Raw genomic sequence first — 223,308 nt, 5'->3', positions numbered from 1 at the left:
GGGCCGCACGCACACCTGCTACGTCGGCGCGATCGGCAAGCTGTCGGTGGTCGCGAGCTACTTCCACCACGGCGCTTCGGGCCATCTGCTCAAGTCGCGCGCGGCGGTGAACCACCTCTTCTACAACCGCCTGACCGATGAGACGGGCCGCGCGAGCTTCGAGCTCGAGTTCCCCAACGGCGGCGTCGCGCTGGTGATGGGCAACGTGATCCAGCAGAGCCCGTCGAGCGAGAACTACCACCTGATCGCGTACGGCAGCGAGGGGCTGTCCAACCGCCGCAACGAGCTGCACCTGATCAACAACACGCTGGTCGACCGGCGCCAGGCCGGCGGCGTGTACCTGCGCATGGCGCAGCAGGCGCAGAAGCTGCGGCTGATCAACAACCTGCTGTGCGGCAAGCACGAGCTGCCGGCCGGCCCGGACCGCGAGCAGCACCACAACTACTTCGTCGAGCTCGACAGCTTCATCGACGCGGACCGCTACGACTTCCGGCTGCGGCCGGACTCGCCGCTGATCGGGCGTGCGGTGGACGCGGGCGTCGTCGACGGCCAGGTGCTCAAGCCGGCGATGCAGTACCAGCACCCGTGCGGCCTCAAGGAAGTGCCGGCGGGGACGGCGTATTCGCCGGGGGCGTTTCAGGTTTGAGGCCGATGGGCAGCTGACCCGCGGCCTGCACCGGGTACAGTGCCGGACATGCTCGCTTACCGACACGCCTTCCACGCCGGCAACCACGCCGACGTGCTCAAACACCTGGTGCTGGCCGAGGTCCTCCGCTACATGGGGGAAAAGGACAAGCCCTACACCGTCGTGGACACCCACGCCGGCGCCGGCGGATACGCCCTCGACGGACGCTACGCCCAGAAGAACGCCGAACACGCCGGCGGCATCGCCGCGCTCTACTCGCGCAAGGACCTGCCCGAGCCGCTGCAGCAGTACGTGCAGCTGGTGCACGACTTCAATCCCGGCAAGAAGCTCGAGCAGTACCCCGGTTCGCCGGCCATCGCGCGCATGCTGATGCGCTTCGACGACCGCCTGCGCTGCTATGAGCTGCACGGCACCGACCACCGCATCCTTGCCAGCTACCTCGAGGACCGCGCCAACACGCAGGTCCTGCAGCAGGACGGCTTCGCGTCGCTGAAGGCCGAACTGCCGCCGCCCTCGCGGCGCGGCGTCGTGCTGATGGACCCCTCCTACGAGATCAAGGCCGACTACGGCAAGGTCGTCGCCGCGTTGCGCGAAGGGCTGCAACGCTTCGCCGACGGCACGATCGCGATCTGGTATCCGCAGCTGCAGACCGTCGAGTCCGCGCAGCTCGTGCAGCGCCTGAAGTCGGCCTCCGAGCCCGTCGCGAAGAAGGGCTGGCTGCACGTGCGCCTCACCGTCACGCAGGCCGACGAGCGCGGCTTCGGCATGATGGGCAGCGGCATGTTCGTCGTGAACCCGCCGTTCGTGCTCCACGACAAGCTGGCCGAATGCCTGCCCACGCTCGTGGACACGCTCGGCCAGTACGACGACGCCAACTACCTGCTGGAACAGCAGACCGCCTGATCGCGCTCCCGCGCGCATCCGGGCTCGAGGCCCCGTGCTTTGGGCCCCGGGCTTTGGGCTTACACGAAGTTCTCGCTCGGAGCAGCGGAGGCCGGTGCCCCTGGGAGCGAATTCCGAGCGGCGAGGAGGAGATTGAGCGGACAGGGGCACCGGCCTCCGCTGCGATCTCTGGCAGCGATCAATAGCCGACCGTGAACCGCCGACGGATGTGCTGCGGGCGTTCGAGTTCGTCGACGATGGCGACTGCCAGGTCGGCTGTCGACACGTGCGCGGGGCCGTTGGCGTCCATCACAGGGGTATCGAGGCTGACGCGATAGCTGCCGCGGCGCTCCCCGGGTTCCAGGTGGGGCGCGGGCGACAGGAAGGTCCAGTCGAGCGACGATTCCAGGCGGATCAGGTTCAGCGCTTCACGCGCGGCCAGGGCGCCTTGCTTCCATTGGTCCGGGAAGTCCGGCAGGTCCACGATCTGCACGCCCGGGGCCGCGTACAGGCTGCCCGCGCCGCCGACCACCAGCAGGCGCTTCACGCCGGCGCGTTTCACGCCGTCGTAGATCGCGCGGGTGCCGTCCAGGAACTCGGTGTGGATGTCCGGCACCGACCAGCCGGGGTTGTAGGCGCTGACGACCGCGTCGCTGCCTTCGACGGCGGCGGCGACCTGGTCCGCCTGCTTCGCGTCGGCCTTCACGACGGTCAGGCCGGGACGGGTTTCCAGCTTCGACGGATCGCGTGCCAGGGCGACGACCTCATGGCCGCGGGACAGCAGTTCCTTGAGCACTTCCTTGCCGACAAAGCCGGTCGGTCCGATCAGGGCGACTTTCATGGGGATTCCTTTCGAGGGAGGGTCCGAGGGATTCGGGGGAGCGACGGGGGTGTCGCGATGAAGTGGACTGTAGGAACTTCACAATCGCCGCAGAAGTCCTCAAAATCCGACTCCATTCTTTAGACGATCTACACAATCCCCGATGCTGGACCAACTCCGCCGGATGGCCGTGCTGGCGACCGTCGTCGAACAGGGCAGCCTGGTCGCGGCGGCGCGGCAGCTCCAGACCACGACCTCCGCGGTCAGCCAGCAGCTGCGCGCGCTGGAGCGCGACATGGGCGTGACGCTGCTGCACCGCTCGACGCGGCGCATCAGCCTGACGCCCGCCGGCGAACGCTTCGTGCAGGGCTGTCAGGCGATGCTCGCCGCCGCGCGCGAGGCGCAGACCCAGCTGCACCACCTGCGCGATGCGCCCGAAGGCGAGCTGCGCATCAGCGCGCCGGTCGGCGCCGCGCGGCAGATCGGGCCGGCGCTCGGGCCGCTGCTCTCGGCGAACCCGGGGATGAGCCTGCACCTGGAAGTCGACGACGGTTTCACCGACCTTGTCGCCAAGCGCATCGACCTGGCCGTGCGTTTCGGCCGGCTGCCCGACAGCAACTGGGTCGCGCAGCGCATCGGCCAGCGGACGGTCGGTCTCTATGCGGCGCCCGCCTACCTGGCGCGGCGCGGCGTGCCCACCTCCATGTCGGACCTGACGCGGCACGACTGGGTGTTCCTGCGTTCCGACAGCGGCGCGATGCGCAGCCTCTCGCTGGTCGGCCCCGAGGGGCGAGAGGAGGTGCTGCGCGTCAGCCCACGCGCGAGCAGCAACAACCAGCTCAGCCTGCAGCAGTTCTGCGAAGCGGGCATCGGGCTGGCGCTGCTCAGCGCGGAGGATATCGATGAGTCTCAGGCCCAGGGCCGCTTGCTGCCGCTGCTGCCGGGCTGGTCGCTGCCGACGCTGCCGGTCTACGTGATGACGCCGCAGCGCGATGCGCAACCGGCCAAGGTTCGGCATGCCATCGAGGCGCTTCGTCACGCGTTCGGGGGAATCCGCAGCGAGGGTCAGGCCTGACCCCCATCGTCCTGTCGCCGAGCGCCGGTACATTCGCCGGATGCCATTGAGTCAAGCCGCCTGGGCCCGCATCGTCCCCTTCGCCCTCTTCATGTTGCTGCTGGCGCTGCGGGGCGCCTTGCCGGAGCAGAACGCGCTGGGTCTCGACCCGCGCTGGATCTACGCATTGAACCTGGTGGTGGTCGGCGGCGCGCTGGCCTGGTTCTGGCGCGGCTACGGCGAATTCGACCGGCAGAACCGGCCGCGCCTCAGCGAGGCCGGGTTGAGCATCGCCGTCGGGTTGATCGTCTTCGGGCTGTGGATCCATCTGGACGCGCCGTGGATGCAGCTCGGCGAGGCGACCGCCGCCTTCGTGCCGATGACCGCGGACGGTCGCGTGGACTGGCCGCTGATCGCGGTCCGCTGGATCGGTGCGACGCTGCTGGTGCCGGTGATGGAGGAGCTGTTCTGGCGCAGCTTCCTGATGCGCTGGATCGCGAGCCCGCAGTTCGAGACCGTCGATCCGCGCGCCGCCGGCCTGCGCGCGCTGGTGCTGTCGACCTTCGTCTTCATGCTCGCCCACACGCTGTGGCTGGCGGCGATCGTGGCCGGCGCGGCCTATGCGTGGCTCTACATCCGCACCGGCAAGCTGTGGTGCGCCGTCATCGCGCATGCGGTGACGAACGGCGTGCTGGGGATCTGGGTCGTCTACAGCGGGCGGTGGGAATTCTGGTGACAGGCTCGAAGGCGCCGCCGCTCAGCGCTTGAGCGCCTTCGTCACGGCCGCCGGCCGCTGCAGGTGCTTGAAGCGCTCGAACAGCCAGCAGCGCATGCCCATCACGAGCGTGAACTGGCGCTTCTCCTCGTCGGGCAGCTTCTGGTCGAGCAGGTGCTGGCGCGCGAAGTCCTCGGCGACGCGCTGAAGCCGGTCGCGCAGTTCGCGCGCCATGCCGGGGCTGAGCTGGCCGTGGACCAGCATCAACAGTTCCGCGTCGTTGTCGAAGCCGCCGGCGAAGAAGTCCTGCATGACGTTCTCGCGGAAGAAGGCCATCACCGGGCCTTGCGGCCGCCAGCGGAAGGTCTTCGCCACCTGCAGGCGATAGCGGTTCAAGGGCCGCAGCTCGATGATGCCGAGCCGGTCCAGTTGCGCCAGCGCGCGCGTCACGTCCGGCTCGCCCATGCGGTAGGTCGCGACGATCTGCTCGAAGCTCCACTGGCTCAGGCAGCAGATGGCGGTCAGCAGCAGCTTCTCGTCGGCGACGACCTCGCGCTCCTGCTGCAGCGTCAGCTCGCGGCGCAAGGGCTGCGACTGCGCCAGGCGCTGCGAGAGCTCGGCGAAATCGGTCTTCAGCACGCGGCAGATCTCGTCGATCCGCGACAGCGGCATCTCGCCGCCCGACGCGAACATGCGCTTCACGCTGGACTCCGACAGGTCCAGCGCCGTCGCCAGCTGCGCATAGCTGATGCCGGACTGCTTCAGCTCGGCCTTGATCAGATCGATGAGGGATTGCGTGCTCGCCATGGGGGCGGACGTTAGCGCAACTCGCTGGCACGACCGGGTACCGGGATTCGAGACCGGACGGCCCGCGCCGCGATACCGCCGCACATGAAGCGCGTCATGGCCGGCGTGCGTCCCGACCATCGCGTCCGTTCCAACTTCCACGGGCGCCGACCATGCTCAGCCGACGTCATCTCCTGTGCTGCGGCGCCGCCGCGGCGGCGGGTCTCTTCAGCGCGCTCGCGGCCGATGCGGCCGGTCCGTTGCGCAATCCCTGCGGCCATGCGTCCCTGCCGATTCCGGGCGTCGATCCGCAGTGGCTCGAACGGATCTGGGACGGCCTCGACCTCCAGCAGCTCTGGGACGTCCACGCCCATCTGATCGGCACAGGCGATTCGGGTTCCGGCTGCTGGATCGCGCCGTCGCTGTCGCAGTGGTGGCATCCGGTCGAGTTCGCCCGCAAGCACGCGATCCTCAACGGCGCCTGCGTTGATCCGCGCGCCGTCGCGGCAGGCGATATCGACCGCGCGTACGTCCGCCGCCTCACCGCGCTGGCCGATGCGTTCCCGGCCGGCGCGCGCTGGTTGCTCTTTGCGTTCGACGAGGCCGTGGACGCCGCCGGTCACCGACGGCCCGACTGGACGACCTTCCACGTCCCCGATACGTATGCCCGCAGCGTCGCGGCCGCACGACCCGACCGCTTCGGCTGGGTCGCCAGCATCCATCCGAACCGCGAAGACGCACTGGCACGGCTGGACCGTGCGATCGCCGGTGGCGCGCTGGCGATCAAGTGGCTGCCGAGCAGCATGGCCATCGACCTGCGCGACGCCCGGCTGCAGCCGTTCTACGACCGCCTCGCCGCGGCACGCCTTCCGCTCATCGTCCACTGCGGAGAGGAGCACGCCGTCCCGGGCGCGGACCGCCAGGACCTCGGCAATCCGCTGCTGCTGCGCGAACCGCTGCGCCACGGCGTGCGCGTGATCGCGGCGCATTGCGCCTCGCTGGGTCACGCGATGGACCTGGACCTCCCGCGCCCCCGCTCCGTCCCAGCCTTCGAGCTCTTCGCCCGCCTGATGGACGAACCGGCCTGGCAGGGCCTGCTGTTGGGCGACGTTTCCGCGATGTTCCAGTTCAACCGCCGGCCCGAGGTCTGGCGGACCGTGCTGCGTCGCCAGGACTGGCACGACCGGCTGCTGCATGGCTCCGACTACCCGCTGCCGGGCGTGCTGCCCCTGGTCCGGCTGCCCCAACTCGTCCGGGCGGGTGTGCTGGACGAAGCCCACGTCGCTCCTTTGGGGGCATTGCGCGACCACCACCCCCTGATGTTTGATCTCGCCCTCAAGCGGCTCGCCCGATGGCAGGGAGATGCACTGGGCGCCGCGGTCTTCGCGACCGCCCGGCACTTCCCTGTGCAGGCGGCCTAAGGAACTCCCCCTGAACCCGGGCCCCACCCAGGCGACCGGCCCCCGACCGAGCGGTAGCACCGATCGATACCGGGACAGGCGGCGGGTGATACTCGCCGCAAATCTGCAGGGGGACCGGACCGCTGGCGACGACAGTCGCGCCATCGCCACCGGAAACCACTCAAAGGGGCGATGACCCCGGCAAACACCACCGGTCCTGACCGACCGGCCCACAGGAGGAAACAACGACATGACCACCCCGCACATCCGCATCCAGCGCGACACGCAAGCCTGGCGCTACCAGGTGTGGATCTCCTTCGGCATCAGCGTCGCGCTCTGCGCGATCGGGCTGGCCTGGCTGCCCGGCGCCGACCTGGACCGCGCCTTCATGGTCATGGGCTACGTGTTCTGCCTGTCCGCCGCCTTCGCGCTGTCCAAGTACATCCGCGACAACCAGGGCGCCCGCACCGACACGCCGATGTGGGGCCTGGTCGTCTGGAGCGGCTTCGCGCTGGCGATGTCGCTCACCGGCTGGGGCCTGTGGCGCATGGAGGTCCAGCCGGTCTGGAAGGCCTACCTGCTGGTCTGCTGGCTCTACCTGATCTCCAACGTCTTCACCCTCGCCAAGATGCTGCGCGATGCGCACGAGGCCGACCTGGCCGAGGCGCGCCAGCAAGGCCGCCGCGAGGCGCAGCGCGAAGCCGTGCCGGCCGCCGCTCAATGAGCGCCGCCGCCGACCTCGCACCGTCACCCTCTTCGACTGTTCCGACCGCAAGGAGTCTTCCCATGCGTCCCCGTTCGTCCCTCCTCACCCTGCTGACTGCCGCCGCCCTCGCCTTCGGGGCGACCGGCGCGGCCCGTGCTCACGGCGGTCCCAGCGACGCCAGCGCCGCTTTGTCCGCCGTCCCGGTCGCCATCTCGGTCGTCGCGCCCTCCGCGGTGCTGGCCGGCGGCGCGGCCTTCGTCGTCGTCGCGGTCGAGAGCACCGCCCGCGGCACCGTCTGGGTCCTGGAGCGCGCCTCCGACGGCGTGCGCATCAGCGTCGAGTTCTCCGGCAAGGTGGTGGTCGGCGCCGCGACCTCCGTCGGCACGGCCGTCGTCGTCACGGCGATCAGCACGGGCTATGTGATTTCCGCCGCGGCCGAGGCCATCGCCTTCATCCCGAACGAGATCGGCGCCTCGCTGCTCTACAACGAGCGCGTCACCAACAAGGACCGCGTCACGCGATGAGCGGCGGCCCTGCCATGAAGGCGATCCTGGCGGCTGCCGCGCTGGCGGCGGCCCTCGCGGCGGCACCGGCCCATGCGGGCCGGCCCTGCGAGGACAAGCAGCCCACGCTCGACCAGATCCGGCGCGGCATGGACCTGGCGCAGGCGACCGCCGCCGCGCTGGACCGCAGCGGCGCCGACGTGGTGCTGCTGGCGCGCGCGGGCCAGGACCTCAGCGAATACGGGCTGCGCTGGTCGCATGTGGGCTTCGTCTATCGCGACACGATGGGCAGCGGCGCCGATGCCAAGCCGGTCTGGCGCGTGATGCACAAGCTCAACCAGTGCGGCACGGCGCTGGCCGACCTGTACCGGCAAGGGCTGGGCGAGTTCTTCATGGACAGCCCGTTCCGCTACGAGGCGGCGTACTCGGTGCTCAAGCCCGAGCTGCAGCAGGCGCTGCTGCCCTTGCTGCGCGAGAACGCCCGCATCGCCGCGCTGCACACGCCGGCCTACAACATGGTCGCGTACCCGTGGTCCCGCGAGTACCAGCAGAGCAACCAGTGGGCGCTGGAGACGCTGGCGGCGGCCGCGGCGCCGCGCGAGGTCTTCAACCGCGCGCAGGCGCAGGACTGGCTCAAGCGCCAGGGCTACGAGCCGTCGGACCTGCGCCTGTCGACCGCGAAGCGCCTGGGCGCGCGCATCGGCATGGCCAACGTGGCCTTCGACGATCATCCGTCCGCGAAGCGCTTCTCCGGCCACATCGCGACCACCACCGCCGACACCATCTTCAGCTGGCTGACCCGCAGCGGCTACGGCCAGGCGCCGCAGAGCGTCAAGGCCGCGCCCTGACCACCGCACGCCAGGCCACTGATCGATCTCCTCCCCCGACTTCCACAGCGAGCCCTCCCATGAGCGACTCTTCCCACACCAGCCAGTTCGCATTGCTGAGCCAACGCCGCTTCGCGCCCTTCTTCTGGACGCAGTTCCTCGGCGCGGGCAACGACAACCTGTTCAAGTTCGCCTTCACCGTGCTGGTGACCTACCAGCTCAACGTGAGCTGGCTGCCGGCGGCGCAGGCCGGGCTGGCGATCGGCGCGCTGTTCATCCTGCCGTTCGTGCTGTTCTCGGCCACCAGCGGGCAGCTCGCCGACAAGTACGACAAGGCGCGGCTGATGCGCCTCGTGAAGTTGCTCGAGATCGTCATCATGGCGCTGGCCGCCTACGGCTTCTACGCCGTCAACGTGCCGGTGCTGCTGGGCTGCGTGTTCCTGATGGGGCTGCACTCGACGCTGTTCGGGCCGGTCAAGTACGCCTACCTGCCGCAGCATCTGGACGATCACGAGATCACCGGCGGCAACGGCATGGTGGAGATGGGGACCTTCGTCTCCATCCTGCTGGGCAACCTGGCGGGCGGCCTGCTGGTCGCGACGCCGATCGTCGGGCCGCAGCACGTGGCGGTCGCCTGCGTGGTGGTGGCGCTGCTCGGTCGCGCGACGGCCCAGGCGATTCCCGCCAGTCCGTCGACGGATCCGAACCTCGTCATCAACTGGAACCCGGTCAGCGAGACCTGGCGCAACCTGAAGCTCGCGCACGGCCAGTTGGCGGTGTTCCGCTCGCTGCTGGGCATCTCGTGGATGTGGTTCTTCGGTGCGGTGTTCCTGGCCAACTTCCCGTCGTTCGCGAAGGAAGTGCTGCACGGCAACGAGCAGGTGGCGTCGCTGCTGCTGATGGTGTTCTCGGTCGGCATCGGCGTCGGCTCGCTGCTGTGCGAGGTGCTGTCGCGCCGGCAGGTCGAGATCGGCCTGGTGCCGTTGGGCGCGATCGGCATGAGCGTCTTCGCGATCGACCTGTACTTCGCGTCGCGCGGGCTGCCGCCGTCGGCGCCGATGAGCGTGGGGGCCTTCCTCGCAAACCATGCGCACTGGCGCGTGCTGGCCGACCTGGGCCTGCTGGCGCTCTTCGCCGGCCTGTACAGCGTGCCGATGTACGCGCTGATCCAGATGCGCGCCCAGCCGTCGCACCGCGCGCGGATCATCGCGGCCAACAACATCCTCAACGCGCTGTTCATGATCGCCAGCTCGATCCTGGCCGGTGCGCTGCTGGGCGCCGGGCTCTCGATCCCGCAGCTCTTCCTGGTGCTCGGCATCGCCAACGCGGTGGTGGCGTTCTACATCTTCCTGGTGGTGCCGGAATACCTGCTGCGCTTCTTCGCCTTCGTGCTGTCGCGCGTCATCTATCGCTTCCGCGTCAGCGGCGATCAGCACATCCCGACGCAGGGCGCGGCGGTACTGGTGTGCAACCACGTGAGCTTCGTCGACGCGGTCCTGCTGATGGCGGCGAGCCCGCGGCCGATCCGTTTCCTGATGGATCACCGCATCTTCCGCGTGCCGGTGCTGGGCTGGCTGTTCAAGCTGGCCAAGGCGATCCCGATCGCGCCGCAGAAGGAAGATGCGGCGACCTACGACGCCGCCTTCGCCGCCGCGCAGGCGGTGCTGGACGACGGCGAGCTGGTGGGGATCTTCCCGGAAGGCGGTCTGACGCGCGACGGCTCGCTGCAGACGTTCAGGGGCGGCGTGATGAAGCTGCTGGAAGGACGCCCGGAGATGCCGGTGGTGCCGATGGCGCTGCAGAACCTGTGGGGCTCGTTCTTCTCGCGCGTCGAGCAGGGGCAGGCGATGGTGCGGCCGTTCCGGCGCGGGCTGTTCAGCCGCGTGGGGCTGGTGGCGTCGACGCCGATCGCGGCGAAGGATGTGACGCCGGAATTGCTGCGGGAACGCGTGGCGGTGTTGCTCGGCCCGGAAAGCGCCGGGACGGCTCAACCGGTGAAGGCGTGAGCTGACGCGATCCAGTAGCAAGCATGAAGGCCTCCGGAAGGAGGCCTTCTGCTTTTGAGCGCCAGATATCACGCGCTACGCGCGCCTCGCCGCATCAGCCGCCTGATCCTCAACTTGGTCGCCCTCGCCGAGCGCCACACTGCGCTCGCGCGCACCCAGACCAGCAGGCCTTCCTTCCACACGGTCCAGCGGCCGTAGAGTCGCGCGAACCAGGGCAGGCTCATCAGCGCGGGCTGCGTCAGCGCGAAGATCCGTGCCACGACCGCCGTGCCGACGACCTTCGCGAGGACGATGACGGCGAGCCCCAGACCCGGCCGGCCGATGCCGATGAGCCAGAGCGCCAGCAGCTTGATCGGCAGCAGCAGCAGGCCCGGCAGGAGGAAGACGACGAGCGCCACATACGGCGGAAGCCGTCTCACGACGGCTTCCAGCTGGCGCAGTACCGGCAGGCGGCCGATGGCGCCCATCGCGCGCTGCAGCGGCTCCCAGCCCCATTCCTCGAAGAGGATGATGATGGCCAGGACGACGCGGATCAGCCACCGAAACGGCGCGATGAGCAACTTCAGCATCACGCCATCTTTGCACGCCCGCACTTAGGACCTTCTGAAGTCCTCGCTCGCAAAACCGTGGAAGGACGGCGTTGATGGGGGACGGCGATGCGTGGGGTTTTGGCGCTTGCCGCCAAGGCCCCATGCATCGGCGGCCAACGCCCCATCCTCAGCAGGTAGGCGCCTTCAGCAGGCAAGCGGTCTCAAACCCCGCGCGCCCGATCCGCCGCGAACCGCTGCCGGAAGCCCTCGAAGTCGCCGGCGTCCAGCGACTCCCGCACTTCCTTCATCAGGTTGAGGTAGTAGTGCAGGTTGTGCACGCTCGTCAGCATCGGGCCGAGCATCTCGCCGCAACGGTCGAGGTGATGCAGGTAGGCGCGGCTGAAGTTCTGGCAGCAGTAGCAGCTGCAGGTCTCGTCGACCGGCTTCTCATCGGACTTGTAGCGCGCGTTGCGCAGCCGCAGGTCGCCGAAGCGGGTGAACATGTGGCCGTTGCGCGCATTGCGCGTCGGCATGACGCAGTCGAACATGTCGACGCCCTGCCGCACGCCTTCGACCAGATCCTCCGGCGTGCCCACGCCCATCAGGTAGCGCGGCTTGTCCGCCGGCAGCTGATGCGCGATGTGATCGAGGATGCGGAGCATGTCCGCCTTGGGCTCGCCCACCGACAGCCCGCCGATCGCGTAGCCCGGCAGGTCCAGGTCCTTGAGCCCGGCCAGCGACACGTCGCGCAGGTGCTCGAACATCCCGCCCTGCACGATGCCGAACAGCGCGTTCGGGTTCTGCAGCTTCGTGAACTCGTCCTGGCAGCGCTTGGCCCAGCGCAGGCTCATCTCCATCGACAGCCGCGCTTCCTTCTCGGTCGTCAGCTGACCCTTGGATTCATACGGCGTGCATTCGTCGAATTGCATGACGATGTCGCTGTTGAGCACCGTCTGGATCTGCATCGAGATCTCGGGCGTCAGGAACAGCTTGTCGCCGTTCACCGGCGACGCGAACTTGACGCCCTCCTCGCTGATCTTGCGCATCTCGCCCAGCGACCAGACCTGGAAGCCGCCCGAGTCCGTCAGGATCGGCTTGTTCCAGCTCTCGAAGCGGTGCAGCCCGCCGAACTGCTTCATGATGTCCAGGCCCGGCCGCATCCACAGGTGGAAGGTGTTGCCCAGGATGATCTGCGCGCCCATTTCCTCGAGCGACCTCGGCATCACCCCCTTGACGGTGCCGTAGGTGCCCACCGGCATGAAGATGGGCGTCTGCACGACGCCGTGGTTGAGCGTCATGACGCCGCGTCGCGCGCGGCCTTCGGTCTTGAGCAGTTCGAACTTCAGCATGGGCGCGATTATCGGGCCCCGCGTCCGATGGGGTTCGCGCCGTGGCGAGGCGTCACGGCCGCGGCGTAGACTCCTCTCGCAATCGGAAGCGCAGACTGCCCGGAGAAGCATCTTGAGGTCCTGGATCGCCGCCCTTGTCGCGACGGCTGCCGGCGCCATCGCGCCGGCGCCCGCGCTCGCCTGCGGGCCGTACACGGTCGGCCTCTACGAGTACAGCGGGCTCTACTACCGCGACACGAAGGGCCGCTGGGCCGGCATCGACAAGGACGTCGTCGACGAAGTGGCCCGCCGCAGCGGCTGCAAGCTCGCGGCCATCACCGAATCGCGCGTGCGCATCTGGGCGCGGCTCGCCTCCGGCCAGATGGACATGACGGTCTCCGCGATGATGACGAAGGAGCGCGAGCTGCTCGTCGAGTTCATCCCGTACATCGAGTCGAAGCAGTTCGTCGTGATGCGCCCGGCGCTGGCGGCCTCGAGCGGAACGCCCGCGGCTTTCCTCGCCGACAAGCGGCGCCGCGTCATCGTCGTGCGCGGCTACGTCTTCACGCCGACGGTGGAATCGTGGCTCACGTCCCTGCGCATCCAGGGCCGCGTCGACGAGGCGCCCGATCAGCCCACCGCGATCCGCATCTTCAAGGCCGGCCGCGGCGACGCCGTCGTGCTGGGCGCGCACAGCCTGGCCCTCGCGCGGCGCGCGGATCCGGTGTTCGCGGCCTTCACCGCGCTGTCCTTCGCGCCGAACGAGCGCAGCATCGGCGCGCTGGCGCTGTCCCGCGAGCGCATTCCCCAGGCCGATCGCGACCTCATGCGGCATGCCGTCGACGAGATGCTGAAGGATGGGACCATCGAGGGCTTCAAGCACAAGCATCTCGGCGATCTGTCCCAGACCCCGTGAGGCAATCGCGTCGGACGACGCGGACGCGACAATCGCGCCCATGCCCCACAGCCTCGCCGCGCCGGTCCACGCCGAACTGATCATCAAGAAGAGCCGCTTCATCGGCTGCGTGGAATCGGTGCCCGATCGCGCGGCGGCGCTGGCGCGCGTCGAGCAGCTGCGCGCCGAACACCCCGGCGCCGCCCACGTCTGCTGGGCGCTGATGGCCGGTGGGCAGTCCGCCGCCAACGACGACGGCGAGCCCGGCGGCACCGCCGGCCGCCCGATGCTGGAGGTGCTGCGCCACCAGGACCTGGAAGGCGTGCTGGCGACGGTGGTGCGCTACTTCGGCGGCGTGAAGCTGGGCGCGGGCGGACTCGTGCGCGCCTACACCGACGCCGTCGCGCAGGCGCTGCTGAAGGCCGACAAGGTGCCGGTGATCCGGCTGCGGACGCTGCGCTGCACCCTGCCCTACGCGCAGGAAGGCCTGCTGAGGCGCGAGGCCGAGAAGGCCGGGGCGCAGCTGGTGGACGTGGCGCATGGGGCGCTGGTCGAGGTCACGCTGCGCTTGCCGGAGAGCGCCGCCGAAGGCTTCGTCGCGCTGCTCAACGAGTCGGGGCAGGGGCGGATCGGCTGGCTCAAGGAAGCCTGAGTTGCCCGTTGGCGGAGCGATAAGCATGCTTACTTCAGAAGTAAGCACGCTAACATCGCAGGTTGCTTGTTCCCCTACCGTGAGGCGTACCGTGGCCGCAACCATCCTCCAAAAGATTCCCGCCGGCGAGCGCGTCGGCATCGCCTTCTCGGGCGGCCTGGACACCAGCGCCGCGGTGCACTGGATGCGCGGCAAGGGCGCCGTCCCCTGCGCCTACACCGCCAACCTCGGCCAGCCCGACGAGAGCGACTACGACGAGATCCCCCGCAAGGCCAAGGCCTACGGCGCCGAGATCGCCCGCCTGGTCGACTGCCGCGCGCTGCTGGTCGCCGAAGGCATCGCCGCCCTGCAGTGCGGCGCGTTCCACATCAAGAGCGGCGGCGCCACCTACTTCAACACGACCCCGCTGGGCCGCGCCGTGACCGGCACCGCCCTGGTCGTGGCCATGCGCGATGACGGCGTCAACATCTGGGGCGACGGCTCGACCTTCAAGGGCAACGACATCGAGCGCTTCTACCGCTACGGCCTGCTGGCCAACCCGGCGCTGAAGATCTACAAGCCCTGGCTGGACCAGACCTTCATCGACGAGCTCGGCGGCCGCAAGGAGATGAGCGAGTACCTCATCGCCAACGGCTTCGACTACAAGATGAGCGTGGAGAAGGCCTACTCGACCGACTCCAACATGCTGGGCGCCACCCACGAGGCCAAGGACCTGGAGTTCCTGAACAAGGGCATGAACATCGTCACCCCGATCATGGGCGTGGCCTTCTGGCGCGACGACGTCGCCATCAAGGCGGAGACGGTGACGGTGCGCTTCGAGGAAGGCGTGCCGGTGACGATCAACGGCCAGACCTACGCCAACCCGGTCGACCTGTTCATGGAAGCCAACCGCGTCGGCGGCCGCCACGGCCTGGGCATGTGCGACCAGATCGAGAACCGCATCATCGAGGCCAAGTCCCGCGGCATCTACGAAGCCCCCGGCATGGCGCTGCTGCACATCGCCTACGAGCGCCTGGTCACCGGCATCCACAACGAGGACACGATCGAGCAATACCGCATGAACGGCATGAAGCTCGGCCGTCTGCTGTACCAGGGCCGCTGGTTCGACCCGCAATGCCTGATGCTGCGCGAGACCGCCCAGCGCTGGGTCGCCCGCGCGATCACCGGCGAAGTGACGCTGGAGCTGCGCCGCGGCAACGACTACACGATCCTCGACACCGTCAGCCCCAACCTGACCTACGCGCCGGAGCGCCTGTCGATGGAGAAGGTCGAGGACGCCGCCTTCACGCCGGCCGACCGCATCGGCCAGCTGACGATGCGCAACCTGGACATCGCCGACACCCGCGAGAAGCTCGGCGTCTACAGCCGCAGCGGCCTGCTGGGCAAGAACTCGGAAGGCTCGATCCCGCTGCTGACCGGCGGGGGCGAATAAGCACCGAGCAGGCACCGGAATCGGCCGGGTCCGCTCACGCGGTCCGGTTGGCGCCGGTCAAGTCCTGACCCTGACCGGTCCGGAAAGCAAAAAAGCCGCTGAGCGATCAGCGGCTTTTTTCATTCGCGGGGCCGACGCCCCGATCCCGGCGATCAGCCGCGGCGGCGGCGCACCAGGAAGCCCAGCGCGCCCAGGCCCGCCAGCATCAGCGCGTAGGTGTGCGGTTCCGGGACGGCCGGGGCGACCGCGGCGTTGACGTTGGAGCTCAGGAACTCCGCGCGCAGGCCGGTGAAGTTGTAGGTCTGGTCGACCGTGTCGGTCACGACGAACTGCAGCGTGTTCACGCCGGCGAGGAAGCCGCTCGAGGCCGCGAACGAGGTCCAGTCCGCGTAGCCGCGCTGGCCGGAGATCGTCGAGATCGCCACGCCGTTGAGCAGCAGCACGCCGTTGTTGTCCGCCGCCCAGTGGCCGCTGAACGAGGCGCTGCTGGCGTCGAAGCCGGTCAGGTCGAAGTTCAGCGTCCAGGTGAACGTCGAATTGCCCGTCGGGCTGTAGTTGGTGTTCTGGTCGGCACCCGGGATCAGCCACGACGAGGTCGCCGTGTTGGGCAGCCAGCTCGGGAACGGATCCGCGCTGCCGTTGCTGACGACGCCGAAGCCGGACAGGCCGGCCGCATTGCCGGTGGCCGTGTACTTGTAGTTGGTGTCGGTGCTGCCCGTCGACTGTCCGGCGCCGGTGTTCACCAGGCCCCCGATGGAAGCGGCGGCGGCCAGGCCGCTGAACAGCGCGGCGGCGGCGGCGATCGAGGTGCGTGCAAACAGCGTCATGGTGATTCCCGAGCGGTGGTAGGTCTTGTGGGCTCGATTGTCCCTAAACATAGGGATTCCCAAAGGCGCCCAACCCCCCGTGGGCGCGGGGGGACACCACAGTCCGAAGGAGGGGGTCGGGTGTTGCCTCCCCGGTCATTTCGCGCCAGAACAGCGCGGGACTGCGCTGAGTGGGCGCATCGCGCCCACTTTCGACTCACGTCGCACCATCGCCGGGCGCGGGGGACACGGACGGCGGAACGGCCCCGGAAACCACGAGCGGCTCGATCCTCGGCAGGTGACCGAGCTTGTCGGGGTTGCGCTGGACATAGATCGCGCTGACCCTGCCCGGTTGCGGCGCGGGTCGCAGCGCGACGGTCTGGATCGGTTCGCCGGCGACGTCGTAGACGATGTAGCCCGGCAGTCCGTTGACCCGCGCCGGGCGGACGCGCCAGTCGCGGGCGGTCGGCATCTTCACGAAACCCACGAAGGTCCGCGCCACCAGGGCGCCGCCTTCGAGCATGCGCGGCACCGCCGAGACCTTGCCGCCGCCGTCCGCCAGCAGGATCGCGTCGTCGGTCAGCACCTTGGCCAGGCCCTCGACGTCGAAGGACTGCAAAGCCCCCATGAAGGCCTGGAACAGGCGCTGGCGCTCCTCATCCTCGACCTCGTGGCGTGCGTAGTCTGCCTTGACGTGCTGCCGCGCGCGGCTCGCCAACTGGCGGCAGGCCGCGGCGCTGCGGCCCAGCCGGCGCGCGATCTCGTCGAAGTCCAGCTCGAACACCTCGTGCAGCAGGAATGCGGCGCGCTCCAGCGGGGAGAGCCGCTCCAGCGTCAGCATGAACGCCACCGACACGTCCTGCGCGAACTCGGCCTGCGCCTCGGGGCTCGGCGACCAGTCGCCGGCCTCGTCGACCAGCGGCTCGGGCAGCCAGACGCCGACGTACTGCTCGCGCCGCATCGCCGCCGACTGCAGCCGGTCCAGGCAGAGGTTGGTCACCAGCCGCGACAGGAAGGCGCCGGCGTGGCGCACGGTTGACTCGTCGACATCGGCCCAGCGCAGCCAGGCTTCCTGGACGATGTCCTCGGCCTCGGCGCGCGATCCCAGCATCCGGTAGGCCAGCGCCCGCAGCGAACGGGCGTGATCGCGGTCGTAGCGCAGCGCGCGCGCGGCGGGCGAAGGGTCGAGCGCCGGGCCGCTGGCGGCGGAAGCATCGGGAGCAGGGTCGGGAACGTGATCGGTCATGGCGCGTCGTCCGGAGTCGTCTTGCTCACAAGACGACGCAGCCTACTCCGATGTGACACGACCGGTGAGCGCAGCCGCCCCTCGTCGGCCGACGGAGCGCGGGCCCGGGAGCGCGACCCGCGTCGATCAGCGCCCGGCGCGCTCCAGCAGCATGGCGTCGCCGTAGCTGAAGAACCGGTAGCGCTGCGCGATCGCATGGCGGTAGAGCGCCATGATGGGCTCGTAGCCGGCGAAGGCCGACACCAGCATCATCAGCGTGCTCTTGGGCAGGTGGAAGTTGGTCACCAGCCGGTCGACGACCTGGAAGTCGAAGCCGGGCGTGATGAAGATGTCGGTCTCCCGCGCGCCGGCCTTGAGCCCTCCGCCGAGCGCCGCCGACTCCAGCGCGCGCAGCGTCGTGGTGCCGACGGCAGTCACCTTGCCGCCCGCGGCACGGCAGCGCGCGATCGCGTCGACGGTGTCGGACGTGACCTGGAACCACTCGCTGTGCATCTTGTGCTCGGCCAGCGATTCGACGCGCACCGGCTGGAAGGTCCCGGCGCCGACATGCAGCGTCACGTGCGCCGTGCCGACGCCGCGTTCTGCCAGCCGCGCCAGCAGCGCTTCGTCGAAATGCAGCGCGGCGGTCGGCGCGGCCACGGCGCCGGGCTCGCGCGCGAACACGGTCTGGTAGCGCCGCACGTCGTCCGCCGAGTCGCCGTGCTCGATGTAGGGCGGCAGCGGCACATGGCCGTGCTGCTCGAGCAACTCGAACGGATCGCCGGACAGGCGCAGGTGGAAGAGGCCGTCGTCCGGCCCGCAACGGCCGAGGACCTCGGCGTCGAACGCGTCGGCGAAGCGCACCACCGCGCCTGCCTTCGGGCTCTTGCTGGCGCGCATGTGGGCCCAGACCTCGCGGGTGCCGGGCAGCACGCGCTCGACCAGCGCCTCGACCGCGCCGCCGCTGGCCTTGGCGCCGTACAGGCGGGCCTTGATGACCTTGGTGTCGTTGAACACCAGCAGGTCGCCGGGATTCAGCAGATCGGGCAGTTCGCGGAACACGCGGTCGACGGGCGGATCGGACCGGCCGTCGAGCAGACACGAGGCGCTGCGTTCCGCGGCGGGGTGTTGGGCGATGAGGTCGGGAGGCAGAGCGAAATCGAAATCGCTCACCGAGAAGGTTCGGGACATGGGAACGATTTTCCCACTACTGCCAGCGCGCCCCCTGCTGCAGCAGCATCGCCAGCCGCCCGCTGCCCTGCAGATCGCCGATGCCGCGGCTCAGCGCGGCGGCGAAGCGCTCGCCCTCGGGCCGGATCTTCGAGAACACCGTGAACAGCGGGATCTCCGACAACGAGGGCTCCAGCCACACCAGCTTGCCGGCGGCTTCGCGCAGGTGCGTCTCCAGCAGATGGGCGCCGACGCCCTTGTCGATCAGCGCCAGATCGACACGGCCGGCCAGCAGCTTGCGCAGGTTGGCGAGGTCGTCGACGGCGCTCTCGATGGGCAGGTTCGCGGCGTCGAAACGGGGCGGATTCGCGTAGCCGTTGACGACGCCGATGCGCACCTCGCGCAGTGCGGCGAGGTCGTCGACGCGAAGCTTGTGATCCGCGCGCGCCATGAAGCCGATCTGGTTGAGGATGCCCAGCGCCTGCGGGAAGCGCATCGTGCGCTCGCGCTCCGCCGAGCGCCACGCGCCGATGATGCCGTCATGTTCGCCGCGCTGGAATTCGAGCAGCGCCCGCGCCCAGGGGCGGAAGGTGAGCGTCATCGACCGGCCCGACTGACGCAGGGCGGCGCGGGTGACCTCGCAGGCGATGCCGCCGCCCGGCAAGGTGCTGCCGGTGTAGGGCGGGAATTCGGTGGCGACCATCCGCACCGGCGCATCCTCCGCCCGCGCCGGCAGCGCCGGCATGGCGGTGGCGGCGAGCCAGAGCAGGCTCTTGCGGCGGGTGGTCATGGGCGGACGGGGTGAGTGGGATCGATGAGGGCAGACGGCCGGCAAGCGCGTGTGGGCCAGCCTAGCAGCCGTGAGTGGCCCCCGACTCCCCTCCGACCCGGGTGCGACCGCCAGAACGGCGTGCCGAACGGGCAATCGGTCACGGCCACGGCGAAATGCGTCGATACCGCGCCGGCCGTTCGACGTGCCCGTCCGCCGTCGTCCGCCCTCCCTCGTCACGTCCGGGACAGGTCGGCGTCCGAGGCAGAATCCTGCCCATATGTCAGAGGCCAGCACCGCTCCATCGTCGCCGCCGCCGCCCGCGAAACCGGGTCGCGCGGGAGCGGGCGCAGAGGCCGCGCCGTCCAAGTCCGCGCCGCAGAAGGCGATGGAAAAGATGGGCCTGACACGCGACATCGACCTCGCGCTGCACCTGCCGCTGCGCTACGAGGACGAGACCACGCTGACGCCGCTGGACCGCGCCCGCGACGGCGACACGCTCCAGTGCGAGGGCGAGGTCATCGAGAGCCGCATCGAGATCCGCGGCCGCCGGCAACTGCTGGTCAAGCTGCGCGACGACGACGGCGCGCTGCTGACGCTGCGCTTCCTCCACTTCTATCCCGCGCATCAGAAGACGATGGCGGTCGGCACCCGCGTGCGCGTGCGCGGCGAGATCCGCGTGGGCTTCTTCGGTCGCGAGATGGTCCATCCGAGCTTCCGCAAGGTCGACGTGGACACGCCGCTGTCGACCTCGCTGACGCCGGTCTACCCGACCAGCGCCCAGTTGCCGCAGGCCTACCTGCGCAAGGCCGTCGCGTCCGCGCTGCGCAGAGCGCCGCTGGACGAGGTCCTGCCGCTGGCACTCGTCCCCAAGGGGCTGCCCGCGCTGCGCGACGCGCTCAACTTCCTGCACCACCCGCCGCCGTCGGCCGGCCTGTCGACGCTGGAGGACCACACCCATCCGGCCTGGCAGCGGCTCAAGTTCGAGGAGCTGCTCGCGCAGCAGCTCAGCCAGCAGCGGGCCCAGCGCGAGCGGGCCCATCTGCGCGCACCGCCGCTGCGTGGCAGGCCCGGCGGCCTGCATGAACGGCTGCTCGCCGCCCTGCCCTTCGCGCTGACCGGCGCGCAGCACCGTGTCGCCGAGGAGGTCGCCGCCGACCTGGCCCGCCCGCAACCGATGCACCGCCTGCTGCAGGGCGACGTCGGGTCGGGCAAGACCGTGGTGGCCGCGCTCGCGGCCGCCGTGGCGATCGACGCCGGCTGGCAATGCGCGCTGATGGCGCCCACCGAGATCCTGGCCGAGCAGCACTTCCGCAAGCTCATCGGCTGGCTGGAGCCGCTGGGCATCCGCGTCGCCTGGATCACCGGCAGCATCAAGGGCAAGGCGCGACAGAAGATGCTCGACGCGGCCGCCTCGGGCGAGGCCACGCTGATCGTCGGCACGCACGCGGTGATCGAGGACAAGGTGCGCTTCCACCGGCTGGGGCTCGCGATCATCGACGAGCAGCACCGCTTCGGCGTCGCGCAGCGGCTGGCGCTGCGCAAGAAGCTCGCGGACGAGGCGTCCGGCGCCGCGGGCGCGGGCGCGGGCGCGGGCGCGGGCGCATCGGGCTCAGGCCCGCTCGAGCCGCACCTGCTGATGATGAGCGCCACGCCCATCCCGCGCACGCTGGCGATGACCTACTTCGCCGACCTGGACGTGTCGACGATCGACGAACTGCCGCCGGGACGCAGCCCGATCGTCACGCGCGTCTTCGCGGACAGCAGACGCGACGACGTCATCGAGAAGATCGCCGCCGCCGTCGAGGACGGGCGGCAGGTCTACTGGGTCTGTCCGCTGATCGAGGAGTCGGAAGCGCTCGATCTCAAGAACGCCACCGAGACGCATGCCGAGCTCGGGGCCGCGCTGCCGGGGAAGATGGTCGGACTGCTGCACGGCCGCATGCCGTCGGCGGAGAAGGCCGCGGTGATGTCGCTGTTCAGCGGCGGGCAGATGCAGATCCTCGTCGCGACGACCGTCATCGAGGTCGGCGTCGACGTGCCCAACGCCAGCGTGATGGTCATCGAACACGCGGAGCGCTTCGGCCTGTCGCAGCTGCACCAGTTGCGCGGCCGCGTGGGGCGGGGATCGGTCGCCAGCGTGTGCGTCCTGATCTACACCGGGCCGCTCTCGGACACCGGCAAGTCGCGCCTGCGCGCGATGGCCGAGACCACGGACGGCTTCGAGATCGCGCGACGCGACCTCGACATCCGCGGACCGGGGGAATTCATGGGCGCGCGCCAGAGCGGCGCGCAGTTGCTGCGCTTCGCCGATCTGCAGGAAGACGCGCCGCTGCTGAGCGCGGCGCGGGCGCTGGCGCCCCGGCTGCTCGACGAGCAGCCGCGCGCCGCGCAGCTGCAGGTCGAGCGCTGGCTCGGTCACAAGACCGAGTACCTCAAGGCCTGATCGCTCAAGGCCGGACCGCGCAGGGCCGGATCACTTCAGCTGGATGGCCCAGTACAGCAGGACTTCGGTCGCCGGGGTCTCGGCGCCGCTGTAGAGCTGCGGCTCGGCGTTGATCTTGTCGACCGTGGCCTGGCCCGAGATCACGCGGCCGAAGGCGGCGTAGCCCGGATCGGCGGCGGTCTTGTAGTCCAGCGTCGCGCTGTTGTCGACGGAGTTGAAGAAGAACTGGCTCGTCGCCGAGTCGGCCACCGAGGTCCGCGCCATCGCGATCGTGTACTTCACGTTGGACACGCCGACGTTGGTCTCCAGCTTGATCGCGCCGCCCAGGTCGGTGCCGGGGGCCTTGGCCACGTAACCCGTGATGAAGCCGCCGCCCTGCGCGACGAAGCCCGGCACGACCCGATGGAAGATCGTGTTGTCGTAGTACTTCGCGTTGACGTACTTCAGGAAGTTGGCGGTCGTGATCGGCGTGCGGGCGTCGAGCTCGACCACCATCTCGCCGTCGCTGGTCAGCATGCACACGACGCGCGCGGCCGTGCTGGCGTTCGACGCGGCGATGCCGGCGGCGCTGCAGGACGTGGTCGGCGCGACCGGCACCGGGTTCGGCTTCGGCGTCTGCACCGGATTGCCGCTGTCGTTGTCGCTGCCGCCGCCGCAGGCGGCCAGCATCAGGGCGCCGCCCAGCGCGGCGGACAGTGCCAGCAGACGGGGCTTGGAGGAGATCGGGGAGATGAGGGTGATCGACTTCATGTGGGCTCGCGATGGGAGCTTGTGGCTCCCGCTTTCTGGCAAAGAAGGGCGAAGTATCGTGGGCGCGTCGACACAAGTCATGGGGCCCGGTGCGTGCGCCGCACGAAATAAGACGGGGCTTTCCCTAACGCTGCCTTTACAGAGTGTCGGACCTCACTCTGGCGGTTCTGGAGTGCCCAGGATTCCCGCCGGAAAGACACGTCCCGTTTCAGAACTCGAGGTTGTCGATCAGGCGTGTTTCGCCGATCCGCGCGGCGGCGAGCGCGACCAGCGGCTCGCCCTCGCGCGCCGCGCCGAGGTCGTGGCGACGGCGCAGCGTCAGATAGTCCGGCGCCCAGCCGGCGTCGCGCAGCGACGCCATCGCGTCGGACTCGATGCGGTCGAGCTGGCGCTCCCCCGCCTGCCAGCGCGCGATCATCGCTTTCAGCGTGCGCGACAACAGCAGCGCGTCCCGCTTCTGCTGCTCGCTCAGGTAGCCGTTGCGCGAGGACAGCGCCAGGCCGTCGGCGTTGCGCTCGGTCTCGCCCGCCAGCACGCGGATCGGCATGGCCAGCTGGTCGACCATGCGGCGGATGACCATCAGCTGCTGATAGTCCTTCTTGCCGAAGACGGCCACGTCCGGCTGGACGATCTGGAACAGCTTCGCGACCACCGTGCAGACGCCGATGAAGAAGCCGGGCCGGAAGTGGCCCTCGAGGATGTCGGCCAGTTCCGCCGGCGGATGCACCTTGTAGCCCTGCGGCTCGGGGTACATCTCCCGTTCGTCGGGCGCGAAGACGAGGTCGCAGGTGGCGCCTTCCAGCAGCTCGGCGTCGCGCGCGAGCGTGCGGGGGTAGCGGTCGAAGTCCTCGTGCGGCGCGAACTGCAGCCGGTTGACGAAGACGCTGGCGACGACAAGGCCGTCCGCACCGACCGCGGCGCGGGCCTGGCGCACCAGCGCCAGATGGCCGTCGTGCAGGTTGCCCATCGTGGGCACGAACGCGACCGGGCGGCCGCCCGCGAGCGCGGCACGCAGGCCGGCGATGTCGTGGTGGATCTTCATGATCAGTAGGTGTGCTCGGCGGCGGGGAAGGCGCCGGACTTGACCTCGGTCACGTAGCGCGAGAAGGCGTCGCCGATCGAGGCCGCGCCCTGCATGAAGTCGCGCACGAAGCGCGGCTTGCGGCCGCCGCCCACGCCCAGCATGTCGTGCATCACCAGCACCTGGCCGGAGCACTCCGCGCCGGCGCCGATGCCGATGACGGGCACGCCCAGCGAGCGCGTCAGCTCGCCGGCCAGCGCGGCCGGCACCATCTCCAGCAGCAGCATCTGCGCACCCGCGTCGACGAGTTCGCGCGCATGCGCCTTGATGCGCGCGGCGCCGGCTTCATCGCGCCCTTGCACCTTGAATCCGCCCAGCGCGGTCACGGTCTGCGGCGTCAGGCCGAGGTGGGCGCAGACGGGGATGCCGCGCTCGGTCAGGAAGCGGACCGTCTCGGTGGTCCAGCCGCCGCCTTCGAGCTTGATCATGTGCGCGCCGGCCTGCGCCAGCTGCATGGCGTTTTTCCAGGCCACCTGCGGGGACTCGTGGTACGTGCCGAACGGCAGGTCCGCGATGACCCAGGCGACGCGGCGCGCGCGCGCCACGTTGGCCGTGTGATAGACCATCGCCTCCAGCGTGACGGGGACCGTCGTCTGCAGGCCTTGCACCACGTTGCCCAGCGAATCGCCGATCAGGATCGAGTCCACGCCGGCGTCTTCCATCGCGTGGGCGAAGGTGGCGTCGTAGGCGGTCAGCATCGCGATCTTCTCGCCGGCGGCATGCATGTCGAGCAGGCGCTGCAGCGTGACGGGCTTGCGGTCGGGCGACGAGCCCGCGGGCCGCGGCACGGCGTAGAGGGAGGTCGGGGGGGAGGTCTGGTCGGTCATGCGTGTCCCCTGGAGGCAGGTCCGGGGAGGGTCCGGGGGTGGGGCGGCAGTGTACCGGGACGGTGCCACGATGCCGCTTTCTGAGGACAATGCCGGCCATGACCCTGACTGAACTGCGCTACATCGTCGCCGTCGCCCGCGAGCGCCATTTTGGCCGCGCCGCGGAAGCCTGCTTCGTCTCCCAGCCGACGCTGTCGGTGGCGATCAAGAAGCTGGAGGAGGAGCTCGACGTCAAGATCTTCGAGCGCGGCGCCAACGAGGTGACGATGACGCCGCTGGGCGAGGACATCGTGCGCCAGGCCCAGTCGGTGATCGAGCAGGCCAGCGCGATCAAGGACATCGCCAAGCGCGGCAAGGACCCGCTGGACGGGCCGCTGCGGCTGGGCATCATCTACACGATCGGGCCCTACCTGCTGCCGGAGCTGGTCAAGCACTGCATCGACCTCTATCCGCGCATGCCGCTGATGCTGCAGGAGAACTTCACCCAGAAGCTGCTGGACATGCTGCGCACCGGCGAGCTGGACTGCGCGATCATGGCCGAGCCCTTCCCCGACGCGGGCCTGGCGGTGGCGCCGCTGTACGACGAGTCCTTCGTCGTGGCGGTGCCGGCGGTGCATCCGCTGGCGAAGAAGCCGCGCATCAGCGCCGAGGAGCTCAAGGCCGAGACGATGCTGCTGCTGGGCAACGGCCACTGCTTCCGCGATCACGTGCTGGAGGTCTGCCCGGAGTTCGCGCGCTTCTCGACGGACGCGGAAGGCATCCGCAAGAGTTTCGAGGGCAGCTCGCTGGAGACGATCAAGCACATGGTGGCGTCCGGGATGGGCGTCACGGTGGTGCCGGCGCTGAGCGTGCCGGACCATGTCCAGCCGCACCTGCGCTACGTGCCCTTCGAGGACCCGGCGCCGACGCGTCGCGTCGTGCTCGCCTGGCGCCGCACCTTCACCCGCTACGAGGCCGTCGCGGCGCTGCGCAACGCGGTCTATGCGTGCACGCTCAAAGGGGTGACGTTGCTGTCGTGACCTGCCGCAAGACCCGACCCCTTGCCTAAGCCGCCCTCGGGCGGCTTTAGTTTTTCCTTATCGCGACACTTAAGCTATCCAAATATCGCCATCGATAGCAATTCTCTAAAGTCCTCCTCATGCGCCGTTGCGGTCCTCCTTCCGGGAGAGTTCGGCGGCGGTCCGGACCTTTACAAAAGCGTCCCTGTCTGAAGCATCGAGGAGTGCCCCGAATGAGCGCCAAGCCCCAACATCCCGCCCAGTGCCCGGTCATGACGACGAGCGCGGGCGCGCCGATCGCCGACAACCAGAATTCGCTGACCGCCGGGCCGCGCGGCCCCGTCCTGATGCAGGACTACCAGCTCATCGAAAAGCTGGCCCACCAGAACCGTGAACGCATTCCTGAGCGCGTCGTGCATGCCAAGGGCTGGGGCGCCTTCGGCACGCTGACCGTCACGCAGGACATCACCCGATTCACCCGCGCGAAGCTGTTCGGCGAGGTCGGCCAGCAGACGCCGATGCTGGCGCGCTTCTCGACGGTCGCCGGTGAGCAGGGCGCCGCCGACGCGGAACGCGACGTCCGCGGCTTCTCCCTGAAGTTCTATACCGGCGAAGGCAACTGGGACCTGGTCGGCAACAACACCCCGGTGTTCTTCATCCGCGACCCGCTGAAGTTCCCCGACTTCATCCGCACGCAGAAGCGTCACCCGGTGACCAACCTGCGCTCCGGTACCGCCGCATGGGACTTCTGGAGCCTCTCCCCCGAAAGCCTGCACCAGGTCACCATCCTGATGAGCGACCGCGGCATCCCCGTCAGCCCGCGCTTCATGGACGGCTTCGGCTCCCACACCTACAGCTTCTGGAACGCGGACGGCGAGCGCTTCTGGGTGAAGTTCCACTTCAAGACCCGCCAGGGTCATCGCACCCTGACCAACGCCGAGGCGAGCACCGTCATCGGACAGACCCGCGAGAGCTACCAGGAAGACCTCTTCGGCGCGATCGAGCAGGGGCAGTTCCCGCAGTGGACGATGTCCGTGCAGGTGATGCCGGAACTCGACGCCGACAAGACCTCGTACAACCCCTTCGACCTGACCAAGGTCTGGCCGCATGCCGACTACCCGCTGATCGAGGTCGGCGTGCTCGAGCTCAACCGCAACCCGGAGAACTACTTCGAGGAGATCGAGCAGGCCGCGTTCTCGCCGAGCAACATCGTGCCCGGCATCGGCTTCAGCCCCGACAAGGTCCTGCAGGCGCGCATCTTCAGCTACGCCGACGCGCACCGCTATCGCCTCGGCACGCATTACGAGGCGCTGCCGGTGAACGCGCCCAAGTGCCCCGTCCATCACTATCACAAGGACGGCGCAATGAAGTTCTTCCGCACGCCGACGGGCAATCCGAACGCGTACTACGAGCCCAACAGCTTCGGCGGCGCGACGCAGGATCCGTCCGTGGCCGAACCGCCGCTGCGCCTGCAGGGCGACGCGGCGCGCTTCGACCACCGCGTCGGCAACGACGACTACGCGCAGCCCGGCGCCCTGTTCCGCCTGCTCGGCGAAGAACAGCAGCAGCGCCTGGGTCGCAACATCGCCGAATCGATGCGCGGCGTGCCGGCCTTCATCATCGATCGACAGCTGGGCCACTTCGACAAGGCCGATCCGGCCTACGGCCGTGTCGTGCGCGCCGCGCTGAGCGCGCTCGACATCGAGTTCACCGTCTGACACCGCCGGATTTCATCTGTAAGGAGCAAGACATGACCCCACGATCCGGACAACGCACACTGGGTTGGCTGCTGGTGGCCGCCGGCGCCGCGCTGAATGCACAGTCATTGATCGACTGGATGCAACACAGCGTCGCCTGAGCAGCACCCGCCTCGCGCCCCACGGTCATGTTGCCGATCCCCTGGATCGGTTAGGCTGCGGGGCGTCTTTTGTCTTCCATTCCCGTAAGGAGTCCCTCGATGGCCAAGAAGAGCCCCTCGCCCGCCAAAGCCGCCTCCGCCAAGGGCGCGCCGTCCATCCAGATCGGCATCAGCGACAAGGACCGCGCCGCGATCGCGCAGGGCCTGTCCAAGCTGCTGGCCGACACCTACACCCTCTACCTGACCACGCACAACTTCCACTGGAACGTGACCGGGCCGATGTTCAACTCGCTGCACGCGATGTTCATGGCCCAGTACACCGAGCTGTGGAACGCCGTGGACCCGGTCGCCGAGCGCATCCGCTCGCTGGGTCACAAGGCGCCGGGCTCCTACGCGCAATTCGCGGCGCTGAGCTCGCTGCCGGATGCGCCGACCACGCCGCCCAAGGCGCTGGACATGGTCCGCATCCTGGTCGACGGTCATGAAGGCGTCGCCCGCACCGCGCGCGCGCTGTTCGACCTGGTCGACAAGGCCAGCGACGAACCGACCGCCGACCTGCTCACGCAGCGCCTGACGGTGCACGAGCAGACCGCGTGGATGCTGCGCTCGCTGCTGGAAGAGTGATCAGCCGCCAACGCATTGCTCGCTGAGAAGGAAGGGACCGTTCGGTCCCTTTTTCTTTGATTCCATCGCGTGTCGCGTGACGCTCAACGGCTTCGGTCTCCCTCTTGAAGCCACACAGTCAAGCTCTCGGCCATGTCTCGCATTGCCCAGCAATCTGCTTCTGTAGCCTTCGACTCCAGCCCATGCACTTCGTCGTTCCTGAGGGAAAGAAACTTCTTTAGAGTTTGATGCTGCTCGGCGGAGATGTGCCCTGACGAATAGGCCTTGTTGATGAGGCTGAAATCTGTGTAGCCGTCCGCCACCTCGCCATCCTTTGAAATCAACGCTCTCAACGCGGACACCAGCACGGTCCAGAGGACTGGCACCAAGAAGCCCGCAGTTTCAGCTCGAATTCCAAGTCGATCGACTTCTGCCAATCGGGCCTGCAAGCTGCGAATCGTGACGCCGCCCGATGCCGTCGGCCCTGACGATGCGTCATCCACCAACTCGTCGTCGCGAACCGTGACGATCAGAAATTTCCAGCCGGGATGGCGCTGAACTTCCTGATCCACGTCAAAGATGAGTTCGGCATTTAGCGGGCTGCCTGCCGTCTTTACCTCAATCAGCAGATGTTCCTTCCCATTAACTGCAAGTAGATCGGGACGATAGCTTCCAAGCGAGAACGGAAGCTGGCTCATGGATGGCTCCACTGTTACCGCATATCCCTGCAACTCGTAGCGCTTGGCGATCAAACGTTCTGCCTGACGGGCCTTTTCTGTACTCATTTCAGTTCCTCTGCCAGATCCCTTGAATCCGAGATGGCTACATACACACAAGGCTCCCCATCGATGATCGCTTGAGCCAACAAACGTGGAATTCCTGCAATCGAATTAGGCACAGTAAGCGAACGCATGTGCGCGGAAACGTCCAGGACCATCGCGTCGTCCGCATAGATCAACGCGCACAACGCGTCCTGCACCGGTTTCACAAAATTGTTGATGTCTCCCGCCCTGGGATCATCGGCCAAATAGACCATCGTGAACTTGAGATGGCAGTCGATCAATGGATTCGCAGGCCAAGCCTGCATGGCTCGGCCATAAACGTAGTCCCGCCAAGCCTCCTTGTGGTCCTTGTTCTTGGCCTGATGAGAAACCGGAGTTCTCGGCAAAAGGAAATCGACAATCAACGGCATGCGTGTTCGAAAGAATGAATCGCTGCCACCATTCTCCAGAGCGCTTCGCGGAGAGCCATCACCACAGAGAGGGTGCTGCCCCAACACATTGCCCCAGCTTGGTGCTGTGAGTCGGCGCTTGGAAGGGCACGCCAGCAGCGCATTGCGATCAAATCGGGGTGACTACCCCACGGCCTTGATGCGCCCGGCCCGCCGGGCCTCCGCCAGCATCGAGGCCAACGCGCACGACGCGAGCCGCGCCGTGCGCGAATCGGCGCGGCTGGTCAGCACGATCGGCACCTTGGCGCCGAGCACCACCCCCGCCGCATAGGCCTGCGCCAGGAAGCTCAGGCTCTTGGCGAGCATGTTGCCCGCGTCCAGGTCCGGCACGATCAGCACGTTGGCCCTGCCCGCCACAGGCGACACGATGCCCTTGATGCGCGCGGCCTCGGGATCGATGGCGTTGTCCATCGCCAGCGGGCCGTCCAGCACCGCGCCAGTGATCTGCCCGCGGTCGGCCATCTTGCACAGCGCCGCCGCGTCCATCGTCGACGGCACCTTCGGATTCACCGTCTCCATCGACGACAGCAGCGCCACGCGCACCTCCGGCAGACGCAGCGCATGCGCGAGGTCGATCGCGTTCTGCACGATGTCGACTTTCTCCTCCAGCGTCGGCTGGATGTTGATCGCCGCGTCCGAGATGATCAGCGGCTGCGCATGCCCCGGCACGTCCATCACGAAGCAGTGGCTGATGCGCCGCGCGGTGCGCAGGCCGCCTTCGCGCCGCACCACCGCGCCCATCAGTTCGTCGGTGTGCAGGCTGCCCTTCATCAACGCGTCGACCTCGCCCTTGAGCGCCATCGCCACGCCCATGTCCGCCGCGGCATGGCTGTGCGGCACGTCGACCAGCGTGTAGCGCGACAGGTCCACGCCGGCCGCGGCGGCGGCCTCCGACACCTTGCCCGCCGGGCCGATCAGGATCGGCTCGATCAACCCCAATGACGCGGCCTCCGTCGCCGCGAGCAGGGACACGTCGTTGCAGGGGTGGACGACCGCCATGCGCAGCGGCGGCAGGTGGCGCACCGCCTCGATGAGGCGGTCGTAGTGCGGATGGGCACTGGGCGCTTGTTCGGTCATTGTTCGATCACCCTGCGTCTCCCTGGGACATTGGCAACGAGTCGCGGTCGATGATGCATGCTGCGGTGCAACAAATCAAGCCGAGCGGACCTCGCGAGGCAGTGCTGGGAGCAAAGCGAATGTCCGGAACGTCCGACTGGATCCACGACTGGCAAGCGTACGCGACCGACGCGTGGCAGCGCACGCTGCTGACGCTGGACACGATGCGCGAGCGCGGCAACGTGTTCCTCGACCATCTGCAGGCCGGCAAGCCGGCGCTGCTCAAGTTCGAACATGAACTGCTGATCGACGGCCGCGACCTGCCGCAACCCTGCAACTACGCCCTGCTGCGCATCCTGCCGGCCGACGGCGACATCGTCGATCCCGCGCGCCGGCCCATCGTCGTCATCGATCCGCGCGCGGGCCACGGCCCCGGCATCGGCGGCTTCAAGCCGGACTCCGAGATCGGCGTCGCGCTGCGCGCCGGTCATCCGGTCTACTTCATCACCTTCGAGCCGGAACCGGTCAAGGGTCAGACCTTGCTCGACGTCGCCCGCGCCGAGGCGCAGTTCATCGAGGAAGTCGCCCGCCGCCATCCGAAGGCGCCGGGGCTGCCGGCGGTGATCGGCAACTGCCAGGCCGGCTGGGCCGTCGCCGCGCTGGCTGCCGTGCGCAGCGACCTGATGGGCCCGATCGTGCTGAACGGCGCACCGCTGTCGTACTGGGCCGGCTCGCCGGAGCAGAACCCGATGCGCTACGCGGGCGGCGCGCTCGGCGGCGCCTGGATGTCGGCGCTGTCGGCGGACCTGGGCGGCGACCGCTTCGACGGCGCGCACCTGGTCTCCAACTTCGAGAACCTCAACCTCGCCAACAGCTGGTGGGACAAGTACTACCACCTCTATGCCAACGTCGACACCGAGCGCGAGCGCTTCCTCGACTTCGAGCGCTGGTGGGGCGGCTACTTCCGGATGACCGGCGAGGAGATCGAGGCGATCGTCGAGAACCTGTTCATCGGCAACCGCCTGGCGCGCGGCGAAGTCGAGCTGGAAGGCTATCGCCTGGACCTGCGCAACATCACCGCGCCCATGGTGATCTTCGCGTCCTGGGGCGACAACATCACGCCGCCGCAGCAGGCGCTGGACTGGATCATCGACGTCTGGGGCAGCGAGAAGGCGCTGGTCAAGGCGGGCCGCACCATCGTCTACATGCTGCATCCGAAGATCGGCCACCTGGGCATCTTCGTCGGCGGCGGGATCGCGCGGCGCGAGCATGAGCAGATCTTCGACACGCTCGAACAGATCGTCGCGCTGCCGCCCGGTCTCTACGAAATGAAGATCGACGCCCGCGATCCCGACGCGCCGCTGGCGGCGCTGGAATCGGGCGACTACTCCGTGAGCTTCGAGACCCGCACCGTGGACGACCTGCGCGCGCTGAATCCGGAGTGCCGCCGCGACGAGGCGCTGTTCAGCACGATCGCGCAGGTGTCGGAGATGAACATGCGCCGCTACCGCCAATGGCTGCAACCGGCGGTGCGCGCGGTCGGCAGCAAGGCGCTCGGCGAGTGGCTGCGCTGGACGCACCCGCTGCGCCTGCAGCATCTGGCGATCTCCGACCTGCATCCGTTGGCGCCGTGGCTCAAGCAGGCCGCCGACCACGCGCGCACGCAGCGCCAGAACGTCGATGCCGAGAACCCGTGGCTGAAGTGGGAGCAGCTCGGCTCCCGCGCGATCAGCGAATCGCTGGACCGGCTCGGCCACCAGCGTGACGCGACGCTCGTGCACTGGGTCGAGGCGGTGTACGGCCCCAGCGGCCTGGGCGCCGTGCTGCCACCGCGTGACTCGGACCTCGCGTCCGGCGTCGCGCACGCGGCCGCCGACGAGCGCGAAGGCCGTCGCATGGCGCTGGAGCAGGTCGAACAAGGCGGATTCGCGGACGCGGTCTGCCGCATCTTGCTGGCGGGGCTGGCCCATCGCGGCGTCGTCCAGCGGCGCGGGCTGGTCCTGGGCCAGCTGCTGGCCGATTCCCACCGCCGCATGGCCGAGGAGGCCGAAGGTGCCGTCGCCGCCGCGGCGGTGCCCGGCGAGGACTGGGCGACGCTCCTGCATCGGCAGGCGCTCATCGTGACCTTCGCGCCCGACGAGGCGATGGCCGCGCTGCCGACGCTGCTGCCGACGCTCGAGGACCGCGAGCAGGCGGTGGCCCTCGCGAGCGCGGTGCTGATGGCCGAATCCGAGCTCGCCGACCCGCAGTCGCCTGCGGCGCGCTACGTCCACGAGCTGCTGCACGTCGATCCGGCACGGGTCGCCGACATGGCGCTCGCGTTGTCGGCACCGATCGCGGCGACCACGGCGACGGTCTCGATCGCGGCCTCGACGGCGGCGGCCAAGCCGGCGCGTCGCCGCAAGGCGGTGGCATGAACTCCGCCGCCGTCCAGTTCGGCCGCCTGCTGGCCGGGCGCAAGGTGCTGATCACCGGCATCGCCAACGACCAATCCATCGCCTACGGTTGCGCCCGGGCCTTCCGCGCGATGGGCGCCGACCTGGCGCTGACCTACCTCAACGACAAGGCCCTGCCGCACGTGAAGCCGCTGGCCGACGCGCTCGGCGCCGAGCTGCTGCTGCCGCTGGACCTGCGCGAGCCCGAATCGCTCGACGCCGTCTTCGCCGCGGTCTCCGAGCGCTGGGGCGTGCTGCACGCGGCGTTGCACTCGATCGCGTTCGCGCCGAAGGACGATCTGCACGGGCGACTCGTCGACAGCAGCGCGGCCGGCTTCGCGCTGGCGATGGACATTTCGTGCCACAGCTTCATCCGCATGGCGCGCCTGGCGGAGCCGCTGATGCGAACCTCCGGCGGCACGTTGTTCACGATGAGCTTCCAGGGCGCGAGCCGCGTCGTCGAGCACTACAACCTGATGGGTCCGGTGAAGGCCGCGCTGGAAGCCTCAGTGCGCTACCTGGCGCACGAGCTGGGTCCGGCCGGGATCCGGGTGCACGCGATCTCGCCGGGGCCGATCGCGACACGCGCGGCCTCGGGCCTGGAGGAGTTCGACCAACTGCTCGCCGATGCCGCCGCCCGCGCGCCGGCCCACGCGCTGGCGACGATCGACGACGTCGGCTACGCGACCGCGATGCTCGCGGGCGACCACGCGCGGCTCATCACCGGCTCGACGCTGTACGTCGACGGCGGTTATCACATCATGGGGTGAGCGATGGATCCACGACTTGAAGGCGAATTCATCGCGGTGGTCAACGCGGGCTCATCCAGCATCAAGCTGTCGATGTACTCGCTGCACGAGGACCGCCGGCTGGGCCCGCTGCGGCTCGAATTGCGCGCGCAGGTCGAAGGGATCGGCACCGCGACGCCGCACTTCGAGGCCTCGCATGCCGACGGCTCGAAAGCCGGCTCGCGCGACTGGCCGGTCGGCGAGGCGCTGACGCACGAGGGGGCGCTCGATCACCTGGTCGAGTTCGTCACCCACGAGTTCCCCGGCATCGAGATGCTGGGCATCGGCCACCGCGTCGTGCACGGCGGGACCGCGTTCGCGCAACCGGTGCGGGTGACGCCGGCAGTGCTGGCGCAACTGGAGACGCTGGTGCCGCTCGCACCGCTGCATCAGCCGCACAACCTGGCGCCGATCCGCCGCGCGTTCTCGGCGCTTCCGGGGCTGCCGCAGGTCGCGTGTTTCGACACGGCCTTCCATCGCGGCCAGTCCGACGTCGCCGACGCCTTCGCGCTGCCCTATGCGCTGTTCGAGGCCGGCGTGCGGCGCTACGGCTTCCACGGGCTCAGCTACGAGTACATCGCGTCGCGGCTGCCGGCCCTGTCGCCGCGGCTGGCCGACGGACGCACCGTCATCCTGCACCTGGGCAACGGCGCCAGCGCCTGCGCGCTGCACCGCGGCCGCAGCATCGCCAGCAGCATGGGCTTCACCGCCGTCGACGGCCTGCCGATGGGCACGCGCAGCGGCGCGGTCGATCCCGGCGTGCTGATCTACCTGATGGACGAGCAGCGCATGGACGCGCGCGAGCTCGAGACCCTGCTCTACAAGCAGTCCGGCCTGCTCGGTCTATCCGGCATCTCCAGCGACATGCGCCAGCTGCTGACCAGTGACGCGCCGCGGGCGCGTTTCGCGATCGATGTCTTCGTCCATCGCGTCGCCCGCGAGATCGGCGCGCTGGCGGCGGAGATGGGCGGCCTGGACGGCCTGGTGTTCACCGCCGGCATCGGCGAGCACGCCGCGGAGATCCGTCGGCGGGTGCTGTCGCGCTGTCTTTGGCTGGGGGTGTCGGCGCAGGAGGCCGCCAACCGCGAGGGGCCGGCCGAGCGCCGGATCAGCACCGTCGACAGCCGGTGCGAGGCCTGGGTCATCCCCACCGACGAGGAACTCATGATGGCCCGCCACACGTTCCGGCTACTCGCCGGGGAGGAGTGACCATGCGAACGCCCAAGCAACGCTACAGCCACGAGGAGTGGGAGAAGACCGTCGAGGACGTGGACCTGCAGATCGCGCAGCTGGCGATCATGTGCCACGTGCGGCTGCTCGATCCCGGCGTCATCGAGCGCGTGCTCGACAACGACCTGCGCATCTGCGGCGACGGCCACGAAGGCGGCTTCGAGAAGCTGCGCGGCATGCTCTACCTGCACTACGAGGTCCAGGCCCGGCTGGCCGAGGAACTGGGCCCGGTCGACGCGGCCGAGGTCGTCCAACGCGTGCGCCAGCACCTGCTGGTGCGCATCGGCACGCAGCTCGGCACGCTGGGCACGCCGCAGGCGCCGGGCGGCGGCGGGGGCGACGCCGGCAGCCAATAACCCCGACGGCTTGGGCCGGGCGGGCGGCGGCGCTACAGTGGGCCGCATCGCCTTGCGGGCCTCTCGGGTCTTCCCCATGCGCATCGCCATCCTCTCCTTCGACGGCTTCAACGAGATCGACAGCTTCATCCCGCTGGGACTGCTGAACCGGCTCAAGCCGCTGGGCTGGTCCGCCGAGCTGTGCGGCCCGGGACCGGCGGTCACCTCGATGAACGGCGTGACCGTCCAGCTGAAACATCCGCTCGAATGGGCCAACGAGGCCGACGCCGTCTGGTTCGGCTCCGGCATCTACACGCGGGCGATCGCGGAGAACTCGGCGCTGCTGGACCGGCTGCAGCTCGATCCGACGCGGCAACTGATCGCGTCGCAGTGCTCCGGCGCGCTGCTGGTGGCCCGGCTGGGCTTGCTCGGCGATGCGCCGGCCTGCACCGATTCGTCCACGCGACCCTGGCTGGTCGAGGCCGGCGTGCGCGTCCTCGACGAGCCCTTCCACGCTCGCGGCCCGGTGGCGACGTCGGGCGGCTGCCTCGCGTCGCAGTACCTGTCGGCGTGGCTGATGTGGAGCAAGGCCGGCGAGTCCGCCGCGCGCGATGCGCTGACCTACGCCGCCCCGGTCGGCGAGAAGGACGAATACGTCGAGCGCCTGCTGGCCCGTGTCCGCCCGTTCATGACGCCCGCATGAAGGGTCCCACGACGTCCACGATCCGGAGTCGGCGGCAGCCGGCCCCGGGGGATGCGACCTGCGGTTAAGCCCCGCCAGCGTGGGAGCAGACCCCGGGGCCGGCTGCCGCCGACGGGCGCGGTCAAAGAAGGAAGACTGCCCGATAATCGCGGGTTCGCCGCCCCACAGCCGCCATGTCCACCGACCCCTCCCGCATCCCCGCCGAAGTGCGCCGCCGCCGCACCTTCGCCATCATTTCCCACCCTGACGCGGGCAAGACCACGCTGACGGAGAAGCTGCTGCTGTTCTCCGGCGCGATCCAGATCGCGGGCTCGGTGAAGGCGCGCAAGGCCTCGCGGCATGCGACGTCCGACTGGATGGAGATCGAGAAGCAGCGCGGCATCTCGGTGGCCTCGTCGGTGATGCAGATGGAGTACCGCGACTGCGTGATCAACCTGCTGGACACCCCCGGTCACCAGGACTTCTCGGAAGACACGTACCGCGTGCTGACCGCCGTCGATGCGGCGCTGATGGTGATCGACGCGGCCAACGGCGTCGAGCCGCAGACCCGCCGGCTGATCCAGGTCTGCCGCGCGCGCAACACGCCGATCCTGACCTTCGTCAACAAGATGGACCGCGAGGTCCAGGAGCCGCTGGCGCTGATGGACGAGATCGAGCGCGAGCTGGGCATGACGGTGGTCCCGTTCACCTGGCCGGTGGGCATGGGCAAGCACTTCCACGGCGTGATGGACCTGCGTCAGCAGCGCATGCGCGTCTTCGCGCCCGGCGAGGACCGCGCCGCCGGCACCGAGGAGGTTCTGGACGGGTTGGACAACCCGGCCTATGCCGAGCGCTTCGGCATGCAGTACGACAACGCGCAGGGCGAGATCGAGCTGGTCAACGAGGCCGCGCCGGCCTTCGACGAGGCGGCCTTCCTCGCCGGCCAGCAGACGCCGATGTTCTTCGGTTCCGCGGTCAACAACTTCGGCGTGCAGGAAGTGCTGGACGCGCTGGTCGAGCTGGCCCCCGCGCCGGCCGAGCGCGCCGCGATGCAGCGCGTCGTGCAGCCGGAGGAGCCCAAGTTCACCGGCGTCGTCTTCAAGATCCAGGCCAACATGGACCCGGCGCACCGCGACCGCATCGCCTTCCTGCGCGTGGCCTCGGGCCACTTCGAGCGCGGCATGCGTCTGAAGGTCGTGCGTTCCGGCAAGGAGCTGCGTCCCAACACGGTGGTGAGCTTCCTGTCGCAGCGCCGCGAGCTGCTGGACGAGGCTTTCGCCGGCGACATCATCGGCATCCCCAACCACGGCGTGCTGCAGCTCGGCGACACGATCACCGAGGGCGAGGCGCTGCAGTACACCGGCCTGCCCTTCTTCGCGCCGGAAATGTTCCGGTCCGTGGAAGTGGCGGACCCGCTCAAGACCAAGCAGTTGCGCGAAGGTCTGCGCCAGCTCGGCGAGGAAGGCGCGATCCAGGTCTTCCGCCCCGAGGCCGGCAGCGTGCTGCTGCTGGGCGCGGTCGGCCAGCTGCAGTTCGAGGTCGTCGCACACCGCCTGGAGCATGAATACGGCGTCAAGGCCCGCGTCATGCCGGCGCGCTACAACGTCGCGCGCTGGGTCACCTGCGACGAGGCCGACGGCGGCGAGAAGGAACTGCGCCGCTTCATCGACCACAACGCGCATCGCGTCGCGTGGGATGCGGTGAACGCGCCGACGGTGCTGCTCGAGTACGCCGGCGAGCTCCGCGCCATGCAGGAGAATTGGCCCAAGATCAAGTTCCACGCGCTGCGCGAGCACGCGGGCCTGGTCTTCCAGAAGCAGATGGACGCCTGAGGTTCACGACCCGTCGGCGAACGGATCGGATCAGGAAACGGACCAGGGGTCAGGTCTTTCGTCCGCCGTCCGGGTGTCGTGACCTTGTTGGCGTTTATGCAACGACATCGTTGTCGGCCTGTCATCGCCCCTTCCTACACTGCCGCGATGCCCCACGAGATCCAGCCCCTGCCGGAGCGCCGTCTGTGCTGCCTCCTGCTGGCGGCGGGACTGCTGCCGGGCGCGCTGCCCGCGGCGCTGGCGGCGCCCGCGGCCCGCGCGCGGACGATCGCGGGCACGGCGGCGGGGCCGACCGAACTGGTCGCGTTCACCGAGAACCTGCCGCCCCTGAACTACACCGAGGGCGGCACGGCGCGCGGCTTCAGCACCGAACTCCTGACGTTGACGGCGGCCGAGGCCGGTCTGCCCTTGCGCGTCCAGGTGCTGCCGTGGCAACGGTCGGTGCAGGAGGCCGGGCGGCACCCGGACAGCGTGCTGTTCTCGCTGACGCGCACGCCCGAGCGCGAGACCCAGTACCGCTGGGTCGGACCCATCAGCCCGCGACGCATCCTCGTCTATCGGCTGAGCCACCGCACCGACGTGCGCCCCGCCAGCCTCAAGCAGCTCAACGGCTTGCGTCTGGGCGTGTCGCGTGATTCGGCCGCCGCGAAGCACCTGATCGCTGAAGGACTGCGGCCCGAGGCCGAGTTGGAACTCGGCCTCGACGACGCCACCAACCTGCGCAAGCTGCTGGCCGGTCGCATGGACCTGATCGTGCTGCTGGACTGGGCCGCGGCCTGGCACCTGCGCGAGCTGAAGCTGCCCTACGCGACGCTTGCGCCCGTGCTGCCGATGGACGTCGACAAGTCCTACTGGTACGGGCTGCCGGCGGACAGCGATCCGGTCCTTGCGCGACGCCTGCAGGCCGCGCTGGACCGCCTCAGGCGGGATGGGCGCTACGAGCGCCTGCGGCAGCACTACTTCGATTGAGCGCCGCGGCGCCGGCCGTCCCTGCCGCGACAGGCGCGGCGGGCAGGCAGCCCAGCGCTTCCAGCGTGCGCTCGATCGCCACATCGAGCGGCGTGTGCGGCACGCCGCCATCCCTGGCCAGTTCGGCCGCGAGGCGCGCCTCGTCCATGCGCAGCGGCTCGCGCCACAGGTAGCGCATCTCGGCCAGCTCGCGGAACAGCGGCACCACCGGCTGGGCCAGCCGCACCGCCCACCACGGGAAGCGGGTGACCCGCGGCTGCTGGCCGGTGCGCCGCAGGACGACGCGGCGGATCGCCTCCGCCATCTGGCGTCCGTCGGCATCCCAATGGCCGGCGAAATGGAAGCGGGCGAAGGCCGGCAGCGTGTCGCAGCGCTCGATCAGCGCCGCCATGGCCGTCGCGACGTCGGGCAGATAGGCCCATTGATGGCCCACATCGTCCGTGCCCGCCTGCTGGATCCGCGTCACCGGCTGGCCCGGCGTCACGAGCCCTTGCGAGAACCAGCTGTTGACCGCGCCGGGGCCGAAGAAGTCGCCGGCCCGGAGCACGATGGCCCGGAAGTCGCCCCGCTCGGCGCCTTCCTGCAGGCGGCGTTCCATCTCGACGCGGATCGCGCCCTTGCGCGTCAGCGGGCGCTGCGGCGAGTCTTCGACCGGGTGCGGCATCGCGTCGGGCCCGAAGTTGTAGACAGTGCCGGGCAGCACGACGGTCGCGCCCCGGGCCGACGCGGCGGCGATGGTGTTGTCGAGCATCGGCAGCACCAGCTCGTTCCAGCGACGGTAGCCGGGCGGGTTCACGGCGTGGACGATCACGCTGCAGCCCGCCGCGGCGCGCCGGACGTCCTCGGCCTCCAGCGCATCGCCGCGCAGCCACTGCAGGCCGTCACGGTGTTCCGATTCGCTGGCCAGTCCGCGCTTGAGCGCGCGCACCGTCCAGCCCGCGTCGCGCAGGGCCTTGGCCACCGCGCCGCCGACACCGCCGCTCGCGCCGAGCACCAGTGCCGTCCGCCGCGCCACCGCCGTCATCGCGGCCAGCACACCGATCGCATCCATCGAAGTCATCGCATCCATCGTCTGCTCCTGTTGGACCGCGCCGGTCCTGTTGGGTGAAGGCATGGGACGGATTCTGGAAAAGAGCGGCTTTCCTGAAAATTACCGAGCATCGACAGGCGGCTATACATTTCTGCATGGCTTCGAAGACTTACTCGCGGGCGACGGATAGCCCCTCTCCTGCCAGCTCCACCGACGCCGCCGACTCCGCCGGCGCGTCCAGTTCCGGCATCGCCTGGGAGTGGTATCGCTCTTTCCTGGGCGTGCTGCGGGAGGGCTCGCTGTCCGGGGCGGCGCGGGCGCTGGACCTGACCCAGCCGACGGTGGGCCGGCACGTGACGGCGCTCGAGGCGCGGGTGGGGCAGTCGCTCTTCGTGCGGACGCCCGCCGGCCTGCTGCCGACCGAGGCGGCGCTGGCGCTGCGGCCTTACGCCGAGGCGATGGACAGCACGGCGGCGGCGCTGGAGCGCACCGCGCGCAGCCACGGCGACGGCGTGCGGGGCATCGTGCGCGTGACCGCGAGCGAGGTCATCGGCGTGGAGGTGCTGCCGCCGCTGATTGCCGAATTGCGCGAGCGCCACCCGGCGCTGATCGTCGAACTGGTGCTGAGCAACCGCGTGCAGGATCTGCTGAGACGCGAAGCCGACATCGCGATCCGCATGACGCCGCCGAAGCAGGAGCAGCTGATCGCGCGGCGCGTCGGCGTGATCGAGGTCGGTCTGCATGCGCACGAGCGCTACCTGGCGGCGCATGGGACGCCGGGCTCGATGAAGGCGCTGGTCGCGGACGGCCACGCGCTGATCGGCTACGACCAGCCGGCGCCCTACGTCCGCGAACTGGCGCGGCGCTATCCGGTGATGGACCGCGAGCACTTCGCGCTGCGCGCGGACAGCGACCTGGCGCAACTCGCGCTGATCCGGGCGGGCGCCGGACTCGGGCTGTGCCAGGTCGCGCTCGCGAAGCGCGATCCGGCGCTGCATCGCGTGCTCGAGGACGAACTCGGCATACCGCTGGAGACCTGGGTCACGATGCACGAGGACTTGCGGGACAGTCCACGATGCCGGGCGGTGTTCGACGTGCTGGTGGCCGGCCTCGAACGTCATGTCGAGGCCGGCGGCGGCGCCGCGCTCAGCTGATCACGGCTTGATGCTGTAGTTCGCCGGCACCCAGCGATAGCCTTTGCCGTCCGCGGCCACGTGGCCGAGGCCCGGGAAGGACACGTGCGCGATCGCGACCCAGTAGCCGTTCTTCGCCGCGTCCGCGTAGGCCTTCTGGCGCTGCGGCATCGCCAGCTTCGAGTCGCTGTCGAAGTTGATCGTCACCGTCGGATCCGGGAACTGCACCGCCGCGACGTGCATCAGGTCGCCCCACACCGCCAGCTTCTGGCCCTGGCTCTCCACCATGTAGACCGTGTGCCCCGGCGTGTGGCCGTAGGCCGCGTGCGTGCGGATGCCCGGCACCAGCTCGGTCTCGCCGCTGAACGGCTTCAGGCGGCCCGCGTCCTGGTACGGCTTCAACGCCGCGATCGCCGCGCCGAAGAAGTCCTTGTGGCCGGGCGCGGCCTTCGCGGCGTTCGCCGCATTCAGCCAGTAGTCGGCATCGTGCTGGTCCATCCGCACCACGGCGTTCGGAAACACCGCCTGGCCGTCCTTCGTCAGGCCGGCCGCGTGATCCGGATGCAGGTGGGTGATGTAGACCTCGTCGACCTGCTCCGGCTGGTAGCCCGCCGCCTTCAGGTTGGCCAGCAGCTTGCCCGTCGTCGGACCGAACGCGCCGTTGGCGCCGGTGTCGATCAGCACCAGCTTGGTGCCGGTGTTGATCAGGTAGCCGTTGATCGATGTCTCCACCGGCGGCTTCAGGGCGTTCTTCGCCAGCGCCTTCACCACCGTGCCGGGCTTGGCCTTGTCCATCAGCTGGTCGACCGGCAGATCGACCGTGCCGTCGCTCAAGGCGGTGATCTCGAAGTCGCCGAGCATCAGCCGGTAGTAGCCCGGCGCCTGTGTCTTCACCTGCGGCGCGGCCGCCTGCACGCCAGCGGCGGCCAGTGCGAGCGCCAGTCCCAGCGCGGCGAATTTTCCGGAACGGATCATGGGGAATCTCCTGTGCATGTGATGCGTGTGTGGGGCGTGATGAGTGTGTTCCAAGCGATGCGTGCGTTGTTGGAACCGCTGTGTTCGAACTGGCGCGCAGCATAGCCACGCCGCGCGCCCGCCACCCTCCCCGTTCGGAAGAAGCACCCTTCCCCCGCAGGAGATTCCGGTGACACGCGCTCTTCAGGACGGCGTTGTGGCATGTCCTGGCCCCTTCTGGAAATCGCCCCGGCGACGCTGCACGTCAGCCTCGTGAAAGACGCGTGCGGCGTCATGTGGAACCCCCGCGTCGCCGCGACCACGGAGGCCCGAGGGTTAGCCCTTGCGCAATGCTGCTTAAAGGGTTTTACGCTGTCGACGGGACCTCGCCGGGGCCCTAAATTCCTGGCTCCACTACAGAGGCACCGGACCACCGGCGCCCACCCTTGCGCCGATGAGCAACCTCATCCTGGAGACACGCAAACTGACCAAGGAGTTCAAGGGCTTCACCGCCGTGGACTCGGTCGACCTGCAAGTGCAGCGCGGGCATATCCACGCGCTGATCGGCCCCAACGGCGCCGGCAAGACGACCTGCTTCAACCTGCTCACGAAGTTCCTGACGCCGACCCGCGGCCAGATCCTTTTCAACGGCCACGACATCACCGGCGAGAAGCCCGCGCAGATCGCCCGGCGCGGGGTGATCCGGTCGTTCCAGATCAGCGCGGTGTTCCCGCACCTGACGGTGCTGGAGAACGTGCGCATCGGCCTGCAGCGCTTCACCGGCACGAGCTACCACTTCTGGAAGGGCCTCGGCGGCCTGTCCAGGCTGGACGGTCGGGCGCTCGAGCTGCTGGAACTCGTCGACCTGCGCGACATGGCCGCGCTGCGCGCCGCCGACCTGCCCTACGGCCGCAAGCGCGCGCTGGAGATCGCCACGACCATGGCGATGGAACCTGAACTGATGCTGCTGGACGAACCCACGCAGGGCATGGGCCACGAGGACGTGGACCGCGTCACCGCGCTGATCAAGCGCGTGGCCGAAGGACGGACCGTGCTGATGGTGGAACACAACATGAAGGTGATCAGCAGCATCGCCGACCGCATCACCGTGCTGGCCCGCGGCGCCGTGCTGGCTGAAGGCGATTACGCCACCGTGTCCCGCCATCCGAAGGTGCTGGAGGCCTACATGGGCTCCGAGGCCACCGAGCTGCAAGGAGCACATGCATGAAGCCGACGTGCCGTTGCCGCTCGGCGTGCGCCGCGCCGGGCCGCCCCAAGCAAGCACGCGTCCCCGCGGGGGACCGGCCGATGCTTGCATCGGACGAGGGGCTCCAATGAACGCGCTGGAGATCAAGGGACTTCAGGCCTGGTACGGCGAGAGCCACATCCTCCACGGCATCGACCTGGCGATCCCGCAGGGTCAGGTCTTGACGCTGCTGGGCCGCAACGGCGCCGGCCGCACGACGACGCTGCGCGCCATCATGGGCCTGACCGACCGCCGCAGCGGCTCGATCAAGGTCCACGGCCAGGAGAGCGTGACGCTGCCCACGCACCGCATCGCGCGACTCGGCCTGGGCTACTGCCCGGAAGAGCGCGGCATCTTCGCGTCGCTCAGCACCGAGGAGAACCTGCGCCTGCCGCCCGTGTTCAAGGGCGGCCGCGGCAAGGTCATGTCCGAGGACGAGATCTACGCGATGTTCCCCAACCTCGCCGAGCGTCGCCACAGCCCGGGCACCCGGCTGTCCGGCGGCGAGCAGCAGATGCTGGCCGTGGCCCGCATCCTGCGCACCGGCGCGGACATCCTGCTGCTGGACGAGATCTCCGAGGGCCTGGCCCCGGTCATCGTCCAGGCGCTGGCCCGCATGATCACTGCGCTGAAGGCGCAGGGCTTCACCATCGTGATGGTGGAGCAGAACTTCCGGTTCGCCGCGCCGCTGGCGGACCACTTCGTCGTGATGGAACACGGCCAGGTGGTCGAGTCCTTCAGCGCCGCGCAGCTCGACAGCAAGCGCGCGCTGCTCGACGAGCTGCTGAGCGTGTGACGGACGCGCGCCGCCTCCGTCACGCACGATCCCGACAGCCGACATTTCCACGATTCCGAGCTTCGAGTCTGAAACCCGCATGGGCCCGTTGAGGCCGTTAGAACAAGGAGACAAGCGATGAAGACGACCCTCAAGACCGTTGCCCTGGCCTCGGTGCTGGCCTGCGGCAGCCTCGGCGCGCAGGCGCAGATTTCCGGCGATACCGTCAAGATCGGCATCATCACCGACATGTCCAGCGTCTACGCCGACATCGACGGCGCCGGCGGCGTGGAGGCGATCCGCATGGCCATCGCCGACGCGAAGGGCATGGCCGCCGGCAAGAAGATCGAACTGGTCTTCGCCGACCATCAGAACAAGGCCGACGTCGCCGCCTCCAAGGCGCGCGAGTGGTTCGACACGCAAGGCCTGGACCTGCTGATCGGCGGCACCAACTCCGGCACCAGCCTGGCGATGGCCAAGGTCGCGGCGGAGAAGAAGAAGCCCTTCATCTCGATCGGCGCCGGCACCTCGCGCCTGACCAACGAGGAATGCACGCCCTACACCATCCACTACGCCTACGACACGGTGGCCCTGGCCAACGGCACCGGCGCGGCGGTGACCAAGTCCGGCGGCAAGACCTGGTTCTTCCTGACGGCGGACTACGCCTTCGGCACCTCGCTGCAGTCCGACACGTCGGCGGTGGTGACGAAATCCGGCGGCCAGGTGCTGGGCGCGGTGAAGCATCCGCTGAACGCGAGCGACTTCTCCTCCTTCCTGCTGCAGGCGCAGAGCTCCAAGGCGCAGATCCTGGGCCTGGCCAACGCGGGCGGCGACACCATCAACGCGGTGAAGGCGGCCAACGAGTTCGGCATCACCAAGACGATGAAGCTGGCCGGCCTGCTGATGTTCATCAACGACGTGCACTCGCTGGGTCTGAAGACCACCGAAGGCATGTACCTGACCGACAGCTGGTACTGGAACCAGAGCCCCGAGGCGCGCGCCTGGGCGCGCCGCTTCTTCGAGAAGATGAAGCGCATGCCCTCGTCGCTGCAGGCGGCGGACTACTCGGCGGTGTCGCATTACCTGAAGGCGGTCGAGGCGATCAAGTCCGACGACGGCGACAAGGTCGTCGCGCAGATGAAGGCCACGCCGATCAACGACTTCTACACGAAGGGCACGATCCGCAAGGAAGACGGCCGCGGCGTGCACGACATGTTCCTGCTGCAGGTGAAGTCGCAGAAGGAATCCACCGAGCCGTGGGACTACTTCAAGGTGGTGACCCGCATCGCGGGCGACGACGCGTTCACCAAGCTGGCCGACTCCAAGTGCCCGCTGGTCAAGAAGTGAGCTGAGGCCGGAGACACCGCATGACCGACTTCTTTGGCGTCCCGTTGCCGGCGCTGCTGGGCCAGCTCCTGCTGGGGCTGGTGAACGGGTCCTTCTACGCGATGCTGTCGCTCGGGCTTGCGGTGATCTTCGGCATGCTGAACATCATCAACTTCGCCCACGGCGCGCTCTACATGATGGGCGCGTTCCTGGCGTGGATGGGGCTGGAGTACTTCGGCATCAACTACTGGGCGATGCTGCTGATCGCGCCGCTGATCGTGGGCGTGTTCGGGCTCGTCATCGAGCGGCTGCTGCTGCAGTGGCTCTACAAGCTGGACCACCTCTACGGCCTGCTGCTGACCTTCGGGCTGACGCTGGTGATCGAGGGCGTGTTCCGCTCCTTCTTCGGCGTCGGCGGGCAGCCGTACGCGGCGCCGGAGGCGCTGTCGGGCGCGACCAACCTGGGCTTCATGATCCTGCCGAACTACCGGGCGTGGGTGGTGGTGGCCTCGCTGGTGGTGTGCCTGGGCGTGTGGGTGCTGATCGAGAAGACCTCGCTGGGCGCGACGCTGCGCGCCGGCACCGAGAACCCGAAGCTGGTGCAGGCCTTCGGCGTCAACGTGCCGCGGCTGGTGTCGCTGACCTACGCCGGCGGCGTGGCGCTGGCCGGCTTCGCCGGGGTGCTGGCGGCGCCGATCCTGCAGGTCAACGCGCTGATGGGCTCCAACCTGATCATCGTGGTCTTCGCGGTGGTGGTGATCGGCGGCATGGGCTCGATCCTGGGGTCGATCCTCACCGGCCTCGGGCTGGGCGTCGTCGAGGGCCTGACCAAGGTCTTCTATCCGGAGGCGTCCAACACCGTGGTGTTCGTCGTCATGGCCCTGGTCCTGCTGGTGCGTCCCGCCGGCCTGTTCGGCAAAGAGAAATGAACAAGAAACCGCTGGGCTACGTGGCCCTGTTCATCGCCATCGCGCTGCTGCCCTTCCTGGGCGTGTATCCGATCTTCGCGATGAAGGTGATGTGCTACGCGCTGTTCGCGTGCGCCTTCAACCTGCTGATCGGCTTCACGGGGCTGCTGAGCTTCGGCCACGCGGCCTTCCTGGGCGCGGCGGCCTACGGCGCCGGGCATGCGCTGAAGGTCTGGGGCTTCCCGCCGCTGGTCGGCATCGCGTTCGGCACGCTGATGGCGGCGCTGGCGGGGTTGGTGTTCGGGCTGCTGGCGATCCGCCGGTCGGGGATCTATTTCTCGATGATCACGCTGGCGCTGGCGCAGATGCTGTTCTTCTACTTCCTGCAGGCGCCGTTCACCGGCGGCGAGGACGGCCTGCAGTCGGTGCCGCGCGGCAGCCTGCTGGGCATCAACCTGGAGAACGACAGCGCGCTGTACTACCTGGTGCTGGCGATCTTCGTCTTCGGGTTCTGGTTGATCTACCGGACGGTGCATTCGCCGTTCGGGCAGGTGCTGACCTCGATCCGCGAGAACGAGGCGCGCGCGACCTCGCTGGGCTACGACGCGGCGCGGTTCAAGCTGATGGCCTTCGTGCTGTCGGCGGCGCTGGCCGGGCTGGCGGGCGCGACCAAGACCCTGGTGCTGGGCTTCGCGACGCTGACCGACGCGATCTGGACGACCTCCGGCCTGGTGATCCTGATGACGCTGGTGGGCGGCATGGGGACGATGGTGGGGCCGATCGTCGGGGCGCTGGTGATCATCGCCCTGGAGAACAAGATCGGCGATCTGGGACAGTGGCTGGCCAACCTGACCGGCATCCAGTGGTTCGGCGGCCTGGGCGAATCGGTCAGCCTGGTCACCGGGCTGATCTTCATCGTCTGCGTGCTGGCGTTCCGGCGCGGGCTGGTGGGCGAGGCGGGGGCCTTGTGGGAGCGGGTCCGGAAGACCTGAACGCTTGACTGTCCGCGACGGGCATGGCCGCGCGCATGGTGACGAACTGGAGCGCACCGGGCATCGTCACGGCGCGACAATGAGCGTCATGACCTCCGCAGCCCCCGCTCCCGCCGCGCCGTCGCGTCTGTCGCTGTACCTGAACCTGATCCGCTGGGACCGCCCGGCGGGCACCTACCTGCTGCTGTGGCCGACGCTGGCCGCGCTGTGGATGGCCACCGACGGCTGGGCCGGCTGGCCGGGATGGCACCTGCTCCTGGTCTTCTGCCTCGGCACCTTCCTCATGCGCAGCGCCGGCTGCGCGGTCAACGACGTCGCCGATCGCGACTTCGACAAGCACGTCAAACGGACCGCCCAGCGCCCTGTCACCTCGGGCCAGGTCTCCGTCAAGGAGGCCCTGGTGCTCGGCGCCGTCCTGGCGCTGATCGCCTTCGCGCTCGTGCTGACGACCAATCCGCCGACCATCATGCTGTCCTTCGCCGCGCTCGCGGTGACGGTCCTCTACCCCTTCACCAAGCGCTGGGTGTCGATGCCGCAGGCGGTGCTGGGCGTCGCCTTCTCCTTCGGCATCCCGATGGCCTTCTCCGCCGCGCAGGGCGGGCGCGAATGGGGATGGCACGCGATCTCAGCCTCGGTCCCGGTCGAGGCATGGGGGCTGCTGGTCGCCAACCTGTTCTGGGTGCTGGCCTACGACACCGAGTACGCGATGGTCGACCGCGACGACGACATCCGCATCGGCATCAAGACCTCCGCGCTGACGCTGGGCCGCTTCGACGTCATCGGCGTGATGGCGTTCTACGTCGCGTTCCTCACCCTGTGGGCCGCGCTGGGACTGCGGCTGGGCATGGGCCACTGGTTCCTGGCCGGTCTCGCGGTCGCGGCGGCACAGGTCGTCTGGCACTACACGCTGATCAAGGACCGCAGCCGCGAGGGCTGCTTCAAGGCCTTCCGCGAGAACCACTGGGTCGGCTTCGCGATCTTCGCCGGCACCGCGGCCGACCTGGCCCTGCGCTGAGACAAGGCCGGCAAGGGCGCCGAGGGCCCTCGCAGGCCCTCGTGTTCACAGCATCCGGTGCTGCTTCAGGTAGGCGCCGACGTCGCGATAACTCGCGTCCTCGCCAGCGTACTTGACCACGTTGCGCACCGTGCGCAGCCACTCCAGCGTCGACGGCTGCTGCGTCTGCAGCGCGGCATCGAAGTCCGCCATGCGCAGCCCCCGCTCGTCGCCCGCCAGACCGTCCAGCACCGCCGACTCCTTGGCCAGGTCGATCAGGCCGTCGATGTCCGCGCCCGAGCAATGCGGCGTGCGCGCCGCCAGTGCCGCGAGGTCGAGCGACTCCACCGGCACGCCGGTGAGCTTGATGCGCAGCATCTCCTCGCGCGCCGGCGCGTCCGGCGGCGGCACGAAGACCTGCCGCGCGAAGCGGCCCGGCCGCTTCATCGCATCGTCCACGTCCCAGGGCATGTTGGTCGCGGCCAGCACCAGCACGCCCTGGTTGTTCTTGCCCAGGCCGTCGAGCTGCGTCAGGAACTCGTTGACCACGGTCCGCGTGCTCGCGCTCGACGACTTGGACCGCGCATAGGCCAGCGCGTCGAGCTCGTCGAAGAACAGCACGCACGGCGTCTGGCTGCGCGCCCGCTCGAACATCGCGGCCAGGTTGCGCTCGCTCTCGCCCTGCCACATCGTCAGCACGTCGGACACGCCGACGGAGATGAACTCCGCATTGCATTCGTTGGCCACGGCGCGCGCCAGCAAGGTCTTGCCGCAGCCGGGCGGGCCATAGAGCAGGATGCCGCCGCCGCTGTTCATGCGGAAGCGCTGGAAGAGCCCGGGCTTGAGGAAGGGCTCGATGATCTTGAGCCGGATGGTCTTCTTCAGCGCCTCCATGCCGACGATGCTGGAGAAGCGCACCTTGTCCTCGGGCACCTGCTGGATCGCGGCGAGCTTCGCGGACTGGCCGCCGCCGACCAGCTGCAGCCGCGGCGCCTCGGCCGCCGGCACTTCGCCGCGCGCCGGATGGGCATGCGCGGCGAGATCCTCCAGCGCCGCCTCCGGCTCGAAGCCGGGCGCGCGGCGCGCGCGCAGGTACAGGTCCAGCGCGGCGGCGGGCTCGCTCTCCAGCCGGCACAGCGCCTGGATCACCAGGGCCGCCGCCTCGTCGGGCCGCTGCTGGGCCAGGAGGCCGGCCTGGACCTCAGCCTCATCGATGCGGCGCGCGTCCAGCAGCGCGCGCGCATAACGGGCGCGCAGCCCATGATCGAAGGGCGCCTTCAGCAGCGCCTGTTCAAGTTCCTGCATGGCAATGAATCCGGAATTCCGAGATGAGACGAAGCGCGGCGATGGCCGCTCAGCGGGCCGCCAGACGACGCACCAGGGGCGGAGCGATCCAGCTGTAGACCGCATAGACCAACCAGCAGATCCAGAAGGTCGCCGCCCACTCCGGCGCCTGCCGCTCCAGCAGCCGGCCGATGGCGACCGCCGCGACCCACAGGCCGACCGAGGCCTGCCAGCCCCAGCGCTGCAGCGGCCACAACGGCCGCAGCGCCCAATGGGCCTCGCCGGCGAGCGCCTTCACGCGCTGCAGCGCGAAGGGATCGTCGGGCTGCGCTCGCAGGAGTTCCTTGGACAGGCGGTAGGCCTCGCGGATGCGACCGCGGTCGATCAGCGCGTTGATGACCAGGGACAGCGTCTCGCGGCTGCCGGGATCCTCGACGAGCAGGCGCCGCATCGCCGCCGTGTCACCGCGCCGGCCGTCGACCAGGTCGCAGAGCGCGGCGGCCTGCAGTGCGCCGTGGCTGTCCGGAGCCAGGCGCAGCGCTTCCGCCACCAGGCCGCGCGCCTTGTCCACCTGCAACGCTCTCAGCATCAGCCGCGCGTAGGACGTGTAGAACCCGGGCGCGCCCGGGAACTCGCGGATCAGGGCGAGGATCACCGCTTCGGCCTCCGCCGCCTCGTCCATGTCGGCGAGGACGTGGAACAGCAGATACCGGCCCTCGAAATGCGACGGGTCCTTGGCCAGGACGCCGCGCACCAGGTGCAGCGCCTCGTCGTTGTCGTTCTGCGCGAAACGCGTGCGGGCCAGCTCCGTCAGCAGGGTCAGGTCCTCGGGTTCGAGCGCGAGTCCCTGGCGCAGCACGGTTTCGGCCTCGCGCCAGCGGCGGCGCTCGATCAGCAGTTCGGCGCGCTCGATCAGCGCCTCGACGCCGAGCGGCTCTTGGGTGGCGGGACGCAGGGCGGAGACGTCCGGATCGACGGGTTCCATCAGGACATCCTCATGACGGCGTTGAACAGGTAGGACAGACCCGCCGCGACCACCACCATCGCCAGGCACGCGGCGAAGGCGCCTTCGACGCGCAGGCCCATCAGGTCCGCGGCGCGGCGCTGACGATGGTGGCGATGGATGGCCGCCAGCGCGGCCAGCGACGTGCACAGCGTGGTCCAGGTGCCTGGACCGCTGCGGCCCAGCAGATCGACGAGCCAGGCGCGCAACGGCGCGCCGGCGGTGATCTGGGGCAGGAAGACCGCACCGATCAGGATGCCGGTCAGCACGATGAGGAACACCGCATCCTGACGCCAGCGGCGCAGGCGATGGATGCTGCCGACGAAGCAGAACACCAACCCCAGCGGACCGCCGAAGACACCGGTGAGGAACTGGGCGCTGGCGGAAAACGGCGCGCGGGCGGGGGGTTCGGCGTGGTCCAGGCTGGGCTGGAGAAGCCGCTCGATCGAGGCATCGGACATGGCTGGAGACTTGTTCTCGTGTGAGCGCCGGCGTCCTCCCTGGACCGCCTTCGACGGGCGCGGGCGCGATTGTGCCCGGCCTCGCGGCGCATCCGCACCGGCGCCGACCCTCATGGGCGATCAGGACACCAGGGTCCGCGCGCTCAGCCCCTCATCCCCGGGGACTCACGACAGCCACTGCACGATCGCGTCCGGATGAAGCGGCCAGCCGCCGAGCCCCGCCAGCCCCATCAGCACGCCGAAGACCGTCGGCACCATCGCCGCGGCGTACAGCCACCACAGCTGGGTCAGCGCGGTCACCGCCAGCATCGCGATCGCGATGGCCAGCAGCGCATCGGACAGGTCGAACTGGTCGTCCCGGTAGTTGAGCGCGTCGTAGCGTTGCTGGTCAGCCTCCGCCTGCTTGCGCAGCTCGTCCTTCTTGGCGGCCTGGTCGGCGGCAAGCGTCTCGTAGTGCGCGATCGCCGCCCGGTAGCCGTCGGCGGCCGAGGCCGGCGCGCCGATCGCCTGCAGCTTCAGCTGCGTCAGCGCGGCCTTGGCGACCTCCTCCCGCGCGTTGCGCGCCTGGTAGAAGGCCCAGTGGTCGATCTTGTCCGCCTGCGCCTGCTGCATGCCCTGGCCGATGTTGTCGTCCTTGATCTTGCACAGGCCCATGAAGGTCGCCAGCAGCGCCACGGTCAGCGCGACCGCCACGTTCAGCCGCGACTGCGGCGGCGAAATCTCCGTCCGCTCGTGGGCCTGGCGGGCGGTCTCGATCAGTTCGTCGGGGTCGATGTCCATGGGCGGCACGGTCTTCAACAAAGGCCGCAGCAGCATACCGAGCGAAGCTGAGCGGGACCTGTACGCCCGCTGAGCGCTCGCTGAGCGCTCGCTGAGCCCTCGCTGAGCCCTCGCTGAGCCCTCGCTGAGCCCTCAACGGCGGGCTCTGCCCATCAGCGGCGAGGCCTCGACTTGCGCCGCAGCGGCCCGGGATCGCGCAGTGCGACGTCGGGCACGAACATTTCCATCACCCGCAGCTGCTGTCCGTGGCGGGTGAACACCGAATTGCGCGACCACTGCATCGACGCCGGTGCCTCGGCTCCCGTGGCTGCCAGCCATTGGCGCTGCATCTGGCGATGCGTCGCACCGTGCCGCGTGACGCGGCGCGGTTGCAGCTCGCTGCGATGGATGCGGGGATCGTCGTAGAGCAGATGGCCGAGCGGCCGGCTGCCCAGTCCCTTCAACGCCTTCCAGGGACCAGCCACCGCGTGACCGTGCACCGCCGACCGCGCCCACACGAGCGGTTGACCGTCGACGCGCAGCAGCACTTCGCGCACGAGCGTCAGCCCCCGCCTCGGCAGGCCGAGCGCGGCGCGCTCCTGCGGACGCAGCGGCGCGGTCGTCTGGCGCAGCACCTGCACCTCATAGCGGCCACCGGTCGCGGCCAGGCGCTTGCTCAGCGAGCCCGGCGCGCGCAACCACGCGCGCAGGCCCCAGCGATCGGCGATCCCCATCGGTTGCAACAGCTCTCGGGTTTCAGGTGGTCGGCGGCAGGTCGGCGAATCGTCGGGAGACGATCGTGAAACGCCGGGTGTCAGGCACGGCCGAACTCGTCGCCCAGCTCGCCCGCGCGCCGGTGCGCGGCCTTCACGGCGCGCTCGACCGCCTCGCCGACGCCGTCGGCCTGCAGGCTGGTGATCGCGGCGTGCGTGGTACCGCCCTTCGATGTCACCTTCTCGCGCAGCGCGGTCGGCGAGTCGCTGGACTGCAGCGCCAGCGCCGCGGCGCCGCCACAGGTGGCCAGCGCGAGTTCACGCGCCTTGGCCTCGTCCAGGCCCAGCGCGCGCGCCGCCGCGACCATGTGCTCGACCAGGAAGAAGAAGTAGGCCGGCCCCGAGCCCGACAGCGCGGTGACCGTGTCGAGGTCGCCCTCGTTGTCGACCCAGACCGTCCGGCCGGTGGGCTGAAGCAGTTGCTCGACCAGGGCGCGATCGTCGGCCGTGACGGCGGCGCTCGCGCAGAGGCCGGTGATCCCCTGCCCGATCAGCGCCGGCGTGTTGGGCATGCCGCGCACGACGCGCGCGGCGCCGGTCGCACGCGCGATCGCGTCACTGCGCAGACCCGCCATCACCGACAACTGCAGCGCACTTGCAACGTGCGGCGCCACCGGGACGGCGGCTTCCTGGAACAGCTGCGGCTTGACCGCCCAGACCACGGCGCGGGCCCGCGACAGCGAGGCATCCGCCGCGGCGAGCGGCCGGATGCCGAAGTCGGCGGCGAGACGCTCGCGCTGCGCCTCGAAGGGCTCGACCACCAGCAGGTCCTCGGCCGGAAAACCGGCCCGGCGCAGGCCGCCGACGATGGCGCTGGCCATGTTGCCGCCGCCGATGAATGCGATGCAGGAATTCATGGGCGGGCAGTGTAGTCCCGCCTCATGGCGGGTGCGCCCTGGATCCGGGCGTTCAACGCGCTCTCAACATCGACGTGCAGAGCTCGCCCAGCGTCGCGATCGCGCGCCGTTGCGCGTCGTCCATCGGATTGCCGGCGTTGATGCGGATGAAGTTGTCGAAGCGCTCGGAGTTCGAGTACATCAGCCCCGGCCCCAGCCGGATGCCCTTCTCCAGCGCCGCGTCGAACAGCGCGAGCGAGGACAGGCCGTCGGGCAGCTCGACCCACAGGCTCGGCCCGCCCGGCGGCAGGCTGAGCCGGGTGCCGGCCGGCAATTCGTCGGACAACGCCGCCACCATCTGCTCGCGCTGCGTGGCGAGCTTCGCCCGCAGCGCGCGCAGGTGGCGCTCGATCTGGCCGCCGGCCAGGAACTCCGCCAGGATGGCCTGGCCGAGCATCTCGTTGGGCCGGCTCTGCGCGTACTTGAGGATCTCCACGCGCGGCTGCCAGCGCCCCGCCGCGATCCAGCCCACGCGCATGCCGGGCGCCAGCGTCTTGTGCAGCGACGAGCAGAAGATCACCCGCCCCGTCGTGTCCCAGGACTTGATCGCGCGCTGCGGCGTGTCGCACAGCAGCGCGTAGGTGTCGTCCTCGATGAGGGCGAGATCGCGGGCCTCGCAGACCGCCAGCAGCGCCTGCTTGGCATCGTCCGGCATCACCGCACCGAGCGGGTTCTGCAGGTTGGGCACGACGACCACCGCCTTGAGCCGGGGCTCATGCATCGCGGCGGCCTCGAAGGCTTCGACGGACAGGCCCGTGTGCGGACTGGTCGGGATCTCCAGCGCGCGCAGGCCCAGGCTCTCGAGCAGCTGCAGCAGGCCGTAGTAGGTCGGCGACTCGACCGCCACCGCGTCCCCCGGCGTCGTCACCGCGCGCAGCGCGATGCCGAGCGCCTCGGTGCATCCGTGGGTGATCACGAGCTGCGACGGGTCGAGCTGGATCTGTGCGTTCAGCGCCAGGCGCGACAGGCCCTGGCGCAGCGCGAGCAGGCCCTGCGGATCGGGCTGGATGCCGAGGATCTCGGGCCGGCGGCGCAGCAGCCGCTGGCCGTGCAGGGCCAGCGCGCGGGTCGGATACAGCGACGCATGCGCGCAGGCGCCGGACAGGTTGACCTCGGGCTTCGCGGCGATGCCGCGGGTGAGGATCTCGGAGATGCGCTCGTGCACGCCGACGAAACGCGCCGGATCGGCCTGCGTCTGGCGCGGCTCGGCGGCGCGCGCCAGCCGGTTCGGGCGCGGCGGCCTCACGAAATAGCCGGCGCGTTGACGGGCCTGCAGCAGGCCCTGGCTTTCAAGCAGACGGCAGGCCTGCAGCGCGGTGCTCAGGCTCACGCGGTGCAGACCCATCAGCGTGCGCACCGACGGCATCCGGCTCCCCGGCGGCATCGTGCCGGCCGCGATGGCCTGGCGGTAATGCGCGGCGACCTGCGCGTACAGAGGGTCCGAAGCGTCCATGCCGGCGATTCTGCGCCCGCAGGCGCGCGCGACACCGGAACAGCCGGCGCCCCGTCGATACGGAACAGGCCGGCGGCGATGGCTGTTATGCAGAACAAAGGGCGCCGCTGTGCCTGTCGCACCGCGTCGCCGATGGGAACACTGGACACCCATCCCACCGAGGCGCCTTCGGGCGACGCCGTCATGTTCCTCGCCGCCGTCCTGAGATCCTTGCCCATCCCCTGGCCTTGGCAGGCCACGCCATCGCACACCCTGCCCGCGCTGGCCGTGCCCACCCGCGTGCGGCAGCCTTCGACGGCGCCGCAGGAACTCCGGCTGGTCGCCGGTCAGTCGCTGATGCTGAAGCTCGCACGAGGCACCGTGATGCACGTGCAGGCGGGCGTCGTCGATGTCGAGGACGCGCCCGCGCTCTGGGCTGACCAGTGCTGGCCGCAGGCGCGCCGCTTCCGGAGCGGCGAGGTCTGGGTCGTGCCGCGCACCGGCTGGTGGCGGCTGGAGGGCCGGGTCTCGCGCGACCCGGCCTGCCGGATCAGTGCACGCCCGCCAGCAGCGCGGCGTTCCCGCCCGCGGCCGCCGTATTGATCGTCAGCGTCTGCTCCGCGACGAGGCGGTAGAGCTGGCGCGCATCGGCCAGCTCGACCATCGGCACGACCGGCAGGATCGCGCCATCACGGCCCGCCAGTTCGCGCTGCACCGGCACCTGCAGCGCCGCCGGCGCGATGACGCCCGCCAGTCGCGTCGCGCGCAGCACCGCTCCCAGTTGGTCCGCTGGCAGCAGCTGCATCGCGGCCGCAGTCACGCCGCCGCGCATCAGCGCCGTGCGCAGGTCCTGCGCCACGTCGCCGCCGCCGACGATCGCCACCGCGTTGCCTGCCACCAGCGCCGCACCGAGCGCACGCGCCAGCTCCTCCTGCGACGCGCCCTGCGCCAGCACCGCGATCACGCCGCGGCCGTGCAGGCGCAGTTCGTTGCTCTCGCCGGTCGGGCCGGGCAGCTTCACGTCGACCAGCGAGCGCCGGGCGCCCGCGGCCAGCGTGCGCCAGGCCCCGGCGACCACCGGCGACTGGCCGGCCGCGGAGCGTTCCAGCGCCGTCGCGCGCTCGTCGACCGGGCGCTCGGCCCAGGCCTCGTGCGCGGTGAACAGCGGCGACAGGTCCGCGCCCGCGCCGGTCGTCGACAGCGCCGGCGCGTCGGCTGGCGCTTCCACCTTCGGCTGTGCGACGAAGCGCAGCAGGTAGTGCGGACCACCCGCTTTCGGACCGGTGCCGGACATGCCTTCGCCGCCGAACGGCTGCACGCCGACCACTGCACCGATGATGTTGCGGTTCACGTAGACGTTGCCGATGCGCGCTTCCGACGCAAGCCGCAGCGCCCGGCTGTCGATGCGGGTCTGGATGCCCAGCGTCAGGCCGTAGCCCAGCGCGTTGATCTCGCGCACGACGCCGTCGACGTCGCCGCTCCAGCGCACCACGTGCAGCACCGGACCGAAGATCTCCTTCTTCAGCGAGGCGATCGTCGGCAGCTCGACCGCCACCGGCGGCAGCAGGCGCGGGCAGCCGTCGGCCGGCACCGCCTCGGCGATCAGCGTCGCTTCGCGCTTGAGGCGCTGGACGTCCCTGGACACGCCTTCGAAGGCCTCGTCGTCGATCAGCGGGCCGACATCGGTCGCCAGGTCCGCGGTATCGCCGACACGCAGTTCCTTGACCGCGCCGCGCAGCATCTCGATGACGCCGTCGGCGACCGCCTCGTGCACCGCCAGCAGTCGCAGCGCCGAGCAGCGCTGACCCGCGCTGCGGAAGGCCGATTGCACGACGGCATCGATGACCTGCTCCGGCAGCGCCGTCGAGTCCACGATCATCGCGTTCAGGCCGCCGGTCTCGGCGATCAGCGGCAGCGCCGCGGCACCGGGCTTGGCCGCGAGCTGACGGTTGATGATCTGCGCCACCTGCGTGGAGCCGGTGAAGCACACGCCCGCCGTCTGCGGCGCGGCCACCAGGCGCGCGCCGACGGTCTCGCCGCGGCCGTGCACCAGTTGCACCGCGTCGACGGGAACACCCGCCGCGTGCAGCAACGCGACGCACTCGCGGGCGACGGCCGGGGTCTGCTCCGCCGGCTTCGCGGCGACCGCGTTGCCCGCGGCCAGCGCCGCGACCACCTGGCCGGCGAAGATCGCCAGCGGGAAGTTCCACGGCGAGATGCAGACGAACACGCCGCGCCCGTTCAACGCGACGCCGTCCGCCGCCAGGCGCTCGGCCTCGTCGGCGTAGTAGCGCAGGAAGTCGATGGCCTCGCGCACTTCGCTGATCGCGTCGCCCAGGCTCTTGTAGGCCTCCTTGACCAGCAGCGCGCAGTACTGCGGCAGTTGCGCCTGCAGCGCGTCGGCGGCGCGGCGCAGCACGGCGGCGCGCTCGCTCACCGGCGTCGCGTTCCAGCCGGCGAAGCCGCCTTGCAGCCGCGCCATCGCGGCGTCGACCTCCTCCGGCGAGGCCTCGACCATCACCGGTACCGTGCACTGCGCCAGCGCATCCAGCAGCGTCTGACGCTGCTCGGGCACGGCGAGGTCCAGGCCCGACGAGTTGTCGCGGCCACGGCCCGCCGCGTCGCGGTACAGGGCGATCGGCAGCGGCAGCGAGGCCTCGTCGCGGATCTCGGTCATCGGCGACGCCAGCAGCTCTTCCGGCGCGACGGTCGGATCGGCCAGCTGGTGCACGAAGGACGAGTTGGCGCCGTTCTCCAGCAGGCGACGGACCAGATAGGCGAGCAGGTCACGGTGCTCGCCCACCGGCGCGTAGACGCGGCAGGGGATCGAGCCGTCCTTCAGCACTTCCCGATAGACGCCCTCGCCCATGCCGTGCAGGCGCTGCATCTCGAACTTCGCGCCCAGCGAGCGCGCCATCTGCAGGATGGCGGCGATGGTGCCGGCGTTGTGGCTCGCGAACTGCGGATAGATGACGTCGTGATGCCGCAGCAGCGCCTGCGCGCAGGCCAGGTAGGAGACGTCGGTATGCGGCTTGTGCGTGTAGACCGGGTAGAACGGCAGGCCCTGCTCCTGGGCGCGCTTGATCTCGCCGTCCCAGTAGGCGCCCTTCACGAGGCGCACCATGAATTTCAGGCCGTGCTGGCGGGCGATCGCGGCGACCGCCTCCACGACGTCGCGGGCCCGCGTCTGGTACGCCTGCACCGCGAGGCCGAAACCGCGCCATTGCGGGAAGTGCGTCGCGATGCGCGCGGCCAGGGCGTCCAGCAACTCCAGCGAGATCTCGAGCCGGTCGACTTCCTCGGCGTCGATCGTCAGGTTGATGTTGGCCTGCGCAGCCTTCTCGACGAGCTGCCACACGCGCGGCAGCAGCTCGGCGTAGACGCGCTCGCGCTGCAGGACCTCGTAGCGGGAGAACAGCGCCGACAGCTTGATCGAGATGCCGTCGCTGCCTTCGGGCGACTCCGCCTTGCGGCCCGCGGCGATGGCGGCGATCGCGTTCAGGTACGAGGCCTGGTAGCGCTCGGCGTCGCGCTCGGTACGGGCGCCTTCGCCGAGCATGTCGTAGGAGAAGCGCAACTGGGCCTGCACCTTGCGCGCGGCATCAGCCTCCTTCATCGCTTCCTGGATGTTCCGACCCAGCACGAACTGGCGACCCAGCAGCTGGATCGCGCGCACCGTCGCGGCGACCACCGTCTGCGCGCCGAGGCGCTTCATCAGGCCGGAGTCGGCCTCCGCGTCCGGCAGGAATTTCTTGGACAACGAGATCGCGCTCGCCGCCAGACCGGCCAGCATCTTGTGCGGGCCGTCGGAGGCGCCGTCGAAGTCGGCGCGGCCCAGTTGGTCGGCGGTCAGCGCGATGGCGGTCTCGGCGTCCGGCACGCGCAGCAGCGCTTCGGCCAGGCGCATCAGCGCCAGGCCTTCGGCGCTGGTGATCGGGTACTCGCGCAGCAGCGATTCCATCGCCCAGAACGGCGCCGGATTCCCGCGCACCTGCTGCACCCAGGGGCGCGCCTGGTCGACGATCGCCTGCCAGTTCAGCGCCTGCATTTCCGCGGCCAGGGCGCGCACCAGCGGCAGCTCCTCGCGATACGGGTCCGGCAGGCGGGAGGTTTCCGGCGGGAGGGGGAAGGCGGTCATAGAATCCTCGGATGTTCGTGCGAGGGGCGCTCCCCTAGCGAATGGCGGGAGTTTAGGAAGTAACGCGCCGAATTACTCACCAATGTTGTCGACCTTCGCCGGATGGAATCCAGCATGAGCAGCCTTGAAGACCTGGACAAGATCGATCGCCGCATCCTGGGGCTGCTGCAGCAGGACGGCCGCATCAGCAACCTGAAGCTGGCCGAGGAGGTGCAGATGTCCGCGACGGCGGTGCTGGAGCGCGTCCGGCGCCTCACCCGCGACGGCTTCATCCTCGGCTACGAGGCGCGGCTGAACCCGGCCAAGCTGGGCGCGCAGATGCTGGTGTTCATCGAGATCCTGCTCGACCGCACGGTGCACGACGTCATGGACAACTTCCGCGCCGCCGTGCAGGCCCGGCCGGAGATCCTGGAATGCCACCTGGTGGCGGGCGGCTTCGACTACCTGCTCAAGACCCGGGTGTCCGACATGACCGCCTACCGGGAGTTCATCGGGGCGGTGATCTGGACCCTGCCCGGCGTCCGCGAGACGCGGACCTACGCGGTCATGGAAGAGGTGAAGAACACCACCGCGCTGCCGCTGTGAACGGGATCGCGCTGTCCCTGTGAACTGCACACACCGCCGACAGTTGCAAGCGAATTCAAGGGGGAGATGTCCTCCCCCTTCAGCCCCTCCATCTGCGGGCTGACGGTCGGGCTGCGACAGGATCACCATGGAGTGCCTCTCCCGTGATTCCGAGGTTTCCGAGATGAAGTACCGGCCCTCCCAGACCCCGTCCCAGCTCCCGCGCGCCGCGTCCAGGCCGTTCGTGGGCGCCGGCGGCCCAGACAGCGAGCTGCCCAGCCACTACGGCGACAGCCGGTTCAGCCATGGCGACAGTCGCTACTCCGACAGCGGCAGCAGCTTCGGCGATTCCGACTTCGGCGCGGAACCACCGCCACGGCGAACGCTCGCCGGACCGGTGGAAAGCTGGCATGACTCCAGTTTCATCCTGCGCCGCGGCCTCGAGGTCCGCGAAGTCAGCGCCAAGGAATGGCGCGTGTGGGCGGAAGCGCCCGCAGCGCCCGCAGCGCCCTTTGCGACCGCCGCGCCAGCGACGCCGCGACGTCGGATGAATGGCGATGGCGACGCGTGATCGGGCCTCGGCCCGCAAACAAGGCGATCAGGCCAGCTGCAGACGCTTGGGCGCGCGGCGCAGCGGCTCGGGCGGCGGCGTGACGACGAAGTCCTCCGGCGGCATCGGGCGGCCGTAGTACCACCCCTGCGCCCAGTCGCAGCCCTCGCGGCGCAACCACTCGGCCTGCTCGATCGTCTCGACGCCCTCGGCAAGCACGTCGAGGTTCAGGCTGCGCGCCAGCACGATGACCGTGCGGGCGATCGCGGCGACGTTGGCATCGCTGCTCAGCTCGTTGACGAAGCTGCGGTCGATCTTCAGCGTGCTGACCGGCATCCGCTTCAGGTAGGCCAGCGACGAGTAGCCGGTGCCGAAATCATCGATGGCGATGCGCACGCCGCGGTTGGAGATCCGCGTGAGCAGGCTGATGGCCTGCTCGGCGTCCTCGAGCAGGAGGCTCTCGGTGACCTCGAGCTCCAGCGCGCTCGGCGGGCAGCCGGTCTCGCCGAGGATGAAATCTAGCGTCTCGATGAAGTCCGGCTGGCGCAGCTGCCGCGCCGAGACGTTGACCGCGACCTGCTGCGGCTTGCCCTCCTGGCCCTGCCAGCGCGCCACCTGCGCGCAGGCCTGCTCCAGCACCCAGCGGCCGATGGGGATGATCAGGCCGGTCTCTTCGGCCAGCGGGATGAAGTCCGCCGGCGAGATCGGCCCGCGCGTCGGATGGCGCCAGCGCAGCAGCGCCTCCGCGCCGATCAGCGCGCCATCGCTCAGCCGCACCTGCGGCTGGTACTCGAGACGGAACTGCGCGGCCTCGTTGGCCTGCCGCAGTGCGTGCGTCAACTCGAAACGCTGCTGCACCGCCTGCGTCAGCTCCGGCCGGTAAGCCTGGACCGAACCGCGCGCGTGCAGCTTGGCGCGCACCATGGCGACCTCGGCGTTGCGCAGCAGCTCGTCGACGTGCGTGCCGTCGGCCGGGAACAGCGCCAGACCGATGCTGGCGCCGACGTTGAAGCGGTGATGGTCGATGATGATCGGCTCGTCCATCGCCTGGATCAGCCGGTCGCCGAGCCGCATCGCGGTCTCCTCGTCGACCAGGCCCGACAGCACGACCACGAATTCATCCGCGCCGACGCGCGCCACCGAGTCGCTCAAACGCGTCACGTTGGCGAAGCGCGCCGCCGCGGTCAGCAGCACCTGGTCGCCCGCGGCATGGCCGGCGATGTCGTTGACGTCGCGGAAACCGTCCAGGTCGATGTACAGCACGGCCACGCAGGTGTGTTCGCGCTGCGCGTTGCCGACCTGGCGCGAGATGCGATCGCGCAGCAGCGCCGCGTTGGGCAGACCCGTCAGGCTGTCGTGCAGCGACTGGTGCAGCAGCTCGGCCTCGGTCTGCTTGATGCGGGAGATGTCGGTCAGCACGCTGAGGTACTGCACCTGCTCCGGATCGCCCGACGGTGACGGCACCTTCACGAAGGTCGCCCACATCGGGATCGAGTCGCCGTTCTTGTGGCGCTCGGTGACCTCGCCGCTCCATTTGCCGCGGGTCTCGATGTCGGTCCACAGGGCGCGCAGCTTTTCGGGGTCCTGCTCGGCATCCCGCAGCAGCAACGGGCGCTTGCCCAGCAGCGTCTGCCGGTCGTGGCCGACCATCGCCACCAGGGCCGGGTTGACGTCGACGATGCGCAACTGGTGGTCGATGACCATGATGCCCTCGCCGCAGTGCTCGTACACGGTGGCGGCGCGGCGGGCGGCGTCGGTGGCCTGTTGCAGCTCGGTCACGTCGCGCGCGATGGCGACCTGGCCCAGGTACTGGTCGTCGTCGAACACGCGGGCACTGGAGACGTCCAGGCAGCGCGTCCCGCCGCCGGTCTCGCTGCCGTCGTCGCGCCAGGTCAGGAGGCGGCCGTCGGACTGCGTGTCCACCCAGCCCGGAGGATTGGGCAGGTCGGCGTCGCGGCGCCCGATCAGTTCCTGCTCGGTGAGGCCGACGGCCCGCTCGAAGGCCGGATTGCAGCCCTCATAGGCGCCGTTGGCGTCCTTGAAATACATCGGATCGGGAATCGCGTTCAGCAGCGCGCTGAGCCGGGCGCGCTCGCGGCGCACGCGTCTGAGTTCCTCCCGGCGACCCTGCAGACGGCCGCGCTGCTGCACGAACAGGCTGACCATCACGCCCAGCGTCAGGCCGCCGATCACGCAGCCGGCGCCCAGCCAGAACACGGTGGAACCGGAATCGATCCACGCCGGCAGATGCGCCGCCATCGACCGCGCCGCGGACGGCACCGCCGCGGGGACGGACGCGGACGCACCCGCCCACGCCGACGTGCTCAGGCACGCTGGCAGCAGCGCGGACACGACAAGGCATCCCCAACGACGGTTCAGGCGAAGACGCATGGCTCACCCAAGGATCTTTTTATGAATGGAGGGGCAACAGCTGGCCCCATGTCGGCGCCGCCCGCGGGTCGCGGGCGTTCCCTCATGCACGACCGCCGGAGTATCGACGCCGGTAAGAAAACGTTGCTAGGGGTTACAGCGAGGCCGCCACACGCGTTCCCTGCAGGATTGCACGCTTTGCATCCAATTCTTTGGCCTCGGCGGAACCGCCGATCAGCTGCACCGACCGGCCCGCCGCGCGCAGCGGCGCTTCGAGTTCCCGCAGCGGTTCCTGACCCGCGCACAGGACGATGGTGTCGCAGTCGATGCGCTCGGGATCGGTGCGATCCTCGCCCTGGCTGATCCACAGGCCGTGCTCGTCGATGCGCTCGTACTGCACGCCGCCGACCATCCGTACGCCGTGCGTCTTCAAGGCGGCGCGATGGATCCATCCGGTGGTCTTGCCCAGGCCCGCGCCGAGCTTGCCGGCGCGCCGTTGCAGCAAGGTGATCTCCCGTTCGGCGGGCTCGGGTTGCGGACGCGTGAGCCCGCCTCGCGTCTGTTCCGGATCGCCGACACCCCAGTGCTTGCGCCACGCCGGCGCGTCGAGCGCCAGCGAGTGCCCCTGCTCGAGCAGGAACTCCGCCACGTCGAAGCCGATGCCGCCCGCGCCCACGACCGCCACACGACGCCCGACCGGCTTCTCGCCGCGCAGGACCTCGAGGTAGGTCAAGACCTGGCCCCGGGCGATGCCTTCGTCCTGGCCCGGGATGCGCGGATCGCGCGGCGTCACGCCGGTGGCGAGGAGCACCTCGTCGTAGTCCACCAAATCACCGGCGCTCACGCGACGGCCCAGTCGCGGCGTGACACCGAGCAACTCCAGCCGCCGCTTGAAGTAGCGCAGCGTCTCGTGGAACTCCTCCTTGCCCGGGATCCGCTTGGCCAGGTTGAACTGGCCGCCGATCTCCTGGGCGGCGTCGATCAGCGTGACGTGGTGGCCACGCTCGGCGAGCGTCGTCGCGGCGGCCAGGCCGGCCGGTCCCGCGCCCACGACAGCGACGCGCTTGCGCAGCTGCCCGGCGGCAACGGGGACGATGCGCAGCAGGGTCTCGTGGCCGGCGCGCGGGTTCACGAGGCAGGACGCCACCTCCTGCTTGAACACGTGATCGAGGCAGGCCTGGTTGCAGGCGATGCAGGTGTTGATCTCGTCGGCCCGCCCCTCCGCGGCCTTGCGCACGAAGGCCGGATCGGCCAGCAGCGGACGCGCCATCGACACCATGTCCGCCGAGCCGTCGGCCAGCACCGACTCGGCGACCTCGGGCGTGTTGATGCGGTTGCTGGTGATCAGCGGCGTGCGGATGCCCTCGGCATGCAGCTGGTCGCGCAGCTTCTTCGTGACCCAGGCGAAACCGGCACGCGGCACGCTGGTCGCGATCGTCGGGATGCGGGCCTCGTGCCAGCCGATGCCGGTGTTGATGATGGTGGCCCCGGACCTGGCGACGGCCCTCGCCAGTTGCAGCACCTCGTCCCAGTTGCCGCCCTCCGGCACCAAGTCCAGCATCGACAGCCGGTAGATGATGATGAAGTCGGGGCCGACGGCCTCGCGCATGCGGGTGAGGATCTCGACCGGCAGCCGCATGCGGCGTTCGAAGTCGCCGCCCCACGCATCGGTGCGCTGGTTCGTGGCGGCGATCAGGAACTGGTTGATGAAGTAGCCCTCGGAGCCCATCACCTCGACGCCGTCGTACCCGGCCTCGCGCGCCAGCACGGCGCAACGGACGAAGGCGCGGATCTGGCGCTCGATGCCGCGCTCGCTCAACGCATGCGGCGTGAACGGCGAGATCGGCGACTTCAAGGCCGACGGCGCGACGTTGAACGGGTGGTAGCCGTAGCGGCCGGTGTGCAGGATCTGCAGCGCGATCTTGCCGCCCTCGCCATGCACGGCCCGCGTGATGGCCTGGTGCCGGCGCGCGGCGCCGCCCGTCATGAGCGTGCCCGCGAAGGGCTTGGCCCAGCCGGCGATGTTGGGCGCGTAGCCGCCGGTGACGATCAGGCCGACCTGGCCGCGGGCGCGCTCGGCGAAGTACTCGGCCAGGCGGTCGATGTGCTTGCGCGAGTCCTCGAGCCCGGTGTGCATGCTGCCCATCAGCACGCGGTTCTTGAGGGTCGTGAAGCCCAGGTCCAGGGGCGACAGCAGCTGCGGGTAGGCGTTCATCGCGCGGATGCTAGCGCCGGACCCCGCGCGCGTTTAGAGAGACGATACCAGGAGGCCCAGCGCCGGGACTTCAGCGCCCAGACCTGAGCGTCGAAACCTGAGCGTCGAAACCTCGGCGCCGATACCGGGAACGGATCTCCGAGGCGCCGCGCAATTCTGTGTCGGCCTTGATATGGAAGTTCACAAAGCTGGCAATCGGCCACAAGCCCCAGCAACACGGCCCGCGTTCAATCGCCGCATTCTCAATCGGAGTGTCGGACGATGCGATTCAAGACCTGGGCCTTGGGCCTGAGCGTGGCCACCGCCGCCCTGCTGACCGCCTGCGGCGGCGGCAGCGACAGCAGTTCGGCGCAGATGCGCCTCCTCAACGCCAGCATCGGCTACGCCGCGCTGGACATGGCGGTGGACAGCACGACGGTGAACTCCGGCGTGGCCTATGCCGGCGTGGGCAGCTATGCCGACGTGAAGACCGACGCCACGGGCACCGAGGTGCAGAGCAACAACGTCGGCAGCACGCTGGCGTCGTCGACGCCGACGCTGGCCGCCGGCAGCCATTACACGATGATCGCGTACGGCTCGGCCGGCTCGGTGCGCACGACGCTGCTGCAGGAAGACCAGGACGCGGCGGCCACCGGCAAGTCCAAGCTGCTGGTGCTGAACCTGGCGCCGGACGCCGGCGCGTTGGACGTATACGTCACCGGCGCCGACGACTCGCTGGACACCGCCTCGACCGTGGCGAGCGGCATCGCGACCAGCTCGGGCAGCGGCTACATCACGCTCAACAGCGGCACCTTCCGCGTGCGGATCACCGCCGCGAGCTCCAAGACCGACCTGCGACTGGACATCCCCAGCATCACGCTGCCATCCGCCGGTGTCTCGACGCTGATCCTGACCGGCAGCACCGGCGGCGTGCTGGTCAACGGCATCCAGCTGCTGCAGCAGGGCGCGACGTCCAACTTCCCCAACTCGACCGTCCGGGCCCGCCTGGTGGCCGCGGTGGGCGGCAGCGCGCTGGTCTCGGGCTCGATCGGCCAGACCTCGCTGATGCCGACCTCCGTGGCGCCGACGATCGGCGACTACACGACGGTGGCGGCCGGCACGGCGGACCTGTCGGTCTACGTCAACGGCGCGCTGATGTCGTTCACGAAGCCGCCGCTGACCGCGGGCAGCGACTACACGCTGATGGTGTGGGGCACGGCGGCGGATCCCAAGCTGGCGGTCCTGACCGACGACAACCGCCTGCCCACCAGCCCGACGACGACGGCGAAGATCCGCCTGGTCAACGGCGTGGCGAGCGCCACCACCGGACTGACGCTGAACGTCGACTACAGCGCGCTGGCCTCGAACGTGGTGGCCGGCACCTCGTCGTCGCCGCAGGCGACCGCGGCGTCGACGTCCGCGCTGCTGACGGTGACCTCGCCGTCCTCGACGACGCCGGTCTACAGCCTGAGCGAACTCAGCATCCAGGCGGGCTACGTCTACACCGTGTTCGTGATGGGCGACAGCAACGCGATGGTCGGTTCGCTGCGCCGCGAGCGCTCTTCCAACTGATCCGACCGAACCCATGATGCGTCGCTGAACGCATCGGCCGGGAACAACCCCCGGCCCCGGGACCACTGAATGCGCAACACAGCGCGGCGGTCACCACGACCGCGGCCCGGTGCACCCTCCTCCCTGTTGGCCACGTCCTCTCACGAGGCGTGGCCTTTTTTTCGTCGTTCGGGACCGTCGCCCGCCTTTCCCACTCTTTTGGGTCAGCAGACACATCCAATTGAGTCATCGGACACCTTCTTCACTAGGGGCCCTCGGAGGTCACGCCCTCCTGACGGTCCCTGGCGGGGACATGCGGCAACATCGCTGCATGTCCCTGCCCGTCCACCGTCCCACCGTGACACAGGTCCGCCGCCTGCGCCAGCTCTGGCGCTCGGCCGGCTGGCCGTGTCAGGACATGCTGGAGGTGGAACTGCTGGCGCTGGGCTGGCTCGAGCGTCGGGTCGATCCGCACGGCCGTGAGACCTTGCGGCTGACTGTGGCCGGCATCGAGATGCTGCACTTCGGACTCCAGAGGAACCGCACCGCACGCCATCGCCACGAGGACCTGGTCGCCCGCATGGCCGTCGAGCTGCAACGCGCGGGGCGTGTCGTCTGGCGGGGGCTGTCGCTGCGAGCCGGCCTCCCGCGTGAGGACGAGCCCGAGCGGATGCGATGGGTCAACGCGATGCCGGACGTCTACTCGGTGCGCAACACCACCGTCGAGGACTACCTCGAACCCGCCGTGCACGAGATCAAGGTCAGCCGGGCCGACCTGCTGTCGGAGCTGCGCCGCCCCGCCAAGGCGCAGGCCTACCTCGCGCTCAGCGGCCAGTGCTGGTATGTGCTGCGCGCCGGCATCGCCGAGGTCGAGGAAATTCCGCCGGCGTTCGGCGTGCTGTTCGCGCACGACTTGAACGGCGGCGAGGGTTTCCGTTTCGAGCTTGGCCGCCCGGCGCCGCGCCGGCCGATGAAGCCGGACTTCGGCACGTGGATGACGCTCGCCAAGGCGTCTCCGGAGCCCGCGCCGCTCGACGAGGGTCAGGACTTGCTGGGCGAAGTCTGAGGTCCGGCGACGGGTGACCTCCGTCGTCCCCGGTTCTTGTGGCCGGGCGGCGGTGCAATGGCCGTTTTCGGACCGCTATCCTGAGCGCTCGCATCACGAGGGAGACGCCATGACCGACACGGCCGACATGTTCGAAGGCGGCTGCGACTGCCGCCAGGTCCGCTACCGGATGACCGGCCGACCGCTGATCGTCCATTGCTGCCACTGCCGCTGGTGCCAGCGTGCGAGCGGCGCGGCCTTCGCGCTGAACGCGATGATCGAGGCCGACCGCGTCGAGCTGCTGGCCGGCGAACCGGTGCCGTTCTTGAACCCGAGCGAGAGCGGCAAGGGCCAGAAGATCTGGCGTTGCCCGAGCTGCGCGATCGCCGTCTGGAGCAATTACGCCGGCGGCGGCGACGCCGTGCGCTTCGTCCGCGTCGGCACGCTCGACGAGCCCGACCGCCTGCCGCCGGACATCCACATCTTCACCGCCTCCAAGCAGCCCTGGGTCCAGTTGCCGCCCGAGGCCGTCGCCGTGCCGGAGTACTACGACGTCCGTCAGCACTGGTCCCCAGAGAGCCTTGAACGCGGAGCGATCCTGCGGGCGAAGCGTCCGTCCGGCACGGGGACGGCCTCCCCGACTCAGGATCCGCCGCACGGGGCCTGACCGCCGTCGGGCGGGCCCAGGAAGCGACGGAGAAAGCGTACCGCCCGATGATCCGTCGGCCAATGTCCGGTCAAGGCGCGGGCAAGCAGCCACACGGCGAGCGCCTCCCGGGTGGGTGCCTCAGCCTCGCCGCGCCCACGTTCTTCCTGATGGAGGGCGCGCAGGAACTGATCCTCACGGCCACGCGGCGATGCGACTGCTTCCAGCATGTGCGCCACCGCGAGCCAGATCGCGGACACCTCGGCACAGTCCGGCCGCGCGCGCTGGAGGCTCTGCTCGACGTCCAGCGCTTTCCACTGTCGACTCGTACCCGCGACAAAGATCCGCCGCTGCCCTTCATCAAGCGAGACCTGCGGCCCATGGGTCAGGACCGTCCCGATCGATGTGACCGGCAACATCCCCAGAGCGATGTCCGCCGACGGGACGGCAATGAAGCGCACCTCACGCAACAGATCCTTGGCAGGTGCCGGCAAGTTCGATCTGAACTTCAGGATCGCACTGAGCGCCTCGCCGCTGGCTGTCGAGCGAGCGGTCGTCGCCATGGCCGTCGCTCCAGGAACAACGCCATCGCGCGCCGGGTCCTTGCCCTCCGCATCCAGGAGACAGGGGGCGAAGTCGGCCGCTGAATCGCGCTGAGGCTGCAAGGCACCGACGTCGCGCCGGACATCGTGCAACCACGCCCGGATCGACGCGATCGTCGCAGGATCCGGGTGGTCCCTGTTCAGGTCCGACTGGGCCTTCTTCGCCCGCAAGGCGTGATGGCACCAGGGCTCATCTTCGTTGCGGCGCAGGGTCATGAGCATCACGACCCAGACCCAGCGCTGCAGTTCGACCAACGTGCATCGGTCGAAATCGTCCGAGCAACGATGCCAGTCCGAGGTCGACTGCCAGCTTGGCCGGGACAAGGGCGCTCGAGACGGGTCGGATGCGGGCGCCGAGCCCGATTCGGTCTCGTCAGGCGAGGCGGGTGGCAGGGAAGGCAGGGAGCCAGGAATCATGGCGAGGGCCGGACGCGTCTTGCGCCCAGGGAAGGGGGAGAGGGTCCCTAGTGGCGTGCAAGATTAGAAGCGTCCCGCATATCGGGTTCTGCGGCGCGGCGCCACAATGCCAGCTTCCTCGACATCGGCCGGCTCACGAGGCCGCGATTCCTGCCATGACCTTTCCCACCTCGATGGCCCGTCGTCTCCGCTCGGCCGCCCGTCTGACCGCCCTCGCCGCCGCGTTGTCCACGATCGGCGCGCTGCCGGCGCTGATGCCCACGGCCATGGCCGCGAGCGCCTCGGCCTCGGTGTCGTGGCAGGAGGCCTCCGGCGACGCCGACATCGAGCGCGCCTTCACCCAGGCCCGTGGCGAGAAGAAGCCGGTGCTGCTGTACTGGGGCGCCAAGTGGTGCCCGCCGTGCAACCAGCTCAAAGCGACGCTGTTCAACCGCGCCGACTTCATCGAGCAGTCGCGCGCGTTCGTCGCGGTCCACATCGACGGCGACAACCCCGGCGCCCAGCGCCTGGGCGCGCGTTTCAAGGTGCGCGGCTACCCGACCATGATCCTGTTCAGCAACGACGGTCAGGAACTCACCCGCCTGCCGGGCGAAGTCGACGCGCCGCAGGTGCTGCGCGTGCTGCAGCTGGGCCTGGCCGGCGGTCGTCCGGTGAAGACCGTGCTGGCCGACGCGCAGGCCGGCAAGAAGATCTCCGCCAACGAGTGGAAGCTGCTGGGCTTCTATTCGTGGGAAACCGATGAACAGCAGCTGGTGCCCGCCGCGCAGCGTCCGGCGTTGCTCGCGAAGCTGGCGGCAGCGAGCCAGGGCGTCGATGAGGAGACGACCACGCGCCTGTGGCTGAAGGCGCTGGCCGCCACCGAAGGCGGCGGCGCCCTGAAGGCCGACGCCGCCCTGCGCGCGCGCGTCGATCAGGTGCTGGCAGACCCGGCCGCCGCCCGTGCGCAGATGGACGTGCTGAGCAACAACGGCGACGACATCGTTCGCGCGCTCGCCCCCGCGGCTGGCGCGGACCGGCAGGCGCTGGTCGCGAAGTTCGATGTGGCGCTGAAGCGCTTCGAGGCCGACGCCTCGCTGTCGCGCGCCGACCGGCTGCAGTCGCTGCTGGCGCGTGTCGAGCTGGCACGCCTCGACCAGAAGAAGGACGAGCTCGCTCCCAAGCTGCCGGCGCCGTTGCTGGCCGAGGCCAAGGCCCATGCCGCCAAGGTGGACAAGGAAGTCACCGACGGCTATGAGCGCCAGGCGGTGATCACGTCGGCGGCCTACCTGCTCGGACGTGCCGGCCTGTGGAGCGACAGCGACGCGCTGCTGAAGGCCAGCATCGCCAAGAGCCACAGCCCGTACTACCTGATGAGCTCCCTCGGCAGCAACGCCCGCAAGCAGGGCAAGAAGGACGAGGCGCTGCGCTGGTACGAGGAGGCTTTCAACAAGAGCGAAGGCCCCGCCACCCGTCTGCAATGGGGATCGAACTACCTGAGCGCGCTGGTCGAGCTGACGCCGCAGGATTCGGCCCGCATCGAGAAGGCCGCGGCGCAGTTGCTGGCCGAGGCCGAGAAGGACAAGGGCGCCTTCTACGAGCGCAGCGCGCGCTCGCTGCAGAAGGTCGGCAGCCAGCTGGTGGCGTGGAACGCGAGCGGGCAGCACGACGCCTCGCTCACACGTCTGCGTACCCAGCTGGACGGCGTCTGCGCCAAGCAGGACGCCGGCGACAAGAGCGCCTGCGAGTCGCTGCTGAAGAAGAAGGGCTGAGGCCCTCCTCGTCCCGATCTACTTCACCAGGCCTTCAGCCTTCATCGCTTCCTGGACCGCCGGCCGCGCCGCGATGCGGCCGCGGTAGGCGACCGGGTCCGGATAGCCGGCCAGGTCGACGCCGACGTGCTGGCCCCAGTTCGAGACGGTGAACAGGCAGGCGTCGGCCACCGAGAGCTGGTTGCCCATCAGGAACTGCCTGCCGGCGAGCGGCCCGTCGACCGTACTCGTACAGTCTGCCAGTCCCCACCGCGTCCAAGGGCCTCCTCCATGAGCACTGCCTCCTCCGCCAAGACCTATGCGTTCGAAGACTTCACCGTCGGCCAGGTGCGCGAGTTCGGCTCGCGTCTGGTCGACCGCGAAGAGGGTCTCGCCTTCGCCGCCGCCTACGACCCGCAACCGCTGCATCTGGATGAAGCCGCCGCCGATGCCTCCGTGCTGGGCGGTCTGTCGATCAGCGGCTGGCAGACCTGCGCGCTGGTCATGCGCATGATGTGCGACGCCTACCTCCTGGACTCCACCAGCCAGGGCTCGCCCGGCATCGACAACCTGCGCTGGCTCAAGCCGGTGCGCCCCGGCGACACGTTGCGCGTGCGCATGCGCGTGCTGGAGACCAAGGCCAGCCGCAGCCGTCCGCAGATCGGTCTGGTGCGTTCGGCCTGGGAAGTCTTCAACCAGAAGGACGAGCAGGTGATGAGCATGGAAGGCTGGGGCATGTTCGGTCGCAGGGAAAGCGGGTCGGAAAGCTGACCGAAGGCACCCTCGCGCGCGCCTCCCGCTCGCCATAATCGCCGGGCACCAAGGAGGAGCGAGTTGATGACGATGCGTCCCGGGGCAAGCCCTGTCCCCCGAGCCCGGCCGATCCGCGCCCTGGCCCTGATGGCGATGTCCGCCGTGGCGGGCTTGTCCGGCGTCGCAGCGCGGGCCGAAGCCCCTGGCCGCGCGCTGCAGCCCTGCCGCGTCGAGGGCGTGCCCACCGAGGTCCTGTGCGGGAGCCTCAAGCGCCCGCTTGATCCCGCCCGACCGGACGGCGTCCACATCGACGTGCACTACGTCGTCGTGCCCGCGCTGGCGCGCAACAAGCTGCCGGATCCGGTGCTGCTGCTTGCCGGCGGGCCTGGTCAGAGCGCCATCGCGCTGACGGCCTCAGTGATGCCCCGGCTGTCCCGGCTGAACTACCGCCGCGATCTCGTGTTCATCGACCAGCGGGGCACCGGACGGTCGGCACCGCTGGCCTGCCCTGACAACAGCGGGCGCAGCCTCGACGAACTGCTGAAGCCGGGCGCCAAGGTCCGGCTGCTGGAACAGTGCCGCGATGCGTTGAAGCAGCTGCCCTACGGCGACTTGCGCTTCTTCACGACGACGATCGCGATGCAGGACATGGACGCGGTCCGCGCGGCGCTCGGCGTCGAGCGCTGGAACCTGGTCGGCGCGTCCTACGGCACGCGGGCGGCACTCGAGTACCAGCGTCAGTTTCCCGATCGCGTGCGCCGCAGTGTCATCGACGGCGTCGCGCCACCCGACATGGTGTTGCCGGTCACGTTCTCGCAGGACTCGCAGCGGGCGCTGGACGCGGTGTTCACTGCCTGTGCGGCCGATACCGCCTGCGCCGCGCGTTTCCCCGGTCTGCAATCCGAGTGGCAAGGGCTGCTCAAGGGCCTGCCGCGCAAGGTTTCGTTCACGCATCCGCTGACCGGCCGGCCCGAAGAGGCGACGCTGACGCGGGAGGGCCTGCTCGGGCTGGTCCGGCCGCCGCTGTATGCCCCCAGCGTCGCCGCGGCGCTTCCGGCCGCGTTGCACGAGGCCTCGCTGGGTCGCTTCGACGCGTTGGCCGGTCTGGCCGGTCAACTGGGCGGCGGATCGCGGGCGATGCGGATCTTCGAGGGCATGCACTTTTCCGTCGTCTGCGCCGAGGACGCGCCGCGCATCGCGGCCTCGACCGAATCGCCCGCGCCCGACTTCGGCACGCTGGACCGGGACCTCTACGCCCGTGTCTGCGGCGCGTGGCCGCGCGGCGAGGTGCCACCGGCTTTCTATGCGATCCCGACGGCAAGGTCCCCGGTTCTGCTCACCAGCGGCGGCAACGATCCCGCCACGCCGGAGCGGCACGGGCAACGCGTGAAGGTGGCGCTCGGTGACCAGGCGCGTCACGTCGTCGTCGGCGCCGCCGGCCACGGCGTCGCGCTGACCCTGCCCTGCATGCGCGACGTGCTGTTCCGGTTCATCGACGCGTCGCGCGACGCCGACGCACTTCAGGTGGACGCGAGTTGTGTCAAGGGCCTGCCCCGTCCGCCCGCGTTCCTGCCCCCCACGCCGGCTGCCATCGCGGCCGCCGCCTCCGCCGCCCGGGAGTCCGACCGATGATCCGCCTGCATGCGCTTCACAAGACCTTCCAGACGCGCGGCGGAGGGTCGTTGGCCTCGATGTTCGGAAAGAAGGCCCAGGCCCGTACGGTCGTCGCCGTGGAGCACCTGAACCTCGACGCGCCCAACGGTCGCATCACCGGCCTGCTCGGCCCCAACGGCGCCGGCAAGACCACATCGTTGCGGATGCTCGCGGGCCTCTTCCCACCCGACCGCGGCACGATCGAGGTGGACGGTCTCGACGTGCTGAAGCAACCGCGCGCGGCCTTGGCGCGGATGGGCATCCTCGGCGACGCGCACGGCCTGTACCCGCGACTCACGGCACGCGAGAACATCGTCTACTTCGCGCGGTTGCAGGACATGCCGATGGACCAGGCGCAGGCACGGGCCGAATCGCTGGCCGAGTTGCTCGACCTTCGCGCGATCCTTGACCGCCGCGCCGAAGGCTTCAGCCAGGGCGAACGGATGAAGACCGCACTGGCTCGCGCGCTCGTCCACGACCCGGCCAACATCGTGCTGGACGAGCCCACCAACGGTCTGGACGTCGTCGCCACGCGCGCGTTGCGCGAGGTTCTGCGCCACCTGCGCTCGCCCGAAGGCGGCGGCAAGTGCATCGTCTTCTCCAGCCACATCATGCAAGAGGTGGAACAGCTCTGCGACCAGGTCGTCGTGATGTCCCATGGCCGCTCGGTGGCCACGGGCACCGTCGACGGACTGCTGGTGCAGACCGGCCGCCAGCGCTTCGAGGACGCCTTCGTCGACCTCGCCTTCCCTGAAGCCGCGCCCGCGCGCCTGGAGTCCGCATGAACGGTCCGTTCTTCAAAGCCTTCCGGACGGTCTTCGCCAAGGAGGTCCTCGACGCCCTCCGCGACCGTCGCACGCTGCTGCGCCTGCTGGTTCCATCGGTGCTGATGGGCCCGCTGATGCTGACCCTGATGTCGGGACTGGCGGCCTCGCTGCAGGAGCGCGCGGAGCAGCGCGAGGTGCTCGTCGCGGGCATCGAGCACGCGCCCACGCTGCGCAACTACATCGAGCGCCAGACCTACACGATCAAGACCGCGCCCGTCGACTACGAAGCACGGCTGCGCGATTCGAAGCTCACCGATCCGGTCCTCGTCGTGCCGGCGGACTTCGAAACGCTGCTCGCCGGCGGCGAGCCGGCGACGGTGGAGATCGTGAGCGACAGCGCCAACCAGCGCGCGGAGGCCGGCGTCGGCGCGCTCGGCCGCCTGCTGCAGGGCTTCAGCAGCGAACGCGCGACGCTGACCCTCGCGATGCGCGGCATCGGCGCGCAGCAGCTCCGCCCGATCGATGTCCAGGAACGCGACCTCGCCAGCATGCAGGCGCGCTCCACGCGGCTGACGCAGATGCTGCCGATGTTCATCATGATGGCGGTGCTCTACGGCGCGCTGACCGCGGCGCTCGACAGCACCGCCGGCGAACGCGAGCGCGGTTCGCTCGAGCCGCTGCTGGTCAACCCGGCGCCTCATTCAGCGATCGTCGCGGGCAAGTGGGCCGCCGTGCTGATGGCCGGTCTGCTGGTCGCGGTGCTGTCCAACCTCAGCTTCCTGCCCGGCCAATGGCTGATGCGCAGCGACGCGCTCGCCGCGATGTTCCAGTTCGGCTGGGGCGAGGCGTTGCGCTTCCTGCTGCTGCAGATCCCGCTGGGGGCGGGGCTGTCCGCCGTGCTGATGGCACTGGCGATCCGCACCAAGACCTTCAAGGAGGCGCAGGCGAGCACGACGCTGGTCATCACCGCCATCGCCCTGACGCCGATGGTGGCCATCGTCAATCCAGGGGGAGAGGCCTCCTGGCACTTGTGGGTGCCGGGGCTCGGTCAGAACCAGCTCATGATGCAGGTGCTCAAGGGCGAACCGCTGACCTTTGCGAAGGTGATGCCGACGGTGATCGTCGGTGCCGCGCTCACGTTCGGCGGGCTCGCGCTGGTGGCCCGCTCGATGCGCGCCGCGGTGGCGCGATGAGCGGCACCAGGGTACTCAGTGGCGCGTGGCGAGCGCCAGCTGGACCTGCTCCTGCCAAGGCAGCATGTGCACGATGCCATTGAGCTGGATCGCCGATTCGATCGGCGCGAGCACCTCGCCCTCACCATTCAGGAACTGCATGTTGGTCACCAGCGCCATCGGATCGACCATCGACACCACCCCGTAAGGCATGCGCACCCAGTCCCACGCCACACCGGCCGCACCGAATTCAGATTCGCCGCTCCACAGGGTTTGCCCCATGGCCGGGTGATCCTCGTCTCCCGTCACCAACACGCGCGTGCTCAAATGCGCGAACTGTAAGCGGGGCAAACGCTGGACATCACACAATATTCGTGGCCACGCGTACACAATCCAAGCTGGTGTCATTGTCAGAATTGTTTGGTTTGGCTATTGCGGATCGGCGGTTGCTGCTTCTCCCCTTGACCAGAAGTGTGGTCACGAAGCGGTCGGCTCGCCAGCTGTAAACCCTGTCAGGGGCGTGAATGCGTCACGTGACCTATGCGGCCCGACAGGGCGCGTGGCGGATCACAGACAGGCGAGCAGGTCCGCCACAGCGACCGAAGAGGCCCACTAGGCCGGCCACGGGCCGGAGCGATCAATGCTGCAAGGCGGTTATCAATCAGTCCTGGAAGCGCGCTCACGCGAAGAGTTCCGCAGTGAGGTGATCCGCTTCGCGCATAAGCTGGACTTCCAGACGGTGTCGGCCATCACGGTCGTCGATCACACGCTGGCCGAGACCGAGTTCATCACCATCGACAACTGCCCCGTGGGCTACGCCGAAGTGATGCATGCGCCGGAGTTTGGCCGCCGCGATCCGGTGATGCAGCACTGCAAGCGCAACAGCATGCCGATCGTCTGGGACCGTCAGACCTACGCTCGACACGGCGCGAGCGACATCTGGGAATCGCAGGCGCAATTCGGCTACAGCACCGGCATCTGCCTGGCGCTGCATCTGCCCGAGGGGCGGCATTTCGTCCTCGGCGTCGATCGCGATCAGCCGTTGCCCAGCGACTCGGGCCAGTTGACGCGCATGGTCGCGGATCTTCAGCTGTTCGCCGTGCACGCGGTGGACACCGCGCTGCGCGTGCTGCTGCCGGAAGAGAAGGTCGTCGAATCGCCGCGGCTCACGCCGCGCGAGCTCGAGTGCCTGCATTGGACGATGGAAGGCAAGACCGCCTGGGAAGTCGGCGCGATCCTCAGCATCACCGAGCGGACGGCCGTCTTGCACATCAACAATGCGATGCACAAGCTGGCCTGCTCGAACAAGCACCAGGCGGTGCTCAAGGCCCTGCGGCTGGGCCTGATTCGCTGATGCTGCCTTCGGCGCCAGCTTGTAAACACTGTAAGAGCTGACAGTTATGCGGGCGTCCGCACGCTGCTTCAATCCGTTCCGTGCTCAACACATTCCTGGGCACGTCACCGAATCTGGAGCCTCTCATGCAAGCCCAACCCCAAAACATCGCCGTCAACACGCAAGTCGAAGAAGGTCTGGTCGAGTTGGACCTGCAGTCCCTGGTGCATGTCGGCGGTGGCGCTCCGAAGGGCACGTGGCTGGTGGGGCAGACCGTCCTCGTCGACGTGTCCGCGGCGGAAGTCGAACCCGCACCCAAGGGCACTTGGTAAACCCTCCAGGCTTCGCGAACCGTCAGGTTCGCAACAAGGCGTAGCAAATCGTGGTGGCGCTGTTCCGCGCCGAGGCGCAGGCCTCGCAACAGCAGGCCTGGCTGGGTTCGGTGCAATTGCATCGGCCGACCACGTTGAAGTGGCTGAGCATTCTGGCGCTGGGCGGCGTGATCGCAGTCGGTGCCTTCCTGTTCAGTACCGAATACACCCGCAAGGCCCGCGTCAACGGCCTGCTGGTGCCCGAGCGGGGCGTGATGCGGCTGAGCGTGCCGCAAAGCGCCACCGTCATGGCACGACCCGTCCAGGACGGGCAGCAAGTCCGCGAAGGTGACGTTCTGTTTGTGCTGTCGCTCGACAGCGCCAACCCGACTGGCGATGGCCTGTCGCGGACCTTGAAGGATCGTGAGCAATCGCTGGGCGCCGCGCAGGCGCAGCAGCGGGAACTTGCGCAGAGTCAGGCGGCGTCGCTGAAGGCACGGGTCGCCACGCTCGCAACCACACTGCAGCAGGCTGATGCCGAGCTGCAGCTGCATGCCCAGCGCGAAGCGCTGGCGCAGCAGAGTCTGGGACGGCTCGAATCGCTGGCGAAAGACCAGTTCGTTTCGAGTGCCCAGGTCCAGACCAAGCGGGAGGAGTTGCTTGGCTTGCAGGCCCAACGGCAGGCGCTGGCGCGAGAGCGCGAGAACCTGCAGCGGGAGGCGTTGGGCTTGCAAGCTGAGCTTCAGTCGATTCCGTTGAAGGCCCAGGTCCAGCAAGGGGAACTCGCACGCGACATCGCCGCGCTGCAGGCGCAAGGCGTCGAAAACGAGGCGCGCAGGCGACTGGTATTGCGTGCGCCCAGCGACGGTCAGATGAGCACCGTGCTCGCCGAGCCTGGCCAGGTCGTTCAGGCCGGCACGCAACTCGCCGCCCTGCTGCCAGCGCGCACGCAACTGCAGGCCCACCTCTACGCACCGTCCAGCGCCGTCGGCTTCCTGCGGCCACATCAGGCGGTGCTGCTGCGTTACCAGGCGTTCCCGTATCAGAAGTTCGGCCAGCAGCAAGGCGAGGTGTTGCAGGTCTCGCGTACGCCGCTCCAGGCAGCGGAACTCGCGCAACTCGGTCTGCCTGCCGCGATGGCGCAAGGCGAGCCGATGTATCGCATCACCGTGCAGCTCCAGCGCCAGTCGGTCGAGGCCTACGGGCAGGACCAGACGCTCAGCCCCGGTATGCTTCTCGAAGCCGACGTGCTTCTCGAGCGGCGCCGTCTGATCGAATGGATCTTCGAACCGCTGTTGAGCCTCGTCCGCCGTGTCTGATGCCCCCTCTTCCGGCGCCCCTGTCGCGGGCGCCACGCCCGACGGCATCCTGTCGCGGCTGAACCTCGGCTGGCGCCGCCGCCGTCCCGTCATCCTGCAAACCGAAGCCGCCGAGTGTGGCCTTGCGTGCCTCGCGATGGTCGCGGGCGCGCATGGCCAGCGCTGGACGCTCGGCGAGTTGCGTGACCGTTTCGCGGTCTCCCTCAAGGGTCTGACCATGGCGGATCTGGTGCGCATGGCCGCGCAACTGGGTCTCACCGCGCGCGCCCTGCGCGCCGAGCCGCAGACGCTGCACAAGCTGCAGACGCCCTGCATCCTGCACTGGGACTTCAACCACTTCGTCGTGCTGGAACGTGTCGACGGCGACCGTGCCGTCGTCCTCGATCCCGCGCATGGCGAGCGCCGGCTGATGCTGGCCGAGGTCTCCAAGCATTTCACCGGAGTCGCCCTCGAATTGCGCCCGGGCATGGACTTCGCACGCAAGGCGCCTGCGCCTGCGCCGAAGTGGCGCCAGCTGCTCGGTCACGTGACCGGCTTGAAACGCTCGATCGCGCAAGTCCTGGCCCTCGCCCTGGGGCTGGAGCTGCTCGGCCTCCTCGCGCCGTTCCTGCTGCAATGGACCGTCGATGGTGTCATCGTCAGCGCCGATCGCGACCTGCTCGTGACGCTGGGCATCGGCTTCGCGCTGCTGGTCCTGCTGCAAGTGGGTGTCGGGCTGCTGCGCTCGTGGGCGGTGATGATCCTGTCCGCATCGCTGAACCTGCAGTGGCTTTCCAACGTGTTCTCGCATCTGCTGCGGCTGCCGCTCGCCTGGTTCGAGAAACGCCACCTGGGCGACATCTGGTCTCGGTTCTCCAGCGTGCAGGAGATCCAGAAGACGCTCACGGGCAGCTTCATCGAGGCCATCCTCGACGGTCTGATGGTGCTGCTGACGCTGGCGATGATGGTGCTTTACAGCGGTCGTCTGACGGCTGTCGCGCTGGCCGCGGTGGCCGGCTACGCGCTGCTGCGCTGGGCCTGCTTCCGACCGCTGCGCGATGCGCAGGAAGAAGCGTTGACCCACGAGGCGCGCCAGAACACGCATTTCCTCGAATCGCTGCGCGGCGCGCAGGCGATCAAGCTCTTCAATGCGCAGGCGGATCGCGGCGCGCGCTTCGCCAACCTGATCGTCGAGCAGATGAACGCGTCGCTGACCGGCCGCAAGCTCGAACTCGGCATGACACAGGGCAACAAGCTGCTGTTCGGTCTGGAACGCGTGGCCATCGTCGCGATGGGCGCGATGCTGGTGCTGGACAACGCGCTGTCGGTGGGCATGCTGTTCGCCTTCCTCGCCTACAAGGACCAATTCAGCCAGCGCATCGCCGGGCTGATCGACAAGGTGGTCGCGTTGAAGATGTTGCGGCTCCAGGGCGAACGCCTGGCCGACATCGTGCTGACCGCGCCCGAGGCGGAGTTCGAAGCACCCGGCCGCGCGGTGCCGCACGACGCGGCGCTGGAGCTCGACGGCCTGCGCTTCCGCTACGCCGATGGCGAGCCGGAGGTCATCGCCGGCTGCTCTCTGCGCATCGAACCCGGGGAGTCGGTCGCGATCGTCGGGCCTTCGGGCTGCGGCAAGACGACGCTGATGAAACTGATGCTGGGCATCCATGCGCCGCAGCACGGTGAGATCCGCATCGGCGGCGTGGCGCTGGCGCAGTTGGGCGCGAACGCCTGGCGTGAACGCATCGGCACGGTGATGCAGGACGACCAGCTTTTCGCCGGCAGCATTGCCGACAACATCAGCTTCTTCGACCTCGACGTCGATCCGGACTGGGTGCGCGAGTGCGCAAGGCTGGCCTGTGTGCTCGAGGACATCGAGGCCATGCCGATGCGCCTGCAGACGCTGATCGGCGACATGGGCTCAAGCCTGTCCGGCGGCCAGCGCCAGCGCATCCTGCTGGCGCGCGCGCTGTACAAGCGGCCGAGTTTCCTGTTCCTGGACGAGGCCACCAGCGCACTCGACGTCGAGCGCGAGCGGCTCGTCAACGCGAGCCTTCGCCAGCTGCCGCTGACGCGCATCGTCATCGCGCACCGCCCCGAAACGATCGCGGCGGCGCAGCGCGTCGTCAGCCTGCAGGGCGGGCGGGTGGTGCAGGACCTCCGCTCGGTCCAGCACCGGTGAGCGGCGCCCCGCCGACGCCATCTCTTCCGTTCAATCGGGCTTGATCTTCGCGCGGGCCACGACCTGCTTCCAGCGCTGCTGCTCCTGCGCGATGAATGCCGTGAACTGCGCGGGCGTGTTGCCCACAGCCTCGGCCGCGTCATGGCTCAGACGCTCCCGGGCCGAAGCGGAACGGATCGCCTTCACCGATTCGACCGCCAGCTTGTCGACGTTGGCTTGCGCCAGGTTGGCCGGCGCGCACAGCCCGTACCACTGCGTCATCTCGAAGCCGGGGTAGCCTTGTTCCGCGACCGTCGGCACATCGGGCAGTTGAGGCAGGCGCTCCTTGGAACCTGTCGCGATGCAGCGCAGCTTGCCCGCCTTGATGAACTGCATGATGGCCGGCGCGCCCACGGAGGCTGCCTCGAGGCGCCCCGCGAGCAGGTCCGTCAACTGCGGGCCGGTGCCGCGATACGGCACGTGCAGGATGAAGAGGTCGGCGACCATCTTCAGGTATTCCATCGCCAGGTGCCCCGCGCTCCCGTTGCCCGCGGAACCGTAGCTGAACTTGCCCGGGTTCTTGCGCACGAGAGCCACCCACTCCTTCAGGTTGCGCGCCGGTACGTCAGGATGGACGACGTAGAGGCTGGGCACCTTGGCCAGCAGCGTGATGGGTTTGAAGTCGCGGTTGGGGTCGTAGGGCAGCTTGTCGTAGATGTACGGGTTCACTGCCAGCGTGCCGATGTGGCCGAGGATCAGCGTGTGCTGATCTTCCGCGCGGGCGACCTCGCTCATCGCGATGTTGCCGCCGCCGCCGGGCTTGTTGTCGACGTAGACCGACTGTCCCAACGTCTTGCTGAGTTCGGCGGCGGTCGCGCGGGCGACGATTTCGCTACTGCCACCCGGAGCGAAGGGCACGACGAAACGCACGTTGCGCGATGGCCAGGTCGATTGCGCAAAGGCAGGGAACGACGCGCCGAAGGCGGCACCCGCGGCGCCGAGCGCAGTGGACTGCAGGAGGAAGCGGCGGCGGTCCTCGTCGATGGGGATCATGCGGAGTCTCCGATAGGTTCTTCTGGAAAGTCCGACTCTACGCGGGGCCCGCTGTCAGCGTGCTTTCAGGGCCCCAGGCCGGGCGGCGGCCGCCCCAGCCCGGAGAGACGGGTCGACGGGACGCTCAAGCGGGTCGCGTCTCTTCTTCCATCCAGCCCAGCCAGCGCATCGCCTGCTCGCGGGAGTCGCCGCACATGTCCTCGGAAGGAGGCAAGGAACCGCACACCGCGGGCCGCTCCGGTTGACCAAAGATCTTGCAGCGCAGCGCTTCATCGAGCTGGATGCAGCGCACCCCGGCCGGCTTGCCGTCAGGCATGCCGGGGATAGGACTGCTGATCGACGGCGCGATGCAGCAGGCGGCGCAGGAGGGGCGGCAATTCATGGCAGAAGGATTGTCGCCGCCACCCGTGAATGGCGCCAACAAGGTCCTTGGCGATGCCCATGAGGCAGTGACTTATCCACAGCCCCGCGTAAAATCGCGCCCTTCCCTCATCTGAACGCCAGCCGGCTTCCATCGCCTGATTTCGCGCCTTGGGCGCGTCGCGATGGCCTTGATCCATCTGATCGCCGATTTCGCTGGACGCCTTGCCATGCTTTATCCGAAAGAGTTCGACGTGATCGTGGTCGGTGGCGGCCATGCCGGTACCGAGGCCGCGCTGGCAGCCGCCCGCATGGGCGTCAGCACATTGCTGCTGACCCACAACATCGAGACGCTGGGGCAGATGAGCTGCAATCCGTCGATCGGCGGGATCGGCAAGGGCCATCTGGTCAAGGAAGTCGATGCGCTCGGCGGAGCGATGGCTGCGGCGACCGACGAGGGCGGCATCCAGTTCCGCATCCTGAACGGCTCCAAGGGTCCGGCCGTGCGCGCCACCCGCGCGCAGGCCGATCGCATTCTCTACAAGGCGGCCATCCGCCACCGGCTGGAGAACCAGCCCAACCTGATGCTGTTCCAGCAGGCCGTGGACGACCTGATGGTCGAGGGCGACCGCGTCGTCGGCGCCATCACGCAGTCGGGTCTGCGCTTCCGCGCCCGCGCCGTGGTGCTGACCGCAGGGACCTTCCTCGACGGGAAAATCCATATCGGTCTTGAGAACTACGCAGCCGGCCGCGCCGGCGATCCGCCGGCGGTATCGTTGTCGGGACGGCTCAAGGAACTCAAGCTGCCTCAGGGCCGCCTCAAGACCGGCACCCCGCCGCGCCTGGATGGCCGCACCATCGATTTTTCGAAGTGTGCGGAGCAGCCCGGCGATCTGGACCCGGTGCCGGTGTTCAGCTTCATGGGGAACGCCGCGCAGCATCCTCGGCAACTTCCCTGCTGGATCACGCACACCCACGAGCGCACCCACGAGATCATCCGTTCTGGCTTCGATCGCAGCCCGATGTTCACGGGCGTCATCGAAGGCGTCGGCCCACGCTATTGCCCGTCCATCGAGGACAAGGTCAATCGTTTTGCCGACAAGAACTCGCACCAGATCTTCCTGGAGCCCGAGGGCCTGACGACGCACGAGTTCTATCCGAACGGCATCTCGACCTCCCTGCCCTTCGACATCCAGTTGGCCGCCGTCCGGTCGATCCCCGGCCTGGAGAACGCGCACATTCTTCGGCCCGGGTATGCGATCGAGTACGACTACTTCGACCCACGTGAACTGAAGTCGAGCTTCGAAACCCGCGCTATCGGGGGCCTGTTCTTCGCTGGTCAGATCAACGGCACGACCGGCTATGAAGAGGCAGCCGCCCAAGGGCTGTTCGCCGGCTTGAACGCAGCGCTTCAGGTCCAGGGCAAGGACTGCTGGCTCCCGAGCCGCGACCAGGCCTATCTGGGCGTGCTGGTCGACGACCTGATCACCAAGGGCGTCACTGAGCCCTACCGGATGTTCACGAGCCGCGCCGAGTTCCGCTTGCAGCTCCGAGAAGACAACGCCGACATGCGCCTCACCGAAGCCGGCCGCCAACTGGGGCTGGTCGACGATGCTCGCTGGGATGCCTTCAATCGGAAGCGCGATGCTGTTTCACGTGAAACAGAGAAGCTGAAATCGACCTGGGTCAATCCGAACATCCTTCCAGCAGCCGACGCTGAGCGGCTGGTGGGCAAGGCCCTGGAGCGTGAATACAACCTCATCGACCTGCTGCGTCGACCAGGCGTCACGTTCGACACCATCGCCGAGGTGGCGTCCATTGCACGCCCTGGCGCTGACGTCACTCGCGCCTCCCTTACGGAATCCCTCGGAACCGACCTCGCCACCGCGGTGATTGAGCAATTGGAAGTTGGCGTCAAGTACGCCGGCTACATCAGCAAGCAGCAGGAAGATGTTGCCCGCGCATCGAACTACGAGCACCTGAAGCTGCCCGATGACCTGGACTACGGCCTGGTCACCGCCCTCTCCTTCGAAGCTCGCCAGAAGCTGGGCAAACATCGTCCGGAGACGCTGGGCCAGGCATCGCGGATTTCTGGCATCACGCCCGCAGCCATCTCCCTGCTGCTGATCCATCTGCGCAAGGGCCGCTTCAAGGGCTTTACCGATCACAGCTTGGTCGACTCGACTGCCGCCTGATTCCCTCTTCTTCCGCTCATCGATGACCGACCTCGACCGCCGTTCCCGCCTCGCTACCGCCGCTGAAACACTTGGGCTCGACCTCACTGACGAGCAACTTGACCGGCTGATCGCCTATCTCGACCTGCTGTCGAAGTGGAACAAGGTCTACAACCTGACTGCCGTTCGCGATCCGCAGGCGATGCTGACTCAGCATCTGGTGGACAGCCTCAGCCTGATCCCGCCGCTGCGGCGGCATGCCGCCGGCGAACCGCTCCGGCTGATGGACGTCGGGAGCGGCGGCGGACTACCGGGCGTGGTCATCGCCATCTGCGACGCGACCATCGACGTCACCTGCGTGGACACCGTCGGCAAGAAGGCTTTCTTCATCGCCCAGGTCGCTGCGGAGATTGGACTGCCCAACCTGCACGCTGAGCACGCTCGGGTCGAGCAACTGAAGACGGCGCCCTTCGACGTCATCACTTCACGGGCATTCGCCTCGCTGGCAGACTTTACCGAATGGACCCGGATGCACTTGAAGCCAGGGGCTGTGTGGGCGGCGATGAAAGGCCAACATCCCGCTGAAGAGCTCGACGAGCTTGCCCAACGTGCTCCAGATCTGTCCGTGTTTCACGTGGAACAGCTGAACGTCCCGGGTCTCGACGCTCAACGTTGCCTGCTGTGGATTCGTCCGACGGCCGCCATCGGTTAAGCTGCGCCCCTCTCCAGAGCCCTGCCCACCGACCATTCATGGCCAAGATTTTTTGCGTTGCGAACCAAAAAGGCGGCGTCGGCAAGACGACCACCACCGTGAATCTGGCTGCCGGACTGGCCAAGGTCGGGCAGCGCGTGCTGGTGGTGGACCTTGACCCCCAAGGTAACGCGACGATGGGCTCCGGCATCGACAAGCGCGCCCTGGCGCTGACCGTCTATGACGTCCTGCTGGAGTCGGCCACCATCGCCGAGGCGAGGCAGCGGAGCGAGAAGGCCGGCTACGACGTGCTGGGCGCCAATCGTGAACTGGCCGGTGCCGAGGTGGAGCTGGTGGAACTCGACCGCCGCGAGCAACGCCTGAAGACGGCATTGGCTGCCTCGGCACAGGATTACGACTTCATCCTGATCGACTGCCCTCCCTCGCTGTCCATGCTGACGCTGAACGGACTGTGCTCGGCGCACGGCGTGGTCGTCCCGATGCAGTGCGAGTACTTTGCGCTGGAGGGCCTCACCGACCTGGTCAACACGATCAAGCAGATCCACGCCAACCTGAATCCGGACCTGCAGATCATCGGCCTGCTGCGCGTCATGTTTGACCCGCGCATCACGCTGCAGCAGCAGGTCAGCGAACAGCTGAAGGCGCACTTCGGCGAGAAGGTGTTCGACACCGTCATCCCTCGCAACGTCCGCCTGGCCGAAGCCCCCAGCTATGGCCTGCCTGGCGTCGTTTTCGACGGGGGCTCCAAGGGTGCGCACGCCTTCATCGATTTCGCCAAGGAAATGGTGACTCGCGTCGGCGCGATGCGCTGAACGATGTCGGCCGAGCTGCACGCCCTCGCCCGCCGCGCGGAACTGGCCGGCTTGAACGCGGCTTCCTCGCCACGTGAAGCACAGGTCGAGGGTTGGCTGCTGCGGCTCTCCCCAGGCAAGGCCAAGCGCTCACGATGCGTGAACGCGCTCGCGGGGGGTACCCTTCCCCTCGACGACCTGCTGCGCCGCTGCCGCGCCAGCTTCGAGCAGGCGGGGCTGCCGCTGATCCTTCGGCTCACCCCCTTCAGCCAGCCGGCCGATCTCGACGATCAACTCGCCGCCAAGGGGTGGACCCGGTTTGATCCCGCCGACGTGATGGTGCTGCCATCGTTGAATGCCTTCGGTGACACGAGCGGATTGATGTCGCTGTCGCCGGTCGAGTACGCCGCATTGATCGGCGCACTGCGCGGCTCCAGCGCCGAGGAAATCGAAGGCCACGCGCACCGCCTCGAGCAGGCGAGCGTCCCGCATCAGGCCTTCAAGATGGAGCACGAAGGCGTGCTGCTCGCCTGCGGTCAAGTGGCCATCGATCCGGGTCCCGACGGAGCGCCGGCAGGCGGAATGGCGGGGCTGTTCGACATCTTCACGCCCGAGGACCAACGCGGTCGCGGTCATGGCCTCCGGCTCTGCGCGGCCCTCCTGGCCGAAGCGCGCCGCCAGGGCGCCCACAGCGCGTATCTGCAGGTGGGGGCCGACAACGCAGCCGCGCAGCGGCTGTACGCCCGCCTGGGCTTCCTGCAGGCCTATCGCTACCACTACCGCAGCGACGACCCGCGCGCCTGGGCGTGAGCGCCTAGTCGCGCGGCTGCCAGACCTTCAACAGCGTGTGGCGGGTGAAGCCCGGCACGAAGTCGTGCACGTGGCTGATGCAGGCGTAGCCCAGGTGTTCGTACATCTCGGCGGTCTCGTCCAGCAGCGTCTCGATCAGTGCGTCGACGCACCCTCGCTTCAATGCCATTGCCTCGAGCTGGCGCAGGCAGTCGCCGCCGATGCCCTGCCCACGGCGGTCCGCGTGGACCCACAGGTAGTTGACGTAGAGGCGCTGGAACTCGGTGCGCCCGGAGGCGCCGGCGATCAACTCCTCGCCGTCATACAGCGCCACGGCGATGTCTTGCGCATCGCTGCCCTGCGCCTGTTGACGCCCGTAGCGGATGACGCCGTCGCGAAGCAGTTCGAGGTCGCGCTGGGTGACGGCGCCATCCCGGCGCCATTCCCAGCCAGCGCCCTTCGTCGATGCCATCAGATGTCGTTGACGTCCGGACCGGTCAAGCCCAGCGACTCGTCCACGCCCAGATGCACATTCATGCTCTGCACCGCGGCACCGCTGGCGCCCTTGCCCAGGTTGTCCAGACGGGCGATCACGAGGATCTGCTGCTCGCTGCCGAACACGAACAGGTCGACGTTGTTCGTGTCATTGCAGGCCTGCACATCGAAGAAGCCCGCGGCCAGCGTGTCCGCATCGCGCAGCGGTTTCACGTGGATGAAGCGCTCGCCTTCGTAGTGGGCGGCCAGGGCGTCGCGGACCTGCTGCGGCGTCGTGCCGGCGCGAAGCTGGCTCAGGTGCAGCGGCACGGTCACCGCCAGGCCCTTGTAGAAGTTGGAGACGATGGGCATGAACACCGGCGCCGTCTTCAAGCCGGTGTGGGCCATCATTTCCGGCAGATGCTTGTGGGCCAGGCCCAGCGCGTAAGGCCGCGGCGCGATCAGCTTCGGATTTCCGCCCGCCTCGTACTCGGCGATCATGGATTTGCCGCCTCCCGAGTAGCCGGTGATCGACGTCGCCGTGACCAGCGCGTCGGGCGACAGCAGGCCGGCATCGACCAGCGGGCGCACCGCCAGGATGAAGGCGCTGGCGTGGCAGCCCGGGTTGGCGATTCGCTTCGAATCGCGGATCGCGGCACGCTGGCCCTTGGCCAGCTCCGGCAGACCGAAGGCCCAGCCCGGCGCAGTGCGATGCGCGGTGCTGGCATCGATCAGGCAGGTCCTGGGGTTCGTGATCATGGCGGCCGCCTCGCGCGAGGCGGCGTCGGGCAGGCAGAGGAAGGCGACATCGGCGGCATTCAGCAGGCGCGCGCGCTCGGCCGCATCCTTGCGCTTGTCGGCGTCGATGCGCAGCACCTCGATGTCGGCGCGCTGCGCCAGATATTCATTGATGCGCAGGCCGGTCGTGCCTTCCTGCCCGTCGACATACACCGCGTACTTCATCGCCGCTCCTGCAAAATCCGCTGCCTCCGGGACCCTCCCGAAGAAAGCGCGAAGCATAAGGCCAACCGATGTCAACACCCGCCATTCCGCCGAATGACCCGGACCTCTCCCCGATCACCCGGCCCGTCTACCTGCTGCCGGGGTGGTTGAACTCCGACCCCGATCACTGGCAGAGCGAATGGCAACGCCTTCATGGCGACAACCGGGTCGAGCAGAACGACTGGGAGTGGCCGCGCCGCGGCGACTGGATGGCCCGGCTTGACGAAGTGCTGCAGCAGGACGGACGCCTGCACGACCAACCGGCGTTGCTGGTCGCGCACAGCCTGGGCTGCCAGCTGGTGGCGGCATGGGCGGAGCATTCGGCCCACACGCGGCTGGTGGCCGGCGCGCTGCTCGTCGCGCCACCCGACACCGAGCGCGAAGAGATGCCCCCGCAGCTGCACAACTGGAGGCCGATCCGACGCCCGCGGCTGCCCTTCCCCGCGATCGTCGTCGCATCGAACGACGATCCCTTCTGCACACCGGAGCGTTCCGCCGGCATGGCGGCAGACTGGGGCGCGGAGTTCGTGCTGGCAGGTCCGCTGGGACATCTCAACGCGGCGTCCGGCCTCGGCGCGTGGCCGCAAGGGCGCGAGATGCTGAAGCGTCTGGCCGGCTGAAACAGCCGATCAGGCGACATCCGACATCGGGCCGACGGCCCTCCCCCGGAATCACGGAGAATCGCGCCCCATGGCGACAAAGAAACCCAAGGGCCTGGGCATGGGCCTGGAGGCCCTGCTCGGCCCCAAAGTGAGCGACGCACCGGCGGTGCGCGAAGGCGAACCCGGCGTGCTCCCGCTGGCGCAGATGCAGGCCGGCAAGTACCAGCCTCGCACCCGCATGGATGAAGGCTCGCTCTACGAGCTGGCCGAAAGCATCAAGGCGCAAGGGATCATGCAACCGATCCTGGTGCGTCCGATCGCGCCCAACGGCGCGGTCCGCTACGAGATCATCGCGGGCGAACGGCGCTTCCGCGCCGCGAAGCTGGCCGGCCTGGCCGAGGTGCCGGTGCTGGTCAAGCCGGTGCCCGACGAGGCCGCCGCCGCGATGGCGCTGATCGAGAACATCCAGCGCGAGGACCTCAACGCCCTGGAAGAGGCCCAGGGCCTGAAGCGGCTGGTCGATGAATTCGGACTGACCCACGACCAGGCGGCGCAGGCGGTGGGCCGCTCGCGCAGCGCGGCGTCCAACCTGCTGCGCCTGCTGAACCTGGCCGAACCCGTCCAGAACATGCTGATGGCCGGCGACATCGACATGGGCCACGCACGCGCGCTGCTGGCGCTGGACGGCGCCCACCAGATCACCAGCGCCACCGAGATCGCCGCGAAGAAGCTCAGCGTGCGGGAGGCCGAGAAGCTGGTCCAACGTCAGCAGGGTGGCGGCCGGCAGGCCCCGCTGCTGCGGGTGAAGGCGAACAAGAGCCGGGACGTGCTCCGACTCGAGGAAGAACTTTCCGACCTGCTGACGGCGCAGGTGGAGATCCGCGTCAAGAAGAAGACCAAACGCGGCGAACAGGGCGAGGTCGCGATCAGCTTCGGCTCGCTCGATGAACTGAACGGCTTGCTGCAAAAACTGCGTCCCGCGGGCGCGGACGAGTGACGCCGCGCGAGCCTCCCACGGAGGCTCGCCGATCGGCCAATCCGCAAGAATGGCACGCGGGATGCGTGCTGTCTTCTTCGTACTTCCCACAGGTGCCCCACGTCGGGGGATCGTCAACTTTCGCGCTTCACAGGCGTTGGACATGGGAGTACAACGGGGTCATGTCTTGCTATCGCGCATCGCTTCCGATGGGCGTAGCATGACCCGGTAAAGCCGCACCGCGCTCAAGGTCGTCGATCAGGACCTTGCACCGGACGGTGGACTTTGGACCAGCATGGGCTGGCCGTTTGCTGAATGCTTGCTGAGCTCGGAAAGCTCTGATGACGCCTTGAGTCATGGACGTCGCCAGAACTTCCTGGACGATGCGAGGTCCGTTGTCGCACGGACGCGCGTCGCCTCCCAATGAACCACCCTGGAGGTCAGCATGGATGTGATCAGCCATTTCGCGGCACGCTACGAACGCAGCAAGGTCGAAGAACTCACGCTGGAGGAGTACCTCGACGAGTGCAAGCGCAATCCCCTCGCCTACGCCACTGCCGCCGAGCGCATGCTCAAGGCGATCGGCGAGCCGCAGATGCTGGACACGCGCAATGACTCGCGCCTGTCGCGGATCTTCCAGAACAAGGTCATCAAGATCTATCCCGCCTTCGCCGAGTTCTACGGCATGGAGGACGCGATCGAGCAGGTCGTCAGCTACTTCCGCCACGCCGCGCAGGGGCTGGAAGAGAAGAAGCAGATCCTGTATCTGCTGGGCCCGGTGGGCGGCGGCAAGAGCTCGATCGCCGAGCGCCTCAAGCAGCTGATGGAGCACGTGCCGTTCTACGCGCTCAAGGACAGTCCGGTGAACGAGAGCCCGCTCGGGCTGTTCGATGTCGTCGAGGACGGCCCGCTGCTGGAACGCGAGTACGGCATCCCGCGCCGCTACCTCAACCGCATCCTGAGCCCGTGGGCGGTGAAGCGCCTGGACGAGTTCGGCGGCGACATCCGCAAGTTCAAGGTCGTCAAGCGGCTGCCGAGCGTGCTCAAGCAGATCGGTGTCGCCAAGACCGAGCCGGGCGACGAGAACAACCAGGACATCAGCTCGCTGGTCGGCAAGGTCGACATCCGCAAGCTCGAGACCTACGCGCAGGACGATCCCGACGCGTACAGCTATTCCGGCGGCCTGTGCCTGGCCAACCAGGGCCTGCTGGAGTTCGTCGAGATGTTCAAGGCGCCGATCAAGGTGCTGCACCCGCTGCTCACCGCGACGCAGGAAGGCAACTTCAAGGGCACCGAAGGCTTCGGCGCGATCCCCTTCGACGGCATCGTGCTGGCGCACAGCAACGAGAGCGAGTGGAAGACCTTCCGCAACAACAAGAACAACGAGGCCTTCCTCGACCGCATCTACATCGTCAAGGTGCCCTACTGCCTGCGCGTCAGCGAGGAAGTGAAGATCTACGAGAAGCTGATCCGCGGCTCCTCGCTGGCCGAGGCCAAGTGCGCCCCCGGCACCTTGAAGATGATGGCGCAGTTCGCGGTGCTGACCCGGCTGAAGGACCCGGAGAACTCCAGCGCCTTCAGCAAGATGCAGATCTATGACGGCGACAACCTGAAGGACACCGACCCGAAGGCCAAGTCGATCCAGGAGTACCGCGATTACGCCGGCGTCGACGAGGGCATGGCCGGCATCTCGACGCGGTTCGCGTACAAGATCCTGTCGAAGGTCTTCAACTTCGACTCGACTGAGGTCGCCGCCAACCCGGTGCACCTGATGTACGTGCTCGAGCAGCAGATCGAGCGCGAGCAGTTCCCGCAGGAGTCCGAACAGAAGTTCGTCGGCTTCATCAAGGAGGTGCTGGCACCGCGCTACGCCGAGTTCATCGGCAAGGAGATCCAGACCGCCTATCTGGAAAGCTACAGCGAGTACGGCCAGAACATCTTCGACCGCTACGTGACCTACGCGGACTACTGGATCCAGGACCAGGAGTACCGTGACACCGACACCGGCGAGGTCTTCGACCGGTCGGCGCTGAACGCGGAGCTCGAGAAGATCGAGAAGCCCGCGGGCATCAGCAACCCGAAGGATTTCCGCAACGAGATCGTCAACTTCGTGCTGCGCGCGCGCGCCAACAACGCCGGCAAGAACCCGCTGTGGACCAGCTACGAGAAGCTGCGCACGGTGATCGAGAAGAAGATGTTCTCCAACACCGAGGAACTGCTGCCGGTGATCAGCTTCAACGCCAAGGCCAGCGCCGACGAGGCGAAGAAGCATGAGAACTTCGTCCAGCGGATGGTCGACAAGGGCTACACGCCGAAGCAGGTCCGGCTGCTCTGCGAGTGGTATCTGCGCGTGAGGAAGTCGAGCTGAGTCGAACGAATGCCACCGGAAAGGTCCCCCTCATGACAGGCCTTCAACAAATCATCGATAGACGGCTGTCGGGCAAGAACAAGTCGATCGGGAATCGGGAGCGCTTCCTGCGGCGCTACAAGGATCAGATCCGCGACGCGGTGCGGCGCGCGGTGGACAAGCGCGGCATCCGGGACATGGAGCGCGGCGAGGATGTCCAGATTCCCAAACGCGACCTGAGCGAGCCCGTCTTCAGCCACGGCGACGGCGGGACCCGCGAAGTCGTGCGGCCCGGCAACACGGAGCACATCAAGGGTGACCGCATCGGCAAGCCGCAGGGCGGCCAGGGCGGGGGCGGCGGCTCGCAGGCGAGCGACTCCGGCGAGGGCGAGGACGACTTCGTCTTCCACCTCAGCAAGGAGGAGTTCATGCAGGTCTTCTTCGAGGACCTGGCGCTGCCCAACCTCGCCCGCACGACGCTGGCCGAGACCCCCGAGTACAAGACCGTGCGTGCCGGCTACGTCACCGACGGCACGCCGACCAACCTGCACGTGGTGCGCTCGATGCGCGGCGCGCTGGGGCGCCGGATCGCGCTGGGCATGGACAAGCGGCGCGAACTCCACGAACTCGAGACCCGGCTGCTGACCCTCCAGCAGGAAGAGGACCAGCGCCGCCCCGAGATCCAGGCGCTCATCGCGGAGACCGAGGCGCGCATCGTGCTCCTGCGCCAGCGCCTGTCCAACATCCCGTTCCTCGACCCGATCGACCTGCGCTTCCGCAACCGCATCAAGGTGCCGCAGCCGACGACGCGGGCGGTGATGTTCTGCCTGATGGATGTCTCGGGCTCGATGGACGAAAGCCGCAAGGACCTGGCCAAGCGCTTCTTCATCCTGCTCTACCTGTTCCTGACGCGGCATTACGAGAAGATCGAAGTCGTCTTCATCCGCCACCACACCCAGGCGCAGGAAGTCGACGAGCAGAACTTCTTCCACGCCACGGAGACGGGCGGCACGGTGGTGTCGTCGGCCCTGGTGATGATGGAAGAGATCATCCGCGCGCGTTATCCGGCCGGCGACTGGAACATCTACGGCGCGCAGGCCAGCGACGGCGACAACTGGCACCACGACAGCGGCCGCTGCCGCGAGCTGCTGGCCGACAAGATCCTCCCGCTCTGCCGCTACTACGCCTACGTGCAGGTGGCGGAAGCCGAGCAGAACCTCTGGGAGGAGTACGCCAAGCTGGAGCAGGAGGTGCATCACTTCGCGATGCGCAAGGCGGTCGACGTGGCGCAGATCTATCCGGTCTTCCGCGACCTGTTCAAGAAGGAAGGGGCGACCGCGTGACCGCGGCGCCGGAGGGCATCACCATGAGCAGCCTGGAAAATCGCCGCAACGTCGGTGTCGGCGTCGGCGCCAACGAATACGGTGGCCGCCGTGTCCGCGCGCCGTTGACGCAGATGCGGCCGCTGGAAAAGCGGCCCGACCATCCGCTCCCGTCGCCGAGCGACTGGACCTTTGAGCTCGTCGAGCAGTACCACGACGTCATCCGCCAGACGGCCGAGCGCTATGGGCTGGACACCTATCCGAACCAGCTCGAGGTCATCACCGCCGAGCAGATGATGGATGCGTACGCGTCGGTCGGGATGCCGGTGAACTACCGGCACTGGAGCTACGGCAAGGAGTTCATCTCCACCGAGCGCAACTACAAGCGCGGCCAGATGGGTCTGGCCTACGAGATCGTCATCAACTCCGACCCCTGCATCGCCTACCTGATGGAGGAGAACACGATGGCAATGCAGGCGCTGGTGATCGCGCATGCCTGCTACGGCCACAACAGCTTCTTCAAGAACAACTACCTGTTCCGGATGTGGACCGACGCGTCGTCGATCATCGACTACCTGGTCTACGCGAAGAACTACGTCGCCGACTGCGAGCAGCGCTACGGCCTCGACGCGGTGGAGTCGACGCTGGACTCGTGCCACGCGCTGATGAATCACGGCGTCGACCGGTATCGCCGGCCAGCCAAGCTCTCGCTCGCGCAGGAGCAGGCGATGCGCAAGGACCGCGAGTCCTACGCGCAGCTGCAGGTCAACGACATGTGGCGCACGCTGCCGCGGCGCATGGAGGACGAGGCCAAGGAAGAAGAGAAGCGCCGCTTCCCCAGCGAGCCGCAGGAGAACCTGCTGTACTTCATCGAGAAGAACGCGCCGCTGCTCGAGCCTTGGCAGCGCGAGATCGTGCGCATCGTCCGCAAGATCGCGCAGTACTTCTATCCGCAGCGTCAGACGCAGGTCATGAACGAAGGCTGGGCGACGTTCTGGCATCACAGGCTGCTCAACACCATGTACGACGACGGCTACCTGTCGGACGGCATGATGATCGAGTGGTTGAAGTCGCACACCAACGTGGTGGCGCAGCCGGCGATGGCGCAGCTCAATCCGTATGCGCTGGGCTTTGCGATGTACACGGACATCAAGCGCATCTGCGAGAAGCCGACCGACGAGGACCGCGAGTGGTTCCCCGCGATCGCCGGCAGCGACTGGCTGCCGACGCTGGACCATGCGATGCGCAACTTCAAGGACGAGAGCTTCATCGCGCAGTACCTGAGCCCGAAGATCATGCGCGATTTCCGGCTGTTCTCGATCCTCGACGACGAGCACCAGGCGGAGTACGAGATCTCCGCGATCCACGATGAACAGGGCTACCAGTACGTGCGGCAGGCGCTGTCGCGGCAGTACGACCTGTCCACGCGCGAGCCCAACATCCAGGTGTGGAACGTCAACCTGCGAGGCGACCGTTCATTGACGCTGCGCCACCAGCAGCACCAGGACCGCCCGCTGCATGACGGCGCACAGGAAGTGCTGAAGCACGTCGCCCGACTCTGGGGATTCGGCGTCCAGCTCGAGAGCGTGAATGCGCGCGGCGACGTGTCACGTCGATGGAGCGTGCCGGCACCTCAGCACTGAAATTCCGGGCCCGTCAGGCGAAGATCTTCCCGGGATTCATGATGTCGTTCGGATCGAGCGCCCGCTTGAGCGCTCGCATCTGATCGACCGCGCCCTCCCCGGCCTCCTGCAGCAGGAAGCCCTGCTTGTGCAGGCCGATCCCGTGCTCGCCGGTGCAGGTGCCTTCGAACGCGATGGCCCGGGCCACCATCTGCGCGCTCAGGCGCTCGGCGGTGTCGCGCTCCGCTGGAATGGCCGGATCGATCAGGTACCCCATGTGGAAGTTGCCGTCGCCGACATGGCCGACGATGAAGTACGGCAGCCCGCTGGCCTCGACCTCCTCGACCGAGACGTTGATCGACTCCGCCAGGCGAGAGATCGGCACGCAGGTGTCCGTCGTCACCGCCCGGCAGCCGGGCTTCGTCTGCAGCGCCGACAGGTAGGCGTGATGCCGCGCGGTCCAAAGCCGCGTGCGCTCCTCCGGCGTCGTCGCCCATTCGAAGCCGGTGCCGCCGTGCTCGGACGCGATCTCCTGCACCGTCGCGGCCTGCTCCGCGACACCGGCCTCGGAGCCGTGGAACTCCATCAACAGCATCGGCGCCTCGCGCAAGCTCAGCTTGTCATGGCGGTTGACCGCCCGGACGGCATGCGCGTCGAGCAGCTCGCAGCGCGCGATCGGCACGCCCATCTGGATGATCTCGATCGTCGTCCGGACGGCCGCGTCGATCGATTCGAAGGAGCACACCGCCGCCGACACCGCTTCCGGCAACGGGTACAGCCGCAGCGTGATCTCGCAGATCGCGCCCAACGTCCCCTCGCTGCCCACATACAGGCGCGTCAGGTCATACCCCGCGCTGCTCTTGCGAGCCCGGGAACCGGTACGGATCAGCCGGCCATCCGGCGTCGCGACGGTCAGCCCGAGCACATTCTCCTTCATCGTCCCGTAGCGCACCGCGTTCGTGCCACTCGCGCGCGTCGCCGACATCCCGCCGATCGAGGCATCCGCGCCCGGGTCGATCGGAAAGAACAGGCCCTGATGACGGACCTCGGCATTGAGCTGATTGCGCGTCACGCCGGCCTGGACGGTCACCGTCAGATCCTCGGCATTGACCCGCAGGATGCCCTTCATCCGCGACAGATCCAGGCTCACGCCGCCCTGCACCGCCAGCAGATGCCCTTCCAGCGAGGTCCCGGCGCCGTAGGGAATCACCGGCACGCGATGCGCGTTGGCCAAGGCCAGCACCGCCGCCACCTCCTCGTTGCTCTCGGCGAAGACGACGGCCTCCGGCGGTGGCACGTCGAACGGCGACTCGTCGCGACCGTGCTGTTCGCGCAGCGCCATTGCGGTGCTGCAGCGATCGCCGAACCGCGCCTTCAACGCGTCCAGCATCGCCGCCGGCATCGACCGCGGCGCATGGGACGGCTGATGGGCCGACGCGAGCGGCGTCGGGGGGTCACCGAGTTCTCGAGGCGCATTCATCGCTGTCTCCTGGTTCCACGCGGTCCGATGCGGAGGAACTCCGCGGCCGCTGTTGTCCGGCCGATTCTAGGAAGCGCGGTGGCTGCATCCGCTTGCATCGTCGCGCTTGCGTCGCGGCCCGCACAGTGACAGCATGGACGGACCGCGCGCTGGCTCGCGCGACATGAGGAGTCCGCCATGTCCCATCTGTGGTTATGGACGATCTGGGCCCTGCTGCTGGCGCTGCTGCTGGTCGCCACGCTGCGCATGGATTGGCTGAAGGTCTGGTGGATGGATCAGCTCCGCCACCTGCCCAACGACGCCGCGGCCCGGGACGTCGATCCCGGCATGCCCGCCGACACGCCCGAACCGGGCACGCGGCCACAGGCGCATCACGTCCCCAGACCCGTCGGCATTCCGCGCCACACGATCCACGACATCCACGGCCATTCGACCGGCATGTCCCACCACCGCCCGGTGTTCCACCGCAGCGGCAGCCGGAACTGACGGCTCTGAGACGGCACTCGGTCCAGGGGTCGGACGAGTTGCGGCAAGATGCCGGGTTTGCACTCCGCAGCCCGCGCGGCACCGCCATGGCCAATCGACTCTCCCAGATCGCGACCCGCACCGGCGACGACGGCACGACCGGACTCGGCGACGGCACCCGCGTCCCCAAGGACCATCTGCGCGTGCAGGCGATGGGCGATGTGGACGAACTGAATTCCCAGATCGGCGTGTTGCTGGCCGAACCCCTGCCCGACGATGTCCGCGACCTGCTGGTCACGATCCAGCATGAGCTGTTCAACCTCGGCGGCGAGCTCTGCATGCCCGGCTACAGCCTGCTGAAGGAAGCCGCGGTACTGCACCTCGACCAGGCACTGGCCGACCACAACGCCGCCCTGCCCCGCCTGGCGGAGTTCATCCTTCCCGCCGGCACCCGCAGCGCCGCCATCGCCCATGTCTGCCGCACGATCGCCCGGCGCGCCGAGCGCGCCGTGGTCACCCTGGCAGCGCACGAGACGATCAACACCGCGCCGCGCCACTACCTGAACCGCTTGTCGGACCTGCTGTTCGTGCTGGCGCGCGTGCTGAATCGGGCCAATCTCGACGGCAAGGGTGGCGATGACGTCTACTGGAAAAGCGAGCGTCTGGCCCGATACGCGGCCGAAGAGGCCGCGGAACAAGCCCAGGAAGGCCCCGGGAAGGCCTCCTGAGCGCCTGAACGGCCTCCCTCAGGCCACGGCGGCCGCCGCGGTCCTGAGGCGCTTCACGTAGGCCTCGCGCAGCGCGGGCGGCGCCACCACCTCGACCTGGCCGGCATGCCGCAGCAAGTCCATGAGCAACTCTGTCGCATCGACGAACGGCAGCTCCAGCCGCCAGCGTCCATCGGGCAGCCATTCGCTGCGCTGTGCCGGATGCCATTCCTCGCTGGAGACCCAGGCCGCGATCTGCTCGCTGAAGACCACCGTCGCCCACTGCGGATCGCCGCCGGCGAAGATCCCGTAACCCTGGTCGAGTTCTCCCTCGAGTTCCTTGAGCGGCAGGCTGCGCGCCGTCTGGTCCTCCAGCACGGCCGCATCCTCCATCGCATCGAGCGCGAAGCGTCTCAGCCCGTCGCTGGCGTGGCACCACGCATCGAGGTACCACGTGTTCCGGTAATGCACCAGGCGCTGAGGGGACACCTCGCGATCGCTGACCGACCCGCCGCCGGGTCCGCGCTTGCGGTATCGCAGCTTCAGCCGCCGACGCTTCACGACGGCGCTCCCGACCGTCTCGAAATGCTCTGACGGCACCCGCCGCCGCGCCGTCGAGATCAGCTTGATGCGACGCGTCATTTCCTGCGCCTCGACCTCGTCGCCGCCGAGCATGCCGGTGAGCTTGTCCAGCATCGGCTGCAGATGCCGGCTCAACAGTCCGTTCTCGTCGAGCCCGGCCATCATCTGATGCATGGTCAGCAGCGCGTGCAGTTCCTTTTCGCTGAACCAGACGCCGGGCAACTCATGCCGCTGGCCGCGCCACTGCTGGCCGAAGCGATAGCCGTTCTCGGTGGCGTCGTACTCGATCGGGGCGTCCATGCGTTCACGCAGGTATTGCAGGTCGCGCTTGAGCGTCGCCGGCGACACCTCCAGCAGTTCCCGTATCTCTGCGAAGCTCACGCAGCCGCGACTGCGGATCAGCATTTCGATCTTGTAGAAGCGCTCGGTGCGGTCCATGCGGATCCTCTCCTGACAGATCTGGGCAGTCGACCCTCAACTTTCTGTCGACTGGGGATGGGATGGCTCATTCTATGAGCCACCCAACTTGAATACTTGATCCCAAGCCTGAAGCAGTCATGCCCCAGGTCCCGGTTTCCAAGTCCTCAAGGAGAACCCACATGGTCGCCACGATCCACCGCAACGCCGACGACATCGCCATCCAGCAACTGCCCTTGCCGATGACCGCGGTCGACGACCTGGGTGACACGAAGGAGGAGACGGGCGCCTCGAGCCATGAGCGCGTCGGATTCGAACTGGGCTGGGACTACGCCCACCACGGGCTGACGCCGCCAGTCGAGCAGCTGTTCCGTCAATCGCCGCTGCAGCAAGGCTGGCAACTGGGCCGGTCGACCTTCGGCGCGCGCACGCTGAAGTCGCACCGCCATACGCAGCTGTGGCTCTCGCTGCGCCTGCATGCCTGGCAACGCGGCCGCAGCTTCGAGACGCTGCTGGTCACGCCCAACTACCTGCAGCAGTTGGACACGACGCACTGCCCGGTCACTCGCCTGGCGTTCAGTGACGAGGACGGGCACCCGCAGCGACGGTCGATCGACCGCGTGCGCGACGACGCCGGCTATGCGGCAGGCAACCTGGCCTTGATGAGCCACGCAGCCAATGTCGCGAAGCTCGACCGCGGATGGCAGCAATGCTGGGCGATGGCGCAGAGCCTGCGTCAGGGACCGATGACGATGGCCGGCGGGTTGAACGCCGACGCCTGGGAACGCATGGCGATCCTGACGAGCTTCGTGACGCCGATGTCGCATGAACTGGCCGCACAGCTGCCGATGCTGGCCCTCCCGCCGAACCGCTTGCGGATGTTCAACCCGGTGCAGGCCTTGCAGGCGCTGGTCACACGCCAACTGGCCACGCCCGGATGGAGTCAGCGCCTGACGCGTCTCGAAGCACTGATGGCCGCGCAGCAACGCGCCGACTTTTCGAAGTTCGTCCTGGCGCTGGTCCCCCGCGTGCTGCGCTGCCAGTCGCTCACCGACCCGATGGAAATCCGCTGGGCGCTGGAGGATGCCTGGCGCGATCCGCTGCTGCAGAAGCGCTGGACGCACTTCGCGCAACAACTGACCCCGGAACAGGCGGAACAGCTGGTGCAACGCGCCGCCAGCAAGCGGCTGAGCACGGTGCGCGTCCAGAGCCATGCGGCCCCCACGGACGGTTGGGCGCTGGAACGTCAGGGATTCCGATCGGCGGCCTGAACCCCGCCGCGAGCTTCAGCCCGGAAGGCCCACGTGCAGCTTTTCAAGGCTGCCGTTCTGGTCCTGGAGCGCGACGTGGTAGCCCTGCTCCTTGAACCAGTCCGCCCACTGACGGGCGTGCGATTTCTGAGGGAGCCAGGGCCCGGTGCGGTCGAGGTGGACGCGATTGCCGCGGCGTTCGTAGAACACCACGCGCCACATGTTGCTGGGGATGCGGTCGTGGAAGCTGGACATATGCGACCGCGGAATCTAGCAAAGCAACATGTCACGCTGGGAGGGGGGCAACACCTGGAACCATGCAGACATCGCACGGACCGTGCAGAGTTGCCGAGCCGCCTGGCTGCGACTGTTCGCAGACCATGCCGACAGCACCGAGTCGTCGCACAAGAGCAGTGAAGCACCCCCTTGCAGCGCGAGTTCGACGAGCGATTGCATCGACTCGGAAACGCCCGCGATCCGAGGTCCGCGCACGGGCTTCACCACCTCCGCGTACGGCAGGAAATCGGCGAGCAGTTCCCTCTGCTGCCCCTCGGACAGCGCGAACTTCGGATAGGCCAGCGCCCGCATCAGCGTCGCCGCGAGATCAGGACTGACCAGCGGCCGCAGCACGGCTTGCTGCCATGCACGGCGCAAGCCCAGGGCTTCACCGCCCGACATCAGCAACGCACGCAGGATCAAAGCCGGATCGATGACGGCGAGCTCCGGCGCCGTCTTCTTCGATCGACGCGTCATGCGGATCTGCGAGCGGTCTTGCGAACGGCGGTCTTGCCCGTGGTGGCGGGCGCCTTCTCGACCTTCACGGCCTTCTCAATCTTCACGGCCTTGGCGGCAGGCTTCGCTGCCTTCGATGAGAACGCCATCGCCTTGGCGATGACGCCATCATCGAGTTCGAGTTCCGCCAGCTTGGCCCGGACCGCATCGCCGCGCTGGATGCGCACCGGCGTCAGCACCACCTGCCCCGCCTGCAACAGCACTTCGAAGTACTGCACGGGACCGAGCTTGTCGGTGACGCTTTTCGGCAGGGTCAGCTGGTTCTTGGACGTCAGCTTCGCCAGCACGGGCTCAGACCAGCGAACGTTGCAGGCGGAGCTGTTCCAGCGCGCGGCCTTCGACGTCGACGGCCTTGACGCTGTCCGTCTCGGCGCGGAAGCCGGCGAGCTCGAAGAATCGCATCGCACGCTCGTTGTTCTTGTAGGTCCACAGCGTGACGCGGGTGCAGCCTTCTTCCTGAAGACCTTCCTGTGCCGCTTCGACCAGCGCCTGGCCGACGCCCTTGTCCCAATGGGCAGGCATGGCGTACATGGCCCAGATCTCACCGGTCGTGGAGGGCGTGCCCTTGTCGCGGGAGCGATCGAAGCCGACGAAACCCATCACCTCGTTGTCCAGGTGCGCGACCAGCACTTGCGGCTCGCACATGTTGATGGCTTCGCGCCAGTAGGCCTGGCGTTGGGCGACGGACAAGCCGTTCAGGGCGGTATCGGGCCAGAACTCCTTGTACGCGTCCTGAGCGGAACTCACCTGGATCTGGGCGATGGCCTTGGCATCACGCAGTGTGGCCGGGCGAATCTGAATACTCGACATACTTGGAGAACAAACGCATTTCGGGGAAAGGGCGGGATTGTCCCAGTCAATGCGACCAAACGGGGACCTTGACAGCAAATGTTTTGCTGATCTTGATCGCCGCAGCGGCGCATCGAGCCATGTCGCGCCACAAGGCTAACGACAGGCGAACTTCATACCAGTGAAACCTGCAGATGACGCCGGAAGTCGCGGGCAAAACCGGTGGCGGCCTTGTGCCAGTGAGGACGCGCCACTGCTTGCAAGCGCAGCAACAGCTCGTGTTCGACGCTCAGTTCCCCGAGAAATTCCGCGAGTTCGACACCGATGTCGCGCTGCATCCGTTGCACCAGTTGAGCGGTGGTCAATGCATCCGCGAGCGCGCGGTGAGCACGACCGTTATCCGGCAGGCGATGAAAGCGGGCGAGCGTTCCCAGCTTGCAGTTCGGAGAATCCGGATAGAGGCGGCGAGCCAGTTTCACGGTACAGGCGAACTCGGGCGCAATGCGCGGCGAAGCGTCGGCGCGATCAAGTTCATGCAGCCAGAAGCCGCGATCGAAGCTCGAGTTGTGCGCGACGAAGCCGCAGCCTTCGGTGAACGTCGCGACCTCACGCATGACCTCGGCCGCATCGGGGGCGTCCTCGACCATCTCATTGCTGATGCCGGTGAGGCGCTCGATCATCGGCGGGATCCACGCGCCGGTGTTCATGAGGCTCTGGTACTGGCCGACGATCTCCCCGTCGCGCAGCAGCACGGCGGCGATCTCGGTGGCTCGGCCGCCACCCTGCGGTGAGTTGCCGGTGGTCTCGAAGTCGATGACGGCGATGGTGCGCTTCATGCAGTCGGAGCGGGATATTTCTTGGCGTTCATCGCGATCTTGCGATCGACCGCGGCCTGCACATCGATGCCGGCACGATCGGCGATCTGCAGCAGGTACATCAACACGTCGGCGATCTCCTCGCCCAGATGCTGATGCTCCTCGGGCGACAGCTGCCGAGACTCCTCGGCGGTCTTCCACTGGAAGATCTCGACGAGCTCGGCCGACTCCACGACCAGCGCCATCGCCAGGTTCTTCGGCGTGAGGTAGGGGTCCCAGTCGCGGGCTGCGGCGAAGTCGCGCAGCCGCCGTTGCAGGTCGGCGATGTCCATGGCTTCGCAGTGTGCAAGTCCGACGCGGCCTGCTCAAGCGCCGTGTGCGCTGCAGGCACACGACAGCAACGTCGCAAAGATTTTCTCGCCTCTGTTTTCAACATCAAGGTTTTAAATATCTCTTTAGTCGTCTTAGTAGAGGGACGATCTTTTTGTGGACAAGTCAGAAATTTCCTTCAGAACCAAGGACTTGAGCTGACCGAAACCTTGTGTGTGGAGCGACTCGTTGGCGTTGCACGGATCGACAACAACAGGTGACTCCCCGTGCCGGCCTGTGGAGAAGTGGCCAGTTGCCAGAAAGTTTTCCACAGCGTTGTTGGCTATACAGCGGCGTCCGACTTGCGCTAGCACCGACGGAAAAGGGGATAACTTCCCCGTTCGCCTCAATCGATTCCGACCACCTTGTGCATCTGGATCGACAACTTCCATTGCGGATGGTCCATGCAATACGCGATGGCCGCCCTGGTGTTCTGCTTCTGCAGGATCGAATCCATGGGCTGGAGGAAGAAGTGGTCGAAGGCCAGATCCGCGAAGCGTTCCGGCAAGGCCAAGGGCTGTGGATAAACCAGCTTCAACTCGTTGCCCCGGGTGAGCACGACTTCCGCATCGGCCTTGGGACTGACGCAGATCCAGTCCAGGCCTTCAGGCGCGGGCTGGGTGCCATTGGTCTCGACGGCGATCTCGAAGCCGTGAGCCTTCAACGCGGTGATCAACGGACCGTCGAGCTGCAGCAGCGGCTCGCCGCCGGTACAGACGACGTACGGCGTGCCGGTCTTGCGGCCGTGCTCGTCCTTGGGCCACTTGGCGTCGATGGCTTCCGCGAGGGCATCGGCCGAGGCGAACTTGCCCCCACCCTGCCCGTCCGTGCCGACGAAGTCGGTATCGCAGAAGGTGCAGACGGCCTTCTCCCGGTCCTGCTCGCGACCGGTCCACAGGTTGCAGCCGGCGAAGCGGCAGAACACGGCCGCGCGGCCGGCCTGAGCGCCCTCGCCCTGCAGCGTGTAGAACATTTCCTTGACGGCGTAGGTCATACGGGAATCAGCTCCTCGAACGGACCATGGCTGACGATCGCTCCGCTGCCACGGGTCTCGTACAGGTCGACGCGCTCCAGGGGCGGCAACTGCGCCTTGGCCTGCTGCAGCACCCAGGCCGCCAGGCTGGCGGTGTCCGAATCCGGCAGGCCGGCGAGTTCATGCAGCGGGTGGTGGTCCATCGCCTTGAAAATGGGATCGAACAGCAGCTTCACGTCGCTGAAGTCCATGGCCCAGCCGTAGACCTGGTCCAGCGGCGCGCTCAGGTGCAAGCGCAGGGTGAAGGTGTGACCGTGGATGCCCGCCAGCGGATGCCCCGCCGGCGCGCGATCGAGCTTCACCGCGCTGTCGAGGGTGAACTCCTTCCAGATCCGGTAGCGCTCGCCGTCGAAGTTGGCGCCGCTCGAACCGGTCTCATAGACGGTGACCCAGCTCAGCTCGGGCAGCTGTGGCTTCAGGCGAGCCCACAGCCAGGACGAGATCAACTCGCTGGTCGGATTGGACAGGCCCTCGATCTCGTTCAGGCACTGGTAGTTCAACTGCGCATGGAACGGTGCCCACAGCTCGTCGAGGTGGTCGTAGTCGATGCTCAAGTCGCGCTCACCGAGGTCCTGGTTGGCATGCAGGATCAGTTCGAACCCGTGACCGTGCATGCGGCCGCACTTGTGGCCCATCGGGACGTTGGGCAACTGATGGGCGGCCTGGAAGCGGTATCGACGCCAGACATGCGCGTGACCGTTGGCGTCCAGGTCGACACCGGAGTTCGATGTGCTCTGGATGCCGACCTGCGTGATGCCGGGGACCTTGAATTCGGTCTCGAGACGGTGCCGGATCCAGCGCGCGATGTTCTCGTCGGTCGGCTGCGTGATGTGCTGGTTCAGCAGCGCATGGTCGAGCGGGGCGATGCACCGTTCGAGGCAGTCGCGCAGCGCGCTGACTTCGCCTCCGGGGAACGGTGCCCAACCGGCGGGCAGTTCGGCGCGGACCGTGGCCAGATAGCTGTGACCATGCAGACCGCGCGAGCGGTGTCCTGGGGGGAGCGCGTCGATCTGACACGCTGACTCGAACCCCGCCGAGGCGGTGAAAAGTGAAGCGGGAGAGGCAGGTAAAGCAGACATTCCGAGAGTGTGACATGCCCGCTTTTCTTATCTTCTTGTATTGAATATCTCCTTGGTCGTATTAGTAGGTGTTCGCGGGTTCGTGTGGACAACGCCCGAATTGCTTGTCGGAACAAGGACTTGCGAGCAGGGCAATGGTGTGGGCCGAACCCATGGGAACTGCGGGACGGAAAGACAACAACTTCTGGCAGCCCGGAACGGCTGTGGATAACCCGCCAGTTGTTCATCGCGCATCCCCAGGGTTGTGCACAGGCCTGCCCATCAAGATCAAAAGCGCAGATTTGAGCCAGCGACAGCGTCGAACCTAAAGGCCAGACTTGGTGCTGACATGGCCGAGCCCATTCGTTGTGGTCAATTGATGGAGATCTGCAATGGCACGAAAGGACCCTGAAGAAGCTCGCATGTTGAGCGACCTGCTCGAGTTCGCCGAGGACCTCAACTCGTATGGACTCATGTCCAAGACGAGCATGGCAAAAATTCGATCGCTCTGCGCGCCGCCGCCGGCATATACGAGCGAACAGATCACAGCCATCCGCACGCGGGTGGCGAAGATGAGCCAATCGGTCTTCGCCGCGTTCCTCAATGTCAGCGTGTCGACCGTCCAGAAGTGGGAATCTCCCAGAGCGAACAAGCAACCGACCGGCACCGCACTGCGGCTCCTGCAACTCGTCGAGTCGAAGGGGGTCGAGGCGCTGATCGCCTGAGTTCTGCAAGGCCCAGAATGCAAAAGCCCCGCACTGCGGGGCTTTCGTTCACCTGGGCCGGTCGGTCATTTCTTGTCTGCCTTGTCCGGCCAGATGCTCTCCAGCATCTGCGCCAGGCGGGCGCCGCCCTTGATGACGTTCAGACGCGTCTGTTCGAGGCTGCGAGCGTCGTAGCCCGCCGGAGGCGTGGCCAGCCAGCGCGGGCCTCGCAGGCTCTGCTGGCGAGCGCCGAAGCTCATGCCGTCGAACGCATCGCGCGCGCCCAGCAGCGACTCGCTCGCCCACTGCACGGGCCAGTCGTCCGGATTGCCCGTCGCTGGCGGCACATCCTTGGCCAGGCCCGGCATCGCCGCCAGTTGCTCGGCGCTCAGCCGGCCCGGCAGGCCGTCCCAGAAGCTGTGCAGGTTGCCGCCCGGGGTGCCGTCCGGCTTCGGCAGCGTGATGGCGTTCGCGCCCACCGTGTGCGTCTGCGCGTCCGCCCCCTGCGTGTCCGGGTCGTAGGGCTTGCCGTCCGCGTCCAGGTACAACGAACCCATGTGCAGCGGCTGATGCATGTCGCCGATCGCATGCACGACCAGCGCCAACGCCTCCCGTTCGTTGAAGTCCATCGGCGCTGTCTGTTTGCCAGTCTTCAGCACCAGGATCGCCGCCTTCAGCGCCGGCACCAGGTCATGGTCGCTGGTGCCGATCGCACCCGGCACATAACGCCCACGCTGGATGGCGACGTTGGCATAGTGGTACTGCTTGTTGCAGGACTCCTCGCCCGGCTTGGGCTGGCACTGCTCGAAGTTGCGCTTCACGTAGTCGCGCATCCGGGCTTCTTCCTCGGCGTTGTTCTCGAACACCGCGCACTCGGCGAAGCGACCGGTCACGGCGTACTTGAAGTCGTTGCCGGTGTCGATGCCTTTCACGCAGTCGTCCCACACGGCGATGTCGCGCAGCGAGACCGGACCGAGGATGCGCTTGACCTCGGTTTCGGCGCGGTGGCCCTTGATCAGCTGGGCGGCGATCTCACCGACGGTGTTGTGGCCGACGGCCCCGAATCCGAAGGCCTGACCGCAACAAACGGCCATCAGCGACAACGCGGCCAGGCCGCGCGCAAACGATTTGGTCATGACAAGACACCCATGTCGAACGGTGCGCCGGCGGCGGCCGGCAGGGGATGGCGGATTGTGCACGGGGCTCCGTGACAGCCTTCAACGGAGATTCCCGCGTGACGGCGCCGGCAGGGCGCATCGCGCAGTGGCGGCACCGGCTTTACCTCCGCTTTACCGCTCATGCCCTCCCCCCGCCCTTCCGCGCCCCTTATGCGGCCAGTGCATGTTGATCCATCAAGCGCTTCGTTCGGCAAATGAGCCCCGCTGCCTAAGCTGGTCCCCATCATTTCTGGAGCCCCTCACATGACCATCACCGCCATCAACGTCCGCAACCAGTTCCGCGGCACCATCAAGGAAATCGTCGAAGGTCCGGTCGTCTCGGAAGTCGACGTGCAGACCGCCGGCGGCCTGATCGTCACGTCGGTGATCACGACGCGCTCGGTGAAGGAGCTCAACCTGACCGTCGGCAAGGAAGTCGTCGCGCTGGTGAAGTCCACCGAGGTGTCGATCGCCACCCTGTGAGCCGTCGGCCCGAGTCAAGCAGGAGATCGCCATGGCGCTCTACCCTCTCCGTGCGACGCAGCACAACGGCAGCGCCGAGCCGCGCCTGCTGATCATCCCCGGCCTGCACGACAGCGGGCCGGCGCATTGGCAGAGCTGGCTCGAGCAGCAGTACCGCGACGCGCACCGGGTGCGTCAGCGCGATTTCAGCCATCCGGATCTGGAGCGCTGGTCGGAGCGCATCCATGCGCGGATCGACAACGCCGGCCCTGGCGAATGGATCGTCGTGGCGCACAGCTTCGGCTGCCTGGCGCTGGCGCATCACCTGCAGCGTCATCCGGACTCGCCGGTGCGCGAGGCGCTGCTGGTCGCGCCGGCCGAGCCGGACAAGTTCGGCTTGGCGGAGAGCCTGCCGCACCAGCGACTGGGTCGTCCGACGGCACTGATCGCCAGCCAGAACGATCCCTGGATGAGTGCATCGAGCGCGTTGCGCTGGGCCACGCGCTGGGGCAGCAGCTACAGCAACATCGGCCTGGTCGGGCACATCAACACGGAGTCCGGCTTCGGTCCGTTCCCGCTGGCCAAGCGCTGGGTCGAGGCCGCCAAGGCGCGTGCCGCGCGAGAGCGCCGGCCCGAGCGCGCCGGCATCCTGGAGTGGTCGTTCTCGGTCTGAGCAAGGCCTGACCCGCGATGAACCGCGGTGAGCCGCGGTCGCAAGACACCCTCCTCCGTGGAATCCCTGTCAGGGGCGCGGGGTCTCGCGCCGGACACGTTCCGAGGCTATGGTGATTCTCCATTCGCGAACGAATCCAGGAGACACCGATGCCCTTCACCATCCGTCTGCACCGCGTCCTGAAAGCACCGCCGGAACGCGTCTATCGCGCCTTCACCGACGCGGCCGCGATGTGCAAATGGCTGCCGCCGCATGGCTTCACGGGGACCATGCATCACATGGATCCGAAGGTTGGCGGCACCTGGCGCATGTCGTTCACCAACCTCTCCGCCGGCGGATCGCACAGCTTCGGCGGGGAATACCTCGAACTCGAGCCCGGGAAAAAGCTCCGCTACACGAGCCGCTTCGACGACCCCAACCTGCCCGGCGACATGACGACGACCATCGAGCTGACGGCTGTTTTCTGCGGGACCGAAATGAACGTCACGCAGGAAGGCATCCCCGATGTCATCCCTTCCCAAGCCTGCTATCTGGGCTGGCAGGAGTCCTTGACCCTGCTTGCCCAACTTGTTGAACCGGACATTCCGAACGGCTGATTCCAGCGTTCGTCCCTGGCAGGGGTTGTCAGGCTCTCAGCGTTTTTGCGCGCCGGTTTTTGCGCTTTTTGAGGTCCCTGGACACCGCTTGGCCAAGCGCGGGCTCTCCACGGGGCATGGGGGATCCCTCCTGGACCCCCAAGCCCCATTCCGGCCCCACTCGCACTCGCTGACCTCCATTTCTTGGCGACTTCACGGATGGCGTGGATCGCGGATATCGGCTTTTCCGGTTTCTTCGAATCGTGGAAGTAAGGAAACAAGGAAGGTCGACGCCTTGTGAGGGTCAGGACCATTGCCTAGCATCGCGCCCATGCCACTCGTTCCCTTGAACCCCCTGCGATCGGCGGCAGTAGCGACATTCGCCGCGCTGGCCACCCTCGCGTCCGCAGCGAACGCCGCACCACCCACGGATCGCTCCGCCACCGACGAGGTCCAGGTCCGGCTGATCAGCGCGTCCTCTCAGGTGGCTCCAGGCCAGACGCTGCTTCTCGCGCTCGAACAACGCATCGCGCCCCATTGGCACACGTACTGGAAAAACCCCGGCGACTCCGGCCAGCCCACCAGCATCGAATGGACGCTGCCCAAGGGCGCGACCGCCGGCGAAATCCTCTGGCCGGCACCCAAACGCTTCGACATCGGACCCATCACCAACTACGGCTACGAGGACCAGGTCCTGTTGTTGACCGAGGTCCGTCTTCCGCAAGACCTGACCCCAGGGCAGACGGCGACCGTGACCGCCGAGGCCTCCTGGCTCGTCTGCCGCGAGGAATGCATCCCGCAGCAGGCGACGCTCGCGTTGTCGATTCCCATCGGTGCCGCAGCGAAGGACTCGGCGGAAGCCACCATCTTGTCCACCGCGCGCGCCGCCCTGCCCGGCAAGGCATCGTTCCAGGCCGCCGCCCGCTTGGAGGGAAAGGACCTGCTCGTGACGTGGCCCGTGTCGGCCACGCCCGAGGTCAAGCAGGCGCTGTTCATGCCGCAGGATTGGGGTCGCGTGCAGCATGCCGCGAAGCCAGCTCGACCGCGTCGGTGATGACTGGCGATTGCGCGCGCCGGTCGGCGAGGAACCCGCCCCGGCCGGCAAGCCGTTGAACGGGCTGCTGCTGGTGGATGGCCAGGCATGGGAAGTCAGCCTGCCGGTCAGCGGCACGGCAACGGCGCCGACGTCGACGCCCGCAACGGTCGTTACACCGGTGGAGGCGTCAACGGCGGGCACATCCTCCGCCAGCGGATCTAGCATCAGCCTCTGGGGAGCCATGGGCCTCGCATTGATCGGCGGCCTGATCCTGAACCTCATGCCCTGCGTGTTCCCGGTGCTGGCGATCAAGGCGTTGGGCTTCCTGCATGGCAGTGCCGGCGAGCATCGCCGCCAGGGTCTGGCCTATACCGCGGGGGTGTTGATCGCTTTTGCCGTGCTCGGCGGCGCGCTGCTCGCGTTGCGCGGCGCGGGCGGCAGCGTGGGCTGGGGCTTCCAGTTCCACTCGCCGCTATTCGTGCTGCTGCTAGCCTGGCTGATGTTCGTGCTGGGTCTGTCGCTGGCGGGCCAGCTGCAGATCGGTGTGGGTTTCGCGGGCGTGGGTCAGGGCCTGGCGAGCAAGCCCGGACTCGCCGGCAGCTTCTTCACGGGCGTGCTCGCGACGGTTGTCGCGACACCGTGCACGGCGCCGTTCATGGGCGCGGCGATGGCGTACGCGCTGGCGCAACCGGCGGCGGAACTGATGGCTGTCTTCCTGTCGCTCGGACTGGGTCTGGCGCTGCCCTATCTGGCCCTGGCCTGGTGGCCCGCGCTGCAGCGGCGCATGCCTCGTCCCGGCGTCTGGATGGACGTGCTCAAGCAGGCGCTCGCTTTCCCGATGTTTGCTGCGGCCATCTGGCTGGTGTGGGTGATTGCGCAGCAGGTCGGACCGATGGGCGTGCTCGTGGCGCTCGCGGGCATGGGCCTGTTGGCGCTGGCCGCCTGGATCCGTTCGGTGAGCCGGAATGCGTCGTCGCGCTGGCAATGGACCGGCACAGGCGCCGCCATCGCATCGCTGGCGGCGGCCGCGGCGCTGTTTCCGACGCTGTCAGCGATCGGCGGCAACGAGTCACCAGACGCGGCGACATCGGGCAGTCCCCAACGAGCTGCAGCTGCTGACCACGAGCCCTACTCGCCCGAACGTCTGGCCCAGCTGCGCGCGCAAGGCAAGCCGGTGTTCGTGAACCTGACCGCGTCGTGGTGCATCACCTGTCTCGTGAACGAGCGCGTCGCGCTGTCCACAGACGAAGTGCGCGATGCCTTCGAGAAGCAGGGCGTGACCTACCTCAAGGGCGACTGGACCCGTCAGGACCCCCGCATCACCGAGTTGCTGAAGCAGCACGACCGCAGCGGCGTTCCGCTGTACCTGTTCTATCCGGCCGGGACGGGCAGTGGCGCGCAGGTGCTGCCGCAACTGCTGACGCCCGGCATCGTCACCACGGCCCTGAGGGCTGGCACTTCCTGAGCCGCCGGCCCATGCCGTTCCCGTCCCATTGCCGCTTTCATCCTGGAGACCTCCCATGAATCACCCGATGACTTCCATGACCTCCCCGTTCCGCGGCGCGCTGTCACGGCGCGCCGTGCTGGCCGGTGCCGCGATCGCGGCGTCGATGGCCATGACCGGACTGGCGCACGCGCAAGCGCAGATCGACCAGCCCGCGCCCGCCTTCAGCGCGACCACGGCGGACGGCAAGACGGTCACGCTGGACAGCTACAAGGGCAAGACCGTCGTGCTGGAATGGACCAACCACGACTGCCCCTTCGTGAAGAAGCATTACGGCGGCGGCAACATCCCGGCGCTGCAGAAGGAAGCCACCGCGCAAGGCGTCGTGTGGCTGCAGGTGATCTCGTCCGCGCCCGGCCAGCAGGGCCATGTCGACGGCGCGACGGCGACGAAGCTGAACAAGGATCGCGGCGCGGCGCCGACGCAGGTGCTGCTCGATCCGAGCGGCCAGTTGGGCAAGGCCTACGGCGCGCAGACCTCGCCGCACCTGTTCATCGTCAATCCGCAAGGCGTGCTGGTCTACAAGGGCGGCATCGACAGCATCGCGACCGCCAAGGCCGACGACATCGCCAAGGCTGATCCCTACGTGAAGACGGCGCTGGGCGAGCTGGCCGCCGGCAAGAAGATCACGCACGCGAGCACCAAGCCCTACGGCTGTTCGATCAAGTACGGCAGCTGAAGCCGATTGCAACGGACAGTGCCGCCAGGCGCCAATGAACGAGGGCCGCATCGTGCGGCCCTCGTGCTTCGTCCGCCGGCCGCTCAGCGGTCCTCGCGCCAGAAAAAGCCCTTGCCGCGCATGCAGGACCCTTCCGCGCGGTAGCGATTACCTTCGTTGGCATCGATGACCCGGGGGGAGAAGACCTGCGGGGTCGTGGTGCTGCAATCGAGGGTGTCCCCCTTCTTCGTGCATGTCGTGCGCTCGGCCACCGGCCCGGCGTACGCCGGAGTGCTCGTGATCGAGGGCGGATACATCCGGGCGGCTTCCCGCTCGCAGTCGAACAGCTCACGGTGGACATCGGTCGGCGATGCGCCGTCCCGGAGCCATTGGCCAGTGGGGGAGGCGCAGCCGGCCAGCAACAGCGCAACGCAGAGCGCGGCGGGGCGCGGGAGGGGAAGACGGACGGCAGAGGGTCGGTTCATGGCGGGGTTCCAGTGGGCCTGCGAAGGGCGTTCACGCTTTGTGGAACTCCGCCAGGCGTCAGTGACCGAAACGGGTCAGTTTCTTGATCGAATCGGTCATCTGCCGATCCCTGGCCCGCACGCGGACAGCACCGTGCACGCCACGCCACGAAGCCGGGCGGATCTGTCGCTTTCTTCCGCTTCCTCCCGCGGACGTGGTCGCCTTGACGGCGGAGGAAGGCGGGCCTGTCGCAGCCAGCCGTTACAGTCCGTGGACAACAGAGAGCAGATGGGATGAAGGACAGACGAGCGTGGGAGGCGACCGACCCGGGTGCCTGGCAGGCCGAGCAGATGCTCCACCAGGGCCGCCGGAGCGAGGTCGTCCGGGTGGGCGATGGCCAAGGCGGCACGGCGCTGCTCAAGCGCCTGCGGGATGCTCGTCCCGATGCCGCCGCCGTGGCCCGGCTGCGCCGCGAGTTCGAGCTGGCCCAACGCCTTGATCCCGTCTTCATCCTGCGTCCCTCGGCGTGGATCGCGCCCGACGGCCGTCCCGCGCTGCTGCTGCCCGATCTGGGCGCGGAGACCCTGCGGCACCGCCTGCGCCGCGGCACGCTGGGCAACGACGCGTTGATCCGCATCGCGCACGACCTCGTCGAAGCGCTCCAGCACCTGCACGGACAGGGCCTCATCCACCGCAATCTCGGGCCCGGCCAGATCCTGCTGCTGCCCGGCGCGGGCCGCGACGCGCGCAAGGTGCTGATCGCGGACCTCGGGCTCGCCGCCGAGATCGAGCGCGAGCGACCGCTGGTCCAGCGGGCCGAACTGATCGAGGCGTCGCTCGCGACGCTCGCGCCGGAGCTGACCGGCCGCATGAGCCGCGATGTCGACTACCGGGCCGATTTCTACAGCCTCGGCGCCACGCTGCTGGAAGCGCTGACCGGCGCGCCGCCGTTCGACATCGACGATCCCGCGCGTGCCGTGCATGCGCATCTGGCGCTCGCGGCGCCGATGGCGACGACGCGCAATCACCAGGTCTTCGCGCCGCTGGCGCACGTCGTCGCGCACTGCCTGCACAAGGAGCCCGAAGGCCGTTACCAGAGCCACCAGGCGCTGCGGCACGACCTGCAGCTCTGCGAGGCGGCGCTGGAGCAGGGCCGCGGGTTGCCGGGCTTCGAGGCCGGACAGGGCGACGCCGCCGTGCGCTTCCAGCCGAGCGGGCGGCTCTACGGCCGCGAATCGGCGCAGGCGCAGCTGGGACTGGCCTTCGAGGATGCCGCCCAGGGGCAGGCCGCCGGTGCGGGACTGGTGGCCGTGTCGGGCTTCTCCGGCATCGGCAAGACCGCGCTGGTGCTGGCGGCGCAACGCAGCCTGCTCGCGCAGCGCGGGCACTTCGCGGCTGCCAAGTTCAACCAGTACGGCCAGGACCGTCCCTACGGTCCGCTGCTGCACCTGCTGGTCCAGCGCGCCGCGCAGGTGCTGGCCTTGCCCGCGCCTCAGCAGACCGTCTGGCGCGAGCGGCTGCGCGAGCGCCTCGGCGCGAATGCCGCGCTGCTCTCGCAGGCGCTGCCGGAGATGACGCCGTTGCTGGCCCTGGATGCACCGCTGATGCCGGTCGGACCGGCCGAGGCGGAGAACCGCTTCCTGCGCGCCGTCAGCCAGGGCTTCGCCGCGCTGGCGCGCGAGGGCGAGCCGCAGACGCTGTTCCTCGACGACTGGCAATGGGCCGACCGCGCCTCGCGCCGACTGCTGCGCGAGTGCCTGCACGACGCGACCTTGCGCCACACGCTGTTCGTCGTGGCCTATCGCGACAACGAGGTCCCGCCCGGCCATCCGGTCGCACAGGAACTGGCGGAACTGCGTCAGCAGCTCGGCGAGCGCTTCATGCCGTTGCGCGTCGGCCCTCTCGGACTCGACGACACGCGCCATCTGCTGGCCGACAGCCTGCGTCGGGATCCGGCCGAGGAGGACGCGGGACTCGACGAGCTCGCGCGCCTCTGCCAGACCCGCACGGCCGGGAATCCGTTCTTCCTTCGTCGGCTGCTGGAGGACCTGGTCCGTCGCGGCCTGATCCATTACGACGCCACCGCACAGCGCTGGGATCACGCGCTGGAGCGCATCGCGGCCACGCGCACGGCGGACAACGTCGTCGCGCTGATGCTGCAGCAGCTCGAGCGCCTGCCCGACACGACGCGACAGGCGCTCAGCGTGGCGGCGCTGCTGGGCGCGGGCTTCGGGCTCGACAGCCTGGCCACCGCGCTCGATGTCCCGGCCGATCGGCTCGCCACCGATCTGCTGCCGGCGCTGCAGGCGCAGCTGCTGGTGCCGGCGAGCGCGCTGTACCGCTACGCGCCGCAGCTGCAAGGCCATGCCAGCGAGTCGGTCCGTTATGCCTTCGCCCATGACCGCGTGCAGGAAGCGGCCTTGCAGCGCATCGCGGCCGACCAGCGTCCCGCGCTGCAGCTGCGCATCGGCCGGCTGCTGCGCGACGGCCATCGCGCCTTGCATCCGGACGTGCCGCTCCCCTACACGGTGCTGCATCACCTGAACGCGTCGCGTCTGCTGCTGCACGAGCCGCACCACGACGCCGAACGCCAGGCGCTGGCCGGATTCAACGCCCTGGCGTCCCGGCAGGCGATGGACGCCGCCGCCTTCGAGCCGGCGGCGGATTACGCGGAGCTCGCGCTCGAGCTGGCGCCCAACTCGCCGCATCGCGCCGCCTGGCTGCATCACGCGGCGCGGATGGCCTATCTGGCCGGGCGCCCGGCCCGCATGGACGCGTTGCTCGAATCGGCGATCGCCGATGCCGAGGACAACGCGCAGCGCGCGCGGCTGCTGGAAGTCCGCATGGAGGCTTTCTACGCGCAGGGCCGGCTCGCGGAGACCGTCGACCTCGGATTGGAGCTGTTCCTGCTGCTCGGTGCGGAGCTGCCGCGCGCCGACGGCCCCGACGCGATGGGGCAGGTCATGCAGCTGCTGGCCGCCCTGCAGCAGGAGATCGCCGCCATCGGCCTGGACACGCTGGCCGAGCGCGGACCGATGCGCGACGAGCAACGGCTGCTGCTGATCTCGATCGCCGCCAAGATGACAGCCGCGGCCTACATCGTGCGGCCGGCGCTGCTGCCGCTGCTGACGCTGTTCCAGGTCCGGCTGATGGTCGACCACGGCCACGTGCCGCAGGCGCTGTCGGCGTACTCGGTGCTGGGGCTGATGTGCGCGGAATTCCTCGGCGACTACCGCTTCGCCCACGACCTGGGCCGAATGTCGACGGCGCTTGTCGAGCGGCACGGCTGGATGCAAGTCTTCGCGCACGCGGGCTTCTCGTTCCACGCCTTCCTCAGCCATTGGGTGCAGGGGCTGCGCGTCAGCATGGACGGCCTGATGCAGACGCATCGCAACGGGCTGGAGTTCGGCAACCTGCGCCATGCGGGCCTCGGCCTTTACGTCCACGACGTGCATGCGCTGCTGTCGGGCATGCCGCTGCCGGCGCTGGAGGATCAGCTGGTCACGCACGGCCAGCGCCTGCGCGCGATGCGCCAGCCGGTCGCGGCGGACTATGAGGACGCGCTGCTCGGACTCGTGCGCGCGTTGCGGCAGCCCCGGTTGCCGGAGGATGGCTTCGAAGGGCTGGAGGCGCTCGCGCGGACCTACGGTGAGCGCCAGGACCAGACCGGACTGATGTTCCTGCACGGCTGGCAGGCGGTGCTGCATTTCATCGCCGATCGGCCCGAGCCCGCGCTGCGCCTGGCGCTGGAGGCGCGAGCGCGCTTCGCCGCGGGGCGCGGCATGCATGCGCAATCGCTGCTGCTCTTCATCGCCGCGTGGGCCGCGCAACGCGTCGCGCTGGCGGGCGGCGCGCGCGATCAGGCGCTCGAGGACGACGCGCTGCGTCGCCTGCAACGGTGGTGCGACGCCGGGCCCGGGCATCTGCAGGACCGCATCGCGCTGCTGCTGGCGCAGCAGGCGATGCTGGCGGCCGCGCCGGAGGAAGAGATCGATCGTCTGCTGGCCCAGGCGCTGGCAGCGGCGGAGGGACCGCAGGGAACGCCGCTCGACGTGGCGGCCGTCCTGCGGGCGCAGGTCGACGCGTGGCGAGACCGCGCGCCGGCGCGCGCCGGTCAGGCCCGATGGCGGCTGCAGAAGACCTGGAAGGACTGGGGCATCACGGCGCTCGCGGGCGAGGCGCTGTCGCTGCCGGCCGAGGACCGGGACGCCTCGATCGACGCAGGCTCCGAGGGAGGCGAGATCCGCGCCGATGCCGCCGATCTCAGCACGCTGACGAAGGCGGTGCAGGCGATCAGCAGCCAGCCCGATCTGCCGCGCCTGTTGCGCCGCCTGTTGGAGGTCGTCGCCGAGAACGCCGGCGCGCAGCGCGCGGCGATCGTGCTGGCGAGCGGCACGGCGGGCGCCTCGCGCTGGGTGCTGCAGGCGGAGGCGACGCTCGGCGAGTCGCCGACGCTGCACCTGCTGGAGCAGCTGCCGCTGGAGCGCGCGGGACAGCAACTGCCGCTGACGCTGATGAGCCGCGTGCTGCGCGACGGCCGGCGCGAGTTGATCGTCGACGCGCGCGGCCTGGCAACGATGGAGGACTACTTCCAGCGCCACCCCTCGCCGCCCCGCTCGGTGCTGGCGCTGCCGCTGCTCAAGCAGGGGCAGACGGTGGGCGCGCTGTACCTGGAGAACGCCGCGGCGGCGGGCGTGTTCACCGAGGCGCGCGTGAGCTTCCTGGAACTGCTGTGCGCCAACGTCGTGAACGCCGTGGACAACGCCCGGCTGGTGACCGAGCTGCAGGAGCTCAACGCCAACCTCGAGCGTCGCGTGGCGCAGCGCACGCGCGAACTCGCCGACAGCGAGGAGCGTCTGCGCGCGGTGCTGGATCACGCGCCGATCCCGATGGTCGTGACGCGCGAGCACGATGCCCTGATCGTGTACGCGAACGGACCGTCGGCGGCGATCGTGGGACGTCCGCTGGACGACCTCGTCGGCAAGCCGGCGATCAGCTTCTACCGCGAGCCCGGAGAGCGGGACCGCATGCAGGTGAAGTTCAAGGAACAAGGCCGGCTGCAGGGCGAGGAGATCTGCCTGCTGGCGGCCGACGGCAGCGAGCTGTGGATGCTGCTGTCGATGGTGCCGGTGGTGTACGACGGCGCGCCGTCGGTGCTGAGCACGCTGGTGGACTTCACCGACCGCAAGCGCCTGGAGATCGAGCTGCAGCGGCTGGCGACGACGGACGCGCTGACCGGCGCGGCCAACCGGCGCTGCTTCCTGGAGCATGCCGACGCGGAACTGGCGCGCAGCCGGCGCTACGGGCTGGAGATGTCGCTGGTGATGATGGACGTCGATCACTTCAAGCGCATCAACGACACGCTGGGCCACGCGCGCGGCGACGCCGCGCTGTGCCACCTGGTGCAGCTGTGCGCGCAGATCGTGCGCAAGCAGGACCTGCTGGGCCGGCTCGGCGGCGAGGAATTCGGACTGCTGCTGCCCCAGACCTCGCTGGAGGACGCGACGCACCTGGTGGAGCGCCTGCGGCATCACATCGAGATCAGCGGGCTGGCGCTGCAGCCGGGCTCGCCGCTGGCGTCGCTCACGGCGAGCTTCGGCGTGACGGCGCTGCGACCGGAGGACCTCCGGGTCGAGGAGCTGCTCGGTCGTGCCGACCAGGCGCTGTATCGCGCGAAGGACGGCGGCCGCAACCGCGTCGAGCGGCAGTCCTGAGCGTCACCAGCGCCACGCGCGGCGGCGTCTCGGGCCCGTCGGCGGCGGCCGGCGTTCACCGGCAAGCTCCAATGAGGACCGACGAGGACTGACGGTGTCGATCAGGGGTCGATGCGGGACGGCTTGCTGCGTTCGCGATAGAACGCATCGAAGCGGGCCGCGTAGTGGGCCTTGGTTTCCGGCGTGAGCCAGCGCATGAGGCCCCGCCGCAGGGTGGCGGCGCCCTCGGGTCGGCCGTAGGCCTTGTCGATGCCGCGGATGGCGGCGAGCCCCCACGGCGTGCGCGGGCAGGCGATGCCGGCCATCACCAGGTCGCTCGCGCCCTGGATCGGCACGCTGACCAGGTCCGCCGGATTTCCGGCCATGACCAGCGCCATGTCCATCTCCACCGAATAGTCGGCGCGCCCGAGGCTGAGCATCTGCAGCACGCGTGCGCCGAAGTCCTTGGGCGAGTAGAGCGAGACCGTGCTGTCGGCGGGCCGCGCGGCGAGCATCTCGTCGAGCACCGGACCGTAGCTGCGGCCGTCGATCAGCGCGCCGCGCAGCGACGGATCGGCGAGCAGCCGCGCCAGCTGCACTTCACCGGCGGCGTTGCGCGGAAGGCGCTTGAGCTTGTCGCGGCGCACGATCAGGCCCGGCGGCGGCGTGAGCTGGGTGTTGATGAAGTAGGCCGCCTTCTCGCGATCGGGCGTGCGGACCACGTTGGCGCGGCACACCTCTTCGCCGTTCTCGATCATCTGCCAGCTGCGCTTGGCGTTGGCGAAGACGATCTCGTGCCGGACGCCCGGCCATTGCTTCTCGAGGTAGGCGATCACGCGCCCGGTCACGCCGCTGGCGTCGGCGCCGGTCATCTGCGGCGCGTGTTCCGAGGCGAGCCAGGTGATCCTGGTGACGGCTGGCGTGGGGGCGGGTGTTGCGCCAGGCCCTTGCGCGCCTGCGTGCGGCGCCGCCAGCAGCAGGATGGTCAACGGCAGGACGGCGACAAGGCGCGAACGGATCGGAGCGAGGAACTTCACGGACCACAGCATACGGGGAACGTTGCCGGCCGCTGTCGCATGGCGCTCAGGGTCCGCGCCGTGGACCGGCAGTGGGTCACTGCCCGGCAGGTTCCGGCGAGGCGGACGAAAAAAGGCCCCGCCGACTTGCCGCCAGCGGGGCTGCTCGCACAGAGCGAACGGTCTGGTTGCCTATGACGTCGCTTGCGCGGCGCCCGAGACCGACCGAGGAGACAAACGTTGACAGCGTGAAGCGCAGTCCCGTCGGGACTCAGCGCACCGCGCTGATCTGGTCGAAGACGCCGCCGTCGTCGAAGTGCGTCTTCTGCGCGTTGCGCCAGCCGCCGAAGACCTCGTCGATGGTCACCAGCTTCACCGGCGCGAAGGTCTTGGCGTACTTCGCGGCGATCTTGGGGTCCCGCGGACGGTAGTAGTTCTTGGCCGCGATCTCCTGGCCTTCCGGCGAGTACAGGTACTCCAGATACGCCTGCGCCACCTTGCGCGTGCCCTTCTTGTCGACCGTCTTGTCCACCACCGACACCGGCGGCTCGGCCAGGATCGACAGGCTCGGCGTGACGATCTGGAACTTGTCCGGACCCAGTTCCTTCACCGCCAGGTAGGCCTCGTTCTCCCAGGCGATCAGCACGTCGCCGATGCCGCGTTCGACGAAGGTCGTCGTGGAGCCGCGGGCGCCGGAGTCCAGCACCTTGGTGTTCGCATAGATGCGCTTGACGAAGGCCTTGGCCGAGTCGGCGTTGCCGCCCGGCTGCTTCAGCGAATACGCCCACGCGGCCAGGTAGTTCCAGCGCGCGCCGCCCGAGGTCTTCGGATTCGGCGTGATCACGTCGATGCCGCTGCGGGCCAGGTCCGGCCAGTCGTTGATGTGCTTCGGGTTGCCCTTGCGGACCAGGAACACGATGGTCGAGGTGTAGGGCGACGCGTTGCTCGGCAGGCGCTTCTGCCAGTCGGCGGGCAGCAGCTTGCCGTGGTCGTGCAGTGCGTCGATGTCGTAGGCCAGCGCCAGCGTGACGACATCCGCATCCAGGCCGTCGATCACCGAGCGCGCCTGCTTGCCCGAGCCGCCGTGCGAGTTCTTCACCGTCACCGTCTCGCCCGTCTTGGCCTTCCAGTACTTCGCGAACGCGGCGTTGTAGTCCTGGTAGAGCTCGCGCGTCGGGTCGTACGACACGTTGAGCAGCGTGACCGAGCCCTGCGCATGGGCCAGGGGCATCAGCGCGGCACCGCTCAGCAGGGCGGCGGTGGCGAGCAGCGAGACAGTGCGACGGAGACGGCGAATGGGGTTCACGGGATTCTTCTCATCACGGGGGGTTGAGGGGAGCGCCCAATGTAGGCAAGCGCACAGTCAAAGGGAACGAAGAAGATCTGCTTTGCTTTGCATCGTTCCCGGAAAAAAGGGCCGCCCCCTCGTGAGGGGCGGCCCGCAAGCCGGGGCGGGGTCGCCGCGGCAGTCGGAACCGGTGGAACGGCGCGGTCACCCGCGTCGTCCGGGGGCTTGGGTCGGTCTCAGGCGCCGAAGCGGTGCTCCAGCTCGATCCAGCCTTGCCGCCCGTGCGGCGAGTAGTAGCCGACCGGGTAGTACGGCCAGGTGGCGCTCGGATCGCGGCGGATCTTGTCGAACAGGTTGTTGACGATCAGGCTGACGCGCGTCTGCTTGCCGATCTGCCACGCGGTGCTCGCGTTGAAGTTCCAGTAGGGACCCAGCGTGCCCTCGTGGTCCTCGCGCGCGATGCGGCCGTTGCGCTTCGCCGAGACGGCATGCGTCCAGTCGCCGGTCTGCCAGACCACGCTCGCGTTGAGCCGGCTCGGCCAATCGCTGAAGTCCGCCGTGCCCACGACGTTGCGGTTCTCGTCGCCGGCGAACTGCTGGTACTTGAAGCTCTTGACCCGCGTGTACTTCGCGTCGACCGTCCATTTGCCCCACACGGCCGTCGCCCAGGTGTAACGCGTGCCGACGTCGAGGCCCCAGGTCGATTCGCTCGCCGCGTTGATCGGATTGACACGGACCTCCGCGACCTCGCCCGGGCGGACCAGTGCGTCGGCCGGGTTGCGGCGCACGCGCGCGATCGCGTCCACGCAGGTCGGCGACTGGATGTCCTTGATGCCGGTGCGGCAGTCCGACTCGTCGCGCAGCACGCCGTCGGCGCTGAGGTCGGTGACCAGGTCGCGGATCGCGATCTTCCACAGGTCCAGCGATACGTCGAAGGACGAGGCCGGTTGCCACACCGCACCCACGCCCCATGAGCGACCGCGTTCCGACTTCAGCTCCGACGAGCCCGTGCGCACGAAGTTGAAGCCGGGCGAGACGTCCGCGAAGTCGCAGGTCGACAGCGGCTGGCCGGTCTGCGCGCAGCGGTAGTAGTCCGTCGACGACGAGTAGTAGCCCTTCGTCTGCTGCGCGAAGATGTAATTCATGTCCGGCGCGCGGAAGCTGGTCGCGTGCTGCGCGCGCAGCAGCAGCGTCGAGAGCGGTCGGAACTCGAGGCCCGCGTTGTAGGTCGTGCTGCCGTCGCTGCGGCCGGCGAATTCGTAGCGGTCGTGCCGCGCGGCCAAGGTCGCGGTCAGCTGCTTCGTGATCGGCGCATTGAGCTCGCCGCCCAAGGCCAGCCGCTCGCGCGTGCCGCGCACGGTCGGCGAAGTGCTCGTGTTGTAGAAGACGCCTTGGCCCAGCCGCGGGTCGGCTTCATTGCGGAAGCCTTGCGTGCCTGCCTCAGCCACGACGGCCGCGCGCACCGGACCGCCGGGCAGCTTGAACCACTCGCCGCTGGCGGACGCGCTCAGCTGCTGGTTCCAGCTGGCGTTGCGCGTCCAGCTGCGGTCGGTGACGCTGTCGATCTCCTGCGGCGTCAGGGGGCGGAACAGCCGTGCCGGATCGGCCGAATAGATCGCCGTGCCGTCCGCCTCGGTGCCGAGCTTCTGCCCGAGCAGCAGCTGTTCGATGCCCGCCGTCAGCCGCGGCGTCGTGGTGCGGTTCAGGTAGTAGGAGCTGTTGGCCGCCACCTCGAAGGTCCAGGATCCGGTCAGCTCGCCGCGCGCGCCGACGGCGACGTTGTGCGTCGAGTCCTGCCACTTGCGGTTGAAGCGGTCCACGCCGCCGATTTCCTCGGGCGCGAAGCGACGCGTCCAGATCTCCAGCTGGCCCGTCGCGGCATTGCGGAAGTAGCCCTTGCTCGCGATGTCCGAGGTCCAGCTCGGCCCACGCGTGTTGTTCTCGGTCCGCGCCCAGCCGAACTGGCCCTCGCCGAACAGCTCGAGGCCGTGGTCCAGCGCGAGCGTCAGCGCGCCCGCCGCCTGCGCGCTGCGGTTGCCGGTCTGCGTCGTCCAGTACGTCGGCGACGCGCGGCCGCTGCCGCAGTAGGTGCCGTTCCTCGCCGTGTAGGCCGAGACCGAGCCCTCGAACAGCGTGCCCGCGCCCGCGCAGCCGTCGGTCGGCGTGAGGTAGGCGCCGCCGGTCGCGTTGCGCCGGCCGAAGACGACCGTCGGCGCGGCGCCTTGCAGCGTCGTGTCGGCCATGAAGTCGCGCTGGCGGCTCCAGATCGGCTCGCGGCCGCTGAGCTCGACGCCCCACACGACCTGCAGGGCGCCGGCATCGAGGCCGCCGGTGATCTGCGCGCGCGCGTTCTCGCCGCCGCCGCGTTGGGTGCTGCCGGCGCGCAGGTTCACGGTGACGCCGTCGACGTGCTTCTTCAGCACGATGTTGACGACGCCCGCGATCGCGTCGGAGCCGTACACCGACGAGGCGCCGCCGCTGAGGACCTCGATGCGGTCGATCAGCGCGGACGGGATGTTGGCGATGTTGACGAAGTTGACCGAGCCCTCATAGGCGGTCGGGTAGTCGGCGACGCGCCGGCCGTTGACCAGCACCAGCGTGTGGTTGGGGCCGAGGCCGCGCAGGCTGATCGCATTGGCGGCCGGCGTGAAGGTGTTGCCGAAGTCCTCGCCCTGCGTGAAGCCGGTGTTCTCGGTCAGGCTGCTCAGTGCGTCGGAGACGTTCTTGTAGCCGAGCCGGTCCAGGTCCTCCGACTTGATCACGGTGATCGGACTCGGCCCCTCGCTGTTGACGCGCGAGATGCGCGAGCCGGTGACGACCACCGACGGCAGCGGCGCGTCCTTGGCCGTGTCCTGTGTGGATGCGGCGGCCGATGCCGGCGCGGTGGACGCGGCGGGCGGAGTGGGCGAAGTGGGCGGCTGGGCCTGTGCGAAGGCGCCGGTGACGGGATAGGCTGCGGCGAGTGCCGCGGCCAGCGTGGCGGCCGGTCCGGTCAGGCGGGCCACGTGGTCGACGAACTGCTTCAAGAGACTTCCTTGTGGGAGTGAACAGGTGAGCCCGTCACTCTAGGAAGCGCCCTCTCCGCGTTGAACCAATGCTTTCTGCGTTGCTTTGCTGTGCACCCGCTCTATGCACATGCAGAAATTCTTTCGGCACCCCTCGATGGGACCCCGTGTCCATCGAATGGGCCGTCGAGCAGCCCGTCGATCGGGCTGTCGATGGGTCCGTCGATGGGTCCTTCAATCCGAGCCGTTGGGCGCGACGCGCGCCTGCTCGACCAGCTCGCGCGACAGCGGCGGCGCGAAGGTCTCGATGAACGCGTAGACGTAGTCGCGCAGATAGGCGTCGCGGCGCACGGCGAGCCGCGTCAGGTTGTCGGCGAACAGGTGCCGTGCGTCGATCGAGCGCAGGTGGCGGTCGCGTTCCTCGTCGTAGGCGATCGCGGCGACGATGCCCACGCCCAGGCCCAGCTCGACGTAGGTCTTGATCACGTCCGCGTCCATCGCAACCAGCACGACGTTGAGGTCGAGGCCCGCCGCCGCGAAGGCATCGTCGATGTGCGAGCGGCCGGTGTAGCCGGTCTCGTAGGTGATGACCGGGAACTCGGCGAGGCGCTCCAGCGTCAGCGGCGTGCCCGCGTTGGCTTCGGCCTCCAGCGGATGGCCCGGCGGCACCAGCACCGTGTGGGTCCAGCGGTAGCAGGGCAGCGTCAGCAGCTGCGGATGCAGCGCGAGCGCTTCGGTCGCGATGCCGATGTCCGCCTCGCCGTCGATCAGCAGCCGCGCGACCTGCTGCGGCGAGCCCTGCGTGAACTGCAGGCTGACCTCGGGATGCGACTCGCGGAAGTCGCGCACCGCCGGCGGCAGCGCATACCGCGCCTGGCTGTGCGTCGCCGCGATGCGCAGGTGGCCGCTGTCGGCGCGGGCGAAGTCCTCGCCGGCGCGGCGCAGGTTCTCGGCCTCGCGCAGCAGGCGCTCGACGATGGGCATCACGTTGCGACCCGGCTCGGTGAGCCCGGTGAGGCGCTTGCCGGCGCGGATGAAGATGTCGATGCCGAGCTCGTCCTCGAGCTCGCGGATCTGACGGCTCACGCCGGGCTGCGAGGTGTGCAGCGCCTGCGCGACCTCGGTCAGGTTGAAGTTGCGGCGCTGGGCCTCGCGGACGGATCGGAGTTGCTGGAAGTTCATCGTCGGCCACACATCGGGGTGGAACGTCAGCCGAAGCGGGAGACATCGGAAAGCGTCGGGGACGTCAGGACACGTCGGGAAAGCGGATTGCTTATGCGGATTGATTATTCGAATCCGCGACCCCGGTGTCCTCCAACAAAAATCGATAAGCATTCCCGCGCTGGAGGCATGTGGATAGAAGGCCCAAGCTGCAAACCTTGCCCGCCGTCGCGCAGGGGTGCGCGGGTGGGCTCAGGCGTCCGGATCCATCGCCTCGCGCACCGCGTCCTCGGTCAGCTCGGCCACGCATTCCTGCAGGAAGCGATAGGCGAAGCCGCGCAGGTAGTGGCCGCGCTTGAGCGCGATGCGCGTCGTGTTGGGCGGGAACAGGTGGGTCGCATCGATCAGTTGCAGGCCGGCGTCGCGCGCGGGCTCGAAGGCCATCGCCGCGATCACGCCGACGCCCAGCCCGATCTGCACGTAGGTCTTGATGACGTCCGCATCCAGCGCCGACATCACCAGGTCCGGCGCCAGGCCGGCCGCGGCGAAGCTCGCGTCGATGCGCGCGCGGCCGGTGTAGCCCTCGTGGTACGTGATCAGCGGCTGCTCGGCGAGTGCTTCCAGCGACAGCGGCTGGCGCGTCAGCGCATGCCCTTCCGGCACGACCACCGCGTGGCGCCACTCGTAGAACGGGAAGGTGACGAAGGCGTCGTCCTTGCCGAGCGCCTCGGTGGCGATGCCGATGTCGGCCTCGCCCGACTGCAGCAGCGAGACGATCTCCGACGGACTGCCCTGGTGCAGCACCAGGTGCACGCGCGGATAGGCCGCCTTGAAGCGCGCCACGACCTGCGGCAGCGCATACCGCGCCTGCGTGTGCGTCGTCGCGATCGTCAGCTGGCCCTGGTCGGCGCTGCTGAACTGCTGCGCCAGACGCTTGATGTTGCGCACGTCCTGCAGCATGCGGTCGACGACGACCGCCAGCTCCTTGCCCGGCTCGGTCAGCCCGAGCAGGCGCTTGCCGCGGCGCTGGAAGAGCTCGACGCCGAGCTCGTCCTCCAGGTCCTTGATGTGCTTGCTCACCCCCGACTGCGAGGTGAACAGCGCCGCCGCCACCTCGGTCAGGTTGAAGTTCTGCTGCACCGCCTCGCGGACGATGCGCAACTGTTGAAGGTTCATGGGGGCGGGACCGCTCGCTCTTCGGCTCGTCGATCGATGTCGATCAAGCGGCCTGGTCGATGCCGAACAGACTCAGGCGCGAGGCCTGCAGACGCACGTGCTGACCGGCGGACAGCTGCAGCGCCTCGGCCTGTTCGCGACTGAGTTCCGCTTCCAGATGCTCGCCCTGCGCGCCGCGCAGCTCGACACGCGCGGCGGCGCCGAAGGCCAGCACACGTTCGACCGTCGCCGGCAGGCCCGGCGCATCCTGCGACGGATTGATCAGCAGCTCGTGCGGACGCGCATAGGCCTGCACCAGGCCGTGCTGCGCGCCTTCGATCGACGCCGCGGCGCCTTGCGCCAGCGTCTGATCGCCGACGCGCACGATGCCGCTGTCCACGCGGCCTTCGAAGCGGTTGACCGCGCCGAGGAAGCCGTAGACGAAGGGCGTCGCCGGGCGCTGGTAGACCTCGATCGGCGAGCCGACCTGTTCCACGCGCCCGTGATCCATCAGTACGACGCGGTCGGCGACTTCGAGCGCCTCTTCCTGATCGTGCGTGACGAAGATGCTGGTGATGTGCAGCTCGTCGTGCAGGCGGCGCAGCCAGCGGCGCAGTTCCTTGCGGACCTTCGCATCCAGCGCGCCGAAGGGCTCGTCCAGCAGCAGCACGCGCGGCTCGACGGCCAGCGCGCGGGCCAGCGCGATGCGCTGACGCTGACCGCCGGACAGTTGCGGCGGATAGCGGTCCGCCAGCCAGTCCAGCTGCACCAGCTGCAGCAGCTCATGCACCTTGCGCTTGATCTCCGCTTCCGGCGGACGCTGCTTGCGCGGCTTCACCCGCAGCCCGAAGGCCACGTTGTCGAAGACCGTCATGTGGCGGAACAGCGCGTAATGCTGGAAGACGAAACCGACTTCGCGCTCGCGCACGTGGGTGTCGGAGGCGTCGTTGCCGTCGAGCAGCACCTGGCCGCGATCGGCCGTCTCCAACCCCGCGATGATGCGCAGCAGCGTGGTCTTGCCGCAGCCCGACGGGCCCAGCAGCGCGGTCAGTTCGCCGGTGGGGAAATCCAGGCTGACGTCGCCCAGCGCGGTGAAGCTGCCGAAGGACTTGTGGATGTTGCGGACCTGGATGCTCATGCTTCTTCCTTCACGATGCTGCGGACAAGACGTCCGCCGGGCCGTCCCAAGGACGGCTTGCGCCCCTCGGGGGCCGCGCTGTACTCAGCGCTGGGGGCCAATACGTTCTGCCTGCCACTCGACGAGCTGCTTGAGCCCGAGGGTGACCAGCGCCAGCAATGCCAGCAGCGATGCGACCGCGAATGCCGCGGCGAACTGATATTCGTTGTAGAGGATCTCGACCTGCAGCGGCAGCGTGTTGGTCTGGCCGCGGATGTGGCCCGACACCACCGACACCGCGCCGAACTCGCCGAAGGCGCGCGCGTTGCACAGGATCACGCCGTAGAGCAGGCCCCACTTGATGTTGGGCAGCGTCACATGCCAGAAGGTGCGGAAGCCGCTGGCGCCGAGCACGGTCGCTGCTTCCTCTTCGTCCCGGCCTTGCGCCTGCATCAGCGGGATCAGCTCCCGGGCGACGAAGGGGAAGGTCACGAACACGGTGGCCAGCACGATGCCGGGCACGGCGAAGATGATCTTGATGTCGTGCTCCTGCAGCCATGGTCCGAACCAGCCCTGCGCGCCGAAGATCAGCACGTAGATCAGACCCGCGACCACCGGCGACACCGAGAACGGCAGGTCGATCAGCGTGATCAGCAGCTGCTTGCCTCGGAAGTCGTGCTTGGTGATGGCCCACGCGGCGCAGACGCCGAAGACGATGTTCAGCGGCACCGAGATCACCGCCGCCAGCAGCGTGAGCTTGATCGCGGACACCGCGTCGGGCTCGATCAGCGAGGCGAGGTAGGTGTCCCAGCCCTTGCGCAGCGCCTCGGTGAAGACGGCGGCGAGCGGCAGCAGCAGGAACAGCGCGAAGAAGGCCAGGCCCAGCGTCAGCAGCGTGTAGCGCACCCAGCGCTTCTCTGCCGTGGCGGGGTTCCCCTGGTAGTGGCCGGCGGTGCGCCCGCGGCCCAGCGTTGCGGCGGATCCAGCCATGTCAGCGCTTCCCGTCCACACCGTTGCGACGCAGGCTCCAGGCCTGCAGTCCGTTGATGCCCAGCAGCAGCAGGAACGAGAACACCAGCATCACGACCGCGATCGCGGTGGCGCCGACGTAGTCGTACTGCTCGAGCTTCGTGATGATCATCAGCGGGGTGATCTCGCTGACCATCGGCATGTTGCCGGCGATGAAGATCACCGAGCCGTACTCGCCCACCGCGCGCGCGAAGGCCAGCGCGAAGCCGGTCAGCAGCGCCGGCGTCAGCATCGGCAGCACCACCAGGCGGAAGGCCTGCCAGCGATGCGCGCCCAGCGAGGCGGCGGCTTCCTCGAGCTCCGTGTCCAGGTCCTCGAGCACCGGTTGCACCGTGCGCACGACGAAGGGCAGACCGATGAAGATCAGCGCGATCAGCACGCCCAGCGGCGTGAAGGCGACCTTGATGCCCAGCGGCTCCAGCCACCGGCCCATCCAGCCGTTGGGCGCGTACAGCGCGGTCAAGGCGATGCCGGCGACGGCGGTGGGCAGCGCGAAGGGCAGGTCGATCAGCGCGTCCACCAGCTTCTTGCCCCAGAAGTCGTAGCGCACCAGCGACCAGGCCAGGATGAAGCCGAAGATCACGTTGATGAACGCGCCCAGCAGCGCCGCGCCGAAGCTCAGCCGGTACGAGGCCAGCACGCGCGGCGAGGTCGCCGCGGCCCAGAAGGCCTCGGCGCCGTGGCCGGCGGACTTCAGGAACACCGCGCACAGCGGGATCAGCACCAGCAGCGAGAGATAGAAGAGCGTGAAGCCCAGCGTCGGCGCGAAGCCGGGCAGCACGCGGCGACGCTTGCGGGCGGGCGCGGGGGCGGCCTGCGTCGCGGGGAGCACGGCGGTGTTCATCGTCGGGTCAAGGCATCGGAGATCGGGATCGGGGCCGGACGATCAGCGGCGCGAGGCCATGATCTGGTCGTAGGTGCCGCCGTCGGCGAAGTGCGTCTTGCCGACCTTGGCCCAGCCGCCCAGTGTCTGGTCGACGGTGAAGAGCTTGATCGGCGCGTAGCGCTTCTCATGCTTCTTGAAGATCGCCGCATCGCGCGGACGGAAGTTGTTCTGCGCGATGATTTCCTGGCCTTCCGGCGTCCACAGGAAGTCCAGGTAGGCCTTGGCCAGCGCGGCGGAACCGCGCTTGGCGGCGACCTTGTCGACGACCGCGACCGGCGCGTCGGCCTCGATCGAGAGGCTCGGCGCGACGACCTCGAAGTTGCCCTTGCCGAATTCGTTCTCGATGAGCTCGGCTTCCGATTCGAAGGTCAGCAGCACGTCGCCGATGCCGCGTTGCGTGAACGTGGTCGTCGCGCCGCGGCCGCCGCCGTCCAGCACCGGCACGTTGGCCAGCACCTTGGAGACGAAGTCCTTGGCCTGCGCGTCGGTGCCGCCCTTGGCGATCACGCTGCCCCATGCGGCCAGGTAGCCGTAACGGCCGTTGCCGGTGACCTTGGGGTTGGGGATGATCACGGACACGCCGGGCCGCGCCAGGTCCGCCCAGTCCTTGATGCCCTTCGGGTTGCCCTTGCGGACCAGGAACAGCATCGTCGAGCTGTACGGCGCGGCGGCGTTCGGGAACTTGCTGCGCCAGTCGGCGCCGGTGAGGCCCTTCTCGGCCAGCGTGTCGACGTCGGTCGCCTGGTTCATCGTGACGACGTCGGCCTCCAGGCCGCCGATCACCGAGCCGATCTGCTTGGACGAGCCGCCGTGCGACTGGTTCACCGTGATCGTCTGGCCGGTCTTGGCCTTGTACGACGCGACGAACGCCGGATTGATCTGCTTGTAGAGCTCACGCGCCACGTCGTAGGAGACGTTCAGCAGCGTCGTCGGCTGATCCGCCGCGGCCGCCAGCATCGGCGCGCCCAGCAACGGCACCGCCGCGGCCAGCATCAGCGCCTGGCGGCGGGAGGCGGAGAACAGGGAACGGGTGTTCTGTCGGGCGTTGTTCTGGGTCATGGCGGACTGGGCAAGCGGGCGTGGGCCGGCGACGTTGAGGGTCGGGCTGCGAAGCTTGCCAAACAGTCCTTATTCCAGGAACGATTGTTTGGGCATTTGCTTATCTCGCATAACGCATATGCAAGAAAGGCAGAAGGCGGAGGCAGAGGAAAAGCGCCAGGACCGCGATCGGACACCGCCGGAAGCGCCTCCCCAAAGACCCCGAGGGCGGCCCCCGGTCGCGACCTGGGCTCTCACCATGCCTTCCCAGCGGCCGTACTGCCGCCGCCGGCGGGGGCGACATGGGCGCGCCCCGTGGAACGGAGTCTGGGCCGCGATGCGCCGCATCGCCAATGCGCAATGGGCGCAAGCTGCTGCGGGGCCGTCATATGCCCGGTCGGGCAAGGGCCGGCGCCCCGGCGGAGAGGTATTCCCACGGTCATCCCCCGTCGTTCCCTCTCAAGGGCGACCCGGGTGGCGTCCTCTGGACAGCTCGGATAGTCTGGGGTTTCGACGGCGTGGCGGCAGTCCGGTCGCCCAGGGAAAGAATGACATCGGAAGAGCGAGGTGCCGCGTCCATGATGAATGCCCCGATTCCCGACAACGAAGCCGAACGGCTCCAGGCACTGCGCGAGCTGCTGATCCTGGACACGCCGCCAGAGGAGCGCTTCGACCGCATCGTCGCGTTCGCCGCCGAGGAGTTCGGCGTGCCGATCGCGCTGATCACCCTGATCGACGACGACCGCCAATGGTTCAAGGCCCGCTTCGGGCTGGCGGTGTGCGAGACCGACCGCAAGAGCAGTTTCTGTGGTCACGCGATCCACGTGCCCGAGGTGATGGTGGTGGAGGACGCGACTCAGGATCCGCGCTTCGCGGACAACCCGATGGTGCTGGGCCCGCCGAACATCCGCTTCTACGCGGGCGCGCCGCTGGAGATCCGCCCCGGCGTGCGCGTCGGCACGCTGTGCCTGATCGACCGGCGGCGACGCGCGCTGGACGAGACCGACCTGGCCATCCTGATGAGCCTGCGCGACCTGGCGGTCTCGGAGCTGCTGGGCCAGGCGGTCGAGGAGGGGCGTTGATGCGGGTTTCTCAGCCTCAGCTCCTGCTGGTCGATCCCCACTCGCTGTTCCGCCGCACCGTCGCCATGGTGGCGCGGCAGCTGCAGATCGCGGAAGTCCACGAGTCGAGCAGCCTCGAGGCGGCTCATCGCCTGCTGGAGAACCAATCGATGGACGGCCTGCTGCTGGACATCGGCCAGGGGCTGGACGCCCTGGCGCTGCTGCAGAGCGTGCGGGCCGGGGCGTTGCGGTGCGCCGCCGACACGCCGGTCGCGCTGACCGCGGAGGCCTGCGACCTGGCCACCGCCCAGCTCTACAAGGAGCTCGACGTGCGGCGGATCATGCTCAAGCCGTTCAAGGTGAAGACGGCGCTGGAGGTGATCCAGGATCTGGCGCGGCCGGGCTCGCCGCCCGGCACGTCGCACTAGCCCGCGAGGGGCCTCACTCCACCCAATGCTGCGCGACCCACGGGGGCGGCAGCACGAAGCTGCGCAGATGGCGCCAGCGATGCTTCACGCCGCCGGCGAAGGCTGCGCGGAAGTGGTCCCACGGCTTCTCGTGCGGCGGGTCCTGCGTGTTCCAGCGACCCAGCAGCACGTCGGCCGGATTCGGACCGCCGGGGAAGGTCACGATGCGCGCGCCCGAGGGCAGGCGCGCCGGCTTGAAGTAGCGCAGCGGGAACGGCGGCAGGCAATGCAGGCGGAAGTGCCGCGTCCACAGGTGCGGCCAGAACTTGATGCCGCCGGGCACGGACGCGGTCACCCAATGCTGCTCGAAGCCATGCTTGTCGGCGACGGCCTGCGGGTTGGCGCGGAAGTTCTCGATGATGTGCGGGTACTTGCCCACCGGGAAACGGAACACCGAGGTCTGACCCAGGCGCTGCATCGGCTTGGCCCAGTTGCGGGCCAGGATGACGTCGTCCGGATGGCCGTGGCTGAAGTAGCCGTCGATGTTGTCGACGATCACCGAATCCAGGTCGACGAACAGCACCGGACCCGACAGGCCGGTCTTCTCGCCCATGTCGGCGCTCCACATCACCAGCTTGCGCCACTTGCCCAACGACTTCTTGGGCCATTCGCAGCCGAGCTCGGGCAGGTCGTAGGCATCGACCTCGGGACGAAGGCCTTCGGCGTTGTCGGTCAGGCAGACCAGACGGAAGTCGCCGGTGATGTGCCGACGCAGCATGCCGTACAGGCGGTTGACGTACTCAGGGCCGTAGGCGGTTCCCCATTTGACGCAGATGACTTGTTTCATGGGGCTCGTGCTCCTCTGGTTGTTATCCCTACTGGCTTCGGGGAAGTCCGTCACTATACGCATGCAGTTGTAAATGGTTTGCAAACGGGGCATTCCGAGCCGTGACGCCTGGCATCCCGGGATGGCGTCGGCCTCGCCCAACGGGGCGATCCTCGGAACGCGCGGCATTCAGGACGTCGCTTATTCGATTTCTGCGCTTGGACATGCCGTCAGCTTCGTTCCGGCCAGGAAGGCCGATGCCTAGAGTCGGCGACCATGACAGCCCTCGCCCCGCCCCTTTCCACCGCGGCTCCGGCCCACGCGACCGTCCCGGCGACGCCCGCCGCGCCGGCGGCCTTCGCCGATGCGCCGTCGCAGCACTTCGAGATCAACGCCTTCGATGAGCCGCTCGGCGCCGAGGTGGTGGGGCTGGACCTGACGCGAGCGCTGAACGACGCCGACTTCGCCCGGCTGCACCGCGCGCACCTGGATCACCACGTGCTGGTGTTCCGCGACCAGCGCATCACGCCGGCGCAGCACATCGCATTCAGCCGTCGCTGGGGGCCGCTCCAGATCCACGTGCTGCGCAACTTCCAGCTGGCGGGTCATCCGGAGATCCTGCAGGTCTCCAACGTGCGCGACGCGCAGGGCCAGCCCGTCGGGCTGGGCGACGCCGGGCAGTACTGGCACTCGGACCTCTCGTACAAGGAGCGCCCCAGCCTGGGCTCGCTGCTGCACGCGCAGGAGCTGCCGTCGGAAGGCGGGGACACGCTCTTCGCCAACCAGCATCACGCCTACGACGGTTTGCCGCTGGCGCTGAAGACCGCGATCGCCGGCAAGCGCGCCGAGCACAGCTACCTCGCGAAATACGAGGAGCTCCGCGCCCGCAACCCGTGGCGCCCCAAGCTGACGCCCGAGCAGATCGCCGAGGTGAAGCCGGTCCCGCAGCCGATCGTGCGCACGCATCCGGAGACCGGACGCCGCGCGCTCTTCGTCAGCGAGCACTTCACGACGCGCATCCTCGACGTGCCCGAGGACGAAAGCCGCGACCTGCTTGCACAGCTCTTCGAGCACAGCAGCCGCAAGAGCATCGTGTACCGCCACCAGTGGCTGTCCCATGACCTGGTGTTCTGGGACAACCGCTCGCTGCTGCATCTCGCCACGGGCTGCCCCGATCACCTGCGTCGACACCTCTACCGCACCACCATCGAAGGCGACGTTCCGGCATGAAGCTCCAGAAACTTTCCTCCCTGCTGCTCTCGGGCGCGCTCGCCGCGACCGGGGCGTTGTCGGCGACCTCCGCGCACGCCGAAGGCAAGATCCGCATCGCCGAGCAGTTCGGCATCGTGTACCTGCTGCTGAACGTCGCGCAGGACCAGCAGCTGATCGAGAAGCACGGCAAGGCCGCGGGCGTCGACATCCAGGTCGAGCGCGTGCAGCTCTCCGGCGGCCCGGCGATCAACGAGGCGCTGCTGTCCGGCAGCATCGACATCGCCGGCGCGGGCGTCGGCCCGCTGCTGACGCTGTGGGACAAGACGCAGGGCAAGCAGAACGTGCGCGGCATCGCCTCGCTGGGCAACTTCCCGTACTACCTGATCAGCAGCAACCCCGCCGTCAAGACCATCGACGACTTCGGCGACAAGGACCGCATCGCGCTGCCGGCGGTGGGCGTGTCGGTGCAGTCCAGGATCCTGCAGCTGGCCTCGGCCAAGCGCTGGGGCGATGCGCAGTTCAACAAGCTGGACCGGCTGCAGGTCGCGCTGCCGCACCCGGAAGCGACGGCGGCGCTGATCAAGGGCGGCACCGAGATCAACGCGCACTTCGGCAATCCGCCGTTCCAGGAACAAGGCTTGGCGGGCAACCCGAACGTCCACATCGTGCTGAACAGTTACCAGGTGCTCGGCGGGCCGGCGTCGGCGACGGTGCTGTACACGACGGAGAAGTTCCGGCGCGACAACCCGAAGACCTACCAGGCCTTCATCGGCGCGCTGGCCGAGGCGGCGGACTTCATCTCGAAGAACCCGGAGCGCTCGGCGGACATCTACATCAGGAACGAGAACTCCAAGGTGCCCAAGGAGCTGCTGCTGAAGGTGATCAAGAACCCGGAGGTGCAGTTCAAGATCACGCCGCAGAACACCTTCGCGCTGGCGTCGTTCATGCATCGCATCGGCGCGATCAAGAACAAGCCGGCGTCGGCGAAGGATTACTTCTTCGACGACCCGCACAACGCGGCCGGAAGCTGAGCATGAGCGCGGTGCTGGAGCAGCTCGACGCGGTGCCCGCCTGCGAGGCGTGCGGCGACCTGGCGGGCGCCCTCCCGCAGGACCGGCAGGCACGCCTGCGGGTCGATGGCGTCAGCCTCGACTACCGCAGCGATCGCGGCGTGGTGCGCGCGACGCATCGCGTCGGTTTCGACGTGCTGCCCTCGGAGCGCTTCGTGCTGCTCGGCGCGTCGGGTTGCGGGAAGTCCTCGCTGCTGAAGGCGGTCGGCGGGTTCGTCACGCCGGCGGAGGGGCGCATCCTCGTCGACGGCGAACCCGTGAACGGCCCGGGGCCGGACCGCATCGCGGTGTTCCAGGAATTCGACCAGCTGCCGCCGTGGAAGACGGTGCTGGAGAACGTCGCGTTCCCGCTGATCGCGTCGGGCACGGCGTCGCGCAAGCAGGCGCTGGAGCGTGCGCGCGACTGGCTGTCCCGCGTGGGGCTGGCCGACTTCGCGTCGGCCTATCCGCATCAGCTGTCGGGTGGGATGAAGCAACGTGTCGCGATCGCGCGCGCATTGGCGATGAAGCCGCGCGTGCTGCTGATGGACGAGCCCTTCGCGGCGCTCGACGCGCTGACGCGTCGCCGGATGCAGGACGAGTTGCTCGCGCTCTGGGAACAGGAGCGTTTCACGCTGCTCTTCGTGACGCACTCGATCGAGGAAGCGCTGATCGTGGGGCACCGCGTGCTGGTGCTGTCGCCGCATCCGGGACGCGTGCGCGCGGAGCTGAATGCGCAAGGCCTGACACCGGCGCAACGCGTCGCGCAGGCGCAGCGCATCGAGCAACTGCTCTTCGGCGATGAGCCGATCGCGGAGTCGGCGACTCCCGCTGCCGCCACTGCCAGCGGCGCCGCCACGGCAGCCGCCGCTGCTGCCGTGGCGCTGAACTGAGGATTCATCGATGACCGTCACCGTGCTGCCGACGCAGCGGCCGCTCGATCCACCGCTTCGCGCCGAGCGCGAAGAAGCGCTCGCCGATTACGTGCCCGTGCAGGTGGCCTCGATTCCGCTGTGGCGCCGCGCGCTGGATTCCAGCGCCTGGCGTCAGGCGGCGCTGCTGGCTTTGCTCGCCGGGCTCTGGGAAGTTGCTGCACGCGCGGCCGACAACGACCTGCTCTTCCCCTCGTTCTTCGCTGCGGCGCGGGCACTGTGGGACGGCCTGTACGGCGGCGAACTGCTGGTGCGGGCAGGGATCTCGCTGAAGCTGCTGCTGCAGGGATACGCGCTGGGTGTGGTGCTGGCGCTCGGACTGACGGCGCTGGCGACCTCGTCGCGCTGGGGCCGGGACTTGCTCTCGAGCCTGACGGCGATGTTCAACCCGCTGCCGGCGATCGCCTTGCTGCCGCTGGCCCTGTTGTGGTTCGGCCTGGGATCGGGCAGCCTGATCTTCGTGCTCGTTCACGCGGTGCTGTGGCCACTGGCCCTGGCAGCATCGGCGGGCTTCTCGTCCGTGCCGGAAACGCTGCGCATGGCGGGCCGCAACTACGGGCTCACGGGACCGCGCTACGTCGCGCAGATCCTGCTGCCGGCGGCGTTGCCGTCCATCCTCTCGGGCCTGCGCGTGGGCTGGGCCTTTGCGTGGCGGACGCTGATCGCCGCCGAGCTGTTCTTCGGCGCATCGTCGGGCCAGGGCGGCCTGGGCTGGTACATCTTCCAGAACCGCAATGAACTGCAGACCGATCGGGTCTTCGCAGGGCTGGCCCTGGTCATCCTGATCGGATGGCTGGTCGAGCGGCTGGTCTTCAGCACCATCGAGAAGGCGACAGTCACGCGGTGGGGCATGCAGCGGTGAGTTGGGTCTGATTCGACCGATCGGTTCTCGCCGGCAGGTCGTCGTGGGCAATGCCCAGCCGTTTCGCCAGCGCTGCAAGACGCTTGTCGGAGGCCCACAAGCGGGCACCTGGCGTCTTCAAGGTCGACATCAGCAGCGACATGTCGACGAGCCCACACCCTTTGCCGTGGATGTCTTCATCTTCGATCAGGCGGATGACCTCGTCCAAGCTGACCGGTGCGCTGTGATCCAGTTCGTCCATGGTCGAGAGGGCATTGGCTCGGGGCTGCGGCAACGACCCGCAGCGCAGCTCGCCGATGATCATCGGATGGGCGAGGACGACGTCCATTTCCAGCAGCGCCAATAACGCAGGATTGCGACGCCGGAAATGGTCGATCCAGACCGAAGTGTCAACAACGACCTTCCTCATTCCCAGCCCTCCGGAACGTCGAGGGACGGCCGACGTCGAGGGACATCCGGGAGGTCGGGGGCGATTCCTCCCATGTCGGCAAGCCTGAACTGAGCCTGGCGGGCGATGAATGCACGGAGCGCCGCGTTGATGAGGTCGCGCTCCTCGACGGGCTGGTCAGCGACGGCAAGGGCGCGTTGGTAGAGAGCTTGGTCGATCACGGTTGTCCTTTCCCAGAATCGCTCCGCGGCGTTGTCACCGAAACCGCTTCAGTGACTCGACCCGCACATCGGCTCGCGAAGGCATCAGGTTGATCTCATTGCCCTCCGACGTCACTGGCTGGTTCTTGTGTTCCTTGCCATCGCGCTCACTGAGTTCCGTAGTCCGCATCGCATAAAGGCGTAGAAGCGGTCGACGGCGGATGGCGTGACGACGAGAGTGGCGCGCTGGCGACTGCTTCTCCGCTCTACCGCATGGGCGAGACGCGACAGCACGAAGCACATCACGAAGTAGCACCCGGCCAGCGTGCCGTAGACCGCCACCGGCTGCACCAGCACCTGCGCGTTGACCTGGCCGGCGATGAAGGACAACTCCGACAGCCCGATGATCGTGCCCAGCGAGGTCTCCTTGATCGTCGACGCGAACTGGTTGACCAGCGAGGGCAGCATGTGCCGCAGCGCCTGCGGCAGCAGCACCAGACGCAAGGACTGACCCCGCGACAGGCCCAGCGCCTCAGCGGCCAGGCGCTGGCCGGACGGCAGCGACTGCAGTCCCGCACGCACGATCTCGGCCAGGTAGGCGGCGTCGAAGATCACCAGCGCCGCCAGCATCGTGTTGAACTGGTCCGTCTTGTGGCCGGTCACCGCCGGCAGGAAGAAGTAGGCCCAGAACACCACCATCAGCAGCGGTGTCCCGCGCACGACGTAGACCAGCGCGGTCACCGGCCAGCGCAGCCAGGCGCGCCGGCTCACGCGCGCGATGCCGAGCAGCACGCCCAGCGGCAAGGCCAGCAGGAGGCCGAGCGCGGCCAGCAGCACGGTCAACGCCAGCCCGCCAAGGGGTCCGTTCGGGTACTGCCCCACCAGCACGTACAGCCAGTAGGTGTCGATCATCTCGGCGATGCTCATCGCGACACGCTCCTAGTCATCACGACCGCTTCAATGGCCGGCCGGCCGCACCGGATACCGGCGCTGGTACAGCACGCCCGCGCCGGTGATCAGCATCGACACGCCGAGGTAGGTCGCCGTCGCCATCGCGAAGGTCTCGAAGCCGCGGAAGGTCGCGGACTCCACGCGCTGCGCCTGGTACATCAGCTCGGCGGCGCCGACGACCGTCGCGATGCTGGTGTTCTTCCAGAGATTCAGCGTCTGCGAAATCAGCGGCGGCACCGTCGCGCGCAGCGCCTGCGGCAGCACGACCCATCGCACCGAGCCGGCGAAGCGCAGGCCCATCGCGCGTGCAGCCTCCCACTGTCCCGGCGGCACCGACCGCAGGCCGGAACGCACGTCCTCCGCCATGAAGGCCGCCGTGTATACCACCAGCGCGGCGAGCGCTGCGGCGGCCTCGATGTTGCCGGCGTAGAGCCAGGCCTTCACGCCGTCGGGCAGCAGCTCCGGCACCGCGAAGTACCAGAACAGCATGTGCGCCAGCAACGGCACGTTGCGCACCGCTTCGACGTAGGTCCAGGCCAGCGCGCGCAGCGGCGGGAACGGCGCCAGACGCGCCAGCGCGATCAAGGTGCCCAGCGGCAGCGCGATCACCAGCGCGAGCACCGTCAGCGTCAGCGACAGCCGCACGCCGGCCAGGAGCCAGTCGAGGAACTGCCCTTGCAGCAGCACCGAGAAGTCGAGATGAGGCATGGCGTCGGAGAGAGGGGGGAAGGAGCGGGTCAACGGCGGCGGCGATCGACCGCCGATGTGGCCTCCGAAATAAACAACGCCCCGGCCGAAGCCGGGGCGTGCTCGCATCGGATGACAAGGTAGATCAGTTCATCTGGGTCGTGCTCAGCCCTCCACTTGGTCGCTATCGATCTTGAAACTGCGCGTCTGGAATTTCAGACGCGTCGCCGGTCCGTACCACTTGTTGAACAGCTGCTCGGCGGTGCCGTTGGCCTCGAGCTCGCGCAGCGCGCCGTCCACCTGTGCCTTCAACTGGGTCTCGCCCTTGCGCAGGCCCAGCGCCAGCGGTTCGACGCTGAGGTTGGCCGACAGGATCTCGTACTGCGACGCCGCCGGGCCGAGCTTGGCGTACTGGTCCAGCAGCGACACCTCGTCGTTGACGAAGGCCACGCCCTTGCCCTGCTGCAGCGCCTGGAAGGCCTGCGGACCGGTGTCGAAGGTGACGACGTCGACCGTCGGCACGGCCTTGCGGACGTTGGGTTCCTGCGTGCCGCCCTTGATGGTCACGACCTTCTTGCCGGCCAGCTGGTTCAGCGCCTTGATGCCGCTGTCCTTCCTGACCAGCACCTTCTGTCCGGTGACGAAGGTGGTCAGCGAGAAGTCGATCACCGCCTCGCGTTCCTTGTTGTGCGTCAGGCTCGCGGCCAGCACGTCCACGTGGCCCTGCTGCAGCTCGGGAATGCGCGCCGCCACCGCCAGCTGCTTCAGCCGCAGCTTCACGCCGAGCTTCTGCGCCACCGCCTTCGCGAGATCGACCTCGTAGCCGACGATCTCGCGGGTCTTCGGGTCGATGAAGCTGTTGGGCTCGTCCGTGCCCAGCACGCCCACCACGAGCTCGCCCTTCTTCTTGATGTCGTCCAGCTGGTCCGCATGGGCAATGCCAAGCATGGCGGCCGAGGTGGCGATCACGAGCAGGGCGCGGCGGGTCACGGTCAAGGTCATGGCGTCGGTGTCCTTTCTTGGGAGCAGGGGAGCGGTGGAGCGGTGGTTCACGATGGACATCAGCTTAGGAACGCCGACCTTCACGCGGAACGAACGGATGGGCATATGCAAACGCGGCTTTCGCACGTCCCCTCCCCGGACGCGAGCAACCTGCACGTCTTCGCCGGCACCTACGGCGAGTACCTGATGGGCAAGGTCGGCAAGGTGTTTCCGGCGCCGGGCGCGGCGGTGCTGCCATGAGGGCGTTGGCCGCTCATGCCATCCGCGGATAAGCTGCTGCGACAACCGCGCTTGGAGGCCATCGCTTCCAGCAGATAACCTGCGCGGTTTGCCCGCGCCCGGCACCACCCCCGCCGGACGCGTCGCCCGACCATCCCACCAGGATCACAAGGAGCGCCCATGAGTGCCAAGGAGACTTCTTCCACCCCCGTGCAGCAACGGTCTGAACGCGTCCTCGAGCGCCCCGCCGTGCTGGACCTGATCGGCAACACGCCGCTGGTCCCCGTGCATCGGCTCGACACCGGCCCCTGCCAGTTGTTCCTGAAGCTCGAATCGCAGAACCCCGGCGGCTCGATCAAGGACCGCATCGGCCTGTCGATGATCGAGGCCGCCGAGCGCGACGGCCTGCTCCCGCCCGGCGGCACCGTCGTCGAGGCGACCGCCGGCAACACCGGCCTCGGGCTCGCCCTGGTCGCGCGCGCGAAGGGCTATCGCGTCGTGCTGGTCGTGCCGGACAAGATGTCCGCGGAGAAGGTGCTGCAGCTGAAGGCGCTCGGCGCCGAGGTCCACATCACGCGTTCCGACGTGGGCAAGGGCCATCCCGACTACTACCAGGACCGCGCCGCGCGCCTGGTCCCGGACATCCCCGGCGCCTGGTACGCCGACCAGTTCAACAACCCCAACAACCCGCTCGCCCACGAGACCACGACCGGTCCGGAGATCTGGCAGCAGGTCGGCCACCGCATCGACGCGATGGTCTGCGGCGTGGGCTCCGGCGGCACGATCACCGGGCTGTCGCGCTTCTTCGCGAAGGTGCGCCCGGGGCTGGACATGGTGCTCGCCGATCCGGCGGGCTCCATCCTCAAGGACTTCATCGAGACCGGCAGCTTCGGCGAGGCCGGCTCCTGGGCCGTCGAAGGCATCGGCGAGGACTTCATCCCGCCCATCGCCGACCTCAGCGGCGTGCGCCACGCCTACTCGATCACCGACGAGGAAAGCTTCGCCACCGCGCGCGACCTCTACCGCGCCGAGGGCATCCTGGCCGGCTCCTCGACCGGCACGCTGCTGGCCGCGGCGCTGAAGTACTGCCGCGCGCAGACGACGCCCAAGCGCGTCGTGACGCTGGTCTGCGACACCGGCACCCGCTACCTGTCCAAGGTCTACAACGACCCGTGGATGTTCGACCAGGGCCTGCTCAAGCGCGCGACCAAGGGCGACCTGCGCGACCTGATCGCGCGCCTGCCCGAGGACGGCGCCGTCATCAGCGTGAGTCCCGAGGACACGCTGGCCACCGCCTTCTCGCGCATGCGCCAGGCCGAGGTCTCGCAGCTGCCGGTGCTCAAGGACGGCAAGCTCGTCGGCCTGCTCGACGAGTCCGATCTGCTCGCCCAGATGCACATGGACGCGCGCCACTTCAAGGACAGCGTCGACAGCGCGATGAGTCATGATGTGCAGACCCTGCCTCCCGGCGCGCCGCTGTCCGACCTGATCGCCCAGCTGCGCAAGGGCCTGGTGGCCGTGATCGCCGACGATCGCGGCTTCCACGGCCTCGTCACCCGTTTCGACCTGTTGAACCACCTGCGAAAGGGCTTGTCATGAGCCACGACTCCGACAACGACAACCAGTACTCCCACGGCGCGGATCTGCGCTTCGACACCCGCGCGATCCACGGCGGCCAGCATCCCGATCCGACGACCGGCGCGGTGATGCCGCCGATCTACGCGACCTCGACCTACCGCCAGCAGAGCCCCGGCGTGCACCAGGGCTACGAATACGGCCGCACGCACAACCCGACCCGCCAGGCCTACGAGCGCGCGATCGCCAGCCTGGAAGGCGGCGTGCAGGGTTATGCGTTCTCGTCGGGCCTGGCCGCGATGGCCACGGTGCTGGACACGCTGGACGCCGGCTCGCACATCGTCGCCGGCGACGACCTCTACGGCGGCAGCTACCGGCTGTTCGAGCGCGTGCGCAAGCGCAGCGCCGGCCTGCAGGTCACCTACGTCGACAGCAGCAAGCCGGAGAACGTCCGCGCCGCGCTGCGTCCCGAGACGAAGATGATCTGGATCGAGACGCCCAGCAACCCGCTGCTGACGCTGACCGACCTGGCGGCCGTCGCGAAGATCGCGCGCGAGCACGGCGCGCTGGCCATCGCCGACAACACCTTCGCCAGCCCCTGGTCGCAGCGCCCGCTGGAACTGGGCTTCGATGCGGTAATGCACTCGGCCACCAAGTACCTGAACGGTCACAGCGACGTGATCTCCGGCGTGGTGGTGGTCGGCGGCGAGCAGCGCCAGGCGGCGCTGCGCGAGCAGCTCGAGTTCCTGCACAACGCCGTCGGCTCGATCGCCGGGCCGTTCGACAGCTTCCTCGCGCTGCGCGGGCTGAAGACGCTGGCGCTGCGCATGGCGCGCCACAACGAGAGCGCGCTGGAACTCGCCGGCTGGCTGGAGGCGCAACCGAAGGTGCGCCGCGTCTACTACCCGGGCCTGGAGAGCCACCCGCAGCTCGCGCTGGCCAAGCGCCAGATGCGCGGCGGCGGCGGGATGATCAGCGTGCAGCTGGACACCGATCTGGCCGGCGCGCGCCGCTTCCTGGAACGGGTGCAGATCTTCTCGCTGGCGGAAAGCCTGGGCGGCGTCGAGAGCCTGATCTCGCTGCCGGCGCTGATGACGCACGCGTCGATCCCGGTCGAGACGCGCGAGCGTCTGGGCATCACCGATTCGCTGGTGCGGATCTCCGCCGGCATCGAGGACATCGAAGACCTGCGCGATGACTTGAAGGCGGGGCTGGCCGCGATCTGACCGCGGGATCCGCGTCCGCGTCCGACGTCCGTCAGACGCCGCTCCGATGACCATCGGAGGACGGCGGCGGCGGCCGCGGCGGCCACCACAACGAACGCGCCGGGGCCGGGAGGCCGCCGGCGCGTTCTGCTTTTCCGAACCGCAGTCCGCACAAGAAACGAAGTACAGCGTGAAGAATGCGTGAAGATATGCGCGTCAACCGCGCGATGAACTGGACCGCCAGGGGCATGGACTCCACCTGACCGGACCGACTCGCTGTCGGAAAAACCTTCGCTTGGCTCGTCTTAACTTCCGTTTAAGCGAAGTTCGTTATCATCCTGCTTCGTCTTTCTCGGAGGCCCCGCCATGTCCACCCTCAACTACCGTCACCTCCACTACTTCTGGGTCGTCGCCAAGGAGGGCGGCTTCGCCCGGGCCGCCGACCGCCTGGGCATGGCGGTCCAGACGATCAGCGCGCAGGTGCGGGAGCTGGAGCGCTCGCTGGGCCACCAGCTGCTCAAGCCCGAAGGTCGCGGCCTGGTGCTGACCGAAGCCGGCCAGGCCGCCTTCGCGAGAGCGGAGGAGATCTTCCAGATCGGCCAGATGGTCCCGAACGAGGTCCACGAAGCGGCCACGCAGCGCGTGCAACGGCTGTCGGTGGGCCTGTCGGACGGCTTGTCGAAGCTGGCCGCGCACGCCCTGCTCGCGCCGGTGCTGGACACCCCGCAACTGCGCCTCGTCTGCCATGAAGGCGAGGTGGACCAGCTGATCGGCGAGCTCGCGCTGCACCACCTCGATCTGGTGCTCACCGACCAGCCCGCCCCGGTCAATCCGACGCTGCGCATCACCAGCCAGCTGCTGGCGAGCACGACCGTCGACTGGTACGGCCCGTCGGAGTTGATCGAGCGCGCCCGTCGTGCGCCGAACAAGGGCTTCCCGTACGTGCTGGAGACGCTGCCGGTCTTGCTGCCGACCCGTCACGCGTCCCTGCGCTCGGGCCTGGAGCGCTGGTTCGAGCAGCACCACATCCGTCCGCAGATCGTCGGCGAGTTCGAGGACAGCGCGCTGATGAGCGTCTTCGCCGCCCGTGGCCTGGGCGTGTTCCCGGTCAGCCGCCTGGGCGCCGACGACCTCTCGCTGATGGCCGGCCTGCACCTGCTGGGCCAGACCGAAGTGGTCGAGGACGTCCACGCGATCTACTCGCGCCGCGGCCAGAACCACCCCCTGGTGGCCAAGCTGCTGGAGCGTCGCGGCACCCCGATCCCTCTGAATGAACTCGAAACGGAAATTGCTTCAGCAAAATGAGCAATAAGCAGGTTTATTCGATGTGACGATGGCGTTAAGGTCGGGTCCTCATGCGCGCGCGAGCGCGCTTCCCGTTCAACGGTCTACACGGCTTCCACGGCTCCAGGAGAACTTCTCATGAGCGACTTCCAACGACAACCGGCGTCCCCCTCGAGCTGGACGCCCGCCACTGCCAACGGCGGCGATTCGGTCTTCACCCAGCGCGCCGACGTGGCACGCGTGCTGCGCAACACCTACGCGCTGCTGTCGATGACGCTGTTGTTCAGCGCCGCGGTGGCGGCCGCCGCGGTCGCGTACCGGCTGCCCGCCCCGGGCATGATCCTGACGCTGATCGGCTACTTCGGCCTGCTGTTCGCGATCCACAAGACGCAGAACAGCGCGGCTTCGGTGCCGCTGGTGTTCGCGCTGACGGGCTTCATGGGCTACACGCTGGGCCCCTTGCTGGGCGCGATCCTGAAGATGGCGGGCGGCGCCAGCATCATCGCCATGGCGATGGGCACCACCGGCGCGACCTTCCTGGTGCTGTCGGCCTACGTGCTGGCGACCAAGAAGGACTTCAGCTTCATGGGCGGCTTCCTGTTCGCCGGCATGATCATCGCGATCCTGGCGTCGCTGGCCAACCTGTTCTTCCAGCTGCCGCTGCTGTCGGTGGTGGTCTCGGGCGTGGTGGCGCTGCTGTCGGCGGGCATGATCCTGTTCCACACCAGCATGATCGTGAACGGCGGCGAGCGGAACTACGTGATGGCCACCGTCAGCCTGTTCGTGTCGCTGTTCAACCTGTTCACCAGCCTGCTGAGCATCTTCGGCTTCGCCGGCTCCAGCGACGACTGATGCAGCGGTTGATACAAGCCAGGCAGGACAAGCGATGAAGACCTTCCTGTGGTCCGTGACCGGGCTGTTCGCGCTGCTCTGGAGCGGACTGGCCTGGGCCACGGCGGGACTGGTGCGCTGGACGGTGGAGGCCCTCTCCACCGGCCGCGCGGCCGAGCTCGGCAAGGGCGCGGTCGAGTTCAAGTTCCCGGCCTGGGTCGAGCCCTTCCTCGATACCGGCCTGCTCGAGGCCGTGCAAGGCGCCGTGCAGTGGTTGATGGAAATGGCCGGCACCGGCGCGCCGATGGCGGGCACGGCGATCGGCTGGCTGGTCCCGGTGGTCTGGGTGACCTGGGCCTTCGGGCTGACGGTGCTGCTCGTGATCGCGCTGGTGCTCAATCACCTGATCAAGCGCCTGCCCCGCACCGGCGCGCCGCTGGCCGCGGCGCCGCGCTGAAGTCGTCGGGCGTTCAGCCCCCGCAGGGCTGGACGATGCCGTCGCCGTGAGGCGCGGCCCGGAACTCCGGCAACTGCTCCACCGCGGTCGCATACGCGATCAAGGTCTGCAGACGGTCCGCCGGCGGCAACAGCTCCGGCGTCATCTGCCGGACGAACTCCCACATCACGCCGATCGTCACGCCCGCCAGGCCGATGCCATCGCGCGCGGCGGACAGCGGCGCCTTCGCCATCTCGGCATCCAGCTCGATCAAGGCCGCGCGCAGCTGGCCGCCGACGCGCTCCAGCCAGGGCGCGTGCTGCTTGTCGTCGGGACGCAGCTGCTGCTCGTAGACCGCCTGCACGCTCTTGTCCGTGGCCGCGAGGGCGAGGCCCGTCAGCCGCAGCGCGCGCTTGAGCGCCGGATCGCTGGGCGGCAGCAGGGCGCGGCCGGGCGACAGGGCCTGCGCGTACTGCAGGATCAGCGTGGAGTCCATCAGCACCGTGCCGTCGTCGCAGACCAGGGTCGGCGCCTTGACGACGGGGTTGATGCGGCTGAACTCGTCGAAGGTGCGGAACACCGAGAGCGACTGGTGCTCGAAGTGCAGGCCGAGCAGCTGCATCGCGATCGCGGCGCGGCGGACGTAGGGAGAGTCGAGCATGCCGATGAGCTGCATGGCGGATCCTTTCGGCGGTGGATACATTGACGCGGTGGCGGCGGCCGGCTCGCTCGGCGCGCTCAGGCGCCGGGCGGCAGCACCACGGTGAAGCGGTAGAGGCAGCACTCGTCCTCATGGAGCGTGCGGACCTCGCGGGTGATCTCGCCGACGGCCTGGCCGCGGATGACACCCGGCCAGAACTGCGCGGCCGGCGTGTTGGCCATCAGGTGGTAGACCTCCCAGCGGCCGGGGAAGCGGGCCAGCACCTCGCCCGCGGCACGCGCCGCCAGGCCGTGGCCGCGGTACCCGCGGGCGAGGAAAAAGTAGCCCATGTTGTGATCCGAGTCCGGCTGCTCGCATTCGCCGTCGACGACCGCGAAGCCCGCGAGTTCACCGCCGACCCAGATCAGGAACGGATGCACGTCGGCCTGCGCCCAGTACGGGGCCTTGGGTCGCAGCTGATAACGGCCCTCGTGCGCGAACGCCACCGGCGTCCACTCGCTGAGGTCGTAGTTGTAGAACTGCATGAGGTTCTCGATGCGCGGCAGGTCGTCCGGCGCAGCGCGCTCGATCTTGAGCGTCGGCGTGTCCGGCAGCGGGACCGGGATCGAGTCGTCAAAGGACGCGGGTTGTGTCTCCATCGTGGCTTCCTTCAGGCGCTTCTCTGCTACGTGTCCGGGACGGGCTCCGCGCCGGGGCGCGGCGTGCGTCGCGGCGATCAGGCGGGTGACGGCGGGAACGCGTCGTCGAACGGAGACCTCACGCCGGCGAGCGCGCGGATGCGGTCCATCCAGCCCAGCACCGCGAGCGTCTCCGCATGCGGCACCACCGGACTCTCGATCTCGCCGGCATGCACGCAGCGCATCGTCTCGCGGATCTCGTACTCGAAGCCGTTGATCTCGAAGCGGCGCTCGATCGTCTCGGGCGTGCCGCGCGCCGGCAGCCACTGGGCACGCGTCGCCTCCCAGAAGGTCTCCGGCAGCACGATTGCTCCCGCCCCGCCGAGGATGTGCATCGTGTTCGGCGCGAAGGTGTCGATGGCGCACTGGAACTGCGACGTCAGTCCGTCGCCGAAGTCGAGCGTCACCGCCAGTCCGGCGTCGACGCCGGTCGGCGCCAGCCGGGCCTTCACGGCCAGATCCACCAGGGGCGGGACTTCGCCGAGCGCGTGCTGCAGCACCCATCGCGTGGCGGTCAGGTTGTAGATGCCGATGTCCAGCAGTGCGCCGCCCGCCAGCGCGGGGCTGAAGATGCGGCTGTCGGGGTCATAGGGCGCGGGGAAGCAGAAGCTCGACTGCATGCCGCGCAGCGCGCCGAGCCGGCCTTCGCGCAGCCAGGCCGCGAGGTCCTGGTACAGCGGCAGGAAGCGCGTCCACACCGCCTCCATCAGGAAGACGCGGTGCGTGCGCGAGGCCTCGACCAGACGCCGGCCCATCTCCTGGTTCGGCACCAGCGACTTCTCGCACAGCACGGCCTTGCCGGCCTGGAGCGCGGCCAGGACGTACTCGTAGTGCTGACCGTGCGGTGTCGCGACATAGACGCCATCGACGACCGGATCGTTCATCACCGCGGCGGGATCGGTGTGGGCGAGCACGGCGGGCTCGCCGGCCGGCGACCAGCGCTCGGCGAACTGCTGCGCGCGATGCGCGTCGCGGCCGCAGACCGCGTGGAGACGGCAGCCGTCGAGCTGCGCGACGGCTTCGGCGAAGCGGTGCGCGATCGAGCCGGGGCCGATCACGGCCCAGTGGAAAGTGCGTTCGGACATGAGCGGCGATGCTAATCGGGTCGACCCGTCGCGGACTGCCGTCGCGCGGCTCTCAGGGTTGTCCCGGGGTGGGTTCTCCACGGGGCGGACGGCGCCCATGGCGTTCGGCTTCGAGAGGCGCTTCGGCTAAGGTGACGGACTCGCACAACACGAATGCCCGCCCACAAGACGGGCCGTCTCCCATGAGGATTCCCTTCGTCCTGGCCGCCACCGTGGCCCTCGCCGTTCCCGTGATGGCCCAGACGGCCGCGCCCGCCGCGCCTGCCGTGTCCACCAACGCCTCCGCCGGCAAGCCGGCCACGGACACGACCGCGGCCAGCGCGGCGAGCGTCGCGAACCCGCTGCTCGCGCCGAGCACGCTGCCGCTGCAATACCCGCCCTTCGACAGGATCCGCGACGCCGACATCGGACCCGCGATCGACCAGGGCATGGCCGAGCAACTGGCCGAGGTCGCCGCGATCGCCGACAACCCCGCGGCGCCGACCTTCGACAACACCATCGTTGCGCTGGAGCGCGGCGGTCGCACGCTGGGGAGAGCCACCACGCTGCTGATGAGCCTGACCGGCGCCGACGCCAATCCCGCGCGTCTGAAGCTGCAGGCCGACTACGCGACGAAGCTGGCCGCGCACCGCGACGCGATCCAGCTGAACCCGACGCTGTTCGCGCGCATCGAGTCGCTGTACCAGCGCCGCGCGTCGCTCGGCCTGGGCGCCCAGGAGCAGCGGCTGATCGAGCGCCAGTACAACCAGTTCCTGCGCGCCGGCGCGAAGCTGGACGAGGACGGCAAGGCCCGCATGAAGGCCATCAACGCCGAGATGGCGCAGCTGGGCGCGCGCTTCAACCAGAACGTGCTGGCGGAGGTGAACGACTCGGCCGTGATCGTCGACAGCCTCGACGAGCTGAAGGGATTGAGCGATGAGCAGATCTCCGCCGCCGCATCCGCCGCGAAGGAACGCGGCCTGGACGGCAAGTACCTGATCGCGCTGCTGAACACGACCGGCCAGCCGGTGCTGGCGCAGCTGGAGAACCGTGCGCTGCGCCAGCGGATCTACGAGGCCTCGGTGGTGCGCGGCTCGCGCGGCAACGCCTACGACAACACCGCGCTGGTGTCGCGCGTCGTTTCGCTGCGTGCCGAGCGCGCGAAGCTGCTCGGCTTCGCGACGCATGCGGACTTCGTGCTGAAGGACGAGACCGCCCGGAACCAGCAGGCCGTCAACGGCATGCTGCGCCAGCTGGCGCCGGCGGCGGTCGGCGCCGCGCGCCGCGAGGGCGCGGAACTGCAGGCGATCATCGACCGCGAGCAGAAGGCGAAGAAGCAGCCGACCTTCCAGTTGGCGGCGTGGGACTGGAGCTTCTACAGCGAGAAGCTGCGAGCCGAGAAATACGGCTTCGACGAGGCGCAGCTCAAGCCCTACTTCGAGATGAAGCACGTGCTGGAGAACGGCGTGTTCTACGCGGCGGGGCAGCTGTACGGCCTGAAGTTCAAGCAGCGCCACGACCTGCCGGTCTACCACCCGGACGTGCTGGTCTACGACGTGTTCAACGCCGACGGGTCGCAGCTGTCGATCTTCATCGCCGACATGTACGCGCGGCCGTCCAAGCGCGGTGGCGCGTGGATGAACGCGTACGTCGACCAGAGCGGGCTGATGAACCAGAAGCCGGTGGTGGCGAATCACCTCAACATCCCGAAGCCGGCGGACGGCAAGCCGACGCTGCTGACGTGGGACGAGGTGACGACGATGTTCCACGAGTTCGGGCATGCGCTGCACGGCATGTTCTCGAACGTGAAGTACCCGAGCATGGCCGGCACCAAGGTGCCGCGCGATTTCGTCGAGTACCCGTCGCAGGTCAACGAGATGTGGGCGGACTGGCCGAGCGTACTCGCCAACTACGCGAAGCACTACAAGACCGGCGAGCCGATGCCGCGCGCGTTGCTGGACAAGGTGCTGGCGGCCAAGCAGTTCAACCAGGGCTTCGCGACGACGGAGTACCTGAGCGCGGCGAGCCTGGACCAGCGCTGGCACCAGCTGCCGCTGGATCAGGTGCCCGACGCCGACGGCGTGATGGCCTTCGAGGCCAAGGCGCTGCGCGAGGAAGGCTACGACTACGACGCGGTGCCGCCGCGTTACCGCACGCCCTACTTCAGCCACATCATGGGCGGGTACGCGGCGGGTTACTACGCCTATGTCTGGTCGGAGGTGCTCGACGCCAACACGGTGCAGTGGTTCAAGGCCAACGGCGGCCTGAAGCGCGAGCTGGGCGACGCGTTCCGCGCGAAGCTGCTGTCGCAGGGCGGCAGCCAGGACGCACTGACGCTGTTCCGCGGCGTCGTCGGCCACGAGCCGCAGATCCAGCCGCTGCTGGAGCGCCGCGGCCTGGTCATCGAGAAGACGAGGACGGCGGGCAAACCGCAGGCATCGACGCCACAGTAATCTGGGGGAGACGGCCCACCCGGAGGTGGGTTGTCACCTGTGGTTCGTCAAAGGGCGCTCATCGAGGCGCCCTCTTTCGTTTTTGAGAGGACTCACCCGCCCGTCTTGTCCAGATCGCTCGCGTCCTCGTTCCCCTGCTGCGTGATCAAGCGCTGCATCAACGCGAAGAACCGGTCGTAGAACTGTCCGGCGGGGATGGTTTCGGAGGCGACCTTCACGAGCGACTCCGTCGACGACGACAGCGGCACCGAGATCGAGCCGATCGCGCTCACGCCCAGGCTGGTGGAATTCGCGCTGCGCTTGACGTTGTAGCGGTCCTGCAGTGCCGAGACATAGGCCGTCGCCAGCTTCCCGCTACCGCCTTCCGGCACGCACACCACGGTGAAGCTGATCTCCACGTGCACCTCGCCCTCGGGCTGGAAGCGCTTGGTGCCCGAGATCGAATCCGGCAGCGCCGCGTTGATCACGTAGCCCTGGCTCAGCAGCGCGCGCCGCGCCGCTTCGCAGGTGTCCTGCACGCTCGAATCGAACAGGCGCGAGAAGGTCTCGTCCGACGCGAAACGCTCGTTCTGGTAGACGGAGTTCTTGCGCTCGGCGCTCGTCCCGAAGGTGCCGCAGCCCGTCATCAAGGTCGCGGCCAAGGCAGCCATCGCGAACGGGCGCAGCGATGCGGGGAGAAAGGAAAAAGGGCGTCGGATCATCGTCGTCAGGCCGTGATCGGCCAGCGACAGATTATCCGCGCCCTGACTTAGAGGAGGTTGAGGCGGTGGCTCAGTGCGTGCTCAGCGTGCTCGACAGGTGCTCGACAGCTGCTCGAAACGCGCTCAATGCGTCGTCTGCGCGGTCAGCAAGGTCTGCCAGTCGCCGTCGACGCAGGCCGACAGCCGACGGGCGCAGCCCGGGCAACGTTGCCAGTGCTCGGTCGCCGCGGACAGCAGGGCAGGCCAGTAAGGACGGTCGCCTTCGCAGCGGCTGCGCGGGATGACCAGCGCGATCTCCTGATCATCGGCCTGACCGTTCGCGTCGATGTAGGACAGCTGCGCGCGCACCACCACCGTCAGCGGCGTGGAGAGCAGCAGCTCGGCGTTCACGCAATGGGAGGGGCGGAAGTCGGGATGGATCGGGGCCGGAGCCCGGGGAGCGCTTCCAACGGCGGCGGAGAAGGTGTTCATCTTGTTCTCGTCTCAGGTCTTTGTTCGATGCCCACATCCTAGGGAGAGAGGCTCGCGACGCCTGTGAGGCCCCCGCGCGACGCCCTGTAGGACAACGCCGCATTCGGCCCGTCGGCAACGCCGTTTCCGCTTGTCCTACAAGACATCGCGGACGCGGACGACAGGGCGGACTGTTCGGGATACGTAGAGTCAATCCCAGCGCACCACGGGGTGCACAAGGAGCTGACAGATGGGCATCGCCGACCACCATTCCCTCGCCTTGCACGTTCATGAATTCGCCTGCCAGGTCCAATGGACCGCGGTCAGCGACCACGAACCGGTGCTGGGTCTGGAAGCGGCGCTTCCTTATCTGCTGGACCACGCCCCCGCGACGTTCGCCGAGCCGGCCCCTGCTGTCGTGTCGTCAGACCGCCACGCCGCGTGAGTCCGAGCCTTTTCATCAATCGAAGGAGATCAACATGATGATTCGAGCCACCGTTCTCGCCCTGGCCACCGCTGTGGGCGCCCTGACCCTGCTGCCCGGCTGCGCCGTGACGCGCGGTCAATCCTCCGTCGGCGAGTACGTCGACGACGCGGCCGTCACCACTGCGGTGAAGTCCAAGTTCGTCGAGGCCAAGTCGGTCGACGCCAGCTCCATCCACGTGGAGACGCTGCAAGGCGAGGTGATGCTGACCGGCTTCGCCAAGAACGCCACGGAGAAGTCCGACGCCGAACGCCTGGCGCGTGAAGTCAAGGGCGTGAAGCGCGTCAAGAACGAGATCGCGATCCGCAACTGATGCGCTGACGCGATTCCCCTGATCGTGTGTCCGACGGCGGCTTGACCACCCGCCCCGGGCGCACCGCGCGAACGGACGGTCTGCCCCTGCAACCCGTCCGTTCGCGCTTACCCGCTTGTGGTTTCGAGCAGTTCACGAGCCCCCCATGGATGCCCAGCCCGCCAGCGCCGCCCTCACCTGCTTCCTCGTCGAGGACAACGCCGTCATCCGGGAGAACCTGGTGGCGACGCTCGAGGAGATGGTGGACCTGCGCGTCCTCGGCCATGCGGTCGACGAGAACGGCGCGCTGAACTGGCTGTCGGAAGACCATCCCGGCTGCGACCTGCTGATCATCGACATCTTCCTCGCGCAGGGGACCGGACTGAACGTGCTGCGCGCCGCCGGCGAGCGCATGCCCGGAGCGCGCCGCGTCGTGCTCAGCAACTACGCCACACCGGACATGCGCCAGCGCTGCTTCGCGCTGGGCGCCGACAAGGTCTTCGACAAATCGGCCGAGCTGGAAGACCTGCTGGCCTACTGCGGCGGCCTGGTCGACGCGGCCAACCGGGACGCCGGCGATGCGGCTACTCGATCAGCCCGTTCTTGAGGGCGTAATACGTCAGCTCGCTGTTGGTGCTGAGCGAGAGCTTCTCCAGCACGCGCGAGCGGTAGGTCGACACCGTCTTCACGCTCAGCGACATGCCGTCGGCGATGTGGCCCACGGTCTCTCCGCGCGCCAGGCGCAGGAAGACCTGCAGCTCGCGCTCGGACAGCGTGTCGTGGGCGGCCTGGTCGGCCGGCGCGCCGAGGCCGTCGGCCAGCAGCTCCGCCACGGCCGGCGTGATGTACTTGCGGCCGCGGAAGACCGTCCGGATCGCCGTGGCGATCTCCTCGGGGTCGCATTCCTTGTTGAGGTAGCCGCTGGCGCCCTGGCGCAGCAGCGTGGTCGCGTAGTGCGTCTCCGGGAAGCCGCTGAGGATCAGCACCGGCAGTTCCGGCTTGCGGGCCTTGATGGCGGCGAGGGTCTCGACGCCGCTCTGGTCGGGCAGCGAGAGGTCCATCAGCATCACGTCGAGCTCGCCGGCGCGCACGAGGTCCAGCGCCTCGCGGCCCGAGCCGGCTTCGCCGGTGACGCGCAGGTCGACCTGTTCGGAGAGGAATTGCCGCAGCCCGGCGCGGACAATCGCGTGGTCGTCGACGATGGCGATTCGGATCATGGTGGCGATGGTCAAGTGAGCGAAATCGCTCAGGGAGTGTAGAGGATGAGCCTGAAGGACACCGTCACGAACCTGGGTCGCAAGACGTGGGCGATGCCGCTCGGCGTGTTCGTGGCCCTGCTGATGATCCTGATCAGCGAGCTGGCCTACTTCGGCGCCGTCTCGCAGATGGACCGTCTGGACACGCTGGGCCGGGCCCGGATGGAACTGCTCCGGCTGATGGCCCGCGTGACCGACGCGGAGTCAGGGCAACGGGGATACCTGATCACCCGCCGCCCGGAATACCTGGACCCTTACCGCTTCGCCGCGGAAGACGCGTCGCAGGGCCTGAACTCCCTGCAGCGCATGTACGCACAGGTCGGCGCCCAGGATGCCGAGCACCGCAGCAAGGAGATCGCCGGGGCGGTCAGCGCCAAGCTCAGCGAGCTGCAGGAAGTGCTCAAGCTCTACGAGAGCGGACGCGAGTCGGCCGGCCGTGAGCTGATGATGACCGACATCGGCCGCGACCAGATGGAGCAGATCCGGCGCCGCTCGGCGGAACTGCTGACCGACGAGAACCGCCGCATCGCGCTCGGCACCGGTCAGGTCTACGACACGCTGATGCTCAGCCGCATCGGCGTGGCCGGCATGACGCTGCTGAGCCTGATCGTGTTCGTGCTGTTCGTGCGCAAGAGCCGGGCGCTCGACGTCCAGCGCGCCGAGCAGGCCCAGGAGGTGCGAGCCGAGCGCGACCGGCTGGAGGTCGAGGTGTCCCGCCGCACCGCCGAGCTGACGCAGCTCGCACGCCACCTGCAGACCGCGCGCGAGGACGAGCGCGCCCGCCTGGCCCGCGACCTGCACGATGAGCTGGGCGCCCTGCTGACGGCGGCCAAGCTCGACGTCGCGCGGCTGCGGCCCAAGCTGCAGGCCGGCGCGCCGGACCTGATGCAGCGGCTCACCCACCTGACCGAGACGCTCAACAGCGGCATCGCGCTCAAGCGCCGGATCATCGAGGACCTGCGCCCGTCGACGCTCGATCAGCTGGGCTTGGTGCCGGCGCTGGAGATCCTGTGCCGCGAGATGTCCGAGCGGCTGGGCGTGCCGATCGCGGTGGAGCTGGATCCGGCGGTGGATCTGGTCCCGAGCGCGCAGCTGACCGCCTTCCGGCTGGTGCAGGAGGCGCTGACCAATACCGCCAAGTACGCCCATGCGACCGCGGTGACCGTGGCGCTCAAGCGCGAATACGCGCAGGCGATGGTCATCGTCACCGACAACGGCCAGGGCTTCGACCCGGGCCGCCTGGCGCTCGGCTCGCACGGGCTGCTGGGCATGCGCTTCCGCGTCGAGGCCGAACGCGGCCAGTTGCGGCTGCGCAGTGCGCCGGGACAGGGCACCGAGGTCTGCGCCTGGCTGCCGCTCAAGCAGGACGAGCCGGACATCCCGCGGATCGATTTCCCGATTCCCGGCCTGACTGCCATGTCCAGCGCCATGCCGGGTGCGGCGCCGGGTGCGGCGCCATCGCCGGCCCAGGCGCCGACGCCTGCGGGCGAGGGCGGCCTGCCGCCGGCCGGCGGCGGCCTGTAGGCGCGCGCCTACGGCGCGCCGGGACGCCGGGCGACCGGCGCTTCCGGCGGCAGCCGACCCCGTGCCGATGGGGGGATCTCTACAGTGAAGTCATGGATCCGCGGCCACCCGCGGAATGTTTGCGGAACTTCCGCCTCATCCGCGTTGCGCCGCGATATCAGCGATTCGCACCGCGAAAGGAGCCTCGCCATGAAGCACTCTTACCGCCCGACCGCCCTGTCCCTGCTGCTGCCTGCCGTGGTGGCCGCCGTCGCCCTGACCGCCTGCGGTCGCGAGGATGATGGCCGCACCGCCGGCCAGCGCCTGGACGATGGCATCGCCAAGATGGAACAGAAGTCCGAAACCGCCAAGCAGGACACCGAGCAGGCCATGGACAAGGCTGGGGCCAAGATGGAACGCGCCGCCGACAAGGCGGGCGCCGCCATCGACGACGCCCAGATCACGACGTCCATCAAGGCCTCGCTGGCCGGTGATCCGAAGCTGAGCGCGCTCGACGTCAAGGTCGAGACCGAAAAGGGCCACGTGACGCTGGACGGCACGGCGCCGGACCTGGCCGCGCGGGACCGCGCGGGCTCGATGGCATTGGCCGCCAAGGGCGTCCAGTCCGTCAACAACCGCATCAAGGTCAACGGTTAATCCCCCCCACAGCCGGCACGGCCCCGATTTGGGCGCCCCGCGTCGTTGCAAATCCTCGCCATAGCTGGGCTATGGCTCCGGTTTGCGCCTAGCGGGGCATCCCAACTCGGGGCCGTGCCGGCCGTGGGGGCCGGGCGGTGAAGTCCGGTTCTTGTCGTATTCGTGTCTATTCGTGAAGCCGCTTAACAGCGCTGTCATCAGCGCTGCTTAGGGTGCCGCCCTGTCCCGCCATGGCGGGCCTCCGCGATCCACGAAAGAACGACATGACGAAGACGACCGCACGATCCGCTTCCACCCTCGCCGCCCCTCGGGCCAACCGTATCCGTCGCCCGCAACTCCCGCTGATCACCTTGATCGCGGCCGCGGCGCTCAGCGCCTGCGGCAGCGGCGACGATGAACCGGTCGTGCCGACGATCCAGTCGCGCCTCGTGGACGCGCCAGTGGAGGGCGTCAGCTATGCGCTGGCACCGAGCGGCACGAGCGGCAAGACGGCCGCGAATGGCGCCTTCACCTGCAAGACCGGCGACACGGTGAGCTTCACCGTCGGCGGCGTCGCGGTGGGCAGCGCGAAATGCGGCGAGACGATCTCCGTCGGCGACCTCGCCGGCTCCGCGACCTTGACGGACGACAAGCTCGCCAACCGCCTCGTGTTCCTGCAGGCCCTGGACGAGGACGACGATCCCACCAACGGCATCAAGATCCCGACGGCGGTGCATGACGCCTTCGCGGGCAAGACGCTGGACTTCGCGGCCGCCGCGACCGATTTCGACAAAGCCTTCGCCGCGCTGCTGCCGGCCGGCCAGAACGACGTCTACGGCCAGGCGTATGCTGCCCGCACGATGAATGCCAACCGCCGCGCCGCCGCCGTCGAGCATTACGAATCCACGCTCGCCACGCTGCTGGGCAAGACCGAGACGAGCACCGTCACGCAGGCCACGGCCGGCGGCGCCGTCGCGATCACCAAGTTCCAGATCAAGGCGGCCGACAACCAGTACGTGCCCTACGAGGGCAGCAACGCCGACGCGAAGAAGGACTTCCCCAAGGGCTTCTACCCGGCGGTCGGATCGGGCCTGGTCTACAAGGGCAAGAACGCCGCGGGCGCGCTCGAGTTCTGGGGCATCACCGATCGCGGCCCCAACGGCGACAGCCCCAACGCGCCGCGCCCCGACAACGGCGCCATCGTCACGACGAAGATGTTCCCCGCGCCGAGCTTCTCGCCGTCGATCGGCGTGATCACGCTGGGCAAGGACGGGGCGGTCATCTCCGCGCTGAATCCGCTGAAGAACGCCGACGGCTCCGCCGTCACCGGCCGTCCGCTGCCCTTCGGCGCGGTCGGCAGCAGCGCCGAGGTGCCGCTGTCCGACACGCTGAAGTACGACGGCACCAAGGGCGCCTTCGACGCCAACGGCCTCGACAGCGAAACCCTGGTCTACGACGACGCCAACAAGGTGTTCTGGACCTCCGACGAGTACGGCCCGTTCATCGTCAAGATCGACGCCGCGACCTTCAAGATCATCAAGCGTTATGCGCCCGGCACCACCGCCGGCAGCTTGCCCGACGTGCTGAGGAATCGTCGCGCGAACCGCGGCATGGAAGGCCTGGCGATGGATGTCGCCGGCGGCAAGCTGCACGGCTTCCTGCAGAGCCCGATCGATCCCGTGGACAACGCCGGCAAGAGCATCGAGGTCGTCGACAGCGCCGACATGGACCAGGACGGCAAGAACACCGACAAGGTGAAGGTCCGCGACTTCGCGCAGTTCGCGCGCTGGATCGAGTTCGACCCGAAGACCGAGACCTCGAAGCTGTACGCCTACCCGCTGAGCTACCCGCTCGCCGCCAAGGGCGAGAAGTGGGATCGCAACCGCACGGGCAGCGCCAAGCTGGGCGACCTGGTGTCGCTGGGCAACGGCAAGTTCATCGTGGTGGAGCAGGGCGCCGATGCGAACGGCGCGGTGCGCAACTTCCTGATGCTCGTCGAGGTGCCGGCCACGGCGACCGACATCGCCGCGATCGGCATCGAGCTCGAGAAGAACAGCATCGACGGCGTGACGAGCTCGGCGGTGAGCTGGGCCAACGTCGTGAAGCTGAAGAAGACGGTGCTGCTCGACCTGAACGCCGCCGGCTGGAAGGCCGAGAAGGCCGAGGGCCTGGCGATCGTCGACGGCAACACGCTGGCATTGATCAACGACAACGACTTCGGCCTGAAGACGGTGCTGGCGGATGCCAAGGGCAAGCCTGTGGCCGGCGATCCGACCGAGTGCACGGTCGATGTCAACGGCGTGATCGCCCAGGACGGCACCTGCGCGTCCGGCGCGGTCCTGTCGCGCGTCACGCGCGGCAACGAGGTCGACCGTCTGACGCACCTGTGGCTGTTCAAGTTCCCGAAGGCGCTCAACACCTTCAGCGCGCAGTAAGCGGGTGCGGCGCGGGGCGCAGGGCGCTCCGTGCCGCTGGTTCGCGTCCCCCGGCAGGAGTGACGTCAGGGCGAGCTGAAAAAATCCCTGCTCGCTGCTGCTGCTTTTCCACTGATGCCTGCGCGTGGTCCCTCGGACTGCGCGCTCTCACCCTGGAAACGCGGCGGCAAAAAATGAAAGTTCACTCCTCACAGACGACACTGCAACCCTCCGAGCTGGAGTCGGCGTCGGCGTCGGCGTCGGCTTCGGCACCCGCGCCGGAAGAGGAAGGTGCGCTACCGGCCGTGCGCGCCGAACATCCGAACGATGCCGTCATCCGCGCTCAGAAGAAGGCGACAGCGCAACACTTCGCCGAGAAGGCCTTCAAGGAATCGCAGGCATTCAAGGAGTGGGGCGACGCCAGCACAGACAGAGGTCGCGCCTTGGAAGCGTTCATGCGACGGGAAGTCGAGGTGCTGACGCGCAGGAATGACGCCGGTCCGCTCAAACCTTTCAGGTCGAGTGATTCCTACGGTGCGGGCAAGGCGATCAAGGAATTCTGCAGCGAGCCGCTCAAGCACGAACATCGAGCCCTCCTTGAGCAGATCGAGGGAGACGTCGATCGCGCATTCGTCGACTTCTCGCTGGACAAGCCCTCCGCCAGAGCGTTGATTCTCGCGGCACGCATGTCCCACGTCGTCAAGGGGCTGAGCGATGGGCAGCTCGACAAGTGGATGAAACGGGTGACGACAGATAACTATTGCGCCGTCGTCAGCCGCATGTCCGACATGCGTGGGAATGGCGTCGACTACCGCAGGGTCATGGCAGACCGACTGTGGCCGACCATGGCCCTGGTGCGCGCGGAGCACGACCGTCGCGCGGCGCTCCCGAAGCGGACGGAGCCGGCGGGTGCCACGGCGCCTGCCGATCCCACGGCCTTGCCTGATCCCGCGGCGCTGGGTCTTCGCGAGGAGCAGGGCCTCGACTATGAGCCGGTGACCCCGAAGGTCTGAGGCGCCGTCCCGGCACGGCCGCCAAGACGGGTCAACCCGAGGTGTCGTCCGGCACCCTGCAGCGGGAGGCCGCTGGCGGAGAATGCCGGCAGCACACACTCTCCGCTGTCGAGCATGACCTCTCCCCTCCTCGCCCGCACCGCCGCGGCCGCGCTCGTCGCGGCCGTTTCCTTTGGCGCCGCCGCCGACGCGCTCGCGCAGAACTCGCAGAACGCGACGCCGGCCGCAGCGGCCAGCGCTGGCGTCACCGCGGCGCCGGAGGGGCCGCTCGACCAGCTGCCCTACACGCCGAGCCTCGACACCGCGGCGATGGACCGCAGCGCCGATCCTTGCGAGGACCTCTACCAGTACGCCTGCGGCGGCTGGATGGCCGCCAATCCGATCCCGCCGGACCAGGCGCGCTGGTCGGTCTACGCCAAGATGGCCAACGAGAACCAGCGCTACCTCTGGAGCATCCTGGACAAGCTCTCGGCGGCCGACCCGCAGCGCACGGCGAATCAGGCCCGCATGGGCGACTACTTCGCCGCCTGCATGGACGAGTCCGCCGCCGACCGCCACGCGCTGACGCCGCTGCGCCCGCTGCTGTCGCGCATCGATGCGCTCAAGGACCGGCGCGAACTGCCTGCGCTGCTGGCCGCGCTGCACCTCGCGACCAACAACGAGCGCGTGCTGTTCCACTTCACGTCGGGCCAGGACATGGCCGACTCGACGCGCGTGATCGCGTTCGCCTACGCCGGGGGCCTGAGCCTTCCCGACCGCGAGTACTACTTCAAGGCCGACGACAAGTCGCGCGCGTTGCGCGACCAGTTCATCGCGCACGTGGCACGCAGCTTCGAGCTGCTCGGCGACACGCCCGAGGCCGCACGCACGCAGGCCCGGCAGGTGATGGCCCTGGAGACCGCATTGGCGCGGGCCTCGCTGAGCCGGGTCGACAAGCGCGACCCGTACAAGGGCTTCCATCCGATGAAGGCCGCCGGCCTGCAGGCATTGACGCCGGGCTTCGACTGGGCCGCGTACCAGCGCGGGCTGGGCCTGGACCCGCAGGCGACCTACAACGTCACCGAGCCCGCGTTCTTCAAGGCGTTGTCGAAGGAACTGCGCCAGCGCGACCTCGCGCAACTCCGCAACTACCTGCGTTGGCAGCTGGTCAGCAGCCAGGCGCCGACGCTGTCGGGCGCGGCTGTCCAGGCGAACTTCGAGTTCTTCGGCCAGACGCTGCAAGGCGTGCCGCAGCTGAAGGCCCGCTGGAAGCGCTGCGTCGAGCTGGTCGATGCGCAGCTCGGCGAGGCGCTGGGCCAGGAATTCGTCGCGCGCAACTTCAGCCCCGACCTGAAGGACAAGACGCTGACGATGACGAAGCAGATCGAGGACGCGATGGCCGCGCGCATCCGGTCGCTGAGCTGGATGAGCGAGACGACGAAGCAGCGCGCGCAGGAGAAGCTCCACGCGATCGTCAACAAGGTCGGTTACCCGGACCGCTGGCGCGACTACGGCGCGCTGACGGTGGCGCGCGACGACTTCGCCGGCAACGTGATGCGCGGCAACGACTTCGAGCTCAAGCGTCAGCTCGCCAAGATCGGCAAGCCGCTGGACCGTGGCGAATGGGGCATGACGCCGCAGACGGTCAACGCGTACTACGACGCGCAGATGAACGACATCAACTTCCCTGCCGGCGTGCTGCAGCCGCCGCTGTTCGATCCGAAGCTTGACGACGCGCCGAACTACGGCAACACCGGCGGCACGATCGGCCATGAGCTGATCCACGGCTTCGACGACGAAGGCCGGCAGTTCGACGCCAAGGGCAACCTGCGCGACTGGTGGACGAAGAAGGACGGCCAGGCCTTCGAGCAACGCGCGGCCTGCGTGACGAAGCAGTACGCGCAGTACGTGGTCGTCGACGACATCCGCATCAACAGCAAGCTGACGCTGGGCGAGGACCTGGCCGATCTGGGCGGCCTGGTGTTGGCGCACGCGGCGTGGAAGGCGCAGATCGCCGACATGTCGCCGAAGCCCGCGGACCGCGACGGCCTGACGCCGGAGCAGCGCTTCTTCGTCGGGTTCGCGCAATGGGACTGCAGCCATGCCCGACCTGAATATGCGCGGGTGCATGCGTTGACCGACCCGCATTCACCAGGGCGCTACCGGATCAACGGCGTCGTCGTGAACATGCCCGAGTTCGAGCAGGCCTTCCGCTGCAAGCCGGGGCAGAAGATGGTGAAGCCGGACGCGGAGCGCTGCCGGGTGTGGTGAGGCGGTTTTTCCGCCGAACCGCGCGGGTTTGCATGAGTGACTGATGGATTGGCCCGGCCGCGCAACGCGTGCCGGGCCGATGTCTTTCCACTCCATCCGTCAGGCCATGCCCCTCCACCTTCCTCTTCGTCCTTTTCAGTCGTCCACGACTGATCCCCTCCACGACGACGCGACGTCGACATCCGGTCCCGCGGACGTGGGGGCCCCGCCTCACGACGTCGATTCGGTGGCGCCATATCGCACCGACGCGAAAGAACTGAACTACATCCAGATCGAGTTTCAGAAGAATGCTGTCGGTGGCCGCCGCCTCAAGAAGAAGGCCGACGCCGACGTGCTCTACACCACGATCGACGCCATCCAGACGAAGGCGCTCAAGCTCGCATCACCGCACATCGATGCGCATCGACCACCGTCCAAGCCGTGTGCCGGCGGATTGCGGCCGCTACCGCCGCCACGGCCGCTGCCGCCGGTACCGCTGCGAGTCCGGACGGTCGCCGCAGAACCTGCGGCGGCGATCCATGCCCCGTCGAAGGCCTCGGCCGTCCCGGCCAAGGACAGGTTGACGCTGGACCAGGCGCGCAAGGCCATGGAGTCCGTCGTCAAGGAAATGGTCCAGGAGTTCGTGACGTCGAATCCGGCGCGCTTCAAGAAATTGACGGGCGCACCGAAGGCGTCCTTCGGTGCAGGCGTTTCAGCGAAGACGCTGGCAGATCGTTTGAGAGGAGCGCGTTTCGAACAATGCGTCGACGCCTATGTCGTGGCCGCCCGTGCGGCGAAGCGCTTCGAGCCCCGGGAGATCCACGAACTGGCCGGAAAGGCCGCATCGATGGCGACCCTCGAGGCGCTCTCCGCGTTGACGAAAGGGCAGAGAAGGGTCTTCGAGCGTCATGCGCGGAACCTGCCCGCGGCGGAGCGCGCCCTGCTGGCGTCGGAGCCCATCATGGATTCGATGGCGTGTGCGAATGCGCGCGACGGGGTCCTCCTGGCGATGAAGGACTTCCTGGCCGACAGTGCCGCGCCGCGCGAGGTGGCACTCAGCTGATCAGCAGGTCCTCGGCCGTCTTCCCGGCGGCCAGGGCGTCCTTGAACCAGTTCGGGCGCTTGCCCACGCCGGTCCAGGTGCGGCCGGCGCCGTCGTGGTACTTCGGGGCGCCCGCGCTGCGCGAGGCCTTGGCCTTGCGCGGACCCGCGGCGGCTTTCGCGACCTTGCCTGCCTTGGCCGCTCTGCCCCGGCCCGACGACTTCGTCGCGGCCGTGCCGAACAGCTCTTCGGCCGTGAGCCCGTAATGATCGATGGCCTCACGGATGCGCTCGACGACGCCGGAGATCTCCTTCGCGCGCAGCGACTCGGCTTCCTTCTTCAGCTTCTCGATCTGGGACAGGACTTGCTTCAAGGACTTGGCCATTCAACGGGCTCCATTCGGGTGTTTGACATCGGGCATTCGCCTCTTAGTCGCAGACCTCCCGGTCGCGACTGTAGCGCTTGGTGGTCACCGATGCGGAAACAACACAGCGACTTCCTTCGATGCGGGATCGATTCGACTGATTCCGGTAGGGTGCGGCGCGACAAATGCGTCGATGGGGCAGTCGATCCGGCGTCCGAATGCGCATTCATTGCGCTTCAGCAAGAACGCCGATTCAGGGTCGATTCGGCATGGCAAAGGGCGTTCATCTCTCCGTAGAGTGATCCGTGATTCACCACAGTTCACCGGACGGAGTGCCGCGATGGTTCGTTCCACACACCCGATCAATACGCCGACCTATCTGCGGCTGCGCGACCAGATCCGCAGCGACATCGAGGACGGCTGCTGGCGGCTGGGGCAGCACCTGACGCTGCATGAGCTGAGCGCGCACTACAGCGTCAGCAATGTCCCGGTGCGGGAGGCGCTGCTGCAACTGCAGGGCGACGGCATGGTGGACATGCGGATGAACAAGGGCGCGGTGGTGCGGGCGGTCGATGCGCGTTTCATCGACGAGTATTTCGATGTCCGCGAGGCCTTGCAGTCCATGCTGCTGGCGCGGGCCTGCCGGACGCCAGGGGCGGGCTCGACGCACATGCTGTCCAGCGTGAACGCGCTGCTGGAGCCGTTGGAGGAGGCCACGCGCGCCGGCCGCGTGCGGGAGCTGCTCGCGGCCGACGAGGCCTTGCAGGACCACCTGGGTCGCCTGGGTGGCAACGACCAGGCCCTGGGCATGCAGGCGTCCCGCGGGCGTTTGCTGGAGGCATTCCGGCGCGCGCGGGTGGCGCTCTGGGCGCCGGAACTCGAGATCCTGGCCGCGCAGGGACGCGCGATGCTGCAGGCGCTCATGCACGCCGATCCCGCCATCGCCAACGAGGCGGTGCGCCGCCACGTGGCGGCGTCGCGCGCCTACATGCTGCGGATGCTGAAGGTGCCGGAATCGCCGGTGCCACCGACGCCGCCGGTGCCGAGGTGACGATGTCTCGCGCCGCAGCCATCATCAAAGCGGCAGCGAGCTCGCCTTCAGGCAACGCAGCACGAAGCTCGACTTGCTGTGCCGCACGCCGGGGATCTTGTAGAGCTTCTCGCGCAGCAGCCGCTCGTAGTCACGCGTGTCGCGGACGGACAGGCGCAGCACGTAGTCGTAGTCCCCGGACACGAGATAGGCGTCGATCACCTCGGGGATCGCTTCGAGGTGCCGCGCGAACTCCGCCATCGCCGCGTCGGTGTGCTTGTTCAGCGTCAACTGGACGATGAGCTGCTCGGGGCGGCCGATCTTCTCGGCGTTGACCTTGACGGTGTAGCCCTCGATCACGCCCGACTCCTCGAGCCGCTTGATGCGCGTCCAGCAAGGCGACGTCGTCAAGCCCACCTCTTCGCTGACCTCCTGAAGGCTGGCCCGCGCATTGCGCTGCAAGGCCCGCAGGATGGCGCGGTCGAACTTGTCGAGCTTGATTTCCTGATCCATGTCGCTTTTGAAGGAAAGTTTGCTGCGATGGCAATTCTAGGAGGCAAGAACGGCAACGCTTCCCGGGAGGGCCCCGGGATACTGACCCGCATGAATGCATTGATCGACGGCGCCGTGCTGGGCGCCCCTGAAGCCACGACGCGCAACGGCGCGCAGACGCTCCTCGACACACTGGTCGCCTGCGGGATCGACACCGTCTTCGGTTATCCCGGCGGCGCGGTGCTGCCGCTGTATGACGCGCTGCATGGCGAGCCGCGGCTGCGGCACATCCTGGTCCGTCACGAGCAGGCGGCCGTGCACGCCGCCGAGGGCTACGCGCGCAGCACGGGACGCCTGGGCGTGGTGCTGGTGACCTCGGGGCCTGGGATGAGCAACACGACGACGGGGTTGCTGGACGCACTGTGCGACTCGATCCCGGTGCTCTGCATCAGCGGGCAGGTGAACAGCGCCGTGATCGGGACGGATGCATTCCAGGAGTGCGATGCGCTGGGCATTTCGCGCCCGGTGACGAAGTGGAACGCGCAGTTGCGGCCCGGCGACGATGTGGCGGCGCGCGTGCGGCAGGCCGTGGACATCGCGCTGGGCGGACGGCCGGGACCCGTCCTGCTGGATGTGCCCAAGGACGTGCAGCTGGCGCCAGCGCGTCAGACCTCGAGCCTGCCGATCAGGACGCTCAGGGAGATGCCGGCCGTGGACGTGCGCTCGGTCGAGCAGGCGGCGGACTGGATCGCGACAGCGCAGCGCCCGGTGTTCTACGGCGGCGGCGGGCTGATCAACGCAGGGGACGTGGCCTGCGCGGCGTTTGCGGCCTCGGTCGCGCTGAGCGGCGCGCCCTGCACGCTGACCTTGATGGGGCTCGGAGCGCTGCCTGCGTCATCGCCGCAGTGGTTGGGCATGCTCGGCATGCACGGCACGCTGGAGGCCAACCTGGCGATGCATCACGCCGACCTGATCGTGTGCGCGGGCGCGCGTTTCGACGATCGGGTGACGGGGCGCCTGGACAGCTTCGCCCCCAACGCCCGGGTGATCCACCTGGACGTCGATCCGGCGTCGATCGACAAGGTGCGTCGCGCGGATCTCGCGCTGTGCGGCGATGCACGCGTGCTGCTGCCGCGGCTGCGGCGCGCGCTGGAGCAACGCGCGATGCCTGCGGAACGGCTCGTGGACTGGTGGACGCGCATCAACGCCTGGCGGGCGCAGCGTTCGCTGGCCTTCGAGGACACGCCGGACGTGATCGCCCCGCAGGCGCTGATGACGCGATTGCAGGCACAACTCGCCGGCCGCGACGCGATCGTGTCGACCGATGTCGGCCAGCATCAGATGTGGGCGGCGCAGCACCTTGCGTTCGAGCGGCCGCGGCGCTGGCTGACTTCGGGCGGCGCAGGCACGATGGGTTACGGCCTGCCCGCGGCGATCGGGGCGCAGGTGGCGCATCCGGACCGGCTGGTCGTCTGCGTCAGCGGGGACGCGTCGATCCTGATGAACCTGCAGGAGATGGCGACGGCGCGGCAGCATCGCGCGGCGGTCAAGGTCGTGCTGTGCAACAACGGGCACATGGGCATGGTGCGGCAGTGGCAGGAGCTGCATCACGGCGAGCGCTACAGCCACAGCTATAACGCGTGCATGCCGGACTTCGTCGCGGTCGCGAAGGGGTTCGGGTGGGAGGCCTTGCGCGTCGAGCGCCGGGAGGACCTCGACGCAGCGCTGGCGGAGTGCCTGGCGAGCGACGGGCCGTACTTCCTCGACGTCGCCGTCGCGCCGGCGGAGAACTGCTTCCCGATGATCCCGGCGGGGAAGGGGCATCAGGAGGTGATGCTGCGCTCCTGAGCTTCAGCGCTAGATCGTTGTCAGGCCGTCTCAGGGGCGAACCGGAAACTCACCTTGAGGTCGTTCAACCAGGCGACATCCAGCAGCCCTTCGTGCTGCATTCGACCCACCACGATGCCCGCATGGACGCCGGCACGTTTCGCAAATGCCGTAACGGCCGCCCGGGAAGGCGAGACATTGGGGAGCTCCCGTGCCAGGGCTGACGGGATCAGTGCTTCGCACGCGAAAGCATCCGCCTCGCGCTCCTCAGGGGAATTGCTCCCAGCCTTGGTGGGATCATCCAGAAAGACCGTGGACTTCTGCCGTCCATGCAGGAGGATGTGGGCTGCCTCATGGAAGAAGCTGAACCAGAACTTGTCGTTCGATTTCCCATAAAGCGAGAGTTGGATCAAGGGCCGATGGGCGTTGAGCCACCTGGCTACGCCAGAAACATGTGTCCTCGGCAGCGCCGGAACCAGAACAAACACGACGCCGGCCTCGTGCAGAAGGCGCGTCAGTTTCGGTTCGAACTCCTCCGGCGGAAGTAGCGTGAGCGCCCGGATTCGCGCGAGTGCGCCGCGAAAGCGGCCCTCATCAAAGCGCGGCCCGTCCGCCCGCTCCGCAAGTCGTTCACCCATTCGGAGCCATGCAGAGATCGCTCCGACGTCTGCCTGATCTTCTCGGCTGCGTCGAAAGGCCAACTGCATTTCGCCGTATTGGCTTTCCCACTGTGCAGGGCTCGCAACGCCGAAGAAGGACAACAGTTCGCCCACGATGACCGGCTTTGACTTTGTATCCACCCGACGCTTGCTCAGCGCACCCAAAGCCATGAGTTCCCTGATCGGGAACTGTTCCAGCCACGGCGCCATGTCTGCGTTGCGTTGCGCAGCCTCCTGCAGCGCGGTCCTCTCCCGATACTGTGCTTCGCGGGTCAACCAGAAGCCGACAGATCCTCCGACCACGTTGTGCAGGCGTACAGCCGCGTCCTCCGAAAGCGGAACCTTGGCCTTGATCAACTGATTCACGTGCTTGAGCGAGAAACCCAGCCGGTCAGCAAGTTGCTGCTGCGTCCAGCCCCGCTCCTCGAGCATGTCCAGAATCGTGTCCCCGGGCGGCGACACCCAGTCGGGCGCGAAGACGGTGTCAGTCATGGTAGTCCCCAATGAATTCGATACAGACGATGGTGACCGCAGTCCAGTCGACAGACATGTCGCTACGCCGAGGGACCGGATCGTTGGCGGGGGCGAACACCAGGCGCCATCCTCCGGACAAGTCGAGTGCGAACTGGCCTGCCCTGTCGCCCTTGAGTGGATGCGGGTTGCCAGCAACAAGATCGCCCACGTGGCTCGCAGCCTCCAGGTCCGACAAGCGAGTGCGGAGCTTCCGAGCTGCGATGTCCCCGAGCTTCTTCGTTGCGACCTGCGCCTTCTCGCAGATCTCGCGCAGCCGCTTGTCCTTGAAACGGATCTCCAAGAGGACGCTCCTCGCGCCAAACAAGAGACAGAGAAGTTTACCAGATAGGTAAAGCAATCACTTGCTGCCCTTCGCGTTGTTTGACCAAATGGGAGAAGCCCCACCCGACGGCACGCCGAGTGAGGCTTGATGGTGCAGGAAAGCGATGTCAGTCCGACAACGCCCGCATCACCGCGTAGAGGTCCGACTTCCCCTCGAACCCGATCCCCGGCAGGTCCGGCAGCGTGACGTAGGAGTTCTCCACCTTCACCCCGTCAGGGAAACCGCCGAAGGGCTGGAACAGGTCCGGATAGGACTCGTTGCCGCCCAGGCCCAGGCCGGCCGCGATGTTCAGCGACATCTGGTGCCCGCCGTGCGGGACGCAGCGGCTCGCGGACCAGCCGTGTTCCTTGAGCATGTCCAGCGTGCGCAGGTACTCGACCAGGCCGTAGCTCAGCGCGCAGTCGAACTGCAGCCAGTCGCGGTCCGGCCGCATGCCGCCGTAACGGATCAGGTTGCGCGCGTCCTGCATGGAGAACAGGTTCTCGCCCGTCGCCATCGGATTGGCGTAGTAGTTGCGCAGCGTCGCCTGCAGCTCGAAGTCCAGCGGATCGCCGGCTTCCTCGTACCAGAACAGGTCGTACTTCGACAGCGCCTTCGCATACGCGATCGCCGTGTCCAGGTCGAAGCGCCCGTTGGCGTCGACGCACAGCTTCTGCCCGTCGCCCAGCACGCTCAGGATCGAGTCGATGCGGCGCAGGTCTTCGTCCAGCGACGCGCCGCCGATCTTCTTCTTCACCACCGAGTAGCCGCGGTCGATGTAGCTGCGCATCTCGTCCTTGAGCTTGCCGTGGTCCTGGCCCGGGTAGTAGTAGCCGCCCGCGGCGTAGACGAAGACCTTGCGGTTGGGCGTGCCGGTGCCGTAGCGCTCGGCCAGCAGCTGGAACAGCGGCTTGCCCTCGATCTTCGCGACCGCGTCCCACACCGCCATGTCGATGGTGCCGATGGCGACGGAGCGCTCGCCGTGGCCGCCGGGCTTCTCGTTGGTGAACATCGCGTCCCAGACCTTGTGGGCGTCGAGGATGCCGCGGCTGTCCAGCAGCGAGTCCGGATCGGCCTCGAGGATGCGCGGGATGAAGCGCTCTCGCATCAGCGTGCCCTGGCCGTAGCGGCCGTTGGAGTTGAAGCCGTAGCCCACCACCGGCTTGCCGTCGCGGATCACGTCCGTGATGACCGCCACGAGGCTCAGGGTCATCTTGCTAAAGTCGATGTAGGCGTTGCGGATGGGGCTGCTGATCGGCAGCGTCTTTTCTCGGATCTCGACGATCTTCACGGGGAACTCCACTTCAGGTTGGCTCGAATGGGTCGCATGATCCCGCCGTGCCCCCTCGCGAGGCCAATTCAGTTTTCTTAGCTTTTGATGCCTTGCGCGCACCGCCCCCTCGCGCGCTGCTTCCACCGCCACCACCATGACCCTGAACCTGAGCTGGATCGATGACTTCATGGTGCTGGCCGCCAGCGGCAACTTCTCGCGCGCCGCCGAGGAGCGCCACATGACGCAGCCCGCCTTCAGCCGGCGCATCCGCGCGCTGGAGGAGTGGCTGGGCACGGACCTCTTCGACCGCAGCTCGCAGCCCGCGCGGCTGACCGAAGCGGGGCTCTGGTTCCGCAAGTCGGCGCAGGAGCTGCAGGCGCATGTCGCCCGCGTCCCCGGCGAGGCGCGCGCCATCGCGGAGGCCAGCTCGCAGACGCTGCGCTTCGCGGCGACGCATGCGCTGTCGTTCTCGTTCATGCCGCGCTGGCTGCGTGCGCTGGAGGCCCGGACCAGCGTCGGTCCGGTGAACCTCGTCTCCGACACCCAGCAGAAGTGCGAGGCGCTGCTGCTGCAGAGCCAGGTGCAGTTCGTGCTCGCGCATGGGCACCGGCAGGTGCAGGGGCCCCTGGATGAGGCGACGATCGCCTGCGTCGTCGTCGGCCAGGATCAGCTGCTGCCAGTCTGCGCGCCCGATGCGGCCGGCGAGCCGGCGCATCCGCTGGACTCCGGCAAGGGATCGAAGGGCGCCCCGGTGCCGCTGCTCGCGTACAGCTCGGAATCGGGATTGGGGCGCATCCTGCGCGAGGTCAAGGGCACGGCGCTGGACCGGCTCCACGTGCAGCCGGTGTTCACCGCGCACTTGGCGTCGGTGCTGCGCACGATGGCGCTGGACGGCCGCGGCGTGGCCTGGCTGCCCAGGATCCTCATCGGCGACGACCTGGCCGCGGGGCGGCTGGTGGTTGCCGGGGGCAAGGACTGGCACCTGGAGCTCGACATCCGGCTGCACCGCGATCGCGGCCCGATGGGCGCGGCGGCGGAGACGTTCTGGACGGCGGTCGCCGACGAGAGCGGAGCGTCGACATGAACCTCGGATCAGTCCGCATGAGTCCAGCATGAGTCCCGCATGAACGCGGGCGCCGCGCAGCGCCCCGGCGGTGCCGGCGCGGCATCAAAGCCAACAAATCCGGCATTGGTGTGAAGCGGCGCGGGTCTCGATGATCGGCACAGGCCGGGGCGGTCGCCTCGGGCAGAGCCACAGATCCCATCAGAGGACATCGAGGAGACACGCATGGACAAGATCCGCAGGCGGCTGGCGTTGACCGGCATCGCGGTGGCGCTGGGCGTCGTGACGACGCTGGCGCGCGCCGAATTCCCGGACAAGCCGGTGACGCTGATCGTGCCGTTCGCGGCCGGGGGGCCGTCGGACAAGATCGCCCGCGACCTGGCCGAGGCGCTGCGCAAGAAGCTCGGCCAGACGGTCATCGTCGAGAACGTCGGCGGCGCGGGCGGCACGCTGGGCACCTCGCGCGTGGCCAAGGCACCGCCGGACGGCTACACGCTGCTGGTGCACCACATCGGCTTCGCGACCGCGCCGTCGCTCTACCGCAAGCTGCCCTACAAGGGCATCGACGACTTCGCCTTCCTCGGCCTGATCAACGAGGCGCCGTCCACGCTGATCGCCAAGCCGTCGATGCCGGCCAAGACCTTCGACGAGCTGCGCAAGGTCATCGCGGCCGATCCGTCGAAGATCAACCTCGCGCATGCCGGCGTGGGCTCCGCGTCGCAGCTGTGCGGGCTGATGCTGCAGTCGGCGCTGAAGACCAACCTGACCTCGGTGCCGTACAAGGGCACCGGCCCGGCGATGACCGACCTGATGGGCGGCCAGGTCGACCTCATGTGCGAGCAGGCCACCAACGCCGTGCCGCAGATCGAGGGCGGCAAGGTCAAGGCCTACGCGGTGACCAGCACGCAACGGATGTCGCTGCCGGCGCTCGCCGCGTTGCCGACGCTGTCGGAGGCCGGGCTGAAGGATTTCAGCGTGACCGTCTGGCACGGGCTCTACGCGCCGAAGGACACCCCCGCGCCGGTGCTGAAGAAGCTCAACGACGCGCTGAAGGCCGCGTTGAAGGACCCGGACCTGGTCAAGCGCTCGGAGGCGCTCGGCATCAGCGTCGTCAACGACGGCCGGCTCGAACCGGCCGGCCACAAGCACTTCGTCGAGACCGAAGTCGCGCGCTGGAAGAAGGTGATCGAGGCGTCCGGGCAGTACGCGGACTGAGGTCTGCGGCAGCCATCGCCACCGAGGGCGCTGGCTGCCTTCAACCCATGCTGCGGAGCACGTTCTCCGCCGCCTGCTTCACATGCTCGCCGCACAGCCGCGCGGCGAGTTCTCCGTCGCGCTGCTCGATCGCCGTGACGATCGCATCGAGCTCCCGCAGCGTCTCGGGCAGCCGCCCCGGCTGTGCCATCGAGATGCGGCGCAGCACCGTCACGCGGTTGTTCAGCTGCTTCAGCATCTGCCCCGCCACGGTGTTGCCGCAGCCCTCGACCAGGATGTCGTAGAACTGGTTCTTGATCGTGAGGATCCGGGCCCGGTCGCCGGCGGCATGCGCCTGCGCGAGCTCGGTCAGCTTGGCGCGCAGCGCCGTCCGCTGCGGATCCGACGCGTTCGTCGCGAAGCCGCGCCCGGCCAGGCTCTCCAGGCTGGCGCGGACCTCGTAGATCTCGCGCACCTCGTCGCGCGAGATGCTGGTCACCTCCGGCCCGCGGTGCGGAATGATCGTGATGAGCCCCTCGGCCTGCAGGTGCTGCAGCGATTCCCGCACGCAGGAGCGGCTGACGTCCAGGCTCTCGCAGAGCTCCCGCTCCGACAGCTTCTGACCCGGCGCGAGCACGCCGTCCAGGATGGCGGTGCGCAGCGCCTGGGTGGCGCGCTGGCGCAGTGACGTCTCTTCTCGGGCAACTTTGACGAGGCTCATGGGCCGGATCCTACCTGTGTGCGGGCGATGTCCAGACGGACGGATCACCGGATATTCATACAGACGGATTGTCATACAACACGATCAACGCGTTTTCAATCCATACATTCCTAGTGTCGGATTGTCAGACAATCGGCCACTATCTGCCCCATCGACGGATCGCAGAGACCCGTCCCATCCCACCCCCTCAGGAGTTTCCGATGACCCGTGCGTACGCCCCGAAGAACCAGGCCCTGTTCGACCAAGGTCTCTCGACCCGCCGCGAGGTGCTCGGCGCCGAGTACGTCGACGCCTCGATCAAGAACGCCACGGACTTCAACATCGACATGCAGGAGCTGGTCACGCAGTACTGCTGGGGCGACGTATGGAATCGCCCGGGGCTGGACCGCCGCACGCGCTCCTTCCTGAACCTGGCCATGATCACCGCGCTGAACCGCCCGCACGAGCTGAAGCTGCATGTGCGCGGTGCCATCAACAACGGCCTGACCCGCGACGAGGTCAAGGAGGTCTTCCTGCAGGCGGCGATCTACTGCGGCGTGCCGGCGGCGATCGACTCGTTCCGGGTCGCCGCCGAGGTGTTCAAGGAAATGGACGCCTGAGGAGCCGCCGCCATGACCCGCATCGGATTCATCGGCCTGGGCATGATGGGCACGCCCATGGCCCACCTGCTGCACGCCGCCGGCCACGAGCTGGTCGTGCAGGACGCCCGGCCGGAGGTCGCCCGGGCCTTCGCTGACGCCCACGCCGGCGCGCGCATCGCCAGTGGCGCCTCGGACTTCGCGGCTTGCGAGGTCCTCGTGACCATGCTGCCGAACTCGGACATCGTCGACGCCGTCGTGGGGCCGCTGGCCGCGCAACTCCAGCGCGGCGCGGTGGTGGTGGAGATGAGCTCCGCCGATCCCAATCGCACCCGCGCGCTCGCCGAGCGTCTGGGCGAGGCCGGCATCACGCTGATCGACGCGCCGGTCTCGGGCGGCGTCAAGAAGGCCGTGGCGGGCACGCTCGCCATCATGGTGGGCGGCGACGTCCCCGCCTTCGAGCGAGTGCGCCCGGTGCTCGAGACGATGGGCAAGGCCATCACCCATGTCGGGCCGGTCGGCGCCGGCCATGCGCTGAAGGCGTTGAACAACTACGTGTCCGCCGCCGCGCTGATCGCCACCGCGGAAGCGATCCATGTGGGCGAGGCCTTCGGCATCGACCCGGCCACGATCGTCGATGTGATCCAGGCCTCGACCGGGCGGAACAACACGACCGAGAACAAGGCCCACCAGTTCATGCTGAACGGTGCGTTCAACTCGGGCTTCTCGCTGGCGCTGCAGGCGAAGGATGTGGGCATCGCCGCGTCGCTGGGCCGCGCGATGGGCCTGCCCATGGCCCTGGCCCAGGACGTGTACACGATGACCGCGGAAGCTTCCGAATCGCTCGGCCCGGGTGCGGATCACACCGAGCTCTACCGCTTCGTCGGCAGGTCCTGACGCGATGAGCGCTTCCTTCGACGTCGTCAATCCCGCGACCGGCGAGCGCGTCGCGCAGGTGCGCAAGGCCTCGGCGCCAGAGGCGCAGGCGGCCATCGAGGCGGCGCGCATCGCACAGGTCGATTGGCGGCGGCGCGGCGGTCACGCTCGTGCCGAGGTGCTGCAGCGTTGGTTCGAGCTCGTCATCGCGAAGACCGACGAACTGGCGCGCGTCATGGTCTCGGAGCAGGGCAAGCCGCTGGCGGAAGCGCGTGCCGAGATCGTCTACGCCGCAGGCTACATCCGCTTCTACGCCGAGGAGGCGCGGCGCTTGCACGGCGAGACGATCCCGGCCTCGTCGCCGGATCGCCGGCAGCTCGTCGTGCGCGAGCCGGTGGGCGTCTGCGCTGCGATCACGCCGTGGAACTTCCCCGCCGCGATGATCACGCGCAAGGTGGCGCCGGCGCTCGCAGCCGGTTGCACGATGGTGCTGAAGCCTTCGGAGCTGACGCCGCTGACCGCATTACGACTCGCGGAACTCGCGCTCGACGCCGGCCTCCCGGTCGGCGTGCTGAACGTCGTCATCGGTGATGCCGTCGAGATCGGCGCCGTGCTCACGTCGTCGCCGACGGTGCGGATGCTCAGCTTCACCGGCTCCACACCGGTGGGCCGCCTGCTGATGGCGCAATGCGCGCCGACGGTGAAGAAGCTGGGTCTGGAGCTCGGCGGCAATGCGCCGTTCATCGTCTTCGACGATGCGGACCTCGACGCGGCGGTGGAGGGCGCGATCGCCTCCAAGTTCCGCAACGCCGGCCAGACCTGTGTCTGCGCCAATCGGCTCTTCGTGCAACGCGGCATCTACGAGGCCTTCGCGGCGCGGCTGATCGAGCGTGTCCGCGCGCTGCGGACCGGCAACGGCCTGGAAGAAGGCGTGACGCAAGGCCCGCTGATCAACGAGACGGCGCGGCGCAAGGCGCTGTCGCACGTGCGCGATGCGCTGGACCGCGGCGCACGCCTGGGCACCGGCGGCCAGGCGATCGACGGACCCGGCTGGTTCATGCAGCCGACCGTGCTGCTCGACGTGAAGGCGGGCATGCGCTGCCTGGACGAGGAGACCTTCGGCCCCGTCGCGCCGCTGGTGGCCTTCGACACCGAAGCCGAGGCGATCACCTGGGCCAACGCGAGCGAGTTCGGCCTGGCGAGCTACTTCTACTCGCGCGACGTCGCGCGTTGCTTCCGCGTCGCGGAGGCGATCGAGTCCGGGATGGTCGGCATCAACACCGGCGCGATCTCGAGCGAGACGGTGCCGTTCGGCGGCATCAAGCAATCCGGGCTGGGGCGCGAAGGCTCCCGGCACGGCCTGGACGAATACACCGAACTGAAGCTGATGAGCTTCGGCGGCATCGGCGCGGCCTGACGGCTCGCGTCGAGGCGCATTTCATTTCCTGCATCGACAGACACGCAGCGGCCGGCGATGGACCGGAGGCGCACTTCCTTACCCCCTTGGAGCGAGACATGCGAAAGATTGCGAAGAAGGTCCTGACCGTCACGGTGACGACGGTATCGATGGCGTTGGCCACGGCGGCGTCCGCCGCGTATCCGGACAAGCCGATCACGATGGTGATCCCCTATGCGACGGGCGGCTCGACCGACGTGATCGGCCGGCTGATCGCCGAAGCGATGACGCGCGACCTGGGCCAGCAGGTGATCGTGGAGAACGCGGGCGGCGCCGGCGGCACGATCGGCACGGCGAAGGTCGTTCGTGCGGCGCCCGACGGCTACACGGTGCTGCTGCACAACATGGGCATCGCGACCGCGCCGGCGCTGTATCCCAAGCTCACCTTCGACGCCACGAAAGACCTGACCCCGATCAGCCTGGCCGGCGACGTGCCGATGATCCTGGTGGGCAACAAGGATTTCGCGCCCGCGACCGTGGCCGAGGTCATCAAGCAGATGAAGGCCAAGCCGGGCGAGGTGCGCGTCGCGCATGCGGGCGTCGGCGCGACCTCGCATCTCTGCGCGATGCTGTTCAGCCAGACCACGAACACCACGGTGACGATGGTGCCGTACCGCGGCACCGGTCCGGCGCTGCAGGACGTGATCGCCGGCAATGTCGACCTGATCTGCGACCAGCCGGTGGCGACGGGCCCGCACGTGGCCTCGGGGGCGCTCAAGGCGTATGCGATGGCGACCAAGGCGCGCGTGTCGCAGCTGCCGAACGTTCCCACCTTCGCCGAAAGCGGCCTGCCCGGCTTCGAGCTGGCCGTGTGGCACGGGGTGTATGCGCCGAAGGGCACGCCCGCGGCGATCGTGACGCGCCTGAACACGGCGCTGCGTCATGCGCTGGTGGACCCCAACGTCGTGAAGCGCTTCCAGGAGATGGGCGTCGTCCCGCCGCAGGGCGACCGCCTCAAGCCGCAGGCGCTCGGCACGCAGACGGCCGCCGAGATCAAGAAGTGGGATCCGGTGATCAAGGCGGCGGGCGCGAAGGCGGAGTGATCAAGCTACAGGGCGACGTTGGGCGAGGAGAAACCGGCGCGTCGTGAATGACCGCCGGGATGTCGCGGGCGACTGTGGCGCTACGACCGCTGACCGCCTAGAGTCCTCGCGCATGAACATCGCGCCGACGTCCCCCGTCCCTCAGCCTCCCCACGTGTTCAGCGACAACGCCACGGCGATCGCGCTCTACGAGCGCCTGGGCTTCCGCCTGCGGCGCCGGCTCAGCGTGAACTTCTTCGACGCGTCGAGCGCCCTTGCGGCACCCGGCGCGCTCAGCGCGCCAGCGGATCCATCAGGTACACCCCGTCCGACAGCGCCTTCTTGACCTGGCGCGTCGAGTCGTCGACGGTGATCTCGACGGCGCCCTGTTCGATCCCGTCGAGCGAATCTCGCACCACGTCTTCGGGTCGGGCCTTGGGCACGTCGAAGTCCCGGATCATGTCCGTGTCGATGAAGCCGCCGTGGAAGCCGGCGACCAACGTGCCCTGCGGCGCGAGCTCGGCACGCAGGCTGTTGGTCAAGGCCCAGGCTGCGGCCTTGCTGACGCCGTAGGCGCCGAGCATCGGCGTGTTCACCCAGCTGAGGATGGACAGCATGTTCAGGATTGCGCCACCGCCGTTGCGGCCCAGCACCGGCGCGAACTCGCGCGCAACGTGGAAGATGCCGAAGAGATTGGTCTCGAGCTGCTCGCGCAGGACGACCTCGGCGTTGTCGCTCGTGATGCCGCCGACACGGCCGATGCCGGCGTTGTTGATCAGCAGCGTCACGTCGCCGCAAGCGCGTGCGGCGGCGGCGACGTGCTCGGGCTTGCTCACATCGAGCTGCACCGGCACGACGCCGGGCAGCGTGATCGTCGAGACGTCGCGCGCTGCCGCGTAGACCTTCTTCGCGCCGCGGGCAAGCGCCTGTTTGGCGAATTCGAGCCCGAGGCCCCGGTTCGCACCGGTGATGAAGACGACGGCATCCTTGATCTGCATGGAACTTCCTTCTGCGCCGCGGCGCGTTGGTTTCATATGACGAGCGTCATATATTGGAACAAAGAAATGGGACCCGAGAGTCCCAGACCGAAAACTGGAATCAGCGCACCGAGCGTGCGGACCGTGCCGGCTGCGCGGCTTCGGTGTGTTGAGCCAGCAGCGAGCGTTTCGTGCTGGCGAGGATGGCGAGCGCCTGGTCCCTGTCGCCAACGGCGCGGGCCAGTTGCAAGGCGCCGATCAGCGTTGCGGCGATCGGCCAGGCGGCCTCTGCGGGAGCGTCAGGCCCCAGCGCCTCCGAGACCATCCGCTGAAGCTGCAGCACGAGGCTACGTCCTTCGTCCTGGACGGCGCTCGATTGGCGAGGCATCTCCGACACCAGCGCGGCTACTGGGCATCCGCACTCGATGTCGTCGAGGCCGGCCTCATGCAGATAGGTTTCCACCACGGCGCGAAACGGCGGGACGCCCGCGGCGATGAGGCGGTCGACATGCCCTTGATGGACCTGCCGGCTGTCCTGCCCCGCGCGCACTGCGGCGGCGATCAGCAGATCGTCTCGAGACGGGAAATGCGCATAGAAGCCGCCGTGCGTCAGCCCGGCCTGCTTCATCACGTCCGCCACGCCCACGCCGTCGAAGCCGGCGCGCCGGACGGTGCGGGAGGCGACGTCGAGGATGCGGTCGCGGGATTCTTCCTTGCGGGTGGAACGGGAAGAGGAGGACGAGGCGTTCATGGGACCAAGATTAATATGATGGTCATCATATGTCAATCGGCCTGCCCTGTCCTGTCCTGCCCCGACCTGTCGATTACCGCATCAATTCCCCCAGCGTGGGATCCAAGCCGGGCGGCGTCGCGTTGCAGTCGCTGACGAGCCACTTGTGGACAGAGCAGGCGTGGCCCCGAAGTCCTCAGCGGCAGGAAGCCGACTGCATTTTCAGCAGACCACTGGGGGCGGTAGTCGGCATATCTCCGCGACCTGCAAAAGTAGAAATGGCCCATCCCGCAAGAGATGAGCCATTTCGTCAAAGCAGCGCGGGCGCTGCCGAATGCCTGACCGGCCGTAGGGCGCCAGATTAGCTACTCTGGCGCGCTAGAAAAATCAACTGCTTAGGCGGGTTCGCGCCACGGCCACTTAGGCCGCCGGTTCGAACTCTTGCGACTGGCTTCTGGTCGCGCCATATTTTCTGCGCCGGCCGTCAGCCCATCTTATCGCGGCTCAAAAGCGGCGGCCCGTCGAGGCGATCGGGTGTCCAGGCAAGGCAGCGTTGGAGCGGAGGCGAGGTTGGGACGATCAAGAGCAGGAGCGCGGAATCGCGCCGCAAACTGCCGATGTACGCCGCGAAGGACTAGTCCAAGGGTCAGGCGCCTGCATCCAGTTTCTGCACTGCCCTAGCAAGCACATCGAACGTGAAGCGGCTGATGCGACCGGCCAGCAGCTCGCCAATGCTTGGCTCCGACAGACCGCACCGCCGCGCGGCCTCAGCAGGAGTCCATTTTCGGCTCTGGATGTGCGCGATCAGTCGGGTCATCAATGCAGCGCGGGCCTTCAGGTCGACAGCCTCTTCAGGCGTCCCGGCCAAGGCGTCGAAGGCGCTTTCAAAGGGGCCTTCCTGGCCTTCAGTCAATCTCACTTCACGCTCCTTCGTCGAGACATCTGCCGAGCTTCTGACTGCTCATGAACTCTGCCGCACCCTTGGGTGGCGTTCGGCGTGATGCCGCACTTCGCGCTGGCAAACGCGGGCGTGGCGGTGGGCAGCGTCGACCTAGACGTCGGCGGTGCGTCCTGGGTGCTCGCCGGTGTCGCCGGTGCGCTCGTCGTGGGAAAGCCGCTGGGTGTGGTCCTCACCACTTGGCTGCTGGTCAAGTTGGGCTGGTGCCGCCTGCCAGCGGGTGTGAGCTGGGGCGGCGTGGTGCTGGTTGGGCTGTTGGCGGGTATCGGCTTCACGATGTCCATCTTCATCGCGATGCTGGCATTCACGGAGCCGGCGCTGCTGGGCGCGGCCAAGCTCGGCGTCCTGGTGGGATCCGTCGTGGCTGCAGTGCTGGGCCTAAGCTGGGGGCGCCTCTACGGCGCGCGTCTGCGGGCTTGATTCGTCTGTGGAGTGCGTAGCCCGCTCAGCTCCTGGGACACAGAGTTCTCATCGAGCATGCGCCTCGACAACTGCCATCAGCGTCGGGCGAACTTCCGCTTGAGGCTGATTCGAGCCGTTCGCGGTTCACCACCTGAGTGGCGGCTCCCGCCAAAACCGACCGCTAAGCGCCGCTGGCCAGAACAGTAGCCTCACCGTCGAAGCTGGCCGCTTGTCTGTGGCGCTTGCCTCATGCATACCTTAACGAGCGCCTCCGCGCTGCGGGACAGACGCAAGTGGACCCTATGAAGTCGGTCACCGTGATCGCTGAACTGGCGGCTTTGCATTTGGCGTGCCGTCAAGAGGCCTCAGGGAACTAAGGCCCAAGGGCAACCGCAAAGGCAGGCATTTTGATCGCCTGCTCGCCTATACGCCGTAGGCTGCCATGAAGACCCGTACAGCCTCGCGCAGAAGAGCCCTGTTTTCTCGAGGATCCGGCATCTCAATCTTCAGCAGTCCGCGAATGTGCCCCGAGCCCAGGAACATCGACAGGAACAAGTCCGCTGCCTGAAGAGGGTTCCCCACGTTGAGCGTGCCCGCTGAGTGGGCGCGGCGCAAGTATGCGGCCAGCTCGCTGTTCACCCGCTCCGGGCCTTCCTTGTAGAACGCACGGCAAGTTTCCGGTTGAACGCCCGCGACGCCATAGACAGCGCGCATCGCGCCCAGGGCGTCCCCGCGCGCCAGCGCAAGAAACCGGGCGCCAACCGCCATCAGCGCCTCCTCCGGTTGGTCCGGGTCTAGCCCCTCGGCGCCCGGGGTCTCAGCCACCACCGCCGCCGTCCTGTTGCGCACGACAGCCTGGAACAGCCCCTCTTTGGAGCCGAAGTTGCTATAGACGGTCATCTTGGACACACCGGCGTCCGCGGCGATGGCATCCACGCTAGCACGCTCCAAGCCATGCTCGTTGAAGTGGTTTCGCGCGGCTTCCAAGATGCGCCTGCAGCGCTCGGGATCGCGCGGACGCCCCCGCTGGGGCTTGGGAGCAGGAACCGGGTCGGTGGACATGGGCAAATTTAGTGTACTTGACAGTTCACTATATCTGAACCACATTACTGTACTAATAAGTACATCAATTCATAGTCCCATGACTTCCTCCTCCCGCCGCCGCAGATCGCTCACCGCGGCAACCCGCCTCCCGGTGCTAGCGGCAGCGGTTGCGCTGTCGGCGTGCTCCACGCCGGCCGTGCAGCCGCCGTCACTTTCAGCGCCCCTCGCGACTGCATTTGCCCACTCCGATGACGTACAGGCGCAAGGCGCGGCCGCGGGCCCTGAGTGGTGGGCCGCCTGGCAAGATCCCACGCTCACCTCGCTCATCGAGGAAGCGCTGGGTGCCAACCAGGACGTCGCCATCGCGCTCCAGCGCGTCGCCCAGGCTCGCGCGGGCGCCGATGCCCAGGCCTCCCGCCTGTGGCCGACGGTGGGCGTGCAGGCCTCCGCATCACGCAGCAGTAGCGGCCTGCCCGCGGCCGTAAAGCAAGGGATGCCCGACACGCAAGCGCTGCGCGTCGGCGTCGACGTCGCCTGGGAAATCGACTTAGCGGGGGGCGTTCGCGCGGCCCGTGACGCGGCGCAGGCCGACAACACGGCAGCGGTTGCAGGAGTGCAAGGCGCGCGCTTGTTGATCGCCAGCGAGATTGCGCGCCAATACTTCGTGCTGCGCAGCGCCGAGGAGCGGCTGCACATCGTGTCGGCCCTGGCCGATGCCCAGCGCCAGACCGCCGCACGAGTGGAGAGTCGTCTGCGCGAAGGCCAAGCCAGCGCATTCGACCACGACCGTGCCCGCGCCGAAGCTGACGCGCTGGACGCTCAGGTGCCAGCACTCCGGATGTTGGTCGGTATCACGCAGACCCAGCTAGCGGTGCTGCTCGGCCGCAGCCCGTCGGTACGCGTCCTCGACGACGACAAGGGCTTCGCGTGGCCTGCGGCGCGTGCCATCACGGCGGGCCAGCCCAGCGAACTGCTGAGGCGCCGCCCCGATCTGGTCGCTGCCGAGGCGCGTGTCGCTGCCGAAGCGCTGCGCACCGCCGAAGCCCGCGCCCAGTGGTGGCCCAAACTGTTCCTAAGCGCATTGGTGGGTCGCCAAGACTTGCGGCTGAACGCGCTCGAGCTCGCGCCGGCTCACTTCTCCAACGTCGCGCTGGCCTTTGCGATGCCGGTCTTCAACGCCGGCCGCATCGACGCGGGCGTTCGCGTGCAATCAGCGCGCGCCGACGAAGCACTGCTCGCCTGGCAGAAAGCGGTGCTCGTGGCGGTCCAGGAAGTGGAGGACAGCCTGCTCGTGCGCTCGCAGGAGGCCGAGCGCAACGCGGCCCTCGCACTCACCGTCGAACACCGCCGCCGTTCGCTGCAGCGTGCCGAGTCGTTGCAGCGCGAAGGACAGATTGACCTGCTGGCCCTGCTGGACGTGCAGCGCTCCGTGCTGGCCAGCGAACTGGCCTTGTCGGAAAGCCGCCTGCAGCGGGCGCTGGCCGACGTACAGCTCTTCAAAGCCCTGGGCGGTGGGTTCTCGATCACGCAGCCCGGCACCCACGTGACTTCACTTGCCGCAAGGACGTCCCAGTGAACAGGATCTTGCCCGCCCTCTCTCTTTCAAGCGTCGCCGTTGCCAGCCTGCTGCTGGCGGCCTGCAGCGAACGGCCCGCACCGGCCGTCGCCGTGAAACCAGTTTTCGTGACCACCGTGACACCGGCCAACGCCGCGCAGACCCGCAGCTTCACCTCGGTGGTTCGTGCCCGTGTGGAGACCGAGCTGGGATTTCGGACTGGAGGCAAGGTGGTCGAGCGACTCGTCGAAGTCGGGGACAGTGTCAAGGCTGGCCAGGTTCTGGCCCGTCTGGATCCGGCCGACTACCAACTGGCCGTGAAGGCGGCTGCGGACCAGGTGCTGGCCGCGTCCGTGGACGCGCAGCAGGCCGCTTCCGATGAGGCGCGCTTTCGCCGGCTGCTGGCGGACGGGTCGGTCGGCGCCGCCGATCACGAGCGCCAGAAGGCGCGCGCCGACGGCGCGGCGGCGCGCCTGGATCAAGCGAATCGCCAGCTCGAGCTGGCGCGCAATCGCGAGGCGTACGCCGCGCTGGTCGCGCCCTACGCAGGCGTCGTCACGACGCTGAGCTTCGAGCGCGGCCAAGTGGTCGCGGAAGGCCAGCCCGTGCTGTCGCTGGCCCGCGATGGCGACCGCGAGATCGTCGCCGAGCTGCCTGAGGACTGGGTCGGCCGGGCACGAAGCCTAACAGCCACGGCAGCCCCCTGGAACGACCCGACATCGCAGGTCCGCCTCGTGCTGCGCGAACTTTCGCCGCAGGCCAGCCCGCAAGGCCGGACCTACCGCGCGCGCTATTCGGCCGCGCCCGAATCGCACGAGACCGTGGCTGCGCTGCCGCTTGGCAGCACGATGCATTTGGCGCTGTCGGCACCGCATGCAGGCCCCGCGACCGCAGTGCTTCCCGTGAGCGCCTTGGTCAAGGGCAGCGGCCCCGCCGGCGTTTGGACGGTGAACGCCAAGGGTTCGGGCCTCGTGCTCACACCGGTCCGAGTCGTGGCCATCGATGACGCCACAGTCCAGGTCACGGGCTTGGCCGCTGGCAGCAGGGTCGTCAGCGTCGGCGCTCAGAAGCTCGATGCGGGCATTGCCGTGCGCGCTGTCGAGCGCCCCCCCGAATCCGCCGCAACCCCTGTGGTCAAGAGCAGTTCATGAAACGCTTCAATCTTTCGGAATGGGCTGTCACGCACCGGCCCATGGTGCTGTTCCTGATCATCGCGACGCTCGTCGTCGGCAGCCTGTCGTTCAGCCGCCTCGGGCGGCTGGAGGATCCCAATTTTGACGTGCCGCAGATGACCGCCATCGTCGTGTGGCCCGGCGCCACGGCGCAAGATGTGCAGGACCAGGTGCTCAACCGCATTGAGCGCCGCCTGCAGGAGCTGGATCACTTCGACTACGTGCGCAGCTTTTCGCGCCAGGGCTACGGCGGCATCACGCTGTGGATGAAGGGCGGCAGCAGCAAGGAAGAACTGGAGAACGCGTGGTACCAGGTGCGCAAGAAGATCGGCGACACGCGCCAGGAGTTCCCCGAGGGCGTGCGCGGGCCGTTCTTCAACGACGAGTACAACGATCGCTACAGCGTGCTGTATGCGTTGAGCGCTCATGACTTGTCGATGGCCGAGCTGCTGGCCCTGACGGAGGACGTGAAGCGCCGCCTCCAGAGTGTGCCCGGCGCCGCCAAGGTGGACGTGCTGGGCAAGCAGGCCGAGCGGGTGTACGTGGAGTTGTCGACGCGGCGCCTGGCCTCACTCGGCATCGCGCCGACGGCGGTGTTCGACGCACTGGCGCGCCAGAACCTCGTGACGCCCGCCGGTTCGGACGATGCCGCGCACGACCGTGTGCAGGTGCGCGTGGACGGCGGGCTCAAGAGCGCCGCGGACGTTGCCAACGTGACGTTGGAAGTCGGTGGTCGGCTGCTGCGAATGGCCGACATCGCCACCGTGCGCACCGGCTATGAGGACCCGCCCAGCTTCAGCATCCGTCACAACGGCGTGCCGGTCCTGGCCATCGGCGTGACCATGCAGCAAAACGGCAATGTGCTGGACTTCGGCAAGGCGCTGGAGCAGCGGCTCGACCAGATCAGGCAAGAGGTGCCGGCAGGGGTCGAGATCCAGCAGTACGCCGACCAGCCGCGCGTGGTGGCCGAGTCGGTCTGGGAGTTCGAGCGCTCCTTCCTGGAGGCGCTGGCCATCGTGCTGGCCGTGTCCTTCCTGTTCCTGGGCTGGCGCACCGGCATCGTGGTCGCCGCATCGGTGCCCCTGGTGCTCGCGCTAGTCGCCGCCGTGATGCATGCCGCCGGCTGGAACCTCGACCGCATCTCGCTCGGGGCGTTGATCATCGCGCTGGGCCTGCTGGTGGACGACGCCATCATCGCCGTCGAGATGATGGTGGTAAAACTGGAGGAGGGTTGGGACCGCCTGCGCGCGGCCACTTACGCCTACACCTCCACGGCGTTTCCGATGCTGACCGGCACGCTGGTCACGGCCGCCGGCTTCATGCCGGTGGGCTTCGCCAAGTCGATTGCCGGCCAATACGCGGGCGGCATTTTCTGGATCGTCGGTACGGCGCTGATCCTGTCCTGGCTGGTGGCGGTGGTCTTCACGCCGTATCTGGGGGTGATGCTGCTGCCGAAGAACCTGGCGAGCCGACATGAACACGGCAACCACCACGACCCCTATGACCGGCCGGTCTACCGACGGCTGCGCGGCATCGTCGACTGGGCGGTGCAGCACCGAGCCTGGGTCCTGGCCATCACGGTGCTGGTCTTCGCCGTGGCCGGTGCCGGCATGCTGAAGGTACAGCAGCAGTTCTTCCCGACAGCGTCGCGGCCGGAGTTGCTTGTCGACCTGCGGCTGCGCGAGGGCGCGTCCTTCGCCGCCACCGAGCATCAGGTGAAGCTGCTGGAAGCCGAGCTGTCCAAGGACCCGGACATCGAGTTCTTCACGGCGTACACCGGCGCTGGTACGCCGCGCTTTTATCTGTCGATCCAACCGGAACTGCCCAACCCCGGGTTCGCCCAGTTTGTCATCAAGACGGCAGGGATTGAACAGCGCGAGCGCGTGCGCGCTCGTCTGATGGAACTCTTCGACAAGGATGAGGCCTTCCCCGATGTCAGGGCGCGCGTGCAGCGTCTGGAGTTCGGCCCGCCGGTGGGCTTCCCGGTGCAGTTGCGCGTCATCGGCCCGGACAAGGCGCAGGTGCGCGAGATCGCCTACCGCGTGCGCGATACGGTACGCCAGAGCCCGCTGGTACGCGACACGCAACTCGACTGGAACGAGCAGGTCCGCTCGATGCAGGTCCACGTCGACCAGGACAAGGCGCGGCTGCTGGGCCTGTCCACGGCCGACGTCCAGGGCCTGGTGCAGACCGCGCTGGAGGGAGCGCCGGCAACGCAGATCCGTCGCGGCGAGGAACTCGTGGACGTGATCGTGCGGGCGATACCCGACGAGCGCAAGCGCATTGGCCAACTAGGCGATCTTCAATTGTTCACGCGCAGCGGCGTCACCTTGCCGCTTTCGCAGGTGGCGCGGGTCGAGCCGGGCTTTGAAGAGCCGGTGCTGTGGCGGCGCAACCGCGACATGGCACTCACCGTGCGCAGCGACGTCGTCGATGGCGTTCAGGGGCCCGACGCCACGGCGAAGATCCGACCGTCGCTCAAGCCGATCATCGACAGCCTGCCGGTGGGCTACCGCATCGAAGAAGGCGGCGCGATCGAAGAGAGCGACAAGGCCAACGAGGCGCTGTTCGCCGTGTTTCCCGCGATGTTTGCAGTGATGTTGACGCTGCTGATGATCCAGCTGCAAAGCTTCTCGCGCCTCTTCATGGTGTTCATGACGGCGCCGCTGGCGCTGATCGGCGTGGTGCCGGCGTTACTGCTGTTCAATGCCCCGTTCGGCTTCGTCGCGCTGCTCGGTGTGATCGCATTGAGCGGCATGATCATGCGCAACTCGATCATCCTGGTCGACCAGATCGACCAGGACATCGCGCGCGGCCTTGCGCCCTGGGTCGCCATCGTCGAGGCAACGGTGCGACGCTCGCGCCCGGTGGTGCTGACAGCGGCTGCGGCAGTTCTGGCGATGATCCCGCTCACGCGCAGCGTCTTCTGGGGCCCGATGGCAATTGCGATTATGGGTGGCCTGGTAGTGGCCACGGCCCTGACCCTCGTCTTCGTGCCTGCGCTGTACGCGGCTTGGTTCCGCATCCGACGCGACAGCCCCGCGCAGGCGCCTGCGGAATCGACGCCAGGGCTCGCCGCGCGACTTGCGGACGGAGAGGCCCATGCTTGAGTACAGAGGTCCCCAGGGCGCCGGACCGCCGCATCGGCATTCACTCACAAGGAGGATGTCGATGACTACTGATCGAGGCGTGAATCGTTCCGGTCGAAGTGCTCGCTCCAAAGCCGGCTCAAGCATCGCCGGGCGCTGAGCGTGATCCCGCATGACAACCACATCGAGCCGACTGTCGGTCGGTCAGACGGTCAGCCTTCCATGCAACGACGAGCCCTTCTGACGCTGGCCGCGCTCTCCACCACCGGCCTCGCCATCGCCCAGTCCACTGCCAAGCCCAGCCCACCTCCCTCTGGCCACAAAACGGAGCCCATCACCATGAATGACGTCATCATCATCGGCGGCAGCTTTGCCGGCCTCGCCGCCGCCCTGCAGCTCGGACGTGCCGGCCGCAAGGTCACCGTTCTCGACACCGGGTTGCCGCGCAATCGCTTCGCCGGTCACTCCCATGGCCTGCTTGGCCACGATCACAAGCCGCCGCTGGACATCCTGGCCGAGGCGCGGCGGCAACTGGCGCGATATCCCGCGATCAAGCTCGTCAATGCCAAGGCCGACAGCGTCGCTGGCGCCATCGATGATTTTTCCGTGGTCACTGGCGACGGCGAAAGCTTTAGGGCACGCCGCGTGGTCCTGAGCTATGGCGTCGCCGACCAGATGCCTGATGTGCCAGGCTTTGCCGAAAGCTGGGGCACGTCCATCGTTCCCTGCCCCTATTGCGACGGCTTTGAAGTCGCCGGCCAGCATTGGGGCCTTGTCTGGTCGGGGCCGCCGTCCCACCAGTCCGCCAAGCTGTTTGGCGATTGGACCGACAAGTTGACGATGTTCGCCGATGGTCACTACATCGCGCCCGATATCCAGGCCGATCTGGCGCGCCGCAAGATACCTGTCGTCGATGGCCGCATCATCGAGATCGCCCATCGCAACGGCCATATCTCTACCGTCAATCTCGATACCCACGGCAATGTCGCGGTCGATGTCCTGTTCGCCCATCCGCGTAACAAGCCGTCGGCAGGCCTGCATGAATCACTGGGCCTCGTCACGGTCGATACGCCCGCCGGCATCGCCCTTAGGGTCGACGAGCGCCGCCAAACCAGCATGCCCGGCATCTACGCCGCCGGCGACCTCGCCACGCCCTTCCTCCCCTCAGTCACCCAGGCCTCGTGGCAGGGCGCGATGGCGGGCATCTTCGCCCAGCAGTCGATGCTGACCTGAGGGCCTGATCCCTTCTCCGGTGCCCGCAGGCTGCCGCGGCACCGGCATCCGCATGACGAGGCGTCACGCGTGCATTGGTACGTGTGCGGCCGCGCTTCGCCCGCATTCGCCTGATTCAACCAGAGATCTTCATGACCAACCAACCCACTATCCTAATCACAGGCGTTTCCTCCGGCATCGGGCTCGCGACAGCCAAGAAGTTCGTCGCGTGCGGCAGCCGCGTTTTCGGAACGGTGCGCAGCCTCCAGAAGGCCACCCCGATCGCCGGTGTCGAGCTGGTCGAGATGGACGTTCGCAAAGACGCCTCGGTGCTCGCCGGCGTGCTGACAGTGATCGGTCGCGCCGGGCGGGTCGATGTCCTCGTCAATAACGCCGGCGTCAGCATGATCGGCGCGGTGGAGGAGACCATGCCTGCCGAGGCGGCCGCCCTGTTCGACACCAACGTGCTGGGCGTTCTCAGAGTCTCGCAGGCGGTCCTGCCGCACATGCGGGAGCGGCGGCAGGGCAGGATCATCAATGTCAGCTCCGTGCTGGGTTTTCTGCCGGGACCCTACATGGGACTCTACGCCGCATCCAAGCACGCCATCGAAGGGTTGTCGGAATCGCTGGATCACGAGGTTCGCCAGTTCGGTATCCGCGTCACTCTGGTGCAGCCTTCCTACACGAAGACCAGCCTCGAGGCCAACTCGCCCCACGCGGCCACGTTGATCAATGCCTACGACAAAGAACGCCAACGCGTCACGCGGTCGTTCTCTACCAATGTCAATGGCGGCGGCGACCCGGCGACCGTCGCCAACACCATCGTCGATGCGGCATTTGGAGCCAGGCGGATGCGACGCCCGCCCCCGGGCCAAGCCTCACTTCTGAGCAAGTTGCGCCGCTTTATGCCCGCCGGCCCTGTCGACAAAAGCCTGCGCAAGCAGCTGGGCCTGGGCTGAGGCCAGACCCATTCGGATTCCCTTCGGCAAGTCATTGCCGTGCGACGCCCCCGCGCGGGGCCTACGTGAAGGAGCTCACCCATGAAAACTTACCTTCGTGCTTACGTCCTGGCGGTGCTCGCTGCGCTAGCGGGCTGTGCAGCATCGGTCGACGAGAAGACGTGCGATGCGCCTCAGATTCAGCGAGAGCTCGGCTACACGCCTCCAGGCTGTGAGCAGGCCCCCTGAATTCAACCGTGGCCAGCGTGAGCCGTTAGTCCGTCATCCCAACTAAAACCAATCCCGGGAAAGGGTGAACCTTCGCACTCGCGTCGGCGTTGCAGCCGCACTTGAGTGAGCCAACTGCGAGCGCAAAGCCAGTTCATGTAGGCAAAGGTCCGACACCAAGAAGCGGCGACTCCAACTTTCCGAATTTTGTCGTACGGCGCACAGTACCACCCATCAGCCCTGCAACCGCGCGGGTTTCCTCTGCCAACTTGAACGGGTGTGCCAATGTCGCGTTTATCTGTGAAGCAGCTTCTTGTGCTGGCGTTTGGTCTACTGGCGGCGTGTGTGACCGCTGTGTCCCTTCTGGCGCTTCACGATCTTGGTGCCACGAGCGGCCGTTTCACCGACTTTGTGAACGGTATTGCCCAACGGGAAGGGCTGGCGGTCGACCTACGTATCGAGGCGAACCGCCGCGCGATCGGGGTGCGGGACATGGCCATCGCTCAGTCCCCCGGCGAGTTGCAGGCAGGCAAAGAGATGGCGCTCAGTGCGCATGCGCAGCTCGGTAAAACGCTTGAGAAGCTGAAGAGCACCGTCCAGCGCTCCTCCACGAGCGATCGCGAGCGCGCAATCCTGGCACGCATCCTGGAAATCGAGGCCAAGTACAGCCCGGTGGCTGCCGGCATCGTTGCGATGGCGGACGCGGGCAAGCGTGAGGAGGCTACGCAGGCGATCAGCCGGGATTGCCGCCCGCTGCTTTCCGCCCTTCTCGCCGCGGCGCGCGAATACGTCGACGAGACCCGGGCCCAAGCCGACCAAAGCGTGCGCTCCGCTGAAACCGACTACGCGGGTCAGCGCTGGTGGCTCGGGATCGCAAGCGCAGTGGCCGTTGCGGCCGCGATCGCGCTCGGACTCTTCATCACCCGGCGCATGCTGCGAGCGCTCGGCACGGAGCCCGCCGTGCTGAGCGAGGTCGCGCAACGCGTGGCACAGGGGGACCTGAGTACCGTTAGCGGTGCCGACTCGGCACCTTACGGTAGTGTGCTCGCGTCGATGGGCCAAATGCAGCAGCAGCTCGTCACCCTGATCGGTCAGGTGCGCCAGGCTGCGCAAACCATCGCCGGCGCCAGCGAAGAGATTGCGCACGGCAACAACGATTTGTCGAACCGGACCGAGGAGCAAGCGTCCGCACTTGAGCAAACAGCTTCTTCCATGGAGCAGCTCAGTGCCACCGTTCGGCAAAACGCCGACAACGCCGTGCAAGGCAGCCTGCTAGCTCGGGGTGCTAGTGAAGTGGCGGGCCGGGGCGGCGAGGTCGTCAGTCAAGTGATCGGGAAGATGCGAGGCATCCAGGACAGCAGCAAGCGGATCGGCGACATCATCGGAACCATCGATGGGATCGCATTCCAAACCAACATCCTGGCGCTGAATGCGGCAGTGGAGGCTGCGCGCGCAGGTGAACAGGGGCGCGGATTCGCAGTTGTGGCGTCGGAGGTTCGCAGCTTGGCTACACGCTCGGCACAAGCGGCGAAGGAGATCAAACAGCTCATTAACGACAGTACCACCCGTGTTGAGGAGGGTACCGCCCTCGTGGATAAAGCTGGCGCCACGATGGAAGAGGTAGTTGCCGCGATCGGGCGCGTGACTGACGTCATGGCTGAGATCAGTGCAGCAAGCGCAGAGCAGAGCACCGGTGTGTCCCAGATCGGTCAAGCAGTCGCACAGATGGACCAAGCCACCCAGCAAAACGCTGCGCTCGTCGAAGAGTCCGCGGCTGCCGCAGACAGCCTGAGGGAGCAAGCCAATCGGATGGTCGAGTCGGTCGACGTATTCAAGATCGACGTCGGCGGAACGCACGCTGCCGCTGCTGCGCAGGCGGGGGGACGCATTCGCCATGTGTCGCTGAATGGCGTGAACGAGAGGCGCATGAGGGCCGCGCCACTGACCTCGTCAGAGCATTCGGCACGGAGGACCTCCTCAGTGCCGTCGACTAGCGATGGCGTCTGGGCCGTCATCTGACCCGCGTGGGGGCTTCGCAGCCCGCCGCCTCAACGCGGGCCGCTTCAGTTGGCCCCGCGACGTGACCGGCACGCTGAGCCTAGCCGCACTCAGTTCGACGCCCTGGTGCTAGGTCTGCCCTGGCAGTACGTGGGCGAGGCGGGCAACGGTTTCGTCATCAGCAATGAAAATCTCCACGCGCTTCTCGGTCTCTTGCGCCAAGTAGCCGGCGTGGTCAGCAAGAGGCGCCGCGCTTGGATAAAGGGGCTGAGGCGTGGGGGCAGCCTGCCTGGGACGGTGCGACGGGCCGTGCACCTGAGCACGGAGTCGGTGCTCTTGGATGGCGGACCGCTGGTGAATGCTGAAGAGAGCTGGCCCCTCCCGGCGCGCCCGGTCGGCGGCTATTCCGCCACAAAGGCTCAGGCGGAACGCGAGGCGCTCGCCGCGTCGCAAGCCCGGCTGGACGTTGTCGTCGTCCGCCCGCGATTCATCTGGGGACGCGACGACACGACCGCGCTGCCGCAATTGTTGAAGGCTGTGGATTCTGGCAAGTTCGCCTGGATCGACGGTGGGCGGTAACCGGCGGGCGCTGGAGTCTGCCGGTCACAAGGCAGGCGTTGGCGCCCTCAGCCGTTGAGGTGACGTTGAACGTCGGAAAGGCGCGCCGCGACTTGAACTATGTGCGGCCCGTCACCCGCGCGCAGGGGTTGGCAGAGCTGTGCGCCGTCCCTCCCGGCTGATGGCGCTCTCGGCTTGTTGCTACGGCCGCGGCACCGAAGTTCTCCCGCTGCTGCGGTTAACGAACGTCCGCTTCCGCTGGCGGATTCAACCGGTCGATGCAACACACTGATCGCTGTGTTCCAAGGCCAAGCGGAAGCTCTCGATGCACAACGCTCAGGTCAATCGATCGACGATGCGATCGTGATGCTCGCCAACTGGATGGAGCTCCCTCACGATAGGCTGACAGAAGACGACCGCGCGGTCCTGATCACGATTGGCGGCTTGCTCTATCGCGAAGGTCTACGTCAGCGACGTCTTTAGCGACACGTTTTCAGGGCAGCAGGCCATCTGGATCGATGGCGAGAATTGAACCCGCGAGCGGCCTCAGCCAGACAGCGTCTAGGCACTATCCGTGCGAATTTGGTGCGAGCTCCCCTCGGCGCCTCTGCTTCAGGACTGGAAGCGGAGGTCGACTCAGTCGTCGCAGCGAGGCCCGCGCCGCCAATGAATCACGATTGCACATGCTCAGTTACGGACACTCTGCGAGACGGCCTCTTGCTGAAGGCTCCAGCGAACGGGCAATCTCCTCGTTCACCGGCGCAACCTGCGCAAGCCAAGACACTGTGAGGCCAAATCCGGGCGTGATGTGCACCAGCGCACTGAGCGCGGCTTCAGATGGTGCCAGCATAGTCGCATGGTAGAAATTTCCACCGCGACGAGCGAGCAGCTTCATCTTGCCCTGGCGAGATGGGTAGTTTCTGTTGAAGCCCTCTTGCAAGAAATTGACCGCGTTACAAAGGGTGGACATCCGAACCCAGCAGTAATGTGCCATTTAATCGCCGCAGCTGAAGCTAATCTCCTGCGATGCGAGGAGGCCCAATCATTGTGAACGCTAGGCTTAATTGCCACGATTTTGAACAGGGAGGTCATCGATGGATAGAGCCACCCAGCGAGCTTTGAAGTTCTGGCGACAGACTGATACCGAGGCTCGACCGCGAGAGCGAGCTACCGGCGGACATGAGGCCAAGGTAAACGATGGGGAGTCGACATGGATTACCTCGTCGGAATGCACCAGGTCGTCGTGCTTGAGAGTGACCACAACAGCACCGAGCGCACGATTCGCCGGGAGCTGGAGCGGAGCCTGGGCGGCGCCGCAGGCGTGGTCGAGGCGCTTCTCGCTGGCGGCAGAGGGGACTACGGGGTCAGAACAGCAGCAGGTGCCGCAAGCGAGCGCTGGCGCGACGCGATGCTCGCCGCGTTGGATGCGGCCCACCTCGAGTTTGCTGCCTTAATTCTGCGACTGGCCGGCGACGAGTTCGATGAAGCGCTGGCGGATGAGCTTGTAACGGTCGACAGCCGGGCAGTGGCCCTTATGGAGGCTACTCCAGCAATGTGAGAGCTCGGTGGCAGATTACGAGTTCCTCTATCGCAATGCCGAGTTCGGACTTTTTGCGCCGCCAGATCTCAAGTGCTCGCTGGGCCTCATCCCCCACAAATGGCGCTTGGGCACCCTTGCGGGGGCTCGCGTCCTTCCAAGCAAGCTGCTCAGCCACGACGCAGCCCTGCAAGTGCAGCATTGCAGCTGAAACCCTGAGACGGCTAATCATGCGAACTCTCGGATACGCGTCGCGCGGCCCGGTGTCTGACATAGATCTCAAAGGCAGCCAGCGTGATGAGGCTACACCGTAGAGCGTTTTCGCGCGATGGCTTTACGTGAGATCTGAGCGACGCCAGCATGACTTACTGAATCGCGTCTTTGTCCTGGCCCAGTTGGAGGAGAAGAGCGTCGGTCCTGACCGCGTCGGCCTGATCGAAAAATCGGCCGGCCGCGGGCGGATCAGCAGCTGGGCACCATCGACAGGCCCCGCAAGCCAGGCCGCCCAGTCCTCAGGCTCACCGTCGACCACAGCGCGCTTGTCCTGCTTGTCGGCAGGCAGGTTCGGATCTGGCTTGTGCAGTCGGGCCAGCATCGAATGGCCGTCGCAGTTTCACGTCAGCATCGTGTAGTTAGGAACGATCTCGCCCGTGGCCCAGTCCGTCCAGTGGTTCCAGGTCCCGGCGAGCATCCACGGCAGCCCGTCGGCGCGCTTAAGTTACCACCACGCATTGCGCCCCGTCTCCCAGTTGGGTTACTGGTACCAGCTCGCGGGAATCAGACAGCGGCGCCCTTCCCCCAAGCTGCGCGAAACGTCGGGCTCGTCCCGACCGTCTCCCTACAGTGTTGATCAGGTTGAGAGCGGATGTGAGGTCCTGTCCGATGACGCCTTTGAACAGTTGCCTAGGCGCCATCGCTGGATGCGCTTACCAATCCAAGTCGGCGCGGCCTCCCGCGAACATCGGATTTCAAATTCACGCCGTGGATCATTCTGGTCAGCGGCTTCGTCACCAAGTCAGCGCGGCCAGAGACAGCTAGATCCCAGTACGGAGCACAAAGTACTGACGCCCACCGTCGATGGCGGGCCCGTTGACCAAGGATATTCGGCGCGACGGGGCTAACGCAGCCTATTGAACGTGAGGTCGCACTCAATGCGTTTCCGTCCTCAGAGGAGCAATGGCATCTCTATCAGCAGTGGAGGGGCATTGCTGCGCCGGTCGCCGCGTCATCTTATCTCGCCCAGAAAGTGATGGCTCGTCGAGGCCACCGGGTGTCCAGGCAAAGGCGGCATTCGAACGAACGCGAGATCGGGAAGATCAAGAGAGCAGGCGGCCTGAATTGCGCCGCCGCATGCAGGAGCTAGTCAACACTCGCGTGGCTAGGCGCCGCTAGGGGTTGTAGAACTTTTCGATGTAGCTGAACAAGCCGGACCACGCGTCGTCAAAGATCACGCGGACCCGTCGGCACGATGCGCTCGACGTGACTTGAGGGGATCAGTGCGCGTCCTCGAACTGCTGCAGCCCTCTATCGCGCAGTGCGTGGATCCATGCGCCGGCCGCCGCTTCGGTATGGCCCCGGTCGATCGCTGCCTCATGCATCAGGTGATGCTCTAGCCGTAACGTTGTCGGCAGCATGCCCGGGTCGTCGGTGTTGATGGTGACTGGCATCCGCTGCTTGCGAAGGCCGAATCGGTTGAAGCGGCCGCCCGGATCAAGGTCGTCCGAGTGCAGAGGATCCCAACGATAGATTGGGTGGTCGCCGTGGGATCGCAGTTGGCCAATGTGCACGTTCGAGCTGGGATTGGCTTCGATCGTCAAGCCGATTTTGGCGTATCGCTCAAGGCAGGAATCCTGCAGGGCCTCCATGAAGCAAAGGTCCTCGGCGTTGTCGTGGTCATGGAGAAGTCCGCCGGCGTGCAAGCCCTTCGACTCCATCAGGCGCTGCGCGCGCGTGGCATGCCCGTAGGGAGTTACCGTAAGCCGCACTTGCAGCGCCTGGCGCGGCGGGTGTGCCCGAGCCTCGGGTGGCGGGAACTCTTGACGGGCCCGCAACAAGTAGAGGCCCGCTGGGGTGTTCGTTCGCGGATGCTGCAGCTCAGGCTGGATCTGTGCGAGATCGGGTAATCCAACCTCCGTCTCTCGATCGTCGACTTGCATTCCGCCCGGCCGGCCGAGGAGCAGGTACGCGCAGTTCTCCCGCAGTCGCCACGCCTTGTGCAACCGGGTGAGGTCGTTCCAGCTTGGTGGCGTCCGCGCGCCTTCGTTGGGAAGCCACGACACGAAAGGCAGCAATCGCGCAATCCGCGCCGCGAGCCGAGGGCGGACGCGCTGCGCGATGGCCAGGCCGGGCAGCGTCGTCGCCTCGTGCCAGGCCCAGACGAGATTGTCGAAATGCTCGTCCAGTGGCAGCCAGACTTCGCCGTGCCGACGCAACCATTCGTCTGGAGGGATGCCCAACGCCAACGCATGCCCGAGTCGGTCGCCCTGGCCCATCCCGCAGAACAAGACAGTCTCGTCGATGTGACGCAGGCCCGAGAGCGGATGAGCATAGTCCTCCCCCGCGTGGACGCTCAGGTGCAAGCGCGGCTGCGGCGTCTCAAGGCCCACAGGATCACCCAACGGATCGCGCGTCAGATGCGGATTCCTTAGCCAGCGCAGCATCGGTGCGAAGCGCTCGATCGGAATCCGGGTCTCGTCTCCGACAACATCCAAGCCGCGGATCAATGCGGTCGGATGGACGGGATGCTGGAGGCCAAATGATTCTGCGTCCTTCGACAGCGGCGCCAGTTCCCATGGTTGCACCGTCCGCAGCACGTTCCGTAGATCGCGGGCTGCAGTCCAGAGCGATTCCCGCGATGAGTCCATCTGGCGGTTGAAATGCGCGCAAAAATGCCAATGCCGGCGCGAGCGAAAGAGGTTTGTTGTTTTCCGCGTCGAAGTGACCCACCCCTAGGGGTAATTTCCATCTAAATCTGACCCACGTATCAACCCTAGCCTGCTGCTATTTGCAGCAGGGGTACAGGAGTGATTGACGTGGCGACACTGAGTGTCATCAGACGTTGGGCACTGCGTGAGCGGCTGTCCATCCGCGAGATAGCCAAGCGCACGGGCCTGTCTCGCAACACCATCCGCAAGTACCTCCGCGCCGGCGCCGAGGTTCCGCAACACAAGCCGCGAGTCAGTCCCAGTCGACTCGACCCGTTCGCAGAGAAGCTCGCGGGCTGGCTCAAGACCGAGAGCAGCAAATCCCGCAAGCAGCGGCGCACCATCAAGCAGATGCACGCCGACCTGGTGGCGCTTGGCTACGACGGCTCCTACAACCGTGTGGCCGCCTTCGCCAGGACCTGGCTGGCCAAGCGCCAGGAGACTGAGAAGACCACTGGCCGTGGCACTTTCGTCCCGTTGGCGTTCGGTCCCGGTGAGGCGTTCCAGTTCGACTGGAGCGAGGACTGGGCCGTGCTCGGCGGCGAGCGCACCAAGCTGCAGGTAGCGCATACCAAGCTGAGCTACAGCCGCGCCTTCATCGTGCGGGCCTATCTGCTGCAGACGCACGAGATGCTCTTCGACGCCCACAACCACGCATTCCGCGTGCTGGGCGGTGTGCCGCGGCGCGGCATCTACGACAACATGAAGACCGCCGTGGACAAGGTGCGGCGCGGCAAGGAGCGTGACATCAATGTGCGCTTCAGCGCCATGGTGAGCCACTTCTTGTTCGAGCCTGAGTTCTGCAATCCGGCGTCTGGCTGGGAGAAGGGCCAGGTCGAGAAGAACGTCAGAGACGCACGTCACCGCCTCTGGCAGCCCACGCCCGAGTTCCCTGACCTGGCTGCGCTCAACGCATGGTTGGAAGACCGCTGCCAGGCGCTGTGGGCTGACATCCCGCACGGCAAGCTCAAGGGCTCCGTCGCGGCGGCCTGGGCCGTGGAGCGCCCGCAGTTGATGCAAGCACCGCGTCCCTTCGACGGGTTCGTCGAGCACACCAAGCGCGTCTCGCCTACCTGCCTCGTCACGTTCGAGCGGACTCGCTACAGCGTGCCGGCGTCTTATGCCAACCGACCGGTGAGCCTGCGCGCCTACGCAGACCGCATCGTGGTGGCAGCCGAGGGCAACATCATCTGCGAGCACACGCGCGTCATCGACCGTCGACACGACGTGCCCGTCACCACGGTCTACGACTGGCGTCATTACCTCGCAGTGCTTCAGCGCAAGCCAGGCGCGCTGCGCAACGGCGCACCCTTCGTGGAGCTGCCGGATGCTTTTCGCCAGCTCCAGCGAGCGTTGCTCAAGCAGCCCGGAGGCGACCGGGAGATGGTGGAGGTGCTTGCCCTGGTGCTCCAGCATGACGAGCAGGCCGTGCTCGCGGCCGTCGAGCTTGCGCTGGAGACGGGTGTGCCAACCAAGATGCACGTGGTCAATCTGCTGCATCGCCTCGTCGACGGCAAGAGCAGCACGCCTCCACCCGTCAGCGCCCCTCAGGCACTTCAGCTCATCAACGAACCAGAAGCCAACGTGACGCGCTACGACGCGCTGCGCGGCCCAGAGAGGAAGGTGGGATATGCGTCATGACCCAGCAGCGGCGTCGCTCGTCATCATGCTGCGCGAGCTCAAGATGTTCGGCATGGCGCAGGCCATCTCCGAGCTGGCCGAGCAAGGTGCACCGGCCTATGAGGCCGCTCAGCCCGTGCTGGCGCAGCTACTCAAGGCCGAGACCGCTGAGCGGGAGGTACGAGCCGTGGCCTACCAACTCAAGCAAGCTCGCTTCCCGGCGTACAGAGACTTGGCTGGCTTCCAGTTCGAGCACAGCGAAGTCAACGAAGCGCTGGTCCGTCAGTTGCACCGCGGTGACTTCATGGAGCAGGCTCAGAACGTCGTGCTGGTGGGCGGTCCAGGGACTGGCAAGACCCACCTGGCCACAGCACTTGGCGTGCAGGCAGTCGAGCACCTGCGCCGGCGTGTTCGGTTCTTCTCCACCGTGGACCTGGTCAACCAGCTCGAGCAGGAGAAGCTCTGCAACAAGAGTGGCCAGATGGCTCATCGCCTCGCCCACGCCGACATGGTGGTCCTTGATGAGCTGGGCTATCTGCCCTTCAGCGCCTCCGGCGGGGCGCTGCTCTTCCACCTGCTGAGCAAGCTCTACGAGCGCACCAGCGTCGTCATCACGACGAACCTGAGCTTCAGCGAATGGGCCAGTGTCTTCGGCGACGCCAAGATGACCACGGCGCTGCTGGACCGGCTCACGCACCACTGCCATATCCTTGAGACCGGCAACGATAGCTATCGGTTCAAGAACAGCTCAGCCCAACCCACCAAGAAGGAGCCCAAGTCCAGAAAGTTACCCACAGCCTGAGCCGTCAGTGGCTCAACAAGGGTGGGTCAAGATTCGATGGAAATGGTGGGTCACACGTACGCGGAACTGAACAGGGAGCGTCCTGTTGGCCTTCAGCACGGCCAGACTCACGTGATCCAAGATGTCCTGGGCGCTGCACCTTCGCTGCTTCAGGGCGATCTCCTCAACAGCGTCATCGATCATGCTCTCGACATCGGGATGAAGCCGCCCAACGCCCTTACCACCGCGTTCATCAAACCGGGCAAACAGCGCGCGAACATCTCCCTGCGCCTTGACGTACTTGCGCTTCCATCGATAGACCGTAGATTCGTGCGGAGTTCTTCCGTCGCCTCGCTCGGCTGCCACGAAGCCAATAGCCCTGCGGAGATCTTTGCGGCTTCCGTCGAAGGCCCCCATCTTGTCCAATCGAACGAGGATATCGATCCGTCGATGTGTCTCCTTCTTGGCCTCCGCTGAGAGCCTGTCCATCCGGGCCGGAGGACGTGATGGCCCTTCACCAGTTCTCAACGCGGCCTTACGCTGCGCCGAGGTCAGAAACTCGCCGGTGAGGTACTTGGTCACCAGCTTGTACGTGTCAAAGTTGGCGCGCTCGCCAGTCTTCTTGTTCTCAAGCAGCGCGCCGTCAGAGACAGAGCTGCTGACCACGAGGTACTCGATCTCGTCCAAGAAGACGGTTTGATTCTTAAGAAGAGTCAGCATGCGGATCTCCTAGATGGCGATGGACTCGACGGCTTCGTCCGGGCCGCGCCGCATGACGCGCTCCAAGAGCGCGTCACACTCGCGCTGGGCGTCGCGCCACCGCCGCATCAGCTCGCCGCTAGGACTTGTCCGTCCCAGAACGTCCCAGAGGCTCGTGTCGATACCAACACGAGTCCTCCCACCCACAGGTCGCAGGCGTAGCAGTTCCTTCAACTCGTCTTGCAGACCCGCGGCGCGCACGTCGGACTCGGTAAGAAGCGCGATCGGAACGCCGTGCGATTCAAGGGCCCTGAAGGTCTTCAGCAGGGTACTCTTGGCGTCTTCCAACCGGAGCAGCCAGTCCCCTTTGAACTCGACGAGCATGGCGTCGCCGCTGCGAACGATGAAAGCGTCTGGCGTGTAGTAGAAACCCCGGCCGTCGACGTCGGTCAGGGACAGGACCCAGGGATGGGTCTGGATGGCGAGCACGGTAGTCGCCACTTCGAGGACGCGAAGAGCATCCTCCTCAACGAGGCTCTCGAACCGAGTCTCCCGTCCCTTGAACGACGGGAACTTGCCGCGTGCACGGTGACCACTCGGTGTGACGACCGGGCGGACCTTTCGAGGGGACTTCAGGGCTGCGATGAGCAGTTCGACAGCCTCGGCAGTCGGTAGCGAGTCAGGCCAGATTTGGCGGATCGACGGCATGAGATCTCCTTCGCGTCCAAAAATGGACACAAGCTGGACAAGTGGGCGACGCAGCTTGGGCCGGCGGCGACGGTCGGCCTTGACGGAGGAGATCCGGGCTTGAATACTTGAGGTGACTGATCTTGGGTTCGCCCAGGATTTCCACCGGCGAGCTGCTCAGCAATGACAGTTCGCCGTTTTCTTTAGACCATGGTGGATTCCTCCCTTGATCGAAGCGCCAGCTGGGACAGCTCGCGCTTGCCTTTGAGGAGCCCGGAGATGAGCGTCTCCAGGCCAGAAACTTCTTCCCGAGATAGAACGTGACTCGCCTCTAGGGCGAGCGACACCAGCACGACCGCCTTCGGCAGACCTGCCCTGGAGACACTTGCGATCACCCGGTCATGGCTCATGGCCCAAACAAGGGCCTCCAACGTGGACGAATCGAGAGCCAAGGCATTTGCCAAGCGCTCAAGGGTTTGCCGGTCCTGAATGCCTCTACGGCCCTTCTCCACTGCACACAACTGCGTCTGGTCCATCGCCAGGTCAGCAGCAAGCGCCTTCTGGCTAGCTCCGGCGGCCTCACGAGCCGCGCGAATCATTGACGGCAGGCGGGTACAACTTTTGACTTTCATCCGTCCAACCGTACTGCCGAGCGGTTAGACGGACAACTTTTTCTAATGAACTTGGTGATTGGATTGCATAGCATTGGCTTGGATGGCCGATGGGGCCTGATGAAGACGGGAGGAGTCGGCGTGATCGAAAGGAAGGAAACTGTGGAAGAACCTGCGATAGATGAGGGTCTTGACGAGGTCGATCGCCTGTTCCGAGCAAAGGAGGCCGTCCAGGGCGAGCAGCTGTCCGCGAAGGAACTTTGCAGGCGGTGCGGCATAACACTTGGCAGGCTTCAATATCTCAAGAGCCTGCATCTCGTCAGCAGAGCCAGGGGCATTGCCCGGTATGCCTACTACACGGAGAGACATGAGCGACAGATCAGACGTGCGGAGGGGCTTGCTAGGGAGCTCGGCGGGCTGACCAAAGTTTTGCAAGCGGGACGGTCCGCGCCACTTTTGTCCAAAGAGGAGGGCGCCGCGGATGGGGAGTTCAGCTACTCCACCGAGCGTGTGTATACGCTCGCAACCGGCATCAAGATCGTCGTTCCTGAACACATTGGCGAGATCGGATCGGACCAACTCAGTCGCCTTCTCATAGCTGCGAAAGATCACGCTGTAGCCATAAACGACCAGCTCTTCGAGCGTGCGTTCAACCGCCTCGAAGAGGGCGAATGCATTGGCGCTAGGCCGAAAAACAAACCTAGGCAACAGCGGCCCAGCCCACTTCCGTCCCCCTAAGGCGATGCCACAGCGTGCAGATGGCGAGGCGCCCATGTGCTCGAATAATCCTTCGCGCACATCGTGGCTGTCTTCACATCGCATTCAATGTGAACGATGAGGCTGTTCATGCCTGAACGACCTTCTCAGGCTGGCGAGCAAGTCTCTGCGTCTGGGAGCAGTCGAGCCGCCTCTAGACAGACTGAGACAAGTCGTTGTTGATGCCCCGGCAGCTCAGAAGCGGCCGTTCGCTTGACCCGGTCCTGCGCAGCAAGCCGCGAGAGCGCCGTGACCTCGCGGTCCGTCAGCCGCTCTGCCGCCAAGACGTATGTGTGAGTTGCGCCAGCTGTGGGCAAGGTCGGCCTGAGGGGGCACACATCCCGCGCATCGCTGGATAACTGCGACAAAGTAACGCGCCATGCGACTCGGATAAGTTGGATATATGCTACGGCTGTAGCGTATATGCAACTACAATAGGGCATGATCAGATTCAGACTCCAAGATCGCTTGGCAGAGCTCGGCTTTCGCCTACAGCGCCGTGTGACCTTGGACGAGGTGGCGGCAGCGACCGGGATCCACCGGACGACGCTCAGCCGCATGAACAAGCCGACCGGGGCCAACGTCACGACCGACAACTTGGATCGCTTGTGTCACTACCTGGGTTGCCCCCTCAACGAACTGGTTGAGTACGTGCCGTCGGATCCGCCTGAGCCGCGGAAGAGAAATTCGAGGCTCGATCCTGACGCGGCAGAGAACCCTGTGAAGTAGCCCCGCATCGTTGCGAGGAAAGCGACTTCCTCTTCACCACGGACTGACACCCTCACCATTTCACGACGCCAGAACACGACTGACTGGCCTCGTGCTCTGCACAACAACAAACTAGAGAATCGCAAGCATGACAAGCAACGAACAACGCTCCGCACTACAACGCAAGATCTGGGACATCGCGAACAACGTTCGCGGAGCCGTCGACGGATGGGACTTCAAGCAGTACGTCCTAGGCACACTGTTCTATCGCTTCATCAGTGAGAACTTCATCGACTACATCACAGGCGGCGATGCCAGCGTGGACTATGCCGCCATGGCGGACAATGACGAGAACATCGAGGCCGCCAAAGACGACGCCATCAAGACCAAGGGCTACTTCATCTACCCCAGCCAGTTGTTCATCAACGTCGCGGCAGGCGCCAGCGCCAACGAGAGCCTGAACACCGACCTCGCAAACATCTTCAAGGTCATCGAGGCCTCGGCCAACGGCTACCCCTCCGAGTTCGATATCAAGGGTCTGTTCGCCGACTTCGACACCACCAGCAACCGTCTGGGCAATACCGTCAAGGACAAGAATTCCCGACTGGCAGCGGTGCTCAAGGGGGTTGCGGAACTGGACTTCGGTGGCTTTGATGCCAGCCACATCGATCTGTTCGGCGACGCGTACGAATACCTCATTTCCAACTACGCGGCCAATGCCGGCAAATCAGGCGGTGAGTTCTTTACGCCGCAGCAGGTCTCCAAGCTGATCGCCCAGTTGGCGATGCACGGTCAATCCAGCATCAACAAGATCTACGACCCAGCCTGCGGCTCCGGCTCGCTGCTGTTGCAGGCAAAAAAGCACTTCGATCAGCATCTGATAGAAGACGGCTTCTTTGGGCAAGAAATCAACCACACCACGTACAACCTGGCGCGGATGAATATGTTCTTGCACAACGTGAACTACGACAAGTTCAATATCCAGCTTGGCAACACGTTGGAAGAGCCGCACTTTGCGGACGACAGGCCCTTTGACGCCATCGTCTCCAACCCACCCTATTCGGTGAAGTGGATTGGCAGCGACGACCCCACTCTGATCAACGACGAGCGCTTTGCCCCCGCTGGCGTGCTAGCCCCCAAGTCCAAAGCCGACTTTGCCTTCGTGCTGCACGCGCTCAACTACCTCTCCGCCAAGGGGCGGGCAGCCATCGTGTGCTTTCCGGGCATCTTTTATCGAGGCGGGGCTGAGCAGAAGATTCGCCAGTACCTGGTGGACAACAACTATGTGGAGAGTGTCATTTCGCTCGCGCCTAATCTCTTTTTTGGCACCACCATCGCTGTGAACATCCTGGTGTTGGCAAAGAACAAAAAGGACACCACCACCCAGTTCATCAACGCCAGCGGTTTGTGCAAGAAGGAAGCCAACAACAATGTGCTGCTGGATTCGCACATCAAGCAGATCATGGCGATTTTTGACAGCAAGGCCAACGTCGACCACTTCGCTAGGGCCGTTCCGTTGGAACGGGTGGCCGCCAACGACTACAACCTGTCGGTAAGCAGCTATGTTGAAGCCAAGGACACACGCGAAGTGGTAGATATCGCTAAGCTCAATGCTAATCTAAAAGCCACGGTTGCCAAGGCTGACCAGCTGCGCAAAGACATTGACGCCATCGTTGCCGATATTGAAGGCGGGGGGGGCAAGGCATGAGCAGCGGGAAATTTCTAGAGAGGCTGCTGGATGGTGTAGCTGTGATGTGGCTGCCGCTTGGGGAACTCACAAAGTATGAGCAGCCAGCCAAATACCTGGTAGCTGCAAAAAACTACAGCGATGACTTTGAGACTCCTGTGCTCACTGCAGGGAAGACATTTATTCTTGGTTATACGGATGAAATTGATGGAATCTACAAAGCTTCCCAAAGCCCTGTAATCATATTTGACGATTTCACGACGGCCAATAAATGGGTTGACTTTGACTTCAAAGTTAAATCTTCAGCCATGAAGATGATCACGTCAAGCGATCAAGGCAGGGCGCTTCTCAAGTACATTTATTACTGGCTGAACACTATCCCAAGCGAATTTGTTGATGGAGATCATAAGCGACAGTGGATCGGCAACTACACGAGAAAAAAGGTGCCCATCCCCTGCCCCGACAATCCCAAAAAGTCGCTTGAAATCCAAGCCGAGATCGTCCGAACCCTGGATGCTTTCAGCAAACTTACCGTCGAACTTGCCATCGAGCTTGCCGCTCGCAAAAAGCAGTACAACCACTATCGGGACAGGTTGTTGAGTTTCGAAGAGGGCGAGGTGGAATGGAAGGCGCTGGGAGATATTGGCGAATTTATTCGCGGCAAGCGATTCACCAAGGCAGACTTTGTTGAAGATGGAATCCCCGCCATTCACTATGGCGAGATATACACCCGTTACGGAGCTTTTGCAGATCAAACATATTCCCGGGTTAGAAAAGATTTGGTCGATTCACTGCGCTATGCAAAGCCTGGTGATGTCGTGATCGCGGGCGTGGGTGAAACTGTTGAGGATGTTGGTAAGGCGGTCGCCTGGATTGGATATGAGCAGATCGCCATTCACGACGATAGCTACGCCTTTCGCCACCCCATGAATCCAAAGTTTGTTTCTTATGTTATGCAGACTGCAGCGTTCATTGACGAGAAAGCCAAACATGTGTCTCGCGGCAAAGTTAATCGATTGCTAATCAACGGGATGGAGAGGATAAAAATCCCTGTGCCGTTCCCAAACTACCCCGAGAAGTCACTCGCCGAACAAGCCAGAATTGTCGCCGTTCTCGACAAATTTGACGCGCTGACCAACTCCGTTACCGAAGGCTTGCCCCGCGAAATTATATTGCGCCAGAAGCAATACGAGTACTACCGCGACTTACTATTGAGCTTTCCCATGCAGAAAGAGATAGAGGCATAACATGGGCAAGACGCTCGCGGAGGTCGCCCAACAACTTCAGGGCACCAACAAAAAGGTACAGCTGATCTATGCCTTCAACGGCACGGGTAAGACGCGCCTGTCCCGTGCGTTCAAGCAGCTGCTTGCGCCTAAAGGGGAGGGTGACGACGCGGTTTCGTCGGTGTTGGCTGACAAGAAGATGCTTTACTACAGCGCCTTCACCGAGGACCTGTTTTACTGGGACAACGACCTGGGGCGGGATGCCGAACCGAAACTGAGGATTCAACCTAATGCGTTCACCAAGTGGGTGCTGGAAGAGCAAGGCCAGGACCAGAGCATCATCACCAACTTTCAGCGGTACACCAGCGACAAGTTGACGCCGCATTTCAGCGCAGATTTCTCGGCAGTCAGCTTTTCGTTTGAGCGTGGCAACCAGCAATCAGAGCCCCACATCAAGATCTCCAAGGGCGAAGAAAGTAACTTCATCTGGAGCGTGTTCAATGCTCTGCTAGAGCAGGTAATTGCCGAACTGAACATCCCGGAAGTCGCTGACCGGTCCACTGATGTCTTCAATAACTTGACCCACGTCTTTGTGGATGACCCGGTGAGCTCTCTGGATGAAAATCACTTGATCGAGCTGGCCGTTAACCTCGCCGAGCTGATCAAGTCCAGTCATTCCGCACTGAAGTTCATAGTCACTACGCACAGCCCGTTGTTCTACAACGTGCTCTTCAATGAGCTCAAAGGTAAGGCGAGCTACATGCTCGAGCGCTACGAAGATGGGAGCCTCGAGCTCTCCGAAAAACAGGGCGATTCCAACCGGAGCTTTTCTTACCACCTGCACCTGCTGAAGACCATCGAGCAGGCAATTGCCGATAGCAAGGTCGAGCGTTTTCATTTCACGCTGTTGCGCAATCTCTATGAGAAGACCGCCAGTTTTTTGGGTTACCCAGGGTGGTCAGAGTTGTTGCCCGAAGACAGGCTGCTCTACCTGAACCGAATCATCCAGTTCACCAGCCACAGCACGTTGTCCAGTGAAGCGGTTGCGCAGCCCTCACCGGCAGAGAGCGCAATGGTCAAGCTGCTGCTAGACCATCTGAAGAACAACCATGCCTTTTGGAAGCCACAGGGCGCCTGACCAATGAACGAATACAAGGCCATTGCCGAGTCCAAGAACTTCATCGTCCTTGAGCAGTACACCCGGGAGTGGAAGGTCGCCGAGAGCTACCAGAGCGAAAGTGATCTGGAGCGCGAGTTGATCCAGGATCTGGTCAATCAGGGCTATGAGTTCGCCTCGTCCATCAAGACCCCTGCTGACTTGCTGACCAATGTGCGCGTTCAACTGCAGGCGCTCAACGCTGTGCAGTTCACAGAAGGCGAATGGCTGCGATTCGTAGAGTCCTGGCTGGACAAGCCCAGCGACGGCATCGTCGAAAAGACCCGCAAGATCCACGACGACTACATCCACGACTTCGTCTTTGACGACGGGCGCATCCAGAACATCTATCTGTTGGACAAGAAGAAGGTCACCCGCAACAAGCTGCAGGTGATCAAGCAGTTCGAGCAGATGGGCACGCATGCCAACCGGTACGACGTGACCATCTTGGTCAATGGTTTGCCACTCGTGCAGGTAGAGCTGAAGAAACGCGGCGTGGCCATCCGCGAAGCCTTCAACCAGGTGCACCGCTACAGCAAGGAGAGTTTCAACAGCGACCAGTCCCTGTTCAAGTTCATGCAGCTATTCGTGATCTCGAACGGAACCGACAGCCGCTACTTCGCGAACACCACGCAGCGCAACAAGAACAGCTTCGACTTCACCATGAATTGGGCGAAGGCGGATAACACGCTCATCAAGGATCTGAAAGACTTTACGGCGACTTTCTTCCAGAAGCCCACGTTGCTCAATGTGCTGCTGCACTACTCGGTGTTCGACGTCAGCAACACACTGCTAGTGATGCGGCCCTACCAGATTGCGGCCACGGAACGCATCCTGAGGAAGATCAACAGTAGCCATCAGACGAAGGACTGGCGCAAAACCGAGAGCGGCGGCTTCATCTGGCACACCACCGGCAGCGGCAAGACCCTGACCAGCTTCAAGGCGGCGCGCTTGGCTACGGAGCTGGACTTCATCGACAAGGTGTTCTTCGTGGTGGACCGCAAGGATCTGGACTACCAGACCATGAAGGAATACCAGCGTTTCTCGCCGGACAGCGTGAACGGCTCAGACAGCACGGCGGGATTGAAGCGCAACCTGGAGAAGGACGACAACAAGATCGTCGTCACCACCATCCAGAAGCTCAACAACCTGATGAAGAGCGAGGCGGACCTGCCCATCTACGGCAAGCAGGTCGTGTTCATCTTCGATGAGTGCCACCGCAGCCAGTTTGGGGAAGCCCAGAAGAACCTGAAGAAGAAGTTCAAGAAGTTCTGCCAGTTTGGGTTCACCGGCACACCCATCTTCCCGGAGAACGCTTTGGGCGCCGAGACCACGTCCAGCGTCTTTGGCCGCGAACTGCACTCGTACGTAATCACCGATGCTATCCGTGACGAGAAGGTCTTGAAGTTCAAGGTGGACTACAACGATGTGCGCCCGCAGTTCAAGGCCATCGAGACCGAGACGGACGAGAAGAAGTTGAGTGCAGCAGAGAACAAACAAGCCTTGCTGCACCCGGACCGCATCCGCGAGATCACCCGATACATCCTGACCAACTTCCGGCATAAGACCCATCGCCTGCATGCTGGCAACAAGGGCTTCAACGCCATGTTTGCCGTCAGCAGCGTGGATGCCGCCAAGCTGTACTACGAGTGCTTCCGGGAGTTGGCGAAGACCTGCGACAAGCCGCTGAAGGTGGCCACCATATTCTCGTTCGCGGCGAATGAAGAGCAGGATGGGATCGGCGACATACATGACGAGAGCTTTGATGTCTCGGCCATGAGCGGCAGCGCCAAAGAGTTCTTGAGCTATGCCATCGCCGACTACAACGCGCTGTTCAAGACCAACTTCAGCGTGGACAGCAACGGTTTCCAGAACTACTACCGAGACTTGGCTAAGCAGGTCAAAGCTAAGGAGATCGACCTGCTCATTGTGGTGGGCATGTTCCTGACGGGCTTTGACGCCCCCACGCTCAACACGCTGTTTGTCGACAAGAACCTGCGCTTCCACGGACTGATGCAGGCCTACTCGCGCACCAACCGCATCTTCGACGCCACCAAGACCTTCGGCAACATCGTCACCTTCCGCGACCTGGAGCAGGCGACCATCGACGCCATCACCCTGTTCGGCGACAAGAACACCAAGAACGTGGTGCTGGAGAAGAGCTACACGGAGTACATGGAAGGCTTTACCGATGCGGCCACTGGTGAAGCGCGGCGGGGCTTCAAGGATGTGGTGCAGGAATTGGAAGCTCGCTTCCCTGACCCGGCCGCCATTGAAAGGGAAGCAGACAGGAAGGCCTTCGCCAAGCTGTTCGGCGAGTACCTGCGCGTCGAGAACATCCTGCAGAACTACGACGAGTTCGCCAGCCTGAAGGAGCTCCAGACTGTCAACCTGACTGATGCTGCGGCGGTGGAGGCGTTCAAGGCCAAGCACTATCTGAGCGATGACGATTTGACGGCATTGCAAGCCATCACGATCCCTGCAGAACGGAAGATTCAGGACTACCGCTCCACCTATAACGACGTGCGCGACTGGTTGCGCCGCGAGAAGGCAGGGGCCGAGATGGAAAAGTCGACCATCGACTGGGATGACGTGGTCTTTGAGGTGGACCTGCTGAAGTCGCAGGAAATCAACCTGGACTACATCCTTGAACTGATCTTCGAGCACAACAAGAAGATCAAGAGCAAGTCTGCGCTGGTGGATGAGGTGCGGCGCGTGATTCGTGCGAGCCTTGGCAACCGCGCCAAGGAGAGCTTGCTGGTCGATTTCATTAACCAGACCGACCTGGACCAGCTCGGCGACAAGGCCAGTGTGATCGACGCGTTCTTCAAGTTTGCACGGGCAGAGCAGCAGCGTGAAGCCCAGGAGCTAATCGCGTCGGAAAGCCTTAACGCCGAGGCGGCGAAGCGCTACATCACCGCCTCACTCAAGCGGGAGTTCGCCAGCGAGAACGGCACGGAGCTCAACGCGGTGCTGCCCAAGATGAGCCCTCTAAACCCTCAGTTCAAAGCCAAGAAGCAGACGGTCTTCCAGAAGATCGCCGGGTTCGTTGAAAAGTTCAAGGGTGTGGGTGGGCAGTTGTACTGACCAGCACTTCTACCGTCGACATCATGAATGCGTTCCGCGCGCGCTGGCTCGCGGAGTCGACACCTCGCTGCTACTGGACACGAACATCCTGATCGGTATGGAGCACATCGTGGCGGCCGGAAATAAACCATCGCTTTTAAAGCCGTAACCGATGTTGACCAGCGCGCATTCATCGGAACGCTGCGCTACAGCTCACCAGAGTTCTTGCTGCGTAAGGAGCCGGATACCGTCGAGGGCTGGCGGGCTGTGACCTTCTATCAGTTGGGCGCGGTCTTGCACGATCTCTTGATGCGCAAGGGCCTTTACGCAGAGTACGAGAACCCTTTCGCCAGCTTGGTCCAGGCGATCGAAGATCCATCTGTAAACCCCGAAGTCTATGGCGCCGACTCTCGCTCGGTGGCTTTGTGTCGCAACTGCCTACTCAAGAATCCTGCGACTCGCCTTGAGCTCGTGAAATGGGAGGACTTCGCTGCGATCGCGGTCCCTCCTGCATCCGAGTCACCTTCTGATGCACGGGAACGAATCAGAAAGCGGCAGCAGTTCCACAAGGCCCAGGCGCAGTCGAAGACCAGCGCACCAGGCGAAACGAGTTGGAGCGTTCGCCAAACCATGCTGGACGCTGGCAATCGCTTAGAAATGCGCTGCTTGGCGATCGTCAACGGACTCGACTGTTTTGCTGCGGCAACCAGAGAGGAGCGCGGGCTGTATCTCCAATCTGCGTTGAAACTGATGCCCCAAAGCGCGTCCGTTCAACGCGATGAGCGCATAGCCGTCTGCGCCTTCCTCGCTACGCAAGTCGCACCCGGATCTCTTGAACACTTGGAGCTTCTAAAGATCAACGGCACACCAGGGATGGTGCTTTGGTATGCCCTCTTCGCAGCGCTCCAGGCCCCAATCGATATCGTGACAGGACTACCCGGAGTAGGTCAGCGAGTCCTGCGAGAGCTCGCCGCGCCTTCGGACCCCGTTGGCCGACCTACAGCGGACATAGCGTTCTCTGAGCTTCGTGTGCTTGAGCGCGTCGGAATTGAAACGATGGCACGACGTTTTGGCCATGTTGGAGAGGTCGAAGTCGAACTCGTTCCTTGCGTCACCTCAAGCTTTTCGCTTCACGGACGTAATCGCGCCCGCCTAGAGCCTGAACAGCTACCCCTTGAGGTCGAGCAACCTACCGTTTCGCCCAAGGCGCGAATGCAGCAGCTGATCGGCCTCCTGGCCGACACGCTTCGAGACATGCCTGAGGACCGGCCTTCAGAGCCGGACTACTCAAAGAAGGCGTACAGCGCCAACAAACGGAGCCGCTCCAAGAGCGAACCCCGGTAGTCGCAAGCGCGCGGCCTGTTGACCGCGCGTTCGACCAGGGACGGCTGCATGGCCGTCCCTTTTCACTTCTGCCATGGTGGATCCTTGCAGTAGTCGGGGCAGCATCCTTGCACCCCTTGGCACGTCTCGCACTTGCCAACCTCTCCAGGCGTCCATCTCACGAATTCCGTCAGCAGTTTTTCACTTACCTGACGCAGTTTTCACTTTCTGTGTCACCCGACAGAACCAGTCACGTCAACTAAAGTCCGTCAGTCGCGGAAGTCTGGCCCGCGCTGCACTTAATTCGGCGCCCTACGCCGGCAGACCGCCGCTCACACGTCGATATTCGCCGCCCTCAGCGCGTTCTGCTCGATGAACTCGCGGCGCGGTTCCACCTCGTCGCCCATCAGCATCGTGAACACGCGGTCGGCTTCGATCGCGTCCTCGATCTGCACGCGCAGCAGGCGGCGGACCGTCGGGTCCATCGTCGTTTCCCACAGCTGCGCGGGATTCATCTCGCCCAGGCCCTTGTAGCGCTGGCGGCCGACGCTGGACTCGGCCTGCGTCATCAGCCACGCCATCGCGGCGCGGAAGTCCGCGACCTTGCTTTCCTTGGCCTTCTCGCCCTCGCCCTTGCGGATCACGGCTTCCTCGCCGACCAGACCCTTGAAGGTCGTGCCGGCCGCGGCCAGGACTTCATAGTCCGCGCCGTGCACGAAGTCCGCCGTGATGATGCTCGAACGCACGTTGCCGTGGTGACGGCGGCTGATGCGCAGGAACTGCTTGTCGGTGCGCGGATCCGTCTCCGCATTCACCACCGCGTCGTGCAGCGTCGTCTGCAGCGCCGTCGCGGCGATCTGCGCCGCCTCCGGCGTGTCCAGGCTGATCGACAGGCCGGACGCCAGCAGGTGCAGCGCCTCGCCGTCCATCCAGGCCGACAGGCGTTCGATCACGTTCTGCGCCGCCACGTACTGGCGCGCCATCGTCTCGAGCGGCTCGCCCTTGAGCACCGGGCCCGTGCCCACGCCGGCCGTGTGCAGCTCGGCGTCGTTCAGCGCGACCTTCAGCAGGAAACCGTCCAGTTCGTGGCCGTCCTTCAGGTACTGCTCGTGCTTGCCGACCTTGACCTTGTACAGCGGCGGCTGCGCGATGTAGATGTGGCCGCGTTCCACCAGCTCCGGCATCTGCCGGTAGAAGAAGGTCAGCAGCAGCGTCCGGATGTGCGCACCGTCCACGTCCGCGTCGGTCATGATGATGATGCGGTGGTAGCGGAGCTTCTCGGGGTTGAAGTCGTCGCTGCCCGCGCCGCGGCCGATGCCGGTGCCCAGCGCCGTGATCAGCGTGATGATTTCATTGCTGGTCAGCAGCTTCTCGTAGCGCGCCTTCTCGACGTTCAGGATCTTGCCGCGCAGCGGCAGGATCGCCTGGAACTTGCGGTCGCGCCCCTGCTTGGCGGAGCCGCCGGCGGAGTCGCCCTCCACGATGTAGATCTCGCACAGCGCCGGATCCTTCTCCTGGCAGTCCGCCAGCTTGCCCGGCAGGCCCATGCCGTCCAGCACGCCCTTGCGGCGGGTCATCTCGCGCGCCTTGCGCGCCGCCTCGCGCGCACGCGCGGCTTCGACGATCTTGCCGCAGATGATCTTGGCGTCGACCGGGTTCTCCAGCAGCCAGTCCGTCAGCTTGCTCGCCACGACCTCTTCCACCGGGCCGCGCACTTCGCTCGACACCAGCTTGTCCTTGGTCTGGGAGCTGAACTTCGGCTCCGGCACCTTGATGCTGATCACGCAGGCCAGGCCTTCGCGCATGTCGTCGCCGGTGACGTCGACCTTGGCCTTCTTGGCCAGCTCGTTGTCCTCGATGTACTTGTTGATCACCCGCGTCATCGCCGCGCGCAGACCCGTCAGGTGGGTGCCGCCGTCGCGCTGCGGGATGTTGTTGGTGAAGCAGAGGACGCTCTCGTTGAAGCCGTCGTTCCACTGCATCGAGACCTCGACACCGACGTTGGTGTTCTGGTCCGACATCTTGTCGCCCTGGGCGTGGAAGATGTTCGGGTTGAGCGGCGTCTTGCCCTTGTTGATGAACTCGACGAAGCCGCGCACGCCGCCCGCGAAGGCGAAGTTGTCTTCCTTGTTGTTGCGCTCGTCGACCAGGCGGATCTTCACGCCGTTGTTCAGGAACGAGAGCTCGCGCAGGCGCTTGGCCAGGATGTCGTAATGGAACTCGGAGTTCTGCGTGAAGATCTCCGTGTCGGGCAGGAAGTGCACCTCGGTGCCGCGCTTGTCGGTCTCGCCGACGATCTTCATCGGGCTGGTCTCGACGCCGTCGCGGATCTCGATCACGCGGTCCTGCGGGAAGCCCTTCCTGAACTCCAGCTGATGGACCTTGCCCTCGCGGCGCACGATCAGGCGCAGCGTCTTGGACAGCGCGTTCACGCAGGACACGCCCACGCCGTGCAGGCCGCCCGAGACCTTGTAGCTGTTCTGGTTGAACTTGCCGCCCGCGTGCAGTTCCGTCAGCGCGATCTCGGCCGCCGAGCGCTTGGGCTCGTGCTTGTCGTCCATCTTCACGCCGGTCGGGATGCCGCGGCCGTTGTCGATGACGGAGATCGAGTTGTCCGTGTGGATCGTGATGACGATGTCGTCGCAGTAGCCGGCCAGGGCCTCGTCGATCGAGTTGTCGACGACCTCGAACACCAGGTGATGCAGACCCGTGCCGTCCGAGGTGTCGCCGATGTACATGCCGGGGCGCTTGCGCACCGCCTCCAGCCCTTCCAGGATCTGGATGCTGGACTCGCCGTACCCCGCGCCGTCGTTCTGCGGCACGGGCGTCGGGGTGTTCTCAGGAGTGCTGTTGTCGGTCATCAGTGGGTATTCCAGGCCGCCCTGCGGCCGTTTGACTGTCTAGCGAGAGCCCCCGCTTGGCGGGGGCGGGGGGTGCGCCACACTCACCGCGGAACGCGGATCCGAGGCCGCCCCGCGGCCTCAGATCCTCATGGGCATGACGACGTACTTGAAGCCGCTGTGTTCGGGGATGCTGAGCAGCGCGCTGGACGAGCTGTCGTTCAGGTCCACGCGCACCATGTCCTGCGACATGTTGGCCAGCACGTCCATCAGGTACGTGACGTTGAAGCCGGTCTCGATCTGGTCGCCGCCGTAGTCGATCTCGAGCTCTTCCTTGGCTTCTTCCTGCTCGGCGTTGCTCGACGCGATCGACAGCAGGCCCGGGTCGAAGGACAGGCGCACGGCCTTGAACTTCTCGCTGGTCAGGATCGCCGCGCGCTGCAGCGCGGCCAGCAGCGGCTGGCGGCCGATCAGCACGTGGAAGCGGTGGTTCTTCGGGATGACGCGGTTGTAGTCGGGGAACTTGCCCTCGACCAGCTTGGTCACGAACTCCATGCCGCTGAAGCTGAACTTGGCCTGGTTGCCGGCGAAGCGCATCTCGATCGGCGCGCTCTCGTCGTCGCCCTTGCCGCCGTCCTTCAGCAGGCGCATCAGTTCCAGCACCGTCTTGCGCGGCAGGATGACTTCCTGCTTGGGCATCTCGGTGTCGGTCTCCGCCTGGGCCAGCGCGAGGCGGTGGCCGTCGGTCGCGACCAGCGTCAGCATCTTGCCTTCGGCCACGAACAGGATGCCGTTCAGGTAGTAGCGGATGTCATGCACCGCCATCGCGAAGTGGACCTGGTTGATCAGGCCCTTCAGCGTCTTCTGCGGCACGCTGAACGCGGGCCCGAAGTCGGCCGCTTCCTGCACCAGCGGGAAGTCGTCCGCCGGCAGCGTCTGCAGCGTGAAGCGGCTCTTGCCGCCCTGCAGCGTCATCTTGCTCTGGTTGGACGTCAGGCTCACCGTCTGGTCCGACGGCATCGAGCGCAGGATGTCGATCAGCTTGCGCGCGCCGATGGTCGTGGAGAAGTCGCCGTCGTCGCCGTCGAACTCGACCGTGGTGCGGACCTGGATCTCCAGGTCGCTCGTGGTGAGCTCGACCTGGCGGCCCTGCTTGCGGACCAGCACGTTGGCCAGGATGGGCAGCGTGTGGCGCCGTTCCACGATGCCGGACACGGCCTGCAGCGCGGCAAGCACTTTGTCCTGGCTGTCTTTCAACACGATCATGTCAACCTCTCTCCACTGTTGGCTGTACGGGCGAACGCGGCATTTTCGCTGAAGGCGAAGGCGTTTTTTCTCATCCCTTCAGCGTTTGCTCCAGGACATGCAACTGCTGGTTCAACTCGGTGTTCTTCTGGCGCTCTCCGCCGATCTTGCGGACCGCGTGCAGCACCGTGGTGTGGTCGCGGCCGCCGAACAGCTCGCCGATCTCCGGCAGGCTCTTCTGCGTCAGTTCCTTGGCCAGGTACATCGCGATCTGGCGCGGGCGGGCGATGCTCGCCGGGCGCTTCTTCGAATACATGTCCGCGACCTTGATCTTGTAGAAGTCGGCCACGGTCTTCTGGATGTTCTCGACGGAAATCTGCCGGTTCTGGATTGACAGCAGGTCCTTGAGGGCCTCGCGCGCCAGCTGGATGTTGATTTCCTTGTGCGAGAAGCGGCTGTAGGCCAGCACCTTGCGCAGCGCGCCTTCCAGCTCGCGCACGTTGGCGCGCACGTTCTTGGCGATGAAGAAGGCCACGTCCTCCGGCATCGGCGCGTTCTCGGCGTCGGCCTTCTTGATCAGGATCGCGACGCGCATCTCCAGCTCGGGCGGCTCGATGGCCACCGTGAGGCCGGCGTCGAAACGGCTGGTCAGGCGCTCGTCGATGTCCACCAGACCCTTGGGGTAGGTGTCCGACGTCATGATGATGTGCGCCCGCTTGGCCAGCAGCGCCTCGAACGCATTGAAGAACTCTTCCTGCGTCCGGTCCTTGCCGGCGAAGAACTGCACGTCGTCGATCAGCAGCAGGTCCAGCGAGTGGTACTTGGCCTTGAGCTCGTCGAAGGTCTTGCGCTGGTAGTTCTTGACGACGTCCGAGATGAACTGCTCGGCGTGCAGGTACAGCACGCGGGCGTCGGGACGGTCCTTCAGCAGCGCGTTGCCGACGGCATGGATCAGGTGGGTCTTGCCCAGGCCGACGCCGCCGTAGATGAACAGCGGGTTGTACATCTGGCCCGGCGCGCCGGCGACGTGCAGCGCGGCGGTGCGCGCCATCTGGTTGGCGCGGCCGGGCACGAGCGTGTCGAAGGTCAGGCTCGTGTTGATGCGGTGGCGCGTGGCGCTGGGCGGGAGGTTGGCCGGGATGTTGGGCGCCGCGGCCTGGATCAGACTGGCGGCGGTGGCCGGCACGGCGGGTGCCGCGGCGGCCGGGCGCGTGGCCACGGATGCCGGGTCGGTCGCGGGCTGGGCGCCGCCGGGTCCGCCGCGCAGGCCGTGCTGCTGCAGCACCTGGCCCATCGTCATGCCGGATGGCGAGGTGCGGGGCAGCGGCGCGATGGCTTCGCGCGGCGCCAGCGACAATTCCAGGCGAGCGGGCTTGCCGGCGAGTTCGGTCAGGATGGCCTCGATCCGGCCGGCGTACTGGCTGCGGATCCAGTCCAGCTTGAATCGGTTGGGGACGCGGAGCGACACCAGCACGGCCTCGTGGCCGTTCTCGTCTTGCTGGGCGACCTCCGCGGGGGGCAGCGGCCGGATCCAGGTATTGAATTGCTGTTCAGGCAGTTCGGCGGCCAGGCGTTCGCAACCGCGCTGCCACAGGGCCGCACCCGACAAGTCTGCGCTCATTGTGGAAAACTTATTCTTCGAGCGGCCCGATTGTACCGATCCGAGGCCGCGGAGTCTGGGTTATCCACAGATTTTTTGCCCCGGTCAAGTGCTGGTATTCCCCGTGGCGAATTGCATCCGGATTGACCCTGACGCAAATCTTTGCTGTAATCGCGGGTTTTCCGGACGCCCGGACGTAGCTGCGTGGGCCTCCGCTTTTCGAGCGGCTTCCGACATCCCCCGATGTCCGTGCGCGGCACCACAAGCCAACAGGCATGTGGCGCGAGGCGACGGGAAGTTCCGAGATTTCCTAGAGGTTGAACATGAAACGCACTTATCAAGGCTCCAAGACCCGTCGCGCCCGTACCCACGGCTTCCTGGTCCGCATGAAGACGCGTGGCGGCAAGGCCGTCATCGCTGCTCGTCGCGCCAAGGGCCGCAAGCGCCTGGCCGTCTGAGCGAAACGCCAGACGACCTCGTCAGCACCGTGATCGGCCGCGTCGTACGATCGGCCGATTTCGAGCGCGTGCTGGGCACGCCCAGCCGCGCGCGCAGCGCGCACTTCGCTGTGCATCATCTGGCCGACAGCCCCTCGCTGCCCAAGCGCCGTCCATCCACAGGAACGGCTGACTTGTCCACAGGTGATGCACCGTTTCATCCACAGGCTGTGGATGGAACGCCAGTCGCGACGATGGCGCCCACTTCCGCAGCACCGGCTCCAGCCGCGCCCGACCGGGCTTGGCTGGGCTACGTCGTGCCCAAACGGCACGCGAAGCGCGCGGTCACGCGGACGCTGTTGAAGCGCCAGATCCGCGCGGTGTTCGGCGATCTGCCCGAACTGCCGCCCGGCCTGTGGGTGGTGCGGCTGCGCATGCCTTTCGATCGCAAGCAGTTCCCCAGCGCGTCCTCGGACGCGCTGCGCGCCGTTGCGCGCGCGGAACTGCTGCAGCTGACCCGCAAGCTGGCGCGTCCGCCAGCGTCGGCGGCGGCGGGCTGACCGGACCCCGGTTCGGAAAAACGACCATGGATCCCCGCCCCGGCCTGTCGACGCGTTTGCTGATGGGGCTGGTGCGCGGCTACCAGTTGCTGTTCAGCGCCTGGCTGCGCGCGGGTTGCCGCTACAGCCCGAGCTGCTCCAACTACGCGATGCAGGCCCTGCGCCAGCATGGCGCGGCGGCCGGCACCTATCTGGCGGCCGCACGGATCCTGCGTTGCAACCCATTCTGTCTGGGCGGACACGATCCCGTGCCCGACAATCCGCCCCGCCTGTTCACCCGGCTGCTGCGTCCGTCCGGATGCCGTCCGGGGACAGCCTCTTCAACCGCCAATCCAAAAGCTTCCCATGACTGATATTCGCCGCACCATCTTGTGGGTGGTGTTCACGATGTCGCTGGTCCTTCTGTGGGACGGCTGGCAGCGGCACAACGGACAGCCCTCGCTGTTCCACCCGGCGCCGGCGAAGGTCGCCACCGCGCCGGCCGGCCCGGCATCGGCCGCCTCCGCCGCCGCGCTGCCGGCTGCTGCCGGCGCTTCCGCCGCCGGTGCGACCGCCGCGGCCCCGGCACCGATCAAGAACGAGCTGGTCACCTTCACGACCGACCTGGTCAAGGCCACGATCGACACCCGCGGTGGCAGCCTGGTGCGCGTCGAGCTGCTCAAGCATGCCGACGACACCAACCCCAGCGGCCATGTCGTCGTGCTGGACCCGGTCCGCAACTACAGCGCCCGTTCGGGCCTGCTGAACGTGCCGAACGCGCCCAGCGACCAGACGGTGCTGACGCTGGTCGACGGCCCGCGCGAGCTGAAGGACGGACAGGACACGCTGACTGTGCGCCTGGAAGCCGACCAGGGCGGCGTGAAGCTGGCCAAGACCTACACCTTCAAGCGCGGCGACTACGCCATCGCGGTGAACCACGAGGTCACCAACACGGGCGCCGCCGCGGTGACGCCGCAGCTGTACCTGCAGCTGGTGCGTGACGGCCACATCGACCATACGGGTCCGTCCTTCGCGCCGACCTCGTTCTCGGGCCCCGCGATCTACACGGACAAGGCGAAGTACCACAAGCTCGCGTTCGACGACCTGAAGAAGGGCAAGGCCGAGTACGAGAAGAACGCCGACGACGGCTGGGTCGCGATGGTCCAGCATTACTTCGTCAGCGCCTGGATCCGCAACGACGCGGGCCCGCGTGAGTTCAACGTCCGTGCACTCAACGAGAACCTGTACACCGCCGGCGTGGTGATGAACTTCGCCGCCGTCGCCCCCGGCGCCTCGGCGAAGCTGGACAACGTGCTGTACGTCGGCCCGCAGGAAGAGAAGAAGCTGGAAGTCCTGGCCCCGGGCCTGGAGCTGGTGAAGGACTACGGCATCTTCAAGATCCTGTCCAAGCCGCTGTTCTGGCTGCTGGACGTCCTGCACTCGCTGCTGGGCAACTGGGGCTGGGCGATCATCCTGCTGGTCGTGATGCTGAAGGCCGCGTTCTACGGCCTGAACGCCAGCGCGTACCGCAGCATGGCCAAGATGAAGGCGGTGAACCCGCGCATCCAGGAGATGCGCGAGCGCCTCAAGGACAAGCCGCAGCAGATGCAGCAGGAGATGATGCGCATCTACAAGGAAGAGAAGATCAATCCGCTGGGCAGCTGCCTGCCGATCTTCCTGCAGATGCCGTTCTTCATCGCGCTGTACTGGGTGCTGCTGTCGAGCGTCGAGATGCGCGGCGCCCCGTGGGTGATGTGGATCCACGACCTGTCCAAGCCGGACAGCCTGTTCGGTCACCTGTTCGGCGCGCCGATCGGTCCGCTGCCGCTGCTGATGACGGCGTCCAGCCTGCTGCAGGTGTGGCTGAACCCGCAACCGGCCGACCCGGTGCAGGCCAAGATGATGTGGATCATGCCGCTGGCCTTCAGCGTGATGTTCTTCTTCTTCCCGTCCGGCCTGGTGCTGTACTGGCTGGTGAACAACATCCTGTCGATCGCCCAGCAATGGATGATCAACAAGCAGATCGGCGGCGCGGCCGCGAAGAAGTAAGGGAGAGCGGCGCGGGAGGCATTCGGCAATTCCTCACGCGCGTCCCCGAGCCCCCGCACCCCGGGGGCTTTTTTTCGTCTGTGCGAGGGCGCTTAATGGGATCCATGCGGGGGTCGCTTCTCCACCCGGCTTGAGGTGGTGGAGAACCGGAGGCGCCAGGCGTCGGCTCACGAGAGACGGCGACGAGGCCTACCCCGCGCCATTCACGACAACGGCGATGCGTCTCACGGCGCATCGCCGTTTTTCATGGGCGCTGCGAGACAATCGTGTCCATGCTGTCGCGCCACCAGGATCCCATCGCCGCCATCGCCACCGCGCCAGGACGAGGAGCGGTCGGCATCGTGCGGGTGTCCGCGCCGCAAGACCTGACCCCGCTGGTGACGGCGATCTGCGGCCGCGCGCTGAAGCCGCGCGAGGCGACCTATCTGCCCTTCCGCAGCGCGCAGGGCGAGGCCATCGATCACGGCCTGGCGCTGCTGTTCCCCGCGCCGCACTCGTACACCGGCGAACACGTGCTGGAGCTGCAGGCCCACGGCGGACCGGTGGTCCTGCAGCTGCTGCTCGCGCGATGCCTGGAGGCCGACCCCGCGCTGCGGATGCGCCTGGCCGAGCCCGGCGAATTCACGCGGCGCGCGTTCCTGAACGGCAAGCTGGACCTGGCGCAGGCCGAGGCGGTGGCCGACCTGATCGATGCGAGCACCGAAGCGGCGGCCCGCAGCGCCGGACGCGCGCTTGCCGGCGCGTTGAGCGGCGAGGTCGGCGGTTTGCGCGATGGGCTGATCCAGCTGCGCATGCTGGTCGAGGCGACGCTGGACTTCCCCGAGGAGGAGATCGATTTCCTCGAGCAGGCCGATGCGCTGGGCAAGCTGCGGCGATTGCTGACGCGGGTGGAGGCCCTGCTGGACCGAAGCCGCCAGGGCGCGATCTTGCGCGAGGGCATCAAGGTCGTGCTGGCGGGGCAGCCGAACGTCGGCAAGAGCTCGCTGCTGAATGCGCTGGCCGGGGCCGAGCTGGCGATCGTGACGCCGATTCCCGGCACCACGCGCGACAAGCTGAGTCAGACGATCCAGATCGAAGGCGTGCCGCTGCACATCAGCGACACGGCGGGCCTGCGCGATACCGAGGACGAGGTGGAGCGCATCGGTGTGGCGCGCAGCTGGGATGCGATCGCGGATGCGGACGTGGTGCTGTTCCTGCACGACCTGACCCGCGTCGGCCATGCGGACTACGAGTCCGAGGACGCCGAGATCCGCGGACGCCTCTCCAGCGTCGACCCGGCGCGGATCCTGCAGATCTACAACAAGGCCGATGCGCACGCGCCCGCGTCCTTGCCGGCGGATGCGCTGACGCTGTCGGCGAAGACCGGCGAGGGCCTGGACGGGCTGCGGCGCAAGCTGCTGGAGCAGGTCGGCTGGCACGCGGTGCCGGAGGGGCTCTTCATCGCGCGCGAGCGCCACGTGCAGGCACTGCGCCGGACGCGCGAGCACATCGAGCTGGCGCTGCTTCAGGCGGAGGCGCAGCCCCCGGCGCTGGATCTGATGGCGGAGGAACTGCGCCTCGCGCATGACGCTCTCGGCGAGATCACCGGCGCGTTCACCGCCGACGACCTGCTGGGGGAGATCTTCAGCAGGTTCTGCATCGGGAAATGATCGGGCTCAATGCCCGTCGAACTCGACCAGCGAGAACACCTTCAATCCCCCGTCGCGCAGCCGTTTCGAGCCGCCCAACTCGGGCAGATCCACGATCGCCGCGCCTTCGATCACCTCCGCGCCGAGGCGCTCCAGCAAGCGCTTGCCGGCCATCATCGTGCCGCCGGTCGCGATCAGGTCGTCGATGAGCAGCACGCGATCGCCGGCCTTCACCGCATCGGTGTGTATTTCCACCGTGGCGCTGCCGTACTCCAGCTCGTAGGTTTCCTGCACCGTCGTGAACGGCAGCTTGCCCTTCTTGCGGATCGGCACGAAGCCGACGTTCAGCTCATACGCCAGCACCGAGCCGATGATGAATCCGCGCGCATCCAGGCCGGCGATCGCGTTGGGCCGGGCGTCGAAGTAGCGATGCACGAACTGGTCGATCAACACCCGGAACGCGCGAGGGTTGGACAGCAGCGGCGTGATGTCGCGGAACTGCACGCCCGGTGACGGCCAGTCCGGCACGGTGCGGATCTGCTGCTTCAGGAAAACGATCGGGTCCTGGAGGGGGTCGACTTGCGGCATGAGCGCGATTGTCGCGCTGCCGTCGCGCCGGCGGTTCAGGCCGTCTGCTGCTGGCAGATCAGGCGCGCCCTGCCGGCCTGCTTGGCCTCATACAACGCTGCGTCCGCCGTCTGGATCAGACGTTGTGCCGCGTCGCCGTTCTGGGGAATGAAGGACGCCACCCCGATCGACAAGCTCACCGAACGTCTCACCGGCGAGCCCACATGCTCGATCGCGGCCAGTCGCACGCTGTCCAGGCAGCGTTGCGCCACCACCTGCGCGCCGGCCAAGTCGGTGTCGACCAGCAGCACCGCGAATTCCTCGCCGCCGTAGCGGCAGACCGACTCGCCGCCCCGGCCCGCGCAACTGCGCAGCAGTGTCGCGACGCGGCGGAGGCAGTCGTCGCCGGATACGTGACCGTAGCAGTCGTTGTATTGCTTGAAGTGGTCGATGTCGACCATCAGCAGCGCCAGCGGCCGGTTCGCGCGGGTCGCGCGGTGCCATTCCGTCTGCAGCAGCTGGTCGAAGAGCCGCCGGTTGCCTACGCCCGTCAGGCCGTCCGTCGTCGACTGCCGCGCGAGCAGTTCATTCGCGCGGCGCAAGCGCTCTTCCTGGCGCTTGCGTTCGGTGAGGTCGGTGACGATGCAGACGTACAGGTGGATGGTGTCGGTGCGGACTTCGGCCAGTGTCAGCTGCAGGTGCAGCGCCTCGCCGCTGCGATGCCGCGCCGTGAATTCGCGCGGCTGGCCCAGCAGTGCCCGCGGGTCGAGCGCCGCGTCCGGCGTCGCCCCCGGCTCCGGCACCGTCGCGGTGGCCGCGCCCAGCAGCATCCCGAGGTGCACCCCCTGCAACTCCGCCGCGGTGAAGCCGAACAGCAGCTCGCAGCTCGGGTTGGCCTCCAGCACATGCCCGCCCGAATCGAGCGTCAGGATCCCGTTGGCCGCCGATTCGATCGTCGCGCGCAACTGCGCCCGGCTGGCGGCCAGCCGCTGCTGCTCATGGATCAGGTCCGTCACGTCCATGCGCACGCCGACGATGCCGCCCGACGGGGTGCGCGACTCGTAGATGCGCAGCCACATGTCGTCATGCACGCGCTGCAGCAGCGGTGAGGTCTGCTGGCCGCGCGCCTGCTTGCGCTCCTCCAGCCATTCCGGCTCGCGCCCCCGGGCCTCGGGGATGCCGCCGCGCGCCAGCGATTCGCGCACCAGGTCCTCGAAGGTGCACTTGTGCTGGAAGTGCCGCAGCATGTGCGGATAGATCTCGACCAGGCGGCGGTTGTAGGCGATCAGGCGATCCTCGGCGTCGAAGATCTCCACGCTGGCCGGGAGGGCGTCGATGGCCTCTTCCATCGTGCGCTGGGCCAGCTTCGCCCGGGCCTGCGTGCGCGCCAGCGTCGACACGACCGCCACCGCCAGCAGCACCGTCAGGACCAGCGAGGCCATGCCGACCCACGCCAGCCAGCCGTCCACCGCGTAGCCGCCCAGGCTGACCGTCAGCACGATGGCCTGCAGGCCGACCAGCAGCGCGAACGCCAGCAGCGGCCAGGTGCGGACTTCGGCGAATCGGTTCATCGCGGGAGCGGCGCGGGAGGGCGTCCGGAAAAAAGGGTGGCTGATCCTAGCCACCGGGCTCCGCGATGGAAACCGCTCTCCGGGGGGAGAAGCAGGTTCCTGCGACGCCCCCCCGTTGGTGTGGTGCCACGCTTTGGGCGTGACGGTGTACGAAAAGCTCAGCCGCCGCGGGTGATCGGCATGTCGCCGGCGCCCGGCAGGGTCATGTGGCGGGCGAGCTCCAGCTTCGCCAGGGAGTTGCGGTGGACCTCGTCCGGACCGTCGGCGAAGCGCAGCGTGCGCTGGCCCGCCCACATGTAGGCCAGCGGCGTGTCGTCGCTGACGCCCATGCCGCCATGGACCTGCATCGCCCAGTCGATGACCTTCAGCGCCATGCTCGGCGCGACGATCTTGATCATCGCGATCTCCGCCTTGGCGACCTTGTTGCCGACGGTGTCCATCATGTAGGCCGCCTTCAGCGTCAGCAGCCGGGCCTGCTCGATGCTGCAGCGGGCCTCGGCGATGCGCTCCTGCGTCACCGTCTGCTGCGCGATCGTCTTGCCGAAGGCCACCCGCGAGATCGCCCGCTTGCACATCAGTTCCAGCGCCCGCTCCGCCGCGCCGATCGAGCGCATGCAGTGGTGGATGCGGCCCGGGCCGAGGCGGCCCTGCGCGATCTCGAAGCCGCGCCCCTCGCCCAGCAGGATGTGGTCCACCGGCACGCGCACGTTCTTCAGCTCGATCTCCATGTGGCCGTGCGGGGCGTCGTCGTAGCCGAAGACGCTCAGGTGGCGCTTGACCGTGAGACCCGGCGTGTTCGCCGGCACCAGCACCATCGACTGCTGCTCGTGGCGTCCCGCGTCGGGGTTGGTCTTGCCCATCACGATGTACAGCGCGCAGCGCGGATCGCCGGCGCCGGAGGACCACCACTTCGTGCCGTTGATGACGTACTCGTCGCCGTCGCGATCGATGCGGCATTCGATGTTGGTCGCATCCGACGAGGCCACGTCCGGCTCCGTCATCAGGAAGGCGGAACGGATCTCGCCGCGCAGCAGCGGCTCCAGCCATCGGTCCTTGTGGGCCTCGCTGCCGTAGCGCTCGATGGTCTCCATGTTGCCGGTGTCCGGCGCCGAGCAGTTGAAGACCTCCGGGGCCCAGTACACGCGGCCCATGATCTCGCACAGCGGCGCGTACTCGAGGTTGGACAGGCCTTCCGGCGCGCGCGGCGAGCGCGGCAGGAACAGGTTCCACAAGCCGGCGGCGCGGGCCTTGGGCTTGAGCTCCTCGATCACCTTCGTCGGGATCCATGCGTTGCCGCCGCGGCGGTTGGCGTCGATCTCCTCGTGATAGCGCTTCTCGTTGGGATAGATGTGCTCGTCGAAGAAGGCGAGCAGACGCTCGCGCAGCTGGTCAACCTTGGGGCTGTAGTCGAAGTTCATGGGGAGGTCCTTCAGCCGCGTTGGCTGCGATAGCGGAGGTACTGCGCGTACAGCGCTTCCATCGTGGTGGCCCGCTCATCCGCATGCAGCGGATGCGACGGGGCGAAATTGCAGACGCGCAGCAGCCAGCTGCCGGGCGTGTCCCCGGTCGGCGGCGCGACGTCCAGCACGTTGATGCAGGCCGGCGACTGGACCCAGCTGCCCAGCATCACCCGCTGGCCGCCGGTCACCGCGTGCGACAGGATGGCCGCATTGACCACGCCGTGCAACACCAGCAGCGCGCAGTCCCAGTCGGGATCGGCCTGCAGGCGCGCGACGCCGCCCAGCACGCGGTCGAGCAGCTCGCCGACGCTCTCGCCGTTGAGGAAGCGCTGCGACTCCGCGACCGGGCTGCGCTGCAGTCCGTTGAAGGACTCGGCGAGATCTTCGTTGCGGATCTCGCCCAGGCGGCCGCCGCGGATCTCCTGCCACTCGGGCCAGACCTGCGGTTTCAGGTCCGGCAGCCCGGCATGGCGCAGCACCAGGTCCGCGGTCTGGACGGTGCGCGGCAGGCCCGACACGATCACGCGGTCGAAGCGCACGCCGGCCGCGCGGAAGGCCTCGCCCGCGGCTTGGGCCTGGACGATGCCGTCGTCGTTGAGCTGCACCTGCTCGGGCAGCACCGGGCGACCGGTCGAGCCATCGAAGTAGGTCACCGCGCCGTGGCGCATCAGGTAGAGGCGGCGACGTTGCGGGCTGCGGGGCTGGGTGTCCAACATGAGCGGCAGTGTGGCGCAACGACGGAAGCCGCACTGTCACGCAGGCGGCATCTCCCCGCGGCCGCCGCAACTCTGCTTTGGGCGCCCCGCGTCGTTGCAAATCCTCGCCATAGCCGGGCTATGGCTCCGGTTTGCGCCTAGCGGTGCATCCCAAAGCAGAGCCGCGGCGACCGCGGGGAGTCGAGCTTCAGGAGCCACAATCGCGCGCTTTCCGTTGATTCATCTGATGCCTTGGTGACCAGCCCTTTTCAGACACCTTTCCATCGCCCTCACGGCCCGCATGCGGCCGGCGAAGTGCCGCTGCGCGACGACATCCAGGCACTGCGTGCGATCGCCGTGCTGTGGGTGCTGCTGTATCACGCGCAGATCCCCGGCGCGTCGGGCGGCTACCTCGGCGTCGACATCTTCTTCGTCATCTCCGGCTACCTGATCACCGGGCTGATCCAGCGCGCGCTGCAGCGCGGCGACTTCTCCTTCCGCGCGTTCTACGGGCGCCGCGCGCGGCGCCTGCTGCCGGCCGCGTACGTCGTGCTCGGCGTGACCCTGCTCGCGGCACCATGGGCCCTCAACCGAACCGAACAGATCGACTTCGTCGGCCAGTTGCTCGGTGCGCTCGGCTTTGCGAACAACGTCGTGCTGTGGCGGCAGACAGGCTACTTCCAGGGCGCGTCCGACCTCAAGCCGCTGCTCCACTTCTGGTCGCTCGCGCTCGAGGAGCAGTACTACCTCGTGCTGCCCGCATTGCTGGTCTTCAGTCCGGCGCGACTTCGGGCCGGCATGGCGATCCTCGTCACGGCGGCCAGCCTCGGCCTGCTGATCTGGTGGCAACCGATCGACGCCAGCGGCGCGTTCTACCTGCTGCCGACCCGCGCGTGGGAACTGGGCCTCGGATCGATCGGCGCATTGATGAGCACCAGGGGATCGGGCACGGCGCCGCAGCCGATGAAGACCGCGAAGGCGATGCAGACGATGCAGGCGGCGTTGCGATGGCTCGCATGGCCAGCCTGGGCGCTGCTCATCGCCGTTCCGACCGCGCCGCAGTGGTTCGGCGCCGCGCACCCAGGACCGGCGGCGCTGGTCGTCGGACTCGCGACCTTGGTACTGCTCCTGCGCGAGCCCGCTCGCCTGCCGCGCTTGGCCGCGCCGCTGATCCGCATCGGCGACTGGTCCTATGCGCTGTACCTGGTTCACTGGCCGCTGATCGCGATCCTCCACAACGCCTGGGTCGGACTGAAGGCCGATCCGCAGGCGCTGATGGCGTGGCGACTGGGCGCGGTGCTGCTTGCCTTCCCCTTGGCGTGGGCGCTACATCGCGCTGTCGAGCGGCCCGCCAAGGCGTTGCTCACGGGCCGGCGTGGCGCATGGATCCTGGGAACGGGGACGGCGTTGCTCGCGTTCGGCGGCATCGCGTTGGCACTGCACAAGCCGGCGCCGGGCGTGATCGATTTCGTCGAACTGCGCAAGGCCAACTACGGCCTGTCCGCCAACTGCGATGCCGAGGAGCCCTTCGACGGCCGCGAGGACTGCC

The 223,308-nt window shown here is 67.4% G+C and carries 206 protein-coding genes and 1 pseudogene (2 of these 207 running past the window's edge); 119 read left to right on the top strand and 88 right to left on the bottom strand.

Features of this window, described 5'->3' with window-relative positions; all coding sequences use genetic code 11:
- Together ACQ4L4_RS22090 and ACQ4L4_RS22085 are read left to right on the top strand one after the other, a co-directional pair.
- Positions 1–646: the 3' portion of a hypothetical protein gene (locus tag ACQ4L4_RS22090; RefSeq protein ID WP_431100992.1), read on the top strand. Its footprint begins 569 nt before the window's first position; the window shows 646 of its 1,215 coding nt (coding positions 570–1,215); its start codon lies beyond the left edge, outside the window; the stop codon is at positions 644–646.
- Positions 647–694: 48 nt separating this feature from the next.
- Positions 695–1,549: a 23S rRNA (adenine(2030)-N(6))-methyltransferase RlmJ gene (locus ACQ4L4_RS22085; RefSeq protein ID WP_377158716.1), complete on the top strand. Its 855-nt coding sequence runs from the start codon at positions 695–697 to the stop codon at positions 1,547–1,549.
- Positions 1,550–1,727: 178 nt separating this feature from the next.
- Here ACQ4L4_RS22085 and ACQ4L4_RS22080 read toward each other — a convergent pair whose 3' ends face one another.
- A complete protein-coding gene (locus tag ACQ4L4_RS22080) occupies positions 1,728–2,369 on the bottom strand; it encodes an NAD(P)-dependent oxidoreductase (protein WP_431100991.1) in 642 nt (213 codons plus the stop codon).
- Positions 2,370–2,511: 142 nt separating this feature from the next.
- Between ACQ4L4_RS22080 and ACQ4L4_RS22075 the strand changes: the two genes are divergently transcribed.
- Together ACQ4L4_RS22075 and ACQ4L4_RS22070 are read left to right on the top strand one after the other, a co-directional pair.
- On the top strand, positions 2,512–3,423 hold the full coding sequence (locus ACQ4L4_RS22075) for a LysR family transcriptional regulator (protein ID WP_431100990.1): 912 nt from the start codon (positions 2,512–2,514) through the stop codon (positions 3,421–3,423).
- A gap of 40 nt (positions 3,424–3,463) precedes the next feature.
- Positions 3,464–4,138, top strand: a complete 675-nt coding sequence (locus ACQ4L4_RS22070; protein ID WP_431100989.1) for a CAAX prenyl protease-related protein — start codon at positions 3,464–3,466, stop codon at positions 4,136–4,138.
- 21 nt (positions 4,139–4,159) lie between these two features.
- Here the strand turns inward: ACQ4L4_RS22070 and ACQ4L4_RS22065 are convergent, their stop codons facing one another.
- Positions 4,160–4,924 (bottom strand): helix-turn-helix domain-containing protein, encoded by a 765-nt coding sequence (locus ACQ4L4_RS22065; RefSeq protein ID WP_431100988.1) that lies wholly within the window; start codon positions 4,922–4,924, stop codon positions 4,160–4,162.
- Between the two features lie 152 nt (positions 4,925–5,076).
- On the opposite strand from ACQ4L4_RS22065, the gene ACQ4L4_RS22060 reads away from it, so the two are divergent.
- The 5 genes from ACQ4L4_RS22060 to ACQ4L4_RS22040 all read left to right on the top strand — a co-directional run bounded on the left by ACQ4L4_RS22060 (position 5,077) and on the right by ACQ4L4_RS22040 (position 10,345).
- A complete protein-coding gene (locus ACQ4L4_RS22060) occupies positions 5,077–6,324 on the top strand; it encodes an amidohydrolase family protein (RefSeq protein ID WP_431100987.1) in 1,248 nt (415 codons plus the stop codon).
- A 229-nt stretch (positions 6,325–6,553) separates the two neighbouring features.
- The gene (locus tag ACQ4L4_RS22055) at positions 6,554–7,027 is read left to right on the top strand and encodes a YiaA/YiaB family inner membrane protein (protein ID WP_431100986.1); all 474 of its coding nucleotides are present in this window, start codon (positions 6,554–6,556) and stop codon (positions 7,025–7,027) included.
- Between the two features lie 62 nt (positions 7,028–7,089).
- Positions 7,090–7,533, top strand: coding sequence for a hypothetical protein (locus ACQ4L4_RS22050; RefSeq protein ID WP_431100985.1), 444 nt, complete (start codon positions 7,090–7,092; stop codon positions 7,531–7,533).
- Complete coding sequence (locus ACQ4L4_RS22045) at positions 7,530–8,360, top strand: DUF2145 domain-containing protein (protein ID WP_431100984.1); 831 nt, start codon at positions 7,530–7,532, stop codon at positions 8,358–8,360. The genes ACQ4L4_RS22050 and ACQ4L4_RS22045 overlap by 4 nt, the downstream gene beginning before the upstream one ends.
- A 59-nt stretch (positions 8,361–8,419) precedes the next feature.
- Positions 8,420–10,345 carry an MFS transporter gene (locus tag ACQ4L4_RS22040; protein ID WP_431100983.1) on the top strand — a complete coding sequence of 642 codons (1,926 nt, stop codon included), beginning with the start codon at positions 8,420–8,422 and terminating at the stop codon, positions 10,343–10,345.
- 68 nt (positions 10,346–10,413) lie between these two features.
- Here ACQ4L4_RS22040 and ACQ4L4_RS22035 read toward each other — a convergent pair whose 3' ends face one another.
- Both ACQ4L4_RS22035 and tgt read right to left on the bottom strand, forming a co-directional pair.
- Positions 10,414–10,914 (bottom strand): hypothetical protein, encoded by a 501-nt coding sequence (locus ACQ4L4_RS22035; RefSeq protein ID WP_431100982.1) that lies wholly within the window; start codon positions 10,912–10,914, stop codon positions 10,414–10,416.
- Positions 10,915–11,096: 182 nt separating this feature from the next.
- Positions 11,097–12,224, bottom strand: coding sequence for a tRNA guanosine(34) transglycosylase Tgt (tgt, locus tag ACQ4L4_RS22030; protein ID WP_431100981.1), 1,128 nt, complete (start codon positions 12,222–12,224; stop codon positions 11,097–11,099).
- A 112-nt stretch (positions 12,225–12,336) separates the two neighbouring features.
- Between tgt and ACQ4L4_RS22025 the strand changes: the two genes are divergently transcribed.
- The 3 genes from ACQ4L4_RS22025 (at position 12,337) to argG (ending at position 15,182) form a co-directional block, all read left to right on the top strand.
- Positions 12,337–13,119 carry a substrate-binding periplasmic protein gene (locus ACQ4L4_RS22025; RefSeq protein ID WP_431100980.1) on the top strand — a complete coding sequence of 261 codons (783 nt, stop codon included), beginning with the start codon at positions 12,337–12,339 and terminating at the stop codon, positions 13,117–13,119.
- A 40-nt stretch (positions 13,120–13,159) separates the two neighbouring features.
- Entirely contained in the window at positions 13,160–13,750 is a 591-nt protein-coding gene (locus tag ACQ4L4_RS22020; RefSeq protein WP_431100979.1) for an IMPACT family protein, read from the top strand.
- Positions 13,751–13,841: 91 nt separating this feature from the next.
- Entirely contained in the window at positions 13,842–15,182 is a 1,341-nt protein-coding gene (gene argG, locus ACQ4L4_RS22015; RefSeq protein ID WP_431100978.1) for an argininosuccinate synthase, read from the top strand.
- 152 nt (positions 15,183–15,334) lie between these two features.
- Here the strand turns inward: argG and ACQ4L4_RS22010 are convergent, their stop codons facing one another.
- The 4 genes from ACQ4L4_RS22010 to ACQ4L4_RS21995 all read right to left on the bottom strand — a co-directional run bounded on the left by ACQ4L4_RS22010 (position 15,335) and on the right by ACQ4L4_RS21995 (position 19,173).
- On the bottom strand, positions 15,335–16,009 hold the full coding sequence (locus tag ACQ4L4_RS22010) for a PEP-CTERM sorting domain-containing protein (RefSeq protein WP_377158740.1): 675 nt from the start codon (positions 16,007–16,009) through the stop codon (positions 15,335–15,337).
- 196 nt (positions 16,010–16,205) lie between these two features.
- Positions 16,206–17,234, bottom strand: a complete 1,029-nt coding sequence (gene sigJ / locus ACQ4L4_RS22005) for an RNA polymerase sigma factor SigJ (RefSeq protein WP_431100977.1) — start codon at positions 17,232–17,234, stop codon at positions 16,206–16,208.
- A gap of 126 nt (positions 17,235–17,360) precedes the next feature.
- Positions 17,361–18,404 (bottom strand): tRNA preQ1(34) S-adenosylmethionine ribosyltransferase-isomerase QueA, encoded by a 1,044-nt coding sequence (queA, locus tag ACQ4L4_RS22000; RefSeq protein ID WP_431100976.1) that lies wholly within the window; start codon positions 18,402–18,404, stop codon positions 17,361–17,363.
- Between the two features lie 16 nt (positions 18,405–18,420).
- Positions 18,421–19,173 (bottom strand): substrate-binding periplasmic protein, encoded by a 753-nt coding sequence (locus ACQ4L4_RS21995; protein ID WP_431100975.1) that lies wholly within the window; start codon positions 19,171–19,173, stop codon positions 18,421–18,423.
- Between the two features lie 259 nt (positions 19,174–19,432).
- Here ACQ4L4_RS21995 and recG point away from each other — a divergent pair, with 259 nt between their 5' ends.
- Positions 19,433–21,598, top strand: a complete 2,166-nt coding sequence (gene recG, locus ACQ4L4_RS21990; protein ID WP_431100974.1) for an ATP-dependent DNA helicase RecG — start codon at positions 19,433–19,435, stop codon at positions 21,596–21,598.
- Positions 21,599–21,628: 30 nt separating this feature from the next.
- Here the strand turns inward: recG and ACQ4L4_RS21985 are convergent, their stop codons facing one another.
- The 3 genes from ACQ4L4_RS21985 to panB form a co-directional block, all read right to left on the bottom strand.
- Positions 21,629–22,348, bottom strand: coding sequence for a peptidylprolyl isomerase (locus ACQ4L4_RS21985; RefSeq protein WP_431100973.1), 720 nt, complete (start codon positions 22,346–22,348; stop codon positions 21,629–21,631).
- Between the two features lie 208 nt (positions 22,349–22,556).
- A complete protein-coding gene (panC, locus tag ACQ4L4_RS21980; RefSeq protein ID WP_431100972.1) occupies positions 22,557–23,390 on the bottom strand; it encodes a pantoate--beta-alanine ligase in 834 nt (277 codons plus the stop codon).
- A gap of 2 nt (positions 23,391–23,392) precedes the next feature.
- Positions 23,393–24,256, bottom strand: coding sequence for a 3-methyl-2-oxobutanoate hydroxymethyltransferase (gene panB, locus ACQ4L4_RS21975; RefSeq protein ID WP_431100971.1), 864 nt, complete (start codon positions 24,254–24,256; stop codon positions 23,393–23,395).
- A gap of 98 nt (positions 24,257–24,354) precedes the next feature.
- On the opposite strand from panB, the gene ACQ4L4_RS21970 reads away from it, so the two are divergent.
- From ACQ4L4_RS21970 to ACQ4L4_RS21960, 3 genes are all read left to right on the top strand, one after another.
- Positions 24,355–25,275 (top strand): hydrogen peroxide-inducible genes activator, encoded by a 921-nt coding sequence (locus tag ACQ4L4_RS21970; RefSeq protein WP_431100970.1) that lies wholly within the window; start codon positions 24,355–24,357, stop codon positions 25,273–25,275.
- 212 nt (positions 25,276–25,487) lie between these two features.
- Positions 25,488–26,972, top strand: a complete 1,485-nt coding sequence (locus ACQ4L4_RS21965) for a catalase (RefSeq protein ID WP_377158748.1) — start codon at positions 25,488–25,490, stop codon at positions 26,970–26,972.
- A 239-nt stretch (positions 26,973–27,211) separates the two neighbouring features.
- Positions 27,212–27,736, top strand: coding sequence for a Dps family protein (locus ACQ4L4_RS21960; protein WP_067280034.1), 525 nt, complete (start codon positions 27,212–27,214; stop codon positions 27,734–27,736).
- An 83-nt stretch (positions 27,737–27,819) separates the two neighbouring features.
- Here ACQ4L4_RS21960 and ACQ4L4_RS21955 read toward each other — a convergent pair whose 3' ends face one another.
- The 3 genes from ACQ4L4_RS21955 to ACQ4L4_RS21945 all read right to left on the bottom strand — a co-directional run bounded on the left by ACQ4L4_RS21955 (position 27,820) and on the right by ACQ4L4_RS21945 (position 30,023).
- The gene (locus tag ACQ4L4_RS21955) at positions 27,820–28,500 is read right to left on the bottom strand and encodes a hypothetical protein (protein ID WP_421035634.1); all 681 of its coding nucleotides are present in this window, start codon (positions 28,498–28,500) and stop codon (positions 27,820–27,822) included.
- Positions 28,497–28,907, bottom strand: a complete 411-nt coding sequence (locus tag ACQ4L4_RS21950; RefSeq protein WP_431100969.1) for a RusA family crossover junction endodeoxyribonuclease — start codon at positions 28,905–28,907, stop codon at positions 28,497–28,499. The genes ACQ4L4_RS21955 and ACQ4L4_RS21950 overlap by 4 nt, the downstream gene beginning before the upstream one ends.
- A gap of 162 nt (positions 28,908–29,069) precedes the next feature.
- Positions 29,070–30,023 carry a phosphate acetyltransferase gene (locus ACQ4L4_RS21945; protein ID WP_431100968.1) on the bottom strand — a complete coding sequence of 318 codons (954 nt, stop codon included), beginning with the start codon at positions 30,021–30,023 and terminating at the stop codon, positions 29,070–29,072.
- 119 nt (positions 30,024–30,142) lie between these two features.
- On the opposite strand from ACQ4L4_RS21945, the gene ACQ4L4_RS21940 reads away from it, so the two are divergent.
- The 7 genes from ACQ4L4_RS21940 to ACQ4L4_RS21910 all read left to right on the top strand — a co-directional run bounded on the left by ACQ4L4_RS21940 (position 30,143) and on the right by ACQ4L4_RS21910 (position 38,273).
- A complete protein-coding gene (locus ACQ4L4_RS21940) occupies positions 30,143–32,419 on the top strand; it encodes a DUF3141 domain-containing protein (protein ID WP_431100967.1) in 2,277 nt (758 codons plus the stop codon).
- Positions 32,416–33,207 (top strand): enoyl-ACP reductase FabI, encoded by a 792-nt coding sequence (gene fabI, locus ACQ4L4_RS21935; RefSeq protein WP_431100966.1) that lies wholly within the window; start codon positions 32,416–32,418, stop codon positions 33,205–33,207. The genes ACQ4L4_RS21940 and fabI overlap by 4 nt, the downstream gene beginning before the upstream one ends.
- Positions 33,208–33,210: 3 nt before the next feature.
- A complete protein-coding gene (locus tag ACQ4L4_RS21930; protein WP_431100965.1) occupies positions 33,211–34,434 on the top strand; it encodes an acetate/propionate family kinase in 1,224 nt (407 codons plus the stop codon).
- A 2-nt stretch (positions 34,435–34,436) separates the two neighbouring features.
- Positions 34,437–34,811, top strand: coding sequence for a hypothetical protein (locus tag ACQ4L4_RS21925; RefSeq protein WP_431100964.1), 375 nt, complete (start codon positions 34,437–34,439; stop codon positions 34,809–34,811).
- A gap of 76 nt (positions 34,812–34,887) precedes the next feature.
- Complete coding sequence (locus ACQ4L4_RS21920) at positions 34,888–35,493, top strand: DJ-1/PfpI family protein (RefSeq protein WP_377158756.1); 606 nt, start codon at positions 34,888–34,890, stop codon at positions 35,491–35,493.
- Positions 35,494–35,666: 173 nt separating this feature from the next.
- On the top strand, positions 35,667–37,304 hold the full coding sequence (locus tag ACQ4L4_RS21915) for a peptide chain release factor 3 (protein WP_431100963.1): 1,638 nt from the start codon (positions 35,667–35,669) through the stop codon (positions 37,302–37,304).
- A gap of 147 nt (positions 37,305–37,451) precedes the next feature.
- Positions 37,452–38,273, top strand: coding sequence for a substrate-binding periplasmic protein (locus ACQ4L4_RS21910; protein WP_431100962.1), 822 nt, complete (start codon positions 37,452–37,454; stop codon positions 38,271–38,273).
- On the opposite strand, the gene ACQ4L4_RS21905 is transcribed toward ACQ4L4_RS21910, so the two are convergent.
- Entirely contained in the window at positions 38,224–39,306 is a 1,083-nt protein-coding gene (locus ACQ4L4_RS21905) for an NAD-dependent epimerase/dehydratase family protein (RefSeq protein ID WP_431104990.1), read from the bottom strand. The genes ACQ4L4_RS21910 and ACQ4L4_RS21905 overlap by 50 nt on opposite strands.
- Before the next feature lie 152 nt (positions 39,307–39,458).
- Here ACQ4L4_RS21905 and ACQ4L4_RS21900 point away from each other — a divergent pair, with 152 nt between their 5' ends.
- Entirely contained in the window at positions 39,459–40,457 is a 999-nt protein-coding gene (locus ACQ4L4_RS21900; protein ID WP_431100961.1) for a LysR family transcriptional regulator, read from the top strand.
- On the opposite strand, the gene ACQ4L4_RS21895 is transcribed toward ACQ4L4_RS21900, so the two are convergent.
- Positions 40,458–41,411: an MBL fold metallo-hydrolase gene (locus ACQ4L4_RS21895; protein ID WP_377158759.1), complete on the bottom strand. Its 954-nt coding sequence runs from the start codon at positions 41,409–41,411 to the stop codon at positions 40,458–40,460.
- Positions 41,412–41,844: 433 nt separating this feature from the next.
- Here ACQ4L4_RS21895 and ACQ4L4_RS21890 point away from each other — a divergent pair, with 433 nt between their 5' ends.
- The 6 genes from ACQ4L4_RS21890 (at position 41,845) to ubiA (ending at position 47,652) form a co-directional block, all read left to right on the top strand.
- A complete protein-coding gene (locus ACQ4L4_RS21890; protein WP_431100960.1) occupies positions 41,845–42,618 on the top strand; it encodes an ABC transporter ATP-binding protein in 774 nt (257 codons plus the stop codon).
- Positions 42,619–42,724: 106 nt separating this feature from the next.
- Complete coding sequence (locus ACQ4L4_RS21885) at positions 42,725–43,432, top strand: ABC transporter ATP-binding protein (RefSeq protein WP_431100959.1); 708 nt, start codon at positions 42,725–42,727, stop codon at positions 43,430–43,432.
- 117 nt (positions 43,433–43,549) lie between these two features.
- Positions 43,550–44,758 carry an ABC transporter substrate-binding protein gene (locus tag ACQ4L4_RS21880; protein ID WP_431100958.1) on the top strand — a complete coding sequence of 403 codons (1,209 nt, stop codon included), beginning with the start codon at positions 43,550–43,552 and terminating at the stop codon, positions 44,756–44,758.
- A 20-nt stretch (positions 44,759–44,778) separates the two neighbouring features.
- Positions 44,779–45,666 (top strand): branched-chain amino acid ABC transporter permease, encoded by an 888-nt coding sequence (locus tag ACQ4L4_RS21875; RefSeq protein WP_431100957.1) that lies wholly within the window; start codon positions 44,779–44,781, stop codon positions 45,664–45,666.
- Positions 45,663–46,637: a branched-chain amino acid ABC transporter permease gene (locus ACQ4L4_RS21870; protein WP_431100956.1), complete on the top strand. Its 975-nt coding sequence runs from the start codon at positions 45,663–45,665 to the stop codon at positions 46,635–46,637. Before ACQ4L4_RS21875 ends, ACQ4L4_RS21870 begins: the two co-directional genes overlap by 4 nt.
- An 88-nt stretch (positions 46,638–46,725) precedes the next feature.
- The gene (ubiA, locus tag ACQ4L4_RS21865; RefSeq protein WP_431100955.1) at positions 46,726–47,652 is read left to right on the top strand and encodes a 4-hydroxybenzoate octaprenyltransferase; all 927 of its coding nucleotides are present in this window, start codon (positions 46,726–46,728) and stop codon (positions 47,650–47,652) included.
- Positions 47,653–47,697: 45 nt separating this feature from the next.
- Here the strand turns inward: ubiA and ACQ4L4_RS21860 are convergent, their stop codons facing one another.
- The 7 genes from ACQ4L4_RS21860 to ACQ4L4_RS21830 all read right to left on the bottom strand — a co-directional run bounded on the left by ACQ4L4_RS21860 (position 47,698) and on the right by ACQ4L4_RS21830 (position 54,260).
- Positions 47,698–48,936 carry an AAA family ATPase gene (locus ACQ4L4_RS21860; protein WP_431100954.1) on the bottom strand — a complete coding sequence of 413 codons (1,239 nt, stop codon included), beginning with the start codon at positions 48,934–48,936 and terminating at the stop codon, positions 47,698–47,700.
- Positions 48,937–48,985: 49 nt separating this feature from the next.
- Positions 48,986–49,900, bottom strand: coding sequence for a tetratricopeptide repeat protein (locus ACQ4L4_RS21855; protein ID WP_431100953.1), 915 nt, complete (start codon positions 49,898–49,900; stop codon positions 48,986–48,988).
- Positions 49,900–50,379: a hypothetical protein gene (locus ACQ4L4_RS21850; protein WP_431100952.1), complete on the bottom strand. Its 480-nt coding sequence runs from the start codon at positions 50,377–50,379 to the stop codon at positions 49,900–49,902. The genes ACQ4L4_RS21855 and ACQ4L4_RS21850 overlap by 1 nt, the downstream gene beginning before the upstream one ends.
- 165 nt (positions 50,380–50,544) lie before the next feature.
- Entirely contained in the window at positions 50,545–51,159 is a 615-nt protein-coding gene (locus tag ACQ4L4_RS21845) for a DUF4337 domain-containing protein (RefSeq protein ID WP_431100951.1), read from the bottom strand.
- Positions 51,160–51,311: 152 nt separating this feature from the next.
- Complete coding sequence (locus ACQ4L4_RS21840) at positions 51,312–51,872, bottom strand: chorismate--pyruvate lyase family protein (protein ID WP_431100950.1); 561 nt, start codon at positions 51,870–51,872, stop codon at positions 51,312–51,314.
- Between the two features lie 80 nt (positions 51,873–51,952).
- Positions 51,953–52,768, bottom strand: a complete 816-nt coding sequence (proC, locus tag ACQ4L4_RS21835; RefSeq protein WP_431100949.1) for a pyrroline-5-carboxylate reductase — start codon at positions 52,766–52,768, stop codon at positions 51,953–51,955.
- A gap of 52 nt (positions 52,769–52,820) precedes the next feature.
- Positions 52,821–54,260: a PLP-dependent aminotransferase family protein gene (locus tag ACQ4L4_RS21830; protein WP_431100948.1), complete on the bottom strand. Its 1,440-nt coding sequence runs from the start codon at positions 54,258–54,260 to the stop codon at positions 52,821–52,823.
- A 132-nt stretch (positions 54,261–54,392) separates the two neighbouring features.
- Between ACQ4L4_RS21830 and ACQ4L4_RS21825 the strand changes: the two genes are divergently transcribed.
- On the top strand, positions 54,393–54,842 hold the full coding sequence (locus ACQ4L4_RS21825) for a hypothetical protein (protein WP_431100947.1): 450 nt from the start codon (positions 54,393–54,395) through the stop codon (positions 54,840–54,842).
- On the opposite strand, the gene ACQ4L4_RS21820 is transcribed toward ACQ4L4_RS21825, so the two are convergent.
- Positions 54,790–58,377 carry an L-glutamate gamma-semialdehyde dehydrogenase gene (locus ACQ4L4_RS21820; RefSeq protein WP_431100946.1) on the bottom strand — a complete coding sequence of 1,196 codons (3,588 nt, stop codon included), beginning with the start codon at positions 58,375–58,377 and terminating at the stop codon, positions 54,790–54,792. The two genes, ACQ4L4_RS21825 and ACQ4L4_RS21820, sit on opposite strands and share 53 nt — an antisense overlap.
- A gap of 114 nt (positions 58,378–58,491) precedes the next feature.
- Here ACQ4L4_RS21820 and ACQ4L4_RS21815 point away from each other — a divergent pair, with 114 nt between their 5' ends.
- On the top strand, positions 58,492–58,962 hold the full coding sequence (locus ACQ4L4_RS21815; RefSeq protein ID WP_377158776.1) for an Lrp/AsnC ligand binding domain-containing protein: 471 nt from the start codon (positions 58,492–58,494) through the stop codon (positions 58,960–58,962).
- A 163-nt stretch (positions 58,963–59,125) separates the two neighbouring features.
- Complete coding sequence (locus tag ACQ4L4_RS21810) at positions 59,126–59,512, top strand: hypothetical protein (RefSeq protein WP_431100945.1); 387 nt, start codon at positions 59,126–59,128, stop codon at positions 59,510–59,512.
- Positions 59,513–59,539: 27 nt separating this feature from the next.
- On the opposite strand, the gene ACQ4L4_RS21805 is transcribed toward ACQ4L4_RS21810, so the two are convergent.
- Positions 59,540–61,843 carry a sensor domain-containing protein gene (locus ACQ4L4_RS21805; RefSeq protein ID WP_431100944.1) on the bottom strand — a complete coding sequence of 768 codons (2,304 nt, stop codon included), beginning with the start codon at positions 61,841–61,843 and terminating at the stop codon, positions 59,540–59,542.
- Positions 61,844–62,015: 172 nt separating this feature from the next.
- Entirely contained in the window at positions 62,016–64,076 is a 2,061-nt protein-coding gene (locus ACQ4L4_RS21800) for an FAD-dependent oxidoreductase (RefSeq protein WP_431100943.1), read from the bottom strand.
- 261 nt (positions 64,077–64,337) lie between these two features.
- Here ACQ4L4_RS21800 and ACQ4L4_RS21795 point away from each other — a divergent pair, with 261 nt between their 5' ends.
- The 3 genes from ACQ4L4_RS21795 (at position 64,338) to ACQ4L4_RS21785 (ending at position 67,318) form a co-directional block, all read left to right on the top strand.
- Entirely contained in the window at positions 64,338–65,627 is a 1,290-nt protein-coding gene (locus tag ACQ4L4_RS21795; RefSeq protein ID WP_431100942.1) for a DUF4397 domain-containing protein, read from the top strand.
- Positions 65,628–65,937: 310 nt separating this feature from the next.
- Positions 65,938–66,672: a hypothetical protein gene (locus ACQ4L4_RS21790; RefSeq protein ID WP_431100941.1), complete on the top strand. Its 735-nt coding sequence runs from the start codon at positions 65,938–65,940 to the stop codon at positions 66,670–66,672.
- Positions 66,673–66,781: 109 nt separating this feature from the next.
- Entirely contained in the window at positions 66,782–67,318 is a 537-nt protein-coding gene (locus tag ACQ4L4_RS21785) for a GFA family protein (RefSeq protein WP_431100940.1), read from the top strand.
- Here the strand turns inward: ACQ4L4_RS21785 and ACQ4L4_RS21780 are convergent.
- Positions 67,294–68,154, bottom strand: a complete 861-nt coding sequence (locus tag ACQ4L4_RS21780) for a hypothetical protein (RefSeq protein ID WP_431100939.1) — start codon at positions 68,152–68,154, stop codon at positions 67,294–67,296. The two genes, ACQ4L4_RS21785 and ACQ4L4_RS21780, sit on opposite strands and share 25 nt — an antisense overlap.
- 317 nt (positions 68,155–68,471) lie before the next feature.
- Here ACQ4L4_RS21780 and ACQ4L4_RS21775 point away from each other — a divergent pair, with 317 nt between their 5' ends.
- Positions 68,472–70,064: a thioredoxin family protein gene (locus ACQ4L4_RS21775; RefSeq protein WP_431100938.1), complete on the top strand. Its 1,593-nt coding sequence runs from the start codon at positions 68,472–68,474 to the stop codon at positions 70,062–70,064.
- 18 nt (positions 70,065–70,082) lie between these two features.
- Here the strand turns inward: ACQ4L4_RS21775 and ACQ4L4_RS21770 are convergent, their stop codons facing one another.
- A complete protein-coding gene (locus ACQ4L4_RS21770; protein WP_431104989.1) occupies positions 70,083–70,307 on the bottom strand; it encodes a glutathione binding-like protein in 225 nt (74 codons plus the stop codon).
- Between the two features lie 27 nt (positions 70,308–70,334).
- Between ACQ4L4_RS21770 and ACQ4L4_RS21765 the strand changes: the two genes are divergently transcribed.
- The 4 genes from ACQ4L4_RS21765 to ACQ4L4_RS21750 all read left to right on the top strand — a co-directional run bounded on the left by ACQ4L4_RS21765 (position 70,335) and on the right by ACQ4L4_RS21750 (position 74,409).
- Entirely contained in the window at positions 70,335–70,814 is a 480-nt protein-coding gene (locus ACQ4L4_RS21765; RefSeq protein ID WP_431100937.1) for a MaoC family dehydratase, read from the top strand.
- A gap of 66 nt (positions 70,815–70,880) precedes the next feature.
- A complete protein-coding gene (locus ACQ4L4_RS21760) occupies positions 70,881–72,428 on the top strand; it encodes an alpha/beta hydrolase (protein WP_431100936.1) in 1,548 nt (515 codons plus the stop codon).
- On the top strand, positions 72,425–73,234 hold the full coding sequence (locus tag ACQ4L4_RS21755; protein ID WP_431100935.1) for an ATP-binding cassette domain-containing protein: 810 nt from the start codon (positions 72,425–72,427) through the stop codon (positions 73,232–73,234). Before ACQ4L4_RS21760 ends, ACQ4L4_RS21755 begins: the two co-directional genes overlap by 4 nt.
- On the top strand, positions 73,231–74,409 hold the full coding sequence (locus ACQ4L4_RS21750) for an ABC transporter permease (protein ID WP_431100934.1): 1,179 nt from the start codon (positions 73,231–73,233) through the stop codon (positions 74,407–74,409). Before ACQ4L4_RS21755 ends, ACQ4L4_RS21750 begins: the two co-directional genes overlap by 4 nt.
- A 15-nt stretch (positions 74,410–74,424) precedes the next feature.
- Here the strand turns inward: ACQ4L4_RS21750 and ACQ4L4_RS21745 are convergent, their stop codons facing one another.
- Positions 74,425–74,670 carry a hypothetical protein gene (locus tag ACQ4L4_RS21745; RefSeq protein ID WP_067280137.1) on the bottom strand — a complete coding sequence of 82 codons (246 nt, stop codon included), beginning with the start codon at positions 74,668–74,670 and terminating at the stop codon, positions 74,425–74,427.
- Between the two features lie 358 nt (positions 74,671–75,028).
- Here ACQ4L4_RS21745 and ACQ4L4_RS21740 point away from each other — a divergent pair, with 358 nt between their 5' ends.
- The 4 genes from ACQ4L4_RS21740 to ACQ4L4_RS21725 all read left to right on the top strand — a co-directional run bounded on the left by ACQ4L4_RS21740 (position 75,029) and on the right by ACQ4L4_RS21725 (position 79,512).
- A complete protein-coding gene (locus tag ACQ4L4_RS21740; RefSeq protein ID WP_431100933.1) occupies positions 75,029–75,742 on the top strand; it encodes a helix-turn-helix transcriptional regulator in 714 nt (237 codons plus the stop codon).
- A 125-nt stretch (positions 75,743–75,867) separates the two neighbouring features.
- Positions 75,868–76,053 (top strand): hypothetical protein, encoded by a 186-nt coding sequence (locus ACQ4L4_RS21735; RefSeq protein ID WP_377158806.1) that lies wholly within the window; start codon positions 75,868–75,870, stop codon positions 76,051–76,053.
- 50 nt (positions 76,054–76,103) lie between these two features.
- Positions 76,104–77,351: an HlyD family secretion protein gene (locus tag ACQ4L4_RS21730; protein WP_431100932.1), complete on the top strand. Its 1,248-nt coding sequence runs from the start codon at positions 76,104–76,106 to the stop codon at positions 77,349–77,351.
- Positions 77,344–79,512, top strand: a complete 2,169-nt coding sequence (locus ACQ4L4_RS21725; RefSeq protein ID WP_431100931.1) for a peptidase domain-containing ABC transporter — start codon at positions 77,344–77,346, stop codon at positions 79,510–79,512. Before ACQ4L4_RS21730 ends, ACQ4L4_RS21725 begins: the two co-directional genes overlap by 8 nt.
- Before the next feature lie 30 nt (positions 79,513–79,542).
- Here the strand turns inward: ACQ4L4_RS21725 and ACQ4L4_RS21720 are convergent, their stop codons facing one another.
- The 3 genes from ACQ4L4_RS21720 to ACQ4L4_RS21710 form a co-directional block, all read right to left on the bottom strand.
- A complete protein-coding gene (locus ACQ4L4_RS21720; RefSeq protein ID WP_431100930.1) occupies positions 79,543–80,544 on the bottom strand; it encodes a Bug family tripartite tricarboxylate transporter substrate binding protein in 1,002 nt (333 codons plus the stop codon).
- Between the two features lie 124 nt (positions 80,545–80,668).
- Positions 80,669–80,926, bottom strand: a complete 258-nt coding sequence (locus tag ACQ4L4_RS21715) for a YkgJ family cysteine cluster protein (protein ID WP_431104988.1) — start codon at positions 80,924–80,926, stop codon at positions 80,669–80,671.
- Positions 80,853–81,104, bottom strand: coding sequence for a hypothetical protein (locus tag ACQ4L4_RS21710; protein WP_431105039.1), 252 nt, complete (start codon positions 81,102–81,104; stop codon positions 80,853–80,855). The genes ACQ4L4_RS21715 and ACQ4L4_RS21710 overlap by 74 nt, the downstream gene beginning before the upstream one ends.
- Positions 81,105–81,134: 30 nt before the next feature.
- Here ACQ4L4_RS21710 and mnmG point away from each other — a divergent pair, with 30 nt between their 5' ends.
- The 4 genes from mnmG to ACQ4L4_RS21690 are packed head-to-tail and all read left to right on the top strand — an operon-like array spanning position 81,135 to position 85,391.
- Positions 81,135–83,099, top strand: coding sequence for a tRNA uridine-5-carboxymethylaminomethyl(34) synthesis enzyme MnmG (mnmG, locus tag ACQ4L4_RS21705; protein ID WP_431104986.1), 1,965 nt, complete (start codon positions 81,135–81,137; stop codon positions 83,097–83,099).
- Positions 83,100–83,121: 22 nt separating this feature from the next.
- Positions 83,122–83,790, top strand: a complete 669-nt coding sequence (gene rsmG / locus ACQ4L4_RS21700; protein ID WP_431100929.1) for a 16S rRNA (guanine(527)-N(7))-methyltransferase RsmG — start codon at positions 83,122–83,124, stop codon at positions 83,788–83,790.
- 38 nt (positions 83,791–83,828) lie between these two features.
- Positions 83,829–84,602, top strand: coding sequence for a ParA family protein (locus tag ACQ4L4_RS21695; protein ID WP_431104985.1), 774 nt, complete (start codon positions 83,829–83,831; stop codon positions 84,600–84,602).
- A gap of 3 nt (positions 84,603–84,605) precedes the next feature.
- Entirely contained in the window at positions 84,606–85,391 is a 786-nt protein-coding gene (locus ACQ4L4_RS21690) for a GNAT family N-acetyltransferase (protein ID WP_431100928.1), read from the top strand.
- A 4-nt stretch (positions 85,392–85,395) separates the two neighbouring features.
- Here ACQ4L4_RS21690 and ACQ4L4_RS21685 read toward each other — a convergent pair whose 3' ends face one another.
- Both ACQ4L4_RS21685 and argC read right to left on the bottom strand, forming a co-directional pair.
- Complete coding sequence (locus ACQ4L4_RS21685; RefSeq protein WP_431100925.1) at positions 85,396–85,842, bottom strand: GNAT family N-acetyltransferase; 447 nt, start codon at positions 85,840–85,842, stop codon at positions 85,396–85,398.
- Positions 85,842–86,807, bottom strand: coding sequence for an N-acetyl-gamma-glutamyl-phosphate reductase (argC, locus tag ACQ4L4_RS21680; protein ID WP_431100924.1), 966 nt, complete (start codon positions 86,805–86,807; stop codon positions 85,842–85,844). Before argC ends, ACQ4L4_RS21685 begins: the two co-directional genes overlap by 1 nt.
- Positions 86,808–86,875: 68 nt before the next feature.
- Between argC and ACQ4L4_RS21675 the strand changes: the two genes are divergently transcribed.
- The 5 genes from ACQ4L4_RS21675 to ACQ4L4_RS21655 all read left to right on the top strand — a co-directional run bounded on the left by ACQ4L4_RS21675 (position 86,876) and on the right by ACQ4L4_RS21655 (position 93,736).
- Positions 86,876–87,466, top strand: a complete 591-nt coding sequence (locus ACQ4L4_RS21675) for an RBBP9/YdeN family alpha/beta hydrolase (RefSeq protein WP_431100921.1) — start codon at positions 86,876–86,878, stop codon at positions 87,464–87,466.
- Between the two features lie 70 nt (positions 87,467–87,536).
- Positions 87,537–88,445, top strand: a complete 909-nt coding sequence (locus ACQ4L4_RS21670; protein ID WP_331614092.1) for a ParB/RepB/Spo0J family partition protein — start codon at positions 87,537–87,539, stop codon at positions 88,443–88,445.
- Positions 88,446–88,869: 424 nt separating this feature from the next.
- Entirely contained in the window at positions 88,870–90,792 is a 1,923-nt protein-coding gene (locus ACQ4L4_RS21665) for a PrkA family serine protein kinase (protein WP_377158825.1), read from the top strand.
- 32 nt (positions 90,793–90,824) lie between these two features.
- Positions 90,825–92,114 (top strand): YeaH/YhbH family protein, encoded by a 1,290-nt coding sequence (locus ACQ4L4_RS21660; RefSeq protein WP_431100919.1) that lies wholly within the window; start codon positions 90,825–90,827, stop codon positions 92,112–92,114.
- A gap of 113 nt (positions 92,115–92,227) precedes the next feature.
- The gene (locus ACQ4L4_RS21655) at positions 92,228–93,736 is read left to right on the top strand and encodes a SpoVR family protein (protein WP_431104984.1); all 1,509 of its coding nucleotides are present in this window, start codon (positions 92,228–92,230) and stop codon (positions 93,734–93,736) included.
- Positions 93,737–93,749: 13 nt separating this feature from the next.
- Here ACQ4L4_RS21655 and ACQ4L4_RS21650 read toward each other — a convergent pair whose 3' ends face one another.
- A complete protein-coding gene (locus ACQ4L4_RS21650; protein ID WP_431100917.1) occupies positions 93,750–95,195 on the bottom strand; it encodes an FAD-binding oxidoreductase in 1,446 nt (481 codons plus the stop codon).
- A gap of 177 nt (positions 95,196–95,372) precedes the next feature.
- On the opposite strand from ACQ4L4_RS21650, the gene ACQ4L4_RS21645 reads away from it, so the two are divergent.
- The gene (locus tag ACQ4L4_RS21645; RefSeq protein ID WP_431100916.1) at positions 95,373–95,681 is read left to right on the top strand and encodes a hypothetical protein; all 309 of its coding nucleotides are present in this window, start codon (positions 95,373–95,375) and stop codon (positions 95,679–95,681) included.
- An 86-nt stretch (positions 95,682–95,767) separates the two neighbouring features.
- Positions 95,768–96,388 (top strand): cob(I)yrinic acid a,c-diamide adenosyltransferase, encoded by a 621-nt coding sequence (locus ACQ4L4_RS21640; RefSeq protein WP_431100915.1) that lies wholly within the window; start codon positions 95,768–95,770, stop codon positions 96,386–96,388.
- An 18-nt stretch (positions 96,389–96,406) separates the two neighbouring features.
- Here ACQ4L4_RS21640 and ACQ4L4_RS21635 read toward each other — a convergent pair whose 3' ends face one another.
- On the bottom strand, positions 96,407–97,387 hold the full coding sequence (locus tag ACQ4L4_RS21635) for a helix-turn-helix transcriptional regulator (protein WP_431100914.1): 981 nt from the start codon (positions 97,385–97,387) through the stop codon (positions 96,407–96,409).
- Between the two features lie 161 nt (positions 97,388–97,548).
- Between ACQ4L4_RS21635 and ACQ4L4_RS21630 the strand changes: the two genes are divergently transcribed.
- Positions 97,549–98,637 (top strand): hypothetical protein, encoded by a 1,089-nt coding sequence (locus tag ACQ4L4_RS21630; RefSeq protein WP_431100913.1) that lies wholly within the window; start codon positions 97,549–97,551, stop codon positions 98,635–98,637.
- A gap of 15 nt (positions 98,638–98,652) precedes the next feature.
- On the opposite strand, the gene ACQ4L4_RS21625 is transcribed toward ACQ4L4_RS21630, so the two are convergent.
- The 8 genes from ACQ4L4_RS21625 to ACQ4L4_RS21590 all read right to left on the bottom strand — a co-directional run bounded on the left by ACQ4L4_RS21625 (position 98,653) and on the right by ACQ4L4_RS21590 (position 103,493).
- On the bottom strand, positions 98,653–98,871 hold the full coding sequence (locus ACQ4L4_RS21625; RefSeq protein ID WP_377158843.1) for a hypothetical protein: 219 nt from the start codon (positions 98,869–98,871) through the stop codon (positions 98,653–98,655).
- Positions 98,872–98,886: 15 nt separating this feature from the next.
- Positions 98,887–99,369: a PIN domain-containing protein gene (locus tag ACQ4L4_RS21620; protein ID WP_431100912.1), complete on the bottom strand. Its 483-nt coding sequence runs from the start codon at positions 99,367–99,369 to the stop codon at positions 98,887–98,889.
- Positions 99,366–99,695 (bottom strand): AbrB/MazE/SpoVT family DNA-binding domain-containing protein, encoded by a 330-nt coding sequence (locus ACQ4L4_RS21615; RefSeq protein WP_431100911.1) that lies wholly within the window; start codon positions 99,693–99,695, stop codon positions 99,366–99,368. The genes ACQ4L4_RS21620 and ACQ4L4_RS21615 overlap by 4 nt, the downstream gene beginning before the upstream one ends.
- A 4-nt stretch (positions 99,696–99,699) precedes the next feature.
- A complete protein-coding gene (locus ACQ4L4_RS21610; RefSeq protein WP_377158852.1) occupies positions 99,700–100,218 on the bottom strand; it encodes a GNAT family N-acetyltransferase in 519 nt (172 codons plus the stop codon).
- Between the two features lie 152 nt (positions 100,219–100,370).
- Positions 100,371–101,033, bottom strand: coding sequence for a 3'-5' exonuclease (locus ACQ4L4_RS21605; RefSeq protein WP_431100910.1), 663 nt, complete (start codon positions 101,031–101,033; stop codon positions 100,371–100,373).
- Positions 101,030–101,344, bottom strand: a complete 315-nt coding sequence (locus ACQ4L4_RS21600) for a nucleotide pyrophosphohydrolase (protein WP_431100909.1) — start codon at positions 101,342–101,344, stop codon at positions 101,030–101,032. The genes ACQ4L4_RS21605 and ACQ4L4_RS21600 overlap by 4 nt, the downstream gene beginning before the upstream one ends.
- Before the next feature lie 383 nt (positions 101,345–101,727).
- Positions 101,728–102,375, bottom strand: a complete 648-nt coding sequence (gene queE, locus ACQ4L4_RS21595) for a 7-carboxy-7-deazaguanine synthase (RefSeq protein ID WP_431100908.1) — start codon at positions 102,373–102,375, stop codon at positions 101,728–101,730.
- Entirely contained in the window at positions 102,372–103,493 is a 1,122-nt protein-coding gene (locus ACQ4L4_RS21590; protein WP_431100907.1) for a 6-pyruvoyl trahydropterin synthase family protein, read from the bottom strand. Before ACQ4L4_RS21590 ends, queE begins: the two co-directional genes overlap by 4 nt.
- Before the next feature lie 401 nt (positions 103,494–103,894).
- On the opposite strand from ACQ4L4_RS21590, the gene ACQ4L4_RS21585 reads away from it, so the two are divergent.
- Positions 103,895–104,197 (top strand): helix-turn-helix domain-containing protein, encoded by a 303-nt coding sequence (locus ACQ4L4_RS21585; RefSeq protein ID WP_431100906.1) that lies wholly within the window; start codon positions 103,895–103,897, stop codon positions 104,195–104,197.
- A 65-nt stretch (positions 104,198–104,262) separates the two neighbouring features.
- Here ACQ4L4_RS21585 and ACQ4L4_RS21580 read toward each other — a convergent pair whose 3' ends face one another.
- Complete coding sequence (locus ACQ4L4_RS21580) at positions 104,263–105,312, bottom strand: S1/P1 nuclease (protein WP_431100905.1); 1,050 nt, start codon at positions 105,310–105,312, stop codon at positions 104,263–104,265.
- 285 nt (positions 105,313–105,597) lie between these two features.
- On the opposite strand from ACQ4L4_RS21580, the gene ACQ4L4_RS21575 reads away from it, so the two are divergent.
- From ACQ4L4_RS21575 to ACQ4L4_RS21550, 6 genes are all read left to right on the top strand, one after another.
- The gene (locus tag ACQ4L4_RS21575; RefSeq protein WP_377158865.1) at positions 105,598–105,816 is read left to right on the top strand and encodes a TOBE domain-containing protein; all 219 of its coding nucleotides are present in this window, start codon (positions 105,598–105,600) and stop codon (positions 105,814–105,816) included.
- Between the two features lie 31 nt (positions 105,817–105,847).
- The gene (locus ACQ4L4_RS21570; RefSeq protein WP_377158868.1) at positions 105,848–106,468 is read left to right on the top strand and encodes an RBBP9/YdeN family alpha/beta hydrolase; all 621 of its coding nucleotides are present in this window, start codon (positions 105,848–105,850) and stop codon (positions 106,466–106,468) included.
- A gap of 149 nt (positions 106,469–106,617) precedes the next feature.
- Complete coding sequence (locus tag ACQ4L4_RS21565; RefSeq protein WP_431100904.1) at positions 106,618–107,064, top strand: SRPBCC family protein; 447 nt, start codon at positions 106,618–106,620, stop codon at positions 107,062–107,064.
- Positions 107,065–107,374: 310 nt separating this feature from the next.
- The gene (locus tag ACQ4L4_RS21560) at positions 107,375–108,097 is read left to right on the top strand and encodes a protein-disulfide reductase DsbD domain-containing protein (RefSeq protein WP_431100903.1); all 723 of its coding nucleotides are present in this window, start codon (positions 107,375–107,377) and stop codon (positions 108,095–108,097) included.
- Complete coding sequence (locus tag ACQ4L4_RS21555) at positions 108,066–109,544, top strand: protein-disulfide reductase DsbD family protein (RefSeq protein ID WP_431100902.1); 1,479 nt, start codon at positions 108,066–108,068, stop codon at positions 109,542–109,544. Before ACQ4L4_RS21560 ends, ACQ4L4_RS21555 begins: the two co-directional genes overlap by 32 nt.
- A gap of 67 nt (positions 109,545–109,611) precedes the next feature.
- Positions 109,612–110,262, top strand: coding sequence for a redoxin domain-containing protein (locus ACQ4L4_RS21550; RefSeq protein WP_431100901.1), 651 nt, complete (start codon positions 109,612–109,614; stop codon positions 110,260–110,262).
- An 83-nt stretch (positions 110,263–110,345) separates the two neighbouring features.
- On the opposite strand, the gene ACQ4L4_RS21545 is transcribed toward ACQ4L4_RS21550, so the two are convergent.
- The gene (locus ACQ4L4_RS21545) at positions 110,346–110,726 is read right to left on the bottom strand and encodes a hypothetical protein (protein WP_431100900.1); all 381 of its coding nucleotides are present in this window, start codon (positions 110,724–110,726) and stop codon (positions 110,346–110,348) included.
- A 273-nt stretch (positions 110,727–110,999) separates the two neighbouring features.
- Here ACQ4L4_RS21545 and ACQ4L4_RS21540 point away from each other — a divergent pair, with 273 nt between their 5' ends.
- On the top strand, positions 111,000–116,420 hold the full coding sequence (locus ACQ4L4_RS21540; protein WP_431100899.1) for a diguanylate cyclase: 5,421 nt from the start codon (positions 111,000–111,002) through the stop codon (positions 116,418–116,420).
- 101 nt (positions 116,421–116,521) lie between these two features.
- Here ACQ4L4_RS21540 and ACQ4L4_RS21535 read toward each other — a convergent pair whose 3' ends face one another.
- From ACQ4L4_RS21535 to ACQ4L4_RS21495, 9 genes are all read right to left on the bottom strand, one after another.
- Complete coding sequence (locus ACQ4L4_RS21535; protein WP_431100898.1) at positions 116,522–117,448, bottom strand: TIGR02285 family protein; 927 nt, start codon at positions 117,446–117,448, stop codon at positions 116,522–116,524.
- 238 nt (positions 117,449–117,686) lie between these two features.
- Positions 117,687–118,646 carry a sulfate ABC transporter substrate-binding protein gene (locus tag ACQ4L4_RS21530; RefSeq protein ID WP_431104983.1) on the bottom strand — a complete coding sequence of 320 codons (960 nt, stop codon included), beginning with the start codon at positions 118,644–118,646 and terminating at the stop codon, positions 117,687–117,689.
- Between the two features lie 293 nt (positions 118,647–118,939).
- Positions 118,940–121,729, bottom strand: coding sequence for a TonB-dependent receptor plug domain-containing protein (locus tag ACQ4L4_RS21525; protein WP_431100897.1), 2,790 nt, complete (start codon positions 121,727–121,729; stop codon positions 118,940–118,942).
- Between the two features lie 213 nt (positions 121,730–121,942).
- A complete protein-coding gene (locus ACQ4L4_RS21520) occupies positions 121,943–122,890 on the bottom strand; it encodes a CysB family HTH-type transcriptional regulator (protein ID WP_088408061.1) in 948 nt (315 codons plus the stop codon).
- Between the two features lie 231 nt (positions 122,891–123,121).
- On the bottom strand, positions 123,122–124,045 hold the full coding sequence (locus ACQ4L4_RS21515; RefSeq protein ID WP_431100896.1) for a CysB family HTH-type transcriptional regulator: 924 nt from the start codon (positions 124,043–124,045) through the stop codon (positions 123,122–123,124).
- 43 nt (positions 124,046–124,088) lie between these two features.
- Positions 124,089–125,162 carry a sulfate/molybdate ABC transporter ATP-binding protein gene (locus tag ACQ4L4_RS21510; protein WP_431100895.1) on the bottom strand — a complete coding sequence of 358 codons (1,074 nt, stop codon included), beginning with the start codon at positions 125,160–125,162 and terminating at the stop codon, positions 124,089–124,091.
- Positions 125,163–125,246: 84 nt separating this feature from the next.
- Entirely contained in the window at positions 125,247–126,131 is an 885-nt protein-coding gene (gene cysW / locus ACQ4L4_RS21505; RefSeq protein WP_431100894.1) for a sulfate ABC transporter permease subunit CysW, read from the bottom strand.
- Between the two features lies 1 nt (position 126,132).
- Positions 126,133–127,014 (bottom strand): sulfate ABC transporter permease subunit CysT, encoded by an 882-nt coding sequence (gene cysT, locus ACQ4L4_RS21500; RefSeq protein ID WP_431100893.1) that lies wholly within the window; start codon positions 127,012–127,014, stop codon positions 126,133–126,135.
- A gap of 42 nt (positions 127,015–127,056) precedes the next feature.
- A complete protein-coding gene (locus ACQ4L4_RS21495) occupies positions 127,057–128,049 on the bottom strand; it encodes a sulfate ABC transporter substrate-binding protein (RefSeq protein WP_431104982.1) in 993 nt (330 codons plus the stop codon).
- A 623-nt stretch (positions 128,050–128,672) separates the two neighbouring features.
- Here ACQ4L4_RS21495 and ACQ4L4_RS21490 point away from each other — a divergent pair.
- Positions 128,673–129,176 carry a GAF domain-containing protein gene (locus ACQ4L4_RS21490; RefSeq protein WP_431100892.1) on the top strand — a complete coding sequence of 168 codons (504 nt, stop codon included), beginning with the start codon at positions 128,673–128,675 and terminating at the stop codon, positions 129,174–129,176.
- Complete coding sequence (locus ACQ4L4_RS21485; protein ID WP_431100891.1) at positions 129,176–129,583, top strand: response regulator; 408 nt, start codon at positions 129,176–129,178, stop codon at positions 129,581–129,583. Before ACQ4L4_RS21490 ends, ACQ4L4_RS21485 begins: the two co-directional genes overlap by 1 nt.
- Before the next feature lie 13 nt (positions 129,584–129,596).
- Here ACQ4L4_RS21485 and ACQ4L4_RS21480 read toward each other — a convergent pair whose 3' ends face one another.
- Positions 129,597–130,409, bottom strand: coding sequence for a glycosyl transferase (locus ACQ4L4_RS21480; RefSeq protein WP_377158894.1), 813 nt, complete (start codon positions 130,407–130,409; stop codon positions 129,597–129,599).
- A 255-nt stretch (positions 130,410–130,664) separates the two neighbouring features.
- Here ACQ4L4_RS21480 and ACQ4L4_RS21475 point away from each other — a divergent pair, with 255 nt between their 5' ends.
- Genes ACQ4L4_RS21475 through ACQ4L4_RS21460 form a run of 4 tightly spaced genes read left to right on the top strand, consistent with a single transcriptional unit; the run spans position 130,665 to position 134,443 of the window.
- Positions 130,665–131,618 (top strand): TauD/TfdA dioxygenase family protein, encoded by a 954-nt coding sequence (locus ACQ4L4_RS21475; protein ID WP_431100890.1) that lies wholly within the window; start codon positions 130,665–130,667, stop codon positions 131,616–131,618.
- A complete protein-coding gene (locus tag ACQ4L4_RS21470; protein ID WP_431100889.1) occupies positions 131,615–132,631 on the top strand; it encodes an ABC transporter substrate-binding protein in 1,017 nt (338 codons plus the stop codon). Before ACQ4L4_RS21475 ends, ACQ4L4_RS21470 begins: the two co-directional genes overlap by 4 nt.
- Before the next feature lie 2 nt (positions 132,632–132,633).
- Complete coding sequence (locus ACQ4L4_RS21465; protein ID WP_431100888.1) at positions 132,634–133,542, top strand: ABC transporter ATP-binding protein; 909 nt, start codon at positions 132,634–132,636, stop codon at positions 133,540–133,542.
- Between the two features lie 10 nt (positions 133,543–133,552).
- Positions 133,553–134,443 carry an ABC transporter permease gene (locus ACQ4L4_RS21460; RefSeq protein ID WP_431100887.1) on the top strand — a complete coding sequence of 297 codons (891 nt, stop codon included), beginning with the start codon at positions 133,553–133,555 and terminating at the stop codon, positions 134,441–134,443.
- Here ACQ4L4_RS21460 and ACQ4L4_RS21455 read toward each other — a convergent pair.
- The 5 genes from ACQ4L4_RS21455 to ACQ4L4_RS21435 all read right to left on the bottom strand — a co-directional run bounded on the left by ACQ4L4_RS21455 (position 134,418) and on the right by ACQ4L4_RS21435 (position 137,671).
- Positions 134,418–134,852, bottom strand: a complete 435-nt coding sequence (locus tag ACQ4L4_RS21455) for a type II toxin-antitoxin system VapC family toxin (RefSeq protein ID WP_431100886.1) — start codon at positions 134,850–134,852, stop codon at positions 134,418–134,420. The genes ACQ4L4_RS21460 and ACQ4L4_RS21455 overlap by 26 nt on opposite strands.
- Positions 134,849–135,052, bottom strand: a complete 204-nt coding sequence (locus tag ACQ4L4_RS21450) for a type II toxin-antitoxin system VapB family antitoxin (RefSeq protein ID WP_431100885.1) — start codon at positions 135,050–135,052, stop codon at positions 134,849–134,851. Before ACQ4L4_RS21450 ends, ACQ4L4_RS21455 begins: the two co-directional genes overlap by 4 nt.
- A 111-nt stretch (positions 135,053–135,163) precedes the next feature.
- Positions 135,164–135,958 carry an amino acid ABC transporter permease gene (locus tag ACQ4L4_RS21445; protein ID WP_431100884.1) on the bottom strand — a complete coding sequence of 265 codons (795 nt, stop codon included), beginning with the start codon at positions 135,956–135,958 and terminating at the stop codon, positions 135,164–135,166.
- Between the two features lie 30 nt (positions 135,959–135,988).
- Positions 135,989–136,690 (bottom strand): amino acid ABC transporter permease, encoded by a 702-nt coding sequence (locus ACQ4L4_RS21440; protein ID WP_431100883.1) that lies wholly within the window; start codon positions 136,688–136,690, stop codon positions 135,989–135,991.
- 144 nt (positions 136,691–136,834) lie between these two features.
- Positions 136,835–137,671, bottom strand: coding sequence for an ABC transporter substrate-binding protein (locus ACQ4L4_RS21435; RefSeq protein ID WP_431100882.1), 837 nt, complete (start codon positions 137,669–137,671; stop codon positions 136,835–136,837).
- 105 nt (positions 137,672–137,776) lie between these two features.
- On the opposite strand from ACQ4L4_RS21435, the gene ACQ4L4_RS21430 reads away from it, so the two are divergent.
- The 6 genes from ACQ4L4_RS21430 (at position 137,777) to ACQ4L4_RS21405 (ending at position 143,242) form a co-directional block, all read left to right on the top strand.
- A complete protein-coding gene (locus tag ACQ4L4_RS21430) occupies positions 137,777–137,911 on the top strand; it encodes a hypothetical protein (RefSeq protein ID WP_431100881.1) in 135 nt (44 codons plus the stop codon).
- A gap of 159 nt (positions 137,912–138,070) precedes the next feature.
- On the top strand, positions 138,071–139,489 hold the full coding sequence (locus tag ACQ4L4_RS21425; RefSeq protein ID WP_431100880.1) for a pyridoxal-phosphate dependent enzyme: 1,419 nt from the start codon (positions 138,071–138,073) through the stop codon (positions 139,487–139,489).
- Positions 139,486–140,691 (top strand): trans-sulfuration enzyme family protein, encoded by a 1,206-nt coding sequence (locus ACQ4L4_RS21420; protein WP_431100879.1) that lies wholly within the window; start codon positions 139,486–139,488, stop codon positions 140,689–140,691. The genes ACQ4L4_RS21425 and ACQ4L4_RS21420 overlap by 4 nt, the downstream gene beginning before the upstream one ends.
- 345 nt (positions 140,692–141,036) lie before the next feature.
- Complete coding sequence (locus ACQ4L4_RS21415) at positions 141,037–141,975, top strand: LysR family transcriptional regulator (protein ID WP_431100878.1); 939 nt, start codon at positions 141,037–141,039, stop codon at positions 141,973–141,975.
- Positions 141,976–142,092: 117 nt separating this feature from the next.
- Positions 142,093–142,806: a Bax inhibitor-1/YccA family protein gene (locus ACQ4L4_RS21410; protein WP_377158930.1), complete on the top strand. Its 714-nt coding sequence runs from the start codon at positions 142,093–142,095 to the stop codon at positions 142,804–142,806.
- Positions 142,807–142,840: 34 nt separating this feature from the next.
- Positions 142,841–143,242 carry a hypothetical protein gene (locus ACQ4L4_RS21405; RefSeq protein ID WP_431100877.1) on the top strand — a complete coding sequence of 134 codons (402 nt, stop codon included), beginning with the start codon at positions 142,841–142,843 and terminating at the stop codon, positions 143,240–143,242.
- Between the two features lie 13 nt (positions 143,243–143,255).
- On the opposite strand, the gene ACQ4L4_RS21400 is transcribed toward ACQ4L4_RS21405, so the two are convergent.
- From ACQ4L4_RS21400 to ACQ4L4_RS21390, 3 genes are all read right to left on the bottom strand, one after another.
- Entirely contained in the window at positions 143,256–143,897 is a 642-nt protein-coding gene (locus ACQ4L4_RS21400; RefSeq protein WP_431100876.1) for a glutathione S-transferase family protein, read from the bottom strand.
- A gap of 62 nt (positions 143,898–143,959) precedes the next feature.
- Positions 143,960–144,520 carry a GNAT family N-acetyltransferase gene (locus tag ACQ4L4_RS21395; protein ID WP_431100875.1) on the bottom strand — a complete coding sequence of 187 codons (561 nt, stop codon included), beginning with the start codon at positions 144,518–144,520 and terminating at the stop codon, positions 143,960–143,962.
- A gap of 77 nt (positions 144,521–144,597) precedes the next feature.
- The gene (locus ACQ4L4_RS21390; protein WP_431100874.1) at positions 144,598–145,644 is read right to left on the bottom strand and encodes a Gfo/Idh/MocA family protein; all 1,047 of its coding nucleotides are present in this window, start codon (positions 145,642–145,644) and stop codon (positions 144,598–144,600) included.
- A gap of 182 nt (positions 145,645–145,826) precedes the next feature.
- On the opposite strand from ACQ4L4_RS21390, the gene ACQ4L4_RS21385 reads away from it, so the two are divergent.
- Complete coding sequence (locus ACQ4L4_RS21385) at positions 145,827–148,076, top strand: M3 family metallopeptidase (RefSeq protein ID WP_431100873.1); 2,250 nt, start codon at positions 145,827–145,829, stop codon at positions 148,074–148,076.
- A 92-nt stretch (positions 148,077–148,168) separates the two neighbouring features.
- On the opposite strand, the gene ACQ4L4_RS21380 is transcribed toward ACQ4L4_RS21385, so the two are convergent.
- Positions 148,169–148,726 carry a DUF2242 domain-containing protein gene (locus ACQ4L4_RS21380; protein ID WP_431100871.1) on the bottom strand — a complete coding sequence of 186 codons (558 nt, stop codon included), beginning with the start codon at positions 148,724–148,726 and terminating at the stop codon, positions 148,169–148,171.
- A 174-nt stretch (positions 148,727–148,900) separates the two neighbouring features.
- Positions 148,901–149,248 (bottom strand): hypothetical protein, encoded by a 348-nt coding sequence (locus ACQ4L4_RS21375; RefSeq protein ID WP_431100870.1) that lies wholly within the window; start codon positions 149,246–149,248, stop codon positions 148,901–148,903.
- A 229-nt stretch (positions 149,249–149,477) separates the two neighbouring features.
- On the opposite strand from ACQ4L4_RS21375, the gene ACQ4L4_RS21370 reads away from it, so the two are divergent.
- The 3 genes from ACQ4L4_RS21370 (at position 149,478) to ACQ4L4_RS21360 (ending at position 150,610) form a co-directional block, all read left to right on the top strand.
- Positions 149,478–149,672: a hypothetical protein gene (locus ACQ4L4_RS21370; RefSeq protein WP_377158952.1), complete on the top strand. Its 195-nt coding sequence runs from the start codon at positions 149,478–149,480 to the stop codon at positions 149,670–149,672.
- A gap of 37 nt (positions 149,673–149,709) precedes the next feature.
- The gene (locus ACQ4L4_RS21365) at positions 149,710–150,024 is read left to right on the top strand and encodes a BON domain-containing protein (RefSeq protein WP_297524751.1); all 315 of its coding nucleotides are present in this window, start codon (positions 149,710–149,712) and stop codon (positions 150,022–150,024) included.
- 145 nt (positions 150,025–150,169) lie between these two features.
- Complete coding sequence (locus tag ACQ4L4_RS21360; RefSeq protein WP_431100869.1) at positions 150,170–150,610, top strand: response regulator transcription factor; 441 nt, start codon at positions 150,170–150,172, stop codon at positions 150,608–150,610.
- Here ACQ4L4_RS21360 and ACQ4L4_RS21355 read toward each other — a convergent pair.
- A complete protein-coding gene (locus tag ACQ4L4_RS21355) occupies positions 150,588–151,220 on the bottom strand; it encodes a response regulator (protein WP_377158957.1) in 633 nt (210 codons plus the stop codon). The two genes, ACQ4L4_RS21360 and ACQ4L4_RS21355, sit on opposite strands and share 23 nt — an antisense overlap.
- A gap of 45 nt (positions 151,221–151,265) precedes the next feature.
- On the opposite strand from ACQ4L4_RS21355, the gene ACQ4L4_RS21350 reads away from it, so the two are divergent.
- From ACQ4L4_RS21350 to ACQ4L4_RS21325, 6 genes are all read left to right on the top strand, one after another.
- Positions 151,266–152,783 carry a CHASE3 domain-containing protein gene (locus ACQ4L4_RS21350; RefSeq protein WP_431100868.1) on the top strand — a complete coding sequence of 506 codons (1,518 nt, stop codon included), beginning with the start codon at positions 151,266–151,268 and terminating at the stop codon, positions 152,781–152,783.
- Positions 152,784–152,972: 189 nt separating this feature from the next.
- A complete protein-coding gene (locus ACQ4L4_RS21345) occupies positions 152,973–153,419 on the top strand; it encodes a BON domain-containing protein (protein WP_431100867.1) in 447 nt (148 codons plus the stop codon).
- Between the two features lie 263 nt (positions 153,420–153,682).
- Positions 153,683–155,833, top strand: coding sequence for an esterase-like activity of phytase family protein (locus ACQ4L4_RS21340; RefSeq protein WP_431100866.1), 2,151 nt, complete (start codon positions 153,683–153,685; stop codon positions 155,831–155,833).
- Between the two features lie 173 nt (positions 155,834–156,006).
- Positions 156,007–156,825 carry a hypothetical protein gene (locus ACQ4L4_RS21335; RefSeq protein WP_431100864.1) on the top strand — a complete coding sequence of 273 codons (819 nt, stop codon included), beginning with the start codon at positions 156,007–156,009 and terminating at the stop codon, positions 156,823–156,825.
- Between the two features lie 114 nt (positions 156,826–156,939).
- Positions 156,940–159,075: a M13 family metallopeptidase gene (locus tag ACQ4L4_RS21330; RefSeq protein ID WP_431100863.1), complete on the top strand. Its 2,136-nt coding sequence runs from the start codon at positions 156,940–156,942 to the stop codon at positions 159,073–159,075.
- Positions 159,076–159,118: 43 nt separating this feature from the next.
- The gene (locus ACQ4L4_RS21325) at positions 159,119–160,117 is read left to right on the top strand and encodes a hypothetical protein (RefSeq protein WP_431100862.1); all 999 of its coding nucleotides are present in this window, start codon (positions 159,119–159,121) and stop codon (positions 160,115–160,117) included.
- Here the strand turns inward: ACQ4L4_RS21325 and ACQ4L4_RS21320 are convergent.
- Positions 160,110–160,481, bottom strand: coding sequence for an H-NS family nucleoid-associated regulatory protein (locus ACQ4L4_RS21320; RefSeq protein ID WP_377158978.1), 372 nt, complete (start codon positions 160,479–160,481; stop codon positions 160,110–160,112). The genes ACQ4L4_RS21325 and ACQ4L4_RS21320 overlap by 8 nt on opposite strands.
- A gap of 319 nt (positions 160,482–160,800) precedes the next feature.
- Here ACQ4L4_RS21320 and ACQ4L4_RS21315 point away from each other — a divergent pair, with 319 nt between their 5' ends.
- Entirely contained in the window at positions 160,801–161,511 is a 711-nt protein-coding gene (locus ACQ4L4_RS21315) for a GntR family transcriptional regulator (protein WP_431100861.1), read from the top strand.
- Between the two features lie 24 nt (positions 161,512–161,535).
- On the opposite strand, the gene ACQ4L4_RS21310 is transcribed toward ACQ4L4_RS21315, so the two are convergent.
- On the bottom strand, positions 161,536–162,003 hold the full coding sequence (locus tag ACQ4L4_RS21310) for an Lrp/AsnC family transcriptional regulator (protein WP_377158984.1): 468 nt from the start codon (positions 162,001–162,003) through the stop codon (positions 161,536–161,538).
- 90 nt (positions 162,004–162,093) lie between these two features.
- Here ACQ4L4_RS21310 and ilvB point away from each other — a divergent pair, with 90 nt between their 5' ends.
- Positions 162,094–163,830: a biosynthetic-type acetolactate synthase large subunit gene (ilvB, locus tag ACQ4L4_RS21305; RefSeq protein WP_431100860.1), complete on the top strand. Its 1,737-nt coding sequence runs from the start codon at positions 162,094–162,096 to the stop codon at positions 163,828–163,830.
- A gap of 20 nt (positions 163,831–163,850) precedes the next feature.
- Here the strand turns inward: ilvB and ACQ4L4_RS21300 are convergent, their stop codons facing one another.
- The 3 genes from ACQ4L4_RS21300 to ACQ4L4_RS21290 form a co-directional block, all read right to left on the bottom strand.
- Positions 163,851–164,960: an ImmA/IrrE family metallo-endopeptidase gene (locus ACQ4L4_RS21300; RefSeq protein WP_431100859.1), complete on the bottom strand. Its 1,110-nt coding sequence runs from the start codon at positions 164,958–164,960 to the stop codon at positions 163,851–163,853.
- Positions 164,953–165,282: a type II toxin-antitoxin system RelE/ParE family toxin gene (locus ACQ4L4_RS21295; protein ID WP_431100858.1), complete on the bottom strand. Its 330-nt coding sequence runs from the start codon at positions 165,280–165,282 to the stop codon at positions 164,953–164,955. The genes ACQ4L4_RS21300 and ACQ4L4_RS21295 overlap by 8 nt, the downstream gene beginning before the upstream one ends.
- A gap of 148 nt (positions 165,283–165,430) precedes the next feature.
- The gene (locus ACQ4L4_RS21290; protein WP_331617048.1) at positions 165,431–166,594 is read right to left on the bottom strand and encodes a mandelate racemase/muconate lactonizing enzyme family protein; all 1,164 of its coding nucleotides are present in this window, start codon (positions 166,592–166,594) and stop codon (positions 165,431–165,433) included.
- Positions 166,595–166,730: 136 nt separating this feature from the next.
- On the opposite strand from ACQ4L4_RS21290, the gene ACQ4L4_RS21285 reads away from it, so the two are divergent.
- Positions 166,731–167,660, top strand: a complete 930-nt coding sequence (locus ACQ4L4_RS21285) for a LysR substrate-binding domain-containing protein (protein WP_431100857.1) — start codon at positions 166,731–166,733, stop codon at positions 167,658–167,660.
- A gap of 204 nt (positions 167,661–167,864) precedes the next feature.
- Complete coding sequence (locus tag ACQ4L4_RS21280) at positions 167,865–168,854, top strand: tripartite tricarboxylate transporter substrate-binding protein (RefSeq protein ID WP_431100856.1); 990 nt, start codon at positions 167,865–167,867, stop codon at positions 168,852–168,854.
- 40 nt (positions 168,855–168,894) lie between these two features.
- Here the strand turns inward: ACQ4L4_RS21280 and ACQ4L4_RS21275 are convergent, their stop codons facing one another.
- Positions 168,895–169,554 carry a GntR family transcriptional regulator gene (locus ACQ4L4_RS21275; protein WP_431100855.1) on the bottom strand — a complete coding sequence of 220 codons (660 nt, stop codon included), beginning with the start codon at positions 169,552–169,554 and terminating at the stop codon, positions 168,895–168,897.
- 200 nt (positions 169,555–169,754) lie between these two features.
- On the opposite strand from ACQ4L4_RS21275, the gene pcaC reads away from it, so the two are divergent.
- The 4 genes from pcaC to ACQ4L4_RS21255 all read left to right on the top strand — a co-directional run bounded on the left by pcaC (position 169,755) and on the right by ACQ4L4_RS21255 (position 173,507).
- On the top strand, positions 169,755–170,153 hold the full coding sequence (gene pcaC / locus ACQ4L4_RS21270) for a 4-carboxymuconolactone decarboxylase (protein WP_431100854.1): 399 nt from the start codon (positions 169,755–169,757) through the stop codon (positions 170,151–170,153).
- A 12-nt stretch (positions 170,154–170,165) separates the two neighbouring features.
- Complete coding sequence (locus tag ACQ4L4_RS21265; RefSeq protein ID WP_431100853.1) at positions 170,166–171,029, top strand: NAD(P)-dependent oxidoreductase; 864 nt, start codon at positions 170,166–170,168, stop codon at positions 171,027–171,029.
- Between the two features lie 4 nt (positions 171,030–171,033).
- Positions 171,034–172,425, top strand: coding sequence for an NAD-dependent succinate-semialdehyde dehydrogenase (locus ACQ4L4_RS21260; RefSeq protein ID WP_431100852.1), 1,392 nt, complete (start codon positions 171,034–171,036; stop codon positions 172,423–172,425).
- A gap of 149 nt (positions 172,426–172,574) precedes the next feature.
- A complete protein-coding gene (locus tag ACQ4L4_RS21255) occupies positions 172,575–173,507 on the top strand; it encodes a tripartite tricarboxylate transporter substrate-binding protein (protein ID WP_431104981.1) in 933 nt (310 codons plus the stop codon).
- A gap of 272 nt (positions 173,508–173,779) precedes the next feature.
- Here ACQ4L4_RS21255 and ACQ4L4_RS21250 read toward each other — a convergent pair whose 3' ends face one another.
- The 3 genes from ACQ4L4_RS21250 to ACQ4L4_RS21240 form a co-directional block, all read right to left on the bottom strand.
- The gene (locus tag ACQ4L4_RS21250; RefSeq protein ID WP_431100851.1) at positions 173,780–174,484 is read right to left on the bottom strand and encodes an SDR family oxidoreductase; all 705 of its coding nucleotides are present in this window, start codon (positions 174,482–174,484) and stop codon (positions 173,780–173,782) included.
- Positions 174,485–174,584: 100 nt separating this feature from the next.
- The gene (locus ACQ4L4_RS21245) at positions 174,585–175,214 is read right to left on the bottom strand and encodes a TetR/AcrR family transcriptional regulator (protein WP_431100850.1); all 630 of its coding nucleotides are present in this window, start codon (positions 175,212–175,214) and stop codon (positions 174,585–174,587) included.
- A gap of 625 nt (positions 175,215–175,839) precedes the next feature.
- The gene (locus tag ACQ4L4_RS21240; RefSeq protein ID WP_431100849.1) at positions 175,840–176,112 is read right to left on the bottom strand and encodes a helix-turn-helix domain-containing protein; all 273 of its coding nucleotides are present in this window, start codon (positions 176,110–176,112) and stop codon (positions 175,840–175,842) included.
- A gap of 57 nt (positions 176,113–176,169) precedes the next feature.
- Between ACQ4L4_RS21240 and ACQ4L4_RS21235 the strand changes: the two are divergent.
- Positions 176,170–176,571 (top strand): annotated as a pseudogene (locus ACQ4L4_RS21235) (Na+/H+ antiporter NhaA); the annotation flags it as partial.
- A 405-nt stretch (positions 176,572–176,976) separates the two neighbouring features.
- Here ACQ4L4_RS21235 and ACQ4L4_RS21230 read toward each other — a convergent pair.
- Positions 176,977–177,615 (bottom strand): TetR/AcrR family transcriptional regulator, encoded by a 639-nt coding sequence (locus tag ACQ4L4_RS21230; RefSeq protein WP_431100848.1) that lies wholly within the window; start codon positions 177,613–177,615, stop codon positions 176,977–176,979.
- A gap of 79 nt (positions 177,616–177,694) precedes the next feature.
- On the opposite strand from ACQ4L4_RS21230, the gene ACQ4L4_RS21225 reads away from it, so the two are divergent.
- From ACQ4L4_RS21225 to ACQ4L4_RS21190, 8 genes are all read left to right on the top strand, one after another.
- Positions 177,695–179,173, top strand: a complete 1,479-nt coding sequence (locus ACQ4L4_RS21225) for an efflux transporter outer membrane subunit (RefSeq protein ID WP_431100847.1) — start codon at positions 177,695–177,697, stop codon at positions 179,171–179,173.
- Complete coding sequence (locus ACQ4L4_RS21220) at positions 179,170–180,303, top strand: efflux RND transporter periplasmic adaptor subunit (protein ID WP_431100846.1); 1,134 nt, start codon at positions 179,170–179,172, stop codon at positions 180,301–180,303. The genes ACQ4L4_RS21225 and ACQ4L4_RS21220 overlap by 4 nt, the downstream gene beginning before the upstream one ends.
- Positions 180,300–183,434, top strand: coding sequence for an efflux RND transporter permease subunit (locus ACQ4L4_RS21215; RefSeq protein WP_431100845.1), 3,135 nt, complete (start codon positions 180,300–180,302; stop codon positions 183,432–183,434). The genes ACQ4L4_RS21220 and ACQ4L4_RS21215 overlap by 4 nt, the downstream gene beginning before the upstream one ends.
- Positions 183,435–183,752: 318 nt before the next feature.
- Positions 183,753–184,646 carry an NAD(P)/FAD-dependent oxidoreductase gene (locus ACQ4L4_RS21210; RefSeq protein ID WP_431100844.1) on the top strand — a complete coding sequence of 298 codons (894 nt, stop codon included), beginning with the start codon at positions 183,753–183,755 and terminating at the stop codon, positions 184,644–184,646.
- Positions 184,647–184,777: 131 nt separating this feature from the next.
- Positions 184,778–185,584 carry an oxidoreductase gene (locus tag ACQ4L4_RS21205; RefSeq protein ID WP_431100843.1) on the top strand — a complete coding sequence of 269 codons (807 nt, stop codon included), beginning with the start codon at positions 184,778–184,780 and terminating at the stop codon, positions 185,582–185,584.
- Positions 185,585–186,091: 507 nt separating this feature from the next.
- The gene (locus tag ACQ4L4_RS21200; protein ID WP_431100842.1) at positions 186,092–187,810 is read left to right on the top strand and encodes a methyl-accepting chemotaxis protein; all 1,719 of its coding nucleotides are present in this window, start codon (positions 186,092–186,094) and stop codon (positions 187,808–187,810) included.
- A 288-nt stretch (positions 187,811–188,098) separates the two neighbouring features.
- Complete coding sequence (locus ACQ4L4_RS21195; protein WP_431100841.1) at positions 188,099–188,368, top strand: NAD-dependent epimerase/dehydratase family protein; 270 nt, start codon at positions 188,099–188,101, stop codon at positions 188,366–188,368.
- A 1,189-nt stretch (positions 188,369–189,557) separates the two neighbouring features.
- Positions 189,558–189,905 carry a hypothetical protein gene (locus ACQ4L4_RS21190; protein WP_431100840.1) on the top strand — a complete coding sequence of 116 codons (348 nt, stop codon included), beginning with the start codon at positions 189,558–189,560 and terminating at the stop codon, positions 189,903–189,905.
- A 1,472-nt stretch (positions 189,906–191,377) separates the two neighbouring features.
- Here the strand turns inward: ACQ4L4_RS21190 and ACQ4L4_RS21185 are convergent.
- Positions 191,378–192,697 carry a hypothetical protein gene (locus ACQ4L4_RS21185; protein ID WP_431100839.1) on the bottom strand — a complete coding sequence of 440 codons (1,320 nt, stop codon included), beginning with the start codon at positions 192,695–192,697 and terminating at the stop codon, positions 191,378–191,380.
- Positions 192,698–192,907: 210 nt separating this feature from the next.
- Between ACQ4L4_RS21185 and istA the strand changes: the two genes are divergently transcribed.
- Positions 192,908–194,449, top strand: coding sequence for an IS21 family transposase (istA, locus tag ACQ4L4_RS21180; protein WP_431100838.1), 1,542 nt, complete (start codon positions 192,908–192,910; stop codon positions 194,447–194,449).
- Entirely contained in the window at positions 194,439–195,230 is a 792-nt protein-coding gene (gene istB, locus ACQ4L4_RS21175) for an IS21-like element helper ATPase IstB (protein WP_431100837.1), read from the top strand. The genes istA and istB overlap by 11 nt, the downstream gene beginning before the upstream one ends.
- 12 nt (positions 195,231–195,242) lie before the next feature.
- Here the strand turns inward: istB and ACQ4L4_RS21170 are convergent, their stop codons facing one another.
- The 3 genes from ACQ4L4_RS21170 to ACQ4L4_RS21160 form a co-directional block, all read right to left on the bottom strand.
- Entirely contained in the window at positions 195,243–195,929 is a 687-nt protein-coding gene (locus ACQ4L4_RS21170; RefSeq protein ID WP_431100836.1) for a hypothetical protein, read from the bottom strand.
- Positions 195,930–195,938: 9 nt separating this feature from the next.
- Positions 195,939–196,616 carry a hypothetical protein gene (locus ACQ4L4_RS21165; protein ID WP_431100835.1) on the bottom strand — a complete coding sequence of 226 codons (678 nt, stop codon included), beginning with the start codon at positions 196,614–196,616 and terminating at the stop codon, positions 195,939–195,941.
- A 182-nt stretch (positions 196,617–196,798) separates the two neighbouring features.
- Entirely contained in the window at positions 196,799–197,227 is a 429-nt protein-coding gene (locus ACQ4L4_RS21160; RefSeq protein WP_431100833.1) for a helix-turn-helix domain-containing protein, read from the bottom strand.
- A 99-nt stretch (positions 197,228–197,326) separates the two neighbouring features.
- Between ACQ4L4_RS21160 and ACQ4L4_RS21155 the strand changes: the two genes are divergently transcribed.
- From ACQ4L4_RS21155 to ACQ4L4_RS21125, 7 genes are all read left to right on the top strand, one after another.
- On the top strand, positions 197,327–197,944 hold the full coding sequence (locus ACQ4L4_RS21155; RefSeq protein WP_431100832.1) for a hypothetical protein: 618 nt from the start codon (positions 197,327–197,329) through the stop codon (positions 197,942–197,944).
- A 459-nt stretch (positions 197,945–198,403) separates the two neighbouring features.
- The gene (locus ACQ4L4_RS21150) at positions 198,404–198,691 is read left to right on the top strand and encodes a helix-turn-helix domain-containing protein (protein ID WP_431100831.1); all 288 of its coding nucleotides are present in this window, start codon (positions 198,404–198,406) and stop codon (positions 198,689–198,691) included.
- Between the two features lie 127 nt (positions 198,692–198,818).
- Entirely contained in the window at positions 198,819–200,378 is a 1,560-nt protein-coding gene (locus tag ACQ4L4_RS21145; protein ID WP_431100830.1) for a type I restriction-modification system subunit M, read from the top strand.
- Complete coding sequence (locus ACQ4L4_RS21140; RefSeq protein ID WP_431100829.1) at positions 200,375–201,604, top strand: restriction endonuclease subunit S; 1,230 nt, start codon at positions 200,375–200,377, stop codon at positions 201,602–201,604. The genes ACQ4L4_RS21145 and ACQ4L4_RS21140 overlap by 4 nt, the downstream gene beginning before the upstream one ends.
- Position 201,605: 1 nt before the next feature.
- The gene (locus ACQ4L4_RS21135) at positions 201,606–202,721 is read left to right on the top strand and encodes an anticodon nuclease (RefSeq protein ID WP_431100828.1); all 1,116 of its coding nucleotides are present in this window, start codon (positions 201,606–201,608) and stop codon (positions 202,719–202,721) included.
- Positions 202,722–202,724: 3 nt separating this feature from the next.
- Positions 202,725–205,826, top strand: a complete 3,102-nt coding sequence (locus tag ACQ4L4_RS21130) for a type I restriction endonuclease subunit R (protein ID WP_431100827.1) — start codon at positions 202,725–202,727, stop codon at positions 205,824–205,826.
- 204 nt (positions 205,827–206,030) lie between these two features.
- The gene (locus tag ACQ4L4_RS21125) at positions 206,031–207,149 is read left to right on the top strand and encodes a hypothetical protein (protein WP_431100826.1); all 1,119 of its coding nucleotides are present in this window, start codon (positions 206,031–206,033) and stop codon (positions 207,147–207,149) included.
- Between the two features lie 311 nt (positions 207,150–207,460).
- On the opposite strand, the gene gyrB is transcribed toward ACQ4L4_RS21125, so the two are convergent.
- The 3 genes from gyrB to dnaA form a co-directional block, all read right to left on the bottom strand.
- A complete protein-coding gene (gene gyrB, locus ACQ4L4_RS21120) occupies positions 207,461–209,989 on the bottom strand; it encodes a DNA topoisomerase (ATP-hydrolyzing) subunit B (RefSeq protein WP_431100825.1) in 2,529 nt (842 codons plus the stop codon).
- 120 nt (positions 209,990–210,109) lie between these two features.
- Positions 210,110–211,234: a DNA polymerase III subunit beta gene (dnaN, locus tag ACQ4L4_RS21115; RefSeq protein WP_431100824.1), complete on the bottom strand. Its 1,125-nt coding sequence runs from the start codon at positions 211,232–211,234 to the stop codon at positions 210,110–210,112.
- Positions 211,235–211,304: 70 nt separating this feature from the next.
- A complete protein-coding gene (dnaA, locus tag ACQ4L4_RS21110; protein WP_431100823.1) occupies positions 211,305–212,834 on the bottom strand; it encodes a chromosomal replication initiator protein DnaA in 1,530 nt (509 codons plus the stop codon).
- Between the two features lie 302 nt (positions 212,835–213,136).
- Here dnaA and rpmH point away from each other — a divergent pair, with 302 nt between their 5' ends.
- The 5 genes from rpmH to mnmE all read left to right on the top strand — a co-directional run bounded on the left by rpmH (position 213,137) and on the right by mnmE (position 217,487).
- Positions 213,137–213,271, top strand: coding sequence for a 50S ribosomal protein L34 (gene rpmH / locus ACQ4L4_RS21105; RefSeq protein ID WP_067065970.1), 135 nt, complete (start codon positions 213,137–213,139; stop codon positions 213,269–213,271).
- 233 nt (positions 213,272–213,504) lie between these two features.
- Positions 213,505–213,810 (top strand): ribonuclease P protein component, encoded by a 306-nt coding sequence (locus tag ACQ4L4_RS21100; protein ID WP_431100822.1) that lies wholly within the window; start codon positions 213,505–213,507, stop codon positions 213,808–213,810.
- 26 nt (positions 213,811–213,836) lie between these two features.
- On the top strand, positions 213,837–214,163 hold the full coding sequence (yidD, locus tag ACQ4L4_RS21095) for a membrane protein insertion efficiency factor YidD (RefSeq protein ID WP_431100821.1): 327 nt from the start codon (positions 213,837–213,839) through the stop codon (positions 214,161–214,163).
- Positions 214,156–215,838, top strand: coding sequence for a membrane protein insertase YidC (yidC, locus tag ACQ4L4_RS21090; protein ID WP_431100820.1), 1,683 nt, complete (start codon positions 214,156–214,158; stop codon positions 215,836–215,838). Before yidD ends, yidC begins: the two co-directional genes overlap by 8 nt.
- A 272-nt stretch (positions 215,839–216,110) precedes the next feature.
- The gene (gene mnmE / locus ACQ4L4_RS21085) at positions 216,111–217,487 is read left to right on the top strand and encodes a tRNA uridine-5-carboxymethylaminomethyl(34) synthesis GTPase MnmE (protein ID WP_431100819.1); all 1,377 of its coding nucleotides are present in this window, start codon (positions 216,111–216,113) and stop codon (positions 217,485–217,487) included.
- Between the two features lie 6 nt (positions 217,488–217,493).
- On the opposite strand, the gene ACQ4L4_RS21080 is transcribed toward mnmE, so the two are convergent.
- The 4 genes from ACQ4L4_RS21080 to ACQ4L4_RS21065 all read right to left on the bottom strand — a co-directional run bounded on the left by ACQ4L4_RS21080 (position 217,494) and on the right by ACQ4L4_RS21065 (position 221,780).
- Positions 217,494–218,054: an adenine phosphoribosyltransferase gene (locus ACQ4L4_RS21080; protein ID WP_431100818.1), complete on the bottom strand. Its 561-nt coding sequence runs from the start codon at positions 218,052–218,054 to the stop codon at positions 217,494–217,496.
- A gap of 35 nt (positions 218,055–218,089) precedes the next feature.
- Complete coding sequence (locus ACQ4L4_RS21075; protein ID WP_431100817.1) at positions 218,090–219,604, bottom strand: sensor domain-containing diguanylate cyclase; 1,515 nt, start codon at positions 219,602–219,604, stop codon at positions 218,090–218,092.
- A gap of 158 nt (positions 219,605–219,762) precedes the next feature.
- Positions 219,763–221,022, bottom strand: coding sequence for an acyl-CoA dehydrogenase family protein (locus ACQ4L4_RS21070; protein ID WP_431100816.1), 1,260 nt, complete (start codon positions 221,020–221,022; stop codon positions 219,763–219,765).
- An 11-nt stretch (positions 221,023–221,033) separates the two neighbouring features.
- The gene (locus tag ACQ4L4_RS21065; RefSeq protein ID WP_431100815.1) at positions 221,034–221,780 is read right to left on the bottom strand and encodes a histidine phosphatase family protein; all 747 of its coding nucleotides are present in this window, start codon (positions 221,778–221,780) and stop codon (positions 221,034–221,036) included.
- A gap of 234 nt (positions 221,781–222,014) precedes the next feature.
- Here ACQ4L4_RS21065 and ACQ4L4_RS21060 point away from each other — a divergent pair, with 234 nt between their 5' ends.
- Positions 222,015–223,308, top strand: partial view of an acyltransferase family protein gene (locus ACQ4L4_RS21060; protein WP_431100814.1) — the 5' portion only. It continues 788 nt past the right edge of the window; only the first 1,294 of its 2,082 coding nucleotides appear in the window; it begins with the start codon at positions 222,015–222,017; its stop codon lies beyond the right edge, outside the window.

Origin of the sequence: Roseateles noduli, assembly GCF_050626985.1 — a bacterium.
GTDB classification, from domain to species: Bacteria; Pseudomonadota; Gammaproteobacteria; order Burkholderiales; family Burkholderiaceae_C; genus Roseateles; species Roseateles noduli_A.
The sequence above is the reverse complement of the archived record's forward strand: the minus strand, read 5'-3'. Positions and strand labels throughout refer to the sequence as shown.

Coding starts and splice junctions, on each gene's coding strand:
- ACQ4L4_RS22085 (WP_377158716.1), top strand. CDS start 695: ATGCTCGCTTACCGACACGCCTTCCACGCCGGCAACCACGCCGACGTG.
- ACQ4L4_RS22080 (WP_431100991.1), bottom strand. CDS start 2,369: ATGAAAGTCGCCCTGATCGGACCGACCGGCTTTGTCGGCAAGGAAGTG.
- ACQ4L4_RS22075 (WP_431100990.1), top strand. CDS start 2,512: ATGCTGGACCAACTCCGCCGGATGGCCGTGCTGGCGACCGTCGTCGAA.
- ACQ4L4_RS22070 (WP_431100989.1), top strand. CDS start 3,464: ATGCCATTGAGTCAAGCCGCCTGGGCCCGCATCGTCCCCTTCGCCCTC.
- ACQ4L4_RS22065 (WP_431100988.1), bottom strand. CDS start 4,924: ATGGCGAGCACGCAATCCCTCATCGATCTGATCAAGGCCGAGCTGAAG.
- ACQ4L4_RS22060 (WP_431100987.1), top strand. CDS start 5,077: ATGCTCAGCCGACGTCATCTCCTGTGCTGCGGCGCCGCCGCGGCGGCG.
- ACQ4L4_RS22055 (WP_431100986.1), top strand. CDS start 6,554: ATGACCACCCCGCACATCCGCATCCAGCGCGACACGCAAGCCTGGCGC.
- ACQ4L4_RS22050 (WP_431100985.1), top strand. CDS start 7,090: ATGCGTCCCCGTTCGTCCCTCCTCACCCTGCTGACTGCCGCCGCCCTC.
- ACQ4L4_RS22045 (WP_431100984.1), top strand. CDS start 7,530: ATGAGCGGCGGCCCTGCCATGAAGGCGATCCTGGCGGCTGCCGCGCTG.
- ACQ4L4_RS22040 (WP_431100983.1), top strand. CDS start 8,420: ATGAGCGACTCTTCCCACACCAGCCAGTTCGCATTGCTGAGCCAACGC.
- ACQ4L4_RS22035 (WP_431100982.1), bottom strand. CDS start 10,914: ATGCTGAAGTTGCTCATCGCGCCGTTTCGGTGGCTGATCCGCGTCGTC.
- tgt (WP_431100981.1), bottom strand. CDS start 12,224: ATGCTGAAGTTCGAACTGCTCAAGACCGAAGGCCGCGCGCGACGCGGC.
- ACQ4L4_RS22020 (WP_431100979.1), top strand. CDS start 13,160: ATGCCCCACAGCCTCGCCGCGCCGGTCCACGCCGAACTGATCATCAAG.
- ACQ4L4_RS22010 (WP_377158740.1), bottom strand. CDS start 16,009: ATGACGCTGTTTGCACGCACCTCGATCGCCGCCGCCGCCGCGCTGTTC.
- sigJ (WP_431100977.1), bottom strand. CDS start 17,234: ATGACCGATCACGTTCCCGACCCTGCTCCCGATGCTTCCGCCGCCAGC.
- queA (WP_431100976.1), bottom strand. CDS start 18,404: ATGTCCCGAACCTTCTCGGTGAGCGATTTCGATTTCGCTCTGCCTCCC.
- ACQ4L4_RS21995 (WP_431100975.1), bottom strand. CDS start 19,173: ATGACCACCCGCCGCAAGAGCCTGCTCTGGCTCGCCGCCACCGCCATG.
- recG (WP_431100974.1), top strand. CDS start 19,433: ATGTCAGAGGCCAGCACCGCTCCATCGTCGCCGCCGCCGCCCGCGAAA.
- ACQ4L4_RS21985 (WP_431100973.1), bottom strand. CDS start 22,348: ATGAAGTCGATCACCCTCATCTCCCCGATCTCCTCCAAGCCCCGTCTG.
- panC (WP_431100972.1), bottom strand. CDS start 23,390: ATGAAGATCCACCACGACATCGCCGGCCTGCGTGCCGCGCTCGCGGGC.
- panB (WP_431100971.1), bottom strand. CDS start 24,256: ATGACCGACCAGACCTCCCCCCCGACCTCCCTCTACGCCGTGCCGCGG.
- ACQ4L4_RS21970 (WP_431100970.1), top strand. CDS start 24,355: ATGACCCTGACTGAACTGCGCTACATCGTCGCCGTCGCCCGCGAGCGC.
- ACQ4L4_RS21965 (WP_377158748.1), top strand. CDS start 25,488: ATGAGCGCCAAGCCCCAACATCCCGCCCAGTGCCCGGTCATGACGACG.
- ACQ4L4_RS21960 (WP_067280034.1), top strand. CDS start 27,212: ATGGCCAAGAAGAGCCCCTCGCCCGCCAAAGCCGCCTCCGCCAAGGGC.
- ACQ4L4_RS21955 (WP_421035634.1), bottom strand. CDS start 28,500: ATGAGTACAGAAAAGGCCCGTCAGGCAGAACGTTTGATCGCCAAGCGC.
- ACQ4L4_RS21950 (WP_431100969.1), bottom strand. CDS start 28,907: ATGCCGTTGATTGTCGATTTCCTTTTGCCGAGAACTCCGGTTTCTCAT.
- ACQ4L4_RS21945 (WP_431100968.1), bottom strand. CDS start 30,023: ATGACCGAACAAGCGCCCAGTGCCCATCCGCACTACGACCGCCTCATC.
- ACQ4L4_RS21940 (WP_431100967.1), top strand. CDS start 30,143: ATGTCCGGAACGTCCGACTGGATCCACGACTGGCAAGCGTACGCGACC.
- fabI (WP_431100966.1), top strand. CDS start 32,416: ATGAACTCCGCCGCCGTCCAGTTCGGCCGCCTGCTGGCCGGGCGCAAG.
- ACQ4L4_RS21930 (WP_431100965.1), top strand. CDS start 33,211: ATGGATCCACGACTTGAAGGCGAATTCATCGCGGTGGTCAACGCGGGC.
- ACQ4L4_RS21925 (WP_431100964.1), top strand. CDS start 34,437: ATGCGAACGCCCAAGCAACGCTACAGCCACGAGGAGTGGGAGAAGACC.
- ACQ4L4_RS21920 (WP_377158756.1), top strand. CDS start 34,888: ATGCGCATCGCCATCCTCTCCTTCGACGGCTTCAACGAGATCGACAGC.
- ACQ4L4_RS21915 (WP_431100963.1), top strand. CDS start 35,667: ATGTCCACCGACCCCTCCCGCATCCCCGCCGAAGTGCGCCGCCGCCGC.
- ACQ4L4_RS21910 (WP_431100962.1), top strand. CDS start 37,452: ATGCCCCACGAGATCCAGCCCCTGCCGGAGCGCCGTCTGTGCTGCCTC.
- ACQ4L4_RS21900 (WP_431100961.1), top strand. CDS start 39,459: ATGGCTTCGAAGACTTACTCGCGGGCGACGGATAGCCCCTCTCCTGCC.
- ACQ4L4_RS21895 (WP_377158759.1), bottom strand. CDS start 41,411: ATGATCCGTTCCGGAAAATTCGCCGCGCTGGGACTGGCGCTCGCACTG.
- ACQ4L4_RS21890 (WP_431100960.1), top strand. CDS start 41,845: ATGAGCAACCTCATCCTGGAGACACGCAAACTGACCAAGGAGTTCAAG.
- ACQ4L4_RS21885 (WP_431100959.1), top strand. CDS start 42,725: ATGAACGCGCTGGAGATCAAGGGACTTCAGGCCTGGTACGGCGAGAGC.
- ACQ4L4_RS21880 (WP_431100958.1), top strand. CDS start 43,550: ATGAAGACGACCCTCAAGACCGTTGCCCTGGCCTCGGTGCTGGCCTGC.
- ACQ4L4_RS21875 (WP_431100957.1), top strand. CDS start 44,779: ATGACCGACTTCTTTGGCGTCCCGTTGCCGGCGCTGCTGGGCCAGCTC.
- ACQ4L4_RS21870 (WP_431100956.1), top strand. CDS start 45,663: ATGAACAAGAAACCGCTGGGCTACGTGGCCCTGTTCATCGCCATCGCG.
- ubiA (WP_431100955.1), top strand. CDS start 46,726: ATGACCTCCGCAGCCCCCGCTCCCGCCGCGCCGTCGCGTCTGTCGCTG.
- ACQ4L4_RS21860 (WP_431100954.1), bottom strand. CDS start 48,936: ATGCAGGAACTTGAACAGGCGCTGCTGAAGGCGCCCTTCGATCATGGG.
- ACQ4L4_RS21855 (WP_431100953.1), bottom strand. CDS start 49,900: ATGGAACCCGTCGATCCGGACGTCTCCGCCCTGCGTCCCGCCACCCAA.
- ACQ4L4_RS21850 (WP_431100952.1), bottom strand. CDS start 50,379: ATGTCCGATGCCTCGATCGAGCGGCTTCTCCAGCCCAGCCTGGACCAC.
- ACQ4L4_RS21845 (WP_431100951.1), bottom strand. CDS start 51,159: ATGGACATCGACCCCGACGAACTGATCGAGACCGCCCGCCAGGCCCAC.
- ACQ4L4_RS21840 (WP_431100950.1), bottom strand. CDS start 51,872: ATGGGGATCGCCGATCGCTGGGGCCTGCGCGCGTGGTTGCGCGCGCCG.
- proC (WP_431100949.1), bottom strand. CDS start 52,768: ATGAATTCCTGCATCGCATTCATCGGCGGCGGCAACATGGCCAGCGCC.
- ACQ4L4_RS21830 (WP_431100948.1), bottom strand. CDS start 54,260: ATGGACGCTTCGGACCCTCTGTACGCGCAGGTCGCCGCGCATTACCGC.
- ACQ4L4_RS21825 (WP_431100947.1), top strand. CDS start 54,393: ATGGGAACACTGGACACCCATCCCACCGAGGCGCCTTCGGGCGACGCC.
- ACQ4L4_RS21820 (WP_431100946.1), bottom strand. CDS start 58,377: ATGACCGCCTTCCCCCTCCCGCCGGAAACCTCCCGCCTGCCGGACCCG.
- ACQ4L4_RS21815 (WP_377158776.1), top strand. CDS start 58,492: ATGAGCAGCCTTGAAGACCTGGACAAGATCGATCGCCGCATCCTGGGG.
- ACQ4L4_RS21810 (WP_431100945.1), top strand. CDS start 59,126: ATGAAGTACCGGCCCTCCCAGACCCCGTCCCAGCTCCCGCGCGCCGCG.
- ACQ4L4_RS21800 (WP_431100943.1), bottom strand. CDS start 64,076: ATGAACGCCTACCCGCAGCTGCTGTCGCCCCTGGACCTGGGCTTCACG.
- ACQ4L4_RS21795 (WP_431100942.1), top strand. CDS start 64,338: ATGCGATTCAAGACCTGGGCCTTGGGCCTGAGCGTGGCCACCGCCGCC.
- ACQ4L4_RS21790 (WP_431100941.1), top strand. CDS start 65,938: ATGTCCCTGCCCGTCCACCGTCCCACCGTGACACAGGTCCGCCGCCTG.
- ACQ4L4_RS21785 (WP_431100940.1), top strand. CDS start 66,782: ATGACCGACACGGCCGACATGTTCGAAGGCGGCTGCGACTGCCGCCAG.
- ACQ4L4_RS21775 (WP_431100938.1), top strand. CDS start 68,472: ATGACCTTTCCCACCTCGATGGCCCGTCGTCTCCGCTCGGCCGCCCGT.
- ACQ4L4_RS21765 (WP_431100937.1), top strand. CDS start 70,335: ATGAGCACTGCCTCCTCCGCCAAGACCTATGCGTTCGAAGACTTCACC.
- ACQ4L4_RS21760 (WP_431100936.1), top strand. CDS start 70,881: ATGACGATGCGTCCCGGGGCAAGCCCTGTCCCCCGAGCCCGGCCGATC.
- ACQ4L4_RS21755 (WP_431100935.1), top strand. CDS start 72,425: ATGATCCGCCTGCATGCGCTTCACAAGACCTTCCAGACGCGCGGCGGA.
- ACQ4L4_RS21750 (WP_431100934.1), top strand. CDS start 73,231: ATGAACGGTCCGTTCTTCAAAGCCTTCCGGACGGTCTTCGCCAAGGAG.
- ACQ4L4_RS21745 (WP_067280137.1), bottom strand. CDS start 74,670: ATGGGGCAAACCCTGTGGAGCGGCGAATCTGAATTCGGTGCGGCCGGT.
- ACQ4L4_RS21740 (WP_431100933.1), top strand. CDS start 75,029: ATGCTGCAAGGCGGTTATCAATCAGTCCTGGAAGCGCGCTCACGCGAA.
- ACQ4L4_RS21735 (WP_377158806.1), top strand. CDS start 75,868: ATGCAAGCCCAACCCCAAAACATCGCCGTCAACACGCAAGTCGAAGAA.
- ACQ4L4_RS21720 (WP_431100930.1), bottom strand. CDS start 80,544: ATGATCCCCATCGACGAGGACCGCCGCCGCTTCCTCCTGCAGTCCACT.
- ACQ4L4_RS21715 (WP_431104988.1), bottom strand. CDS start 80,926: ATGAATTGCCGCCCCTCCTGCGCCGCCTGCTGCATCGCGCCGTCGATC.
- ACQ4L4_RS21710 (WP_431105039.1), bottom strand. CDS start 81,104: ATGGATCAAGGCCATCGCGACGCGCCCAAGGCGCGAAATCAGGCGATG.
- mnmG (WP_431104986.1), top strand. CDS start 81,135: ATGCTTTATCCGAAAGAGTTCGACGTGATCGTGGTCGGTGGCGGCCAT.
- rsmG (WP_431100929.1), top strand. CDS start 83,122: ATGACCGACCTCGACCGCCGTTCCCGCCTCGCTACCGCCGCTGAAACA.
- ACQ4L4_RS21695 (WP_431104985.1), top strand. CDS start 83,829: ATGGCCAAGATTTTTTGCGTTGCGAACCAAAAAGGCGGCGTCGGCAAG.
- ACQ4L4_RS21690 (WP_431100928.1), top strand. CDS start 84,606: ATGTCGGCCGAGCTGCACGCCCTCGCCCGCCGCGCGGAACTGGCCGGC.
- ACQ4L4_RS21685 (WP_431100925.1), bottom strand. CDS start 85,842: ATGGCATCGACGAAGGGCGCTGGCTGGGAATGGCGCCGGGATGGCGCC.
- argC (WP_431100924.1), bottom strand. CDS start 86,807: ATGAAGTACGCGGTGTATGTCGACGGGCAGGAAGGCACGACCGGCCTG.
- ACQ4L4_RS21675 (WP_431100921.1), top strand. CDS start 86,876: ATGTCAACACCCGCCATTCCGCCGAATGACCCGGACCTCTCCCCGATC.
- ACQ4L4_RS21670 (WP_331614092.1), top strand. CDS start 87,537: ATGGCGACAAAGAAACCCAAGGGCCTGGGCATGGGCCTGGAGGCCCTG.
- ACQ4L4_RS21665 (WP_377158825.1), top strand. CDS start 88,870: ATGGATGTGATCAGCCATTTCGCGGCACGCTACGAACGCAGCAAGGTC.
- ACQ4L4_RS21660 (WP_431100919.1), top strand. CDS start 90,825: ATGACAGGCCTTCAACAAATCATCGATAGACGGCTGTCGGGCAAGAAC.
- ACQ4L4_RS21655 (WP_431104984.1), top strand. CDS start 92,228: ATGCGGCCGCTGGAAAAGCGGCCCGACCATCCGCTCCCGTCGCCGAGC.
- ACQ4L4_RS21650 (WP_431100917.1), bottom strand. CDS start 95,195: ATGAATGCGCCTCGAGAACTCGGTGACCCCCCGACGCCGCTCGCGTCG.
- ACQ4L4_RS21645 (WP_431100916.1), top strand. CDS start 95,373: ATGTCCCATCTGTGGTTATGGACGATCTGGGCCCTGCTGCTGGCGCTG.
- ACQ4L4_RS21640 (WP_431100915.1), top strand. CDS start 95,768: ATGGCCAATCGACTCTCCCAGATCGCGACCCGCACCGGCGACGACGGC.
- ACQ4L4_RS21635 (WP_431100914.1), bottom strand. CDS start 97,387: ATGGACCGCACCGAGCGCTTCTACAAGATCGAAATGCTGATCCGCAGT.
- ACQ4L4_RS21630 (WP_431100913.1), top strand. CDS start 97,549: ATGGTCGCCACGATCCACCGCAACGCCGACGACATCGCCATCCAGCAA.
- ACQ4L4_RS21625 (WP_377158843.1), bottom strand. CDS start 98,871: ATGTCCAGCTTCCACGACCGCATCCCCAGCAACATGTGGCGCGTGGTG.
- ACQ4L4_RS21620 (WP_431100912.1), bottom strand. CDS start 99,369: ATGACGCGTCGATCGAAGAAGACGGCGCCGGAGCTCGCCGTCATCGAT.
- ACQ4L4_RS21610 (WP_377158852.1), bottom strand. CDS start 100,218: ATGTCGAGTATTCAGATTCGCCCGGCCACACTGCGTGATGCCAAGGCC.
- ACQ4L4_RS21605 (WP_431100910.1), bottom strand. CDS start 101,033: ATGAAGCGCACCATCGCCGTCATCGACTTCGAGACCACCGGCAACTCA.
- ACQ4L4_RS21600 (WP_431100909.1), bottom strand. CDS start 101,344: ATGGACATCGCCGACCTGCAACGGCGGCTGCGCGACTTCGCCGCAGCC.
- queE (WP_431100908.1), bottom strand. CDS start 102,375: ATGACCTACGCCGTCAAGGAAATGTTCTACACGCTGCAGGGCGAGGGC.
- ACQ4L4_RS21590 (WP_431100907.1), bottom strand. CDS start 103,493: ATGTCTGCTTTACCTGCCTCTCCCGCTTCACTTTTCACCGCCTCGGCG.
- ACQ4L4_RS21585 (WP_431100906.1), top strand. CDS start 103,895: ATGTTGAGCGACCTGCTCGAGTTCGCCGAGGACCTCAACTCGTATGGA.
- ACQ4L4_RS21580 (WP_431100905.1), bottom strand. CDS start 105,312: ATGACCAAATCGTTTGCGCGCGGCCTGGCCGCGTTGTCGCTGATGGCC.
- ACQ4L4_RS21575 (WP_377158865.1), top strand. CDS start 105,598: ATGACCATCACCGCCATCAACGTCCGCAACCAGTTCCGCGGCACCATC.
- ACQ4L4_RS21570 (WP_377158868.1), top strand. CDS start 105,848: ATGGCGCTCTACCCTCTCCGTGCGACGCAGCACAACGGCAGCGCCGAG.
- ACQ4L4_RS21565 (WP_431100904.1), top strand. CDS start 106,618: ATGCCCTTCACCATCCGTCTGCACCGCGTCCTGAAAGCACCGCCGGAA.
- ACQ4L4_RS21560 (WP_431100903.1), top strand. CDS start 107,375: ATGCCACTCGTTCCCTTGAACCCCCTGCGATCGGCGGCAGTAGCGACA.
- ACQ4L4_RS21555 (WP_431100902.1), top strand. CDS start 108,066: ATGCCGCGAAGCCAGCTCGACCGCGTCGGTGATGACTGGCGATTGCGC.
- ACQ4L4_RS21550 (WP_431100901.1), top strand. CDS start 109,612: ATGACTTCCATGACCTCCCCGTTCCGCGGCGCGCTGTCACGGCGCGCC.
- ACQ4L4_RS21545 (WP_431100900.1), bottom strand. CDS start 110,726: ATGAACCGACCCTCTGCCGTCCGTCTTCCCCTCCCGCGCCCCGCCGCG.
- ACQ4L4_RS21540 (WP_431100899.1), top strand. CDS start 111,000: ATGAAGGACAGACGAGCGTGGGAGGCGACCGACCCGGGTGCCTGGCAG.
- ACQ4L4_RS21535 (WP_431100898.1), bottom strand. CDS start 117,448: ATGCTGTGGTCCGTGAAGTTCCTCGCTCCGATCCGTTCGCGCCTTGTC.
- ACQ4L4_RS21530 (WP_431104983.1), bottom strand. CDS start 118,646: ATGCCCCTGGCCCATGCGCAGGGCTCGGTCACGCTGCTCAACGTGTCG.
- ACQ4L4_RS21520 (WP_088408061.1), bottom strand. CDS start 122,890: ATGAACTTCCAGCAACTCCGATCCGTCCGCGAGGCCCAGCGCCGCAAC.
- ACQ4L4_RS21515 (WP_431100896.1), bottom strand. CDS start 124,045: ATGAACCTTCAACAGTTGCGCATCGTCCGCGAGGCGGTGCAGCAGAAC.
- ACQ4L4_RS21510 (WP_431100895.1), bottom strand. CDS start 125,162: ATGAGCATCCAGGTCCGCAACATCCACAAGTCCTTCGGCAGCTTCACC.
- cysW (WP_431100894.1), bottom strand. CDS start 126,131: ATGGCTGGATCCGCCGCAACGCTGGGCCGCGGGCGCACCGCCGGCCAC.
- cysT (WP_431100893.1), bottom strand. CDS start 127,014: ATGAACACCGCCGTGCTCCCCGCGACGCAGGCCGCCCCCGCGCCCGCC.
- ACQ4L4_RS21495 (WP_431104982.1), bottom strand. CDS start 128,049: ATGCTGGCCGCGGCGGTGCCGTTGCTGGGCGCGCCGATGCTGGCGGCC.
- ACQ4L4_RS21490 (WP_431100892.1), top strand. CDS start 128,673: ATGATGAATGCCCCGATTCCCGACAACGAAGCCGAACGGCTCCAGGCA.
- ACQ4L4_RS21485 (WP_431100891.1), top strand. CDS start 129,176: ATGCGGGTTTCTCAGCCTCAGCTCCTGCTGGTCGATCCCCACTCGCTG.
- ACQ4L4_RS21480 (WP_377158894.1), bottom strand. CDS start 130,409: ATGAAACAAGTCATCTGCGTCAAATGGGGAACCGCCTACGGCCCTGAG.
- ACQ4L4_RS21475 (WP_431100890.1), top strand. CDS start 130,665: ATGACAGCCCTCGCCCCGCCCCTTTCCACCGCGGCTCCGGCCCACGCG.
- ACQ4L4_RS21470 (WP_431100889.1), top strand. CDS start 131,615: ATGAAGCTCCAGAAACTTTCCTCCCTGCTGCTCTCGGGCGCGCTCGCC.
- ACQ4L4_RS21465 (WP_431100888.1), top strand. CDS start 132,634: ATGAGCGCGGTGCTGGAGCAGCTCGACGCGGTGCCCGCCTGCGAGGCG.
- ACQ4L4_RS21460 (WP_431100887.1), top strand. CDS start 133,553: ATGACCGTCACCGTGCTGCCGACGCAGCGGCCGCTCGATCCACCGCTT.
- ACQ4L4_RS21455 (WP_431100886.1), bottom strand. CDS start 134,852: ATGAGGAAGGTCGTTGTTGACACTTCGGTCTGGATCGACCATTTCCGG.
- ACQ4L4_RS21445 (WP_431100884.1), bottom strand. CDS start 135,958: ATGAGCATCGCCGAGATGATCGACACCTACTGGCTGTACGTGCTGGTG.
- ACQ4L4_RS21440 (WP_431100883.1), bottom strand. CDS start 136,690: ATGCCTCATCTCGACTTCTCGGTGCTGCTGCAAGGGCAGTTCCTCGAC.
- ACQ4L4_RS21435 (WP_431100882.1), bottom strand. CDS start 137,671: ATGACCTTGACCGTGACCCGCCGCGCCCTGCTCGTGATCGCCACCTCG.
- ACQ4L4_RS21430 (WP_431100881.1), top strand. CDS start 137,777: ATGCAAACGCGGCTTTCGCACGTCCCCTCCCCGGACGCGAGCAACCTG.
- ACQ4L4_RS21425 (WP_431100880.1), top strand. CDS start 138,071: ATGAGTGCCAAGGAGACTTCTTCCACCCCCGTGCAGCAACGGTCTGAA.
- ACQ4L4_RS21420 (WP_431100879.1), top strand. CDS start 139,486: ATGAGCCACGACTCCGACAACGACAACCAGTACTCCCACGGCGCGGAT.
- ACQ4L4_RS21415 (WP_431100878.1), top strand. CDS start 141,037: ATGTCCACCCTCAACTACCGTCACCTCCACTACTTCTGGGTCGTCGCC.
- ACQ4L4_RS21410 (WP_377158930.1), top strand. CDS start 142,093: ATGAGCGACTTCCAACGACAACCGGCGTCCCCCTCGAGCTGGACGCCC.
- ACQ4L4_RS21405 (WP_431100877.1), top strand. CDS start 142,841: ATGAAGACCTTCCTGTGGTCCGTGACCGGGCTGTTCGCGCTGCTCTGG.
- ACQ4L4_RS21400 (WP_431100876.1), bottom strand. CDS start 143,897: ATGCAGCTCATCGGCATGCTCGACTCTCCCTACGTCCGCCGCGCCGCG.
- ACQ4L4_RS21395 (WP_431100875.1), bottom strand. CDS start 144,520: ATGGAGACACAACCCGCGTCCTTTGACGACTCGATCCCGGTCCCGCTG.
- ACQ4L4_RS21390 (WP_431100874.1), bottom strand. CDS start 145,644: ATGTCCGAACGCACTTTCCACTGGGCCGTGATCGGCCCCGGCTCGATC.
- ACQ4L4_RS21385 (WP_431100873.1), top strand. CDS start 145,827: ATGAGGATTCCCTTCGTCCTGGCCGCCACCGTGGCCCTCGCCGTTCCC.
- ACQ4L4_RS21380 (WP_431100871.1), bottom strand. CDS start 148,726: ATGGCTGCCTTGGCCGCGACCTTGATGACGGGCTGCGGCACCTTCGGG.
- ACQ4L4_RS21375 (WP_431100870.1), bottom strand. CDS start 149,248: ATGAACACCTTCTCCGCCGCCGTTGGAAGCGCTCCCCGGGCTCCGGCC.
- ACQ4L4_RS21370 (WP_377158952.1), top strand. CDS start 149,478: ATGGGCATCGCCGACCACCATTCCCTCGCCTTGCACGTTCATGAATTC.
- ACQ4L4_RS21365 (WP_297524751.1), top strand. CDS start 149,710: ATGATTCGAGCCACCGTTCTCGCCCTGGCCACCGCTGTGGGCGCCCTG.
- ACQ4L4_RS21360 (WP_431100869.1), top strand. CDS start 150,170: ATGGATGCCCAGCCCGCCAGCGCCGCCCTCACCTGCTTCCTCGTCGAG.
- ACQ4L4_RS21355 (WP_377158957.1), bottom strand. CDS start 151,220: ATGATCCGAATCGCCATCGTCGACGACCACGCGATTGTCCGCGCCGGG.
- ACQ4L4_RS21350 (WP_431100868.1), top strand. CDS start 151,266: ATGAGCCTGAAGGACACCGTCACGAACCTGGGTCGCAAGACGTGGGCG.
- ACQ4L4_RS21345 (WP_431100867.1), top strand. CDS start 152,973: ATGAAGCACTCTTACCGCCCGACCGCCCTGTCCCTGCTGCTGCCTGCC.
- ACQ4L4_RS21340 (WP_431100866.1), top strand. CDS start 153,683: ATGACGAAGACGACCGCACGATCCGCTTCCACCCTCGCCGCCCCTCGG.
- ACQ4L4_RS21335 (WP_431100864.1), top strand. CDS start 156,007: ATGAAAGTTCACTCCTCACAGACGACACTGCAACCCTCCGAGCTGGAG.
- ACQ4L4_RS21330 (WP_431100863.1), top strand. CDS start 156,940: ATGACCTCTCCCCTCCTCGCCCGCACCGCCGCGGCCGCGCTCGTCGCG.
- ACQ4L4_RS21325 (WP_431100862.1), top strand. CDS start 159,119: ATGGATTGGCCCGGCCGCGCAACGCGTGCCGGGCCGATGTCTTTCCAC.
- ACQ4L4_RS21320 (WP_377158978.1), bottom strand. CDS start 160,481: ATGGCCAAGTCCTTGAAGCAAGTCCTGTCCCAGATCGAGAAGCTGAAG.
- ACQ4L4_RS21315 (WP_431100861.1), top strand. CDS start 160,801: ATGGTTCGTTCCACACACCCGATCAATACGCCGACCTATCTGCGGCTG.
- ACQ4L4_RS21310 (WP_377158984.1), bottom strand. CDS start 162,003: ATGGATCAGGAAATCAAGCTCGACAAGTTCGACCGCGCCATCCTGCGG.
- ilvB (WP_431100860.1), top strand. CDS start 162,094: ATGAATGCATTGATCGACGGCGCCGTGCTGGGCGCCCCTGAAGCCACG.
- ACQ4L4_RS21300 (WP_431100859.1), bottom strand. CDS start 164,960: ATGACTGACACCGTCTTCGCGCCCGACTGGGTGTCGCCGCCCGGGGAC.
- ACQ4L4_RS21285 (WP_431100857.1), top strand. CDS start 166,731: ATGACCCTGAACCTGAGCTGGATCGATGACTTCATGGTGCTGGCCGCC.
- ACQ4L4_RS21280 (WP_431100856.1), top strand. CDS start 167,865: ATGGACAAGATCCGCAGGCGGCTGGCGTTGACCGGCATCGCGGTGGCG.
- ACQ4L4_RS21275 (WP_431100855.1), bottom strand. CDS start 169,554: ATGAGCCTCGTCAAAGTTGCCCGAGAAGAGACGTCACTGCGCCAGCGC.
- pcaC (WP_431100854.1), top strand. CDS start 169,755: ATGACCCGTGCGTACGCCCCGAAGAACCAGGCCCTGTTCGACCAAGGT.
- ACQ4L4_RS21265 (WP_431100853.1), top strand. CDS start 170,166: ATGACCCGCATCGGATTCATCGGCCTGGGCATGATGGGCACGCCCATG.
- ACQ4L4_RS21260 (WP_431100852.1), top strand. CDS start 171,034: ATGAGCGCTTCCTTCGACGTCGTCAATCCCGCGACCGGCGAGCGCGTC.
- ACQ4L4_RS21255 (WP_431104981.1), top strand. CDS start 172,575: ATGGCGTTGGCCACGGCGGCGTCCGCCGCGTATCCGGACAAGCCGATC.
- ACQ4L4_RS21250 (WP_431100851.1), bottom strand. CDS start 174,484: ATGCAGATCAAGGATGCCGTCGTCTTCATCACCGGTGCGAACCGGGGC.
- ACQ4L4_RS21245 (WP_431100850.1), bottom strand. CDS start 175,214: ATGAACGCCTCGTCCTCCTCTTCCCGTTCCACCCGCAAGGAAGAATCC.
- ACQ4L4_RS21230 (WP_431100848.1), bottom strand. CDS start 177,615: ATGTCCACCGACCCGGTTCCTGCTCCCAAGCCCCAGCGGGGGCGTCCG.
- ACQ4L4_RS21225 (WP_431100847.1), top strand. CDS start 177,695: ATGACTTCCTCCTCCCGCCGCCGCAGATCGCTCACCGCGGCAACCCGC.
- ACQ4L4_RS21215 (WP_431100845.1), top strand. CDS start 180,300: ATGAAACGCTTCAATCTTTCGGAATGGGCTGTCACGCACCGGCCCATG.
- ACQ4L4_RS21210 (WP_431100844.1), top strand. CDS start 183,753: ATGAATGACGTCATCATCATCGGCGGCAGCTTTGCCGGCCTCGCCGCC.
- ACQ4L4_RS21205 (WP_431100843.1), top strand. CDS start 184,778: ATGACCAACCAACCCACTATCCTAATCACAGGCGTTTCCTCCGGCATC.
- ACQ4L4_RS21190 (WP_431100840.1), top strand. CDS start 189,558: ATGGATTACCTCGTCGGAATGCACCAGGTCGTCGTGCTTGAGAGTGAC.
- istB (WP_431100837.1), top strand. CDS start 194,439: ATGCGTCATGACCCAGCAGCGGCGTCGCTCGTCATCATGCTGCGCGAG.
- ACQ4L4_RS21170 (WP_431100836.1), bottom strand. CDS start 195,929: ATGCTGACTCTTCTTAAGAATCAAACCGTCTTCTTGGACGAGATCGAG.
- ACQ4L4_RS21165 (WP_431100835.1), bottom strand. CDS start 196,616: ATGCCGTCGATCCGCCAAATCTGGCCTGACTCGCTACCGACTGCCGAG.
- ACQ4L4_RS21160 (WP_431100833.1), bottom strand. CDS start 197,227: ATGAAAGTCAAAAGTTGTACCCGCCTGCCGTCAATGATTCGCGCGGCT.
- ACQ4L4_RS21155 (WP_431100832.1), top strand. CDS start 197,327: ATGAAGACGGGAGGAGTCGGCGTGATCGAAAGGAAGGAAACTGTGGAA.
- ACQ4L4_RS21150 (WP_431100831.1), top strand. CDS start 198,404: ATGATCAGATTCAGACTCCAAGATCGCTTGGCAGAGCTCGGCTTTCGC.
- ACQ4L4_RS21145 (WP_431100830.1), top strand. CDS start 198,819: ATGACAAGCAACGAACAACGCTCCGCACTACAACGCAAGATCTGGGAC.
- ACQ4L4_RS21140 (WP_431100829.1), top strand. CDS start 200,375: ATGAGCAGCGGGAAATTTCTAGAGAGGCTGCTGGATGGTGTAGCTGTG.
- ACQ4L4_RS21135 (WP_431100828.1), top strand. CDS start 201,606: ATGGGCAAGACGCTCGCGGAGGTCGCCCAACAACTTCAGGGCACCAAC.
- ACQ4L4_RS21130 (WP_431100827.1), top strand. CDS start 202,725: ATGAACGAATACAAGGCCATTGCCGAGTCCAAGAACTTCATCGTCCTT.
- gyrB (WP_431100825.1), bottom strand. CDS start 209,989: ATGACCGACAACAGCACTCCTGAGAACACCCCGACGCCCGTGCCGCAG.
- dnaN (WP_431100824.1), bottom strand. CDS start 211,234: ATGATCGTGTTGAAAGACAGCCAGGACAAAGTGCTTGCCGCGCTGCAG.
- dnaA (WP_431100823.1), bottom strand. CDS start 212,834: ATGAGCGCAGACTTGTCGGGTGCGGCCCTGTGGCAGCGCGGTTGCGAA.
- rpmH (WP_067065970.1), top strand. CDS start 213,137: ATGAAACGCACTTATCAAGGCTCCAAGACCCGTCGCGCCCGTACCCAC.
- ACQ4L4_RS21100 (WP_431100822.1), top strand. CDS start 213,505: ATGGCGCCCACTTCCGCAGCACCGGCTCCAGCCGCGCCCGACCGGGCT.
- yidD (WP_431100821.1), top strand. CDS start 213,837: ATGGATCCCCGCCCCGGCCTGTCGACGCGTTTGCTGATGGGGCTGGTG.
- yidC (WP_431100820.1), top strand. CDS start 214,156: ATGACTGATATTCGCCGCACCATCTTGTGGGTGGTGTTCACGATGTCG.
- mnmE (WP_431100819.1), top strand. CDS start 216,111: ATGCTGTCGCGCCACCAGGATCCCATCGCCGCCATCGCCACCGCGCCA.
- ACQ4L4_RS21080 (WP_431100818.1), bottom strand. CDS start 218,054: ATGCCGCAAGTCGACCCCCTCCAGGACCCGATCGTTTTCCTGAAGCAG.
- ACQ4L4_RS21075 (WP_431100817.1), bottom strand. CDS start 219,604: ATGAACCGATTCGCCGAAGTCCGCACCTGGCCGCTGCTGGCGTTCGCG.
- ACQ4L4_RS21070 (WP_431100816.1), bottom strand. CDS start 221,022: ATGAACTTCGACTACAGCCCCAAGGTTGACCAGCTGCGCGAGCGTCTG.
- ACQ4L4_RS21065 (WP_431100815.1), bottom strand. CDS start 221,780: ATGTTGGACACCCAGCCCCGCAGCCCGCAACGTCGCCGCCTCTACCTG.